Annotated in this window: 229 protein-coding genes, 2 tRNA genes, 1 other RNA gene, 1 riboswitch and 3 other annotated features (2 of these 236 only partly in view); of the genes, 59 read left to right on the top strand and 173 right to left on the bottom strand. The window is 36.7% G+C overall.

Going from position 1 to position 230686, the window contains the following annotated elements:
• Both EL194_RS01425 and EL194_RS01420 read right to left on the bottom strand, forming a co-directional pair.
• A protein-coding gene (locus EL194_RS01425) for an LCP family protein (protein WP_003774528.1) crosses the window boundary here: on the bottom strand, positions 1-355 show its start. 1760 nt of this gene lie to the left of the window's left edge; 355 of the gene's 2115 nt are visible here — the first part of the coding sequence; its start codon is at positions 353-355; its stop codon lies off the left edge, out of view.
• The gene (locus tag EL194_RS01420) at positions 327-1037 is read right to left on the bottom strand and encodes a hypothetical protein (RefSeq protein WP_003774526.1); all 711 of its coding nucleotides are present in this window, start codon (positions 1035-1037) and stop codon (positions 327-329) included. Before EL194_RS01420 ends, EL194_RS01425 begins: the two co-directional genes overlap by 29 nt.
• Before the next feature lie 125 nt (positions 1038-1162).
• On the opposite strand from EL194_RS01420, the gene yfcE reads away from it, so the two are divergent.
• Complete coding sequence (gene yfcE, locus EL194_RS01415; protein ID WP_003774524.1) at positions 1163-1702, top strand: phosphodiesterase; 540 nt, start codon at positions 1163-1165, stop codon at positions 1700-1702.
• Positions 1703-1764: 62 nt separating this feature from the next.
• Here yfcE and EL194_RS01410 read toward each other — a convergent pair whose 3' ends face one another.
• The 7 genes from EL194_RS01410 to EL194_RS01380 form a co-directional block, all read right to left on the bottom strand.
• The gene (locus EL194_RS01410) at positions 1765-3597 is read right to left on the bottom strand and encodes an LCP family protein (protein WP_003774522.1); all 1833 of its coding nucleotides are present in this window, start codon (positions 3595-3597) and stop codon (positions 1765-1767) included.
• Positions 3560-4210 carry a hypothetical protein gene (locus EL194_RS01405; RefSeq protein ID WP_003774521.1) on the bottom strand — a complete coding sequence of 217 codons (651 nt, stop codon included), beginning with the start codon at positions 4208-4210 and terminating at the stop codon, positions 3560-3562. The genes EL194_RS01410 and EL194_RS01405 overlap by 38 nt, the downstream gene beginning before the upstream one ends.
• Before the next feature lie 130 nt (positions 4211-4340).
• Positions 4341-5135, bottom strand: a complete 795-nt coding sequence (locus EL194_RS01400) for a hypothetical protein (protein WP_003774519.1) — start codon at positions 5133-5135, stop codon at positions 4341-4343.
• The gene (locus EL194_RS01395; RefSeq protein WP_003774517.1) at positions 5129-5833 is read right to left on the bottom strand and encodes an ABC transporter ATP-binding protein; all 705 of its coding nucleotides are present in this window, start codon (positions 5831-5833) and stop codon (positions 5129-5131) included. The genes EL194_RS01400 and EL194_RS01395 overlap by 7 nt, the downstream gene beginning before the upstream one ends.
• Positions 5826-6197, bottom strand: a complete 372-nt coding sequence (locus EL194_RS01390; RefSeq protein ID WP_003774515.1) for a GntR family transcriptional regulator — start codon at positions 6195-6197, stop codon at positions 5826-5828. Before EL194_RS01390 ends, EL194_RS01395 begins: the two co-directional genes overlap by 8 nt.
• 56 nt (positions 6198-6253) lie before the next feature.
• Positions 6254-7894 carry an arginine--tRNA ligase gene (gene argS / locus EL194_RS01385; RefSeq protein ID WP_003774513.1) on the bottom strand — a complete coding sequence of 547 codons (1641 nt, stop codon included), beginning with the start codon at positions 7892-7894 and terminating at the stop codon, positions 6254-6256.
• Positions 7895-7909: 15 nt separating this feature from the next.
• A complete protein-coding gene (locus tag EL194_RS01380; protein WP_003774511.1) occupies positions 7910-8761 on the bottom strand; it encodes a DegV family protein in 852 nt (283 codons plus the stop codon).
• 110 nt (positions 8762-8871) lie between these two features.
• Here EL194_RS01380 and EL194_RS01375 point away from each other — a divergent pair.
• A tRNA-His gene (locus EL194_RS01375) sits at positions 8872-8949 on the top strand.
• Positions 8950-9353: 404 nt separating this feature from the next.
• Positions 9354-9431 (top strand) — tRNA-His (locus EL194_RS01370).
• A 35-nt stretch (positions 9432-9466) separates the two neighbouring features.
• Here EL194_RS01370 and EL194_RS01365 read toward each other — a convergent pair.
• A complete protein-coding gene (locus EL194_RS01365) occupies positions 9467-10357 on the bottom strand; it encodes a LysR family transcriptional regulator (protein ID WP_034886671.1) in 891 nt (296 codons plus the stop codon).
• A gap of 113 nt (positions 10358-10470) precedes the next feature.
• On the opposite strand from EL194_RS01365, the gene EL194_RS01360 reads away from it, so the two are divergent.
• Positions 10471-11895, top strand: coding sequence for a pyridoxal phosphate-dependent decarboxylase family protein (locus EL194_RS01360; RefSeq protein ID WP_003774506.1), 1425 nt, complete (start codon positions 10471-10473; stop codon positions 11893-11895).
• Between the two features lie 85 nt (positions 11896-11980).
• Positions 11981-12910, top strand: coding sequence for a hypothetical protein (locus tag EL194_RS01355; protein WP_034886670.1), 930 nt, complete (start codon positions 11981-11983; stop codon positions 12908-12910).
• A gap of 23 nt (positions 12911-12933) precedes the next feature.
• On the opposite strand, the gene EL194_RS01350 is transcribed toward EL194_RS01355, so the two are convergent.
• Positions 12934-13626, bottom strand: coding sequence for a hypothetical protein (locus EL194_RS01350; RefSeq protein ID WP_003774502.1), 693 nt, complete (start codon positions 13624-13626; stop codon positions 12934-12936).
• A gap of 164 nt (positions 13627-13790) precedes the next feature.
• Between EL194_RS01350 and EL194_RS01345 the strand changes: the two genes are divergently transcribed.
• The 4 genes from EL194_RS01345 (at position 13791) to EL194_RS01330 (ending at position 16973) form a co-directional block, all read left to right on the top strand.
• Positions 13791-14372: an NADPH-dependent FMN reductase gene (locus tag EL194_RS01345; protein ID WP_003774500.1), complete on the top strand. Its 582-nt coding sequence runs from the start codon at positions 13791-13793 to the stop codon at positions 14370-14372.
• 38 nt (positions 14373-14410) lie between these two features.
• Positions 14411-14621, top strand: a binding site (T-box leader).
• 139 nt (positions 14622-14760) lie between these two features.
• Positions 14761-15582 (top strand): transporter substrate-binding domain-containing protein, encoded by an 822-nt coding sequence (locus EL194_RS01340; RefSeq protein ID WP_003774498.1) that lies wholly within the window; start codon positions 14761-14763, stop codon positions 15580-15582.
• Position 15583: 1 nt separating this feature from the next.
• Positions 15584-16246 carry an amino acid ABC transporter permease gene (locus EL194_RS01335; protein ID WP_003774495.1) on the top strand — a complete coding sequence of 221 codons (663 nt, stop codon included), beginning with the start codon at positions 15584-15586 and terminating at the stop codon, positions 16244-16246.
• A complete protein-coding gene (locus EL194_RS01330) occupies positions 16239-16973 on the top strand; it encodes an amino acid ABC transporter ATP-binding protein (RefSeq protein ID WP_003774493.1) in 735 nt (244 codons plus the stop codon). Before EL194_RS01335 ends, EL194_RS01330 begins: the two co-directional genes overlap by 8 nt.
• 13 nt (positions 16974-16986) lie before the next feature.
• Here the strand turns inward: EL194_RS01330 and EL194_RS01325 are convergent, their stop codons facing one another.
• The 29 genes from EL194_RS01325 to EL194_RS01185 all read right to left on the bottom strand — a co-directional run bounded on the left by EL194_RS01325 (position 16987) and on the right by EL194_RS01185 (position 46519).
• Positions 16987-18210 (bottom strand): bifunctional folylpolyglutamate synthase/dihydrofolate synthase, encoded by a 1224-nt coding sequence (locus tag EL194_RS01325; protein ID WP_003774491.1) that lies wholly within the window; start codon positions 18208-18210, stop codon positions 16987-16989.
• On the bottom strand, positions 18195-18854 hold the full coding sequence (locus tag EL194_RS01320) for a uracil-DNA glycosylase (RefSeq protein ID WP_003774489.1): 660 nt from the start codon (positions 18852-18854) through the stop codon (positions 18195-18197). The genes EL194_RS01325 and EL194_RS01320 overlap by 16 nt, the downstream gene beginning before the upstream one ends.
• Positions 18855-18902: 48 nt before the next feature.
• A complete protein-coding gene (locus EL194_RS01315; RefSeq protein WP_013853397.1) occupies positions 18903-20363 on the bottom strand; it encodes an LCP family protein in 1461 nt (486 codons plus the stop codon).
• Between the two features lie 32 nt (positions 20364-20395).
• Complete coding sequence (locus tag EL194_RS01310) at positions 20396-21949, bottom strand: ABC transporter substrate-binding protein (RefSeq protein ID WP_003774485.1); 1554 nt, start codon at positions 21947-21949, stop codon at positions 20396-20398.
• Positions 21950-21951: 2 nt separating this feature from the next.
• Positions 21952-22947 carry a type 2 isopentenyl-diphosphate Delta-isomerase gene (gene fni, locus EL194_RS01305; protein WP_003774483.1) on the bottom strand — a complete coding sequence of 332 codons (996 nt, stop codon included), beginning with the start codon at positions 22945-22947 and terminating at the stop codon, positions 21952-21954.
• Entirely contained in the window at positions 22948-23982 is a 1035-nt protein-coding gene (locus EL194_RS01300; protein WP_003774480.1) for a phosphomevalonate kinase, read from the bottom strand.
• Positions 23969-24919, bottom strand: a complete 951-nt coding sequence (gene mvaD / locus EL194_RS01295; protein WP_034886668.1) for a diphosphomevalonate decarboxylase — start codon at positions 24917-24919, stop codon at positions 23969-23971. The genes EL194_RS01300 and mvaD overlap by 14 nt, the downstream gene beginning before the upstream one ends.
• Positions 24912-25859, bottom strand: a complete 948-nt coding sequence (mvk, locus tag EL194_RS01290) for a mevalonate kinase (protein ID WP_003774477.1) — start codon at positions 25857-25859, stop codon at positions 24912-24914. Before mvk ends, mvaD begins: the two co-directional genes overlap by 8 nt.
• A gap of 123 nt (positions 25860-25982) precedes the next feature.
• Positions 25983-26519, bottom strand: coding sequence for a transcription termination/antitermination protein NusG (gene nusG, locus EL194_RS01285; protein ID WP_013853402.1), 537 nt, complete (start codon positions 26517-26519; stop codon positions 25983-25985).
• 1 nt (position 26520) lies between these two features.
• Positions 26521-26703 carry a preprotein translocase subunit SecE gene (gene secE / locus EL194_RS01280; RefSeq protein WP_003774473.1) on the bottom strand — a complete coding sequence of 61 codons (183 nt, stop codon included), beginning with the start codon at positions 26701-26703 and terminating at the stop codon, positions 26521-26523.
• Positions 26704-26715: 12 nt separating this feature from the next.
• Positions 26716-26874, bottom strand: coding sequence for a 50S ribosomal protein L33 (rpmG, locus tag EL194_RS01275; RefSeq protein WP_016357467.1), 159 nt, complete (start codon positions 26872-26874; stop codon positions 26716-26718).
• Positions 26875-26935: 61 nt separating this feature from the next.
• Positions 26936-27547 (bottom strand): sigma-70 family RNA polymerase sigma factor, encoded by a 612-nt coding sequence (locus EL194_RS01270; RefSeq protein ID WP_003774470.1) that lies wholly within the window; start codon positions 27545-27547, stop codon positions 26936-26938.
• 21 nt (positions 27548-27568) lie between these two features.
• Entirely contained in the window at positions 27569-28279 is a 711-nt protein-coding gene (rlmB, locus tag EL194_RS01265) for a 23S rRNA (guanosine(2251)-2'-O)-methyltransferase RlmB (protein ID WP_003774469.1), read from the bottom strand.
• Positions 28279-28653 (bottom strand): Mini-ribonuclease 3, encoded by a 375-nt coding sequence (locus tag EL194_RS01260; RefSeq protein ID WP_003774465.1) that lies wholly within the window; start codon positions 28651-28653, stop codon positions 28279-28281. Before EL194_RS01260 ends, rlmB begins: the two co-directional genes overlap by 1 nt.
• Before the next feature lies 1 nt (position 28654).
• Positions 28655-29992, bottom strand: a complete 1338-nt coding sequence (gene cysS, locus EL194_RS01255; RefSeq protein ID WP_003774463.1) for a cysteine--tRNA ligase — start codon at positions 29990-29992, stop codon at positions 28655-28657.
• Between the two features lie 115 nt (positions 29993-30107).
• Complete coding sequence (gene gap / locus EL194_RS01250; protein WP_013853403.1) at positions 30108-31112, bottom strand: type I glyceraldehyde-3-phosphate dehydrogenase; 1005 nt, start codon at positions 31110-31112, stop codon at positions 30108-30110.
• Positions 31113-31192: 80 nt separating this feature from the next.
• On the bottom strand, positions 31193-32104 hold the full coding sequence (locus tag EL194_RS01245) for a GNAT family N-acetyltransferase (RefSeq protein WP_003774460.1): 912 nt from the start codon (positions 32102-32104) through the stop codon (positions 31193-31195).
• Between the two features lie 22 nt (positions 32105-32126).
• Positions 32127-32399 carry a hypothetical protein gene (locus EL194_RS01240; RefSeq protein WP_003774458.1) on the bottom strand — a complete coding sequence of 91 codons (273 nt, stop codon included), beginning with the start codon at positions 32397-32399 and terminating at the stop codon, positions 32127-32129.
• Between the two features lie 74 nt (positions 32400-32473).
• Positions 32474-33001 carry a GNAT family N-acetyltransferase gene (locus EL194_RS01235; protein ID WP_003774456.1) on the bottom strand — a complete coding sequence of 176 codons (528 nt, stop codon included), beginning with the start codon at positions 32999-33001 and terminating at the stop codon, positions 32474-32476.
• Between the two features lie 2 nt (positions 33002-33003).
• Positions 33004-33948: a DNA-binding protein WhiA gene (gene whiA, locus EL194_RS01230; protein WP_003774454.1), complete on the bottom strand. Its 945-nt coding sequence runs from the start codon at positions 33946-33948 to the stop codon at positions 33004-33006.
• Positions 33927-34886, bottom strand: coding sequence for a gluconeogenesis factor YvcK family protein (locus EL194_RS01225; protein WP_003774452.1), 960 nt, complete (start codon positions 34884-34886; stop codon positions 33927-33929). The genes whiA and EL194_RS01225 overlap by 22 nt, the downstream gene beginning before the upstream one ends.
• Complete coding sequence (gene rapZ, locus EL194_RS01220) at positions 34886-35746, bottom strand: RNase adapter RapZ (protein ID WP_003774450.1); 861 nt, start codon at positions 35744-35746, stop codon at positions 34886-34888. Before rapZ ends, EL194_RS01225 begins: the two co-directional genes overlap by 1 nt.
• Positions 35747-35784: 38 nt before the next feature.
• Positions 35785-36720, bottom strand: a complete 936-nt coding sequence (locus EL194_RS01215) for an NAD(P)/FAD-dependent oxidoreductase (RefSeq protein WP_003774448.1) — start codon at positions 36718-36720, stop codon at positions 35785-35787.
• Positions 36699-38159 carry a prolipoprotein diacylglyceryl transferase gene (gene lgt, locus EL194_RS01210; protein ID WP_034886667.1) on the bottom strand — a complete coding sequence of 487 codons (1461 nt, stop codon included), beginning with the start codon at positions 38157-38159 and terminating at the stop codon, positions 36699-36701. Before lgt ends, EL194_RS01215 begins: the two co-directional genes overlap by 22 nt.
• Complete coding sequence (hprK, locus tag EL194_RS01205) at positions 38152-39105, bottom strand: HPr(Ser) kinase/phosphatase (RefSeq protein ID WP_003774444.1); 954 nt, start codon at positions 39103-39105, stop codon at positions 38152-38154. The genes lgt and hprK overlap by 8 nt, the downstream gene beginning before the upstream one ends.
• A gap of 3 nt (positions 39106-39108) precedes the next feature.
• Positions 39109-41934, bottom strand: coding sequence for an excinuclease ABC subunit UvrA (uvrA, locus tag EL194_RS01200; RefSeq protein ID WP_003774442.1), 2826 nt, complete (start codon positions 41932-41934; stop codon positions 39109-39111).
• A 54-nt stretch (positions 41935-41988) separates the two neighbouring features.
• A complete protein-coding gene (locus tag EL194_RS01195) occupies positions 41989-42837 on the bottom strand; it encodes an aminoglycoside 6-adenylyltransferase (protein WP_003774440.1) in 849 nt (282 codons plus the stop codon).
• Positions 42838-43008: 171 nt separating this feature from the next.
• Positions 43009-45000, bottom strand: coding sequence for an excinuclease ABC subunit UvrB (uvrB, locus tag EL194_RS01190; RefSeq protein ID WP_003774438.1), 1992 nt, complete (start codon positions 44998-45000; stop codon positions 43009-43011).
• Positions 44990-46519, bottom strand: coding sequence for a S41 family peptidase (locus EL194_RS01185; protein ID WP_003774437.1), 1530 nt, complete (start codon positions 46517-46519; stop codon positions 44990-44992). The genes uvrB and EL194_RS01185 overlap by 11 nt, the downstream gene beginning before the upstream one ends.
• 123 nt (positions 46520-46642) lie before the next feature.
• Here EL194_RS01185 and EL194_RS01180 point away from each other — a divergent pair, with 123 nt between their 5' ends.
• Complete coding sequence (locus EL194_RS01180; RefSeq protein WP_003774434.1) at positions 46643-47194, top strand: LOG family protein; 552 nt, start codon at positions 46643-46645, stop codon at positions 47192-47194.
• A 52-nt stretch (positions 47195-47246) separates the two neighbouring features.
• Here the strand turns inward: EL194_RS01180 and EL194_RS01175 are convergent, their stop codons facing one another.
• From EL194_RS01175 to EL194_RS01085, 19 genes are all read right to left on the bottom strand, one after another.
• Entirely contained in the window at positions 47247-48737 is a 1491-nt protein-coding gene (locus EL194_RS01175; protein ID WP_003774432.1) for a murein hydrolase activator EnvC family protein, read from the bottom strand.
• A 104-nt stretch (positions 48738-48841) separates the two neighbouring features.
• Positions 48842-50146 (bottom strand): murein hydrolase activator EnvC family protein, encoded by a 1305-nt coding sequence (locus EL194_RS01170; RefSeq protein ID WP_003774430.1) that lies wholly within the window; start codon positions 50144-50146, stop codon positions 48842-48844.
• Complete coding sequence (gene ftsX / locus EL194_RS01165) at positions 50143-51048, bottom strand: permease-like cell division protein FtsX (protein ID WP_003774428.1); 906 nt, start codon at positions 51046-51048, stop codon at positions 50143-50145. The genes EL194_RS01170 and ftsX overlap by 4 nt, the downstream gene beginning before the upstream one ends.
• Entirely contained in the window at positions 51041-51730 is a 690-nt protein-coding gene (gene ftsE, locus EL194_RS01160) for a cell division ATP-binding protein FtsE (RefSeq protein ID WP_003774426.1), read from the bottom strand. The genes ftsX and ftsE overlap by 8 nt, the downstream gene beginning before the upstream one ends.
• 75 nt (positions 51731-51805) lie before the next feature.
• On the bottom strand, positions 51806-52660 hold the full coding sequence (locus EL194_RS01155) for a YitT family protein (protein ID WP_003774425.1): 855 nt from the start codon (positions 52658-52660) through the stop codon (positions 51806-51808).
• A 1-nt stretch (position 52661) separates the two neighbouring features.
• A protein-coding gene (gene prfB / locus EL194_RS01150; protein ID WP_110899907.1) for a peptide chain release factor 2 occupies positions 52662-53766 on the bottom strand; the annotation gives its coding sequence in 2 pieces (ribosomal slippage) (positions 52662-53693 and positions 53695-53766; 1104 coding nt in all).
• 13 nt (positions 53767-53779) lie between these two features.
• A complete protein-coding gene (gene secA / locus EL194_RS01145; protein ID WP_003774421.1) occupies positions 53780-56122 on the bottom strand; it encodes a preprotein translocase subunit SecA in 2343 nt (780 codons plus the stop codon).
• Between the two features lie 87 nt (positions 56123-56209).
• On the bottom strand, positions 56210-56407 hold the full coding sequence (locus EL194_RS01140) for a cold-shock protein (protein ID WP_003774419.1): 198 nt from the start codon (positions 56405-56407) through the stop codon (positions 56210-56212).
• 87 nt (positions 56408-56494) lie between these two features.
• Positions 56495-57019, bottom strand: coding sequence for a ComF family protein (locus EL194_RS01135; RefSeq protein ID WP_003774417.1), 525 nt, complete (start codon positions 57017-57019; stop codon positions 56495-56497).
• A gap of 29 nt (positions 57020-57048) precedes the next feature.
• Positions 57049-58155, bottom strand: coding sequence for a DEAD/DEAH box helicase (locus EL194_RS01130; RefSeq protein WP_232012991.1), 1107 nt, complete (start codon positions 58153-58155; stop codon positions 57049-57051).
• A 102-nt stretch (positions 58156-58257) separates the two neighbouring features.
• Entirely contained in the window at positions 58258-59145 is an 888-nt protein-coding gene (locus tag EL194_RS01125; protein WP_003774413.1) for an SPFH domain-containing protein, read from the bottom strand.
• Position 59146: 1 nt separating this feature from the next.
• On the bottom strand, positions 59147-59590 hold the full coding sequence (locus EL194_RS01120; protein WP_003774412.1) for an NfeD family protein: 444 nt from the start codon (positions 59588-59590) through the stop codon (positions 59147-59149).
• On the bottom strand, positions 59587-59967 hold the full coding sequence (locus tag EL194_RS01115; RefSeq protein ID WP_003774410.1) for a hypothetical protein: 381 nt from the start codon (positions 59965-59967) through the stop codon (positions 59587-59589). Before EL194_RS01115 ends, EL194_RS01120 begins: the two co-directional genes overlap by 4 nt.
• Before the next feature lie 118 nt (positions 59968-60085).
• A complete protein-coding gene (locus EL194_RS01110; protein WP_003774408.1) occupies positions 60086-60637 on the bottom strand; it encodes a haloacid dehalogenase-like hydrolase in 552 nt (183 codons plus the stop codon).
• Complete coding sequence (locus EL194_RS01105) at positions 60638-61240, bottom strand: 3'-5' exonuclease (protein WP_003774406.1); 603 nt, start codon at positions 61238-61240, stop codon at positions 60638-60640.
• Between the two features lie 117 nt (positions 61241-61357).
• On the bottom strand, positions 61358-63214 hold the full coding sequence (htpG, locus tag EL194_RS01100; RefSeq protein WP_003774404.1) for a molecular chaperone HtpG: 1857 nt from the start codon (positions 63212-63214) through the stop codon (positions 61358-61360).
• Positions 63215-63345: 131 nt separating this feature from the next.
• Positions 63346-64902 carry a ClC family H(+)/Cl(-) exchange transporter gene (locus EL194_RS01095; protein ID WP_034886666.1) on the bottom strand — a complete coding sequence of 519 codons (1557 nt, stop codon included), beginning with the start codon at positions 64900-64902 and terminating at the stop codon, positions 63346-63348.
• Between the two features lie 95 nt (positions 64903-64997).
• Entirely contained in the window at positions 64998-65579 is a 582-nt protein-coding gene (locus EL194_RS01090; protein ID WP_003774400.1) for a hypothetical protein, read from the bottom strand.
• Between the two features lie 55 nt (positions 65580-65634).
• Complete coding sequence (locus EL194_RS01085) at positions 65635-66639, bottom strand: LTA glycolipid anchor biosynthesis glycosyltransferase, IagA/BgsA family (protein WP_003774398.1); 1005 nt, start codon at positions 66637-66639, stop codon at positions 65635-65637.
• A 134-nt stretch (positions 66640-66773) separates the two neighbouring features.
• On the opposite strand from EL194_RS01085, the gene EL194_RS01080 reads away from it, so the two are divergent.
• The 5 genes from EL194_RS01080 to EL194_RS01060 all read left to right on the top strand — a co-directional run bounded on the left by EL194_RS01080 (position 66774) and on the right by EL194_RS01060 (position 70023).
• The gene (locus EL194_RS01080) at positions 66774-67277 is read left to right on the top strand and encodes a transcription repressor NadR (RefSeq protein WP_003774396.1); all 504 of its coding nucleotides are present in this window, start codon (positions 66774-66776) and stop codon (positions 67275-67277) included.
• A gap of 68 nt (positions 67278-67345) precedes the next feature.
• A complete protein-coding gene (locus EL194_RS01075) occupies positions 67346-67855 on the top strand; it encodes a hypothetical protein (RefSeq protein ID WP_003774394.1) in 510 nt (169 codons plus the stop codon).
• 37 nt (positions 67856-67892) lie between these two features.
• Positions 67893-68246: an arsenate reductase family protein gene (locus tag EL194_RS01070; RefSeq protein WP_003774392.1), complete on the top strand. Its 354-nt coding sequence runs from the start codon at positions 67893-67895 to the stop codon at positions 68244-68246.
• Complete coding sequence (locus EL194_RS01065) at positions 68246-68965, top strand: YaaA family protein (protein WP_003774390.1); 720 nt, start codon at positions 68246-68248, stop codon at positions 68963-68965. The genes EL194_RS01070 and EL194_RS01065 overlap by 1 nt, the downstream gene beginning before the upstream one ends.
• 92 nt (positions 68966-69057) lie before the next feature.
• Complete coding sequence (locus EL194_RS01060; protein ID WP_003774389.1) at positions 69058-70023, top strand: NAD-dependent epimerase/dehydratase family protein; 966 nt, start codon at positions 69058-69060, stop codon at positions 70021-70023.
• A 35-nt stretch (positions 70024-70058) separates the two neighbouring features.
• Here the strand turns inward: EL194_RS01060 and EL194_RS01055 are convergent, their stop codons facing one another.
• The 21 genes from EL194_RS01055 to EL194_RS00955 form a co-directional block, all read right to left on the bottom strand.
• The gene (locus tag EL194_RS01055; protein ID WP_003774387.1) at positions 70059-70844 is read right to left on the bottom strand and encodes an NUDIX domain-containing protein; all 786 of its coding nucleotides are present in this window, start codon (positions 70842-70844) and stop codon (positions 70059-70061) included.
• 61 nt (positions 70845-70905) lie between these two features.
• Positions 70906-71589: a 50S ribosomal protein L1 gene (gene rplA, locus EL194_RS01050; protein ID WP_003774385.1), complete on the bottom strand. Its 684-nt coding sequence runs from the start codon at positions 71587-71589 to the stop codon at positions 70906-70908.
• A gap of 6 nt (positions 71590-71595) precedes the next feature.
• Positions 71596-72018, bottom strand: coding sequence for a 50S ribosomal protein L11 (rplK, locus tag EL194_RS01045; RefSeq protein ID WP_013853423.1), 423 nt, complete (start codon positions 72016-72018; stop codon positions 71596-71598).
• 144 nt (positions 72019-72162) lie between these two features.
• Positions 72163-72585 carry a GNAT family N-acetyltransferase gene (locus EL194_RS01040; protein ID WP_013853424.1) on the bottom strand — a complete coding sequence of 141 codons (423 nt, stop codon included), beginning with the start codon at positions 72583-72585 and terminating at the stop codon, positions 72163-72165.
• A 111-nt stretch (positions 72586-72696) separates the two neighbouring features.
• Positions 72697-74676 (bottom strand): transketolase, encoded by a 1980-nt coding sequence (gene tkt, locus EL194_RS01035; RefSeq protein ID WP_003774372.1) that lies wholly within the window; start codon positions 74674-74676, stop codon positions 72697-72699.
• Between the two features lie 102 nt (positions 74677-74778).
• Complete coding sequence (locus EL194_RS01030; protein WP_013853426.1) at positions 74779-76446, bottom strand: phospho-sugar mutase; 1668 nt, start codon at positions 76444-76446, stop codon at positions 74779-74781.
• Between the two features lie 62 nt (positions 76447-76508).
• A complete protein-coding gene (locus EL194_RS01025; RefSeq protein ID WP_003774368.1) occupies positions 76509-76775 on the bottom strand; it encodes a phosphocarrier protein HPr in 267 nt (88 codons plus the stop codon).
• Positions 76776-76845: 70 nt separating this feature from the next.
• Positions 76846-77301: a 23S rRNA (pseudouridine(1915)-N(3))-methyltransferase RlmH gene (locus EL194_RS01020; protein ID WP_003774367.1), complete on the bottom strand. Its 456-nt coding sequence runs from the start codon at positions 77299-77301 to the stop codon at positions 76846-76848.
• Positions 77298-78401, bottom strand: coding sequence for a S1C family serine protease (locus EL194_RS01015; RefSeq protein ID WP_003774366.1), 1104 nt, complete (start codon positions 78399-78401; stop codon positions 77298-77300). The genes EL194_RS01020 and EL194_RS01015 overlap by 4 nt, the downstream gene beginning before the upstream one ends.
• Positions 78398-79126: an MBL fold metallo-hydrolase gene (locus EL194_RS01010; protein WP_013853428.1), complete on the bottom strand. Its 729-nt coding sequence runs from the start codon at positions 79124-79126 to the stop codon at positions 78398-78400. Before EL194_RS01010 ends, EL194_RS01015 begins: the two co-directional genes overlap by 4 nt.
• Before the next feature lie 16 nt (positions 79127-79142).
• A complete protein-coding gene (locus EL194_RS01005) occupies positions 79143-80678 on the bottom strand; it encodes a M23 family metallopeptidase (RefSeq protein WP_003774364.1) in 1536 nt (511 codons plus the stop codon).
• Positions 80679-80745: 67 nt separating this feature from the next.
• Positions 80746-82254 (bottom strand): M23 family metallopeptidase, encoded by a 1509-nt coding sequence (locus EL194_RS01000; RefSeq protein ID WP_003774363.1) that lies wholly within the window; start codon positions 82252-82254, stop codon positions 80746-80748.
• A 1-nt stretch (position 82255) separates the two neighbouring features.
• Positions 82256-83626, bottom strand: a complete 1371-nt coding sequence (gene dnaB, locus EL194_RS00995; RefSeq protein WP_003774361.1) for a replicative DNA helicase — start codon at positions 83624-83626, stop codon at positions 82256-82258.
• 11 nt (positions 83627-83637) lie between these two features.
• Positions 83638-84084: a 50S ribosomal protein L9 gene (rplI, locus tag EL194_RS00990; RefSeq protein ID WP_013853429.1), complete on the bottom strand. Its 447-nt coding sequence runs from the start codon at positions 84082-84084 to the stop codon at positions 83638-83640.
• 1 nt (position 84085) lies between these two features.
• Positions 84086-86041: a DHH family phosphoesterase gene (locus EL194_RS00985; RefSeq protein ID WP_003774359.1), complete on the bottom strand. Its 1956-nt coding sequence runs from the start codon at positions 86039-86041 to the stop codon at positions 84086-84088.
• A 46-nt stretch (positions 86042-86087) separates the two neighbouring features.
• On the bottom strand, positions 86088-86627 hold the full coding sequence (locus EL194_RS00980; RefSeq protein WP_013853430.1) for a DUF2232 domain-containing protein: 540 nt from the start codon (positions 86625-86627) through the stop codon (positions 86088-86090).
• 53 nt (positions 86628-86680) lie between these two features.
• Positions 86681-86914, bottom strand: a complete 234-nt coding sequence (rpsR, locus tag EL194_RS00975; RefSeq protein ID WP_003774357.1) for a 30S ribosomal protein S18 — start codon at positions 86912-86914, stop codon at positions 86681-86683.
• Positions 86915-86931: 17 nt separating this feature from the next.
• On the bottom strand, positions 86932-87405 hold the full coding sequence (ssb, locus tag EL194_RS00970) for a single-stranded DNA-binding protein (protein WP_003774356.1): 474 nt from the start codon (positions 87403-87405) through the stop codon (positions 86932-86934).
• A gap of 25 nt (positions 87406-87430) precedes the next feature.
• Positions 87431-87721 carry a 30S ribosomal protein S6 gene (gene rpsF / locus EL194_RS00965; protein ID WP_003774354.1) on the bottom strand — a complete coding sequence of 97 codons (291 nt, stop codon included), beginning with the start codon at positions 87719-87721 and terminating at the stop codon, positions 87431-87433.
• Between the two features lie 139 nt (positions 87722-87860).
• Positions 87861-88499 carry an IspD/TarI family cytidylyltransferase gene (locus EL194_RS00960; RefSeq protein ID WP_003774352.1) on the bottom strand — a complete coding sequence of 213 codons (639 nt, stop codon included), beginning with the start codon at positions 88497-88499 and terminating at the stop codon, positions 87861-87863.
• Positions 88500-88560: 61 nt separating this feature from the next.
• Positions 88561-89412, bottom strand: coding sequence for a LysR family transcriptional regulator (locus EL194_RS00955; RefSeq protein WP_013853431.1), 852 nt, complete (start codon positions 89410-89412; stop codon positions 88561-88563).
• 93 nt (positions 89413-89505) lie between these two features.
• Here EL194_RS00955 and EL194_RS00950 point away from each other — a divergent pair, with 93 nt between their 5' ends.
• Together EL194_RS00950 and EL194_RS00945 are read left to right on the top strand one after the other, a co-directional pair.
• A complete protein-coding gene (locus tag EL194_RS00950) occupies positions 89506-90069 on the top strand; it encodes a chromate transporter (protein ID WP_003774349.1) in 564 nt (187 codons plus the stop codon).
• A complete protein-coding gene (locus tag EL194_RS00945; RefSeq protein ID WP_003774348.1) occupies positions 90053-90592 on the top strand; it encodes a chromate transporter in 540 nt (179 codons plus the stop codon). Before EL194_RS00950 ends, EL194_RS00945 begins: the two co-directional genes overlap by 17 nt.
• A gap of 37 nt (positions 90593-90629) precedes the next feature.
• On the opposite strand, the gene lysS is transcribed toward EL194_RS00945, so the two are convergent.
• The 25 genes from lysS to EL194_RS00825 form a co-directional block, all read right to left on the bottom strand.
• The gene (gene lysS, locus EL194_RS00940; RefSeq protein WP_003774347.1) at positions 90630-92114 is read right to left on the bottom strand and encodes a lysine--tRNA ligase; all 1485 of its coding nucleotides are present in this window, start codon (positions 92112-92114) and stop codon (positions 90630-90632) included.
• Positions 92115-92345: 231 nt separating this feature from the next.
• Positions 92346-93218, bottom strand: a complete 873-nt coding sequence (gene hslO, locus EL194_RS00935) for an Hsp33 family molecular chaperone HslO (RefSeq protein WP_003774346.1) — start codon at positions 93216-93218, stop codon at positions 92346-92348.
• Between the two features lie 54 nt (positions 93219-93272).
• Positions 93273-95168: an ATP-dependent zinc metalloprotease FtsH gene (gene ftsH / locus EL194_RS00930; RefSeq protein ID WP_003774345.1), complete on the bottom strand. Its 1896-nt coding sequence runs from the start codon at positions 95166-95168 to the stop codon at positions 93273-93275.
• A gap of 13 nt (positions 95169-95181) precedes the next feature.
• Positions 95182-95721 carry a hypoxanthine phosphoribosyltransferase gene (gene hpt, locus EL194_RS00925; RefSeq protein ID WP_003774344.1) on the bottom strand — a complete coding sequence of 180 codons (540 nt, stop codon included), beginning with the start codon at positions 95719-95721 and terminating at the stop codon, positions 95182-95184.
• 25 nt (positions 95722-95746) lie between these two features.
• Positions 95747-96949 (bottom strand): tRNA lysidine(34) synthetase TilS, encoded by a 1203-nt coding sequence (gene tilS, locus EL194_RS00920; protein ID WP_003774341.1) that lies wholly within the window; start codon positions 96947-96949, stop codon positions 95747-95749.
• Positions 96939-97505, bottom strand: a complete 567-nt coding sequence (locus EL194_RS00915) for a hypothetical protein (protein WP_013853436.1) — start codon at positions 97503-97505, stop codon at positions 96939-96941. The genes tilS and EL194_RS00915 overlap by 11 nt, the downstream gene beginning before the upstream one ends.
• A gap of 89 nt (positions 97506-97594) precedes the next feature.
• Positions 97595-98593, bottom strand: coding sequence for a rod shape-determining protein (gene mreB, locus EL194_RS00910; protein WP_003774334.1), 999 nt, complete (start codon positions 98591-98593; stop codon positions 97595-97597).
• Positions 98594-98621: 28 nt separating this feature from the next.
• Positions 98622-98822: a DUF1146 domain-containing protein gene (locus EL194_RS00905; RefSeq protein WP_003774332.1), complete on the bottom strand. Its 201-nt coding sequence runs from the start codon at positions 98820-98822 to the stop codon at positions 98622-98624.
• A 91-nt stretch (positions 98823-98913) separates the two neighbouring features.
• The gene (locus EL194_RS00900) at positions 98914-100065 is read right to left on the bottom strand and encodes a cation:proton antiporter (protein WP_034886665.1); all 1152 of its coding nucleotides are present in this window, start codon (positions 100063-100065) and stop codon (positions 98914-98916) included.
• A gap of 39 nt (positions 100066-100104) precedes the next feature.
• Positions 100105-100162, bottom strand: a riboswitch (Fluoride riboswitch).
• A gap of 13 nt (positions 100163-100175) precedes the next feature.
• On the bottom strand, positions 100176-100910 hold the full coding sequence (locus tag EL194_RS00895) for a copper homeostasis protein CutC (RefSeq protein ID WP_003774329.1): 735 nt from the start codon (positions 100908-100910) through the stop codon (positions 100176-100178).
• 70 nt (positions 100911-100980) lie between these two features.
• A complete protein-coding gene (gene upp, locus EL194_RS00890; protein ID WP_003774326.1) occupies positions 100981-101601 on the bottom strand; it encodes a uracil phosphoribosyltransferase in 621 nt (206 codons plus the stop codon).
• Complete coding sequence (locus EL194_RS00885; protein WP_003774325.1) at positions 101598-102830, bottom strand: serine hydroxymethyltransferase; 1233 nt, start codon at positions 102828-102830, stop codon at positions 101598-101600. Before EL194_RS00885 ends, upp begins: the two co-directional genes overlap by 4 nt.
• Positions 102827-103282, bottom strand: a complete 456-nt coding sequence (gene rpiB / locus EL194_RS00880) for a ribose 5-phosphate isomerase B (protein ID WP_003774323.1) — start codon at positions 103280-103282, stop codon at positions 102827-102829. Before rpiB ends, EL194_RS00885 begins: the two co-directional genes overlap by 4 nt.
• Positions 103279-103887 (bottom strand): L-threonylcarbamoyladenylate synthase, encoded by a 609-nt coding sequence (locus EL194_RS00875; protein ID WP_013853437.1) that lies wholly within the window; start codon positions 103885-103887, stop codon positions 103279-103281. The genes rpiB and EL194_RS00875 overlap by 4 nt, the downstream gene beginning before the upstream one ends.
• A 57-nt stretch (positions 103888-103944) precedes the next feature.
• The gene (gene prmC / locus EL194_RS00870; protein ID WP_003774320.1) at positions 103945-104796 is read right to left on the bottom strand and encodes a peptide chain release factor N(5)-glutamine methyltransferase; all 852 of its coding nucleotides are present in this window, start codon (positions 104794-104796) and stop codon (positions 103945-103947) included.
• Positions 104796-105875, bottom strand: coding sequence for a peptide chain release factor 1 (prfA, locus tag EL194_RS00865; RefSeq protein ID WP_003774318.1), 1080 nt, complete (start codon positions 105873-105875; stop codon positions 104796-104798). Before prfA ends, prmC begins: the two co-directional genes overlap by 1 nt.
• Positions 105875-106486 (bottom strand): thymidine kinase, encoded by a 612-nt coding sequence (locus EL194_RS00860; protein WP_034886764.1) that lies wholly within the window; start codon positions 106484-106486, stop codon positions 105875-105877. The genes prfA and EL194_RS00860 overlap by 1 nt, the downstream gene beginning before the upstream one ends.
• 155 nt (positions 106487-106641) lie before the next feature.
• A complete protein-coding gene (gene rpmE, locus EL194_RS00855) occupies positions 106642-106845 on the bottom strand; it encodes a 50S ribosomal protein L31 (protein ID WP_003774316.1) in 204 nt (67 codons plus the stop codon).
• A gap of 211 nt (positions 106846-107056) precedes the next feature.
• Positions 107057-107230: a hypothetical protein gene (locus tag EL194_RS08540; RefSeq protein ID WP_003774315.1), complete on the bottom strand. Its 174-nt coding sequence runs from the start codon at positions 107228-107230 to the stop codon at positions 107057-107059.
• Positions 107230-107646, bottom strand: a complete 417-nt coding sequence (locus EL194_RS00850) for a GNAT family N-acetyltransferase (RefSeq protein ID WP_003774314.1) — start codon at positions 107644-107646, stop codon at positions 107230-107232. The genes EL194_RS08540 and EL194_RS00850 overlap by 1 nt, the downstream gene beginning before the upstream one ends.
• 181 nt (positions 107647-107827) lie before the next feature.
• Positions 107828-108214, bottom strand: a complete 387-nt coding sequence (locus tag EL194_RS00845) for a hypothetical protein (RefSeq protein WP_003774313.1) — start codon at positions 108212-108214, stop codon at positions 107828-107830.
• 28 nt (positions 108215-108242) lie between these two features.
• Positions 108243-109520, bottom strand: coding sequence for an APC family permease (locus EL194_RS00840; RefSeq protein WP_034886664.1), 1278 nt, complete (start codon positions 109518-109520; stop codon positions 108243-108245).
• An 85-nt stretch (positions 109521-109605) separates the two neighbouring features.
• Complete coding sequence (locus tag EL194_RS00835) at positions 109606-110508, bottom strand: DUF7916 family protein (RefSeq protein WP_003774311.1); 903 nt, start codon at positions 110506-110508, stop codon at positions 109606-109608.
• A 30-nt stretch (positions 110509-110538) separates the two neighbouring features.
• Positions 110539-110988: a threonine/serine exporter family protein gene (locus EL194_RS00830; protein ID WP_003774310.1), complete on the bottom strand. Its 450-nt coding sequence runs from the start codon at positions 110986-110988 to the stop codon at positions 110539-110541.
• Positions 110985-111767 (bottom strand): threonine/serine exporter family protein, encoded by a 783-nt coding sequence (locus EL194_RS00825; RefSeq protein ID WP_003774308.1) that lies wholly within the window; start codon positions 111765-111767, stop codon positions 110985-110987. Before EL194_RS00825 ends, EL194_RS00830 begins: the two co-directional genes overlap by 4 nt.
• 145 nt (positions 111768-111912) lie before the next feature.
• Between EL194_RS00825 and EL194_RS00820 the strand changes: the two genes are divergently transcribed.
• The 3 genes from EL194_RS00820 to EL194_RS00810 are packed head-to-tail and all read left to right on the top strand — an operon-like array spanning position 111913 to position 113623.
• The gene (locus EL194_RS00820; RefSeq protein ID WP_003774306.1) at positions 111913-112233 is read left to right on the top strand and encodes a PadR family transcriptional regulator; all 321 of its coding nucleotides are present in this window, start codon (positions 111913-111915) and stop codon (positions 112231-112233) included.
• Positions 112226-112771, top strand: coding sequence for a DUF1700 domain-containing protein (locus EL194_RS00815; protein WP_003774304.1), 546 nt, complete (start codon positions 112226-112228; stop codon positions 112769-112771). Before EL194_RS00820 ends, EL194_RS00815 begins: the two co-directional genes overlap by 8 nt.
• The gene (locus EL194_RS00810) at positions 112772-113623 is read left to right on the top strand and encodes a hypothetical protein (RefSeq protein WP_003774303.1); all 852 of its coding nucleotides are present in this window, start codon (positions 112772-112774) and stop codon (positions 113621-113623) included.
• A gap of 32 nt (positions 113624-113655) precedes the next feature.
• On the opposite strand, the gene pflA is transcribed toward EL194_RS00810, so the two are convergent.
• The 15 genes from pflA to EL194_RS00735 form a co-directional block, all read right to left on the bottom strand.
• Positions 113656-114399, bottom strand: a complete 744-nt coding sequence (pflA, locus tag EL194_RS00805; RefSeq protein WP_003774302.1) for a pyruvate formate-lyase-activating protein — start codon at positions 114397-114399, stop codon at positions 113656-113658.
• Between the two features lie 177 nt (positions 114400-114576).
• The gene (locus EL194_RS00800; protein WP_003774301.1) at positions 114577-115845 is read right to left on the bottom strand and encodes a UDP-N-acetylglucosamine 1-carboxyvinyltransferase; all 1269 of its coding nucleotides are present in this window, start codon (positions 115843-115845) and stop codon (positions 114577-114579) included.
• A 138-nt stretch (positions 115846-115983) separates the two neighbouring features.
• The gene (locus EL194_RS00795) at positions 115984-116877 is read right to left on the bottom strand and encodes a glycine betaine ABC transporter substrate-binding protein (protein WP_003774300.1); all 894 of its coding nucleotides are present in this window, start codon (positions 116875-116877) and stop codon (positions 115984-115986) included.
• Complete coding sequence (locus EL194_RS00790; RefSeq protein WP_003774299.1) at positions 116874-117479, bottom strand: ABC transporter permease; 606 nt, start codon at positions 117477-117479, stop codon at positions 116874-116876. The genes EL194_RS00795 and EL194_RS00790 overlap by 4 nt, the downstream gene beginning before the upstream one ends.
• Entirely contained in the window at positions 117469-118110 is a 642-nt protein-coding gene (locus tag EL194_RS00785; protein ID WP_003774298.1) for an ABC transporter permease, read from the bottom strand. Before EL194_RS00785 ends, EL194_RS00790 begins: the two co-directional genes overlap by 11 nt.
• A complete protein-coding gene (locus EL194_RS00780) occupies positions 118103-119233 on the bottom strand; it encodes a betaine/proline/choline family ABC transporter ATP-binding protein (protein WP_003774297.1) in 1131 nt (376 codons plus the stop codon). The genes EL194_RS00785 and EL194_RS00780 overlap by 8 nt, the downstream gene beginning before the upstream one ends.
• 402 nt (positions 119234-119635) lie before the next feature.
• Positions 119636-120388 carry a formate/nitrite transporter family protein gene (locus tag EL194_RS00775; RefSeq protein ID WP_003774295.1) on the bottom strand — a complete coding sequence of 251 codons (753 nt, stop codon included), beginning with the start codon at positions 120386-120388 and terminating at the stop codon, positions 119636-119638.
• Positions 120389-120593: 205 nt separating this feature from the next.
• Positions 120594-121460, bottom strand: a complete 867-nt coding sequence (gene fba / locus EL194_RS00770) for a class II fructose-1,6-bisphosphate aldolase (RefSeq protein WP_003774294.1) — start codon at positions 121458-121460, stop codon at positions 120594-120596.
• A gap of 27 nt (positions 121461-121487) precedes the next feature.
• Entirely contained in the window at positions 121488-123110 is a 1623-nt protein-coding gene (locus tag EL194_RS00765) for a CTP synthase (RefSeq protein ID WP_003774293.1), read from the bottom strand.
• A gap of 107 nt (positions 123111-123217) precedes the next feature.
• Positions 123218-123538: a DNA-directed RNA polymerase subunit delta gene (gene rpoE / locus EL194_RS00760; protein ID WP_003774292.1), complete on the bottom strand. Its 321-nt coding sequence runs from the start codon at positions 123536-123538 to the stop codon at positions 123218-123220.
• Between the two features lie 3 nt (positions 123539-123541).
• The gene (locus EL194_RS00755) at positions 123542-123943 is read right to left on the bottom strand and encodes a DUF1934 family protein (protein ID WP_003774291.1); all 402 of its coding nucleotides are present in this window, start codon (positions 123941-123943) and stop codon (positions 123542-123544) included.
• A gap of 97 nt (positions 123944-124040) precedes the next feature.
• On the bottom strand, positions 124041-125261 hold the full coding sequence (locus EL194_RS00750) for an aminopeptidase P N-terminal domain-containing protein (protein ID WP_003774290.1): 1221 nt from the start codon (positions 125259-125261) through the stop codon (positions 124041-124043).
• A 2-nt stretch (positions 125262-125263) separates the two neighbouring features.
• Positions 125264-126496, bottom strand: a complete 1233-nt coding sequence (locus EL194_RS00745; protein WP_003774289.1) for an HD domain-containing protein — start codon at positions 126494-126496, stop codon at positions 125264-125266.
• Positions 126474-127919: a glutamate--tRNA ligase gene (gene gltX / locus EL194_RS00740; protein ID WP_003774288.1), complete on the bottom strand. Its 1446-nt coding sequence runs from the start codon at positions 127917-127919 to the stop codon at positions 126474-126476. The genes EL194_RS00745 and gltX overlap by 23 nt, the downstream gene beginning before the upstream one ends.
• Before the next feature lie 94 nt (positions 127920-128013).
• A complete protein-coding gene (locus tag EL194_RS00735) occupies positions 128014-129192 on the bottom strand; it encodes an acetyl-CoA C-acetyltransferase (RefSeq protein WP_003774287.1) in 1179 nt (392 codons plus the stop codon).
• A 260-nt stretch (positions 129193-129452) separates the two neighbouring features.
• Between EL194_RS00735 and EL194_RS00730 the strand changes: the two genes are divergently transcribed.
• The gene (locus EL194_RS00730) at positions 129453-130598 is read left to right on the top strand and encodes a hydroxymethylglutaryl-CoA synthase (protein WP_003774286.1); all 1146 of its coding nucleotides are present in this window, start codon (positions 129453-129455) and stop codon (positions 130596-130598) included.
• Positions 130599-130618: 20 nt separating this feature from the next.
• Here EL194_RS00730 and EL194_RS00725 read toward each other — a convergent pair whose 3' ends face one another.
• Both EL194_RS00725 and EL194_RS00720 read right to left on the bottom strand, forming a co-directional pair.
• Entirely contained in the window at positions 130619-130975 is a 357-nt protein-coding gene (locus tag EL194_RS00725; RefSeq protein ID WP_003774285.1) for an MmcQ/YjbR family DNA-binding protein, read from the bottom strand.
• Positions 130956-131351 (bottom strand): VOC family protein, encoded by a 396-nt coding sequence (locus EL194_RS00720; RefSeq protein ID WP_003774283.1) that lies wholly within the window; start codon positions 131349-131351, stop codon positions 130956-130958. Before EL194_RS00720 ends, EL194_RS00725 begins: the two co-directional genes overlap by 20 nt.
• A gap of 63 nt (positions 131352-131414) precedes the next feature.
• On the opposite strand from EL194_RS00720, the gene EL194_RS00715 reads away from it, so the two are divergent.
• The gene (locus EL194_RS00715; RefSeq protein ID WP_003774282.1) at positions 131415-131594 is read left to right on the top strand and encodes a hypothetical protein; all 180 of its coding nucleotides are present in this window, start codon (positions 131415-131417) and stop codon (positions 131592-131594) included.
• A 28-nt stretch (positions 131595-131622) separates the two neighbouring features.
• Here the strand turns inward: EL194_RS00715 and EL194_RS00710 are convergent, their stop codons facing one another.
• From EL194_RS00710 to dtd, 5 genes are all read right to left on the bottom strand, one after another.
• Positions 131623-131946 carry a cyclic-di-AMP receptor gene (locus EL194_RS00710; RefSeq protein WP_013853459.1) on the bottom strand — a complete coding sequence of 108 codons (324 nt, stop codon included), beginning with the start codon at positions 131944-131946 and terminating at the stop codon, positions 131623-131625.
• Positions 131947-132060: 114 nt separating this feature from the next.
• Complete coding sequence (ychF, locus tag EL194_RS00705; RefSeq protein WP_003774278.1) at positions 132061-133164, bottom strand: redox-regulated ATPase YchF; 1104 nt, start codon at positions 133162-133164, stop codon at positions 132061-132063.
• Positions 133165-133368 carry a DUF951 domain-containing protein gene (locus EL194_RS00700; RefSeq protein ID WP_003774276.1) on the bottom strand — a complete coding sequence of 68 codons (204 nt, stop codon included), beginning with the start codon at positions 133366-133368 and terminating at the stop codon, positions 133165-133167.
• A complete protein-coding gene (locus tag EL194_RS00695; protein ID WP_003774275.1) occupies positions 133361-134215 on the bottom strand; it encodes a bifunctional 5,10-methylenetetrahydrofolate dehydrogenase/5,10-methenyltetrahydrofolate cyclohydrolase in 855 nt (284 codons plus the stop codon). The genes EL194_RS00700 and EL194_RS00695 overlap by 8 nt, the downstream gene beginning before the upstream one ends.
• Before the next feature lie 39 nt (positions 134216-134254).
• A complete protein-coding gene (gene dtd / locus EL194_RS00690; protein ID WP_003774274.1) occupies positions 134255-134710 on the bottom strand; it encodes a D-aminoacyl-tRNA deacylase in 456 nt (151 codons plus the stop codon).
• 56 nt (positions 134711-134766) lie between these two features.
• Between dtd and EL194_RS00685 the strand changes: the two genes are divergently transcribed.
• Entirely contained in the window at positions 134767-136026 is a 1260-nt protein-coding gene (locus tag EL194_RS00685; protein ID WP_003774273.1) for a replication-associated recombination protein A, read from the top strand.
• Positions 136027-136043: 17 nt separating this feature from the next.
• On the opposite strand, the gene EL194_RS00680 is transcribed toward EL194_RS00685, so the two are convergent.
• The 4 genes from EL194_RS00680 to EL194_RS00665 all read right to left on the bottom strand — a co-directional run bounded on the left by EL194_RS00680 (position 136044) and on the right by EL194_RS00665 (position 140617).
• Entirely contained in the window at positions 136044-137024 is a 981-nt protein-coding gene (locus EL194_RS00680; RefSeq protein WP_003774272.1) for an acrylyl-CoA reductase family protein, read from the bottom strand.
• 94 nt (positions 137025-137118) lie between these two features.
• The gene (locus EL194_RS00675) at positions 137119-138855 is read right to left on the bottom strand and encodes a DEAD/DEAH box helicase (RefSeq protein ID WP_034886661.1); all 1737 of its coding nucleotides are present in this window, start codon (positions 138853-138855) and stop codon (positions 137119-137121) included.
• A gap of 215 nt (positions 138856-139070) precedes the next feature.
• Entirely contained in the window at positions 139071-139826 is a 756-nt protein-coding gene (locus tag EL194_RS00670) for an exodeoxyribonuclease III (RefSeq protein ID WP_034886660.1), read from the bottom strand.
• On the bottom strand, positions 139826-140617 hold the full coding sequence (locus tag EL194_RS00665) for a hypothetical protein (protein WP_003774268.1): 792 nt from the start codon (positions 140615-140617) through the stop codon (positions 139826-139828). Before EL194_RS00665 ends, EL194_RS00670 begins: the two co-directional genes overlap by 1 nt.
• 109 nt (positions 140618-140726) lie before the next feature.
• Between EL194_RS00665 and EL194_RS00660 the strand changes: the two genes are divergently transcribed.
• Positions 140727-143159, top strand: a complete 2433-nt coding sequence (locus tag EL194_RS00660) for a PD-(D/E)XK nuclease family protein (RefSeq protein WP_003774267.1) — start codon at positions 140727-140729, stop codon at positions 143157-143159.
• On the top strand, positions 143146-146268 hold the full coding sequence (locus tag EL194_RS00655) for a UvrD-helicase domain-containing protein (protein ID WP_003774265.1): 3123 nt from the start codon (positions 143146-143148) through the stop codon (positions 146266-146268). Before EL194_RS00660 ends, EL194_RS00655 begins: the two co-directional genes overlap by 14 nt.
• Here EL194_RS00655 and EL194_RS00650 read toward each other — a convergent pair.
• From EL194_RS00650 to EL194_RS00610, 9 genes are all read right to left on the bottom strand, one after another.
• Positions 146244-146666, bottom strand: coding sequence for an NUDIX hydrolase (locus EL194_RS00650; protein WP_003774264.1), 423 nt, complete (start codon positions 146664-146666; stop codon positions 146244-146246). The genes EL194_RS00655 and EL194_RS00650 overlap by 25 nt on opposite strands.
• Positions 146659-147630 carry a ribose-phosphate diphosphokinase gene (locus EL194_RS00645; protein WP_003774263.1) on the bottom strand — a complete coding sequence of 324 codons (972 nt, stop codon included), beginning with the start codon at positions 147628-147630 and terminating at the stop codon, positions 146659-146661. The genes EL194_RS00650 and EL194_RS00645 overlap by 8 nt, the downstream gene beginning before the upstream one ends.
• Before the next feature lie 6 nt (positions 147631-147636).
• On the bottom strand, positions 147637-149001 hold the full coding sequence (gene glmU, locus EL194_RS00640; RefSeq protein WP_034886658.1) for a bifunctional UDP-N-acetylglucosamine diphosphorylase/glucosamine-1-phosphate N-acetyltransferase GlmU: 1365 nt from the start codon (positions 148999-149001) through the stop codon (positions 147637-147639).
• 178 nt (positions 149002-149179) lie between these two features.
• Positions 149180-150022 carry a 4-(cytidine 5'-diphospho)-2-C-methyl-D-erythritol kinase gene (gene ispE, locus EL194_RS00635; protein WP_034886656.1) on the bottom strand — a complete coding sequence of 281 codons (843 nt, stop codon included), beginning with the start codon at positions 150020-150022 and terminating at the stop codon, positions 149180-149182.
• The gene (rsmA, locus tag EL194_RS00630; protein WP_003774260.1) at positions 150015-150827 is read right to left on the bottom strand and encodes a 16S rRNA (adenine(1518)-N(6)/adenine(1519)-N(6))-dimethyltransferase RsmA; all 813 of its coding nucleotides are present in this window, start codon (positions 150825-150827) and stop codon (positions 150015-150017) included. Before rsmA ends, ispE begins: the two co-directional genes overlap by 8 nt.
• Entirely contained in the window at positions 150811-151368 is a 558-nt protein-coding gene (gene rnmV / locus EL194_RS00625) for a ribonuclease M5 (protein ID WP_003774259.1), read from the bottom strand. Before rnmV ends, rsmA begins: the two co-directional genes overlap by 17 nt.
• Positions 151369-151463: 95 nt before the next feature.
• A complete protein-coding gene (locus tag EL194_RS00620) occupies positions 151464-152270 on the bottom strand; it encodes a 3D domain-containing protein (protein WP_003774258.1) in 807 nt (268 codons plus the stop codon).
• 163 nt (positions 152271-152433) lie between these two features.
• Complete coding sequence (locus EL194_RS00615) at positions 152434-152901, bottom strand: QueT transporter family protein (protein WP_003774257.1); 468 nt, start codon at positions 152899-152901, stop codon at positions 152434-152436.
• Between the two features lie 306 nt (positions 152902-153207).
• Complete coding sequence (locus tag EL194_RS00610) at positions 153208-154566, bottom strand: aldehyde dehydrogenase family protein (RefSeq protein ID WP_003774256.1); 1359 nt, start codon at positions 154564-154566, stop codon at positions 153208-153210.
• Between the two features lie 90 nt (positions 154567-154656).
• Positions 154657-154896 (top strand) — a binding site (T-box leader).
• A gap of 34 nt (positions 154897-154930) precedes the next feature.
• Between EL194_RS00610 and EL194_RS00605 the strand changes: the two genes are divergently transcribed.
• The 4 genes from EL194_RS00605 to EL194_RS00590 are packed head-to-tail and all read left to right on the top strand — an operon-like array spanning position 154931 to position 158632.
• Entirely contained in the window at positions 154931-156133 is a 1203-nt protein-coding gene (locus EL194_RS00605; RefSeq protein ID WP_034886652.1) for a M20 family metallopeptidase, read from the top strand.
• Positions 156108-157172 (top strand): methionine ABC transporter ATP-binding protein, encoded by a 1065-nt coding sequence (locus EL194_RS00600; protein ID WP_003774253.1) that lies wholly within the window; start codon positions 156108-156110, stop codon positions 157170-157172. The genes EL194_RS00605 and EL194_RS00600 overlap by 26 nt, the downstream gene beginning before the upstream one ends.
• The gene (locus EL194_RS00595; protein WP_003774252.1) at positions 157162-157833 is read left to right on the top strand and encodes a methionine ABC transporter permease; all 672 of its coding nucleotides are present in this window, start codon (positions 157162-157164) and stop codon (positions 157831-157833) included. Before EL194_RS00600 ends, EL194_RS00595 begins: the two co-directional genes overlap by 11 nt.
• A gap of 10 nt (positions 157834-157843) precedes the next feature.
• Positions 157844-158632 carry a MetQ/NlpA family ABC transporter substrate-binding protein gene (locus EL194_RS00590; RefSeq protein ID WP_034886649.1) on the top strand — a complete coding sequence of 263 codons (789 nt, stop codon included), beginning with the start codon at positions 157844-157846 and terminating at the stop codon, positions 158630-158632.
• Positions 158633-158661: 29 nt separating this feature from the next.
• Here EL194_RS00590 and EL194_RS00585 read toward each other — a convergent pair whose 3' ends face one another.
• The 13 genes from EL194_RS00585 to mnmG form a co-directional block, all read right to left on the bottom strand.
• On the bottom strand, positions 158662-159447 hold the full coding sequence (locus EL194_RS00585; RefSeq protein ID WP_013853476.1) for a TatD family hydrolase: 786 nt from the start codon (positions 159445-159447) through the stop codon (positions 158662-158664).
• 49 nt (positions 159448-159496) lie between these two features.
• Entirely contained in the window at positions 159497-160837 is a 1341-nt protein-coding gene (gene mnmE / locus EL194_RS00580; RefSeq protein WP_003774246.1) for a tRNA uridine-5-carboxymethylaminomethyl(34) synthesis GTPase MnmE, read from the bottom strand.
• Positions 160838-160878: 41 nt separating this feature from the next.
• Complete coding sequence (locus tag EL194_RS00575; protein WP_003774245.1) at positions 160879-161430, bottom strand: Sir2 family NAD-dependent protein deacetylase; 552 nt, start codon at positions 161428-161430, stop codon at positions 160879-160881.
• 25 nt (positions 161431-161455) lie between these two features.
• A complete protein-coding gene (locus EL194_RS00570) occupies positions 161456-162400 on the bottom strand; it encodes a nucleoside hydrolase (RefSeq protein ID WP_003774243.1) in 945 nt (314 codons plus the stop codon).
• Between the two features lie 20 nt (positions 162401-162420).
• Positions 162421-162936: a hypothetical protein gene (locus tag EL194_RS00565; protein ID WP_003774241.1), complete on the bottom strand. Its 516-nt coding sequence runs from the start codon at positions 162934-162936 to the stop codon at positions 162421-162423.
• Positions 162937-163024: 88 nt separating this feature from the next.
• Positions 163025-163894 carry a ParB/RepB/Spo0J family partition protein gene (locus EL194_RS00560; RefSeq protein ID WP_003774239.1) on the bottom strand — a complete coding sequence of 290 codons (870 nt, stop codon included), beginning with the start codon at positions 163892-163894 and terminating at the stop codon, positions 163025-163027.
• Positions 163878-164675, bottom strand: a complete 798-nt coding sequence (locus EL194_RS00555; protein WP_003774236.1) for a ParA family protein — start codon at positions 164673-164675, stop codon at positions 163878-163880. The genes EL194_RS00560 and EL194_RS00555 overlap by 17 nt, the downstream gene beginning before the upstream one ends.
• A 29-nt stretch (positions 164676-164704) precedes the next feature.
• Entirely contained in the window at positions 164705-165460 is a 756-nt protein-coding gene (locus tag EL194_RS00550; RefSeq protein ID WP_003774234.1) for a ParB/RepB/Spo0J family partition protein, read from the bottom strand.
• Positions 165453-166169, bottom strand: coding sequence for a 16S rRNA (guanine(527)-N(7))-methyltransferase RsmG (rsmG, locus tag EL194_RS00545; protein WP_003774233.1), 717 nt, complete (start codon positions 166167-166169; stop codon positions 165453-165455). The genes EL194_RS00550 and rsmG overlap by 8 nt, the downstream gene beginning before the upstream one ends.
• 177 nt (positions 166170-166346) lie before the next feature.
• Positions 166347-168803 carry a hypothetical protein gene (locus EL194_RS00540; protein WP_003774231.1) on the bottom strand — a complete coding sequence of 819 codons (2457 nt, stop codon included), beginning with the start codon at positions 168801-168803 and terminating at the stop codon, positions 166347-166349.
• A 204-nt stretch (positions 168804-169007) separates the two neighbouring features.
• Positions 169008-170792: a translational GTPase TypA gene (gene typA / locus EL194_RS00535; protein WP_003774228.1), complete on the bottom strand. Its 1785-nt coding sequence runs from the start codon at positions 170790-170792 to the stop codon at positions 169008-169010.
• A 428-nt stretch (positions 170793-171220) separates the two neighbouring features.
• Positions 171221-172198, bottom strand: a complete 978-nt coding sequence (locus tag EL194_RS00530; protein WP_003774226.1) for a Gfo/Idh/MocA family protein — start codon at positions 172196-172198, stop codon at positions 171221-171223.
• 10 nt (positions 172199-172208) lie between these two features.
• Positions 172209-174059, bottom strand: a complete 1851-nt coding sequence (gene mnmG / locus EL194_RS00525) for a tRNA uridine-5-carboxymethylaminomethyl(34) synthesis enzyme MnmG (RefSeq protein WP_003774225.1) — start codon at positions 174057-174059, stop codon at positions 172209-172211.
• Between the two features lie 142 nt (positions 174060-174201).
• Between mnmG and EL194_RS00520 the strand changes: the two genes are divergently transcribed.
• From EL194_RS00520 to EL194_RS00510, 3 genes are read left to right on the top strand one after another with little or no spacing between them, the layout of a single operon-like run.
• Positions 174202-174573: a GntR family transcriptional regulator gene (locus tag EL194_RS00520; protein ID WP_003774222.1), complete on the top strand. Its 372-nt coding sequence runs from the start codon at positions 174202-174204 to the stop codon at positions 174571-174573.
• Positions 174557-175447, top strand: a complete 891-nt coding sequence (locus EL194_RS00515; RefSeq protein WP_003774221.1) for an ABC transporter ATP-binding protein — start codon at positions 174557-174559, stop codon at positions 175445-175447. Before EL194_RS00520 ends, EL194_RS00515 begins: the two co-directional genes overlap by 17 nt.
• Positions 175431-177425 carry a beta-carotene 15,15'-monooxygenase gene (locus EL194_RS00510; protein ID WP_034886646.1) on the top strand — a complete coding sequence of 665 codons (1995 nt, stop codon included), beginning with the start codon at positions 175431-175433 and terminating at the stop codon, positions 177423-177425. Before EL194_RS00515 ends, EL194_RS00510 begins: the two co-directional genes overlap by 17 nt.
• A 39-nt stretch (positions 177426-177464) precedes the next feature.
• On the opposite strand, the gene EL194_RS00505 is transcribed toward EL194_RS00510, so the two are convergent.
• From EL194_RS00505 to EL194_RS00495, 3 genes are all read right to left on the bottom strand, one after another.
• Positions 177465-178067, bottom strand: a complete 603-nt coding sequence (locus EL194_RS00505; RefSeq protein WP_003774217.1) for a histidine phosphatase family protein — start codon at positions 178065-178067, stop codon at positions 177465-177467.
• Positions 178068-178098: 31 nt separating this feature from the next.
• Entirely contained in the window at positions 178099-180033 is a 1935-nt protein-coding gene (metG, locus tag EL194_RS00500; RefSeq protein ID WP_003774215.1) for a methionine--tRNA ligase, read from the bottom strand.
• Positions 180034-180140: 107 nt separating this feature from the next.
• Complete coding sequence (locus EL194_RS00495; protein WP_126345096.1) at positions 180141-184517, bottom strand: Cna B-type domain-containing protein; 4377 nt, start codon at positions 184515-184517, stop codon at positions 180141-180143.
• Positions 184518-184778: 261 nt separating this feature from the next.
• Between EL194_RS00495 and EL194_RS00490 the strand changes: the two genes are divergently transcribed.
• Positions 184779-185135 (top strand): helix-turn-helix transcriptional regulator, encoded by a 357-nt coding sequence (locus EL194_RS00490; RefSeq protein WP_003774210.1) that lies wholly within the window; start codon positions 184779-184781, stop codon positions 185133-185135.
• Positions 185136-185202: 67 nt separating this feature from the next.
• Here the strand turns inward: EL194_RS00490 and EL194_RS00485 are convergent, their stop codons facing one another.
• The 5 genes from EL194_RS00485 to tmk are packed head-to-tail and all read right to left on the bottom strand — an operon-like array spanning position 185203 to position 189090.
• A complete protein-coding gene (locus EL194_RS00485) occupies positions 185203-185598 on the bottom strand; it encodes a Fur family transcriptional regulator (RefSeq protein ID WP_034886644.1) in 396 nt (131 codons plus the stop codon).
• 59 nt (positions 185599-185657) lie between these two features.
• Positions 185658-186632, bottom strand: a complete 975-nt coding sequence (gene guaC / locus EL194_RS00480; RefSeq protein ID WP_003774204.1) for a GMP reductase — start codon at positions 186630-186632, stop codon at positions 185658-185660.
• A gap of 9 nt (positions 186633-186641) precedes the next feature.
• A complete protein-coding gene (gene rsmI, locus EL194_RS00475; RefSeq protein WP_003774202.1) occupies positions 186642-187487 on the bottom strand; it encodes a 16S rRNA (cytidine(1402)-2'-O)-methyltransferase in 846 nt (281 codons plus the stop codon).
• A gap of 36 nt (positions 187488-187523) precedes the next feature.
• Positions 187524-188474 carry a DNA polymerase III subunit gene (locus EL194_RS00470; protein ID WP_003774201.1) on the bottom strand — a complete coding sequence of 317 codons (951 nt, stop codon included), beginning with the start codon at positions 188472-188474 and terminating at the stop codon, positions 187524-187526.
• A complete protein-coding gene (gene tmk / locus EL194_RS00465; protein ID WP_003774199.1) occupies positions 188467-189090 on the bottom strand; it encodes a dTMP kinase in 624 nt (207 codons plus the stop codon). The genes EL194_RS00470 and tmk overlap by 8 nt, the downstream gene beginning before the upstream one ends.
• Positions 189091-189182: 92 nt before the next feature.
• Here tmk and EL194_RS00460 point away from each other — a divergent pair, with 92 nt between their 5' ends.
• From EL194_RS00460 to EL194_RS00450, 3 genes are all read left to right on the top strand, one after another.
• The gene (locus EL194_RS00460; RefSeq protein WP_003774198.1) at positions 189183-189404 is read left to right on the top strand and encodes a hypothetical protein; all 222 of its coding nucleotides are present in this window, start codon (positions 189183-189185) and stop codon (positions 189402-189404) included.
• Entirely contained in the window at positions 189405-189941 is a 537-nt protein-coding gene (locus EL194_RS00455) for an NUDIX hydrolase (RefSeq protein ID WP_003774195.1), read from the top strand. It begins immediately after the preceding gene.
• A gap of 99 nt (positions 189942-190040) precedes the next feature.
• On the top strand, positions 190041-191045 hold the full coding sequence (locus EL194_RS00450; protein ID WP_003774193.1) for a linear amide C-N hydrolase: 1005 nt from the start codon (positions 190041-190043) through the stop codon (positions 191043-191045).
• 45 nt (positions 191046-191090) lie between these two features.
• Here EL194_RS00450 and EL194_RS00445 read toward each other — a convergent pair whose 3' ends face one another.
• From EL194_RS00445 to rpmH, 8 genes are all read right to left on the bottom strand, one after another.
• Positions 191091-191411, bottom strand: a complete 321-nt coding sequence (locus EL194_RS00445) for an FtsB family cell division protein (protein ID WP_003774191.1) — start codon at positions 191409-191411, stop codon at positions 191091-191093.
• A gap of 79 nt (positions 191412-191490) precedes the next feature.
• A complete protein-coding gene (locus EL194_RS00440; protein ID WP_003774188.1) occupies positions 191491-191763 on the bottom strand; it encodes an RNA-binding S4 domain-containing protein in 273 nt (90 codons plus the stop codon).
• The gene (gene mfd / locus EL194_RS00435) at positions 191760-195176 is read right to left on the bottom strand and encodes a transcription-repair coupling factor (protein WP_003774187.1); all 3417 of its coding nucleotides are present in this window, start codon (positions 195174-195176) and stop codon (positions 191760-191762) included. The genes EL194_RS00440 and mfd overlap by 4 nt, the downstream gene beginning before the upstream one ends.
• Positions 195177-195178: 2 nt before the next feature.
• Positions 195179-195727 (bottom strand): aminoacyl-tRNA hydrolase, encoded by a 549-nt coding sequence (gene pth / locus EL194_RS00430; protein WP_013853497.1) that lies wholly within the window; start codon positions 195725-195727, stop codon positions 195179-195181.
• Between the two features lie 39 nt (positions 195728-195766).
• Positions 195767-196381, bottom strand: a complete 615-nt coding sequence (locus EL194_RS00425) for a Jag family protein (RefSeq protein ID WP_003774183.1) — start codon at positions 196379-196381, stop codon at positions 195767-195769.
• Between the two features lie 17 nt (positions 196382-196398).
• The gene (gene yidC, locus EL194_RS00420) at positions 196399-197241 is read right to left on the bottom strand and encodes a membrane protein insertase YidC (RefSeq protein WP_003774181.1); all 843 of its coding nucleotides are present in this window, start codon (positions 197239-197241) and stop codon (positions 196399-196401) included.
• Between the two features lie 29 nt (positions 197242-197270).
• On the bottom strand, positions 197271-197597 hold the full coding sequence (rnpA, locus tag EL194_RS00415; RefSeq protein ID WP_003774178.1) for a ribonuclease P protein component: 327 nt from the start codon (positions 197595-197597) through the stop codon (positions 197271-197273).
• Positions 197598-197645: 48 nt separating this feature from the next.
• Positions 197646-197780, bottom strand: a complete 135-nt coding sequence (gene rpmH, locus EL194_RS00410) for a 50S ribosomal protein L34 (RefSeq protein WP_003774176.1) — start codon at positions 197778-197780, stop codon at positions 197646-197648.
• A 737-nt stretch (positions 197781-198517) separates the two neighbouring features.
• Here rpmH and dnaA point away from each other — a divergent pair.
• The 10 genes from dnaA (at position 198518) to serS (ending at position 212402) form a co-directional block, all read left to right on the top strand.
• On the top strand, positions 198518-199933 hold the full coding sequence (gene dnaA, locus EL194_RS00405) for a chromosomal replication initiator protein DnaA (RefSeq protein ID WP_003774172.1): 1416 nt from the start codon (positions 198518-198520) through the stop codon (positions 199931-199933).
• Positions 199934-200196: 263 nt separating this feature from the next.
• Positions 200197-201315 carry a DNA polymerase III subunit beta gene (gene dnaN / locus EL194_RS00400; RefSeq protein WP_003774169.1) on the top strand — a complete coding sequence of 373 codons (1119 nt, stop codon included), beginning with the start codon at positions 200197-200199 and terminating at the stop codon, positions 201313-201315.
• Between the two features lie 5 nt (positions 201316-201320).
• On the top strand, positions 201321-202070 hold the full coding sequence (locus tag EL194_RS00395) for a DeoR/GlpR family DNA-binding transcription regulator (protein WP_003774167.1): 750 nt from the start codon (positions 201321-201323) through the stop codon (positions 202068-202070).
• Between the two features lie 102 nt (positions 202071-202172).
• Positions 202173-203099 (top strand): 1-phosphofructokinase family hexose kinase, encoded by a 927-nt coding sequence (locus EL194_RS00390; protein ID WP_003774165.1) that lies wholly within the window; start codon positions 202173-202175, stop codon positions 203097-203099.
• Position 203100: 1 nt separating this feature from the next.
• A complete protein-coding gene (locus EL194_RS00385; protein WP_003774162.1) occupies positions 203101-204957 on the top strand; it encodes a PTS fructose transporter subunit IIABC in 1857 nt (618 codons plus the stop codon).
• 128 nt (positions 204958-205085) lie between these two features.
• Positions 205086-205307: an RNA-binding S4 domain-containing protein gene (locus EL194_RS00380; protein WP_003774160.1), complete on the top strand. Its 222-nt coding sequence runs from the start codon at positions 205086-205088 to the stop codon at positions 205305-205307.
• Positions 205297-206382, top strand: coding sequence for a DNA replication/repair protein RecF (gene recF, locus EL194_RS00375; protein WP_003774158.1), 1086 nt, complete (start codon positions 205297-205299; stop codon positions 206380-206382). The genes EL194_RS00380 and recF overlap by 11 nt, the downstream gene beginning before the upstream one ends.
• Positions 206382-208301 (top strand): DNA topoisomerase (ATP-hydrolyzing) subunit B, encoded by a 1920-nt coding sequence (gene gyrB, locus EL194_RS00370; RefSeq protein ID WP_003774156.1) that lies wholly within the window; start codon positions 206382-206384, stop codon positions 208299-208301. The genes recF and gyrB overlap by 1 nt, the downstream gene beginning before the upstream one ends.
• Positions 208302-208310: 9 nt before the next feature.
• A complete protein-coding gene (gyrA, locus tag EL194_RS00365; protein ID WP_003774154.1) occupies positions 208311-210818 on the top strand; it encodes a DNA gyrase subunit A in 2508 nt (835 codons plus the stop codon).
• 75 nt (positions 210819-210893) lie between these two features.
• Positions 210894-211081: a binding site (T-box leader), on the top strand.
• A 34-nt stretch (positions 211082-211115) separates the two neighbouring features.
• On the top strand, positions 211116-212402 hold the full coding sequence (gene serS / locus EL194_RS00360) for a serine--tRNA ligase (RefSeq protein WP_003774151.1): 1287 nt from the start codon (positions 211116-211118) through the stop codon (positions 212400-212402).
• Positions 212403-212405: 3 nt separating this feature from the next.
• Here serS and EL194_RS00355 read toward each other — a convergent pair whose 3' ends face one another.
• Positions 212406-213194, bottom strand: coding sequence for an HAD family hydrolase (locus tag EL194_RS00355; RefSeq protein WP_003774149.1), 789 nt, complete (start codon positions 213192-213194; stop codon positions 212406-212408).
• A gap of 98 nt (positions 213195-213292) precedes the next feature.
• Here EL194_RS00355 and ffs point away from each other — a divergent pair.
• Together ffs and tadA are read left to right on the top strand one after the other, a co-directional pair.
• An RNA gene (gene ffs, locus EL194_RS00350) (signal recognition particle sRNA small type) lies at positions 213293-213380 on the top strand.
• The gene (tadA, locus tag EL194_RS00345) at positions 213370-214317 is read left to right on the top strand and encodes a tRNA adenosine(34) deaminase TadA (RefSeq protein WP_169313672.1); all 948 of its coding nucleotides are present in this window, start codon (positions 213370-213372) and stop codon (positions 214315-214317) included. The genes ffs and tadA overlap by 11 nt, the downstream gene beginning before the upstream one ends.
• 34 nt (positions 214318-214351) lie before the next feature.
• On the opposite strand, the gene EL194_RS00340 is transcribed toward tadA, so the two are convergent.
• Complete coding sequence (locus tag EL194_RS00340; protein ID WP_003774146.1) at positions 214352-214975, bottom strand: sortase; 624 nt, start codon at positions 214973-214975, stop codon at positions 214352-214354.
• 88 nt (positions 214976-215063) lie between these two features.
• Between EL194_RS00340 and dnaX the strand changes: the two genes are divergently transcribed.
• Genes dnaX through EL194_RS00325 form a run of 3 tightly spaced genes read left to right on the top strand, consistent with a single transcriptional unit; the run spans position 215064 to position 218355 of the window.
• Entirely contained in the window at positions 215064-216866 is a 1803-nt protein-coding gene (gene dnaX / locus EL194_RS00335; RefSeq protein WP_003774144.1) for a DNA polymerase III subunit gamma/tau, read from the top strand.
• 10 nt (positions 216867-216876) lie between these two features.
• Entirely contained in the window at positions 216877-217467 is a 591-nt protein-coding gene (gene recR, locus EL194_RS00330) for a recombination mediator RecR (protein WP_003774142.1), read from the top strand.
• A 9-nt stretch (positions 217468-217476) separates the two neighbouring features.
• Positions 217477-218355: a hypothetical protein gene (locus EL194_RS00325; RefSeq protein ID WP_003774141.1), complete on the top strand. Its 879-nt coding sequence runs from the start codon at positions 217477-217479 to the stop codon at positions 218353-218355.
• Here the strand turns inward: EL194_RS00325 and EL194_RS00320 are convergent.
• Positions 218318-218863: a CYTH domain-containing protein gene (locus EL194_RS00320; RefSeq protein WP_003774140.1), complete on the bottom strand. Its 546-nt coding sequence runs from the start codon at positions 218861-218863 to the stop codon at positions 218318-218320. The genes EL194_RS00325 and EL194_RS00320 overlap by 38 nt on opposite strands.
• Before the next feature lie 42 nt (positions 218864-218905).
• Between EL194_RS00320 and EL194_RS00315 the strand changes: the two genes are divergently transcribed.
• Positions 218906-219688, top strand: a complete 783-nt coding sequence (locus tag EL194_RS00315) for an NAD kinase (protein ID WP_003774139.1) — start codon at positions 218906-218908, stop codon at positions 219686-219688.
• Positions 219689-219728: 40 nt separating this feature from the next.
• Here the strand turns inward: EL194_RS00315 and EL194_RS00310 are convergent, their stop codons facing one another.
• Positions 219729-220940, bottom strand: a complete 1212-nt coding sequence (locus tag EL194_RS00310) for an FtsW/RodA/SpoVE family cell cycle protein (protein ID WP_003774138.1) — start codon at positions 220938-220940, stop codon at positions 219729-219731.
• Between the two features lie 65 nt (positions 220941-221005).
• On the opposite strand from EL194_RS00310, the gene EL194_RS00305 reads away from it, so the two are divergent.
• The 7 genes in view from EL194_RS00305 to EL194_RS00275 are tightly spaced (at most 57 nt apart) and all read left to right on the top strand, a layout consistent with a single transcriptional unit that may run on beyond the window.
• The gene (locus tag EL194_RS00305) at positions 221006-222541 is read left to right on the top strand and encodes a PTS transporter subunit EIIC (RefSeq protein ID WP_034886635.1); all 1536 of its coding nucleotides are present in this window, start codon (positions 221006-221008) and stop codon (positions 222539-222541) included.
• Positions 222538-225045, top strand: a complete 2508-nt coding sequence (gene mutS / locus EL194_RS00300; protein ID WP_003774136.1) for a DNA mismatch repair protein MutS — start codon at positions 222538-222540, stop codon at positions 225043-225045. Before EL194_RS00305 ends, mutS begins: the two co-directional genes overlap by 4 nt.
• A complete protein-coding gene (mutL, locus tag EL194_RS00295) occupies positions 225038-226795 on the top strand; it encodes a DNA mismatch repair endonuclease MutL (protein WP_003774135.1) in 1758 nt (585 codons plus the stop codon). Before mutS ends, mutL begins: the two co-directional genes overlap by 8 nt.
• Positions 226792-227688: a tRNA (adenosine(37)-N6)-dimethylallyltransferase MiaA gene (miaA, locus tag EL194_RS00290; protein ID WP_003774133.1), complete on the top strand. Its 897-nt coding sequence runs from the start codon at positions 226792-226794 to the stop codon at positions 227686-227688. The genes mutL and miaA overlap by 4 nt, the downstream gene beginning before the upstream one ends.
• Before the next feature lie 57 nt (positions 227689-227745).
• Positions 227746-228597, top strand: a complete 852-nt coding sequence (locus EL194_RS00285) for an ABC transporter ATP-binding protein (RefSeq protein ID WP_003774131.1) — start codon at positions 227746-227748, stop codon at positions 228595-228597.
• Positions 228581-229714 (top strand): ABC transporter permease, encoded by a 1134-nt coding sequence (locus EL194_RS00280; protein ID WP_003774129.1) that lies wholly within the window; start codon positions 228581-228583, stop codon positions 229712-229714. The genes EL194_RS00285 and EL194_RS00280 overlap by 17 nt, the downstream gene beginning before the upstream one ends.
• A 47-nt stretch (positions 229715-229761) precedes the next feature.
• Positions 229762-230686 carry the 5' portion of an ABC transporter ATP-binding protein/permease gene (locus EL194_RS00275; RefSeq protein WP_003774128.1) on the top strand. It continues 1367 nt past the right edge of the window, so only the first 925 of its 2292 coding nucleotides appear in the window; it begins with the start codon at positions 229762-229764; its stop codon lies off the right edge, out of view.

Here is a 230686-nt window from a genome sequence, read left to right as displayed (position 1 = left end):
ACTCATTAATCATTTGGTTTGCGATTGCATTAGTTTTAAATGTGTAATATGAACCGACTGATCCAATGATCAACATAAACATTCCAAAGACCGCAACTGCTTTTCGGAAAAAACGAATTCGTTTGGCATATCCCAGTAAGAAAAATAAATTAAGAATTAAGACAAGTAATACGATGATTGTAATTCCGAGCATAAAATATTTACTGTGCAAATTAACGTAGCGGCCAATCACAAATAATAATGCGATATAGATTATGTTGACCACTACTGTAATTAACAGACCAAAAATTGGTCGATGGATGAATGAAGGTCTACGTTGTTTGGTTTTAGTTTGTTGTTTCTTTGACTTGGCCATCGTCTACCTCCATGATTGAATACAATCCATCTTCATCTTTCGTTACATAAATATCTGCTTTCTGTTGAAACTCAGAAACATTTAAAACATCTGAGTCTTTGTATTTCCATGTAATCGAGACACGATATACTGGAATGGTGCGTTCCACATCGTTGGTAACCGTATTAACCGTACCATCTTCAAGCGTCACCAACTCATCTTCTTGTTCTATTAAAACTAACTTATCTTTTTTAGCACTTGCTGATGATGAAGTAACTTCAAGTGTTTGGTCTAACTTCCCTTTTTCTTTGTAGTAGCGCATATCATTATAGAAAGTATCCAGCGCTTGTCCATAAACCCAGTCGAGGTCCTTATGAATATACTGCATTCCACCTACATCGTTAAAACGCAACTTATTGGTCCATGTATAAAAATCAGCGACAAAGTTTTGAGCGATCAGCTCTGAGATTACTTTATCATCCCTTGGATCTTCTTTAAGTTTCGAGGTAAGTTCCTTATAGAGTTCTTTTTGATATTCCGTTGCATTTTTGCGAAGTGAATAAAAACTGTTCTCGCTTGTAGTACCACCATCAATACTTGTTTTTGATTGGTATGCACGGTACGCAAAAAAACCACCTACACTCAAAGTTGTAAGTGAAAGAATTAATATAAAAATGGTAAGACCTTTACTGTGTTGCTTCATATTTTCACATCCTCTATTTATTCTATCATAAAATGTTCGCTCATAATTATCAATTAACGATTGGAAAATCCCATATTTTAATATGTTTGGTGGTATAATTTCATTACATATGACTGGAGGATACCATGAAAACTTTAATTATTTCTGATATACACGGAAGCATCGACCGTTTAAATGATGTTCTCAATACACCATTTCCTTATGATCGCCTCTTACTTGTTGGTGATCTTATGTATCACGGACCCCGAAATCCAATTTTAGAAGACTACAATCCAAAAGCCGTTTCCGAACGCTTGAACCAAGTTCATTGCCCCATTCTGGCGGTACGTGGAAACTGCGACAGTGAAGTGGATCAGATGTTGTGTGAATTCCCCATCATGCAAGACTACACAATTACTGAGTGGAATGATCTCACGATTATGGTGACACATGGCCACCTCTTTGACAGCGACCTTGAAGGACCCCGTCAAGCAGTGGACCTTTACATTTCTGGACACACACATGTTCCAGTCTTAAAACAAATAGACCAGACAATTATATATAATCCTGGATCCATTGCACTTCCTAAAGAAAATCATCCCAACACTTACGGATATCTCGATGGTCGTACCCTTACGACCTACACACTCGATCATAAAGTTTATATGCAATGGGCAATTGACTAGATATAAGATCGAGTCATAAAGTGCTTTAAGAAAAAAACAACCTTAGTTAGGTTGTTTTCTTTTTACTTATTCACAATCTTTATATGAATCGTATTCACGCCTTCATTATAAAATCCTGGTTTCACATCTTGATTAAGAACTTGATTGTTTATATAGTCATGCTTAAACTCAGGAGAATCTGGTTTTACTACATCAAAGGTAACGGATACATTATTTTTATCTGCCCATGATTGAATCTCAGATTGAGAAAGACCATTAAAATCTAACACATCAACAGCTTGTGCGCTACGTTCACTCGGTTTAAGCACCGTTAGCAGAGGTCCTGTATCTTCAGAATTCTCGGATGATATCAAGTCCGTTTGATATGGCTTACCGAAGCTAAACGTAAAGTCGTACTCATTTCGTAAGTCTGCATCCGATTTAAGGTTATCAAGAATGACTTTCTTTGCTTGTAAGTACTGATTTTCAAAAGGCTTCGCATACCATACACCATTGATAATTGTACCTTCTCCGGCGATTTGAGTTTGTACTACTCTAAAAGTAGACATCGGATCTACTGGAGAACGATCGATACTTTGAAGTGCATAACCCATAAGTTTGGAAATTGTTTCTAGTGGAAGTGTCATGGTAATATTTTTCTTTGCTGAATCCAAAACATTTAAAATTGTATTTGGATTTCGTGTCGCCAAAATTTTATTGGCCATTTCTTTAATGACATATTGTTGATTCACTTGTCGGTCAAAATCACCATTGGACATGTTTTCAATACGACGTTCACGTGCAAAAGTTACAACTTGCTTACCATTGAGAAGATTTTTTCCTTTTGGAATTGTAACACCCTCCATAATTGGTTCACCATAATCATCATATTGCTTCTCAAGTGGGAACGAACCCGCAAAGGTCGTAGGACTTTCAATTTCAAGACCACCTATTGCATCGACCATATTTTCAAGGGCATAAAAATCCGTCTCGAAGACAAAATCGACCTTAACTCCGAGATAGTTTTCAATCGTATCTACCATACATTGAGAACTGATACCATGGGAATGGTTAATCTTATCGTAAGACTCATTTGGATAACAAGCAATCGGCACATACGAATCCCGGGCAATACTTGTCATTGTAACTTTTAAAGTCTCAGGATTAAACGAAGCAAGAATGATTGAATCCGCAAGATCATCATTTAATCCTAACATCAACATTGTAAAGGGTTCTTTAATAACATCCACATCGGTATTCGATTGTTTCGTTAACGAAGTGGAAAACGTAAATAACTCTTTTGATTGAGCGAAAGGATTTGATCCATCGGGTAATTCTTGAGTTAATGTGTGGTAGTTAAGGGGTAATACCGCAACATCAATTTTCTTTTCACTTACTGCTGACAATAAATCACGATAATTATCATATTTCTCAAACACGACGTTTTCAGCCTTGTCTGCAATTTTTTTCTTAATAGAAGTTTCTACTTCGGGTTCATTCATGGGTGCGTACGCCACGGTTTTACCATCAAGCACGTCATCACCACTAAAACTCACGACACTAAATTCACGTACTTCATTTTTATTAAGAATGGCATTTGTGATGGCATTGGTCTTAATTGCATAAAACGACCCAACCGTTCCAACTACAAGCCATAATACGGCTAGTGTTAAAAAGAAAAATCTGAACACCTTGTATGTTTTTAAATAACCCAGTATATATAAAATATTTAGAAGTAGGATAAATACCACAACACTTAGAATACCCATCGCGAAATAGCGTCCGTGAATGGATGCGAATCGTCCTAAGAAGATAATAAGTCCCAGTGGCAAAATATTTGAGAGCACAAGAAGTAACGTTCCTACGATACGATTACCTTTATGCTGGCTTTGTTTCGGTTGAAGTTTGAGTTCCATTTGTTACCTCCACAATTGAATAGGTGTCGTTCTGTTTAACGACCGTGATCTGTGCTTCATGTTGATAATTCTTAGTATCGAGCACTGTTGATTCTTTATAAGTCCATGTCGCATGGACTTGATACGCGGGCACTTCTTGATCATTTAGTAAGAATTTAGTCTTCGTCGAAGTAACATCAACGCCGCTTACTTCAAGTGTTTGATCAACTTGTTCACGTTCGATATAAACACGCATATCATTATAGAATCGATCTAACGCTTGGTCGTATACCCAGACTTTAATATCCGGATGAAGAAATTGGATGCCTCCAACATCGTTCATACGCACTTTATTTGTCCACGTATAAAAATCCGCAATAAAGTTCTTTGAAATCAATTCAGAGATTAAGGCATCAGATCCTGATTCAACGGAAGCAAGTTCTTCATAGACTTCTTTTTGGTATGCCGTTGCATTATTTCGAAGACTGTATTGACTGTGATTTGATATCGTTGCTTTTGTAAGTGTCGTTTGATAAGTTTGCCATGCTTGAATCGCAAAAAAACCACCCACACTGAGTGTTCCAATTGATAGTACAAAAACAAGAATCAGTAATAATTTATTATTTTTTTCCATAATTACACATTCCTTTACCTTGATTACAATAATGCGAAACCTATACAAAGTCAATAAATCACAAAAGTTCACGCATTATCACATGTTTTACGAAAAAAACCTGATTGAATCATCAGGTTTTTGAGATTAATTACATAACTTCTAATTTATGATTCCAGAACCAAAGTGTTCCATACGTTAAGAAACCACAGACAAGAATTTGATAAAGGACAACCAGGGCAAGTTCACCCACTGGTATACTTCCACCTTGTAAGAATGCATATGAATCATAGCGTAATAATACACTTCCAAATGATGTGTCAACATACGCTCCAATTTGACCAAGTATAATTGCGATAAGAACCGCAATACCTACAGCAACCAACCCACGATTGTTTTGGAAATAACTTGAGTGAGCCACTGCACCTGCAAACAGAATCACAAGAGAACTCAGCGCAAAGTTTAAGAGGTTATCAATAACCGCAAAAAATGCAACGCTTGATTCGAAATATTGCGTAAAGTATTGAGATAGTTCCTGCATTGCTTGTCCATAGATTGCAAGACTTCCTGTAGTTGTAAAGGTAATGATGAATAGGGATAAAATAAGCAATAACCCCATAATAACTGACCAGAAGAATGCAACCAATAATTTTGATACAAGAATTTGCCAAGTTTTAACCGGTAATGTAAAGAGTCTGTATCCATTTTTATGATAAATACTGGTATAGAGTACATAAATGTTAGCACGGACTGACATAACCGTCACAATCACAACTAACGCAAAGAGCGCTAAGGCAAGGAATGTTCCAAAGATTCCAAAACGATCATTGATCGCTAATTGAATCATTAAGATTATAAGGACACACCCTGCAATCATCATTCCCACAACGGGTGCATAGGCTCTATAAGAATCAACAAGATCATTTTTAAATAGTTTTCCTACCATTTGAATTCCTCCCTAAAGATTTCATCAATTGTTTGACCACGTGCTTCACGTAAATCATCACAATTTTCGTGCATGAGAATCGCACCATCTTTAATGAAGACCACTTCATCCAATACACCTTCAATATCTTGAATTAAGTGTGTTGAAATGATAAGAAGTGCATCTTGAGTATAATTACTTAAAATCGTTTCAATAATTGAATCTCGCGATGCTGGATCAACTCCTGCAATCGGTTCATCAAATATATAGATACGAGCTTTACGAGATAAACATAAAGCGAGCTGAAATTTCTCACGCATTCCTTTAGACATTTTTGAAACAGGCATACTTCCATCTAATTTCATCTTTAGAAATAAATCTTCCAAGACGCCCATATCGAAGTCGGCATACATATCACTATAAAGTCTTGCAGCTTTTAAACCTGTAAGATTGGGCGCTAAGTATTCCACATCAGGAAGGTAAGAAACCAAAGCCTTTGAATCAGAACCTACTGGATATCCACATACTTGAATATCGCCATGATAATCACGTAAAAGACCTACAATTGTTTTAATTAACGTTGTTTTTCCAGCACCGTTTGGTCCACAAAGACCAATAATCTTACCTGAATCCAAATTTAAGTTAATGTTTTTTAAAACTTGATTCTTACCATAATGTTTATTCAAATGTGAAATAACTAAACCATTTTCATTATTCATCTTTCCCAACCTCCCATTCATGTTTAAGAAGGCTTAATGTTTCTTCAAGGTCAAGACCGAGCGTCTTTGTCTTCTCAACAAAAACAACACTGTAACGACGTCCCAATTCACTTCTTAACTTCTTAATTATATCTTTTTTATCTGTAACAAATTTACCGTTTGTGCGATCTGTTTCAATTAAACCATCTCGCTCGAGCTCATTAAGCGCTTTTTGAACCGTATTCGGATTTACTTTAAAGAATAAAGCAAGTGCCCGGATGGACTCAATGCGATCCCCTGCTTTAAGTCGACCCGAGGCAATTTCCAATTCAAAATACTCTATGATTTGTCGGTAAATGGCTACGGAACTATTTTTTAGTGACATACCATCACCCCCTGTAACACTTCAATAATACAATAGAACAACAAAATGTACAAGAATTACATTTGTTCCGGTGCATTTACACCGATTAAGTTCAATGCATTACTTAGGGTAATTTTTACCGCTACAAGTAGGTTTAAACGTTGTGCTTGAAGTTCTGGATTACTTGGATCCATAACTTTTACTTCACCATAGAAACTGTGGAATGATGATGCAAGATCTTGAACATAATTTGCGATTTTATGAACTTCACGTTTTTTCGCAGCATCTGCAACAACAGAACTAAATTCATTAATTTCTTTTAATAACGCAATTTCTTTAGGATTTGTAAGTTGATCAATTACATCGACATGAGGTACTTCCCCAGCTTGACGTAAAATTGAACAAATACGAGCATGTGCATATTGTACATAGAACACTGGATTATCGTTTGATTTTTTACGAGCTAAACCAAGGTCAAAATCAAGTGGTGTTGCAAGTGCACGACTTACAAAGAAGTAACGTGTTGCATCCACACCAATATCATCAACAAGTTCTACGAGACCCAATGCATTCCCCGTACGTTTTGACATCTTAACTTCAACGCCTTCGTCCACAAGACGAACCATTTGAATGATATCAACATCAAGAACATTTGGATGTCCAAGTGCTTCAAGAGCAGCTTGCATACGTACAATATAACCATGGTGGTCACCACCCCATAAGTTAAGTAAATGTGTATAACCACGTTCGAGTTTATAGATATGGTTAGCAATATCGGGTACAAGGTAAGTATATGATCCGTCACTCTTAATTAGAACACGGTCTTTATCATCACCGAAATCTGTTGAACGAAGCCAGAGAGCCCCATCTTCTTCAAACGTTACACCTTTCGCTTTAAGTGCTTCTAGAGATTCTTCGACACGTCCGTCATCATACAGCCATTTTTCACTAACCCATGAATCCATTTCAACACCAAATGTATTTAAATCTTCTTTAATACGTTCTAATTCTAATTTAATTCCAAGTTCTTTAAAATATGGTACCCATTCTTCTTCAGGTGCGCTTAACCATTTATCCCCTTCAGTTTCTTTAACATCATTTGCGATTTCAATAATATCCGGTCCATGATATCCATCTTCAGGTAAAGGTGCTTCCATACCAAAGGCTTGTTTATAACGTGCGTAAAGTGAATGACTTAACATTAAAATTTGATTTCCAAGGTCATTAATATAGTACTCACGAAGCACATCATATCCTGCAAAAGACATAATACGTGAAAGGGAATCTCCCCATGCTGCACCACGTGCGTGACCAACATGAAGTTGTCCTGTAGGGTTAGCCGATACATATTCATTCAATAATCGGATTCCTTCTCCAGCATTTGAACGACCATAATCTTTACCTGCTTCAATAACATCATTAACAACGCTACCTAATACAGCAGGTTTCATTACAAAGTTAATAAATCCAGGTCCCGCAACACTAATGGACTCAACCATTTCGTTGTCTTCTAATTTTTCAACAATAACGCCAGCGATTTCGCGTGGGTTTTTCCCAACACGTTTTGTAAGACGCATTGCGATGTTTGTGGAGTAATCTCCCATTTCTGGATTATTAGGGATTTCTAACATTACAAGTCCATCTTCTTTTTCAATGCCAAACGCATCAAGAATAATATCTTCGATGTGTCCAACTAGTTTTGTTTCAATTTTATTCATATTAAAGCTCCTTCTCTATATTTTATCTTTAATTAGTTTTTTTCGCCAAGCAATCGCGATGCTGCCTGGTCCTGTATGAGCAAGTACAATAGGATATAAAGGACGTTTTATGACCTCGACCCCGAAGTGTTTTTCTAAATCTTTAACGACAGCATTGTAGATTTTTTCTTCACAACCACCATCTAAAACAATCCATTCATAATCATCTTTGTTTCGATCTACAACACTGTGATCAAAACCCACACGAACTGCTTTTTTGTAGGTCCTTACTTTCTCTGCCAAGTCGATTTCACCATTTGATACTTTTAGTACCGGTACGATTTTAAGTAAATTCGCAATGGCTGCAGCTGCTGGCGTAATACGACCTCCACGCTTAAGGTAGATAATATTCTCAGGTATAAGCGATGCATACATATCCGCTTCATCTTCGATGAGCGTCCTTATAGCATCGGGCTCCATACCCCGCCTTATCATTTCCTTAACTTCAAGACTTAATAAAAACAATGGGCAACTGACAAATTTAGAATCAATTACCGTTACGCGTCCATCATAATCTTGAGCAAGTCCGCATGCAGTTTGATACGTTCCACTGAGCTTACTTGAAATTGGTAAAAAGATTATATGGTCATATGTTTTTAAAACGTCATCAAACAATTCGATCAACCCACCTAAAGGTGGTTGCGATGTTGAAACAGATGATCCGTTTTTCATCGCCTGAATTAATTGTTCACGAGAGATGCCTTCTTCTTCCATATATGCTTTTCCATCTATTGTTAAAGGCATACGTGCTACGATAATCTCATGATCAATTGCTTCCTGCTTTGAAACACCTGCCGATGAGTCTGTGATAACAGCAATTTTCATCATAAATGTCCTCCATTAGTATGATTACTATATCATATTTCTTATATAATTCACTATATTTTGATGTGTGCCTTTACAAACGTTTTTTTAAACGCTATAATGGTCTAGCAATGGCGATCGTGGTGAAGTTGGTTAACACACCGGTTTGTGGTACCGGCATTGCGCGGGTTCGAGTCCCGTCGGTCGCCCCATATTGAAATAACACCCACTTTATGTGGGTTTTTATTTATTTATAGAGCTAAATCTACCACGTCATCAAGACTTCAAATGAACTATAATGAATCCTTTTGACTCATCGATACGAACGCATTTCTTAGTATCCTTATGCACGTACACATACATTCTATAAGGATAGTTCTACAAAGTCATTTTCATTTAACGAAAATAGCAAGATAGTTTGCTAAAATGACTAATTTTCATCTAGAATTCTAATGTTTATTTCAAAATACTTATTTTTATGATGATGTTTCCACAAGAAAACACCAGAAATGATGAACCTCAATCACATTTGAGTCAAACACTATAAATTCTTCCGTTTTTTGACATTCAACTCTTTACAAGATTTAATTTTATGGTTATAATTGACGAGGATATGGCGATCGTGGTGAAGTTGGTTAACACACCGGTTTGTGGTACCGGCATTGCGCGGGTTCGAGTCCCGTCGGTCGCCCCATATTGAAATAACACCCACTCTTAGGAGTGGGTTTTTTATTGTTTATGAATATAGGTTTGATCAATTTCCTGAATAAAAGCCTTCATATGGGTCGTCAGGAATTTTTTTTTGTGATAGAGAACTTGTGCATACATTGAAACACTAGGAATATCAACACGGACTTCTTTAAGTATTTGCTGTTCCAATTCCTCTTTAACCGAGAATTCCGGTAGAAATGATAAGCCAAGACCCTTTTTTAATACCGCAATGATGATTTCCGTATCACCTACTTCAAGAATCGCATTTAAATCTACGCGTCGTTTCGCAAGACTTCGCTCGAGTTCATACCGATACGCTTCGCCTTGTTCCGTTAATAAAAAAGGAGCATCCGAAAATTCTTCTAAATTGTAGGTTTTCGTACTACTTACAGAGGCATCTGCACTTACAAAGAGGATGCTTTCTTCTTTCTCAAATACCTTTACCATGTCCGCACCATATATTTGGTAATCAAGCGTAAAGAGAATGTCGATTTCATTACGGCGAACCATCCCAAGAAGTTCTTCGGTCTTTCCTATAATTACTTTAATTTCCACATTAGGATGTTCACGGTGAAAATTATAGATAAGTTCTGGAAAGACACTTGATCCAAGTGATCCCACTGTACCCACTCGAATGGTCCCATGTTCTTTCTTAGCGGATTGATTAAATATACGGGCTTCCTCTACCGTCCTTAAAACTTCATTCGCATAGAAAATAAATGCTTCACCTTCTTCGGTCAAATGAATTTTACGATTCATACGATCAAAGAGTTTCGTTTGAAGTTCTTCCTCGAGTTGTTGGATTTGAATGGTTACCGCAGCCTGAGTATACCCTAGTGCATCCGCTGCTTTACTAAAACTTTCTTTCTCCACAACCTTCACAAATGTCTGAAAATGTCGAAGATTCATATGCCCTCCCATTAATTATATTTATCCGTTTTATAAATTCTATTAAATATTCTTATTATAGAACTTATGGTATATTTTCATTAACACAAAGTCAAGTTAATGGAGGTATATGAATGAAACGATATGAACTCGATGAAGATGCTACGATCGAAGCAATAATGATTGAATTTATTAATACATTTTATGAGGGTGAAGCAAATCCAGGGAAAGGTCCTGTATGTACCATTGCACCCGATGATGTTTTGGAACGTCTGAAAAATCAAGAAATGCCAAAGCAAGGACGTGATGTGGAATCAGTTGTATCCGAACTTATGACCGATATTTATCCTTACAGTTTACGAAGTTCACACCCACGTCATTTTGGATTTATTCCAGGACCTGCAACAAAACTCTCAGTACTGGGTGATTTAATGTCAAGTGCTTACAATGTTCATGCAAGTAATTGGGTAAACAGTTCAGCTGCAAGTACAGTCGAAGAAAATACCATTCAATGGCTTACAAAACAAATTGGATATGATAACCAAGCAGGTGGTTTGTTTGTTTCCGGTGGTTCGATGGCAAACTTAACAGGCCTCATCGCTGCTCGCGATAAAATATTAACTGAAGAGAACCGTCATTTAGGTGTCATTTATCTTTCAGACCAAACGCATCATTCTGTGGAAAAAGGATTAAAAATCATTGGATTTACAAGTCGTCAATTCCGTTTTATTGAAACGGATGACTTATTTCAAATTAAAAGTGATGTTTTGGAAAAGACGATCTTAAATGACTTAGACCAAGGATTGGTACCTTGCTGTGTTGTTGCGACTGCAGGTACTACCAATACAGGAACCGTTGATCCACTCGATGAGATTGGTGATTTGTGTAGTAAGTATAATCTTTGGATGCATGTAGATGGCGCTTATGGTGCCTCATTTCTCCTTTCCACAAATCAAGTCCACCGCCTTCACGGAATTCACAAAGCAGACAGTGTCAGTTGGGATGCACATAAATTACTGTTCCAAACTTATAGTTGTGCCATGATTCTTGTAAAGGATAAACAAGATTTACTTAATAGTTTTGATGCAAGTCCTGAGTACTTAAAAGATATCGATGGTGATCGTGTTACTAATTTCGGTTCCTTAGGTATTGAACTCACACGACCAACACGCGCTTTAAAACTATGGTTATCCCTTCAAACAATTGGTATTGAAGAGTATACCCGTCGTATTGATTACGGACAAACGCTTGCAAATTATGTTCAAGAGCGCATTATAAAATCAAATCATTGGGAAATGATTTCACCCGCACAATTTTCAATTATTAACTTCCGTTATGTTCATCCCTCATTAAATGATCTTGAAACCGATGCACTAAACACCTATCTCGCAAAGCAAATCGTTGCGGATGAATTTGCAGGCATCTTCACAACAGAACTCAAAGGACATACAGTATTAAGAATGTGTACAATAAATCCAATTACGACGATTGCAGATTTAGAAGGAACCCTCAATCACCTGGAAACGCTCGCTACACACTACTTAAACACAAATCATTAAGATTTGTGTTTTTTTGCTCTTTTACGACACTCACACACATTCATGAAGCATTCCAACTATAATAAGAGTATAAGGGGGAACACATATGAATTTCTTTTTTAACTACACATTACCACTCTTTGTACTCCTAACAATATTGGGATTTCCAGTTTATTTCTTATCAAAGCGAATTCACTTTAAAAAACGTTCGCGTCCAAATCGGTTCAACCAACCAAGTTATGCAGCACGTCCTCACCGTTTAAACCTAACGATAATGGGAGCTTATATTTTTATATCCTGTATTTTCATTATCTTTACTTTCTACTTAGAAAATTGGCCTCGAGCAATAGAGCCGAAAACACGTTGCCAAGAACCCGCTCTAACATTCACTGATCCAAGTGGTTATCTTGATGCGAAACCAGAATATGCACTGTGCTTCGATGAACATTCTCAGTTGATCTTCGAAGATCCAAACACTGCATTCGATTCGTTTATCAAAGATCACCGTTTTGATCTCTACAAGGTTCATTTAAAGTTTAAACGATTTACGCCGATCAATCGAAAAACATATCGAAATTACGCAAACTTAGATATAAATAATGAACTTGAAGCACCACATGCTCAATTCTTTAAAATTTTCAATCAAAGTGTCTATCCAAATACACAAGGACAAACGCTTCGATTTATTCCACTCAACGTTGATGCGATTGAATTTAGTGAAACGTATAAGAAACCCGATGGTGACATTGAACGAACCGAACAACATCAAGAATTTGCCATTATATCGGTATCGCTTGATTTACAAAGTGATGACCCAATTATTGATTTTAGAAATGCGTTTACGCTCGTTTCAGATGACACAACCACCTACTTATCGCCACGACTTGTTTTAAATAAGAATAACGAACGTATGGACCTCAAGTCACGAAATAATCAAGCAACGTTAATTTTCAATGTTGATCAAGATACGCCCTACAATCTTATCTTCGCAACGGAACACACAATTCCGCAAAAAGAAGTCATTCGAAAACCATAATAAAAGTCCACAATTGTGGACTTTTATTTGAAATCACCGAAATGATAGGCCATTTCATAAGTAAACGTTGCTTCTTGGTCTCTTGAACCAAACCATGTATGAATACCGAACTGACCGCTTTCTTCATTTTCTTTACCTGGCTCAAAAATAAACAGCGTCTTATCTTTAAGCACTACCTGGTTTAAGGATTCTTTAAACGTTTCTGCTTCTTTAAGATGGAAACGAACTGTAATCACGCCGGGAATATCATTTTGTTGATATCGCGCTGCGAACATTTCTAAATCTTTACGTGTAATTCTTCGCTCTCGCACATCCGTATCCGGACCAATATTCATTTCTTTAATAACGCCAACTTTTAAACTACCATTTTCTCGATAACTTGCAATCACATCCGCTTGGATTGAGTCATTACTGTTTGTATCCATTCGTGGTAGAATCATTTCTTCAAAACGCATATTTGTATATGATTCATTAATGTTTAAATCAAAACCTGCTTGTTTAATGCGGATTTGTTCTTTAAGAATTCGCGTAAAATCACCTTTACTAATATAAAACGAATAGAGGTGTTTCTCACCTACGTAAATATCTTTATCACGCCCAAGTGTCGGTACCATAACGGGTTTAAGGAATCGATTTCGCGTTGTAGGTTCATTTATATATTTATACAGACCATAGCCTGCCGCAGCAATTAAAGCTGGAACGATTAGTTTTTTCATATGCTACCTCCTTATCACTAAAATTTTAACACATTCTCCATACAATGAAATTGAATTGTTATCGAAACTTATGTAATTGTCATAAAGTCATGCGAATTCCTTTCTTTTTACGGTCTGTAACTCTATAATGAAAGCGATACAATTTTTAGAAACGGAGTGTCATCATGAAAATAATCGCAATCACAGGTTCCGTAGCAGGACGTAAGACACGCGTCGCTTTGGACTATGTTATCCAAGAAATAGCCAAACACAATCACACCATTGACACGGAAATTATTAATATCGGAGATTATGATCTTCAGTTTAGTGATGGACGTTCTGTTGACCAATATAATTCGGATACTCAGTATGTTATTAATTCAATTATGGAAGCAGATGCACTCATCGTTGGAACACCAACCTATCAGACTTCTATACCTGGCGCACTAAAAAATATTTTCGACTTATTACCCATGCATGCCTTGGTTGATAAGAGTGCCGGCATTGTGGTTACTGCAGGGTCACCAAAGTATTTTTTAATGGCAGAACAACAACTTAAACCCATTCTATCTTACATGGGAGCACGCATTGTTCAGAAATATGTTTTTATCGAAGATTGTGATTTTGATGGCCTTGAAATAAAGAATGATAATATTTTAAACCGCTTGCGAAACTTAGGTGATGACGTCATTTGTTCAGTAGAACATAGGACTTGGGTACAAAATCATCCGATGAAGAAAGATCAATTCCCTTATAACGATAAATAAAAGTATTGACAAAGATTTGATAGTACGATATTATTTCACTTAAATCGCAGAACAAGAGAGTAAACATTTGGATATCGATAGCGAATTAGGGACGGTGGAAGCCTAATGGATGAAATATGTTGAACCGCACTTGGGAGATGTTTATCTGAACAAAGAGTAGGATAAACCGCAAACCTAGCGTTACAGGAGAGAGGTCATATGAATAACATATGGCAATTAGAGTGGTACCGCGTTTAACACGTCTCTAGATATACAATATCTAGGGACGTTTTTTTGTTCCTAGATTCAAATAAAAGTGAGGAGAATTTTTATGGGAATCAAACGACGACGTGACTTCGCAAAGAGCACAAACCAAACATAGAGCGAACATCACAAGGAGAGAAACAAAATGAAAAAAACATTTATAGTAGCTTGCGTAACATTATTATTTTTAAGCGGTTGTGGAAAGAAGGATACAACCGTAACGAAACTTGAAGCAATCAAATCAAAAGGTGAAATTGTTTTAGTAACATCACCTGACTATGCACCCTATGAATTCATCGATGCAACAAAAACAGGTCAAGATCAATATGTAGGTGCGGACATCGAACTCGCAAAATTTATTGCGAATGAAATTGGTGTAGATCTCGTTATTAAAGCGATGAGCTTTGGTGATATTGCCTCCGCAGTATCACTTGGAAAATTTGATATGGGTATTGCGGGATTTACCTTTAATGAAGAACGTGCAGAACAAGTTGATTTCAGTAATACTTATGATACGACGGAGTCCACATGCCAAGGTTTTCTTGTAACGAAAGAAAAAGAAGCAACACTTAATACAATTGATGATTTAAAAACTGCGAAGGTTGCCGTTCAAAATGGTTCACTCCCTCAAACTTACGTGGAGACAGAACTTCCAGAAGCAACAATGCAACTCGTTAATACATTGGATGATGCTGTCCTTCAGTTGAATGTTGGAAAAGTGGATGCGATTGCTGCATCCTGTGCATCAGGTGAAGGCTTTACCTTAAATAATAAAAATCTTGTTGTAAGTAAAGTTAAATTCGCAACAATCGATGATAACGGTACAAAAGTCATCTTAGAAAAAGGTCAAGAAGATCTTATGGATGAAGTAAATAAAGCAATTGCGAAAGCTGTAGAACTTGATTTGTATAAACAATGGCTTGCTGATGCTACAAGCATTGCAGAACAATTAGGAGCGATTGACTAAGATGTTTCAAGATATATTAAAGCTCATTAATCGCTATGGACATGTGTATCTTAAGGGAGCTTGGGGTACACTGACCATTTCTGTTGTTGTTGTATTAATTAGTACCCTACTTGGTGCCTTTCTCGCAATGGGAAAGATGTCGAAATTTAAGCCTTTAAAAACAATTATTAATGTCTATATCGAAGTAATTCGTGGAACACCACTACTACTTCAACTAAGTTTATTTTATTTTTTAGGCTCTGAGTACATCTCCACATCCGTTCCTGATGTAGGATGGATCATGGTTGCTTTGATTATTAATTCGAGTGCCTATGTAGCGGAAATCTTCCGTGCTGGTATTCAAGCTGTTGATAAAGGTCAATTTGAAGCCGCAAAAAGTCTTGGTATTTCAAATGCTAATATGATGAAGAAGATTATCTTCCCACAAGCGATTAAGAATATCTTACCTGCTTTAGGGAATGAATTTATTACAATGATAAAAGAAACATCTTTAGCATCGGTATTCTTTGTAAACAACTTGATGACTTCGGAATCAATTGTCTCAAGTGCAACCCACTTAAAGCTACCGTCTTTGATGATAGTAGGGGTTATTTACTTTATAATGACTTTCTCAACATCGAAATTAATCGCCGCATTTGAACGAAAGGTGGCCCTCAATGACTAAACCGCTACTTGAAATCAAAAACATACATAAAGCATATGGAGACTTATCCGTGCTTCAAGGAATTAATGAAACAATTACCCAAGGTGAAGTTGTTTCGATTATTGGTCCTTCGGGTTCAGGAAAGTCAACGTTGCTACGGTGCTTAAATTTACTTGAAACACCATGTTCAGGAAGCATTATCTTTGATGGTGTAGCATTAGAGCCAGACCATAAAAACTTAGATAAGCTACGTCAAGAAATTGGGATGGTTTTCCAACATTTTAATGTTTTCCCCAATTTAACGGTTTTGGAAAACATTACCCTCGCACCAACTCTAGAAAAAGGGATGTCTAAAGATGAAGCAAATACTTTAGGTTTATCGTTACTTGATAAGGTAGGGCTTAAGGATAAGGCACATGAATTTCCACGTAAGTTATCTGGAGGACAAAAGCAACGTCTTGCGATTGTCCGTGCGCTTGCAATGCAACCTCAAGTTATGCTCTTTGATGAACCAACATCTGCATTAGATCCAGAAATGGTTAAAGATGTACTTGAAGTTATTAAAGATCTTGCGGTAAGTGGGATGACAATTGTAATTGTGACTCACGAGATGAATTTCGCAAAAGAAATCAGTGATCGTGTGTTATTTATGGATGGTGGTGTTATCTGCGAACAGGGAACACCTGAAGCAATCTTTGATAACCCGACACATCCTCGTACTATTGAGTTTCTAAGTAAAGTTTTATAAAAAAAAGCAAGTCTTAAATTGACTTGCTTTTTTTTATGAGATAATCCCGTGCTTCTGAAATAAAGTATAAGGATCCGGTAATGACACAAGTACCGTTATTTCGATGCTTCATTCCTGTATCAATCGCTTTATATTGATCTTCGATAATGGTGACATTATGTCCGAATGCTAATTTTTCAGCACGCTCCGATCGATAAAAATCGAATTGAGTAATGATCACTTCGTCGAATACGGATTCGAGTTTATTAATCATAAGCGTATAGTCTTTATCTTTAAGTGCGGTAAAGACCGCAACCCATGGTCTAGGAAGCATTTCCATACTTCTCACGAGCATTTCAATGCCCATCTCATTGTGAGCACCATCCACATAAACACCATCCAAGACGGGCTCAAAACGTCCCGCCCATGACGCACTTGCAATTGCATTTTGAATCGTTTTTGTATCGACGGTAATATGTGGTAATGCTTTTACAAGATGAATAGCCAGACTTGCATTGCCAACTTGGTAAAGACCTTGATTTTGGATGACATAAGGTTCTTCTAATACATCAAAGTAATACGCCAACCCCTCACGTTTCGGTTCAGGTATCATAACTTGGTGCATATTTGTTTGTTTTAAATCGGTAAAGTAGCTAAACACCTCCAAACATGAATCTTTACGTTCTGTTGTGAAAAACGGAACATTCATTTTAATGATGCCTGCTTTTTCTGTAGCAATCTTCTCAATGGTATCACCCAAAATATTCATGTGGTCAAGACCAATATTCGTAATTCCAGTAATAACAGGTTGGATTACATTGGTAGCGTCAAGGCGACCCCCAAGTCCAACTTCATAAATCGCATAATCTATGTCATTATCAATAAAATATAAAATGGAAATAAGAACATCGATTTCAAACATACTTAATTGGTACTGATCCCAAAATGGCTCCGTAACATTAATGTACATTAATAAATCAGAATCACTAATATTTTCATTGTTGATGCGAATACGATCATTATGTACCGTAAGATGCGGTGACGTGAAGGTCCCTACAGAATACCCAGCTTCTTGTAGGATAGCACGTGTATAGTTTGTTGTTGAACCTTTTCCATTGGTTCCACCAATATGGATACAAGTAAGTGAATCTTGAGGATTCCCCATATCTGCTAAGCATTGACGAAATAAGTCAATGCCATACGTTTGATTTTTACGTTTCATAAGCGCATCAAGCGCTGGTTCTATTTGTCTAAACATGTAACACTCCAATTAATTTCTTTTTGATTTCGTTCGTAAAGTAAGGCATTAATTTTCGAAAATGGGCGTGACCCAATAAATCCACGATAAGCTCCAAGTGGTGATGGGTGACTTGATTCAATAAATTGATGATGATCTTTAACGAGTGATTTTTTGGCTTGTGCCTTTTTTCCCCACAAGACAAAAATTATCGGTTCTTTACGGCACCCGAGTTCCGAAATAACACGATCTGTGAATTGCTCCCATCCAAGTTGCCCATGGGACATGGGTTCACCTTCTCTGACTGTTAGTAATGTATTAAGAAGTAAAACGCCCTGTTTTGCCCAAGCGGATAAATCACCATGTTCATTTTTTATACCAAGATCGGATTCCAATTCTTTGTAGATGTTTACCAAACTCTTTGGTAATTTTTGATCTTTGAAGACTGAAAAACTCATCCCCATTGCTTGACCGGGTTGGTGGTATGGATCTTGTCCTAAAATCACAACCCTCACGTCTTCAAACTTTGTGTAATCAAAGGCGGTATAAACCAGATCTTTGGGTGGATATATTGTGAATGCTTTTCGTTCGTCTTCGATTTTACGTTCAAGCATTTTAAAATACTCTTTTTTCATTTCTTCATTAAATAATTGTTCCCAGTTCATAACGTCCTCCTGTACATTTCTAAAAAATAAAAGCCAGATATCTGGCTTTTATTCACTTACTGAAATTACTTCATGACGTTCCATTGCCTCAATATAGTCGTGAGCTTGACGGACTGTATCATAATTTGGTTCCATTACATAAAGTGCTGGACCCGGCATTGAATACGTCGTTGTACTTGAACTTCCAGTTCCTGTTACTGCATAAGATTGAATATCCCAATCTGACATATCATTAATTTGTTGTTTTATTAATTTCTTAAAGTCACTCTCTTCCATACTCATTTGGAATGAGTCGGAAACTGAATTTAGAATAGAAGTATAGTTCGTAATAATTGCAGGTGACATTGCTTTCTTAAGAATACCTGTAATGAGTGCTTGTTGGTTTTTTACACGGTCATTATCTCCGTTTGGAAGATTGTAACGTTCACGTGCAAAGATGAGACCATTACGACCATCAACATGGTTAATGCCTTCATCAAAATAGACACCCGCAAACGATTGGAATGCGTATCGTGAATAGACATCAACGCCACCCAATGCATCGATAATTGTTTCTACTGAACTAAAGTTAACCTTAACAAAATAGTCAATATCGATATCAAAGAGATTTTCAAGTGTTGCCATTGATTCCCCAACACCATAAATTCCAGCATGGGTTAATTTGTCATAAGCTCCAAATGATGCCAGTTCAACGTGATAATCACGAGGAATACTTGTCAGTAAAATTTGTTTGTTTTTTGGATCGACCGTCATAATCATATTTACATCGGATCGTGATACTGATGATACTGGTCCATAGGTATCAATTCCTGTCACAAACATACTGAAGGTATCCTTCATAACATCAGCATTTTTGTTTTTGAAATCAACTTCTTCTTCATAAGCCACCGTACCAATAATACGTGTCTTCTCATCAAAATCTTTGACCTCATCTTGAATAAAGCCACGATGCGCTTCACTCAACAAGATTACTTCTTGAGTGCCATCATATAAATCATTTGCGAGTTCTGTATAATCTTCGTAATCTACGATGTTAATATCTGATTTATACTTTTCATCAATTAACTTTTTCCCTTTAGTAATGTTTTTAGAATCAAGACGTGTGTTGGCACCGATTGGTAATTCCTTCACGTCTTCAATACTTTTATATTTTGAATCTTTCATGACCACTACAGAAATAACGTGTGTATCTTTATTTGCACCGGTTAATTTCCCTAAGAAACTGTTTCCGGTAACTAAATAACGTGTTCCAAGTAATAAGAGTAAACTTAAAATTAAGCTATACACCTTACCGAAATTTTTTAACTTACCGGGTTTGGTGAGCATGGTTATGAGCGCTCCAATAAGGAATAGAAGTAGGATAACCCCCACTATAATCATTAGATACTTTGTAGGAATTGCATTAAACTTGTAGATTGCATACAAAGTAACGAGTGAACAAAGTAAAAAGATTAAAATGATTACTTTGTCTCTGAATAATATAAATTCTTTTCGATTGTTTTTAGCCATGCTAACCTCCATCACAAATTTGTGATTATCAATTAATTGTCTTTCTTTTCTTCGTTTTCGGAAGAAGCATCATTCTTTGATTCTTCTTTTTTTGCTTCAAGTGCCTTTTTCTCATCTTCAGCTTTTTTGGCTTCTAATGCTTTTTTCTCATCTTCAGTTAAATCATTCTCCTCAATCCATTTGTTTGCAAGTGAAACAATTTCGGACTGAGCTTCATCAACCGTTAGTTTATGATCATAAAGATCTCTTAATATCGGCATGAAATCAACTTCTTTATAAAGACTACGTGCTAATTTGGTTGGATTATTATCCAATGCCATCACTGGTGGCGTATCATGGAAATTATACGCTCTCATTTTTTCAATGAGTTTCTTATCGGTAATTGTAAGCTCATCAAGGTGAATACGATGATAAATCGGCGTTTTACCCACAGAACTCTTGTAAGTTGATACCCCTTCTCCGCTACGCAAGATTCGAATTACTTCTGCGGCAGCAGATGGGTATTTAGTTTCTTTACGTGCGATATAACCATCAACCTCACCCATCGGAGACATCCGGTGCTTCATATACTCTGGATAAGGTGCATACACATATTCGTCCTTAGTACTCATCTCGTATTTATCGGCCATTTCAAAATCAGTAATAAGGCTAAAGGCTGAGCGTCGTTCGTAAAACGCTGCATCCAATTGCCATGGAAGGTCTTCTGCCTTCACATCTTTTGGTAATGTTTTATCCATTTTGTGGGTACTCATCGCTTCAATAAAGACGAGCCCATCTCTAAATTCTTGGGTTTCAAAGCCTGGGTCCGATCCTTTTTTCGTGAAATTCAACGTCCATCGACCACTGGTTAAGAAAGGATAAAAGGATTCTTGGTCTTTAAAGGATAATGGAAATACCATATCGGTCTTTTTAAGAATTTTATCGGAAGCTTTATAAATTTGATCCCATGTTTCAAAAACATCTGGTAATCCAGAATCATCTGAATCTTTTAAATCAAATCCCGCTTCTTCTAAAAGTGTTTTATTATAAACAAAGAGGCCCCCCTCGATACTATTTTGAACAAAATAGTATCCTTTGAGATTTATTGAATCTTGAAGTTGGACTGGAATTCTACTTCCAACGACCGTATCAAGACCATTGCCTAAATTAACCAATTGATCTAAAAAGTAAACAGCATTTTTCTGCGAGGTTACCATTACATCGTAAGGGAGTCCTTTAGCCATTTGATCAATACTTAATGGTTCTTGGACAACATAACTAATCGCATCTTTATGTTGCGGATGCGTTTCATCCCATGTGGAAACTAAGTATTCCCCAAGCTCTTTATTTTCAACTTGTACGGTGAGTGATGCATTTTCTTCAATACTGAAATACTCGTTATCTTTATCGTAACACACCGTTTTCCCATCAACAGTGCAACGGCTGTTTAAGAAAAAGAATGAGGTTGAAAAAACTGCAAGTAACAAGACTGCGACAACGCCAATAATAACACTCTTATTCTCTTTAGGATTTTTAACCAATCGTTGTTTTTCTTTCTTGTCGTTTGCATTTTCCTCAACGTGCACTTCTTGATGTTCTTGACTCATCCTTACTGCACCTCCTTCCCATGAATTGTATATTCAACATTTGGTAATTCTTTTATCGTTTTGGCACCTACTAAAACCATCAACTTTTTGAAGTCTTCCAGAAACATGGAGACTTCTTCAAACATTGCATCTGATTCTAAATGAGCTGCCTTCAGGAAATATCCTGAAATTCCTACGGCTTGTGCGCCTAGAATTAAACACTTCATGGCATCAAGTGGGTTTTGAATACCACCGGATGCGAAAATATTACACTTTTCTTGGTACGACTTCGTCATTATAAGCGACTCTACGGTTGTAATACCCCAATCTGATAAATAATTATAGCGTTTACCTTGTGATCGTTCATTTTCAATCCAAACAAAATTGGTACCACCTCGACCACTTACATCAACATGTCGTACACCACAGGCATAAAGCTGCGCAACAGTCTTATCACTCATACCAAATCCTACTTCTTTAACAATAACAGGAACATCAACCGATGCCACGATTTGAGTAATGTTCTCAATCCAATGTGAAAAATCGCGATCCCCTTCATCCATAGCTATCTCTTGTGCAACATTAATGTGAATCCCTAATGCATTCGCATCAATCATTTTGATTGCGCGTTTTACATCCTCAACCGTAGCATTCGCACCCACATTACCAATAATAAAACCCGAAGGGTTTTCATCGCGGACAACTCGGTATGACGACGCCAAGCTTGGATCATCAAGTGCTGCATGCTGCGATCCAACTGCCATCGGCAATCCAAAAACACGAGCAATTCTCGCTAGTTTTCGATTTAAAATTTCAGTTTTTTCACTGCCACCTGTCATTGCATTAATATAGATTGGATACTTCATCGTTTGACCTAAAAACTGAATGGACGCATCCACGTCACTCAAATTTATATTTGGTAAACTTTGGTGAATAATCCGTATGGTATCAAAATCAGATTGATACACATTTTGCCTTAGAGCAAGTGTTACATGTTCGTCTTTTCTTTTTGATCTCATTTACGTTTCATACACTCCTACATCTAGATATAGAATACCATGTTTTTCCCATTCGTGTACCAAAGTGTTCGCTTTTTCATTAAAGTTTTCAGATATCAATGCGAATCCACAATCACCACCACCAGAACCGGATATCTTCGCAGGAAAGTCGAGATTTTGTGCTGATTCGATAAGTGCTGTTAATTCATTTGTTTCGATATTAATATCAGCACGATTCCCTAATTCAAGCATCAACAATCTATAGTTATTAATCGCTTGGGAAAGCATCCCAAAATTATCTTGATTCCAAGCAATTATAAATAAATCTACTAAGCGATTGGCATCATTTAGAAACGATTCATAATAGTTTGGATTTGTACTGCTTAATTCACGTACTGAATCAACAAACGGAGCTGTTTGATTTACCGTACCAGTCCATCCTACACAAAGTTTGACTGAATTTGATATGAGCGGTTCAATCACCAATCCTGGCCACGATGTATGTACAAGATTCATATTACACATATCCTCAACGATCAACCAAGATTCATCATAGCGTTCATAAGCAACCAGACCTCCAAAACAAGTAGAGGCTAAATCACCACCAGAACTCATTTCACCCACAATAACTTGAGCCATCACCGAGAGTTTAAAAAGTTCTAAAGAATCTAAGTTAACATCGTGAAGTTTTAAGATTGCATCAATTACTGCCACAATCACGACACCACTGGAACCAAATCCATACTTTCGTTGATTATCCGAATCCAGTTCACTTTCAATATGCATTTTAAAAGAAATCATCGGCTTTTTCTTAAATTTTAAATAACGTCTCGACATTTCAATTGCAGCTTTCACATGAACTAAATTATCATTCTGCATAAAAATTTCAGTGCCTTGAAGATCACCATAGCGACTGTTCACCTCAAACTGCTCTGAAGGTTCGATATATACATTTAGAAACCGGTCAATAGCCGCAATAACCGCTTTTTGTCCAGGTTCCATAATTGCATACTCACCCATAAGAAACAGTTTCCCAGGAAATTTAGAGTGAATCATGAACTGAAACCCCCACTCCCGGTGCACATACCACTGTGTTTATACCTTCTAACTCATTAAGAATTGCATCAACATGGTCTGAGGTCGTCATTATCTTTACATTCGGACCCGCATCCATTGTGAAGAAAGCAGGTATTGATTTTTGTAAGGTACGAACTTTATTCATAATTTCGACTGTTTGAGGTTCAAAATACCACATATTTACAGCCATCAAAGATGCATGCATCCGAAGCGCATTCCCTTGAGCAATTGCTCCCACAGTCCAAATATCATGGTCTTTTAGAGCCTGTTCAAGTAAAACAATATCTTTTTCAGTCTGTTCAACCCAAGCCGGGTAATAGACAGATGACTCAACCGTTGTGTTCATCGCTTGACTGCTTAAAAATGGTTTCTCCTGATCGTTAAGGATACAGACAATCATTCGAAACTCAGGCCAAGGATTCATCGCTATGGGTTGAGCAAAACTATCAAGATCCCCAGTCCCTCGATTCCACCTAACAAAACCACCATAAATTGAACGGGAGGCACTGCCAGAACCCAATCTTGCACAACGCGAAACTTCTTCATCCGACAAATTAAGATGCAAAGTCGCCGCTTTCGCAAGCGCAGCAAATGCGGACGCAGAAGAAGCAAGACCAGCAGCCTTCGGAACAGCATTCGTCGAATGAATTCGCGCAAAAGAAGGTATATCATAACACTCACGTAAAGCGTTCATATACCAAACAACACGATCTTTTTCCTTACCTTCTACTAAAACGCCATCCAGGATAAATACATCCTCAGTAAGCGCTGAATCATAATCTACACTTGTTTCTGTATAAAATTGATCTAAAGTCAACGAAAGACTTGAATTGTGCGGTATTTTTAATTCATTATCTTTCTTACCCCAATATTTAATTAAAGCGATATTAGTATGAGCACGAACTGTTTTATTCATGAATCTGTTTTCCATTTAGATTATAAGACCAAGTATCTACCGCACCCGCTTCTTTTAATTTTTGAGATACATGAACTGAATCCGATTCATTTGCGCACAAAGCAATAATACAACCACCTTTTCCAGAACCCGTTAATTTAGCGCCTAATGCACCTTCTTGTAAGGCAACGGCTGTCAAGTGGTCTAATTTTTCATTACTTACGCGGATTGTTCTTAAAACTTCATGAGCAAGGTTCATACAATTTCCAACCTCACCAACATTTCTTGTTTGAAGATGAACACGTGTTTCATTCGTTAAATCAGCCAATTTATTCATAAGCGATTCAACATAATCAGGATTATCCTTTAGCATTGCATTCACTTCCGATACCGCAAGACGTGTTTGTCCGGAATCACCGGTATCAGCAACCACAAGAATTGCATCCATATCAACTTCGATAACCTCACCCCGTTTACCGCGTTCAAAAAACACAGGTTTTCCCATCGCGATGGTGTTCGCATCCAAACCGCTCGGATTGCTGTGATGGATCCGTTCGGCAACAGATACCAAATAATTTAAGTTTTCGTCGGATAAGTGAATCTTAAATGCATCAAAAAGACCACGAACAACAGATACAGAGACAGCGGCACTCGAGCCCAATCCTCTTTGTGGTGGTAATGTTGATGTAATTGAAATATGAAGACCATAGTTTTCTTTATTCATAAATTTTAAAGTTATTGTAATCAATTCTTTGATGCCCGCAATCACAGAAGGTGAACTTGATAAAGCACCTTGGTAATAGAGACAGTCAATTGTGGTTTCCTTTTGATGGAAATCCACTCTAGTCTCAATGCGTGCGGAAGCAAAAGGTAACGCAATCGCTGGCTTACCATAAACCACTGAATGTTCACCCATTAAAATAATCTTTCCGGTCGCAGACCCAATTCCGTATAGACTCATATAAACACCTTCCAAACATAAATAGCATCTATATTATACATCATAATTCTTAAGATTTTCCAATTCACATTAATTCATATAATTGCGGACAAAAAAAAGCGAGCTAAGCCCGCTTTAGAATTATTATAATGCTTCAATATCTGTATATGAAATCTCAGTCGGAGTCTCACGACCAAATAAAATCGTAAGAATCATTGCTGTTTGAGAATCATTATTCATACTATCAACAGTTCCTTCAATACCAGCGAATGGACCTGAAAGAATGCGTACTGTATCGCCTTCTTTGAAATTAACGATAAGTTTTTGATCACTCATACCCATGCGTCTTAGGATTGATTCAATCTCTTCATCTGAAACTGGGAATGGTTTTGCACCACCACCTGATGAACCGATAAATCCTGTAACCCCTGGCGTATTACGAACAATATACCACGCTTCATCCGTCATAATCATTTCTACGAATAAATATCCTGGGAATAAGTTACGAAGTTTTTCAACTTTTTTACCATTCTTATATTCAATTTCTTTTTCTTCAGCTACAAGAATTCTAAATAAAGCATCTTCGATACCCATTGATTCTACGCGTCGTTCTAAGTTTTCTTTAACACGGTTTTCATGTCCTGAATAGGTGTTAACAACATACCATTTTTTTTCTTCCATTTTATCCACCAATTCCAATCAATTTCAATGCTGCTACTAACACAACTTCTGTTAGTAAAAAGTAAGCTACAAAAAACAGAACAAAACATAAAACAATTGTTGTGTTTCGTGTCATTTCCTTACGAGTAGGCCATTTGATTTTATGGATTTCTTCTTTAATTCCAGCAAAACTAAACCAAGCCATAGCATTTACCTCCTATTTTGTCTCTCTATGTAATGTGTGTCTTCCACATCGTTTACAAAATTTTTTTATCTCAAGTCGTTCAGTAACACTTGAATGATTTCGAAAAGTAGAGTAGTTACGTGAAAGGCAGTCAGTACATACCAAGATTACTTTTTCTCTTTTATTTGTCATTAAAAAACCCCACTTTCGTGCTACCTAACTTTATCACAATCACAGTGGGGTGTCAATGAACTCACATGTGGGAAACATCACGCATTGCAACGAGACGACGCCTCACTTTTTGAATGATATTATCCACATTTTTCGGTGAGATATTAAACCGTTCTGCAATTTCACGATATCCAAAACCTTCTTCACGCATTGTATAAATTACGCGTTCTTTTTCAGAAATGGTTTCAAGTACTTTACGTTCTATTTTTCGTGCATCTTGATAATGTGCAACCACAACTGGATCACTTGTGATATCTTGCGACTCAATCATATCCGCAAGATATACCGACTTATCTTCTGTAACAAATAAATCCAGGGACCACTTACTATCTAAAAGTTTATACGATTGTGATCGGCATTTACGTAATGCTGTACGCATCGTCGAAATTACACAGAGGTTTACATAATATGCAAATCCTACGTCTTTTATTTCTTTAAAGGTATATATGGCATCATAAAACCCAAGAAATCCTTCTTGAAATAAATCTTCGATACTAATTCCGATAGGCTTTTGTTGAGTATAAAGTTCATATGCTCTTTTCCAAAGCAAGCGCTTGAACTTCCCCATTACTATATCCAATGCATCTTCACTATTCTGGTGAATCATATAAAGATACTCAAAATCGCTTATCATGCAAATCCCCCCATCACTGCATTATTTTCGGCGACGTACAATATCAAAGAGCAATACACCCGTTGCGACGGATACGTTTAATGAATTAACGCTTCCTTGCATTGGGATTGTGGTCAATATATCACACTCTTTTTTTACCAATCGTGATATTCCTTTACCCTCGGAACCCACAACTAATACAAGTGGCATATCAACATTAAATTCAGTATAATCTACTGCATCAACCGCATTCTCTGCAGCCACTACCCAATAACCAGCTTCTTTAAGTTCAGCAATTGCTTTAACCATATTTGTAGCTTCAGCTACTTTTACAGTATTAATCGCACCTGTAGAAACTTTCGCAACCGTTGATGTTAATCCCACACTTCGATGTTTTCCAACGACAACGCCATCGACTCCACATGCATCACACGTTCTTAAAATCGCGCCTAAATTATGAGGATCTTCAAGCTGGTCACACAAGACAATCAGGTTGTTCTTTGCGCCTTTAATAATTTCTTGAAGTGAGTGGTATTTGTAGTCTTGAATTTCAATTACGACACCTTGGTGCACACCATCAGCCATTTTGTCCAGTCGAAATTTATCCACAAACTGTACACGAATTCCTTGTTCTTTCGCAAGCGCAACAATTTCTTGGTAATTTCCTTTATTGAACAAATATAAATTCTTTGGTTTCTGCCCACTTTTTAAATATGCAGTGACCGTATTTTTCCCAAAAATGTAATTCGACATTATATTTCCACCGTTTCTATATATTCTTTCCAAAGTTCATCCAAACGTTCTTGATGGCCTTCCATATGGAGATAACCCCACAATGCTTCAAATCCTGTCGCAATTCGATATGACATAACATCTGCATTTTTAGCCATCGATGCACTCTTAGCATTTCGACCACGTTTGTAGATACCCATTTCTTCTTCAGTCAGCGCATTACGGTCTAATAATGTTTTCATATAATCTGCTTGTGCCATCGCACTCACGAATTTAACTGAAGTTTCTTGTAATTGCTTTGTTTTCGTAATTCCCTGCTCCACTAAATATTGTCTTACTTGAAGGGACAAAACTGCATCTCCAACAAAAGCCAATACATTTCCAGAATGCATCATATTATAATAATCCTCGTTCTATCAGTTCACCGCGATAGCGATCCGCATCATCAAAGTCCTTGCGTGCTTTTGCTTCATTCCATTGTTTAAATAAGAGTCGTGCTGCTTCGTCAAGGACAATTCTTGTATAAGAAATGCCCAACACATCCAACATCTTCTCAACCGTAACAATATATTTTGAGACATCACTCGCATTGATTTCTCTTTGACGAACTGCTGCATTTAATTGTTTAACAGTATCAAATAGCACAACATTCGCATTGGCTACATTTAAGTCATCAGACATTGCATCCATAAATTGATTAAATCTTAATTCGTCATAATTTGTGTCAATTTGAAATTCTAACTTTTCAAGCTCAATATAAGCTTTGTTTAAACCTTGGAAAATGCGGTCTAATTCTTTGTGAGTTTGTTCCACAAGTTCTTCGGTGATATTCAAAGTGAGACGGTAATGTGTCGACATGAGTAACCATCGTGTAGCATTTTCACCCAGTTTATCAATAAACTCTTGAGCCCACATAACATTACCAATGGACTTACTCATTTTCTCCCCATCGATATTAAGCATCGCATTATGAACCCAGTAATTCGCAAGATCATGATTATGAAGTGCTCTACACTGCGCCGATTCATTTTCGTGATGAGGGAACTTTAAATCTTGTCCACCACCATGAATATCAATAATCTCTTGTTTGAATTCGTTGTTAATCATAACAACACATTCAGTATGCCATCCAGGTCTTCCTTTTCCCCATGGCGCATCCCATTTAATTCCGTTATCATTTGTATCTTTCCACAATACAAAATCTAGTGGGTTTTCTTTATTACTATTTTCTTCGATGCGAGCACCAACCATTAATTCATCAATATTTTGTGAAGAAATGGCTCCATATTCTTCTGCCTTAGACACACGAAAATATACATCCCCCTTGGACGCATACGCATAATCATGGTCGATTAAGTCTTGGATAAATGAAATAATCTCTGGCATTGTATTCGTTACTTTTGGAGTTGCTTGTACATGATCAGCATGAAGTCCTTTTCGAACTTTTTCGTACGCTTCGATGTATCGATTTGAAATAACCGATTCATCAACACCTTCCTCTGATGCTTTTTTAATGATTTTATCGTCAACATCAGTATAGTTTGATACAAGTTTAACATCGTACCCTAATGTCTCCAAAACGCGTCGCAACAAGTCAAAGACAACGATGGGACGTGCGTTTCCAATATGTGCGTAGTTATAAACGGTTGGACCACATACATACATGGATACCTTACCTTCCTCGATGGGTTTAAACTCTTCAAGGGAATTTGATTTTGAATTATATAACTTCATAATAGCCTCCAAACCTTTGCAATAAGTATATCATAAATAGCCTTTATTTATGTACACTTCAAACATAAAAAAAAGCTACCCAAATGGATAGCTTTCTTGATCATAATTGAATCAATTAGAATTTTGAAGCAACGTAATGTGCTGTACGTACTAATTGGTTTGTATATGATGCTTCGTTGTCATACCATGAAGCAACTTTAACTAAGTTAACACCACCGATTGATGAAACTTTTGTTTGTGTTGCGTCAAATAATGAACCGTAGCTCATACCAATGATGTCTGTAGAAACAAGTTGTTCTTCAGTGTAACCGAATGATTCGTTAGCTGCTGCTTTCATAGCTGCGTTTACTTCTTCAACTGATGTTGCTTTTTCAACTACTGCTACTAATTCAGTGATTGAACCAGTGATTACAGGAACACGGTGTGCTCCACCATCTAATTTACCTTGTAACTCAGGGATTACTAAACCAATTGCTTTAGCTGCTCCTGTTGAGTTAGGGATAATGCTTTGTGCAGCTGCACGTCCACGACGTAAGTCACCTTTAGCATGAGGACCATCTAATGTATTTTGGTCATTTGTGTAAGCATGGATTGTTGTCATTGTTCCTGAAATAATACCATACTTGTCATTTAATACTGCAGCCATTGGAGCTAAGCAGTTTGTTGTACATGAAGCACCTGAGATAACTGTTTCGCTACCGTCAAGAATTTCATGGTTTGTGTTATAAACAACTGTTTTGATGTCGCCTGTTGCTGGAGCTGAAATAATAACTTTACGAGCTCCTGCTTCTAAGTGCATGCCAGCTTTTTCTTCAGTTGTGAAGAAACCTGTACATTCGATAACTACGTCAACACCTAATTCTTTCCAAGGTAAGTTTTTAGGATCGCGTTCGCTTAAAACTTTGATTTCGTGTCCGTCGATTACGAAAGCTCCGTCTTTAACTTCGATATCATGTTCGAAACGTCCTTGTGCTGAATCATATTTTAATAAATGAGCTAATGTTGCTGCATCTGTTAAGTCGTTGATTGCCACGATTTCCATGTCTTTTGAACCTGTTAATAAACGTGTTGCTAAACGACCAATACGGCCGAAACCGTTAATTGCTACTTTAACTGTCATAGTGTCTATATCCTCCTTATAATTGACATTCTTATTATATACCATCTCAACCAATTGTCAATTGTGAGCCAACTAACAATCTATAAAAAATCCCTATTAAACAGTGGCTTCCCAAAGGCATGGAACGCCGAATACGCACTGATAATTTTTATATGATACAAACGTTCAAATAATTCCTTATCGTTTACACGCGCTATTAGAAATGGTGCCTTCACGCGTTGTGCTTCTGTAAATATTTTGTCTAAGCGCTCTGAGACTGTAGCGTGAAGACGTACATCTTGTACAGAGCGCGAAACAAAGGCAAGAAGCCTTACCAACGAGCCGCTCTTATCATAACAACATTCCAATACTTCAACTGAATGCGGGCCATTTGTGACGATTGCATAAGCAATCAATTCCCCATTTTCTTGAAGACCAATAATTTGACCATTCTGTTCTCTCATTGTTTTCTTTAGTTTTCCAAAATAATTTTGATCGCGAACAAAATTTCCGGTGAAGTGACTTGTGAAACGACGATACACTTCTAACAGACTTTCTGGACCAGGGTCACGTACGATGCCTTCCATTCCTAAAGAGGGAAGTGAAACAGCTGGAATTGTATAGATATAGTTTTCCACTACTGTTTCAAAACCAAATGGTTCAAACCATTCTGGATGATCTGTATGACATAGAGTAATAATGTCTGTCTTCGATACCTCGTCCAATATCGTTTCAATAAGTGAGGACATCGTATCCAACAAAACATTTGGACGCATAAAACTTCCAACGAGATAGGATGTTTTAATATTTTTATCATGTAACGACAAAACCTTATCATGAACTTGAATCGCGGCTAAAATTTCATCATGATTATTTTTAGCCAAGTAACACTGATTCTCGCGATAAAAATTATTAAAATAAGCATCGACAGAACCACGATTTAAGTTTGGAAACGCATCTTTCCACAATATATGTAATTCTTTTTTATCTGTGCTGACCGCTTTTGAAATCATGAAGCATCTCCTCCCTTAATCATTACTTGTTTTCTTTATCAGTTACATCACGTGTTGTATATTCAACATCAATGACATCGCCACTATGATTATCCGAATACGTTTGATCTGAATGCGTACTCTGGTTTCCGTAAAAATCTCGAGTACCTCCTCGAGGACGACGCACTTCTTGAATAACGCGTACAATTGTACTAATTACCCATATTATTACAACAATACCCACCAGTTGAGGTAAAATTCTGATAATAATCATTGTTATTAAAAATAAAACTAAAAATGAAATAATTGAACCCATAATAAATACCGCCTTTTAATAATTATAACACGAAAAAAAATGTCTAAAGCATTTTTAGCGTGCTTCACCAATCATCACATAATGTCTGTTTGAAGGAGGGAGTAGATGCAAATATCGATGTATTGTCCCGCTTCATACTCTGCTTGACGTAAAGTTCCTTCGTATTTAAAGCCAGTCTTATCTAAAAGCCGAATACATCCTTTATTTTCAGGACAAACTTTAACTTGGAGACGATTATAGTATTTGAAATTGAACGCATAATCGATTGCGTATTGTAATGCTTCGGACAGAATCCCTTGATTCCAATATTCGTATTTTAATTTAAAGCTTACTTCAATACAGTTAAAATCAAGATCATGATTATAACATCCTACATCGCCAATATAACGATCCATTTCATCAGAAATAACCCAACGAAAGCCATCCATACTGGTCTCTGATTCTTTGAATCGATGGATTTCGTTGAGAGCCTCATCAATGTTTTCGAAACGACCCATACCATAATATTTTGTAACTCGATCGTCACACATTATATTGTAGAGTTCACCAGCATCTGAATCTCTAGCATCTCTCAAGTTAAATTTTACACCTTCGTAATGCATTATTAAGCTTCCTCTTGATCTAATTTATCGGCTAACTCGATTAACTTTTTAAAACGGTGTTGAAGCCCTGATTTACTGATGGTTGCATTATGCTCTGCTTCATAATATTCAATAAGTTCATTTAAACTTGCTTCAGGATGATTCATTCGTAAGTCACCCACCTGAATTAAACGATCCTCCAGTTGATTATAACGATTGTGTTCGATTAGTTTATAGATAGCATCTAATTGCTGACTTCCCGCTTTAATGGTTTTAACTTCATTCGCAACCTCACAATTATCAAGGCGGGTTAATGAATTCTTAAAATCACGTTGAATTCTTATATCTTCAAACTCAAGTGTATTCACATGTGCTCCGGTAATTTTTAAGAAGTCCGCAATGTGGTCTGCAGCTTTAACATAAACAACTTGGCGATTGCGTCTTGAGGTAATTTTAGCGGAGATATCAAAACGATTTAAGAGTTTTTGTAAGTAGAGGGCAAGTTCCTCACCTTCACAGGTTATTTCCATATGATAATTCGCTGTTGTGGGAGCGTTAATGCTTCCACTAGCAAGAAACGCTCCCGCAAGATAAGCACGTGCACAACATTCTTTAAGTGTAATTACACTGTATGGGGTATTTCGCATTCCTTTAGATGAATAAATTCCAAGGTCTTCTAAGATTTCCATACCGCGATCCATCACCCGTAAAATATAAACATTGTTCTTTTTTAACTTTTGCTTTTTCACAACCGTTAAGTCAATTTCTACTTGATAACGTTCTTTTAGAAGTGAAAACAATCGTTTCGCGATGGCAGCATTTTCAATCTCTATTTGAATCTGCATCCGTTTGTTTGCGATAATTAGGTTTGAATTAATTTGTAAGAAAGCCGACAAAAAAGCACGCTCACAGCACTCATGATAGATGTTTGTTGATATTTCATGTTTTACTTCACTGCTAAAGGACATCCAATCACCTCCAAAATTTCATAAAACCCTTCGCGAACACGATCATGATCATGACGGATTTTCCCATTTTCAAAACTCAATAAGTTTTGGTCTACAACCGCATAGGTGTGTACCATGCTTCTAAAGTATATTGGATGGGAATCTTCGTTTTCATAGTTTTGAATCACATCCGCAGGGATTTCATCGACACAACGAACAACAAGATCAATCGGTTTTTCGATATGTTTTACGATCGCATTAACGTGATCTTCACCACTATAACCATCTGTTTCACCAGGTTGGCTCATTGCATTGCAGTAATATATTATTTTCCCTGTGCTATTTTGGAGCGCTGCTTTAATCTCGGGAATAATGATATTGGGTAGTATTGATGTATACAAAGACCCGACCCCTAGCAAAATGACATCTGCTTCTAAAATCGCTTTAATCGCTTTATCCGTTGCATGTACCGGTTCATCATAGTAGACGCAATCGATTGAGTTTGCATATTTAGGAATGTTGGATTCTCCCCGAACAATCGTCCCATCTTCCATACGTGCGCATAACGTGATTGTTTCTTCGGATGAAGGAATGATATCTCCCATAACATTTAAGACTTTAGATACGGACGCGACGGCGTCCATAAAATCTCCAGTTGTGTCTGTAAGTGCTGTTAGGATTAAGTTTCCAAGATTGTGACCTGCAAGTGTCGAACGCGAATCTTTACTGAAACGGTAGTTCATGATTTGAGAGAGTAAGTTTTCGGACTCAGCTAAGGCAAGCATCACATTTCGTATATCACCCATCGCAGGCACATTAAAATCTTCTCTTAATCGCCCCGTGCTTCCACCATCATCTGCGACTGTAACGATTGCACTTAATTCAATCGATTCAATATGTTTTAGACCTCGTAAAAGTGCTGACTGCCCTTTACCGCCACCAACTACTGCGACCTTCATTACTCTTTGTCCTCAGGCATATCTCGGTGGTCTTTAAGTGTGTTGTATTGCTTATCGTAATTTTCATAGAGCCAATTAACGATCGAAACGGATCGATGTTGGCCTCCGGTACATCCAATCGCAACCGTTAATAAATGTTTCGATTCTTCGATATAACGTTCAAAAGCATAATCCAAAAATTGGGTTAGATATTTCAAGAACTCTTGTGTTTTTTCATCGTTAATGACGTAATCAAATACGGGCTTATCGTTACCCGTCATCGATCGTAAAGACTCTTCCCAATATGGGTTATTTAAGAATCGCACATCAAAAACAAGATCTGCATCCATCGGAAGTCCTTTACGGTAACCAAAGGATATAAAACTCAGCGACAAGGATTGGTTCCCTTCAATTTTAAAGAATCGCTTAATTCTTGATGTTAGGTTTTGTTGTGTTAAAAATGTTGTGTCGATAATAATTGATGCACGTGATTTAATGTTTGAAAATTGTTCAATTTCCGCATCAATTGCTTCTTCAAGTCCATTTGCTAAATTCGCAACAATTAATGGATGGTTACGTCGATTATATTTGTAACGCAGCAGAAGCTGCTCTTTGCTCGCATCTAAAAATAGAACAATTAATTCGCATTCTGAGTTTTTAAATGTACGGTAGAAAATATCAAAATCCGCTGCATTCACACTTAACGCTAAATTACTGTATGTTCCATCTTTCATCGCCTCGATATCTCTTACAAGATCCTCGATCATAAATACAGGAAAACGATCAATACAATGATACCCCATGTCTTCTAAAACGGCCATGGCACTTGTTTTCCCTGCACCTGATAGACCTGTCACTAAAACTACTTTTTGTTTTTCCATGTTCCACCTCTTACCCCAATTATAACAAAAATCTAAGGCTATGCCTTAGATTTAAGATCTTGTATATAGTGAAATGCATTTTGCGCTGCAATTGCACCATCACTTGTTGCTGTAACAATTTGACGTAAATGTTTCTGAATAACATCTCCTGCTCCAAAGATACCTGGAATTGCAGTTTCAAGTTGGTTATTAACAATCAAATAACCTTCATTATCAAGAACATTTAAATCTTTTAAGAACCCCGTTGCTGGAATCGCTCCAATATAAGGGAAGACGCCATCTGTGTCAATAACAAGCGGTTCTCCCGTTTCAACATGTTCGAATTTCATCCCTGTTAACTTCCCATCTTTATCGATATAGTCTACTGGAATGTGTTTTTTTATGATATTAATTTTTTCGTTATTAAATACTTGGCGTTGCGCAGAATCATCACCACGGAATACATCTCTACGAATCACAAGGTTCACTTCATTTGCAAACTGTGTTAAATAGACTGCTTCTTCAAGAGCGGAGTTTCCGCCACCAATAACTACTACTTTTTTGTCTCTAAAGAATGCTCCATCACACACAGCACAATAAGATAAACCATGACCCAAGAGAGCATCATCTTTTTCAAATCCTAATGTACGTTCGTTTGTCCCTGTTGCCACAATCACAACATGGGCACGATATTCTGAACCATCTTCCGTTTTGATTACTTTAAATTCTCCTTCATCAACAATGCCATTCACATTCCCATAAAGGTATTCTGTTCCATAAGCTGTTGAGTGTTCAAACATCTTCATTGATAAATCAACACCTGTAATATTATCTACACCTGGATAATTTTGGACCAAGTCCGTTTTAATCATTTTTCCACCGGGAGCTTCTGATTCCAACATTGCTGTTTTCAAGCCTGCGCGTCCTGCATAAACGGCTGCTGTTAAACCTGCTGGACCAGCTCCAATAATGATTACATCATAGTTATTGTCCATTCGTGATCCTCCTTCAATATTTCTTTGATTTCCATTAAATCCGAAATCATACGATTCGGTTTACTTTCTTCTAAATCCTTCTCACGTATTTTATCAAATACATATCCGATAGTAAACGAACCTGCCCGCTGTCCAGCGAGAATATCCGAAGCAGAATCTCCAACATATATTAATTGTCCACGATCTGCATTCATCAATTCAAGTGCCTTATCGATGCCTGCTGGATCGGGTTTAACCGGTTCAAATAAATCACAGCCTAATACGACTTCAAAAAGTTCAGGTTTTATTCCTGTCACTTCCATACCAAGTTCGAGGGTTGATGTGATTTTATTTGAAACTATACCCATTCGATAGCCTTCATTTTTTAAATCTTCTAAGAGCTCTATGGCGTGTTCCATAGGAACAACATAGGTGTCATGTAATTCATGATTAATACGTCGATACTCTTGAATAATTGAGTCGATTTCATCTTCTTCAAAGTATTTACTAAACGTATCGTGAAGTGTGGGACCAAGGAATGTTTTCATTTCTTGCTCATCCAACTGGTATTCGGATTTGTATATTTCAAACACGCGACGGAATGTTTCTAAAATACATGCTTGTGTATTGGCGATGGTTCCATCAAAATCGAATAAAATAATCGGTTTTGGACGCTCAAGGTATTTCTTAAAACAGCCCAAATATCCCGCAACACCAACAACCACAAATATAATTGAGATAAATTGCGCAACACGAATCGGTCCAAACATAAGACTATCAGATCTAAATCCTTCAATGATAAAACGCGTTGCCCCATACCACATCATGTATGCAAAGGTTAAATCACCACGCTTAATTTTACTTAATCGTTTAAGTACAAAAACAATGAGAATCCACCCAATGATGTTTGCGACACTTTCATAGAAAAATGTAGGCTGACGGAAGGCACCGTCAATAAACATCATGTCTTTAAACCACATCGGAAAATGATTATAGAAACTTTCTTGGACTACACGTCCATAAGCCTCTTTATTCATAAAATTACCCCAGCGACCTATTGCTTGAGCTAGTAGTATATTTGGAATAATTAAATCGGCCCATTGTATGAAATTAAGACGACGTCGTTTTGTAAACCAATAACCGAAAGCAACTCCCGCAATCAAGCCTCCTTGAATTGCAAGACCCCCTTCGTGAATTGCAAAAATACGTAAGGGTTGAGCAAGATAGGTTTTAAATTCAAAAAATAAAACATACCAGATACGTGCACCGAGAAAACCGGCGATGAGCGCCCCCATAAATAAATCTTCAATATCATCTCTTTTATAACCTACCTTAAGTAAGTTACGTTGGCTTATATAATATGCAAGAAATGCACCCGTCATAATAAGAATTGCATACCACGCAATACTTACAGGTCCAATCTGCACAAATGTTTGAGTATTTGGAAAAAACTTAATCATCAACATGCTCCTTTGCTTGACGTTTAATAAAATCCATTACGCGCTCGTCAAAAAGCTCTGCGCTATTAATTCCTCGTTGTTTAAGCATATGATCACGCACCGCTGATTCAACGAGTACCGCCATATTCCGTCCCTCTTTAACAGGAAATACAAGGTGTGGAATTTGTAGTCCCAATGCTTCATAAGGCAGTTGTTCTTCGATACCCGCTCTTAAATATTGCTGGTTATCATCCCATTTGGTAAACTCAATCACAAAATTAATTTCTTCTTGTTCGAGATAGGAACGCACACCAAACATCTGACTTACATCGATGATACCAATTCCACGAATTTCGAGCATACTACGAAGTAACTCGGGTGCGGTCCCGATTATTTTATCTTTAACACGTGTTATATCAACGCGATCATCCGCAATCAGTGCATGTCCACGCAATACCAATTCAAGTGCTACCTCACTTTTACCCATACCACTCTCACCGATAATCAATACACCTTTCCCGAAAACGTTCATTAAAACACCGTGAACATTTCCCGTAGGCGCCAATACTTCATCCAAGAACGTAACGATTTCCACCATAATGTCGGAACTTGGTCGTTCTGTTACAAACACTGGAAAGTTCTTTTGGTTGGCTACTTTACAAAGTGTGGGTGGACATGGATTTCCACCTGTAATTAAAGCAAATGGTGTTTCTTCGTTGAGTATTGTACCAAATCGTTCTTCTTGTTCTAATTCATCAAGTGTTTTGATAAATGATGATTCTTTATTACCAATAATAACAACACGTTTCGGTTCTGCATGGGCATAAAACCCTGTTAATTCAAGCCCTGGTCTATTTGTATTTGGGAGGGTAATACGTCTTCTTAATGATTCACGATCACCTGCTACTTGTTTAAACCCGAAATGGTCAACAAGTGTTTTAACACTACACGATACTCTTTCTTCCATAAACTACCCCTTTTCTAATACCCCTTTGAGATAATGTCCTGTATAACTATTTTCAACTTGAGCGATGTCTTCAGGTGTACCACAAGCAACAAGCGTACCGCCACCTTCGCCACCTTCTGGACCGAGATCAATGACATAGTCTGCATTTTTAATAACATCAAGGTTATGTTCAATGACAACAACCGTATCACCGTTTTCCACAATTCGTTGTAATACACCCGTTAGTTTTTCCACATCGTAACTGTGTAAACCTGTTGTGGGTTCATCTAAAACAAACATGGTCTTTCCTGTTGATGGTCTTTGGAGTTCACTTGCGAGTTTAACCCGTTGTGCTTCTCCACCTGATAAAGTTGTTGCTGATTGACCTAATTTAATGTATCCCAAACCAACATCTTGTAACGTTTCAAGACCTTTACGAATTTTTGAAATTGGCGCAAAGAATTCTGTTGCTTGATCAATGCTCATATCTAAAATATCAAAAATTGTTTTTTCTTTATAATGTACCTGAAGTGTTTCATCGTTATATCGTTTACCGTCACATTCACTACATTTCACAAATACGTCCGGTAAAAAGTGCATCGATATCCGTTTCACGCCATCACCCTTACACATTTCACAACGGCCACCAGCCACATTAAACGAGAATCGTCCTTTGTCGTAACCGCGCATTTTAGCTTCCGGTGTTTTCGCAAATAAATCACGAATATCATCAAATACTCCCGTATACGTTGCAGGGTTTGAACGTGGTGTTCGTCCAATTGGATTTTGATCAATCGTAATCAATTTATCGATGTTTTCAAGACCTTTAATTTTCTTATGTTTACCTGGTTTCACACGTTGTTTTCCTAGTGCATGATACACCGTCTTACTTAAAACTTCATTTACAAGAGACGATTTACCACTACCACTGACACCCGTAACTGCAATGAATGTTCCAAGTGGAAACTTAACATTAATTCCCTTTAGATTATTTTCTTCAGCACCCATAATTTCAATTTTCTTCTTATTACCTTTACGTCGTTTTTCTGGCGTAGGAATTCTTCGCTTTCCACTAAGATACTGACCCGTAATAGAATCTTCGTTTTCTAAAATTGATGCAAGGGGACCATTAGCAATAACTTCTCCACCTAAAGCACCCGCACCCGGTCCGATATCTACAATCCAGTCTGCGGCTTCCATTGTTTCCTCATCATGTTCCACAACGATAAGTGTATTTCCAAGATCACGCATGTTCTTTAAAGTTTGAATAAGACGCGCATTATCACGTTGATGAAGTCCAATCGATGGTTCGTCTAAAACATAAAGAACACCGGTCAATCGCGAACCAATTTGCGTAGCGAGTCGAATACGTTGTGACTCTCCTCCAGAAAGACTTCCAGCAATACGATCTAAAGTTAAATATTCAAGCCCTACATCTTTTAAGAATGTGAGACGAGAAACAATTTCTTTAATAACTAATTCCGCGATATTTGCCTTCATTTCATCAAGCTCGAGACGATCCATAAAGTGAAGTGCATCTCCGATGGATTGTTCTGTAAATTGACTGATATTTAACTCGCCAACACGAACACTTAAAGCCTCTTGGTTGAGACGTGCACCATGACATTCAGAACACACTGCCTCACCCATAAAGGATCCATACCATTCACGTGATGATGAAGACGTTGTATCACGATGACGACGTTCAATAAGACTTACAACCCCTTCAATGGGCTCGTTACGATGAAAACTATTACCCGAGCGTGATTCAATAACATATTTTACCGGAACAATACTTCCATAGAGTAAAATATCCATCTGTTTTTTTGTTAGTTTACTGATTGGCTTATCCACATCTACTTTTGCGAATTGGATAAGATGTTCAAAAGTTTGCCATTCAATGTTTTGTGAATTAACGATATTTTTATAGTAGCGAATTCCACCCTCTGCTATTGATAAACTTGAGTCCGGTATTAAAAATTCAAGATCTACAGATTGGGTCATTCCTAAACCATTACAGTGATGGCACGCTCCCATTGGTGAATTAAAGGAAAAGAGACGAGGTTCAATGGACGCAATACTAAATCCACATTCAGGACAGGCAAAATTACTTGAAAACACCATGTTTTCTTCGCCATTTTTCACAAGAACAACGCCATCACTAAGTTTCAAGGCTGTTTCCAATGAATCACTGAGTCGGTAACGACTGTCTTCTTTTTTCACAATTCGGTCAATCACAACTTCGATGTCATGGCGATTGTTTTTTTCAAGCGTTACTTCTTCATCAAGCATCACTAAAGTACCATCGATATAGGCACGAACATAACCCTCTTTTCGAAGATTATCCAATAAATCTCGATGCTCTCCCTTTTGTGCTTTCACAACAGGAGCCAAGATTTCTAAGCGCGTTTTATCTTCAAGCAACATGATTCGATCAACCATTTGTTTAATCGTTTGTGATGTGATCTCAACATTATGAATTGGGCAATAAGGAACACCCACTCGAGCATATAAAAGACGCAAGTAGTCATAAATCTCTGTTACAGTTCCGACTGTAGAACGGGGATTATTACTTGTCGTTTTTTGATCAATTGCGATGGATGGCGAAAGACCCTCAATTAATTCAACATCGGGCTTTTCCATATTACCTAAGAATTGGCGTGCATACGAACTGAGCGATTCAACATAGCGGCGTTGACCTTCCGCATAAATCGTATCAAACGCTAAACTCGTTTTACCAGAACCAGACAAACCAGTCATAATTACAAGTTTATCTCTTGGAATTTCAAGGCTTATATTTTTTAGATTATTTTCTTTTGCACCTTTAATGATAATTTTATTGTTTTCCATATTTCTCACCTACTGAACAAATTATAACATGTTTCTTGTTTCCGCAATACCGCTTTACTCATCGTTAATCTGTTTTAAGACATAAGTTGAAACATCATGATATTCATGACGATCATATACAAACGTTCCATAATCGCCCACTCGATCAGCCACAACTGAGAAGATGGTTAACATCGATTCCAAAACCACTACACAGTGCTCTTTTGAACTTAAATTGTACGTTGCAAGCAATTTATCCCACATACTTGAACTGATATATCGATCTAAATATTTATAATTCTTTCCAACACTAATCGAGAAATCCGTTTCAAATCCAACTTGCCAAGTAATCATTTGGAGAAGCATTTGACGCATCGATGCGAGGTGGTCCATCGCATAAATTGGCTCATGACGTTTGATACCTTTAACCACATAGAATGATAACCACAACATTTCATTAATACAATCTCGATAGTTTTGTTCATTTGGCTTTTTAATCCAATAGTCGCGATCAGTTGCCGGTATGACACCTGATATAATGGAATCTTTATCCAAGATGATTTCTACCAAGTGGTCTTCTTGAAGGTAGGCCTCTAAATTTTCAATAGCAATAAAGGTAAAGTCGATACGAACCCCATCTTCAAATTGAACCAAGTAATGATAATCGCGCGATTTCGACTGTCCAAACAGCGTAAAATCATCCGGTCTTTGCATCATAAGGACTTTTCCAAAAGACTCCAACCAAGACTGATGATTGATGAAATATTCTAAATTATCCACAATGAATGCAATATCATAGTCTTGCATTGAATCTTTTTCAATTTCTTTATTCACTCGTGAACCATTCATTGCGACAATTCGGATATGTTGACTCAATTTTGCTTGCTCCAAAATTAGTGTCATAATTTCTGTTTCTGTTCGCATAGCCCGCCTCCTTTTGATAATAAGTAATTATCAATTTAAAGAACTCCTAAAATCAGTTTCATTCTTTACTACACAAATACACTATTTCAATCAACACGCTAATACACTTTATATTATCTATTATCTCACGAGTACGCATAAACTACAAAAAAAAGACCAAGTTACCTTGGTCTATAAGCTTGCTTTCATCTCCATAACAATATCACGGAGTTGCGCTGCTCTCTCAAAATCAAGAAGTGCTGCTGCTTCTCGCATTTCTTTTTCAAGTTTTTGGATAAGTTCATCCACAGCTTTTTTATCCTTGCGTTTTCCTTTATTGTTACGAATTCGATGTGTTAATTCTGCAGTTTCTTTACCTGCAATGACATCACGTATTTCTTTCTTAATCGTTTGTGGGGTAATACCGTTTTTTTCATTATATGCAATTTGAATATCACGTCTTCGTTTTGTTTCATCGATCGTCTTTTTCATCGAATCTGTGATTCGATCTGCATACATGATAACGTGACCATTTGAATTTCGAGCTGCACGCCCTACAATTTGAACCAATGAACGGTATGAGCGGAGGAAACCCTCTTTATCGGCATCAAGAATCGCAATGAGACTAACCTCTGGAAGATCAAGACCCTCTCTTAAAAGGTTAATTCCCACCACGACATCATATTTACCTAAACGTAAATCTCTTAGGATTTCAATACGCTCAAGTGTCTTCGTTTCATGATGAAGATAAGCAACTTTAATACCTGTTTCTAGAAGATAATTGGTTAAATCTTGAGCCATTTTTACGGTTAATGTCGTAATTAAAACACGTTCATCACGCTCACGACGCTCTAAGATTTGATCAATTAAGTCATCAACCTGACCCTGACTTTTTTTGATTTCGATTGTAGGATCTAAAAGACCCGTAGGACGTATAATTTGTTCAACAACCTGATGATTTACTTTTTCAAGTTCATAATCCCCAGGAGTAGCGGATACATAAATCGTTTGTTTTTGAACACTTGTAAATTCTTCAAACGTCATTGGACGGTTATTCATTGCACTTGGCAATCGGAACCCATACTCTACAAGTGTACGCTTACGAGACTGATCTCCATTATACATTCCTCTAACTTGAGGTAGTGAAACGTGAGACTCATCCACAATAAAGAGATAATCATCCGGGAAGTAATCAAAGAGTGTGTAAGGTCTTTGGTTTGGATCACGACCGTCAATATGCATTGAGTAGTTTTCCACACCCGAACACATCCCAAATTCTCGTAATGCCTCAAGGTCATACTCTGTGCGTTGTTTAAGTCGTTGGTGTTCCACAAGTTTATTCTCAGACTCAAAATACGCCAAGCGTTCATGCAACTCAGCTTCGATTCGATCTGCAGCCGGACGAATTTGATCCATATCCCGCGCATACTGATTTGCTGGGAAAATATCGTAGACTAAATACCCTTCACGGACATTCCCGGTAATACGATCTACTTCAACGATACGATCAATTTCATCACCAAAAAACTCAACACGAACCACGATATCATCGCGATCACCGCGAACCACTTCAATAACATCACCACGAACTCTAAATGTTCCCACACTTTGTTCGATATCATTGCGGATGTATTGACGTTTTACAAGGTCTCTCATTAAATCTTCACGCGTTATTTCTTGACCAACACGCATCACATACAACATTTCTTTATAGTAACTTGGATCTGCCGTTGCATAGATACTCGCTACCGATGCAACAATAATGGTATCACGACGTTGTAATACTGAGTTTTGTGCTGCATGTCGAAGCATATCCAACTCTTGATTAATCATCGAACTTTTTTCGATATAGGTGTCTGAACCTGGTAAGTAGGCTTCAGGTTGATAATAATCAAAGTTTGAAACAAAATACTCTACACGGTTATTCGGGAAAAATTCTTTAAATTCCGAATAAAGTTGACCTGCAAGTGTTTTATTATGCACAAAAACAAGCGTCGGTCTGTTTAACTTCGCGATTACTTGACTGACGGTAAAGGTTTTACCTGTTCCCGTTGCCCCTAAAAGAACCTGTTCTTTTTTACCATCAAGAATCCCTTGAGTAAGCTCGCCGATTGCTCTAACTTGATCTCCTTTAGGATCAAATTTAGATACAAGTTCAAATTTATGTTCTTCTTTATTTGCCATTCTTTACAACCTCAATTGCTTTTTGTAACTGAACATCACGAGCATTGCGATTACTGGACCATTCTGAAACCACAGAACTGTATAACTGTTCTTGGATACTATGATCAATAGTATCATTCACTTCTAAACTTAGTTCTGCTTTATATTTCATTAGAGCCTCTGATGTTTTTGTATCATAATATCCATCTGTTCGACCGTTATGATATCCTAAAAAATTTAATGCATTTTGAGTGTAGACCACCGCCTCATGGACCGTATCTACATGAATTTCTTTAGAATCATCGAGCACTACAAAGTTTGTATAGAAAATTGCCGGAAGTTTCACTTCTACATCGGGCTTAATGCCTGTACCATGAATATTATTTCCTTTTGGAGAATTCCATTTTGCAATGGTAACTTTGAGCGCACTTTTATCACTGTATTCATGTTGTGTTTGCACTGTGCCTTTTCCATATGAATTTACACCCACAACTTTAACACCACGATTTTCTTGAAGCGCAAGCGTTAGTACTTCCGAAGCACTTGCTGATTTTTCATTAATAAGTACGGCGATATCTTTGAATGGATATTGTGCTTTCTCACTATCTGAAACTTTATAAACTTTTTCAGAATTATTCATAAAATCTTCTTTATAGACAACTTCATCATTATCGAAGAAAATACGTGCAATATCTTCAATGGCTTGTAAGTACCCACCACCGTTATCGCGTAAATCAATCACCAATTTATCCACACCATGTTCTAAGAACTCATCCAGATAAAGTTTGGTTGCATCCGCAAGATTTTTTCCAAACGAGGATATTTCAATATAACCAACGCCATCGCGAACTTCGCCCCATACAAGCGCATTAATTTTTCCGCGCTTAATATCAAATTCTATGGGCTTTTGATCACGTAAGACTTCTACTTTTACAGGTGTTCCTTCTTTACCCATAATTAATTCTTGAATCTTTTCACGATCAACGGTTTTAATTTCAACACCATCAACTTTAGAGAGAACATCACCCGCTAAAAGTCCGGCACCCTCGGCAGGCGATCCCTTAAATACACGTGTGATAATGTTGGCCCCATTGCCAGCATAATATTGTACACCGATACCGTCAAAATTCATGTTTATAGATTCATTTAAATTATTCATTTCTTCTTGAGTCATGTAAGAGGTGTGTTGATCACCATTTTTCTCAAGCATTCCTTTTATCGCATTATCAATCATTTCAGATTCTGGTTGTTCCATATCTGTTTTAAAATACCAACTTGCGAGTAAATCACGATAGACACGTTCAAAACGCTCAACGCCGGCATGTGCGTCCGTTGGGCCTGCAGCTAAGTTTGAAATTTTATTAAATTGAGTACCAAGTAAAAATGCAACAATAATTGCAATTACTATTTTAAAAGCCTTACGTCGTTTTTGTTGGTCTTTTGCTATTTCATCAGGCCATCGATGACGTTCGAGCTTTATACTTACTTTTTTATTTTTATCTTTCAATGAAATCACCTCAATATGGTTATAGTTTACCATAGACTAAGCATCAAGCGTTAACATAGACTATGGTAAACGTAATCTAATATAATCCTAGCATAAGGGAATTAGAATTCAATGTTATAATATTAATAATCACAAATAAATCACGGAGGACAAATTATGAAACGAATTGCAGTATTTTGTGGATCGAAAATGCCAGAATTACCGATTTATCGCGAAGAAGCCGTTAGACTTGCTACATATTTTTCAAATAACGATATACAGTTAATTTACGGAGGCGCAAAGGTCGGAATTATGGGACTGATTGCAGATACCATGTTACAGAATGATGGTTATGTGATCGGAGTGATGCCTAAGGTTCTTGCAGAAAAAGAAATCCTTCATGAAGGACTATCAGAATCAATACTTGTAAAGGATATGCATGAACGTAAAGCACTTATGATGGATATGGCAGATGGATTTATCGCTTTCCCTGGCGGTTGTGGGACAATGGAAGAAATATTTGAAGTAATCACATGGAATCAAATCGGAATTCATAACAAACCCTATGGTTTCTTAAATATTGACCATTATTATGATGGAATTAAAACATATTTAGATCATGCTGCTCACATTGGATTTTCCACTCAACAACAAATTGACCACATTATTTTCGAACCGCGTTTTGATGATTTTATCTATAAAATGGAATCTCGATTTTCGGATAAGTAAATGATCGTTGCACAAAAATAAAACTGAGCCTCTTAAGCTCAGTTTTATTTATTTAGTAAAGTCCGAGTGTAGATTGCGGATGCAAGCGACATGGAACACCATAGCCCTGATCACATCTTCGACCACCACTACTTGCGGAACCCGTTCCAAAGTTCATGGTACTGTTTTGAGACCATAAACTCCAGGCATCATAAATGGATCCACCACCCATATTAATTGTTTCCACATGTAAGTGAGGTCCTGTTGATGCACCTGTATTCCCAGTAAGACCAAGCACAGTCCCCGGATGAACTATTTGTCCTTCGGAAACATAAACAGCACTTAGATGGGCAAATAAAATTCCATAATTTTGACCGTTAACATGGACCAAATAAGAAATATAGTTTCCATAACCTCCGCCACAGGCCCAATTACCTTCAGAGCAGCCTGAATTCGTAGCAACAACCATTCCGGTTCCTACAGATCGCGCATTGTTACCGTAATAGACCTCTAAGTCTACACCCATATGAGGTGAACCCCAATCATAAGCCCACACGCTATTTCCAACACGATAAACTCCAGGATCTAAAGGAAGTGAAAATCCACTCGTTGAACCACCGCCAGTAGAACCTCCACCGGAAGATCCGCCACTAGAAGAACCTCCACCTGTAGATCCACCTTCACTCGATTCACCACCAGAAGAACCGTTTCCTGTAGATTCCCCTGATGACTCTCCACCATCTGAGCCTTCTGAACCTGAATTGTTATTGTTTTGTTCTTGAACAAGTTCATTTGCGAGTTGTTCAGCTAATGCTTTAATTTGACTTTCATGACCCGCATTAACATATTTTATTTCATCAAGTTCATCTTGTAACTCTGCTTCTTGTTTTTGAAGTTCTTTTACAATTTCTTCAACATGTTTCTCATAAATTTTTGCGGTTTCTTTTTGTAATTCAATATCTTCTTTATGAAGTTCAATTTCTTCACGCTCAACTTCTTGAAGTTTTTTATCTGCCTCAAGTTCAAGCTTTATCTTGTATATTGATCGTACCAATTCTTCGTTGTAACGTTTGATTGAACTTAGCACCTCAAATCTTCGAACGATTTGCGAAAAATCCTCGCCAGTCATCATAAATTCGAAGTAACCATTAACACGCGTTGCGGATTGCGCATTAAGCATATAGGACTTAACCTTAACGTCAGTCTCCTCAATTTTTGCTTGTCGATCATCAATAGATTTTTGGAGTTGCACGATTTGTGCCTCTGAAACACGGATTTCTCCTTCAATCTCTTTGATTTTCGCATCTAGACTAGCAATTTGTTCTTTATACCCACTGAGATTTTTCATTTCCTCAGTTAAGTTTGCCTTAATATCTTTTTGAGACCCTTCAAGCGCACTTAATTTTTTCTTGTTTTCTTCAATTTGTGCGCGTCGTTCTTCTTGTTCTTTAGTTGTCTCTGATGACACAGCAAACACCGTTGTACTGATAGCAGGTGTTAACGTTCCACCAAGTACAAACAAGACAAGAAATATACACAGTCCATTTTTGATTATTTTTTTCATACAATCACTCCTATTTCGTAATAGTACAGAACTATGAACAAATCATAGACGAGTAGGATCCTAGGCAAAGAAAGTACAAACGTATATTTGTACTTATTTTATAATTAAATTCCTAATGTTTGACGTGGATAAAGTCGGCATGGTACACCATAACCTTGATCACAACGTCGACCACCATAAGATGCTGGTCCTGTTCCAAATTGAGGGTCACCATTCCAACGATTCCAAGCATCTAAAACCGTTCCGGGTCCCATATCAATTGTCTCAACATGAAGATGAGGTCCAGTTGAAGCTCCCGTGTTTCCAGAATACCCAATTAGACTTCCAGCAGAAACCACTTGATTCCTTGATACGGAAACGCTTGATAGATGGGCCACAAGAATTCCGTAATTATGTCCCCCTACATTTACGATATAGGAAATGTAGTTACCATATCCACCACCACAACTCCAGTTGCCTGGATAACAGCCTGAATTGGTTGAAACAATAAGTCCGTTACCAACTGCAAATACTGATGTACCTGGATTAACACCTAAATCGACTCCAGCATGAGCACTTCCACCATATTCGGCAGGATAATGCCAAACATCAGCCGTTACATCAAATGAGCCTGAAGGAAGTGGTAATGTAAATCCATTACCGCCTGTTCCAGGAGTAGATGGAATTTGCATTTGTTTAATCTTTTCTTCATCCGCTTTATTCTTATCATTGATGCTTGCGATTTGTTCCTGAGCTTCTTTTTCTTTTTGGTGAAGTTCAGAAATAACAGCACGAACTCTCTCTTCAAGAAGTTTCGCTTCTTCTTTTTGAAGTTCTGAAGCTTCTTTACGAAGTACAATTGCTTGTTTTTCTTCTTCTTGTTTTGCTTTATCCGCTTCTAACTCAGCTTTTATTTCATTCATTTCACGAATTAAATCTTCATTATAACGTTTGATTGCTCCCATACCTTCAAGACGACGAACCATCTCGGCAAAGTCTGCAGCTCCCATTACAAATTCGAAATATCCATTAACACGGGTAGAGGATTGGGCATTGACCATATATCCCTTAACCTTTTCTTCCGTTTCCTTAATTTTTTTTGCTCTTTCTTCAATACTTGCTTGAAGACGTTTAATTTCTTCCTCAGAAGTTGCAATTGCAGTCTTCATAGATTCAATTTCAGCTTCAAGATTTTTAATTTGTTGGCGATAATCATCTAACTTTGCGACTTCTTCAGAAAGTTGTTCTTTTATATTAGCTTGTTTTGATTGTTGTTCTTTAAGTTCTTTTTCTCTTTGTGCAATATTATTGTTGAGAGATTCGATATCTTCAGCATAAATTGGAACCGCAACAAAAACGGGTGCCAATACGCCAGCAAGCATCAATACAACTACTAATATGATTATAACATTTCTGAAAAATTTTTTCATCGTGACCACCTTAAGAATTTACCCACTGAGAAGAGACTTCCCAATGCTCCTACAACGATTCCAATTAAAGCGAGAATCCCTGAGATTTGTAGTGATAATGGATAAACAGCAACTAACTTAAACATTTGCGATATTAAAATACCGCCTGTTGCTTGATATAAGTATTGGTATCCAAATATCGATATAACAATTGGAATTATTGCTCCCAATAATCCAATTACCATCCCCTCGATGATAAACGGCCAACGGATGTACCAATTGGTTGCACCCACTGTTCGCATAATACTAATTTCACGACGACGTGAATGAATTGATACACGAATCGTATTAGAAATTAAAAATACAGCAATCACTGCAAGTGTGACTACGATAATAAATCCTACATTTCGAACTTGTTCAAGCATACCGAGGAAATCAGTTGTACCACTTCCACCGTAACTTGTTTTGTATACACCTTCGATTTTCGCAATTTTATTTGATAAATCTTTAATTTCATCACCTGATTTCGCATTGATCAAAAAGGCATTTAACATTGGATTGTTTTCGCCACGGTAACCACCGTAAAGGCTTTCTGCATCTTCTGAATCATTGGCTCTGATAAATGCATCAAGTTCATTTTCTTTTGAAGAGAACTTAACATCTAAGACTTCAGGTAATTGTTCTATTTGTTTTTGAATTTCATTAATCTGTGACTTTTCTTCAAAATCATTTGAAATCTGAGCATGAATTTGAACACTTTGCTCCATTGATTTTGTGATTGTACTAATATTTACACTCAAAAATAAAAATATAGACATTAGTAACAGTGTCACTGTAACTGATGAAATACTTGATAGTGATAGTGCGAAGTGTCGAGTAACACCTGTAATACCATCTTTGATATGACGCCAGACTCTACCCATGGTTGATATATCCTCCCGCAGTCAAATCAGCCACTAAGTGACCTTCATCTAAAGCAATTGTACGTTTTTTATTTTTATTAACAATTTCAACATCGTGTGTGACCATTACAACTGTTGTTGCTTCTTCTTGATTAATGCGTTCTAATAAATGAATAATTTCCGTAGATTTATCTGGATCCAGGTTTCCTGTAGGCTCATCACAAATTAAAACCTTAGGTCTATTTGCAATTGCTCGGCCAATCGCAACACGTTGTTGTTGACCTCCAGATAACTCATTTGGATACGCATTTGCTTTCTCAGTTAAATCAACAAGTCTTAAAACTTCTCGTACGCGCTTACGCAATTCAACGCGTGGCGTGTTTACAACTTCAAGTGCAAAAGCAATATTTTCAAATACTGTTTTACGTTCTAATAATTTAAAGTCCTGAAATACTACTCCGATATGTCGTCGATACAACGGCACTTTCGAGTGTTTTAATTTACCTACATTAAATTTCCCAACTTTTACGGTTCCTTTAGTAGGTATTTCTTCACCATTTAAAAGCCGAATCATCGTTGATTTTCCTGAACCTGTTGGTCCAATAATATAAACAAATTCGCCTTGTTCAATTCCAAGATTAATATTATAGAGCGCGTTAACACCGTTTTTATACTGTTTTGATACATTTTCGAAATATAACATCGATCAACTCACTCCTTTTATCATGTGTTATTATACCACACCGTTTATGACCTTAATGTGAAAAAGTATGGTAGGCTATGTGATTGAAGCCTTCATAAAACCTTTTCCATGAACTTCCGTTGCATCTGATACAATCAAAAATGCATTCGGGTCAACCTCTTTAACAAGACGTTCAAGTTCAACATATTGGTCTTTCATTAATACTGTTAAAATAATTTCTCGAGATTCATTTGTATATCCACCTGTTGCAGGAATACGAGTTGAGCCTCGATCAATCATTGTATGAATTCGATTTAAAACTTCATTAACCTCATTTGTTATGATAAACACTTGTTTTGCTTGTTCTCCAGAAATCATCTGAATCTTATCAATCGCAATTGCAGAAGTAAAGATCGATAAAAAACCAATTAAAACATTATTTAACCCATAACTTTTGAGACCCAAAAGAACTGTAATGGTATCAATGAGTGCAATCCATACAGAAACCTTGATTCCTGTATATTTCGATAGAATTAATGGTGGAATATCCATACCACCAGTACTTGCGCCCGTTCTAAATGTTAACCCTAATCCAACGCCCATTAGCGCACCTCCAAAAATAGAGGCAAGAATTGGATCTACTTCTGGTGCATAACCAACAGATGATAGAATATTAATTAACAACGGGGATAATATTGTGCTCGCTAGCGTTTTAATCGCAAATCGCTTACCTAAGAAAACCAACCCTAATAAAAACGATGATGCATAAATAATATTAATCATCAATTCTTTTTCAATCCCTAAAAATGGGTAAAGCGCAACGGATACACCCGATACGCCCCCAGAAAGAATATTATTGGGTAGTATAAAAAATGTTACAGCTACCGCGAGTACAAAGTTTCCAAGAAGTAAAAATAGCAAGTCGCTTAAATGTTCTTTTATACGATCCATTCTATACTCCTACATTCATTTTTAAAAATGCTTCAATAAAATCATCAATGTCGCCATCTAATACGTCACCATATTGGCTCGTTTCAAATTTAGTACGATGATCTTTAACCATTGTATAAGGGTGAGCTACATAAGATCGAATTTGAGAACCCCATTCAATTAACTTATGTTCACCTTTGATTGCTGCAAGCTGAGCTTGCTTTTCTTCGATTTCTCGTTGGTACAACTTGCTTTTCAGCATCATTAAAGCTTCTTCTCTATTTTGAAGCTGACTTCTTCCTGCTTGGCAAGTTACCACGATACCTGTTTTTTTGTGTGTTATCCGTACCGCAGAGTCTGTCTTATTAACATGTTGACCCCCAGCACCGGTAGCACGCATTGTATCGACGTCAATGTCTTCTGGTAAAATGGTAATTTCAATACTGTTGTCAAATTCAGGTGCTACATCTACAGATGCAAAGGAAGTGTGACGTCGTCCTGATGAATCGAAAGGACTGATTCTAACAAGACGATGAACACCTTTTTCTGCTTTTAAATAACCGTAGGCAAACATACCCGATACCGAAAAAGAAACAGACTTTAATCCGGCCTCGTCACCATCAAGATAGTTAAGAACACTGATTTTAAAACCATGATCTTGCGCCCATCGTGTATACATACGATAAAGCATTTCCGCGAAATCTTGGCTTTCTGTTCCTCCGGCACCCGGATGAATTTCAACAATTGCATTTTTTTGGTCATAATCATGACTTAGAAGTACAAGTACTGAGAAAGATTCCATTTCTTTTTGAATTTCCTTAACTTCAACTTCCAGTGAGTTTTGAAACTCCTCGTCTGCCTCTTCTTTTAACAAGAGAATACTGTCAGAGCATGACATCAATCGTTCGAGTAAATCGTGATGTGTTTCAACGACTTTTTTTAATTGATTCAGCTTTTGAATGTGTTGTGAACTGTGTCTATGGTCATCCCAAAAACCGTCTTCAACCATTTCTGATTCGAGTTCTTTGATTTTAGCTTCTTTTTGAGCTAAGTCAAAGTGAATCACCAAGTGCTTTCAAATCAGATGTTGTTGAATCAACAATCTGTGCTATTTCAAATAATTCCATCGTATCACCCTATCTATTGTCTGTATTCAATTTTTACATTTACACAGAACATAACAATGTCTTGTGCAATTTGTCCTAACATTTCTTCGAACATTTCAAATCCTTCAGTTACATATGCTTGAAGTGGTTTATCTTGAGCATATGAGCGCAGATGAATTCCTTCTCGCAATTTGCTCATAGCATCAATATGATCAACCCATGAGCGATCAATCATGTTGAGCACAACTTCTTTTTCAACACGTGTAAACTGATCTTGTACATCTGTAATTTTTATTTCATATTTTTCCCAAGCAGCATCTGTAATAATTGCTTGAATTTCTTCTTGAGATGCGTTGTCTAATGATGATTGATCAAATGAATCATCAATTAAGCCAAGCTTATCCAACGCTCCTACAAGTCCTTCTTTATCAATTGAGAAATCTTTTGATTCTGGAATTGTATAAGATGCGATTGTATCTGAAACAACACGCTTGTACATCTCTTTAATGATTCCATGAACATCTTCATTTTCTAAGACGTAATCACGTTGCTCATAAATAATTTCACGTTGTTGACGTAACACATCATCATAATCGAGAAGTGTTTTACGAATATCAAAGTTGACACCTTCAACACGACGTTGAGCAGCGCTGATTTGTTTTGTTATCACTTTATTTTCAATTGCGACATCACCAAGTTGGCTATAAACATTTTCAAAACGTTCACTACCATGACGTAACATTAAATCATCTTCAAATGAAACGAAGAAACGTGACATCCCTGGATCCCCTTGACGACCTGAACGTCCACGTAGTTGATTATCAATACGACGTGACTCATGGCGCTCACTACCTAAAACAGCAAGTCCACCAAGAGCTCTCGATTCTTCATCAAGTTTAATATCAGTACCACGTCCAGCCATGTTGGTCGCGATTGTTACAGAACCTTTACGGCCTGCCTTCTCAATAATTTGAGCTTCACGAGCATGGTTTTTCGCATTTAATACTTCATGTTTAATTTTGCGTTGTTTCATCATCATACTTAAATATTCTGATGTTTCAACAGCAACAGTACCTACAAGAACTGGTTGTCCTTTTTCGTTGAGCTCACGCACAGTTTCAATAAGTGCTTCAAATTTAGCCTTACGTGTACCATAAACGAGGTCTGGTAAATCTTCACGAGCGATTGGACGGTTTGTTGGAACTTCCAGTACGCGCATGTTATAAATTTCTAAGAATTCTTCTTCTTCAGTTTTCGCAGTACCGGTCATCCCGGATAGTTTATTATAAAGTCTAAAGAAGTTTTGGTATGTAACTGTTGCCAGTGTAACCGTTTCTTGTTTAATTGTTACGCCTTCTTTAGCACATAAAGCTTGATGTAGTCCGTCAGAGTACTCACGACCTTCCATCAAACGTCCTGTGAATTGGTCAACAATAACAACTTCATTATTTTGTACAACGTACTCGATATCATTGAGCATGATGTAGTTTGCTTTTAATGCATTATTGATGTGATGCACCAATGATGTATTATCAAGATCATAAAGATTATCTACTTTGAAAGTGCGCTCCGCTTTTTCAACACCCGCTTCTGTGAGTTGAACTGTTTTGGACTTAACATCAATAACATAGTCTGATCCTTCGCTCAATTTCTTAGCAAATTTATCGGATGATTCATACAATTTTGCCCCATCACGCGCTCCACCTGAAATAATTAATGGTGTACGTGACTCATCAATAAGAATTGAGTCAACCTCATCAACAAGTGCATAGTTCAAGGGACGCAATACACGTTGTTCTACCTTAGTAACCATGTTATCTCGAAGATAGTCAAAACCAACTTCCGAGTTTGTTGTATATGTAATGTCACATTCATATACTTCGCGTTTACCTGAAGGTGATAAAGCACGTACGTTTATACCGACTGTTAGTCCTAAGAAACGATGGATTTCTCCCATCCATTCCGCATCACGTTGAGCAAGATACTCATTAACTGTAATAACATGAACTCCCTTACCCTCTAATGCATTGAGGTAAGTAGGCATGATTGCTGTTAATGTTTTACCTTCTCCAGTCTTCATTTCCGCGATATCACCGCGATGAAGAATTATAGCCCCCATAAGCTGAACAACATATGGAAATTCACCAATAACTCGGTAAGCTGCCTCACGTGAAACAGCATAAGCCTCCACAAGAAGATCATCCAAAGATTCCCCTTGAGCAATACGGTTTTTAAATTCATTAGTTTTTTCTTTTAACGCTTCATCAGATAGAGCACGGGTCTCATCTGCCAACGCATCAATTTCATGTGCAATTTTTTCAATTTCATTTAAAATCTTACGATCGCCATTAAAAAGATTACTTAAAAATCCAGCCATAATTCAAGCCTCCATTCCTTGATATTGTAACACATAACCATTTCAGAATACATAACTAAAAAAGTTGGCATAACCAACTTTTCCACTCTAGATTCTCACAATATTATGTGCTTGCAAACCACGCTCGGATTCCACAAGTTCAAATTCCACTTCAGTACCCTCTTCAATGGTTTTAAATCCTTCCATAATCAGATGAGTATAATGAAAAAATATGTCTTGTCCATCCTCTGCTGTGATGAAACCAAATCCTTTGTTCTTGTTAAATGTTTTAACTTTCCCCTTCATTTTATAGACCCTTTCTAAGCATATTTATATACTTTTAATTTCAATAAAATTATACGATAGAGGTACTTAAAAGGCAAGTGAAATCGCTTACTTCAGCTTGGTAAGGGTCCCTGCTAAGCATAGTGCTTCGATATGATTGGCAAAGGGTTTGATTTGATCCGCTATTGCTTCTAAAGTATTTCCAGTTGTCACAATATCATCAATAATTAAAATCTTCGTTGTTTTTTTTAGCGGTGTCTTCTCGAGTGTAATGTAATTACGAATTCGACGACGTTCTTTTGAGTTGCAATGAGCTTGTTTTATTGGAGCATTATTCACAAGATTGATACCACTATGTTTGAGCCCTAGATTTTCCACTAAAATTTCTAAATGATTAAGCTTACTACTATTCGTTGTATTAGATGGGGCAATAACGTATTCGTATCGTGAATAATGGAATCGAATCCACAATCGATGATATTCAAACAAATATCGTTTTAGATGGTAATCATCATAAACCTTATATCTGAGAATGAGGTTTCGGATAAAACCATGATACGCATACAAGACACAGGTTTTGACCGACAGGTCTTCTCGATAAAACTTTTTGGATTTTAATTGTTCACAACACATATTACAGAGTGCATCGTTTTTCGAACCGATTAACGAGCCGATGAGTGGTCTAACGCCAATTTTTTCAAAACAGATGTCGCATGTTTGTTCGCATTCACAAGAGCACGCTTTGACTTTTTCAATGATGGTGTCAATTCGAGAAAAAAACACATACACACTCCCTTCACAGGATTAATCCCCCGTTCGACACGACCTGCGATTTGAATTAAAGATGCCGTATCAAAAATCGGATGATCAGCATAAAGTACAAATACATTACATTTTTTGAATGTAACACCCCGCTCGAGAACCGTAGTACAAACTAACACACCTCCAAACTTCCTAAAGTGATCCAGATGTACTTCACGATTTTTTGTTTGTGAGGTGACTAAAGGTACACCCAGAAGGAACGAGAGAATCCTTGCGATTCTACGAGTCGGTACAAAAATAAGAAGATGATCTTTCTTAAATCTTCGATATTCAATCATCATTCGTAAAAATGGAAAACATGTATGTATATAAGTCGGTATCGGCAATAATCTTCCGCTAGGACGGAGCGATGCATAAAGATGTTTTACACTTTTAGAATTACACAGGTCTTCTAAAAAGCGGTTGCACGTTGCACTGAGATAAACAATACGGTTCTTACATGCATAAATCACAAACTTAAGAAGCAAGTCATTATTCGCAAACGGAAACGCATCCGGTTCATCTAATATCAACAGATCAAATTGCTTCGAATATCGATACAACTGATGCGTTGTACAAATCACAAAAGGCGCTACCAAATCATTTGTTCTACCACCACATACGCAAGCAATTTTGAGTGTTTTGAAATAAGACTTAAATCGTTCAAAAAGTTCAAGAACAATCTCCCTTCTTGGAACGGCCCAGCACACACACTTTCCATCCTTAAGCGTTTTCTCGATTAACGGCAAACAAATCTCTGTCTTTCCAGCTCCACACACTGCTTCCAAGAAGACATCGCTATGCTCAATAAGTGAACATAAACGGTTTGCAATGTCTTTCTGATAAACAGTCAACTCAAAAGGCATCGTGCACACACTTTCTTGGGCAAACTCATCGCACTCATCGAGATCAACAAGATACTGACTGTAATACAAGCACCGTCTACATGATCCATTTTGAATATTCAAACCACATCGATCACACACCACATAAATCACCCATTAATAATTATGTCTTCTCAAAAAAAAGGCCTAAAAAAAAACCACTATGGAAGTGGCTTTTTTATAATATTATTTGATGATTTCTTTACCAGCTGCTAAAACAGAAGCTAAGTTTTGCAAGTCAGAAGGAACAATAATTTTTGTTGCCTGACCATTTGCTGCTTTTTCAAATGCTTCAAAACTCTTAAGTTTTAGATAAGCACTGTCTGGATCAATTGTTGATAACAGAATTGCACCTTTTGATTGAGCATCGAAAACACGTTCCATCGCTTGAGCTTCACCTTCTGCTTCAGTAATCATCGCTTCTTTATGAGCTTGTGCACGGAGTACTGTCGATTCTTTTTCACCCTCAGCAATCAGAATTGCAGAACGTTTTTCACCTTCAGCACGTAAGATTGACTCACGACGCTCACGTTCAGCTCGCATTTGTTTCTCCATTGCTTCTTGAATATCACGTGGTGGAATAATATTTTTAACTTCAACACGTTGAACTCGAATACCCCATGGATCCGTTGCTTCATCTAAGATTGCTCTCATCTTGGAGTTGATAATGTCTCGTGACGTTAACGTTTGGTCTAATTCTAAATCCCCAATGATATTACGAAGCGTTGTTGCTGTAAGATTTTCAATAGCATTGATTGGATTATGAATACCATATGTATACAATACGGGATCAGTAATTTGGAAATATACAACCGTATCAATTTGCATCGTAACGTTATCTTTAGTGATAACAGGTTGTGGTGCAAAATCCTGAACACGTTCCTTGAGTGAAACTTTATTCGCAACACGGTCAACAAACGGTAAGATTAAATGCATCCCTTTATCAAGTGTATGACTATATGCACCTAATCGTTCTACAACATATGCATTTGATTGTGGAATTACACGAATGCAATATCCTATAATTATTAATACTAATGCTAAAATTACTAAAAATAAAATTATTCCTGGCATGTTAAGCCTCCTCTACACTTTTCACAATTAATTTTACACCTTCAATGGCAATAACTTCAACCCGTGTATGTGCTGAAATTGTAGATTGATCCGCAGTCGTCGCAGACCACTCTTCGCCATGAACCTTGATTTTTCCCCATGAATCTTGGTTGATTTCTTCATTTAGTATAAATTGACGACCAATTAAACGATCTGCATTCGTCGAAACGACATTTCCTCGTAAGAGATTTTTTGTCATTGGACGAATCATAATTAGTGCCGCAACACTTACAATAGCGAAAACCGCTAACTGTACTGCTACATTATCTGTTAAAAATGTTGTACCCAGTGCTGCTAGCGCACCAAATGAAAACCAAAGTGAAACTAAATTTCCAACCGTGATTACTTCAAGCACCAACATCCCTAAACAAACAATAAGCCATACCCAATCCATCGTTAATGTCATAGTATCACTCCCTCTTCATTTAGTGATGACAAATCAAATGTTAAAACACGTTCTTTTTTGTCATAATTCGCAATTACCTTTTGACCGTCAAGATTTTTCCCTACCTTAGCGGAGATTAAATCACACAACGCCTTATTATTAACTTTCGCATATCCCTTACCAATTGAAATTTTATGCAAATTCTCAACTGGATATACATTCAGTTCAAGATCGCGTTTTGTTACTGACTTGATGCCGACCTGCCCATCTTTTGAAAATCCTACCAAAACATATTGGCTGTCTTTAAAGTGAGATGAAGCATTTTGATTTAATGTTAAACTTTTTTCAGTCAAAGTCACAACTTGAAGTTGTGCATTTCCTGTTACCCATTCAAACATAGCGACCTCCTTTACTTTTCAAATTATACCACTTATTTCACTAATTTCAATATTTTCACCAATAATATTGGAAAATAAAAAAACTGACTCTCTTTTAGAAAGAAAATCAGTCTTCTATTTACCATGGTTTAATTGTATCCCCATCAACAAGATAAGCATGCTCTGCATATTGTGCTAGAGGATCATCAGAGTATGAATCAGAATAAAATGCCTCCATCAGACCTAAATCATAGAATGCTTCCATTCGAGCTACTTTTTCAGCGCCCCAACAGTTATGCTTCAAATTTTTGCCCGTTCTTGGATCTACAACCGAAGCAATCAATGCAATGCCCAATTCATCACAAATAGGTTCAAGCATAAATTCTGGTGAAGCAGAAATTATTAAATCATCATCACGCTTTTGTTCAAGATACCAAGGCTTAATTTTTTCGCGGTGTTCATCCCAAAACTCTAAAACGCGTTTTTTCATATCTGGGATTGCTGTAAAATACTCATAAAACACCGTTTTCATTTCTGTCTTATCAATCTTTCCACGTTTATAATCAAGCGCAGCCTTTATCTGACGCGGCCAAAACTTGATGATGGATTTATCACGTTTTAAATTGTATTTATAGAAATCCATGGAACTGTCACCATCATAGATGGTTTTATCGAAATCATAAACATTCATTTACTCTACCCCCTTTTCTACTGGATAAACTTTAGGTGCTTTATCTTTTTGAATTTGTCGCAATCGTTTGTATTTATCTTTCATTTTTATATAAACTTCTGCCGTTTGAAGACAGTCTTCTGAACCACGATGACCTACTAAACGCTCAACATCAAAATAAGCACATAAAGTTTCCAATTTATGATTCTTAGAATCTTTATTGAGAAGTCTTGAAACGCGAAGTGTATCAACGTAATCATTATGCATACGAAGTCCAACGGTTGCGAGATAAGCATCATAGACTAAACCATAATCAAACATGACATTATGACCCAAAATAACATCCGTCCCAATAAAATCAACGAATTGCTTAATAACCTGATCAATTTTAGGTGCATCCGAAACCATCTCTTCGGTAATTCCCGTAAGTTCTACCACGAAAGGAAGAATTGAGTTATCTGGTTTCACCAACGTGGAAAATGCATCGACCTGTTTATAGTTTCGATACTTTATGGCACTCAATTCCGTTATGTCTTCAAACTTATTACTACGTCCAGTTGTTTCTAAATCAATTACCGTGAAATTAGGAACAAATTTCAGTAGATTTTCTCCTACACTTCGCATTACAAATCCTCTTTTTCTAAACCTATTGTAGCACAATCAGTCTTAAACCACAGAATTTTATTATTCTCACTATAAGCGAAACCCCTTCATTAAACATAAAGGGGTTTTGTAAAACAATTATTTTGTGGATGCAACCATTAAGTCCGCAACACGTTTCGAGAATGTTACAGGGTCTTTGATTGGAAGTCCTTCGATCAGACATGCTTGATCGTATAAGATTGTCGCAAAATCACCGAGTTCATTTGGCTTCTCTTGATGTACTCGTTCCAATGCTTCAAGTAATGGATGATCCGGGTTGATTTCTAAGATCCGTTTAGCTTTCACACGTTCACCTTGATCAGGAATTGCGTTTAACACTTTTTCCATCTCAAATGAAACACCCTCTTCACTTACAAGACACACTGGATGGTTTACAAGTCGTGTAGACAATGTTACATCATCGACTTCATCTTTCAATGTTTCTTTCAATGCTTCAATCAAATCTTTATGACTTTCTTTTTTCGCTTCAATTGATTTTTTAGTTTCTTCATCAACAAGATCCAAGTCACCTTGGTTAATTGATTTAAAAGTTTTTCCTTCATACTCTCTCAACATTTGAATTGCGAATTCATCAATCTCATCTGTGAAATAAAGTACTTCGTATCCTTTAGAAACAACGAATTCTGTTTGCGGTAGGTGAGCACATTTCGTCACATTTTCGCCTGATACATAATAAATTTCTTCTTGGTCATCTTTCATACGTTCCATATATTCTTTGAATGATACAAGTTCATCCCCGTGTGAGCTCTTATAAAGAACAAGATCTTTTAAAGCATCACTCTTCGATCCATATGAAGTATAGATTCCATATTTAATGGATAGTCCAAAATTATTCCAAAACGATTCATATGCCTCACGATCGTTTTTCATCATCAGTTCTAATTCGCTTTTAATTTTTCGTTCGATACGTTTTGAAATCGCAGCAAGTTGACGATCATGTTGTAAAATTTCACGAGATATATTTAGATTTAAATCTGGTGAATCCACCAAACCGCGCACAAATCTAAATTCTTCTGGAATCAATGATTTATTATGATCCATAATGAATACACCACGACTGTAAAGTTGGAGTCCAGGTTCAAAATTTTGAGAATAGAAATCCATTGGTACATGTTTAGGGATAAACAATAATGCATCAAAAGAAGGGTTTCCTTCAACTTTCATTTGAATCGTTTTAAATGGATCATCGTAATCATGGAATTTATCTCTGTAGAATTGATTCAATGCTTCCTCAGTAACATCATTTTTAGAACGCTTCCAAATTGGAATCATTGAGTTTAAGACTTCAACTTCGCCTTCAACCTTCATTTCTATCGGATAACGAATATAATCAGAATACGTTTTGATTAGATTTTTAATCGTGTATTCGTCAATAAAACGCTCATAGAATTCGTCATCTGTATTGTCTTTAATCTTACAAATGATTGTAGAACCGTGTTTTTCACGCTCTGCTTCTTCAATCTTAAATCCGTCTAAACCATCAGAGCTAAACTTATATGCTTGTTCTTCACCATAAGCTTTGGAGATAACATCCACGTGATCACTTACCATGAATGCCGAATAAAATCCGACACCAAATTGACCAATAACATCAACTGCGTCATTGCCTTCTTCAAGTGCCTTTTTAAAAGCATGCGAATCACTTTTCGCAATAGTACCGAGATATGTTTCAAGTTCTTTTTCTGTCATACCGATACCATAGTCATGAATGGTTAAGGTGCGGTTTTCCTCATCCAGTTCAATTTCAATTTTCAAATCTTCTTTATTAATTTCAATCGACGTATCTTGTAAAGATTTGTAATACAGTTTATCTTCCGCATCACTCGCATTTGAAACTAATTCTCTTAAGAATATCTCCTTATTCGTATAGATAGAATTAATCATTAAGTCTAGTAGCCTTTTTGATTCAGCTTTAAATTGTTTTGTTCGAGCCATTCTATTCCTCCTTAGCACTCATATACCTTAAGTGCTAATATCATATCGCATTCTCGTATTTTGTCAACGGGTTTAAGAATTTTTTCAGTTCTTAATTTGCATTACTAAATATGTCCACAAAAAAACCAGTCCTAAACTGGTTTTTTTGTGGACACTTGGTCTAAAAGTTGATTACGAACTTCTACACTTGAACTTATGTCCGTTAAAATTTTTAACGTATCTCCTGCTAGAATTATTGTATCTCCATGTGGAATCAATTCGTGATCTCCACGTCCAAGTCCTGCTAATAAACAGGACTTTGGCCAATAAACATCTCGCACCATGCACCCGTCAAGTGCACTTTCTACATGAACACAAATCTCAATGATTTCTTTTTCACCGGTGATATTGGGTGCACGTTCCCCTGCAAGCCGCTCTAACATTGCCTCATATACAGGTTCTCCACCACATAAATCAGAAACAACATAAGCAACCAAAGATACCACCGCAATCGGCATTAGTTGGTCAAAATTACCAACCATTTCTGTAATCAGTACGATTGCAGTGAGAGGGGCTTTCCCAATCGCAGTGAAATAACCCGCCATCGCAATCACAATAAATGATTTCAAAAATTTGGGATCTAAGCCAAACTGAGAAATCAAAAAAGAACCGTAAATCGCTCCCAAAAGTGCACCGAGTGAAAGGATGGGTAGAAAGATTCCTCCAGGAAGACCCGATCCATACGAAACCATTGAGAAAATATATCTAAGCACAAAAATTGAAATAAGTACGGAAAGTCCAAATGGATTTTCCACAAGAATATGAATAATATCACTACCACCACCAATTAAGTGTGGATAAAAGAATCCAATTGGAATAACGAGAATAAAAGGAATCACACCATAAAAATGTGCTGGAACTTTTTTAATTTTACTGTAAACAGTAGGTATCCAAAGCACTGTTTTTTGGTAAATAAATCCAGTAACTCCTAAAATCAGACCCAATACAATTATAAATCCATAATGCTTCAAGTCAAACGTTTGTAGATGACCAAAAGATAAAATTGGACTGAGTCCAAAGAAGTATAGCGAAATGAAATTCGCAGTCGTCGTTGCTGCCAGGGTTGTTAAAAGTACAAGCGGCGAAAAATTATGATGAACCTCTTCCAAAACAAAGAGAAGCCCCGCCACTGGAGCATTGAACGCAGCCGCAAGACCCGCACCCGCACCACTTGAAACTAAAACTTTTTCAGACATTGTGTTTCCCTTAAAGCCTTGATTAACACCTTGTCCTACTGCAGCCCCCAACTGAATCGAAGGTCCTTCTCGTCCTAAAAAGAGCCCTGAACCAATCGATAAGATCCCGGCAATACCTTTTCTTAAAATAATCGAGAGCCAATTCATATGCATGACTCCTAACATCTGTCCTTCAATTTGTGGAATACCGCTCCCTTTAATCATGGGGTCTTTTTTAATAATCAAACCAATTCCAATTGCAAGCACAATTGATGCGAATACCCAGAGAAAAATCCACTGTGGATTAATACGTAACAGTGCGTAAGCCAGTTTCACATAACCCAATAATTCTTCGATCAAATAGCGAAACAGACTCACAATCAGTCCCGAAAAAACACCTACGATGATGCCTTTTCCAATAAATGCCAGACGTGTTTTATCAAAATAACTTAAAATCTCTTCTTTTCTTTTCAAATCGACAACTCCCAACTTTTCATCATTATCATACGCTTATGAGGTTTTACTGACAAGAATAAAACAAAAAAAATAGATACAAAATCGTATCTATTTTACTGAATCGGTTTTCGATAATTAGTTATTTCAATATATTCCATGCGTCCTGAATCAACATCAAACTTGAAAGTACTCTTAGCTTTTTTATTGTGCTCAAATGTTATGTTTTTAAATCGGGCATTCTCATCTTCCTTAAATTCACCTAATTGCTCAATGATTTGTTCTTTAGGTGTATCAAATGAAATCCCTTCATGCACAACAATATCAACCGGATCATCGTAATAGGACTCGCGATTCTCTGCACTTATTGATGCAACAAGCGTTTCTTCTAAAAGTTTTTCCTCATCTGCGGCATTGAAAAATGCAATCCAAATAATATTACGATCTTTACGTAAAGCATATCCGTCTGTATAACTATTGGAAGCAAGTGTTATGGAATCAATATCTGTAGTTGGCTCCCAACCATCTTCAAATAACGTTTGATAAGATACAGGAAGTTGATAATCTTTACCTCCTAATTTAAACACAATGGTTTCAAAGGTATTCACGGGTGGTTTAATGACTTCAGGTTCTTCTGGAGTCTTTGCACACCCTGTTAAAATAAGCAATAAAACTAAAACAGAACTTAGACGTTTCATAGGTTCACCTCATTATTGTCATCATATCATAAGTTTGAATTCACGAAAAGATATCCTATTTATTCTCCAATACATTTGAATAAATACGTTTCAATTGCTCACCAATAGCACCAATGCTACGCTCTTTCGCAACACGGTATCCTTCCACCGTTGTACTAGGTAACCTTTGATCGAGACAATCTCTAATAATTCGGATAAAATCATCATTTGTTTCTCCCTTATAACAGTTTTCCCCATCCACAAGCCATGGATCGTATACACCAATATTTCGAACCAGCGTTTGACAATTGGCAGCAAGAGCCTCTAATACCACAATTCCCTCAGTCTCTTCATATGATGGGAAAAAGAACATATCTGCACACATATATGCCCCTTCGATAATATCTCCTGAAATATAACCCGGAAGCAACACATTGTCCGGCTTATGTTTTATCGCATCTCGAATTTTTTGCGTAACACTTGCAAGAGGGGTATGACCAAACCAAATAAACGTTACCTCAGGCATATTACGGGCAACTTCCATAAAATCAGGCAGTCCTTTGCGCTCAAAATAAAGTCCTACAGAAACTACAACGGGTTTTCCGGCTTCAATCTTAAAATGATCTCGAAACGCTTGAACTTTTTCCTCTGAATACTCGAAGCGACTTAAATCGATTCCATTTGAAATATCTTCAATTGGAATTGTGATCCCATAACCTTCAAGAATACGTTTAGAATAGGGAGTTGGAGTAAGAATATAATCTCCCAACTTATAACTAGAAACGATATGTTTTTTAAAAAGTGGTGAAAGTTGATTTGAAAACATAAATGAATTACGGAAATCTTCTTCTGTAGAATGTGCATGATATACAACTTTTTTCCCCATTCTTCGCGCCTTACGTGCAAACTTACGCGCTCCAAAATCTACCGTGTTAATATGAACCAAATCGTAGTCATCTTGGATATTCGTTGTAAAGTCAACATGAGCTTCGGACAAAGCACGTACTTGATGCTTCATTGCACGTCCAATTCCCGATTTACTAAATGCCTTTTCGCCTTTTTGATAGAGTAATATTTTCATGATAAACCGCCTTTATCTTTTGTACTCATAGCCTATCATTGTGACCATAACCTGTCAATAAAGGTTCCAATACACGCTTTTTCTTTCAATTTATTGTTTCATTCGTTACAATGAGTTAAAAGAGGTGATTTTATATGCATGGTGATTTACGACGCACACAAATTATTACAAAATTGATAGATTCAGAGCACGCAATAAGCGCAAATCAATTCGCTAAGACATTCAATGTATCACGACAAATTATTGTCGGCGATATCGCACTTTTAAGGGCACAAGGTCATGACATTATCGCGACGGGTAAAGGATACTTGATCAATCGTATCGATGAGAACATGAAAATCTATACGCTTGCAATGCAGCACAGTCATCACGATACACAAAAAGAATTAGAGATTTTTATCAAACACCACGCACATGTTTTGGATGTCACCGTTGAACATCCAATCTACGGATCATTAACAGGTCAATTGGATATTCGAACTCATGAAGACATTACACTTTTTATGAACCAGAAGCCTGAACTTCTGGCTTCACTTACCAACGGGATACACCTTCATCGCATTGCAATTTCCAAAGAACACTACCCCAACCTCATGATTGATCTAAAAAAACATGCATTTCTCTATGAAAGTAACTAAGGTGTCTTGACACCTTTTTCTTTTGCTACTACAATACTTCTAGGTGTCAAAACACCCTGGAGGACCTCATGAAATCTGTTCGTAATCTCAGCATGACTGCTTTACTGATCGCACTTGGAATTACCATCCCTATGTTTATGCCTAAAATCATCATACCACCGGCATCATACACGCTTGCAAGTCATGTTCCCTTATTCGTATCAATGTTTATTTCGCCCGCTGTTGCACTTGCTGTAGCGTTAGGGACAGGAGTAGGTTTTTTAATCTCAACCCCATTTATCGTTGCGGTACGCGCATTCTCACACTGTGTTTTCGCTTTACTTGGATCACTTTACATTCAAAAAAATCCGGACCTCATCAAACAAAAAGGAAAATGCATTAGTTTTAATATTATAATCGGTATCATTCATGCAACCGTTGAATGTTTAGCCGTTACCCCCTTCTTTTTTACTCAAGCCACAAACTCTGGTTCTTATTTTACGATAGTCTTTTTGGCGGTTGGTTTTGGCGGTTTTATCCACAGTCTTATCGATTTTACAATTGCATCCACAATTTTAAAACGTATTCCTTTAAAATAATATGTTATCATTAACATATATTTAAAGGGAGGTTCTTATGAAACCATTATTTATCTACTATCCTAAATGTTCTACATGTAAACGTGCAGTAAAATATTTAGAAGAAAACAACATCGATGTTGTTTATCGAGACATGATGCTTGAAAATCCAACGAAAGCAGAATTAAAAGAATGGCTCCAAATTAGTGGCTTACCCATCAAACGATTCTTTAATACATCCGGTATCGTTTATCGTGAAATGAAATTGAAGGATAAACTGCCAGAAATGAGTGATGACGAAGCTTTAGAATTACTCTCAACAACAGGTCGTTTAGTCCGCAGACCTATGTTAATTGGTGATCACGGTGTATTTGTTGGCTTCCACGAAGAGATGTATGAGACATTAAAATAATGATCATTCTCGTATCACCAACTAAAACACAAAAAGAGAATTCTCAAGATTACATTGAGAATTCTCTTTTTCCCGAAATAAAGTCAAAACTTCTTGCTTCACTACAAGCATTAACACGTGATGAAATCAAAGCATCAATGCATGTATCCGATAAAATTGCGGATACCGTTTACCAAAACTATCAAAGCTTTTCAGAATCAACACCTGCAATCTTATCCTATCAAGGTTCTTCCTTCAAAAATATGAATCGAGAACTTTGGTCACACGAAGATTATCAAGAAGCTCAGAAACGTCTCTACATTTTCTCCGCACTCTATGGACTCTCTAAATGTTCTTCTGCGGTTGGACGTTACCGTCTCGATTTCCTAATGAAACTTAATATGGACCTGTATCAAATATGGAAACAACCCATCACCGATTATCTTAATAACCTAAACCAACCCCTTGTTAACCTTGCATCCAGTGAGTACAGTTCAATGATCGATATGAACACTTTAAGTGTTCCGATGATTACCTTGGATTTTAAAGAACAAATTGGTGATTCCTATAAAACCAAATCGACCTATGTAAAGATTGCACGCGGAAAGATGGTCTCATACCTCATTCAAAATCGCATCCAATCATTCAATGACATTAAAAAAATTACGTTTGATGATTACACTTTCAATACAGAATTATCCACAGACGAAACCTATATATTTACCCGAAAAGAAAGCTAAAACTTTCTTTTTTTTATACAACATTTCATCATACTTTTTCAAACATATCCAAACGAAATGATACACTGTATTTGAAAGCGAGGGTTATGTCCATGAAAAAAATATTTGTTTTAGGTGGAACTGGATTTCTTGGTTACCATACAGTTTGTGAACTTCTAAAAAGAGATTACCAGGTAAAGACAATGTCCTTACCTCCAATGCCTTCAGATAATCTTTTTCCAGAAAATGTAGAGAACCAGTTGGGAGATATCAATCAAATGAGCGACTCCGAGATTGTGGATATGCTCTATGATGTTGATGGATTTATCTATGCTATTGGCGCTGATGAACGATGGTTACCGGATGCACCTTCTTATCGTTCATTCTATCAAGCCAATGTTATCCCCACACAGCGAATTGCGCGACTCGCAGTTGAGGCAGGTGTGGAAAGTTTTGTGATATTTGGATCTTACTTTTCTGAATTTGCAGAACGCCTTCCGCAGTACAATTTAAAAAACCAAGGCTACTCTGGTACACGTCTACTTCAAGAGCAGATTGCCTTTGCAGAAGGGGAAGGTGCGATGCGAGTCACAAGTCTTAGACTTCCTTATATTTTCGGAACAATGCCTGGCCGAACACCTCTTTGGAAGATGTTTGTAGACATGGTACGCGACCAATCGGTATATCCAATACACAAAGGAGGAACCGCTGTAATTACCGCCACACAGGTCGCAGAAGCCGCAATAGGCGCTCTTGAAAACGGGATCCATCGTTCAACATACGCCATCTGCGATTCAAACCTTAAATATGCAGAATTTTTCCAGATGATTGTTGAAGCATTAAACCAAGATACCAAAATACAGATTGTGGATTACGCATCCATGCGTGATCGATATGCCGCGGCAGATCAACATGCTGCATCACAAGGAAAAGAACATGGCATACACGTTGAGATATCCCAAAAAATGCAAGAAGAAGATCTTTATCTTGATCCTAAGGAAACCATGTCCGTTCTCAAATTCAACCCTGAAGAAGATATTAAAGCAGTTATACGTGAAACACTCCTTCAATGCTTATAAATAAAAAAGACAGCTCATAAACACCAGCTGTCTTTTTACATGTTTTGAATGATTTGCTTAACTTCAACCATTCCCATATCAAGATCATCAATTTCATCTTCTGATATCCATGATACTTTGGATACAACCGCTTCTGAAAAATCACCTGACACTTCAAAAACCAGATTCACATAATGAACTGTTTTATGATACTTAGGAAGTTCTACAATATCTTCCGCAATTCCGACAAAATAAGAATCATCGATATCATAACCGGTCTCTTCCTTAACTTCGCGTTCCAGCGCTTGGTATATTGTCTCATTCAACATTTGACGCCCACCAACTATATTGTGTGCATCATCAAAGAGTATCCCTTTATCAGAACGCATTAATGCACTCACTCTAAACGTCAACTCATGACCTTCCGCGAGCTTATAACTGAGGTCTTTGGAAGCTAATGAACCCGGCTCTAGATTACGATACTCATAAAAATCAAATTCCTCGGCATTTATAAATGGTAGCCACTCATCGGGGTAATGAGATTCTTCAACGATTGAGAAGGAACCTACATCACTGAGAGTATCTACTTCAGCGATTAATACAAAATTATGCGCGTGATCAAAATCTCGTCCAAACGACTCACCAATCCCCATAAATTCTAGATTAGAAATCGCTTGATGGAACGATGCATTAACCAATCGTTGTGCACAATCTTCAATTCGTTCTTTATACTGTAACACGCCTTGGATCGGCTTAAGATTTCGATCAAATAAGTACTTATTTTGATATTTAATGAGTACTGTAACGAAAACACAGTATTCTTTATTGAATTTTAAGTCCATAACTACTCCTTATTGATATAGAAAAACCGGTCAGAGACCGGTTTGTTTAATTTAACATAAATTAGTCGATTGAAACTTTGATTCCAGGACCCATTGATGTTGAGATTGTAAGGTTTTTAATAAAAGCACCCTTAACAGCAGCTGGACGTGATTTAAGAATTACGTCATGTAATGCGTTAAAGTTTTCTTCTAATGCTTCATCTGTAAATGATGATTTACCGATAATTGTGTTAACGTTTGATTCTTTATCAACACGGTATTCGATTTTACCTTTTTTGATTTCTTCAACAGCTTTAGTGATGTCCATAGTTACTGTTCCAGTTTTAGGGTTTGGCATTAAACCTTTAGGTCCTAATACACGACCAAGTTTACCAAGCTCACCCATCATATCTGGTGTAGCAACGATAATATCAAACTCGAACCATCCTTTTTGGATTTCTTCAAGAATTTCTTTACCACCAACAAAATCTGCTCCTGCATCTTTTGCTTCTTGTTCCTTAGCGCCTTGAGTTACAACCAATACCTTTTGTGAACGTCCTGTTCCATTAGGTAATACCATTGCACCACGGATTTGTTGATCAGCATGACGAGGATCAACATTTAAACGGTATGAAACTTCGAATGTTTCATCGAATTTTGCGAAACTTGCTTCTTTTGCTAATTTGATTGCTTCAGAAATTGAGTAAACTTTTGAGCGATCCACTAATTCATTAGCTTTAACGACGTTTTTTGATTTTTTAGCCATTATACTCTAGTCCTCCATTCCTTCAATAGCAATACCCATATTACGTGCTGTACCAGCAACGATGTTCATAGCACCTTCGATGCTATTTGCATTTAAATCGGGCATTTTATATTCAGCAATTTCACGTAATTGATCTGCTGAGATTGTAGCAACAATGTTTGAATTTGGTGTTGCTGATCCACTCTTAACTCCAGCAGCTCTCTTTAATAAGATAGCAGCAGGTGTTGTTTTTAAGACAAAATCAAATGATTTGTCATCAAATACTGTAATTTCTACAGGTACAACGTCTCCTGCACGATCTCTACTTTGATCATTGAACGCAGTACAGAATTGAGGCATGTTAATACCAACACCAGCTAATGCAGGTCCTGGTTTAGCGCCACCGGCAGGGAATTGTAGTTTAACTACTCTTGCAACTTTTTTACTCACGAGACATTCCTCCTTATGTGTGTTTGTCTGTGCTGTGGTTAAATGAATGGTTGCATCACTCTCCCACATTACAAAAGCCTTTTTACAGGCTTATATATTTTACATCTTACACCAGTCTAAGTCAAGCATATTTTCTAGAGACAATTATAGGGTTTCTGGCCATACCATCGTATGTTCGACCAGAGCATCATTATGGGTTTCCACCACAACAAACCCCTCTCGCTTATAAAAACTTTGTGCTTTTATATTTTGATCATACACATCAAGTGTGAGTTCATCATAACGTGCTTTGATATAATCAAGAAGTTGCTTACCAATACCCTTATTACGTGAATCTTTTGAAACAAAAATCCCTGCAAGATAATACCCTTCCGTCACGCCTGCAAAGCCTTGAATCACACCGTCTTCGACTGAGACATAGATATTCGCATTCTCCATCATTTCCTTCACATTATCATAATTATCGTTCCAAAATGCAGCATTCACAAATGAGTGAACCTCTAAATTACTTTGTAGCCATATTTCCATGACTTGATCTATTTCGGGAATTTCCATATAACGTATCATATCCATGCACCTCTTCTCTTAAGTTCTATTATACCTGTTTTTTAAACCCATCACCAGGACCTCTTTGTGATAAAAAAAAGATGTGATACTTTCTCACATCTTTTTTTGAAATTATTTAAGAATTGATTTTACAGTTTCAGATACGTTATCCACCGTGAATCCAAATGCTTCAAAGAGTTTTGGTGCTGGTGCAGATCCACCAAAGTGATCCAAGGTTACATAAGCGCCATCAAGTCCGATTAGTTTACCCCAACTTAGAGATGAACCTGCTTCAACGGCAACACGAGCACGTACTGCTGATGGAAGCACAGATTCTTGATATTCGTTGCTTTGTTCTTCAAAAAGTTCAATACATGGCATTGAAACAACACGCACACCGATATTTTCTTTTTCTAAAGACTTAGCGGTTTCAATTGCAAGTGAAACCTCAGATCCTGTAGCCATAATAATCGCATCGATCTTTTCAGCGTCTTTCACAACATAACCACCTTTAAGTGCATCAACACCCGACATTTCAAGTTGTGGTAAGTTTTGACGTGAAAGAATCAGCCCAACTGGTGTTGTTTTCGATGTAAGAGCTAAAACCCAACCATAAGCGGTTTCGATTGCATCCGCTGGACGGAATGTATAGAAGTTAGGTAATGAACGTAACATTGTAAGTTGTTCAACCGGTTCATGTGTAGGTCCATCTTCCCCAACACCAATACTATCGTGAGTTAAAACGTAAGTTAATGGCAAGTTCATAAGTGAACTTAAACGAGCCATTGGTTTTAAGAAGTCTGAGAACACAAAGAATGTTGCGACATAAGCCTTAAGTCCACCATAAAGCACAATACCATTACCCATCGCAGCCATTGCATGTTCACGAATACCAAAATGAATATTACGTCCCGCAAAATTTTGTGATGAGAATGAATCTTCATCATTCATATTTGTCATATTTGAAGGTGCTAAGTCCGCTGACCCTCCAAAAATATTTGAATATTGATCTTTAAGACGATTAATCATCATACCGGAAACATTTCGTGTTGCCATTGGTTTGTTTTCAAATTCAAACAATGATTTATTATTTGTTAGTTCTTCTACAGTAATATCTGTGAAATCTTGATCCAATTGTTTTGCTAATTCTGGATAAGCATTTTTATATGAATCCATCATCACATTCCATGCATCTTGTGCTTTTGCACCTTCAGCTGCAATTGCACCAAAGTGTTCGTACACTTCTTCAGGAACGTAGAATGGTTCAAGGCTTGGGTAATTTACAAGTTCTTTAAATGTTTTGATTCCTTCCTCACCGATTGGAGCACCATGTGATGAGGCAGAACCTTCTTTAGGTGTACCGAAACCAATCTTAGTTCGGATTTCAATAAATGAAGGTTTATCAAGGTTTAATTTTGCTTCAGTAATTGCAGCATTAATTGCTTCGATGTCATTACCATCTTCAACCACAAATGTGTCAAAACCATATGCTTCATAACGAGCACATACATCTTCATGGAATGAAAGATCTGTACTTCCTTCGATCGTGATGTTGTTTGAATCATAAAGAACAATCAAGCGACCTAAATTCATTGCACCTGCAAAAGAAGATGCTTCACTTGTAATTCCTTCCATCATACAACCATCACCTGAAATAACGTAAGTGAAGTTGTTGAATACATCGAATCCGTCTTTGTTGTATTTTGCTGCGAGGTGTTCTTGGGCCATTGCCATACCAACTGCTGTTGATAAACCGGCACCTAAAGGACCTGTTGTAGCTTCAACGCCATCCGTATGACCATATTCTGGATGACCTGGTGTTAAAGAGTTAAATTGACGGAAATTTTGTAAGTCTTCTTTCGAAACCTTATATCCAAACACGTGTAGTAGTGAGTAGAGAAGTGCCGATCCATGTCCTGCTGACAGAACAAAACGATCTCTGTTGATCCATTTAGGATCAGCAGGGTTAAAGTTCATATGATTTGCCCACACAGTATATGCCATGGGTGCAGCGCCTAAAGGCATTCCAGGATGACCTGAATTTGCTTTTTGAACTGCATCTACAGATAACACACGAAGTGCATTAACTGCTAAGTTTTCAATATTATTCATAATTTATATGTGCTCCTTCTTTTTCATATATAAGATACATGATTTCAGCGAATATATCAATGTACCGCTTACGCCTTAAAAAGACATAGCACAACATATTTTTTAATCGAGTTGCGCTCTTTCATTAATATCTTTTTTTAGTGCTTCAAATTTTAAGAGTGATTCTTCAATTGTTTTACCTACAACGCAATAGTAAAACTTGCATTTTGGTTCCGTACCAGATGGTCGAATTGCAATCCAAGATCCATCTTCAAGGCTATACTTAATAACATTCGATTTTGGTAATGTTAATCTTTCACCGTTTGAACGTGATGATGTTAAATAATCATCTCGGTAAAGAACCTTAATTCCCGCAAACGCTTCGATATTTGATTCTCTAAATGTTGTTAGGATTTCTTGAATACGATTTAAACCCTCTTGTCCGGATAACGTAATTGCTACTTGTGTTTCATGATACGCACCATGTCTGTCATAAAGACCGTTTAAAACATCAACGAGTGTTAAGCCATGATTTTTGTAATAGTTTGCCGCTTCCGCAACCATCATACATGCTTGCAAAGCATCTTTATCACGCACAAAATCTGCGAGAAGATAACCGTAGCTTTCTTCATAACCAAATACAAAATTAAAATCACCCACTTTATTGTGATTTTCGATGCTATCACCGATGTATTTAAAACCCGTTAATGTCTTCTCTACATTCACACCGTAAGATTGCGCAATCTTTTCTCCTAAGTCAGAAGTAACGACGGTATTAAACATAATTGGATTTTCAGGCATGGTTTCTTTTTCAATTCGTGTTGCATAGATATATTCTTGAAGTATGGATCCACCTTGGTTTCCGGTAAGGTAAACATACTCGTCATGGTGTTTAACCACAATACCCATACGGTCTGCATCCGGATCACAACTGAGTACAAGATCAGCATCGTGTTTTACCGCATATTCCACGGCTAAATCATAGGACGCTTTTTCTTCGGGATTCGGAGTTTTTGTATTACTAAAATTAGGGTCATAATTACTTTGTTCCATGACAGGAATAACATTGTATCCTGCATTCGTTAAGATATCCGGTACAAGTGGATAGGATGTTCCATGTTGCGATGTAAACACAACGGATAAGGTTTTTACTTCCTCTGGACGTAATTGAATTGAATGGATTGCATCTTTATAGGTTTCATCAAAATCAGCTTCCATATAAGTAATCATTGAACGATTACCCTGATTGATATCCACCTTCGTTTCATCCGGTTCTTCATTGATAAGAGAAATAACACGAGCAATCTTGTGATCCACCAATTGACATCCATTTTCATCGTATACTTTGTAACCATTGTATTCTTTCGGGTTATGACTTGCTGTAATAACAATTCCACCAACACAGTTTAACGTTCTAACTGCAAATGATAACTCGGGTGTTGGACGAGGTTGTGAAAAGATGTAACTTTTAATCCCGTAAGTTGATAATACCATCGCACTCACGTCCGCAAATTCTTTAGACATATGACGGTTGTCATATGCAATCGCTATTTTTAATTCTTGATCTTTAAATGTCTCAACTAAGTATTTCGCAAATCCCACACTTGCTTTCGCTACCGTATAAACATTCATGCGGTTAGGTCCGATTCCTAATAATCCGCGCATACCTGCAGTACCAAATTCTAATGACTTATAAAAAGCGTCATGTTTTGTGCTTTCATCCATAGTTTGCATTGCTTCCTCAATCCATGAATAATCGCGAGCCAACTCATTCCATCTATCTAATGACATAATTCCCTCCTGCATAAAAAAAATAGAAGATTCTCATCTTCTATTTTATTCTAATTATAAAATTAAGCAATTACTTTTTGTGCTTTTAGTACTTCTTCAATTGTAGCGATTGCATCATCTTGATCTTCGCCTTCAGCAGAAATAACGATTTCTGACTGAGTTGGAATTCCTAATGACATAACGCCCATGATTGACTTCATGTTTACAGCTTTACCTTTGTAGCTGATTTTGATTTCGCTCTTGAATTTGCTTGCTGCATTTACTGCTACGGTTGCAGGACGCGCATGCAATCCAACAGGATCAATAACTGTTACTGTAATCTCTTTCATAAGTATAACCTCCTACTTTTCATTTCAATTTTATACTATTTTAAAGATTAATACAATGATTAGTCTTTTTTTACTTGTGATATGGATGATTTTTTGAAATCATAAAAAACCGATACACTTGTTCATACAACATAAGGCGGACAAGTTGATGTGGAAAAGTAAGGTTTGAAATCTTCCAACGATAGTTAGAACGTTCTCTTATTGATTGGTTTACACCGTGAGAACCACCAATAATAAATGTGATTGGCTTTCCCATATCGATGAGATCCATTATTTTTTCACTCATCGAAACCGAGTCCAAATCTTTTCCACTTAAGTCCATCAATACCACATAGTCGCGATCATCAATTTTCTCAAGTATTCTTTGACATTCATCTTCAATGATACTCGTAACATCGCTTTTATTTGAGTTTGTTAGTTCAATCATTTCGACAGAATGAATGGGTTTAAGGCGTTTCTCATATTCTTGAATCAGTGCTTGCATTGGTTTTTCTTTAATTTTTCCAATTGCGATAATTTTTATCACTGCAATGTTACCTCTACCTCGTGAATTTCTCCATTACGATTTATCGTTAGTTTAACGGTATCACCGACTTTATGTGCATATAGTTCACGTCTAAACTCGCGATAACTCGAAATGGCTTTGTCATTAATATGGGTTAGAATGTCACCCTCTTTAATATCTGCTTTACGTGCTGGTCCATTTTGAGTTAACTCAGCAATAAATACTCCCGCATTTACATCTGAAGGAACTTTATAGTAATTTTTAAGGAATGGGTTCATTTCAGAAACCGAAACACCTGAAATCCCTATAACTGGATATTGTACTTTTCCAGTTTCTTCAATTTGTTTAATGATTGGAACCACTTCATTGATAGGAATTGAGAATCCCATTCCTTCAACTTGAGCTGAAGAGAGTTTCATGGAATTAATACCAATTAATTCTCCATTCATGTTTACAAGTGCTCCACCACTATTTCCCGGGTTAATTGCAGCATCTGTTTGCATTACAACCATATCCCAATCCGGATTACGGTCTCCATTTAAATCAACTGGAACTTTACGATCTTTTCCAGAAATAACTCCAAATGTTACGGAGTTTGCGAATTCTAAATCTACTGGACTTCCAATAGCGAGGACAAATTCCCCCACCTTAACAACAGAAGAATCCCCCAGTTTCATTGGCTTCACATCCGAATCAGTTTCTACTTGAAGTAGTGCTAAATCTGTAAAAGGATCCGCGCCTAAAAGTTTCGCTTCTACTTTTTCGCCATTTGAGAATTGAACATAGTATTGTTCACCTTTTTCAGTTACGTGATTATTGGTGATAATGTGAATCTTACCACCTTCATTTTTGTACACTACACCTGATCCACTACCCGCAAGTTGTCCACTTTGGACATTTAATACACTCACAACTTGGTCGCGAACATTTTCAACGACTTTCGTTGGATCTGTTTCAAATTCTGTAACAACTTTTTCTACAGTTTTACCATCTTCGGTCTTCTCAGTGACTGTTGGACGATTGTTTAGGTCGTAGACTTGATAGGTTAGAAATCCATTCCATGCAAGTAAAATAACTAAAATTCCAATAAATGTATTTTTAAATCCTTGATCTTTTTTCATATTTGATATCCTCCAATTACAATTTCAAATTGTTTAGCGACATTGAATTCAATCCCCTCATTATCAACTAATTCACGTACCGTTGACAAGGCTAAATATTCATCATTAGCTTCCGAACTAAGATGGGCTAGTAAAATTTCCTTTGTTTTTTCCGAAACAACTTTAGATAACAGAACACCCGCTTCTTCATTAGACAAGTGACCTGTATCCGATAATATACGACGCTTAATGGCATAAGGACGATTGGTTTGCATCAGTAATTCAGGATCGTGATTGCTTTCCAAGATGTAGTAATCGGCATCTTTGATCAATTCAAAATCCTGCTCACGAATGTAACCCGTATCGGTAATATACACAAGTTTACGACTCCCGTCATCAACAATATATCCTACTGAATCATCCGCGTCGTGAGATGTTTTCACTGCCGTGATTATAAACGGTCCAACGTGAAATGGGGTATACGGTTCTACCTTTGTATGGTTAAACATAATCTCCGAAGGACAGTAGATTTGATGGTGAGCAAAATGCTTCAACTGACTAGTATGATCACCATGATCGTGTGTAATCAAAACACAATCCACATCATCAAATGTTAGCGCTAGCGATTCAAAACTTTGTTTGAGATAACGCTTTGTGGTTCCACAATCAATCATAATTCGAACCCCTTGCGATTCTACAAGACAACAGTTCCCTTTAGAACCGCTCGCAAGCATTGAATATTTCATAAACATCTTCCTTTACCTAACATCCCATTACGGTGCATGGGTCTACCCGCACGCCGTGATAGCGGAACTCTAAATGAACATGAGGACCATAAGTTGTACCTGTCATACCCATATATCCAATATTATCACCACGTTTTACAAGATCACCAACATTGAAGTAAGGACCTGTAGCCATATGTGCATAAAGCGTTGTATAACCATTACCATGATCAATCACAATATGATTACCCCAACCACTTCCACATCCATAATTTCCTTCAAAACAACCACTTACAGTTTCCGATACAACACCTCGGTCAACTGCATATATTGGACCAAAACCACCACCATTGAGAACAAAATCAGTTCCATTATGGTTGTAGTAACATGAATTTCCATAGACACATGAAATATTCGCGTTATCTAACGGCCAACGATAGTTACCCGACCCAATCCGTGGTTCAACCTTCGTACCATAACGAACTTTTCCACGAATCGGCTCTTTCGTTACTTGTGTTCGAATTTCCTCCGAAGACTTTGGAGCACCATTCACAATAACATCTTCATAAACCACATCTCGCTTACCATTTTGTTCCACAACATCCACAACTTCCTTCCCTTCAGATAATTCTGGGTCAGATTCGTAGATTGTTGACTCGGGATAAACAACTTCTGAGGTCATTCGTTCTCGAGTGATTTTAACGGTAAAAGGAGAATTAAACTTACTGACTCGAAGTTTCGATCCAACCTCAAGCACCTGGTTTACATCTTTAATTATATCACTATTTATATATTTTATTTGATTTGCATCCATACCTTTATGCCAAGCAATCCCTGCGATTGTGTCATACGGTTGGACTTCATAAATTTCAACTTTTGGATTATATCCATAACTTAGAAAGGTTAAAACATCACTTTCATTCATAAGAATATTTTCTTTGGATGTCAATCCTTTGCTAATTTGAACTGTTTCTTCTACTTCCACATTAACATCATGTGTCCCATAATCTTTGATGCTTTCAATTTTTCGATTGTTTTTCATCGCATCAAATGTTTTGTCATCTGTAAAGTTCCGAATAAATGTATCACGTGCTTTGTTGAAGTCATCGATATTCTTAACATAAATGATCGCACCATTAGAAAATGTAACTTGATTTACTTCAATCGCAAAGAGTTTTTCATCATAGAGATATTGAAATATTTCATCATCACGATCTTCATAGTGATTAAAGCTCAATTCTTTAACGAGAATTAAGTCATCGATAAAACCTAGCTTTGAATCTGGGAATTCAGCTTTATATTCTTCTTCGTAAACCTTATCAAACATCTTATTTAATTTCGAACCGTCGCTGATAATGCCCACTAGTTTTTCGTCACGATAAAGTTTTGTGACTTCAATGGGTTTATCAGACTTTCCTTCAGACTCTTGTGGAAAGATTGATGTAGATGTGTCGGTTAATTTGTATAAATCCACAACACTCGTATTCGCACTCACTGTTTCGATTGCATACGTAATAAGTACTGAGACTATAAAAGTTATCAGGATTAATTTCAGTTCTTTATGTTGCTTCATTAGACCAACTCCTTTTGGAAAGCACAAACGAGACCGTAATCTCGTTTATACTTCGATTTGATAAAAACTAACAGCCAATAACACCACATGCATCAACACGTGTTCCACCACCCACAATAATTTCAAGATGGACGTGTGGATAACTTGTTCGACCCGTCATACCAACATAACCAATGTTTTCACCCTTTGCGACAGTTTGTCCTGCTTGGAAATAACCTGGACTTGCCATATGGGCATAAAGGGATCTGTATCCATTACCATGGTCAATAACGATATAGTTACCCCATCCTCCTGGATCGTATGAGTTTGTTGTGACAACACCACGGTCAATTGCGTAGATTGGTCCATAGCCACTACCGTGTGTTGAAAAGTCTGTACCCGAGTGATTTGGATAACAACCATAACCACAAAGAACATAGGCATTATCTAAAGGCCAACGCCATGCACCACTACCAACTTTAGGTTCAACTTTTGTACCATATCGAATAACACCACGTACTGGTTTCTTAGTTTCTTTACTTGATATTTCTTTCGTTGAGATGGATGCACCATTCTCATAAACATCTTCATAAATAACATCACGAGCACCATTTTGTTCCACGACATCCACAACTTCTTTACCTTCCGCAAGTTCTGGATCGGATTGATATACTGTTTTTTCAGGATATACTGGTTCCGTCGTCATACGTTGCTTGGTTACAGTAACTGTGAATGGTGAATCAAACTTACTTACTCGAAGCTCTGATCCAACTTCAAGCACCTGATTCACATCTTTGATTTTATCCGCATTAATGGATTGAATCTGATTAACGTTCATACCACTGTGATATGCAATACCTTCTAATGTATCAAATGGTTTAATTTTATAAGTTTCAACTTTTGGATTATACCCATAACTTAAGAATGTCAGAATTTCTGTTTCATCTTTTAGGATTTTATCCTTCGTCGCAAGTCCCCGCGTTACTTTAACGGTTTCTTTAACTTTTACATCAATATCCTTAGTTCCATAGTCCGTAATTGCAGGAATTTTTTTATTATTTTTGATTGCATCAAATGTGCTCTCACTGGTAAAGTTTTGTATGAATTTATCACGCGCTGAATCAAAATCTTCAGAATTCTTTACATAGATGATGGCTCCATTTGAGAATGTGACTTTATTTGCCTCAATCGCAAATAAGTTTTCTTTATAGAGATAGTCAAAAATATCATTATCACGATCTTCATAAACATTGAAACTCATTTCATCTACTTGAATAAGGTCATCAATGAATCCCAACTTAGAATCTGGGAATTCTTCTTTATATTCATTTTCATACACTTCATCAAACATCTTCTGTAGACGTGTCGAATCTTTCAAGACCCCTACTAGTTTTTGTTCGCGATAAAGCTTTGTAATCACTACAGGTTTATCATTTACAGTTACAACTTCTTGTGGAAATATAGCAGATGATGAATCGATTGCTTCATACGCTGTTTTAATTTCTGATGCTGAAGTTGGTGACTTATAAAGGTACCCTAACCCAATCGCAAAAAGAAATACGACAGATATCATAATGAGGTTTTTATGTTTTTTCATATTACATTCTACCTCCGTCTCCGGCAACACCATAGAACTTACTAATGGAAGCATTGAACATGAGTGTAATGTCTGCCAATGCACCATTACGGTGTTTCGCCATTTTTAGTAATACTTCTTGTTGTTCTGGTTTCGGCATTTGAGGACCATCATCCTCTTCACCTTCGCGGTCTTTATAATAATCTTCACGGTACAAGAACATTACAATATCCGCATCTTGCTCAATCGAACCAGATTCACGTAAATCACTCAATTGAGGAATTTTACTGTCTCGACGTTCCACTAAACGTGATAATTGCGAGAGCGCAATAACCGGGCAATCCATTTCACGGGCCAACTGTTTGAGTCCACGTGAGATTTCCGAAACTTCTTGTTGACGTGATTCTGTTTTCCCACGTCCTGAAATCAACTGAATATAGTCAATCACAATCATATCTAAATTACCTTCGGATTTTAGTTTTCGGCATTTCGAAAAAATTTCAGGAACTGTAATTGTTGAACTATCATCAATAAAGATATTGAGTTTCGATAAAACATTGGCGCCTGCATAGACGTTGTTTAATTGTTCATCGTTTAGATTACCCGTTCGTAAATACTCACTCTTAACAGAAGATTGCGCACTTAACATACGTGAAATCAAATGTGTTGCAGGCATTTCAAGGGAGAAGATCGCCATTCCTGCTTTTTCATCTTTATTGTGACGTGCTGCATTCAATGCAAGGTTTAAGGCAAAAGCCGTCTTACCTACAGATGGACGCGCCGCTAAGATAATTAAATCGCCACGTTGCAAACCGTTTGTGACATTATCTAAATGACTGTAATTGGTCTTTAAACCAGTAATGCGATCGTGGTTATCACGAATTCGGTTTAAATTCTCCATTACTTCATTTACGACCTCACGACTGCGTTGCATTTCAGTTGTTCGACGAACTCGTGTTACTTCTAAAATTCTCTGTTCTGCCTCATCAAGCAGTGCTGTAAGTTCAGTAGTAGAGTCAAAACCCTTTTCAGCAATAGACTGCCCAACATCAATGAGTCGGCGCATTTGAGCTTTTTCTTGAACAACTTCAATATAATGTTTCACACTTGCTGGTGTTGCACTGTTTTCTGTAAGTGCAAACAAGTATTCCACACCACCCACACTATCAATTTCGTGTTGATCTTTTAATCGGGTTATTAAAGTCGTTGCATCTAAAACACGACCACGTTCAATAATTTCTAACATATGAGAAAATATTTTTTGGTGCTCGGTATTATAAAAGTCATCGACTTGCATATCATATTCTTCAACAACTGCAACTGACTCTGGGAACACCAATAGCGTTCCTAAAAGAGCCATCTCAGCGTCTTGACTGTAAGGCAATTTACGCATAGTTCCTCCTCTTATTCAGCAATTAATTTAACGTGGATTTCTCCGGTTACATCTCCATAAAGTGTTGCTTGGATACGATTTGATCCTAAATGAGTAATTGGACCACTTGGTTTAAATTTACGTTTGTCCACTTTAATCTTGTGTTCTTTTTTTAAGGCGTCTTCAACTTGTTTTGTGGATACAGAACCAAAGACACGACCACCTTCACCCACTTTTACTTTAAATTCTAAAGTGATTTTCTCAAGCTCTTTCGCTAGGAGTTTCGCTTTTTCAATTTCTGCCTGGACTTCAGCAGCATGTTCTTGTTTTTGGTGATCTAAAATTTCACGACTTTGATCACTTGCCATAACTGCAAGTTTATTCGGTAATAAGAAGTTACGCGCATAACCATCCGCAACCTCCACAATATCGTTTTTCTTACCTACTTTTTTAACGTCTTTTAATAAAATTAATTTCATATTATTCACTTTCCTCTCTTACATTTTCAATGGCTTTTTTTAGTGATTCCACGACTTCATTGATCGACTGTCCTTTAATTTGAGCAGCAGCTCCAGTAAAGTGACCGCCACCACCGAGGCGTTCCATAACAACTTGAACGTTTAATTCGCCTTTGGAACGTGATGATATAGCGACAATGTCTTCGTCCACATAAGCCACTACAAACGATGCTTCCACCTCTTTCACAGTGAGAATCTCATCGGCTGCTTGTGACATCAATGGACGCGGTAGCAACTCATCTTTATAAGCTGCAATTACGTAGTAATCATCAAAAAACTCACATTTACTTAATACTTTGTTCTTCATTTCGAAGCTCTCATATTCATCACGAAGCATATTTTCAACTTCCATTAAATCAGCGCCATACTTGCGTAATTCAGCAGCTGCTTGGAATGTTCGACTTCCACTTCGATTTCTAAAACGATTGGTATCAATAAGCATTCCTGTATACATAAAGGTTGCTTCAAGTTTTGAAATAACAACATTACGGCGATGATATGGGAATAATTCCACAATCAGTTCGCTTGCTGATGAAGCGGACGATTCAATGTATGTTAAGGTTGGTTTAAATTTAAAATCACCCGTACGGCGATGATGATCAATAACCACAATTGTTTCTGCTTTATCCACCAAATCTGGGAATTGACATTGTTGTAGGGAATGATGGTCTACCATAATCAATAATGTATTTGGACCAATAAGCGAACGCGCTTGTTCATGTGTCACTAAATTATGATCTTTCTCAAACTCATCGCGATGTTTACGAATACCTCCCGCAAGATTAACCTCGGTATCCTCCAAATCAATTACAATCGAAGCTTCTTTGTTATAAACAGATACAATTGATGAGACACCTAAGGCACTTCCGAAACAGTCGAAGTCCATCATACGATGTCCCACGATCACAACATTGCTTGATTCTAGAATATGTTCACCAAGATTTTGAGCCATAACACGAACGCGAACTTTACTTCGTTTCTCCACAGCCTCTGTGTTTCCACCAAAGTAACGCATAACTTCGTTTTTTGTATTTATTGCTACCTGGTCACCACCACGGCTCTGTGCCATTTCAAGGGCTTTATTCGACATATCCTCCAAGTCCTTGAAGTTATCACTGTGTCGAGCAAAAGCAAGAGACAAGGTAATACTTGCATCAATTTTTGTAGCTTGTTTTCGAATCTCATTCACAATCGAGAATCGTTCACTCTCAAGCCTTTGAAATACTTGTTCATTTAATACTAAAAGATAACGGTCTGGTCGAATACGACGAACAAACATTTCATGATTATCAGCCCATCTTACAACAGCCTGACGAATATTTGAGTCAATAAAAGCAATTGTTTGTTCTTCCTCATATTGTGTTGTTTCTTCATAGTTATCAAGATGCGCAATCCCTAAGACAACTTGATTATTTCGGTTGACGATTTCAAGTTCATTTAATTCCGTAACATCTTTAAAGAAGATAATATTTTTTTGACCCATCGTCGATGCTTCAAAAACGTGGGAATCAAAACGAATTGTCATCGTTTCATTATTTCCTTTAATAATTTTCACAATAGCCGGAAAGATATCTGTAACCAGTTCTCCCGTACCAAGGATATTAAGTTCATCAAAAAGTTCACTCATCCAAGTAATTGTATTTTGATCATCAAGTGTGATAATCCCCATATTTGCATATTCAAAAGCATAACTTGCTTCCTGCCCTAATACATCCGCAACAGAAATGACGCGTTCCTTACGACTTGTGATCGCAGTAGCGAAAATATAGAAGATAATCGCAGAGTCAATTACAAGAAAAATATACTGTACTACATACAAATATTTATTTATAAAAACATGGAAAAAGAAGAGGACCACCAATTGGGTCAAAGTTAAAATCATTAAACGTGTTTTAAGAGTCTCAAATTGATTAGACATAATAAACCCCCTAGGTTTTCACCTTAAATTTTATCACAAAACGACACTATTTTCTATTACGATGTAACATCACTAAAACGATATCTGCACTCGTTTTAATAATAAAGAGTTCCATAGCCATTGTAATCAGAACCATACTGATTGAAATACCATAAAGTACAAGTGAATTGTGAATATTCAAGATCCCTTTCACAGATTGAATGATCTCTTGAAAGTCCATACCAAAAGCTGGACCAAAAAAACGAATCATTATAAAGTAAAACAATGCAATAACCACTCCCATAGCAAGATAACTCCGTGAAGGGGTAGCATTTTTTTTCATAGAGTAAATATACGCTAATCCTACCGCACCATACCCTGCCATCATCAAAACTGTTGAGAAAAGACCCGACATAATAACTGCCATTATAATACATGATAGATAAACCACGAAGGCATCAGACCAATCACAATACGATCCATAGACAATTAAAGGCAGCGCAAGAAACGTCATAAAAAATCCCGCAGTTATGCGATCAAAAAACAAAATAATCCCTGTTAAAGCAACAGTCATTGCGCCATATGTCAGGCTCAGTGTTTTCTTCATAATTGTATCCTCCATAAAGTAAAAACCTCTCGTTAGAGAGGCTTTTGAATATCTTAGTTATCTGATACGTATGGTAATAAAGCCATTTGACGAGCACGTTTAATAGCTGTTGCTAATGGACGTTGGTATTTAGCTTTTGTACCTGTAACACGTCTAGGAATAATTTTACCATTTGCTGAGATAAAGCGTTTTAGTAATTCCACATCTTTGTAATCGATTGTTTTTACGTTATTTTTTGTAAAATAGCAAACTTTACGACGTGGTCCACGGAATTTTCTGAATGACATAACAAATCTCCTTTCGATTAGAATGGAAGATCGTCACTGGTTATATCGAGAACGGGCTCATCATCCATTGAGAATGATGGTTCAGGATCAGCTTGGTATGAAGGTGTATAACTTGATCCACCTTGATTACTGTTTTGATTCTGATATTGACCTTGGCTTGCGCCTTGTTCTTGACGTTGTGCGCGTGATTCGAGTGATTGAAGTGTATCCACAACAACCTCTTGAACATATACACGTTTACCGGTAGCGTCTTCATATGATCTCGATTGAATTCGACCTTCTAGACCTACTAAAGCACCCTTTAGTAAGTAATTTGCCATAAAATCAGCTGTTTGATTCCAAGCCACACAATTGATAAAATCAGTTTCATCTTGTTGTCCAAAGCGGCGGTTGCACGCTACAGTAAACGAAACGACTGATTTACCAGTTTGTGTTTTACGAAGTTCTGGATCTCGAGTTAAACGACCCACTAATATAGTGCGATTAATCATAAATAATCACCCCTTGTGTTTTTGATTAGATTTCGTCTTGACGTACGATCATGTGACGGATTACATCGTTATTGATACGTGTTAAACGGTTAAATTCATTAACTGCTTCATCACCTGATGTAAATTGAGTTACTACATAGTAACCTTTTTTGAAGTCTTCAATTTCGTATGCTAGTTCGCGTAAACCCCATTCATTAACTTCATCAATTGTTGCTCCGTTATCTGTTAAGATAGCGTGTAATTTAGCAATAACTGCTGTACGAGCTTCCTCGTCTAATGTAGGTTTCACGATGTACATTACTTCATATTTGCGCATTTGTACACCTCCTTCTGGTCTATGGCCCTTTCGAGCAAGGATATTTTTTTATATTTTATCCGTTCTTTATTATACCAAACAAAAAGGTCTATGTAAACCTATTCCGTCATCACTAAATAAGTTTCGCAGACCCTATGTCCTAATCTTCTTTTTTTAGAATAAATCGACGATTTCTCGAATCGCCCGCTTCAACCGCAATCTTAACATCTGAGAATGCAGAGACTACTTCTGAATCATCCATAAACGTTCCGCCCGAACGGTTCGCTTTCGCATAACAACTTAAAATAAACGACGTGTGATATGCCTGCGGTGTTTGTGTTTGAATGAATGAATCAGTATCAACTGTTGACTCAATATATCCATCAACAACACGGCACATACGACTGGTTGGAGGCAATCCAAGTACACATGCTTTTTCAGTTTGCATGCGAACAAGCAGTTTATCAATTAAACCTTGACGCAACCAAGGACGTACACCGTCATGGATAAGGACAACATCCTCTGAAACCGCTGTAAGACCAATTAGCACGCTCTCCTGACGTGTTTTACCGCCTTTAACATAAACAATCTTACCACTGCCATTAGACTTTACAACACGTGTCATATCGGCAGAACTCGCAACAATAACAACCTGTTTGCACTGTGCATCATGCATGAAAACTGAAATTGTCTGACCTAAAACACTTTTTGAGTCATTAAATGAGGCAAGTGCTTTTGCGTAACTTGCACCTTCTGCTGCTTTTTTTCCAGCGGCAACAATTAATACTGAATAATCCATAAGTCACCTCTTCTTTTTTAGTATTCTAACATATCACAGGCTCGGATTAAAGGAATTCGTATTATTTACCAAATGCCTTGATAACAATATCCACAAATTCATTTAAAGGATCCTCAAAAACTTGGTTTTTCCGATAACATAAGGTTATCGGGGTTGTGATATCACTTGTGATATCGTTATAGATATAAAATTCATTATGAATGAGAACTTCAGGTAAAAAACCAATTCCTAAATCTTGACTAACTGCAAAAAGAATCGCTTCTGAGTTAACCGCTTGCCATGTCGGCTGATAAATCATTTTATTTTCTAAAAGCAACGCTTCAAACGCATTACGAATTGAACTTCCTGATTCACGAAGTAATACTCTATGTTGAAGTAAAGTTTCGAGATTTGAAATATTAAGTTCATACTTGGAGAAAAATTTTAAGTTATAAAATCCGAGATGTATTGTCTCAAATGTCTCATCATGCATTGTTCCTTCAATTATAGCGACATCTACTTTGTCCTCAATTAGTAGTGCAAGCACATCTTGCGCATTTGCGATTGTTGTTTCGGTTTTATTATCTAAATGTAAGGATTCAAATCTTTTGATGATATCAGGTAATGTTGTCTTTGCGACAGTGATGCTTGATCCAATTCTTAGAGGATTCGACTGATTGAGTTTAAGTACATCCGCTTCAAATTGATGATAACCTTTTAGAAAATGAGTCACTTGAAGGTAAAACTGGACACCAAACGGTGTGGGTTCAATCCCTCCCGACTTACGCACGAAGAGATTACGATTCAAGACCGTCTCCAGTTCCTTAATCGCTTGAGATACTGCAGGCTGTGAGATGTACAATGTCTCAGTTGCTTTTGTAATTGATCTAAGTTCATAGACTTCTTTATATATTTTTAAAAGTCGAATATTCATAATCCACCTCCATAATGGTTTGCTTATACCGTCATCACTTCTATCTATTATAATTATCACTGAGAATCAACTATAATACAAGCGGAGGTTTTTATGAAACAAATATCAAATTTAGAACTATTCTATACGTCCTTCTTTTTATCTGCTGTATCGTTTGGCGGAGGGTATATTACCATCCCAATTTTACGCACAAAGTATGTTGAGGAGAAGCAGTTAATCACCGAGGAAACATTGCAAGATCTTGCTGCGATTGCTCAATCTGCACCCGGTGCCATATCCGTAAATCTCGCAACAGGAGTCGGATATAAAATCAATGGTAAAGCTGGAGGATTCGCTTCATTTATCGGGACCATCTTACCACCCTTATTTATAATCTCTGTCATTACTTATTTTTATGATTTCTTTATGGGACAAGCCCTAATACAAGCAATATTTAAAGGATTAGAAGTTGGAGTTGCTGTGATTATGGTGCGATTGGTCCTTGATATGGTGAAAGACTTATACCAAAGAGACCATAAATTTGCGGTCATCATATATCTCACTGGATTGTTGCTATCTCTAGCCTTTAAGATTCATATTGTTTTTATTCTAATCTTTAATTTTGTGGTCGTGTTTATGTTTAATCGTTGGGAGCAGCATCATGTTACAGTTGATTAAATTATTCTTTGAGTTTTTATATGTTGGGTTATTCAGTCTTGGTGGGGGTTACGCAACCATTCCGCTCATCGAAAATAGAATTATCAACATTCATGGTTGGATTACGACCCAAGACTTTATCAACATGATAACCATTTCCCAAATGACGCCTGGACCGTTGACGGTAAACATCTCAACTTTTGTGGGTCTCAAGATTGCCGGGATACCGGGCGCAATGATCGCAACACTTGGTTGTGTACTTATTGGTGTTAGCTTGACACTTAGTGTGTATGGGTCCTATGAAAAGGCGAGTCACAAAGACCTCTGGGAATTGATTTTGAAATCCTTACGCATCAGTTCCGCGACACTGATCAGTCTTGCGACAGTAACTATTTTTTCTATGTTGCTTCTAAATGAAAGTAGCTTCAGCGCTTTAACTGTAGTTGCTTTCATCATCGTATTTGCAATGAGTTATAAATTCAAACTTCAGACAACTCAAATTCTAATTCTTTCAGCATTTCTTGGTTTACTATGGCTCTTATAAAGAAAAAGATACTAACACACAGTTAGTATCTTTTTCTTTATCTTTTTTTCATATGTGGGAATAACAAGACATCACGAATACTTGCGCTGTCTGTTAAGAGCATGATGAGACGGTCTAAACCAATACCGATTCCACCTGTTGGTGGCATTCCGTATTCTAACGCTTCAACATAATCAACATCCATTTCATTCGCTTCTTCGTTTCCAAGTTCACGTTCGCTTAATTGACTTTCAAAGCGTTCGCGTTGGTCAATAGGATCGTTAAGCTCGGAGAATGCATTTGCATACTCACGTGCATCAATAAACATCTCAAATCGATCTGTAAAACGCGGATCTTCTGGATTCTTCTTTGCAAGTGGTGACACTTCAACAGGGTGACCATAAACAAAGGTTGGTTGAACAATCTTTTCTTCACAGAATGTCTCAAAGAATTCATTAACAACGTGTCCAAATGATAACTGGTGTTTTGCCATATTAATATTATGTTCTTTCGCAATCGCAACGGCTTCTTCATCAGATTTAACGTTCCAGAAATCAACTCCAGTAACATCTTTAATGATATCAACCATATGTACACGACGGTAAGGACCTTTTAATGAAAGTTCAGTACCTTGATATACGATTTCGGTTGTTCCTAAAACTTCGTGTGCAAGATATTCAAGTAATCCTTCACTGATATCCATCATGTCATACATATCTGCGTAGGCTACATAAGCTTCGATTGTCGTGAATTCCGGGTTATGTTTTGGACTCATTCCTTCATTACGGAACAAGCGACCAATTTCATAAACACCTTCCATTCCACCAACAATCAAGCGTTTTAAAGGAAGTTCAGTCGCAATTCTTAAGTAGAACTCCATATCTAAGGTGTTATGGTGAGTTACAAAAGGACGCGCTGCCGCACCGGATAAGATTGGAGTTAAAACAGGTGTTTCAACTTCTACCAAACCACGGTCATCGAAAAATTTTCGAATGGAACGCATAATTAGTGGACGCAACATCGCAGTACGTCGTGAGTCTTCGTTCATGATTAAATCTAAATAACGACGACGGTAACGTTCTTCTTTATCTTGTAAACCGTGAAATTTATCTGGTAATGGTCGCAATGCTTTTGTAAGATGTGTCAATTCACTCGCTTTAACGGATAATTCACCATGGTTTGTACGGAATATTGTTCCTTCAACACCTAAAATATCCCCTAAATCAAGTTCTTTAAAATACTCAAACGCGAGATCTCCAACTGTATCTTTTCGAACGTAAACTTGGATTTGTCCATCACGGTCTTGAAGATGCATAAATCCAGCTTTACCCATGACACGCTTAGTCATAACACGACCAGCTATTTTGGTGGTAGCTTCAAGTTCTGCAAGTTCTTCTTTTGATTTGCTATCGTAAGCCCCCACGATGTCGGATGAGCGTTCTTCGGGTTTAAATCCACTTGCAAAGGGATTGATTCCTTGTTCACGCAAAGCCTCCATTTTCTCACGACGAACAATTTCTTGTTCTGTTAATTCATGTCCCATATTATCACTCTTTCTTATGTAAATAATCTGATTCTATCTTATCAAATTCTATCAATGAATTCATCTAATTTAGTGAAACAGCCGTTAAAATCACACATAACAACAATTTATTTTTAATTCTTACGAAACCAGCTGTACATTATTCTTAAAATTCACTGCTTTTCGTGATGTATCATAACATAATTTATGGTTTCTGTGTATTCGTGTTCTCTAAAATATAGATGATAGAACTTAGTTTTTCTTGCGTTCTAGAACAATTCCGTTTAAATCATCTTCAGTAAATTCATATTTTGAATGACAGTAATGACATTCTAAAACCGCACCCTTATCTTCCGCAATCAGTTCTTTCAGTTCATCTGTACTTAATGTTCGCAATACATCAGCCATTTGTTCTCTATTGCATCCGCAATAGTACTGAGTATCCGTTGTTTCAAGAATGAGAACATCCGGAAACAAATCAGCACAAACTTCGATTGCTTCTTTGTCTACCATGAGATTTGAAACAGGCGGAAGTTTCGCAAGTGTTTTTTCAATTTCTGAGATATCATCTTCAGTTGCTGATGGAAGTACTTGAATCAAGATTGCTCCTGCAGATTTAATGGATAAATCTTCATTAACTAACACACCTACAGAAACTGCTGATGGGATTTGTTCACTTTGTGCATAATAGTACGCGAAATCATCCCCAATTTCACCAGATTGAAGTTCAACTTGGGAACTGAATGCCATACCATCTAAAACATCATGCGTTACACTGAGTGTTCCTTTTCCAATAGATCCACCGACATCAAGTTTACCAATACCGTTAACTTTATGAACATATGGATTTGAAACAAGTCCTCGAACATAGCCTTTATTGTCTGCATTAACCAAAATATTACCTAACTCACCGTCACCACGAATCTCGATAACAAGTTTTTCGTCATCGTTTTTCAGTGTTGTCCCCATGATTGCGCCAATACTTAAGGTACGACCTAAAGCAGCTGAAGCAGCTGGATAAGTACCATGTAATTCATGTGCTCTTTGAACAAGATTTGTTGTTTTTGCAACAAAAATTCGAACATTTCCATTTAGCGCCATTGCGCGTACGATTTTATCACTCATAATTGTCTCCTTTTTTCTTAAAAAAGCCCCAACGAATTGGGGCTCCCTCTAAGCTTAAATTTCTTTATCAATTGTTGTATCAGGTTCTTGAACCGTTTCACTGACAACTTCAACATCAACAACACCATTATCATTGGCTTCACGGCCTTCAACAATGTTTTGAATTTGCTCTGCAGTAATCGTTTCATATTCAAGAAGTGCTTCAACAATACGGTCAAGAAGTTCACGATTTTCCTCAATGAGTTTACGAGCTTCTTCTTTACATTGATCAATAATATGACGAACTTCTTTGTCAATCTCAAATGCAATTTGACCTGAATAGTTTTGAGGTTGGGAAATATCTCTTCCTAAGAAAACGTTTCCATCATTACTATCGTATTGAATTGGCCCTAAGTCACTCATACCATATTGAGTAACCATTGCACGTGCAATTTTGGTAGCGGATTGAATATCAGAGTATGCACCTGTGGAAATTTCATTAAAGACAATTTCTTCAGCAACACGACCACCAAGGTACCCAGTGATTTTACCCATCAAGTCTGAGCGACTTTGAGTAAAGGTTTCCTCACGAGGTGTCATTAAGTTATATCCACCTGCTTGTCCACGTGGAATAATTGTGACTTTTTGTACTTTATCAGCACTTTTTAGTTTAATACCAATAATTGCATGTCCTGTTTCGTGAACAGCAACCATATAGCGTTCTTTTTCAGTATATTTTTTAGATTTCTTAGCAGGTCCCATAATAACGCGGTCAATCGCTTCATCAATAATATCTGTAGTGATTTCCGTTTTATTTTCGCGAACCGAAAGAATTGCAGCTTCGTTCAATACGTTTTCAAGATCTGCTCCTGAGAACCCTGGAGTACGGCGTGCAATGTGTTTAAGCACAACATCATCCGCAATTTTCTTATTGCGTGCATGAACTTGTAAGATTTCTGTACGACCTTTAACATCGGGTAAACCAACAGTAATGGTACGGTCAAAACGTCCCGGTCTTAGTAACGCAGGATCCAATACGTCATCACGGTTAGTAGCCGCTAAAACGAGTACACCTGAGTTTTCTTCGATTCCATCCATTTCAACAAGAAGTTGGTTAAGTGTTTGTTCACGTTCATCGTGTCCTCCACCCATACCAGCACCACGTTGGCGTCCAACAGCATCAATTTCATCAATGAAAATAATACAAGGAGCTGTTGCCTTAGCTTTTTTAAACATATCGCGAACGCGACTTGCACCAACACCTACGAACATTTCCACAAAATCAGATCCGGAAATTGCATAGAACGGTACATCTGCTTCACCAGCAGCTGCTTTAGCAAGTAAGGTTTTACCTGTTCCTGGAGGACCTACAAGAAGCATCCCTTTAGGAATACGTGCACCCATTGCTTCAAAACGTTTTGGATGACGCAAGTACTCAATTAACTCTTGCATTTCTTCTTTTTCTTCTTCAGCACCCGCTACGTCTTTAAAGCGAACTTTAATATCACCTTGGACTTTAGCGCGGGATTTACTGAATTCAAAGGCTTTATTATTGCCTCCATTTCCCATTTTAGAGAAAAGGAAGAACATAAATCCACCCAACAAAATGTAAGGAATGATTACAAGCAAGAAATCCACAAAGAAATTACTTTCATTTGGATCTGCTGTTAACATCGCTGCATCTTTTTCAGCAAGTAGCTTCGTTACTGCATTGAGTTGTTCTGGTGTATTTGGTAATCGTGTTGAGAATCCAATCTTTCGATCATTTTCAACATATACACCTGTAATATCAATGACATTATTATTTGGTTTAATAATTGTATTTTCTACTTTTTTAGTTTCTACAACATTGTAGAACTCCTTAACGGGTAAAACTTTCTGTGTTTGATGTGCAGCTAACTGCATGATAACAAGTGCCATCATCACAGTCATTACCATCAAAATAATATTATTTTTTTTATTGTTTTTCAACGGGATTCACTCCTTACTTATAGACTGTATCTTTTAAAATTCCAATGTATGGTAATTGTCTATATTTTTCATAATAGTCCATACCAAAACCGATAACAAATAGGTTTTCGATTTCAAACCCAATAAAGTCAGCATAAACATCAACTTCACGACGTGATGGTTTATCTAATAATGTAATAACTTTGACGTCATTAGCACCCTTATTCATTAAGAGTTTAATAACTGCTTTAAGGGTATTTCCTGTATCCACAATATCTTCTACAAGCAAGATATTAGTGCCTTTAATTGAACGATCCAAATCTTTCAAAATTCGAATATCGCGTGATGATTCCGTACCTTCGTAACTTGAAACATCCATGAAATCAAATTCGATATCAAGGTCAATATACTTAATGAGGCGTGCAAGGAATGGTACGGATCCTTTTAAAAGTGCCACAAGTACGAGCGGACCTTCTACATTTTTATAATGTTCAGTGATAACTTGTCCGAGTTCTTCACATCTTTTTTCAATTTCTTCTTCACTTATCAAAATACTCTCTACATCTTGGTGCATACTATAAATAATCCTCCTGCGATAATTATAATTCTAACATAAAAAGATTGGGATTGTTAGAGTAATGATGTTCATCACAACCCATTCCCACAACAAACACAATTTGTTGCGATGAATTCACAATAACAGGCCATATTTCGCGTTCATGACGTGGTATTTTACGATCAATAAAGAATCGATTTAAAGACTTCGTTCCAAACCTCATCTTAATTGAATCGCCTTTACGGGCATTTCGAATCATAATTGGAAAATCTGATTCCGAAAGCGTCACGCCTTGTATCGTTTGACCCGAATCGCTTAAGACAAAATGATCTGTAGTAACATGCGATATTTGAGTAAAATGATATTCATACGGTGTGTTGTCTGTAATTGCAAGTTCACCATAGCTTGAACTTAGGCGTTTGTTTCCAAACTGAATAAAAGCTTTTTCTTGCAAAATAAGTGTATCTAACTCTTTAAGAAAAGGACCACTCATTGTATGTGTTTCCACACCGTTTTGTGCCATCCACAATCGGAGAACACGGGGTCTTATACCATCTTGTATCAAAGCGTACATATCGACTTTAACTTTGGAATCCAGCTGAAGTGCGATACTCTTCACCATTTTACTCCTTTTTTCGCCATATTGCTTTGCAGCGAGCATTTCTTTTACCAAACTTTCATATGAATTTTCATCCATATAATGAATATCGTTACGAATTTGATTTCGCGTATAGTCAAGACTCAAGTTGGATTCATCGATGCCATATTGAATTTGGTGGTCGTCACAATATTGAACAACCATGTCTTTAGTCATATCCAATAGGGGACGCCACACGGTTACATCCATGATTTCTGTATACTGTGCCAATCCTACGTGTTCACTTTCCATTTTACGTTGTTTCTGGAAAAGATACGTTTCAAGATCATCGTTGAAGTGGTGAGCAATCGCTACACCCTCAGCATCATATTTAAGTACCAATTCTTTAAAGAACGCATAGCGAAATGCACGTGCTTGGTGTTGGAAATTATGGTTTTTTCCATCGTCTTCGTAGTTTGAACATTCAAACGGGATATGGTTTTTTTCACAATATTTCCGAACGATGTCTTCATCACGTTTACTTGTTTCTCTTTTACCATAGTTAACATGAGCTGCAACACATGGTATGTTTTGTTTAGAAAGTATATCCAAAAGCGCCATTGAATCTGGCCCTCCCGATACACCTACTATCCACTTTTTATGCATCATCGCTTACCTCCATATCAAACGTCTCTTTTATAATTAGATTTCGAATCTCTTTAAACATCGCACTGCTTGGATCAATATGACCATTAATTGAAATAATCCTTGCTGAATTAACATACTTACAATCATTAAGAAACAATACCGATGATTTATTGAGCCCTGGTATTTTCCCAATGTAATAGAGATGTCGTTTTCCGAAAAGATTTATATTCCTCGCTTGTCGAATGATTTCAAAATTTGAAGTCATAGGAACAACGAAAAGTTTATAGTTGAATATCCCCATAACCAATCCAAAATGTTGATAACCAGCTTCATTGATAAATGCTTGACCAAATTCCATATAACAGATATCACCAATGGACACGGTCATATTTAATGATTCACAAGACCAATTTTTCTGGCGACACATTCGATTCAGTCCGCTGATACATTCTTTACGGATATAGTATGGTGGTAACAAATAAATATACTTGCGATAAGTCTCTAAATATTCTTCAACAGTCCGATTAACAGATCGATTTTCACATTTTTTTAGCCATCCTGGCTCTAGTTTCATCATAAGAACCCCTCCGAAACTAGATATACATGAATATGGAGACTCCCTAAATAAAAAGAGCCATTGGCTCTTTTTAAAACACTTAGTTGTAATTATCGAACTAAGTCTAAGTTTTCTAACATGATTCCTGTTCCCTCAGCAACACAGGTTAGTGCGTTTTCAGCAACATAAACTGGAATACTTAATTCATGTGAAATTAATTCATCAAGGCCATGTAATAATGCTCCACCACCTGTAAGTACGATTCCTCGTCCTACAATATCTGCTGATAGTTCAGGAGGTGTTTGTTCAAGAACAGTACGGCATGCGCGCACAATGTCTTGAAGACTTTCGTGCATAGCATTCGCTGTTTCTTCTGCTTTTAATGTAATTGTATTTGGAAGACCTGTAACTAAATCACGACCACTAACTGCAATCGTAGTTTGTTCCATATCTTTGACACTGTCGATACGAGCAGTCCCAATGTGAGTTTTGATTTCTTCAGCGGTACGATCCCCAATTAAAAGTTTGTATGTATCTTTAACATATTTGATAATATCATGATCTAAACGGTCACCCGCAACTTTTAGAGATGTACTTGTTACGATTTCACCAAGTGAAAGGATTGCAACATCGGTTGTTCCTCCACCTATATCTAAAACCATTGAACCTGCTGGTTTTGAAATATCTAGATTTGCACCGACAGCAGCAACTTTTGGTTCCTCTTCGATGTAAACACGTTTAGCACCTGCACGATAAGCTGCATCACTGATCGCTTTACGTTCTACAGATGTAATATTTGATGGACAGCAAATTAAGATTGTTGGTCGTGAAAACATACCTTTAAGGTTTAATTTTCTAACAAAATATTGAAGCATCATTTCTGTTACTTCAAAATCTGCAATAACGCCATCCTTCAATGGACGGATTGCTAGAACACGTCCTGGTGTACGCCCTAACATATCTTTTGCTGATTGTCCTACAGCAAGGCATTTTTTAGTTTCAGCATCAATGGATACTACTGAAGGTTCGTCTAAAACGACGCCTTCGCCTTTTACATAAATTAAAATATTTGCGGTACCTAAGTCAATTCCGACTGCTTTTGAAAACATTCTTTGTCCTCCAATTCTCTCGTCTTTTCTACATGAAATAAGCGAATGATAATCCCATCAAAAACTGCGCTACAACATAACCTAATCCAAGAGATAAGAATATGTAGAGTAATTGAATACGCGTTTCACTACCTTTTCGCATCACTTTATGAAAATCAATCCCTCTGAGTGCATAAGCACTTGCGAGAAAACATACGAAATATAAAACAATTCTTTGGATATCATGCATAATTATTCACCTATATTACTATATCAAATAACACACCGAAATTCCATTGATAATATAAAATAACAAAATTTACGATATTCTTATTTTTAGTTCACTCTAAGAGTGGCTTCGCCGTCAAGTTCATTCCGATTGCTCCCAGTGGTGTTGTAATTAAAATCGCAAGAACTGAAATCGCAAGAATTACTTCACCATTTGGTAAACCCAAGGCTAAAGGTGTCCCACCAATTGCCGCTTGAACTGTCGCTTTCGGTATGTATGAAATTGCTACAAAAATTCGTTCTTTAAGGGTTAAATCTGTGTTGATTAGTGATACAAAAACACCCACCATACGTACCAAAAGAGCACAAACAATGATTACAACTCCGATTATACCCGAAGATTGTGCCGCTTTAAAATCCACTTGCGCACCAACTAAGACAAAAAGAAAAATCTCCGCGACAACCCAAAGTGAATCCATCGCATTAGAAAGAAAAACGGCTAATGATTGGTTACGTTCTCGAAGTGTTGCAGCACTCACCATCACGCCTAATAATGAGGCTATCGGTAAATACTTTTCTGATTTTTGCAGACAAAAAGCAAGCATCAACATCAAAAACACAGTTATCTTTGAATTCTTCCCATAAGCACTTAAAACTCGACCGAGCATTACCCCGGAAATAAATCCTATGACGATCATCATGGGCAATCTCAGCATAATTTGAAGTGGAGATATCCATCCCGTACTCGAAAAACCGAGAAAAACAGAGAATATTGATATCGCCACAATATCATCCACCGATGCTCCGGCAAGGATTAAAGTTGGAATCTTTTTTTGGGTGCCAATTCTATTTTTTTCTAAATAAACCATCATTGGGACCACTACAGCTGGAGAAACTGCCGCCAAAATGAAGCCTAACACCCCACCCTGAATAAAACTAAAATTCAAAAAATGCATACTTAAAATCATAACTGTTCCCGCTTCAAAAACACCTGGAACAAAACTGAGCAAAAATGCAGGTCGACCTACTTGAGCAAGATTTTGGCGATCGAGACCAAAACCAGCGCGAAGTAAAATAATGATCAAAGCAAAACCTCGAATTTCAGATGACAACATTTGAATACTTGGATGAATCCAATTGAGGCCAAAGGGACCTATTGTCATACCAAGAATGATTAATAGTAGTAATGCTGGAACATGCATCATTTTAGCCGTTTTTTTTGAAACTTGGCCTAGAATTAAGATTAGTAAAATTGTATATATCATAGTACCTCCAAAAAAAACTCCTACAAAAAGACCCTGTGGTCTTATGTAGGAGTTATCAGCTGTCGCAGTTATGGCAAACCCCATCACCGTTTTGTAAATTATACCATATTTTATTGCTTTTGAACTGTACTCATAAATGATTTAAGTTTGTCCTCACTGACACCATCATAATCTCCAAGATGACTGTAAGCGTACGAAACTGAATCGTTTTTTGTCGTCGGATCTAAATACCATGTCTTAAACGAACTATGGAGTTGATGAATGCCTGTTTTCTCCACAATTTCTAAAGCATTCGATTCATTCACACCTGAACCAACACACAACTCGATATCTTTAGAATAGGTTTTATGAAGTTCTGTAAGTAATTCAATGCCATCACTTGCATGGTCCTGTAATCCGCTTGTTAGAACACGATCAACACCACAAGCAATTAAGTCTTCAATTGCCTTGATCGGGTCCAAAACACAATCAAACGCACGATGAAAAATGGCCTCAATTCCCGCATTATGACAGATATCCACAAATTTTTGAGTAAGTTTCATATTCACAGTCGAATCTTCGTTAAGAAATCCAAAAACAAGTCCATCTGAACCATTTTGAATTAAGTTTTCAGCATCGTAAATCATTGATTCCACTTCCAATTCTGAATAACAAAATCCCCCGCCTCTTGGTCTTATCATGGTGATAATTGGAATGTTCGTATGTTGTTTCGCAGACACAAGCATCCCTGCACTTGGAGTTAACCCCCCTAAATATAAACCACTGTTTAATTCAATACGATTGGCACCACATGTTTGTGCAGTGATGCAATCCTCGACACTTCCTGCACATACCTCAACGATCATTTTGCTCACTCCTTTTTGTATCTATTATATCAAAACATAAAAAAACCACAGTAAAACTGTGGTTTAGAATTTATTTTGTACCGAAAATTCGGTCTCCAGCATCTCCAAGACCTGGAACAATATATCCATCTGCATTAAGTTTTTCATCAAGTGCTGCTAAGAAAATATCAACATCTGGATGCGCCTTCTTAATAAGTTCAACACCTTCAGGTGCCCCAACTAGACAAACAAGCTTAATTGTTTTTGCGCCATGTCTTTTTACGATTTCAATTGCTGCATCGGCACTACCACCTGTTGCAAGCATTGGATCTAAAACTAATACTTCAGACTCAGCTAAATTCTCAGGGAATTTTGCGAAGTATTCATGTGGCATCAGTGTTTCCTCATCACGATAAACACCAACGTGTCCTACTTTAGCTGTTGGTATTAAATTTTGAATTCCATCAACCATTCCAAGACCTGCACGTAAAATTGGGACTAAGACAACATCACGTTTCATTTCAAATGTGTCATATTCTCCACATGGTGTGTTAATCGTTACAGGGTCTAATTTAAGATCGCGTGTAATTTCGTAAGCCATAAGACCTGCTATTTCATCAAGATTTTGACGGAAATCTTTGGTCTTTGTAGATTCCATTCTCATTTGTGTAAGTTTATGTGTAATTAATGGGTGATTTAATACTGTAATCATATTCTTTCTCCTCTCACCGGGTATTGACGTGTTAACGTTTTAACTTCATTACTAATTCGTGTCAAGATTTCGTCGTCTTCATAATGCGTTAATGCTTCATGAATCCAGTGAGCTATCTTCTTAAACTCTTCCTCTTTGAAACCACGACTTGTCATCGCTGGTGATCCGAGACGGATTCCACTTGTAACAGCAGGTCGTTCGGTATCAAATGGGATTGCATTTTTATTAATGGTAATACCTACTTTATCAAGAACTTTTTCTGCATGAGCACCGGTCATTCCAATACTATTTTTCACATCCACAAGGATTAAGTGATTATCCGTTCCACCGCTTACCAAGCGATATCCCAAGTTTGAAAACTCTTGTGCAAGTGTTTTCGCATTAAGAATGACTTGTTGTTGATAGGTTTTGAAATTTGGTTGCAATGCTTCATAGAAACATACCGCTTTTCCCGCAATCACATGCATCAATGGTCCCCCTTGCATACCAGGGAATACAGAACGATCCAACTTGCGCGCATATTTTTCTTTACAGAGAATTGCGCCACCACGTGGTCCACGAAGTGTTTTATGTGTTGTCGTGGTTACAAAGTCTGCATAAGGGACGGGACTTTGATGAAGCCCTGAAGCAACAAGACCTGCAATATGGGCCATGTCTACCATTAGATATGCTCCAACTTCATCCGCAATTTCTTTAAAGCGCTTGAAGTCAATTTCACGAGAGTATGCACTTGCTCCTGCTACGATTAGTTTAGGTTGAACTTCTAAAGCTCTCTTTAATACATAGTCATAATCAATCATCTCAGTATGTTTATCAACACCATATCCAAAGAATGTGTAATTAATACCTGAGAAGTTTAATTGGTGTCCATGCGTTAAATGTCCTCCAGAATTTAAATCCATCCCTAAAACAACATCACCATGTTCTAACACAGTCATATAAACAGCCATATTTGCTTGTGAACCACTGTGAGGTTGAACATTAGCGTGCTCTGCACCATAAATTTCTTTAAGACGATCAATCGCTAGATTTTCGATTATATCGACATACTCACAGCCACCATAATAGCGTTTTCCAGGATATCCTTCCGCATATTTATTCGTTAATATACTTCCAGTTACTTCCAATACTTGATCTGAAACATAATTTTCTGACGCAATTAACTCAATATGATCAAGTTGTCGTTGCTCTTCCAATTCAATGGCTTCAAATACCTTTGTATCTCTCATTCACGGCCCTCCTTGGTCTCTAAATCAGATATCTTACAAATACGACGACCATGACGCGCATCTTCGCTATATGGTGTCTCAATCCATGTCTTAAGAATTGCGACATTGGTTTCATAAGGCGTTGTACGCCCTCCCAATGCAAGCATGTTTGAATCATTGTGTTCACGTGTCAGTTGCGCAACCTCAGTACTTGTTACTAGAGCACAGCGAATCCCTCTAACTTTATTCGCGACAATTGAAACACCTACACCGGTTCCACAAACAACTACACCTCGATCATACAAACCTTCAGCTACAGCTTTTGCTGCAGGATATGCGAAATCAGGATAATCCTGCGATTCTTCAGAATAAACCCCAAAATCCTTTACCTCATGTCCCATTTCTTCCAATACTAAACGGAGTCCCTCTTTTGTTTCAAACCCTCCGTGGTCCGCTGCTATAGCGATTTTCATAATCCTACCTCCTTATTAATTTCTTCTAAAGTAATAACACCTTGTCGTAAACATTTAATTTCATCCCCTGTAATATCAAACACACTGGATGAAACTCCTCCGACACATTCTCCTAAAACAACACCTTCAATACGGCCATCAAGCTGATCAATCACCATGTCCGATGAGATTGCTGTATCAAATCCTGAACGATTTGCGGATGGAAGCCAAATTGGATAGCCTACTTTGTTAATAATGTCTTGAACCCATATATCATCTGCCATACGAATACCAATCGTACGTTGATCGCCCAAGAAAGGAAACACACCATCTTTGATATTAAAGATAAATGTAACAGCTCCTGGCATAAAGGTTTTCATGAGATGACGATCACGGTCTGTTAACTCCGCAACACTTTCAATTTGATCAAGGGAACCAACCATCAATGGGAACGGTTTGTTCTCGGGACGTTCTTTCGCATCCTTTAGCTTTTGATACAACGAACCATCTGCGCTACTTGCAGCCAATCCGTAGACCGTATCCGTCATAATTGCGACAAGCCCACCCTCTTGAATCATTTGCGCAATGTCATCACTTTGATTTTTATTAAATCGTTTTGTATCCATTTCGTTTCCTCTACTCTCTACGTCTATTTTATCACACACATCCCCAAAAAAAAGATACTAATCTTCGTGATTAATACCTTTGTAGACAAAGACCATACGATCAAGGCCGTTGATGTCTTGACGAAGCACAATCTTAGCGTCACTAAAAAATTCTTGAGCTAACGCAACAACTGCTTCCCCAATATCAAAACCAATCTCAAAAGCCATCACTGCCTTATCGTTTAAAACAAGATGTGCCTTTTCAAATACCTTACGATAGAAAAACAAACCATCCTCACCACCAAATAAGGCAACATGAGGTTCATTGTTCAATACCGAAGTTTGAATATGTTCTGTATTTTTAATATATGGTGGATTGCATGCTAGAACATCGAGCTTAATATTTTTCTCAATTAAAGGCTCTAACATATCCCCTTGCATAATCTCCATATCTGCTTGGTTGTAATCCGCATTACGGCGTGCTACTTCCAATGCTTCTTCACTAATATCGGAAGCATAAACTTTTAAGTTTAATTCTTTTGCTAAAGCAATGCCAATAGCACCACTTCCACATGCGACATCCGCAATTACGGGTGTATCAAAATGTGCATCAATATCGGATAATAGATGACCAACAAGTTCTTCTGTTTCTGAACGAGGAATCAGTACGCCCTCATTCACAAACAGCTTATAACCATAAAACCACTCATATCCTAAGACATATCCTAAAGGTTCATCGGTAGTTAATTGATTAATCTTATTTCGATATTCGTTAGTGAAAACAGCCTCAACCTCTTCATTATAAATAGCAAACATATCTAAATCTTTATCGCGTAAGAGTTCAAGCATTAAAACACGAGCGAAGCCCGTATATATATTTGCTTTGTCGAGAATCTCTGTTCCCTCATTAACTAAATCTTTATAAGTCATTAAGCACCTTGTTCAAGGATTTCTTTTTGTTCCTGCTCAAGAAGAGCATTCACAATTTCATCCAACTTACCTTCCATAATTATGTCTAATTTTTGTAATGTTAATCCAATACGGTGATCACTCACACGGTTTTGTGGATAGTTATATGTACGAATTTTTTCAGAACGCGCTCCGGTACCAACTTTAGATTGGCGTTCACCATGACGTTCTTCTTGAATACGACGTTGATGTTCTTCATAAACACGAGCACGAACAAGACGCATCGCTTTATCTTTATTATCGTGTTGTGAACGACCATCTTGACACTTAACTGCAATCCCTGTAGGTTTGTGAACGATACGAACAGCTGAGTCCGTTTTATTAACGTGTTGTCCACCAGCTCCTGATGATCGCATTGTATCAATCTCAAGATCATTAGGGTCAATATCAATTTCTTCATCTTCAACATCCGCTAAAACGAGAACTGTAGCAGTTGAAGTATGGATACGACCTTGTGTTTCTGTTTTCGGTACACGTTGAACGCGATGTGCTCCCGACTCAAATTTAAAGTGACGGAATGGTTCCGCACCTTTCACAACGAAAGAAATTAAAGAATATCCGCCCGCTTCAGCATCCATTGCTTCAATCAATTCGTATTTGTATCCAAGACTTTCTGCATATCGGGTGTACATACGGTATAAGTCACCTGCGAAGATATTTCCTTCATCGCCACCCGCTGCTCCACGAATTTCCACAATTGCATCAAACGAATCTGATGGGTCTTTTGGAACCAATAGAACTTCAAGTTCTTCGATAATTTTTACCATTTTTTCAGAGTATTCTGCAGATTCCATTGCTGCAAGTTCTTGCAACTCAGGCTCATCGACAGCAAGCATTTCTTGTGCTTGCGTGAAAAAGTCTTCTGCTTCTAAGAATTGTCGGTATGCATGCAAGACTTGCTGCATAGACGATTGTTCTTTACCTAATTTGGCCATCATTTTACGATCCGACAACACTTCTGAGGACATCATCATTTCTGTGATTTCTTCATCACGTGCTTGAATCTTCTCAAGACGGTCTCTCATTGTTTTTTCCATCATTATTTATCACCTTCGCTATTTCCATTAATTTGAGGTTTATCCAAAACAATATGGTCATGACGGCATCGTGCTTCATACGATTCACTTGCTCCAATCATGACAACTGGATCATGATAGGATGCCGGTTTTCCATTTACTAAACGTTGTGTACGTGTCGCAGGTGCGCCACATTCAGTACAAACCGCTGTAAGTTTTGTAACAAACTCTGCAGTAGTCATTAATTTAGGAATTACGCCAAAAGGTTCACCACGAAAATCCATGTCAAGACCTGCTACCATTACGCGTTTGCCTTCTAAGGCAAGATGGTCACACACCTTAACAATTTCTTCATCAAAGAATTGAACTTCATCAATTGCAACAACATCCGTTTCTTTAGTAACGTATTTTAAGATGTCTGTCGCCTTATCAACTACAACACTTTGCACGCTAGTTCCCGCATGCGAAACGACCTTACTGTCACTGTAGCGATTATCCACAGCTGGCTTAAAAACAATAATGTTTTTATGTGCAAATTTTAAAACATTAATACGACGAATTAACTCTTCTGTCTTCCCAGCAAACATACAACCGGTAATGACTTCGATATAACCCTCTTGATATTGATGATACATCATATTCTTTCACCTCATCATTATTATTCTATCGTATTTTAACAAAATTTATACACAAAGTCCTAAAAATAACACTATATTTCTACATTTCATAATTTACTCATAAAAAAGAGCGTTGTCGCCAACACTCTTTTCATTGTTTATAAGGTTGAACCTTATTTTATACCATATTTCTTATTGAACTTGTCAATACGTCCAGCTGCATTAGCAAAACGTTGTTTACCTGTATAGAAAGGATGGCAGTTTGCGCAAGTATCTACACGTAGATCTGTTGCTGTTGAACCAACTTCAATTTCAGTATTACAAGATGAACAAACAATTTTTGTTTGGTGGTATTCTGGATGAATTCCTTTTTTCATATGTACATGTCTCCTTCCGCCTAAAGTTTTTTCACTTTAGATAAGTGCTAAGTTATAATAGCATATCCAATAGTAAAGCGCAATAAAAAACGCTTATGCATTCCATGAAATTTTTATGCTTAAAATCCTATATTTTTTCTGAACTGAAAAGAATGCTTTTATAGCGTCTACTTAAGCCTTATTTGCAAATTTAGATGAGCTCTAAGCAGCATTAACTTTTTTGCGAATTAATAATATTTTCAATGACAATCCCCAATATAAGCCCTATACTTGGTCCTGCCACCATTGCATAAATCAACGGGATATTAAAAAATAGATTTATAAAAACTGCGAGTATCGTTCCAAAGATTAATCCAAATCCAACACCATAACCTTGTTCTTTCATTATATCTCCTTTCGATATTTTACGAAACATTTCCCTTGTGCATCCTCTATGAATTTCATCGGAACACTTTTATAAAAAGCAATTAACTTTGGATTGTTATCCGTAATTAATACAGTCTGTCTAACATCGGGATACAGCGATAAAAGTGTAAGCAACAATGTTTTTCCGATTCCTTGACGTTGACGATCACTAAGAATGAGCAAATCTTGAATGTAAAGAATTGTCTCTTGATCACCAACAGCGCGAATCAAACCAACCAGTTGATTCCCATTCCAAGCAGTTAGTGTAATCATCGAATTTTTAATCGCACGCATAAGTTTTTCAGGGTTATTGGTGTAAGCATACCAACCTGCATCATTGTATAGTTTTAATACATCGTTTAATTCAAGGTCTACGTTTTGTTTATAGGTAATCATACATGTATCACCGCCTTTATGTTTATTGTATGCTTTATGAAATGCTTACACAACCCATATCCAACAATCAATTTCATGACAGGTGTGTCCTTACCTGTTTTAGGTTGTTTTAAAACTATACTTAATAAAATAAAAATACCGTTATGATGCCTAACGGTATTTTTATTTTGATCAATTCACTTCAACGCAGTCTTGTTCTTTTTTTTAATTCTTTATATTTTATCGTAAAATCAATAGACCCTACACCAACAAGAAGCAATAGAACCAATGCGTAGGCAGGTTCTATAATGTGGGTGAATAAAGAAATAATACTTACCCCAAGTAAACATAGTAGAAACGCGCCCAAAAAACGAACTTCTTTTTTAAGGATATCCGTTTCTATGTCTGGTATTTTATGGCGGTCATATTTAATCACGCCCACTCCCGCCATAATGATAGCAATGTAAAGGAGGTAAGTTGTAATGAAGAAAAAATCACCCGTGCTGGAACAAATAAGCCAACCTAGGCCAATCATAATAATGACATAAATCGGTGTAAACAAAGAAAGATGATCTTTAATTCTTTTCATTTTGATTCCTTCCCTTCTTTTAGTGAAATCAGATCTTGATTTGATCCTGTCGGTTTTTTTTCATGATGAAATAGAATGGAACTGCAATGAGCAGCCCAGCAAGTCCCCAAAGAAGTTGTTCTAGTGTTGCTTGTGACAACATCCAAAAACTAACGGTTATCGCGAAAATCGGAATTACAGGTCCAAATGGAATTTTAAAATCAAACTCAGTAGGTTGATTTCTTTTACGGAATACCAATACCGAAAGGCATGTTGGAATGTATTGCGCAAAACGAGAGACAACACTTATTGCAGCGAGTGTGGCAAAACTTCCCGATAACGCAACAGGAATCGCAATACCTACCGAGATTAAGATCGCATACGTCGGTGTGTCACGTTTACTGCGTTTACCGATAAACGACGGTAATAAACCATCATCTGCGAGTGCAACGCCACATCGTGGTGTCACAAATGAATTTGCAATATTGATACCACCAATCGAAACAAGCGTACCTGCCGCAACAAGGGAAGATCCAAATGGCCCAAGTATCATACCCATAGCCGTTTGAATCGGTGCAGGGATATGAGCGAGTTCTGGACCTAAAATCCCAATCGAAACAAATTGTATGAAAAAATAGAACAGTGAAACAATGATCATAACGATCACAGTCGCCTTAGGTAAATCCTTTTGCGGATTTTCCATATCTTCTGCAGCCACCGCAATATTTTCAAATCCTGTAAACGCATAAAACAATAACAGGGATGTTTTCCCAAAATTACCAGTTGTTTCTATAAATACTGGACTGTAGTTACTTGGCTTGATAAAAAAGATACCCAAGGAAATAAAAATAATCATCGGTACCAGTTTTGAAACCGTCACCACATTATTGAGGATTTTTGATACATTGACGCCGATTATATTCACAATACCAAGTCCAACTAGAATACAAACGACTACAATATTTTGGATCATTGGATCTTGAGCTGCTGGAACAATTTGTCCAAGTGCTGTCGCAAATGCCACAGCCATTGTGGCCCAAGCAATGATGCAGATCGCCCACTTGATAAAACCAACTTCAAATCCTATGAAGTCACCATATGCTTCTTTCGCATAAACATATGGTCCACCACTTTTATTAAAATACGTTGCCGCTTCCGCAAAACACAATCCAATACTCATCACAACAAACATATTAAAAATAAACACAGCTAAGCTTGCTGTTCCCATAAGTGCCATCGCTTTATTCGGTAAAAGAAAAATACCTGAACCGATAATAGCGTTAATTCCTAATAGTACGATACTGAATAATCCGAGTTTTTTCTTCATGTCTACCATCCTAACTGAAAAATGAATTTATACTTAATGATAAACGAAATCAGTTAAAATGGATATCTTTTTTATATTATTTGTATTAACGGTTAATGGATCGGGACATGATTGTTGTGGTGTGACGAATTCCACGGATTGCTACTGAGAGTGCAAAGATGTTTTCCACAAGAGCAAGACCTCCATAACCCGCATCCCCAATATGCTGGATATCTGCACCTGCTATTTTGTTTCGAATTGCGATATTCTCAATAACAGCCTTACTTGAACCTTCTTGACTTGTTCCTATTGCAGTGAGGACCAGTGCTTGATGTTGATGCACAATCTTAATTGCACGAATGAGTTCTTCATCTGTAAATCCTGGTACAGTCCCAACTGCTGGCATCAAAATCACATCTGCTCCCGCATCACAAAATGCCTTAATTGTTTCTGAATCTGGAACAACGGATTCATCTACCCCAGCACCATGCATTTTGCCGGCGATGATTAATCCCCCAAAATGTTTACGAGCACTTCGAATTGCTTTCGCAATTTCATGATTAGTAACACCGGTTCCAGGATTTCCTGTAAGACAGATAAAATCAAACCCAAGATTTGCAGCTTCTTTAAGTGTTTTTTCAGAGCACATGCGACCTTCTGCAATCACTCCTTGCGCTTCTAACATTTCCGCGTTGAAATCCACAGGTTCCAAGTTTACTCCAATTGGACGTCCTACTAATTCTTTAAGTTTTTGAATAGTATCTTGAGTTTCACAATCATCAAGACCTGCAATGAATGGATTAAGTGTATCAAATCCATTAAGAAGGATTAAATCTGCTCCAAAAGCTCTGGCGACTTCCGCATTCGTGATGCCACCTTGCACAGATCCAAAAACAACATTTTCAGAACAAATCGTACGGCCCTCTGCCGCCTTAATCGCTGTTTTTAGGCTCTCCCCATCCATTGAACGAAAATCACTGGCAGTACAATCTAAAATTCGTTTACCCATTATATTTCCCCCTTTTGTTTTAATCTATGACTAACTACAAAAATTCCGTTGAATTATCCGAACTATAAGTCGATAGATTACCTCCGTCATAACAATCGCAATCGCAATCGTTACAGACAAGGTAAATGTTCGAACAAGCAACTCAATACCTAAAATATAATCTGCTCCAATAAAAGCCTTCACCGTTTGATAAGCCATAATCCCTGGAACGAGTGTAAAAATTGCTGGAATATTAAAAACTGTGGTTGGCATCTTTAAATACTTCGCAAATTGCATCGAAAGCATCGAAACCGTTGCAGCACCAATAAAAATTGCTAGGGTCGCATCAAAACTCTTTTGAATCAAACTCCAATTCACAATCCAACCCATCATACCTGTAATTCCACAACAGAATAAAGCACGCTTCGGAACATCAATAATAATTCCAAAACCCAGTGCTGCCGCAAAAGCACTCACAAGTTGAATAACAATTGTCATCATACAAACACCCCCGCCATTACTTGAAGCGATGCCATAATTCCCGACCCAATCATAATCGCTATAAACAATGCCTCAACCATAAATACGGTTCCCGATATTGTATTCCCTACGAGAAAATCACGGATCGAATTCATGATGGGAATTCCTGGAACCATTAACATAATACTTCCAATAATAACCGTCTCAAAATCAACAATAAATCCTTTTCTCTGGAGACAAATTGTTAAAATACCGATACTAAAAGAAGCAATAAATTCCGCAATAAACTTAACATTCAATTTCTTGGATGCATAATAATGAATTCCAAATCCGATTGTACCCAGAAGCATCGTAATCGGAAAATCAAAAAGAGACCCTTCAAAAATTAACATCATAAACGCACTCACAAATGCAGCAGCAACATATTTCATCCAAACAGGATATTGCATAGCATCACTATTTATCTCTTTAAGACTTGAGTACAGTTCATAAACATCAATTTGATTTGCACTAAAAAGACGCGATAACTGATTTACATCTGCCAACTTGGCTAAATTACTGCGACGTTTTTGGATTCGCTTCATTTTTATTTGTTCCCCATCTGAAGTCGTCACAAAAATACCGGTAGGTAGGACAAAACTAACACCAGCACCCTCACCTTGTTTGGATTCCAAAATACGGTTCATGGTATCTTCAACGCGATGCATTTCCGCACCATTTTCCATCATAAGTTTACCCGCTAAAATACAAGCATCTAATAATATTTCATACTCGGTCTTTTCCATTGAATTTCCTTTCATACTTCTTAATCTAACTTTATTATACCTTAAACATCATCGTGATAGCTCATTATTCCCCAATTAAATACAAGTGAGAAATAAATTACAAAACACTACCTAGCATAGAAAGGTACTGTGTGATATATTGTATTAACGAGGTGAACATATGAATACTCAATTTAAAAAAGGTGTCTTAGAACTTTGTGTTCTATCTCTCCTATCTCAAAAAGAATATTATGGCTATGAATTAATCAGTAAAATTTCCGAAACCATCAAAATTACTGAGGGTACAATTTATCCACTTTTAAAACGACTTAAAGATGACGGTTATGTTTCCACAAAACTTGTTGAATCATCTCAAGGGCCGTCACGAAAATATTATGAATTAACCAATCGTGGAAAAACATATACAAAAGCACGCATCGATGAATGGTACGTATTTACCGGCCATGTAAATGAACTGTTGGGAGGAGAAAACCATGACTAAAAACGAATACTTATACATACTCAGAAAAAATCTACAGATTTTACCACAAAATGAAATCGACGATATTATTCAAGACGTACATGAGCACTTTGAATTTGGACTTGCTGAAGGCAAAGATGAAATTGAAATATCAAGAACACTTGGTGATCCGATCGAAATGGCACGACAATATACGGGCGGAATAATTTATGAAGAACCACCACACCATGAACTAAACAGTGCTTCATCGACATCTATCATGACAGTACTTCTAAAAGTATTTATCGCAATAATTCTTATTGGACCAGTACTAGCAGTGTATGCTGTTTTATTTGCCTTCTTTATATCTGGAGTTGTCCTTACATTCTGCTCAATCCCCTTACTATTTGGAGGTGTCCTCCCTATGGTTACAATTCCAACCTTTGGTCTTCTCGCACTCGCATCACTTGGATTGTTCCTTCTCGGAATTGGTATGACTTGGCTTACTTTATTCGGGTTTCGAGGTCTCAATTATTGTGTCAAAAATTTCTTTAAATCGAATTTAGGAGGAAAAACATAGATGAAAAACATTCGAAAAATTTGGATACCCATTGTGCTTGTAGTCAGTGGCTTATTATGTCTAAGCTTCGCAATAGGAATCCCTTTAAAAAACGTATTAAATGACAGTGCTTCTGAAGCAAACCAAAGTAGTTATCAAGAAGTTAAACACGTCTTCAACGAAGCGGTCAACGATATCAACATTGAGACCGGACAGATCAATACTTTAACCGTAAAATATGTTAATCACCCTGAAATTACCGTAAAAGGATTTGGTAGTCTTGAGCAATATCGTAGTGAGATAAACAACAAAACCCTTACTGTTGCGACAATCCCAAGCACATGTACCTTCGGACAATGTGATATCACTAATTTTGATTCACTTGAAATTGAAATTCCTGCTTCCTACAAAGGCAAGATGCATATCGATACCATCAAATCAAATATCCTTCTCGAAGGTCTTGGTGATGATGTCTTACGATCCTATTCCATTGATGGAATGAACACAAACATTACCGCAAACAAACTTGTCGCTGATTTTGAAGTGGACAGTATGAATGCGAAATTAACGGTAAATGATGGTGCTGGTACCATTAAACTTAATGGTTTAAATACTTCGGCTTACATTACCTCTGTTATTGGAAATTTAAACATTCAATCGGATGCTATGGCTACTTATACAGAATTTCCACATGGAACATCTGGATCTTATTCTGTCACAATGAATGGCATGAGTAACTCGTATTCAAATCTTAATGATAGTCAGAAACAAAGTACCCTTGGAGCCCTCCAACATCATTTCAAACATGGAACAGATGGGTTCACAATCACTTACGAATCAAACGGTTTAAGCAATACTCTGGTAGTGAAATAAGAAAAAGACCTGTTCATATGAACAGGTCTTTTTTATAATTCTTTGCGTAATGTTTCAACTTTTTCTCGTAAATAAGTTTGTAAATCCGCACATACATCACGGTTCATGGGCGGTACATCCTCAAGTGGATATTCCTTATCAATCAGTTCATACTTATTTACACCCATTGTATGATAAGGCAGTAATTCAATACGTTCTATATTATTGAGTGGTGCAATGTATTCCGCAAGTTCATCCATGTATTCATAGGTATCGTGGAATCCTGGGACTATCACAACTCGAATCCACGTTGCGACACCGTGTTCTTGAGCTTTTTCAAGGAATTGATGTGTCACACGAATCGGAGCACTGGTCATCTCACGATATTTTTTTTCTTCAAGTCCTTTAATGTCATAAAGAATCGTATCCGTAACACTTAGGATATCATCAAAAGTATCGGGACGGCCAAACCCTGAAGTATCCAAACACGTACTAATTCCCTCTGCTTTACAAGCTTTCATTGCTTCATATAAAAATTCGGGTTGATTTAACGGTTCACCACCGCAGAAAGTTACCCCTCCATCTTCACCAAAGTAAGGCTTGAATCGACGAAGTTTATCCATTAATTCATCAACGGTAATGGCATCTTCCGGATCAGTTTTCCACATATCAGGATTATGGCAAAATAAACAACGTAATGGGCATCCTGATAAGAATGCAATGGTACGAATTCCCGGTCCGTCCACCATTCCCATTGTTTCAAATTTACGAACATAACCGGTTCTAGAGTCTTTCATGGTCACATCTCCTTTTTAGTAATACAAGTGTATCATATATCTAAAAATGTATATGACTAAGGCTCATATTGTAAGCGTTTACCAAAATAACAATGTTCACAAATTCACGTATTTCACAAAAAAACGTTTGTAATTTGTATACAAACGTTTTGATTTCACAAAGATTAAGATTTAAAATTACGCTTTCTCTTCACGCCAAATAACGCCGCCCAAAGATGTTAGTTTGTTATCAATATCATCGTAGCCACGATCAATATGATAAATTTCACTAATCTCTGTTACGCCCTCAGCGATAAGTCCTGCAATCACAAGACATGCACCACATCGTAAATCCGTTGCTTCTACTTTAGATCCATATAATTTTGAAGGACCTTCAATTGAAGCTTGTGCAGGCATCAGTTGAATGCTTGCTCCCATACGGTTTAACTCATTACAATGTTTAAAACGTTCCGCATAGATTGTTTCTTTAACCGTAGAATGACCCTGCGTTTGTGTAAGCAAAGCCGTAAGCGGTTGTTGGAGATCCGTTGCGAATCCTGGATAGGTTTGCGTTGTGATATCGATTGCTTCAAGTGGTTTCTCAGATTTGCGAATACGTGCATAATCCACACCCACTTCAATATCAACACCCATCTCAATTAATTTCGAGATTAAAGCATCTAAGTGTTGTGGAATGATATTTTCAATTGTCATATCATCTGCAGCTGCTGCCGCCATAATAATATAAGTTCCTGCCTCAATGCGATCTGGAATCATTTCGTGTGGTTTTCCAGTCAAACGTTCGACGCCTTCAATGGTAATCACGTTTGTACCCGCACCACGAATGTTTGCACCCATTTTATTTAAAAAGTTTGCGACATCAATAATTTCAGGTTCTTTCGCAGCATTTTCAATAATCGTTTTACCTTCAGCTAAAACCGCTGCAAGCATAATATTGATTGTTGCCCCAACAGATTGAAAATCAAGATAGATTTTCGCACCAATTAGACGCTCTGCTGAAATTTCATAAAAACCATGTTTATATTCAATTGAAGCACCTAGTGCTTCAAATCCTTTTAAGTGTAAATCAAAAGGTCGAGGTCCTAAATAACATCCTCCCGGCATTTGCATTTTCACATAACGATATTTTCCTAAAAGTGCTCCCATAAAATAATATGATGCACGTAATTTTGTAACTGCTTCATGATCTAAATCCACATTTTTCATACCTGTAGTATCAATTTGGAAGTGATCAGGGGTTGGTGAGGATACATTTACATTAAGTTCTCTTAATAATACTGATAAAGATTCAACGTCCGAAATATTCGGGACGCCATAAATATTAACTTCACTATCAGATGCGAGAATGGCTGCAGGAATCAATGCTACAGTAGCATTTTTTGCTCCACTAATTCTTACCTTGCCGTTTAATCGATGTCCACCTTCAATTTTTATAACTTTTGCCATTCAAACAACTCCTTTTGTCCATTGATATTATAACCGATAATGAATAGAAAATATACCTATCCACCATCTCTCATTTGATATTCATAATCTTTAAATATCTCTTTCGCAATGGTACATAGGTATTTAGGAATTATTTCATCACTTATTAATTAAATTTTTCTCAATCAAAAAGTCTCGAGCTACTGTTTCCGGGTTTTTAACTTCCACATCTACACGATAGTTTAGTTGACGCGATTCATCGGTCGTTATCGAATTCGATATTTTTTCCAATACTGCTTCAACGCCAGGGAAATCTTTTTCTAAATCCGAACGAACGAGGAATGCCGATTGATAACGAGGAAAGAAATTCAAATCATCCTCAAGCATCGTTACCGGATAACGGTTCACCATTCCATCTGCACTTGTCACAAGCGTAACATCCATATTATCGCTATCCAATCCCGCAAGTTTTAAACCAATATCAATTGAGTTTGCTTCTTTAAACTCCATATCATAAAACTTCGTTAACGGCTTATAACGAACCGATCCATTATCATCAAAAAAAGAATGTTCTGCCGCAAAAATGAGTTCACTAGCGATCGGCTTTAAATCAGAAATTGTTTTTAAGTTATACGTTTCCGCTAAATCATCGGTTACCGCCACCACATATGAATTCTCAGACCCTAAAGGTTCAAGTAACTTCACCTGAGCTTTTTCCTGGGCAAGCTTATTTGTGAAGTCAAATAATGATTGGTTTGAAGGAATATCTTGAGGGTCTTGTTTTAAAAACGTTGTTAATACCGTTCCATCCCAACTGAGTGTCATATCCATCGCACCACTTTTAATTTGATCAAAAGCTAAATTATATGCCATTGAAGGTTGAATATAAACGGAATAATCTGTATAGGTTTCGATCATAATTTTAGCCATATACGTTGCGACATTCATTTCCGCAATATCGCCATCAATAATTACCAGATCTCCCTCTTGGCGACTACCACAACCACTAAGCGAAAGTAAGGAGATGATTAAAATGATTATTTTTTTTCTCATATTGTTTTACCCCCTTGTTTTAGTTTAAGATGTTTCTCATATTGTCCCATCGCCGTATCAATCACAAGCGATATTACAATCAAGGCAAGGGTTCCGTAACCAATTAATTTCATATTTTGAGTTCGAACTCCCCGATAGAGAATGGATCCCAAACCACCACCTCCGACAAGTGAGCCAAAGACGGCAACTCCGACGGAAGTAACCACCGCAATCCGCATCCCCGAGAAAATAAAGGGGAAAGCAATCGGCAATTCAACTTTGAATAATCTTTGAATTTTGGTCATACCCATACCCTGTGCTGCTTCACGAATTCCTGGATCAACACTTTCCAAACCCGTTACCGTATTTAAGACTACGGGAAGTAGGGAATAGAGCACTAAGCCAATAATTACGGTTTTCTTTGTAGGTCCAAAAAAAGCCATCAAAATCCCAAGCATCGCCAGCGTCGGTATGGTCTGAAGAATATCCACGAGTAATAGAATAGGCTTCTTAAATTTCGGATATACATAAGCAATCATTCCAATAATAAGCCCTAAGATAAGTAGAAATAATGCAGAAACTAACACAAGAAATAGATGTTCTAATACCATATTAACGGTCATGTTGTGTACCTCCTGTTGTAAGTCCTTTAGGCATAAACTTTGTTTGGAGATAATCCACAAAGTATCCCATTAAAATCGCAAGGATAGCAGATGGGATCGCACCAATAAGAATTGTTTCTTGAACATTGGTATCGATTCCGCGATAAATAAAGACGCCAAGCCCTCCTTGACCAATCATCGCAGCCAGTACAGCCCAACTTACGGTATATACGGTCGACATGCGAATTCCGGCAAATATCGAAGGTACTGCCATCGGTAACTCCACTTTTAAAAGTGATTGCCATTGCGTCATTCCAATACCACGTGCTGCTTCTACATAACTTGCATTCACATCTAAAATGCCAGCATAAGTATTTTTTAAAACCGGGAAAATTGCATACGCAGTAAGGGCGATATAGATTGTTTTAGGACGCATTCCGGTATATACAAAAAGCACTCCAATAAAAACGATCCCCGGTATGGTTTGAAACAAACCAATAATAGGCATAATATATTTAGAAATTGTTTTAAAACGGGATAATATTGACGCTAAAACGATCGCAATGATTGATCCAAGTGTTACCGCAACCACCACAAATTTTATATGGGTAAAAATCGCTTTTATAAGTTCTGGAAGGATAGCACTACTCATTACTATCACCACCCCAAACCACATTAGTAAGACTTCGTGCAATTGAACCCCGTGTAATAATTCCCATAACTTCACGATCATCATTAATCACGATGACATAATCACGTTTATTTTCAGTAATTTCACCAATTGCTTGTTGAGCATCCTCATTTTGATTAAATGCAGGAACACTTTTCTCAACCACTTCTGCGACACGTTGGTATGTATCTCGTTTTGAAATAAGCTCATCAATCCACGCAACCCCTAAATACTTTTTATGTTCATCCACAACGACAACACTGTTTAAATCACGGGTACGCATTAAGCCTAAACATTCTAAGATTGGTCTACGATCAAATACTTTAAAAACATTTGGTTTCATTAAGTCGCCACAGGTCAAGTCAAAGGATGAGCCGTTCTCATGCATTTGTTTCCCCATAAACTGTTTAACTTGCTTGGTTGCAGGATTTCGTAACATCTCTTCGGGTGTTGCTTTCTGAACAATCTTGCCACCTTCCATAAATACAATGGTATCCGCCATCTTAATTGCTTCATCCATATCATGCGTAACAAAGACAATGGTAATTCCCAATTTTTCTTGAATAGATTTAACTTCGTCTTGTAATGTATCTCGTGTAACAGGGTCTAAAGCACCAAAGGGTTCATCCATAAGAATCACAGGTGGGTTCGCTGCAAGTGCGCGAAGAACCCCGATACGTTGTTGTTGTCCACCACTAAGTTCAGATGGATAGCGATTTGCATACGTCTCATATGGCATCCCTACAAGAGGCATCAATTCTCTTACCCGTTCATCAATCTTTGCTTCATCCCACTTTAAAAGCCTTGGGACAATCGCTATATTATCAGCGAGTGTCATATTTGGAAAAAGACCAATTTGCTGGATTACGTAACCAATATTACGACGCAAATCAATCACGTTCATCTCATCAATCTTTTGACCATTAATGTATATTTCTCCACCATCATGTTTGATAATCCGATTCAACATCTTTAGTGTTGTTGTTTTACCACAGCCTGATGGTCCAATAAGGCATACAAATTCCCCTTGATTTATTGTTAGATTTAAGTTTTCAATAACGACTTTATCGTTATAAACTTTCTTAACATTTCTGTATTCGATCATATATTTTCCTCCTATTTTAATGCTGTCGCATAAAAAAAAATGTACGCGACATTTCCCTTAAAATTCATTCAGAATGTTGATTCAAGCACAACTTAATTAAGAGTCAATTATGATAATTTTTATCATAACGATATAAATAGTATAACGCAAAATACAATTCGAGACAAATTGACGTCACTTTCTTACCACTCATAACCTCAAAGAGAAACAGACCGTCGCGGCATAATTTTAAAATTATAATTCTAATATTCATAAACCCCCAGTGGACTCTAAGGTCGTTGTAGCGCTTATAAGCAACAGTTGACCTCTTATGGCATCATGAATCCAAACCGCCGAGAAATCGTAGCTAAAGAGCTTAAAAACACCTCTAGCAGCACTTATCCCCTTAATATTAAAAAAGAATCACGCATTGTGATTCTTTTCATGGGATGCATGAGTATAAAGATAACCTACTAAAACTGCACCACCAATAATATTACCAATATAGGAAAAGAAAATATTCGACGCGAATTCAGAAAATTGAATCACACCATTTTGCATACCTGCTGTCAATAAAAACATATTCGCAACACTATGTTGGAAGCCAAGTAATACAAAAACCATCACTGGGAACCAAATCCCCATGATTTTACCAGCGCCATCTTTTATCGCGACATTAAGCCATACGGATAAACCTACAAACCAGTTACACCCAATCCCTGAAATTAACGTTGCCATCGGTGAATAGGATGCCTTACCCATTGCTAAGCGGTTCACCGTTTCCGTGTAGTGACTTAATTCACCACGTCCTAAAATTAAAGCGACAAAAACAGCACCAACTAAGTTTGCGACTGTAATAATAAACCAGTTTATTGTGAGTTCTTTTAATGTAACTTTTTGATTTGCATAAGAAGTACCTACCACAGTCATATTTCCTGTAATTAACTCGCCACCAGCAAGCAAAATCACAATTAAACCAATCGGAAACACACTGGCACCTAAAACATTTCCAAGACCACCATCTACAGTAGCTACGATTTTAATATATGCGAGATACCCTAGAGAAATCATTGCTCCTGCAATAAACCCTAGAATACAACGTTGCTTCATTGTTTTATGTACCTTCACAACCCCTAAATCAGATACACGTTCTACAGTTTCATCTAATGAATACATAAGTCTCCTCCAAGTTCCAAATGTAATCTTACGTTGAGAATAGAGCCATTACAAGGGCGCAGGCTTAAAGTTTGTGAATATTAAGGCATCGATTTTTCAAATTGTTTCGCTTTCACGATACTTTGTTTATATCTGACATGATTGCACAAAAAAAACCACCGACCCTTGCGAGCACGATGGTTTTTAAATGTTTGATTGATTGGAATTAAGCTTGGTTAGCTGAACCCATCATTTCAATTTTTTCTTTAACTGTAGCACGGATTGCATCTGTACCAGGAGCTAAGAGTTTACGAGGGTCAAATCCTTTACCTTCTAAATCTTTTCCTGATTCGATGTATTTACGTGTTGCTTCAGCAAATACTAATTGACATTCTGTGTTCACATTAATTTTTGAAACACCTAATGCAATAGCTTTTTTAATTTGGTCTTCAGGAATTCCTGATCCACCGTGTAATACTAAAGGAATGCTTCCTGTAGCAGCTTTAATTGCTTCTAAAGTTTCAAAGCTTAAACCTGCCCAGTTTTCTGGGTATTTACCGTGAATGTTACCAATACCAGCTGCTAGGAAATCAATTCCTGTGTCAACGATTGTTTTACATTCTGCTGGATCTGCAAGTTCACCTGTACCGATGATTCCGTCTTCTTCTCCACCGATTGAACCTACTTCAGCTTCAACTGAAACACCTTTTGAATGAGCTAATTCAACGATTGCTTTTGTTTGTGCTAAGTTTTCTTCGAATGGTAAGTGTGATCCATCATACATAACTGATGTGAATCCTGCTTCGATACATTCTTTTGCGCCTTCAAAACTACCGTGGTCTAAGTGTAATGCTACAGGAACTGTAATATTTAGTTCTTCTAACATACCGTTTACCATACCAACGATTGTTTTGTAACCTGTCATATATTTACCAGCACCTTCTGATACTGCTAACAAGATAGGTGACTTCATTTCTTCTGCTTGAAGAAGAGCTGCTTTTGTCCACTCTAAGTTATTAATGTTAATTGCTGGTACAGCGTAGTGTCCGTCACGTGCTGCTTCCAAAATGCCTTTAGCTGATACTAATGCCATAATAATAAATTCCTCCTATTTATATATCTATTCTACTCTTTTTTTCGCAAATTGCAAAGACGCATTCACAAATCCATAGAATAATGGATGTGAACGGTTTGGTCTTGACTTAAACTCTGGATGATATTGGCATGCCACAAAATAATCATGGTCTTTAAGCTCAATAATTTCCACTAATTGTCCATCAGGACTTAACCCACTGAAGCGTACTCCAGCCTTCTCAAATTGCTCACGATATTTATTATTAAATTCATAGCGATGACGATGACGTTCAAAGATTACATCTTCATTGTTATAAAGTCCGTATGCTTTACCCTCATGATCGAGTTGACATGGATAATTACCTAAACGTAATGTCCCACCAAGATCTGTATGTTGTAATTGGTCTTCCATCAGATCAATTACAGGATAATTTGTTTCGGGTACAAGTTCTGTTGAATGTGCACCTTCTAAATCGCATACATTACGACCAAATTCAATCATCGCTACTTGCATTCCCAAACAAATTCCAAAGTATGGAACATTGTTTTCTCGTGCATATTGCGCGGCTAAAATTTTACCTTCTACACCACGTAATCCAAATCCTCCAGGTACAAGAATACCATCTAAGCCCTTAAGTGTTTCAGTAACATTCTCTGCTGTAATCTCAGCTGAGTCAATCCATTCAACTTCAATTTCACTGCTGCATGCATAACCTGCATGTAAAAGTGCTTCACTTACTGATAAATAAGCATCATGAAGTTGAACGTACTTCCCAACAAGACCAATTTTAACTTTATGTTGTAGGTTTTTTGCACTGTCAATCATTGCTGACCATTCCGTCATATCTGCTGCAGGTAAATCACCTAATCCGAATTTATGAAGAATATAATTATCAAGTCCTTGCGCTTGGAATGAAAGTGGAAGCTCATATAAGTTTTCCACATTTCGAGATTCAATGATCGCATTGTCATTAACATCACAGAAAAGCGCAATCTTATTCTTCATATCTTGAGTTAAAGGCTCATCACAACGTGTAACAATAATATTAGCTTTAATACCGTGTGACATAAGCTCTTTAAAACTATGTTGAGTTGGTTTTGTTTTGAATTCGTTACTTGCAGGAACTTTAGGAATCAGTGTTGTATGAACAAACACAACATCCTCAGTTTTATTTTCCGCATGGACTTGACGTACCGCTTCTAAAAATGGAAGTGATTCAATGTCCCCTACTGTACCACCAATTTCAGTGATAACAACATCGGCTCCCGATTCTTTTCCTGCATCATAGATTTTATTTTTAATTTCATCTGTGATATGTGGAATAACTTGAACTGTTGCACCTAAATAGGCACCTTTACGTTCCTTATTAATAACACTTGAGTAGACACGACCTGTAGTAATGCTGGCATTTCTCGTTAACTCTTCATCAATGAAGCGTTCATAGTGACCTAAGTCTAAGTCTGTTTCGGCACCATCTTTAGTTACGAAAACCTCACCATGTTGGTATGGTGACATTGTTCCTGGGTCTACGTTAATGTATGGATCAAACTTTTGCATGAACACTTTCATGCCACGATTTTTGAGCAATCGCCCAATCGATGAAGCGATAATTCCTTTACCAATTCCGGATACAACACCTCCGGTTACGAATATATACTTTGTTGCCATGTCTAATCTCCTTCTACTACAAAAATAAAAGCTCCCAATAAATTTGGAAGCTGCTGCCCTTTTATATTTTAGCAAACTTAATATATGAGTTCAACCAAAGACTTCAATTATTCTTCCTCAATGCTCGGAACAATCTCAAATTCTTCGAAATCTTCATCATAATCGTCGTAAGTATCTAATAAATCAGGGTCAATTTGTAAACTTTCTAAAGTATGACGTTCGCGTAAATCCCATTTATTTCCTTCTAATGAGATAAATCGTGAATCCATCATCATTGCATTATAGAATGATGCCACTTTTCTTTTTGAAATTTCTTCTGAGAAATTTACTTCTTCAGCGACTTCTTTCCACAATTTACTAAATACAATTTCCTTACGTTTTCTCTTTAATTTTTCATATGCAATATCACTTAATGATTTTGATGACATAGTTTATACCTCCGGTTCCCACCTACATTCGAATTCAAGCGTATCAACATGTGACCCAGCTTGCTTCAAATGATACCTCATATAAAGAAGACCACTTCTAACTTCTAATGTTTCTACTTCAACCTCGAACACCAAAATTCCCTGTGCGCTTGAGACGAGCAACTCTGTTTGTTCGCCTTTACAGAAAACTCCTTGTGTTAACCATTCACCTTGCCGCTTAAATGACACTTCGTCATTGGTGAAATCAAGAATAACATATGCGTCTTCCTCGTCATACATTATGCGTTGATACAATCCATAGTTTATAAAATCGGCTTGGTTATCCGTTCGATGAAATGATTCATCACGAGACTTTTGCTTAATAGTGACTTTAGTTTTGATGGAGATCCCCCTTACGTATTTCACCTATGTATTATATGGCTTTGAACAACAATGTCAACATGTTTATTACATAAAGTAAAAAAGTGTGCTTCAATACACACACTTTCATTTTACATTCACATTACTTCACAAAATACGCTTCGATTTCACTTACTTCTCGCATGATTTGTGGGGCTAAATCTTCGCAGCCATTTTCAGTTACAAGAAGGTCCGTTTCAATACGAATTCCGATTCCTTCTTCCGCAATATAGAGTCCCGGTTCGTTTGTAATAACATTTCCTGGCACAAGTGGTTGTCCACGATCAATCCAAACATCATGTGTGTCCAGACCGAGAGAATGTCCAATACTGTGATAGTAGTAACGACCTACTTCTTCAACGTTATCAATAAGACCAAGTTTAATACATGATTGACCTAAAGTCTCTTTTGAGATTTCATTCAATTCCATAATCGAAATTCCTGGCTTCACGGATTCATTGATGATGTGGAAAGTATTCAAGACTTCTTGGTAAACTTCTTTTTGGCGTGGTGTGAATGTTCCATTGATTGGGAACGTACGAGAAATATCAGCACCATAACCATTTACACGAATTCCTAAGTCTAATAATACAAGGTCTCCGTCGTTTAACGGTTGATTGTTTGAAATGTAATGAAGCACGGTAGCATTTTTACCACTTGCACAAATTGTGTCAAACATTAAATCACCATGCGCCTTATTGCCTTCATATAGGAAACGTGCAGCCATATCATTTTCATTCGCACCAGGTTTCATTTCTTCCACCATCGCTTTGATCGCATGATCGGTTACATCGATCGCATTACGAATTGCTTCAACTTCTTCAGGATGTTTAATTTGACGACAACGCACAATACATTCAAATACATCGACAACATTCTCTTCGCCAACAGCATCCGCAAAGACAAGTCCTGATGAATGTTCAACATCACCAATAGTGTCGTGATCCATATCAACACCGATTGAAAGTCCCGAATCCAATACAGACGTCACATATGCATCAAATTCGTTAAAGTAACGAACATCTTCAATTCCTGAAATTGCTTGCGCTTCTTCTTTTGTCATGAAATACCCGACCCATTTTTCCATATCTGGATTAATTTCTCGTAAAAATAAGATTTCATGATTTTTATCTTTTTCAAAGACAACAACCGCTTCCGGTTCTTCAATACCTGTTACATAATAAAAGTTTCGATTCGCTGAGAAAGGGTATTCTGCATCCGCTGAACGACGTACGCCGCATCCGCTGAATAAAAACGTAACTGTCTTTTCAGGCAATTCATTCATCACCTTTTCACGAATATTGATATAAGTTTGTTTTTTCATGATTATACCTCCTCAGGGTAGAAAATCTTTTCGTCCTGTTTCTTTTCACCTGTTGCGAATCCCCGAACGATTGAGGATGCGCTGGTTAATTCAACAAGCGTACCGTTTTTAAGTGCAACCCATAATCCTTCCTCGCCATTTTCCACATAAGGGGAGTAAAGGATTTGAGATTGTTGATCACTGATAACATAATAACGATTGTCAAAGCCTGCATTTTGAACTCGTTCTTTAATTGTATCTACTTGTTTTGAAGATTCGAGATCTTCATATTTAAAGAGTTTTCGATTTAAAAGACGTAACGCCAAGTCTTTTAAGATTGGATCTTTTGATTTGGTAAGTGACATAAATCCTGCATAACAGGTTGATTCATCTAATTCAAAATGTTCTTGGGTACTAATTTTCCCACCCGATACAAAAGGCTTGAAAAATGATAACTCATCGCCCAATTCTTTTCCCTCATGAACTAAATCCTTCATGCGTTCAAAAATTGCGAATAGAATCATTTCAAAACTTCGTGATGTTGGATGTAAGTAAACCTGCCAATACATTTGATAGCGCGCCATAATATAGTCTTCAACGGCATGAATTCCACTTTCTTTCACAACAAGCTTATCATCGATAACAATAAGTGTTCTTAAAATTCGAGATAAATCAAACTCTCCGTAACTTACACCTGTAAAATAAGAATCCCGCAAAAGATAATCCATACGATCTGCATCCAATTGACTCGAGATGATTTGAGTTAAGAGTTTCCGTGAATGACGATGCGCAATAATATCCGCAACCATTTGTGGTAACTCCGGATGAGCATCGATAAGAATCTTATGAACATGCGTTTCTTCTAAAATAATACGGTCCGTAAATGTTTCATGATTTACCGATGTAACGGACTCAAAAGCATGGGAAAAAGGGCCATGACCCACATCATGAAGCAATCCTGCACACAATAATGCAACGTGCTCCAAATCAGAAAGTGTATCGGATAAACCATTTACATTTTCAATCATAAGACGAACAACTTCATAAACCCCAACAGAATGAGAAAAACGAGAGTGTTCTGCGCCATGATAAACTTGATTTGTCCCACCTAATTGATGGATGCGTCTAAGTCTTTGGAACTCTGGTGCGTTAATCAGATCCCAAATAACTTGATGATGTACATGAATGTATCCGTGCACAGGATCTCGTAAAACCTTGTGCTCGGAAGTTGGTTTAAATTTTATTAATGTATTCATTTAAACGTTTTTCAACAACGTCACGACCTAAAAGATATAACGCACTCATTAAATCAGGTCCATGTGTTTGATGTGTTGCACTAACACGTAATCCCATAAATAACGGTTTTCCTTTAAGTCCAGATTCAGACTTCGCAGCATTAAATGCTTCTTTAAGTGAATCCACATCCCATGATTCCGGTAAGTTATTCATGAATGCTTTCGCAACAACAGGTGTTGTTTCCCATTCTAAAACTTCTTTTTCTGAATCGGTTAGTTCAGGTTCTACGAAATACGGTTCGATAAGTGTTCCGATTTCTTCACCATACTGTAATTGCTCTTTAAAGAGAAGTAGGCATTTTTCAATCCATGCTTCATCTTTATTTGTAAGATCATGTGCTGCTTCCGCAAACGGTCTTACAAAGCTTAACCATTCACCATCTTCTTTTTCTTTTAAATACTGATGATTCATCCATGTAAGTTTTGTAACATCAAACATTGATGGTGCTTTCGATAAACGATCTTCGCTAAATTCAGCAATCAGTTCTTCATGTGTAAAGAGTTCTTTTTCACCCTTTGGCGACCAACCAAGCAGTGCCATAAAGTTAAACATTGCTTCAGGAAGATAACCTTGATCTTTATACTGACTGATGTATTGCATGATTGAATTATCACGTTTGGATAACTTCTTACCATTTTCATTGACGATTAATGTCATATGACCAAATAATGGAATATCCCATCCAAACATTTCATAAAGCATCATTTGTTTTGGTGTATTTGAAATATGTTCTTCACCACGGAAAACATGTGAGATTTCCATCAAGTGGTCATCAATTACAACCGCAAAGTTATACGTAGGAATTCCGTTTGACTTGACAATAACCCAGTCACCAATATCTTTTGATTCAAATGAAATTTCTCCACGAACCATATCATTAAACGTATAGGTCGCATCCGTTGGTACTCGTAATCTTACAGAGTAAGGACGGCCTTCTGTTTCATAACGTTGCTTCGTCTCATCATCAAGATGAAGACATGTACGACTGTAACGTGTTGATTGGTGTCCTGCCGCAACTTGACGTTTGTAATCTTCATCAAGTTCTTCAGTTGTACAGTAACACTTATAAGCATCACCACTCGCTAATAATTTTTCTACATATTCATTATAAATATCTAAACGTTCCATTTGACGGTATGGAGCATATTCTGGTTTTGGCTTGTCTGGAGATTCATCAGGTACAATCCCTAACCAATTTAAGAAATAAAGTTGTGATTCCTCACCGCCCTCAACATTACGTTCAATGTCTGTATCCTCAATACGTAGCACAAAATCACCACCATGGTGTTTTGCCACTAAATAATCAAATAACGCTGTACGTGCGTTACCGATATGAAGAAATCCTGTTGGACTTGGTGCATATCTTACTCTAACTTTTTTCATTTTTAGTACCTCTTTCCAAATTCCATACTATTATAGCATGGTTATGTCAAGGATTAAATATTAAACAATCGCGATAATCCCTGCAAAAAAGAACCTACTTCGTAGGTTCTTCTCGTTCAATCATCATTGCGACACCCATGCCGCCACCAATACATAACGAAGCAATACCACGTTTTGTATCTGAATGAATTAATTCATAAATTAAAGTAACCATAATACGAGCGCCCGATGCACCAATTGGATGCCCAATTGAGATCGCTCCCCCATTAACATTCACTTTATTTAAATCTAAATTTAAATCTCTACATACCGCTAACGATTGTGAAGCAAAGGCTTCGTTTAATTCAAATCGATCAACTGTATTTAAATCTGTATTTGTTTTCTCCGCTAAGGATTTAACTGCATAGAAAGGTGCATAACCCATAATTTCAGGATCAACGCCTACTTCCGAGAAGCCTTTAATGGTAGCAATAATATCTAAATTCATTGCCTCTGCCTTTTCTCGACTCATTAATACAAGTGCAGCAGCACCATCATTAACCCCAGAAGCATTACCCGCTGTAACCGTTCCATCAAGTTTAAAACTTGGTTTTAAACGTTGAAGTCCTTCAAGCGTAGAATTTGTTCTGATAAACTCATCCGTATCGATAAGATCACGTCCATTATTAACTGGAACAATTTCATCTTTAAAAAGTCCTGCCTCAAGAGCACGTGTTGCACGCATTTGTGATTCCAAAGCAAACGCATCTTGATCCTCACGGGATATATTAAATTGTTCAGCGACTGTTTCCGCTGTAACACCCATCAATTCATTGGTAAACGCGTCAACAAAACCATCTTTTTGAATTGTATCTTCTGTTTCCAAGTTTTGAAATTTCGAACCAAAGCGACCATTCTTTATTATATGAGGTGCTTGCGACATATTTTCAAAACCACCCACTACTACAACATCCTTCTCACCAAGCATAATGGATTGCATTCCAAGATGAATTGACTTCATCCCCGAACCGCACATCTCATTAATTGTCATGGCTGGTGTTGAATAGGGAATTCCAGAAAACACCGATGCTTGTCGCGCAGGGTTTTGTCCTAATCCAGTTTGGATGACATTACCCATTACTACGTATTCAACATCTTCCGGCGAAATCTTTGCACGATGAATCGCTTCTTTAATCACTGCAGTTCCTAATTCTACAGCTGAAGTCTTCAAGAAGCTTCCCCCGAATTTACCTATCGCAGTGCGCGCAGCACTGACTATAACTACGTCTCGCAAAAAATCACTCCTTCTAAAATGTCGGCTAGACAATTATACCGTTTACAATATATAAACACAACATTTTCTGTAACGCCTATCTCTATCTCGAAACATAGTTTACCATTTGAGATGAAAAAGAGCGCATTTTCACACAAGATACCATAAGTTTATGCTCAAAAAGACTTACTTCGTGTGAAATTCTTTTGAATAACACATAATTTTTGCTTATTCGTCAGGACACTATTATAATTAAAGCATATTGAAAAAGGAGAAATTCCATGGAAATTGGACTTGATAAAATAGGGTTTTATGCCCCATTAACGTATATAGATATGGTTGATCTTGCGCACGCACGCGGGATTGACCCAAACAAATATACGCTCGGACTTGGACAAGATCTACAAGCTGTATGTCCTATATCACAGGATACAGTTACATTAGGGGCTAATGCTGCTTCAAAAATATTGAGTGATGCGGATAAGGAAGCCATTGATCTTGTTATTTTGGCTACAGAATCTGGCATTGACCAATCAAAAGCAGGGGCAACCTCAATTCATACATTATTGGGAATTAATCCCTTTGCACGTTGTATTGAAATTAAACAAGCATGCTATGGTGCAACTGCAGGGCTTCAACTTGCGAAAGGTCATATTGCTTTAAATCCAAATAAGAAAGCACTCGTAATCGCAAGTGATATTTCACGATACGGTCTTAATACTGGTGGCGAAGCAACTCAAGGTGTTGGATCCGTAGCGATGTTAGTCAGTACAAATCCAAAAATCATGACACTTGAAGCAAATGCTTCTTATTTCTCAGATGATATTTGGGATTTCTGGAGACCGAATTACAGTGACGTGGCTTTTGTAGATGGGAAATACTCAAACGAACAATACCAACGTCTCTTCACAACAGTATATGAGGATTATCTCAAGAAAACAGAACGTACAATCGATGATTTTAAAGCTCTCTGTTTCCATATCCCCTATACAAAACTCGGGCTCAAAACCCTTAAACTCATCGCCAGCGAAGAAACAAACCCAAGTCTTTTTGAAAACTTTAAAAAGAGTACGCACTATAACCGTCAAGTCGGTAATATTTATACAGGATCACTCTACCTAAGTTTACTCAGTCTCCTCGAACAAGGGTCCTTAACTGAAGGTGATCGTATTGGCTTATACAGTTATGGTTCTGGAGCCGTTGGTGAATTCTTCTCAGGAATCTTACAACCTAATTACAAAGATCATTTACTCAAAACGCATCAAACAGAACTTGATCAGCGTACAAAGTTATCAATTCCAGAATATGAAGCACAGTTTAAAGCACAGCTTGTTACTGATGGAAGTCATCAAATACTTAAATCGGATGCATCCAAATTTACACTTGAGTCTGTTTTCGAACATCGACGCTATTACAAAACAAAATAAAAAGTTCCTCACGGAACTTTTTATTTTATCTCAGTCTGCATTTTCTTAGTTAAACTCTTAAAGATAAGTTCATACGACTCATTAATAAGTGTTTCAATGAGTGTTTCATCCACTTCCTTATCCATACGAATTGAAATCCAATGAACTTTATTCATATAGTAACCTTCGGTGATTATTCCAGGATACATCTCACGATAGCGGGCACCTTCGCTTGGCTCGGCTTTAACCGTTACAATGGGATCGCCTTCTTTATTTGTTCCCATCATCAAATACATTTTTCCGCCGACAAGCGCACGTTCCGCATTCCATTCTTCTTTAAAATCATACACAGTCCCTTTATTTTGAAGACATACTTGTTTAATTTTCTCCGGTTTCATAGGGACCTCCTGCAAGTGTAATCACCACACCATCAGGATCTGTTAGAGCAAATTCCCATGTATCATAAAATGTTTTATGCAGTGTTTTTACTAAATTTGGATGAGTCTTGAGCCGTTCATATTCAGCTTCAACATCTTCAACTTTTATAAAAAGGGTTAATGAAGGCTTGATTGAATCTGTTTTAAGACTTGGATATTCTTCGATCAATGCTTCCTTCTCTTCAAGCATTAACGTTGTTTCACCAATACCAAGAATTGCGAATATAGCGGCAGATTCAGTCTCCACTTTATCGTAAACAGCCATGTTTAAAACTTCTTGATAAAACAGGATGCTTTCATTCACATTTGTAACCATTAAATTGGGTGTTAGTTTCATAGTGCTACCGCCTTTATATTTATTGTTAAATCGTATAGAATATGGATGAAAGCGGGGTAAGTTATGGCATATTATAATTATCATGCGAAAGCAAAGCAACTGATTGCCGATGGGCATCTCACTCATTTTGAAATTGTGGATAACTGGAATGGCATTAAACCCGCACTTGTCCTCTATTTTGATAATAACCGTCCTATGCCCATACGGGAATATCGATGGCCAGAATACTTTGAATTAATTTAAAAAGAAAGAACGCTCACGTTCTTTCTTTTTAAAGTTTATGGAATTGTTCAACATCCATCACAAATACTGTTGCGCCACCAACTTGGACTTCCACAGGGAATGACGCATAACGTCCGATATCATAGGATGCTGTAGATGGTACGACTTCCGTACGTTTACTACATTCATTACCAATGATTTCTAAACATCCTTCCACGCGATCATCATCAACACCAATAATTAATGTTGTGTTCCCTGCGCGTAAGAATCCTCCGGTTGTAGCGAGACGTGTTACTTGATAGTTTTCTTTATTTAATGCATTTGAAACTACAGAACTGTCATCATTTGAAACAATAGCTAATACTAATTTCATAAGATTCCCTCCTCTTACCTTTGTTTCATTATACCATAAAATAAATCGATGGTTCTTTTTTTTATTAACATAAAACCCCCTATCCAATTTAGTGTAGATAGGGGGTTCTTTTCATTAATTATTAAATCTAAAGTGTACAATATCGCCATCTTTCATGACGTATTCTTTACCTTCTGAACGCATTTTTCCTGCTTCTTTAATTGCTTGTTCACTTCCGTATGCTTCTAAATCTTCTACATTATAAGTTTCAGAACGAATAAATCCTTTTTCAAAATCTGTATGAATCACTCCAGCACATTGTGGCGCTTTCATACCATTCACAAAAGTCCAAGCACGAATCTCTTGAGGACCTGCAGTGAAGAATGTACGTAAGTTTAAGATTTCATAGCTATTTCGAACTAATACATCTAAACCACTTTCTTGAACACCTAAGTCTGACAAGAATGCTGCTTTTTCATCATCTTCAAGACTTGATAAATCTTCTTCGACCTTAGCGCATACTGGAATAACACGACATGAACGTGCTTCCGCATAAGCTTTTACTTTTTGGTACATTTCGTTCCCATCAATGTCCATAAGACTGTCTTCATCAATATTCGCTACATAGATGACAGGTTTAATGGTTAAGAAATGGAATGTACGTGCAAGTTTCTCATCATCTTCATTTAAGTTAAGATCGCTTAATGGTCGGTTATTTTCGAGTGTTTCTTTAGCACGATCTAATAACTTCATTTCCGCCATTGCTTCTTTATCATTGGATTTCGCTTTGCGTCCTACGCGAGAAATTCGGTTTTCCACACTTTGTAAATCCGCAAGCATCAGTTCAATTTCAATAATTTCAATATCTGAGATTGGATCTCCGACAATACCATGCTCATGCACAATATCTGAGTTTGCAAAACAACGCACAACATGTACGATAGCATCCACTTCACGAATATTTGATAGAAATTGATTTCCTAATCCTTCACCTTTTGAAGCACCTTTTACAAGTCCTGCAATATCGGTGAACTCAAAAGTTGTAGGAATAATCTTCTTAGACTCAATAAATTTTTGAATTGTGTCAAGTCGTGGGTCGTTTACTTTTACAACACCGACGTTTGGTGCAATCGTCGCAAATGGATAGTTTGCTGCTTCTACCTGTGACTTTGTGATTGCGTTAAATAATGTGGATTTCCCAACGTTTGGTAATCCAACAATTCCTGCTGTTAATGCCATCTATAATTCCTCGTTTCTTTCGATTACTTTTTTTAATTTTTTTTCAAAATCTTGACGTGTGAGCATAATGACCGACCCACACCCTTCGCACTTAATTTTAATATCTGCACCCATACGTGTTATTTTAAAATATTGTGATTTTTTGCATGGATGATCTTTTTTCATTTGTACAATATCACCTAAACCATATGTTTTATCAATCATGCTGACACTCCTTAAGTTTATATGCAATCATTGTATTTTCCAGTAAACTGGCAATTGTCATCGGGCCTACGCCTTTCGGAACTGGCGTCGCATAAGCTGCAATCTCATAAGCGCGACGATCTACGTCACCTCTTAGATTTCCATCTATGCGATGAATCCCTACATCAACAAGTACGTGTTGATCTGAAATCCATGAAGCTGGAATTGCTTCTGGTTTACCCATAGCAACCACAATTATATCATTAGATCGAACAAGTTCCTCTAAGTTTTTTGTTTTTGAGTGCGCTAACGTTACGGTCGCATTCTTTTGGCTTAAAAGCGTTGAAACAGGCTTACCTACAAGACGACTTCGTCCAATCACTAATGCACGTTTACCTTCAAGCTCCACATTATACCAATCCAACAATCGCACAATCCCCTTAGGCGTACACGAAACAAATCCTGGTCGATTTAATTCCAAATACCCAACATTTAACGGGTGTAAACCATCTACATCTTTTTGGGGATCAATGGCTTCAATAATAACATTCTCATCAATATGTTTCGGTAACGGCAACTGTACTAAAATACCATCTACATCGTTATCGTGATTTAATGTACGAATGATTTTTAAAAGGGCTTCTTGAGTTGTATCCACTTCACACGAAATAGCCTGTGAAGAAAACCCTACAGACTTACATTGTTTTACTTTAGAGTTCACATACGTTTGGGAAGCAGGATCATCGCCTACGATCACAACCGTTAGTGAAGGCGCACGTTTACCCTGTTTGATCAGTACTTCCGTTTCATCTTTTAATGAAGCTCGTATCGCTTTTGAAACAGCTAATCCATCCAGTATTGTTGTCATGTTATCATCTCCAATTAACGTCTATAATAATACCACACCTTAAATTACCTTACCATCTTTAATATTAAGCATAATGGTGATTGGTCCATCATTATCCAAAACAACATTCATATGCGTTTGGAAAATCCCCGTTTCAACATCAATGCCATGATTTCTTAATCCCGTATTAAATGCCTCAAACATCGTATTTGCTTGAGTCGGTTCCATAGCATTACTAAAACTTGGTCTGTTTCCCTTACGACAATCCGCAGCTAATGTAAATTGAGAAATGGATAATATCGCCCCCCCAACATCTTGAATACTTAAATTGATCTTACCGTCTGCATCATCAAATAAACGGATTGACGCTATTTTATCCACTGCCTTTTTAATATCTGCATCTGTGTCACCAGTCTCCATCCCAACAAGAAGCATATAACCTTGCTTAATTTCTCCTACTACTTCTTGTTCCACAATGACCTTTGCTTCTTTTACCTTTTGTATAACGATTTTCATGAAATCACCTCATCTCTATTCTACCGTAAACATGTTACAATATATAGGGTGATTTTATGAACAAACCATTAGCATTCCGAGTAAGACCTGAAACGATTGATGATATCATCGGACAAGAACATTTACTTGGTGAAAATCAAATTTTACGAAATGTTGTGGAGAGCGGTAACTTGCATTCCATGATATTCTTTGGACCTCCCGGTACGGGAAAAACAACGACTGCGATGGCCATCGCTAATTCGTTAAAACGACCGTATCGTCTTTTTAATGCGGTTACTGATAATAAAAAGAAACTTGATGCGCTTTTTCTTGAAGCCGAAATGAGCAGTGGTCTTGTTGTGATTATCGATGAGGTTCATCGTTTAAATAAAGATAAACAAGATATTTTATTACCACATGTGGAAAGTGGTCTTATCACGATGATTGGTGCAACGACTGCAAATCCTTATTTTTCGATCAATCCCGCAATTCGATCACGCGTACATTTATTTGAATTTAAACCGCTCTCTTATAATAATATTGTGTCCATACTTAAGCGTGCTTCTGCTGTATTTGAAAACAATCAAGTCATTCAAGAAGATGTGCTAGAGTCCATCGCTTCAAGTTGTAATGGTGATGCTCGTTATGCGCTTAATGCACTTGACCTACTTGTACAATCCACGCGAGATGACATCATCACAGAAAAACATCTCGAAAAACTAAGTCTCTCTGTCAATATTTCGATGGATAAAGACAGTGACAATCATTATGATGCCCTTAGCGCTTTCCAAAAATCAATTCGTGGAAGTGATGTGCAAGCAGCACTCTATTATCTTGCGAAATTAATTCATGTGGGCGATATGGATTCGATTGAACGCAGACTTATTGCGATTGCCTACGAAGATATCGGACTTGCGAATCCCGCATTATGTGCTCGTGTTGTGACCGCAATTGATGCTGCAAAACGCATCGGATTTCCGGAAGCAAAGTTACCCTTAAGTGTCGTTGTAATTGAGTGCGCACTTTCTCCGAAATCGAAAGCAGGAGAACATGGTATTGATGCGGCCTTGAAAACTGTACGTGAAACAGCACACCAAGTACCACAGTATCTTCGGTTAAATGCTGTTGGAGTTGATGACAAAGATATGTATGATTATGACCGTAATGATTTGTGGCATAAAATCCAATACTTACCTGATGAACTTAGAAACGAGGAATTCTATCGTCCTCAAAATCTAAATTCCGCAGAAAAAACCTACGCTTCAAATTATGAACAACTTAAAAAAGTTCAACGTACGAATAATCTAAGAAAACTCAAAGAAAAAAAGAAACCGTAGATACCTACGGTTTTTTTTTACAATTTCACAATAGTTCGTCCCATCATTTTACCTTCAAGGATATCTTCAAGTGCTTGAGGCACATCCTCAAGGCTTATCTCGCGGTCACAGAGTGCATGAATATTTCGAGGTTTATAATCTGTCGCAATTAATCCCCATAGTACGTCTTTGAGATTATTATTCACCGAATCAATCCCGATCACTTGGATTCCCCGTAAGATAAATGGAAATACTGTGGTTTCAAATTTAGCTCCCGCTGTATTACCACTTAATAAATAAACCCCTTCGTAATTCAAATGTGGTAGGAGATATGAACTATATTTACCCCCAATTGGATCAATAACTGCAGTCCACATCATTTTCCCAAGTGGTTTGAGAGATTCTGCAGTCAATTCATCTGGATGCAATACTTCTTTTACATTTAAAGTGTCAAAATAATCACGGGCGATTTCTTTTTTACGACTCACTGCTGTAACTGGGTATCCAAGCCGATCCAAAATTGCACATGCAACAGATCCAACACCACCGCTTGCCCCTAAAACCAATACGGGATCACGTTTCATTGGATTTGTTTGTTGCATCATACGATAAACAGAAAGTGCGGCAGTATATCCAGCTGTTCCAATAATTGCGGCAGTTTTTAAACTGAGTGATTCTGGAAGTAATGTCACTTCTGAAGCAGGAACAGAGGCATATTCCGCAAAACCACCCGTTTGATATTTCAAGATATCATGACTGGTTACAATAACTTCATCACCAATATGGAATTTATCCACATTCGATTCAACGATCGTACCAGTGAAATCAATACCGACAACTGTAGGATATTCTCCCACAACGCGTGTCTTGGGTCTCATCGCAAGTCCATCTTTATAGTTGACACTAGCGTAAGAGACCTTAATTAAAACATCATGATTTAGATCATCCGTATTGAGTATTTTTACTTCTGGTATGACATTATCCTGATCGGTATTTAAAACGAGCGCTTTATATTCCATAAGACCTCCTAGAGTGTTGTTATTGATATAATAGCATAAATAGTAGTATTTTCGAATTAAGCACAAAAAAAAGATGGGTAAACCCATCTTTTTGCTATCCTTTGTTGCTACGACGACCATGATCGCTTGAACGTTTTGCGCCATCACGGCGACCTCCGTCACGACGACCACCACCATCACGGCGACGATCATTTCCACCGCCACGACGTGAGTCACGTCCTCCGCGTCCATTACGTCCACCACGAGGTGTTGGTTGTGCAAATTCATCAACCATAGTAACGGTCACATCTTTACTATTAATTTTTGTGTCTGATAATTTATTAATAATATCTTGTGCAAATTCACGAGGAACTTCCACGGTACTTTCATTGTCATCAATTTTGATACGTCCGATATCTTTTCCGCGAATTCCACTTGCAGTTGCAATTGCACTTACAAGGTGAGCTGCAGCGATACCATCACGGTCTCCAACTGATAGTCCAATACGTGATATTTCACCTTTATTCTTAACATCTTTTTGTTTTGAAACTTTGATTGCTTCTAAGTTTGATTCACTAATCATCTTATTAATGAAAGCAACAATAATTTCTTCCTGTGTAAAGTTCTCATTACGAAGACCTTCATACGCGATATTAAAGAGTTTACCTTGTTCATGATCATTCCATTTACGGATTTCACGAGCAAGTTGATCTACCATTAAGTCGTTTAATTGCTCCTTAGTTGGTAGTGGTGTTTCAACAATAGTTGAATTTGATAAACGTTCGATTTGCTTAATTGCATAACGTTGTCTACGTGATACTAAAGTGATTGCAAGACCTTCTTTACCAGCACGACCTGTACGTCCAATACGGTGTACATAATATTCTAATTCTTGAGGTATATCGTAGTTAATAACTACATCCATACTGTCAACATCGATTCCACGTGCTGCAACATCCGTTGCAATTAACACAGAAACCATACCTTTTTTAAAGCGGCTCATTACCATTGAACGCATTTCTTGTTTCATGTCTCCATGTAACCCTAAAGCAGGGAATCCCGCTTTATTTAATTGCGTTGTAAGTTCATCAACCATCTTTTTGGTATTACAGAATATCATTGTTCCACTTGTTTTATGCAATTGTAATAATTGAATTGTTAAATCAACTTTATCTCTTGATTCAACAGTGTAATAGATTTGTTTAATACGAGAAACAGTTAGATTGTTACGAGATAGTGTGATTCTTTCTGGTTCAACCAAAAATTTCTCGCTTAATTTAACGATTTCCTTAGGCATTGTTGCTGAGAAGAATGCGAATTGGCGTTCTTCAGGAAGGAATGAAAAAATTTCTTCAATATCCTCAATAAATCCCATATTTAGCATTTCATCAGCTTCATCCAAGACAATATGACGGCAATCATCTAAACGGATTGTCTTACGTCGAATATGATCCATTAAACGACCCGGTGTTGCGACTACAATGTCTGCACCACGTTTAAGGTCTCTAATTTGTTTATCAATAGGGCTACCACCGTATACACATGCGATATTAACGCCTTGTTTATACTTCGAGAAACTTCTCATTTCTTCAGCCACTTGCATACATAACTCACGTGTAGGACATAGGATTAACGAATTTGTTCGTTTCTTATCTCCAGGTTGAGTCAAACTTAGCATTGGTAACCCAAACGCCGCAGTTTTACCTGTACCTGTTTGAGATTGAGCTAATAAGTCATGATTACCAAGCAATATTGGAATTGCCTGTGATTGTATATCAGTTGGCTCTTCATAACCTTTCTCGGTTACTGCTCTTACGATTTCTTCTTCTAATTCTAGTTCTTTAAATGTCATTAATTTTCCTACTTCTTTCAACACACCGTGATAGTATACCATTATCATCGACAAAAGTCATGGATTTACACCGATATCGTTTAATCATTTTTAAGATACCGTTTACATTATATACGTGATTGTGAGTATACAACGATTATCATTAACATTAGATTTTCACCCGATTCACAATTGCATAAAAAACCTCTTGATGCGAAATCATCAAGAGGTAGCTATTAGAAATTGAGTTTAATCATTACGGGACAGTGGTCACTTCCAAGAACCTGATCGAGAATATCTGCCGCTTCTATAGCATTTCTTAGTCGCTCTGAAACAACGAAGTAATCAATTCTCCACCCTGTGTTTCGACTACGTGCATTGGCACGGTAACTCCACCAGGAATAACGATCGATTGCGTTTGGATGTAATTCACGGAACGAATCAATAAATCCAGCATCTAAAAGATTGGTGAATTGTTCACGTTCTTGATCACTAAAGCCAGGGTTTTTACGATTCGCTGAAGGATTTTTCAAGTCAATCTCTTTATGAGCGACGTTTAAGTCCCCACATAAGACTACAGGTTTAGTCTCATCCAACATTTTGAGATATTCCCTAAAATCATCTTCCCATTGCATACGGTAATCGATACGTTTTAATTCTGGTTGTGAGTTGGGTGTATAAACACAAACAAGAAAGAAATCATCATACTCACATGTTATGACACGACCTTCTGTATTATGTTCATCTTCTTGGATTCCGTAGGTAACATTAAGTGGTTTTATGCGTGTATAAACCGCAGTGCCTGAATATCCTTTTTTCTCTGCATAGTTATAATATGCATAATAGCCTTCCGGATCATAATCTAATTGACCCGCTTGCATTTTGGTTTCTTGAAGACAAAGAACATCTGTGTCCATTGCTTCAAAAATCCCTTCAAAGTCTTTTTTCATAACGGCACGTAAACCATTAACATTCCACGAAATTAGTTTCATCATATCCTCCAAAGTTCACTAAATGGTATAAATTCTATTTTGTTACAATGTTCTTTTGCTTTTTGGCGATGTAATTTGATATCGCCATTGTTTATTTTAAGTAAGGTGTCCTTATCCATCATATATTGAACATAAAGCATTTTTTTAAGTAAAAACCATGATGCGATTGTTTGGTGAATTCGATCTGCTCGACCTTGTGGGTCATCGCGAAGACTTTGGTTGATATACGCAATGTTTTCTTGGCCTTTTGCAATGGCTGTTTCAATAAGCATTTCTGTATCACGATAATGTCGACGATCTTGTTCGCGTTGAAGTGATGCAATTGTTGGTCGATCACTTGGTAATATCTTCAACAATTCCAATATAATCTCAGTTTCTTCAATTGGTAATACCAATACATTATGACGGTAAGCCCCTAAGATTCCCCTTTGTTCAGTTAAACAATAGTAAATACCTTTTGCTTCAAGATAGTTACGATCAACAAGAATCAATGCGAATTCTCGTTCTTGTCCTTCACTATACAAAATTAAGGGTGCTTTAATGTATCCTTTCGGAATTTTATGGACATCTTTATAGCGTATAATTTTATTCGCTACTAAATCTTTATTTATTTGGATACGTACATTCTCCATAACACGTATGGAATCATCCATCTCTAAAACATTTTCAAGTAATTCTTTATATTGAGCAGAATCAAAGTTTAAATAATCCTCGAGAAAACCATTAAATGTACATGCATGGCCCCCCTGACGTTTATCTTTGATCTCACTCATAGCATAAACTAACCCCATAGTTTCCCCCTTTGTTTACTTCTATATCATGACATATTTAAGGAAATTTTAAAAGACCCATACACTTCCACTCAATATCCCTTATAATTGATATTAAAGGGGGCTTTTTATGCACAAAATCATCGTTAGTAATCGAATCTTCCATGAAGATTTAAAGCAAATTTTATTATCAAAACAGGATTATTATCTCGGGGTAGCAGTTCGTGATTTTAAACTTGCTTTTTTTGAATCGGATACACACCGTCGATCTGTGGAAATTGCGGTGTTTAATCAACTCCAAAAATGTAATTGCCCTCGTCTTCAAGAAGTTTTGAAATATCCTAAGACGATGCATGTACTTATAGACTTATTACAAGAACTGTATTTATATGGTTTGAGTTTGGATTCTTGTCCTCGTGAAACACCATTACAAGAAGAAATCTTTCAATGTCTCGCTCTTATTGATCCTTATCTTGAAAAACCAGTTGTTCAAGAGGACGTCGAGTATGAAGCGGTTGCTTACGGATTATCCCACGCGGAGTACGCGTTTTTAAAGCGTCATAATATTCCTTTTATTGAACCACAATCACAAAAACCAGATTCAATCTTTTTTAAAGTTGCATTGAATCCACGAAGTGAACTCGAAGCCGTAGTGCAGGATATTATCCGTAATGGATACAAATCAGCAACCATTGCAGTAGCCAATAAATCGATGATTGAACCACTTATCGAATCAATTTTCGAGCGTTATGGTTATCCACTAAAATTACAGGACCGTCGTTTCGAACTGATGAAATCTCAGTATCGCGCTTTACTTGATTTTGCTTTTGACCCAAATATTCTTCAATTAATTAAGGCAATCGAATCCGGAGCATTTGGTTTAAAACGTCGTGAAGATATCGTTACTTACCTCACTCATTTCGAATTTGAACTTAATGATGTCTTTGGTGCTTATGACTTATGTGAAGAAACTGAATCGTATCCTGATTTATTTGCACTCCAAAATCGTATTCAAGAAGATGTCGTTCGACTTAAAGAATATCTCGATGAGGTTATGAATTTAGATTTTAAAGAAACTCTGATTGCTTGTTATAACGTCATCAAAAGTCATACCCACGGTGATTTAACGTCGCTTTGTTCTTTACTTGAAAAACATTTAGGAGAATACCAAGAGGAAACCTATCTATTAATGTTGGAGCATCTCGATTCACTTCAAGCGCACCAACAAAATATTTCTCCACTCCGTATCGTTGATTATTGCTCACTCCCACTTATTCCACAAGATCATTTATATGTCGTTAATTTATCCGCTAAAAATTTCCCGTCTATTCGTTCACGTACCGGTATCATTGATGAAGCTTACTTGAGATGTATTGAGGGTTATCCTCGATTGGATGAACGTACGCAGTTCACACTTAGAATGCAAAATCATATTTTTGATCATAATAAAAATATGACTTTATCGTATAGTTCCGCAACGTATGAGGGAAAAGGACAGGAAGTTTCTTATCCTGTTGAGCAATTTGCACGGGAAAATAACATAGATCTTAAGTCATGGATTTTGACTCAAAACACATATCGAAAACCCGTCAAACACCACCTTAGTCCAACGCTTGCGAAAGAGCTTTACTTAGAAGATGGAAAACTTATTGGCTCCATTTCCGCATTTCAAATGTTTGTAAATGATCCCTATCAATTCTTTATGGAACGCGGTCTTAAAATTCGAGAACCTGAGATTCTTAAATTTGATCCACGCATTATTGGTACAGTTAATCATGCAGTAATGGAGTATTACCACGATAATAAAAATATAGATCCATGGACTGATGTTCGTAAAGTATTTCCAATGACGCATCCACGCTATCGTATGATCTATGATCGAAATCAAGATTTAATGGAACAGAATGTTGATTTTGTGGATGCTTCAATGGCTGATACGACATTCCAAGTTGTATCTAAAGAACGATGGTTCCGTGAAGAAACCATGTTTAATGGCATTGTGCTTCGCGGTATTATTGATCGTATTGATGAAAACGACCATTATGTACAAGTTATCGATTACAAGAGTTCCCAGTTAGCAATGACCGCCGAAAACGTTAAAGCTGGTACACAGTTGCAATTACTAACATATGCGATGATTGCGGAAAAAGCGTTTCAAAAAAAATGTCTTGCTGTTTACTACTACGGTTTTAAAAACCCGAACCTAACAACAAATTCTCTCGAGTACAAAGTCGCAAAAGGTGTTATTTCAAAAGACATCGATTTCGAGGCAGAATGGCTTAAAGCAAAACGCTATAAAGGTTGGCTGTTTGAACAACCCTTAGACTCCTATGACAGTGCAACTTATTTTGGTGGTTTGCGCGAATCCAAAGATGGGGTAATTACCGCTTGGACAAAACCCTATGATATGAATAAAATAAAACCCTTGCTTACCCAAATCTACCAAACCATCTATTCTGATGTTATGAACGGGGTTTTAGATCCAGAAGACTCAAGTATTGAAATTGATAAAGACTTAGATTTAAAGAAAGAAGATGAGGAGCCAAAACATGACGACTTATAACCCCCAGCAACAACAAGCTATTGAAGCATTAAATCAAAATGTAATTGTATCTGCATCTGCTGGAGCGGGTAAAACTACAGTTTTAATTGCCCGTTTAATGAAGCGAATTATTCGGGATAATGTCCGTATCGATGAAGTGTGTGCTATGACCTTTACTGAGGCAGCCGCATCCGAAATGAAAACACGTTTACTTGCATCGCTAAATGACGAATATCGAAAACACGAATCCGATTTTATCGCAGAACAAATATCTTTAGTTGAAACCGCGCAGATTTCCACAATCCATTCTTTCTGCCTTACAATTATCAAAAACTATGGTTATATTATTGGGGTAAATCCTTCGCGTGCTGATAATATCCTTGATGATGCTCAAACAAAGTTACTCCAACGTCAAGCCATGCGAAAAACTTTTGATCAATGGTTACAAAACGATTATGAGAATCTTAAATATCTACTCGATGTTTTCTCAACAAATCCTCTTGATTACAAATCCTTAGAAAATGCAATTTATGATAATGCAAACTGGTTAATCAGTAAAAAAGATCCGGAAAGAGCGGTTCAATCTGTTAAAGCACTATATCGTGCTACCGATTTCAAAGACTTCCCACAAGAATTCAAGCAAATCTTTTTTGATTTCTATCTTCGTCAAGTACGTGAGATTATTAAAGATGTTCAAGGAATTATTGCGATCTCAGATGAATCGTATGACCCTAACGATAAAAAAGGTAAGAAGTATTTCGAGCAAAGTTCAATGTTGCTACAAGTTACGGAAGGACTACGCACACTGGAATCACTCATCCACCAACAAGATATCTCATTTTATGACCAAATACCGACGGTATGTAATTTCAAAGTAATTGCGGATACAAAAAATGATGTATATACCGAACAGCGAAAACGAATCGAGAAGACAGTCAATCGAATTTTTGAGAATTACATGCCATTGGATGAACACTTCCGATTACTCAACAATCAAATAGAAACTGTTTCGCTTTTAATTAAAATGACACAAGATTATATAGAAGCCTTTTCTTCGTTAAAAGAAGAAGAAAACTGTTTGGACTTCAATGATTTTGAATCCATGGCACTTCGTATCCTAAACGAAAATGACGGAGAAATTTCAGAACTTGTAAAACATAAATACAAAGAAATCATGGTTGATGAATTTCAAGATACTAATGAATATCAAGATGAAATTATTACTAAAATATCGACTGGAAACAATATTTTTCGAGTTGGTGACATTAAACAATCAATCTATCGATTCCGTGGTGCAAAACCCAATATCATGCAAAATTTAATGCTTGATGATACAACACAAAATTTATACTTAAGCTTTAACTATCGCTCGAAAAAAGATATTGTTGAGTACAATAACTACGTATTTGATAAACTGATGAACCTCACATTCGGGATTACCTATGATGAACATGATCATGTAAATGTTGGGATTCCTGCTCAAAGTGAAGATACACATCCTGTAGAAATTCATATTATTGAAAAACATGATAATCGATTTAAGAAAACATCTGATCAACTTCGTGCTCAACATATTGCTCAGGAGATTATTAATTATCATAGCCAAGGCTATCGCTTTAAAGATATGGTAATTTTAGTTCGATCACATGCAAGTAAAGGGTATCTCAAAGAGGCTTTTGAAGAATATAACATTCCTCATTATATTGATGATCAAAGCGGCTTTTACAAGTCCGAAATCATCGCATCCGTTGTCGCTTTACTTAACTACGCAACAACATTCCATGATTTTTATCTTGTGCCAGTACTCACATCACCATTCTATAATTATTCTGACGATCAAATTGCAGCCCTCAAACTAATGGATGCTTCAAGTATTCGAAAAGCACTGGAAATTGAAAATCCAGAGCTCTATCAATCACTTGATGACATGGTATTATCGTGGCGTTCGAAAGATCTCATTTCAATTATTCAAGAAATTATTCAACTTAATGATGTCTACAATAACACGCTTTCGCTTCAAGATAAAACAAACTTAGACTTTCTGCTTGAAAAAGCTATCCAATACCAAGCAGTTTCAGTTCCAACCTTACAAGGGTTTGTACGATTTGTTGCGGAGTTTAAAGACGATACAAGCAGTGAAGCATCACCCTTAAATAAAGATGCTGATATCGTAACTGCCATGACCATCCATCAATCTAAAGGATTACAATTTCCAATTGTGTTCTTGTGGGGTATGGGACGGCATGCAGTGCGTGATCATAGTGATATTTTACTTAATGACGATACCTTTGGTATTGGTTTGAATCATGTTGAATTACCGATGCGCTTTGTTTCTCGAAATCTCATTCGAACGGTTATGGAAATTAAACAAGACAACGAAGAAATTGAAGAAAACCTTCGACTTCTCTACGTAGCGCTTACGCGACCACAAAAGCACCTTATTCTTGTTGATGTAGTAAAAGAATATCAACCAACATCTTTAGATTATCAATTACTTCGCAACCATAAGCGAAAAGTTGATTTACTTCTTGCTGCGAGCCCACATAATACCGTTATACGAGTTATCGACGGTATGGAACTTACGGAGAACAGTCTCAAACCAATCGAACAAGAGGAGATATCCACAATTTTCACGGAGAAATTGCCTCTGACTTTAGATCAAGAAGTTCCAATCCTTACTAAAAATCGCGATTTAAATTTCGATAAGTCATTTGAATTTGCCACAGGTTTTGGTTCCACCTTACATGAGGCGGTAGAAAAGCTCCCTCATAGACTTTGGACTGAAGCAGACCTTGAAAATTTTGAATCAAAATTTAAACGTAGACTTCAAGCCTATAACCAGCATTCTTTTACTCAAGAACTCTATCGTTATCCACATATCCAACAAGAAGTTCCTTATTTAATTGATGGCGATGCAGGAGTAATTGATTTTTACGTATACAACGAAACCGAACTGATACTTGTAGACTTTAAAAGTGATAATGCACCTCTAGAAATTATTGTGGAGCGTTATGAAGATCAGATCAAAGCATATAAAAAAGCCCTCGGTATCATATACCCAGAGCTTTTAATTAAAACATATATCTATAGTTTCCACTTAAATCATTACATACCTTGTTTGGATTCATAAATTAAATCCATCATATGTTTGATATTACCTTGACCCGCAAAACGCGTGTCATCCGAGAAATCCTCTGTTATGGGCATCCATAATAGGGGATTTTTTTCTGGAACGAGAACGACTTCTTGGTTAAGGTAACCGTAAAATACTTGCAACTCGATACCGTCTTCAAAATATTGCGTAAAAAACAATGGTTTGATTTCAATATCATTTACGGTTATACCACTTTCCTCGAAAAGTTCTCGATAGGCACCCTCTATATCGGATTCTCCTGGATTCTTTTTGCCTCCGACAAAGTTGTAGAGTCCTTTATAAGGATTCTTTTGTCGATGACACATCAAAACGTTTTCGGCTTTTGTGTCGAAAACGATAATGAGATTAACTTTAAGAAATGTTTGACTAGTCATTGAATAAATCAAAGAGTGTACTTACAGGAGTATGTAATTGAATCGCTTCAATTGCTTTCGCAAGCATATATCCAACAGAAATCTCTTTAATTTTTGGCTCTTGACGTGCTTCTTCTTTTAGAGAAATTGTATTTGTAATCAATAACTCTTTGATATCTGAATTTGAAATACGTTCAATAGCAGGTCCTGAAAGAATACCATGTGTACATGCACAATAAACTTCTTTAGCACCTTTTTCATATAACATATTGATTCCACCCATGAGTGATCCAGCTGTATCAACCATATCATCAATAACAACTGCAATTTTCCCATCAACATCACCAATTAAGTTCATTGCTTCCGCAACGTTTGGTTTTGTACGACGTTTATCGATAATTGCGATTGTTGAGTTTGGAATTGTGTCTGAAAGACGACGCGCACGAGTTGCTCCACCGTGGTCTGGTGATACAACTACAACTTCATCTTGGAAGTCTTTATTTCTATAGTATTGACCAATCATTGCAACTGCAGTGAGGTCATCTGTAGGAATATCAAAAAATCCTTGAATCTGTGGTGCGTGCAAGTCTATTGTCACAACGCGGTCTGCTCCGGCTGTTTGTAATAGATTTGCCATCAATTTTGAAGTAATTGGTTGACGTGCACGAGCCTTACGATCTTGGCGCGCATATCCATAATATGGCATTACAATTGTAATTTCTTCTGCAGATGCACGCTTACATGCGTCAATTGCAATAAGAACTTCCATATATGTTTCACTTACTGGTGAACTTGTAGATTGGATAATGTAAACATGTTTTCCACGTACAGAAACAAGTGGTTCAATCAAGATTTCTCCGTCTGCAAAATGACGTACATCAATTTTGCCGCGTTCTAAATCTAAATGCTCACAAATCTCATCTGCTAGTTCTACGTTCGACGATAACGCAAAAATAACTGTATTGTCTTTCATTTCTTCTCTCATAGTCTTTTATTTACCCTCTTTATTCTTGTATTTCGCACCATATCCAGGTTTGTTTTCCTGACGAGGCCGTGCAATAGCCATCTCCCCATCAGCAACATCGCCATTAACGGTCGATCCTGCCGCCACCACTGCATTTTCCCCTATAGTAATTGGCGCGATTAGGTTTGCATTGCTTCCGACAAATGCTCCATCGCGTACTTCAGTCTTATATTTCTTCTTGCCATCATAATTTACGGTTACGACGCCACAGCCAATATTAACTTTATTTCCAATTATTGCGTCACCTAAATATGTCAAGTGTGCACAGTTTGAATGTTCTCCGAATTGAGTGTTCTTGAACTCAACATAATTCCCAACTCGGGCGTGAGAACCTACAACTGTATTCATTCTAAGGTGTGATGACGGTCCCAATGTTACGAAATCTTTAACTTCACTGTTAATAATGCGAGAAGCATCAATCGTGGAATTTTCACCAACAATTGCATCTTCTAACCAACAGTTCGGTAAGAGCGTCGTTCCAGTCCCAATAGTCGTATTACCATAAATATGATTATTAGGGTAAATCGTTACATCTTCCGCAATCTTAACATCCGTACCAATGTACGTTGATTGTGGATCCATAATCGTTACACCATTCGCAAGATGCTTCGCATTTACGCGTGATTGTAACCATTTATTTGAGACATTAAGCTGCATACGATCATTCACACCTAAAAACTCTTGGTGATCTGATACACGTAAAGATTGAATTGAATGACCATTCTTTTTCAAAATCTCTACAAGACGAATGAGATTAATTTCTTCTGTAACTTCCTCATCACGAATCTCTGGTAAATATTTAAAAAGTAACTCATTGTTTACACAATAAATACCAAGACTGATTTCTGTAATTGACACTTCGGATTCTGTCAAATTACGGTAATCGATAATCCGATCAATGTGTCCTTGGTTATCACGTACAATACGACGATAAGTCCCAGGGTTTTGTAATTGCGCAGAGATAACCGTTAAATCATGCCCCTCATGCTGTTCATAGATATGATTTAGCGTCTCTGGCTGAATTAATGCACAATCTCCAAATACTAAAAGTGTAGAACCTTCTTTTCCATGAAGTTGCTGTGCTTGCAATACAGCATCTCCAGTTCCAATTTGTTCACTTTGGAATGCATATTCAACACGATCACCCAAGTAAGATTCTACTTGCTCATTTTGGTGTCCTGTAACAACTACAATTTTATCGGTATTAACCGCTTCAAGATGATCAACTAAATGACCAATCATAGGCTTATGAAGTATTTCATGCATAACCTTGTTTCGATTTGATTTCATTCGGGTACCTTTACCCGCTGCTAAAACAATTGCATATTTCATTGTGACCGCCTCCGCAACCATTTTAACACATTTCAAACTGTTACATTCGGTAAAACCGTCATATTTCATAAAAGTAAATGTAAACTATGGGTGATATGTCCCTAATAGTGTGTTTTAAAATCAACTTCCAGAATTTATTCATAAAAAAAAGAGTTCTTTGTGAAAACAAGAACTCAGATTAATCATTAGATTTTAAAATCTTTCCATATTTAATAAACGGATAGTCTAAAACTAGCGCCTCATACGCTTCCATGACTTTTTCCTTTTGATTGGATAGACCATATATCGACGTACCGCTTCCACTCATACAAACGCCTTCAAGACCTTGTTTCTCAAGAATTCGCACTACCTTCTTAAGTCTTGTATTGCGTTTTATAACAGGGTGTTGGAAATCATTATGCGTATTTTCAACTAAAAGCTTGTAATCGTTTGTATGAATTGCCTCAAGACAACGATTAAACATCTTTAAATCTGTAAAGTCTTTAAATCGTTTTAAAAATGATTTCGTACTTACACCAAAACTTGGTTTGATAATAAGGTAATAAAGATCCATATCCAAATCTAAAGGTGTTAATACGTCACCAATCCCTTCCACAACCATCGGTTGATTAAAAAGACAATAAGGCGTATCCTCATCAATTTGACGTGCAATCTGAATCAATGCTTCATCCGTAAGATTTAACTGGTACATTTCATCGATCATTCGAATGACACAAGCTGCGTCCGCACTCCCTCCACCAAGTCCAGCTTGAGCCGGGATGTTTTTCACGATACGAACTTTAAAATTATCTTCAAGATTGAATTGTCGTTTCATGATCATGAGTGCTTTAAAAACTGTATTTCTTTTGTCATTCGGTAAATATGTTTTATCTGTTTCGATATGCATGGTGTCATGCTTCTCTAGATAAACCATATCAAAAAGATCAATAGGGACGATAATATTCTTGAAATGAAGCATATTATCAACCCTTTTTTCTGCGTGCAAATAGAGTGTTATCTTTGCATACGCTTTTTTACGCATATAAAGCTCCATATAGGCGGATATAATCATCAAAGGTTAAATAATCCGCACGAATGTTTGTTTCAAGCCCTAAAGACTCTAAAACAGTCGCATAATCAACATCTTTATCGATTGTCTTCAAATTATTCACTAATGTCTTGCGTCTAAACTGGAAACACTTCTTAACAAATTCAAAAAATGTTTTCTCATCATAAGGCATTGTTTGGTGTTTCGGTGTCAGTTTAATAACAATACTCTCAACACCAGGTCTTGGGTGAAACGATTCCTTCGAAACTTTTAAAACAGTCTTCACATCAAAATAGTATTGCATTTGAATCGATAGCGAACTGTAGTCCTTTGTTTGTGGACTCGCTCCCAGACGATCTGCAATCTCTTTTTGAACCATAATCGTCATTGCGACGATATCCAACTCCATCAATCTAAAAAGAATTGGAGTTGTAATGTAATATGGTAAATTCGCACAAACCGTAATTGGTTCTGTATACATGCTTAAATCCGCTTTTAAAAAGTCTTGATGAATAACATTCACATTATCATATTCTTCAAGAGTTTCATTTAAAATTTCGACCATATGTGGGTCAATTTCATAGGCAATAACTTTATCGTAAGTTTCCGCAAGCTGTTGCGTAAGAGCACCTAAACCTGGTCCAATTTCTAAAACCGTTCCTCCTGCACCACTTTGTGATGCGATATTGCGAACAACAGAAGGATCAATAATAAAGTTTTGTCCAAAGTGTTTCTTTGCGCGTCGTTCATAGCGACGTAATAATTCCATACTTACGGAATAGTTAGCGATTGTTTTCATAATTACTCTCTTTCAAAACCATTAGGCAGTCTGCTTTTGTAATATTAAGCATATTCAGATATTTCAGGCATGATTTCGCATTTGATTTAGGAAAACGGAACGCCTCCGATAACAAATCACGACGCAATGCACTATCACTTGCGCCACTGAGTCCCAAAGATTGGAATTCATGAAGCGTTAAGGATTCATTGTTTAAAGCAAAAGTAGAGCAGGTACTTAGAACCTCGACAATATCATCACAGTCCGCATGTTCAATACCTACTTTTTGTTTCTTTTTTGTTTGTAAGACATGAAGCGATGCATGTTTGCACGATCCAACCGTCTCAATAATACGACGTCGAATCATTTCACCAGGTCCATCAGGATCGGTAAAAACAATAATGCCACGATCTTCATTCATTCTTTTACATAATGTTAAGAATTCTGCAGACATGTGGGTGCCACTGGACATAATAACATCGGCATCAACACATTTGAGGATTTTCTCCTTATCATGCTTTCCTTCTACGACAATTACTTCTTGTATCTTTAGTTTGTTCATGTGTCAATTATATCATGTTTTAAAAACAAAAAAAACCGAGTATACTCGGTCTTTGTTGATAGGACCTTTGGCTACTTAAGACCCTACCATCAGCTTTAACAGCCGTTACCCACGCTTATAATTTCAACATGAGCATTTTGCACTGAACCTTGGGTTACACCCATATTGGTTTCCGTACCAACAAATAAGTCAATTTTTGACCCTTGAATGGCACCACCACGGTCTAATACAATTGCGCGGAACGGTACATTGTACTCAATTCCTTTACCACTTACTGTGTGGTTTGATATCTCAACAATCGAGCACATTGGAATCGAGCTTGATGTTGCAATGATGTAATATCCGTTATATGTAATTCCTGGCAACCAAGAACCGTCTCCTTGTTGAACTGCTGTAGTACTTACACGAACTCCGGCAGCAGTACCACCTTCACCCGCACTGTTCATATTACAGCCGTCACAATCAACTCCGTATCGCGTAATACGGCTTGCTTCGTAATAAGCACCTGCTTGAGCTTTTTGTCCACCTTCGTAAAGAGTGGGCGTTGTTGGCTCGATAACAGCTGCTTCAGGAATTTCTACACGTGATAACAATTCGTCTTTTATGTTATATGTTTCTTTGTATTTTGTTGTTTTTGTACCACGTACACCATCTTGTGTCTTGGCATAGATCCAACTGGCTCCACCCGAGACAACCTCAGAAGCTTCGCGTTCTTCAACACCAGGCTCTTCTAAATCTTCAATTTTTTCGCTAATTTTAAACCTATAGGGTTCATCGCTATTTTCAGCGATGTCATTAAGTACTGGATAGGTAATATCCACATTGGCGTCCGCATTCACGGCACATCCACTAATGATTGTTACCATGACCACCATGTAGATAATCACTAAGTATTTCTTCATTAAAATGTCTCCTTTCAAAAAAGACCTGTGAAGAATAGCATAAGAATATTTGTTTGGCAAATAATTTTGCCTTTCGCTTGTTTGTGAAGACGTTGTGAAATTAAAAAACTCACTATCTAAGTGAGTTTTTGCGATATCAATTCAATTGTGGGAAATTATGTGATTATCCGAATATTTCTTGCATCTTGGTATTTTTCTTCAATGGCTTAATCAAGAAAATACCTGGTACAAATGTTGCGATAAATTCACCTAAAAATACCCATCCCATAGCTGGTAAGTAAGGAACATTGAGAACATAACCTAACATTGCTCCCACGATGATTCCATTCACAAGTGCTGGCCACACAAGCGCTAAATGATCATCTTTTGTAATACTCATTAGTAAGCATGTAATTGCTGTTGCTAAAGTTCCAAAAATTACATCAAGAATCCCTGCATCACTTACAAAATTCGCTAATAGACATCCAATAATTAATCCATATGCGTGTTTGCGGTTAAATAAAACAAGAATCAACATAACTTCTGAAATACGAACTTGCATAAAGCTATATGAAATAGGTTTTAGAAGAACCGTAACTGCAATATATACTGCCGCAATTAATGCCTCTAAGGCTAAATCTTTTGTTTTCATATTATTACCTCTCTTAATATCGTTTGTATTATATCATAAGTCTTTCAAATTAATTTTAAAATTTCTAGTTTCCATTTTTTTTGAACTCATATTTTTATGTCTAAATAATCGCTGAATTTACGATTTTTCTATCCTTATATATAGAGTGGTTCTTTTCATATAAGAATCTTGCTTTTTTTCAATCGAAAATACACAGGATCATTTTGGGTTTTCTTCTTTATTATTATAATGAAATCCATTTTTCAGCCATAACTTTTTTTTATTATTAAATAGAAATAAATACCCTATAAATTTTTTGTTCAAATATTATTTAAATATTTTTTTGATGAACTTAAATTTGGTCTGATGATAAGGTGGGTACATTATCGATAGCGGAAATGAATTTGATTTCATCATTGATTTACAATTTGAAAAGACTTCAAAACTTGAAAAACCATGATATGTTCCAATTCCAGAATTTCCAATCCCACCAAAAGGAAGTGCGTCATTTACAAGATGCAATATTGTATCATTAATGCATCCGCCACCAAATTGAATACGATTAAGAATTGCTTCTTGTTCTTCATAGGACTCTGTGAACATATATAAGGATAGAGGTTTTGGATTATTTTCAATTATTGTATAGGCCTCTTCCAATGTATCAAATGCAATTATCGGTAAGATCGGTCCAAATATTTCAGATTCCATAACCTTACCCTTATCACACTCTAAAGAGAGTAACGTCGGTTCGATATATGTTCCATTACTCCTGCCTCCAAAGACAATATCATCTTTATGTGCCTCCAGGATCTGTTTGAGGCGGTCTGCGTGCTTTATATTCACGATACGGCCATAGTCTTCATTGTTTTTGATATCATCGCCATACATGGCTCTTATTTCCTTGATAAGTGCTTGAGTCAATGCCTCTTCATGCTTTCGTGAAACTAAAACATAGTCTGGTGCCACACAGGTCTGCCCATTATTAAGAAATTTCCCCCAAGCAATACGTTTTGCACTTAGTGAAATATTTGCATTTTCGGTTACTACACATGGACTTTTTCCACCGAGTTCAAGAACCACTGGTGTTAGATTTTCTGCGGCATATTTCATAACAATTTTCCCTACTTGTGTGCTTCCGGTGAAGAAAATGAAATCAAAAGGTTGTTTGAGAAGTTCTTGATTTACGGATACATCCCCCTCTACGACCACAATGTAATCTTCGATGAAAAAATCAGAAATCAATTCATGAATAACACTTGAGATAGCAGGTGTTAGCTCTGATGTCTTGATAACAGCCGTATTACCTGCTGCGATAGCCCCTACAAGTGGAACAAGGACAAGTTGTAAAGGATAATTAAAAGGACCGATGATCAATGTATTTCCCAAAGGTTCATAAAGTTTAAAGCTCTTTCTTCCTGCGAGAACAAAAGGTGTTTTGACTTTTTGTTGTTTCATCCATTGACTAAGATTTTTTTTCGCATCACGAATCGATCGATATACAACTGCAATTTCTGTTGTGTATACCTCCATTTCAGGTTTAGACAGGTCTTGTTTAAACGCTGCGTAGATCTTTGTTTCATAAGCTTTCAGCCCTTTTTCGAGTTTATCTAATGCTTCTTTTCTGAATGCTATTGGTTTTGTAATCTGTGAATTAAAATATATTTTTTGCTTATCTAATCGGTTCATTAAATCACACTCCTTATGTATATCATATGTCACGCAATGTGAAATGTTAAATGAATTGGTTGACAAATATTACATTTTGGAAGATAATGATGAAAAGCAATGAAAAGGAAAGTAAGTTCGTGAAAAGTTTTACAGAGAGTCTGTGTTGGTGAGAGCAGATGGATGGACACATACTGAAAATGGCCTTGGAGCTGTGTAGTTGAATTCGGAAGATTTAGGCTACGCCGGGAGCGCCCGTTAAAGCGATAGAGTTTGATAGAACTTGAAGAGGTTAATATCCGTGAGGTATTAATAAATTAAGGTGGTAACATGAGCACGCTCATCCTTTGGGATGGGCGTTTTTTATTTGTCAGGAGGAAAGTTTATGAAAAATAGTATTGAATCAGCTGTCTTGAAGCGTATTGATCATTATAAAGAACTCGCGCTTGATCTTCATGCACATCCAGAGATATGTAATGAAGAGGTCTATGCCTGCAGTCTTTTAAGTTCTCTTTGTACTGAAGAGGGGTTTTCGGTCACTGTTGGTGTGGCAGGTCATTCGACAGGCTTTGATGCTCGCTATACGACAAAAAAAACGGGTCCTGTAATTGTATTTCTTGCGGAATATGATGCCCTTCCCGGCATCGGGCATGCCTGTGGTCATAATCTCTTTGGTATTACATCCATACTCGCCGCGACTGCACTCAAGTCGATAATCGATGATATCGGTGGTGAAATCCGTATTTATGGGACACCTGGAGAAGAAGGTGGAACAAACGGAAGTGCCAAAGCGAGCTTTGTCCGAGACCATTATTTTGATGATGTGGATGCAGCGTTATGTGTCCACCCCGGTTACTTACACAGTCTCACTGTGGAAACCCTGGCAAACGACCCTGTCGATGTATCCTTCTTCGGAAAACCCAGTCATGCAGCGGCTGCACCTGAATTAGGAATCAATGCACTTGAAGCACTCATCCAAGTATTTAATGCAAGTAATGCCTTACGACAACATCTTCCTCAAGATGTCATGATTCATGGAATTATTACCGATGGCGGTGTAGCACCAAATATCGTACCCGAATTTGCGAAGGGACGTTTCTACTTAAGAGCAAATACCCGTGCTACCCTCTCAGATGTCTACAATCGATTTGAAAATATTGTAAAGGGCGCTGCATTATCCACAGGATGCCACTATGAATTTGGATTATTCCAAAACGCTGTCGATGATACCGTTATTACTCCCTCCTTTGACAAACTCTACCTTAAGCATCTTCAAGAATATGGTTTTGATGTTATTGAACGAGATGGTTCTACATTTGGCTCTAGTGATGTTGGAAATGTAAGCTATGTTGTACCAACAATCCAACCAACCATAAGCATATCGGACACTTTTATCGCAGGTCATAGTCCAGAATTTAAAGCAGCAGCATGTAGCACCCAAGGGCTCAACTCCATTCACCTTGGTGCACAACTGCTTGCGTTGACCGCACTTGATTTAATGATTGACCCTGAACTCCTCCAAACAATCAAAGACGAACACCAAGAAAGGATCGCGAAACAAAATGATCAAACTCCAAAATATAAATAAAACTTTTTATACAAATGATAAAGCCGTTCATGCACTTAAAAATGTTTCACTTGATATCCAAAAAGGTGAAGTATTCGGTGTAATTGGATTTAGTGGTGCCGGAAAAAGTACCCTTGTGCGTTGTATCAATTTGCTTGAAGTTCCAACATCAGGAAATGTTATTGTAAATGGAACACAACTAAATCCAGATCTATCTAAAGTAAGTTTCCAAAACCGACATCATCAGTCTCAACAATTACGAAAACAACGAAAAAAAATCGGCATGATTTTCCAACAGTTTAATCTTATGAAATCACGAACCGTCTTCCAAAATATCGCATTCCCACTTAAAGATCAAAAACTTTCGAAAGAAGTCTTAACTAAAAAAGTTACGGACCTCTTAGAGCTTGTCGGCCTTCAAGACAAAGCAAATGCTTACCCCAGTCAATTATCGGGCGGCCAAAAGCAACGCGTAGGAATTGCCCGTGCTCTCGCCAATGACCCAGATATCCTTCTGTGTGATGAAGCAACAAGTGCTCTTGATCCACAAACTACAAAAACAATCTTAAAACTGTTAAAAAAAGTAAATACAGACTTAGGTATAACGATTGTGATTATTACCCATGAAATGGATGTGGTAAAAGACATCTGTGATCGCGTTGCGGTTATGGAGGATGGTGAAGTTAAAGAAGTGAATTCTGTTAAAGAAATATTCGCAAATCCAACTGCACAAATCACGAAAGACTTTGTGGATACAACTACAAATACGCTTGAAACCATCGATCTCTTTAAAACGAATCCAGATATTTTAGATTTAAAAGATGATCAAAGTCTCGTAAGAATTGATTTTATTGGTTCAAATACGCGCGAATCTGTTATTTCTGAGATATCACAACAATACAACGTTAGTGCAAGCATTATTCATGCGAATGTTGAGATTGTTCAAAACGAAATCGTGGGTACAATGCTCATCATTCTATCAGGATTACGTAAATGTGAAGCATTGGATAATTTACGTCAACGTAATATTAATGTGGAGGTAATTGAAAATGGTAAATAGCCTAATACCCAATCTAATACAATATTGGCCAGAATTTATAGAAAGCATCCAACAGACACTTTATATGCTTACCAAAGCAGGGATTTATTCCATAATTGCAGGTCTATTCTTTGGTGTTATTCTCGTATTAACACGGGAGGATGGACTCAAACCGAATTCTGTAATCTATCACGTACTTGATACTTGTGTAAATATTTTTAGATCGATACCTTTCGTGATTTTACTTACGGCACTCATTCCAATTACGAAAATTGTTTCAAGTACGGCTATTGGTGTCGAAGGCACCATCTTCCCACTTGTAGTAGGATGTACACCTTTCTTCGTACGACAAGTCGATTTAAGTTTATCTGAAATAGATCGTGGACTCATCGAAGCCGCACAATCTATGGGTCTTTCTACCTTCCAAATTGTCATCAGAGTCTATCTACGCGAAAGCATCCCCTCTCTTGTCCGTTCCACCACAATCACACTGATTAGTCTTCTTGGTCTTACGACACTTGGAGGCGTAGTAGGTGGCGGTGGATTGGGCGACTACGTTATTCGTTATGGTCATAACAAATACAATACCGATATATCAATTGTAGCAGTCCTCGTAATTCTAGTTTTTGTATCAATCATACAAAGCCTTGGTAATTTTATTATTAAGAAAACAACACATTAAGGAGAACATTATGAAAAAAACACTTATATTATTTATAACATTATTAACATTAGTCGGTTGCGGCTCAAAGTCTAAAGAAAACGTTGTACGCGTCGGTCTCCATGGTGGTGACCAAACAAAAAGCTGGAACTATGTTGTGGAGCAAGCAGCTCAAGAAGGTATAAACGTCGAACTGGTTTATTTCTCAGACTATCCACAACCTAATGCAGCTTTAAACTCAAAAGAAATTGATATGAATGCGTTCCAACATCATATTTACTTAGATGATGAGAGTCAACAAAATGGTTACGAACTCACTGCAGTTGCAGATACATTCTATTCACCACTGGGACTTTATTCACGATCAATTAAAGACTTATCTGAATTGAAGGATGGTGACAAGATTGCGATTCCAAGCGATCGAACAAATGGGGCTCGTGCATTACAATTACTTCAAACTCACGGTCTTTTGAAATTAAATGATGCGAAGCTTCCAGATAAGAAAGATATCGTTGAAAACCCACATAACTTTGATATTTTTGAACTCGAGGCATCCAACCTTCCCGGTGCACTTGCAGAGGTACCACTTGCAGCGATTAACTCCGGGATTGCGGTCGATGCTGGCTTTACCCCAAGTCAAGATGCCATTAAACTAGAAACGTTAACGGAAGAAAATGCCGACTATGTAAATCTCATTGCAATTCGAACTGAAGATAAAGATCGTAAAGATCTAAAACGAATTGTGGAACTGTATCAAACGGATGCAGTGAAAGCATTAATTATTGAAGAAACAAGCGGTGCTTCAGTACCTGTGTTTTAAACGTTAAAAAGAATCCCGAGGGATTCTTTTTAACGTTTGAAGAGTGTCTTATAATTTTGGTGGATTTGGGACTTAACTTGTTGTGGAGTTAAATCTTTCAATTCACCAATTTTCTCGCCCGTATACCGTACAAAAGCAGGTTCGTTTCGTTTACCCCGTTTGGGTACTGGCGCTAGATACGGAGAATCTGTTTCCGTTAAAATACGGTCAATAGGTGCGATGTTTAATACATCCCGGACGTTTTGACCATTTTTAAACGTAAGAATGCCTCCTACACCAATATAAAAGCCTAATTCAAAAAGACGTTTCGCATTCTCTACCGTATCACTATAACAATGTACAATTCCTGATGCTGTTGCAGGATGAGACTCAAGAATTTGAAGAACATCTTCCATAGCATTCAGTTCTCCATTACGAACATGAATTGCGACCGGTTTACCGAATTCATTCGCAATCTCAATTTGTCGCTTAAAGACGGCCTTTTGTACCTCACGATTAGAATCATCCCAATAATAATCAAGACCAATCTCACCAACACAAACAACTTGAGGATGTTCAAGATATGCCATCATCTTTTCAAGATCACCTTCATGTGCATCTTTCACATCACAAGGGTGAATACCAATTGCTAGATCAAACATATCTGTGTCTGATTTAGTCTTTTCCAGCGCATCTTCTATTTCTTTTAACGATCCACAAATAATGCATATCTTATCAATGCCTTCACTTTTCGCATTGGACACCAATTCATCAAAAGATTCAACTAAACCTTCTGATGCAATGTGTGCATGCGAGTCAATCCAACCATATTCCATTTTCTTACTCCTTATTGACGATACGAAAGGCTCCCATAGGAGCCAAAATTTATTTTCCCAGACAGAAACGTGCAAAGATTTCATCCAGCACATTAATATCTTTTTTCGGTTTAATAATTGAAGCGAGTTCTACATAAGACTCATTTAAATCAATAGTTACCAAATCGAGTTCCATTCCAAACTCCAATGCTTCCAGTGCACGTTGCATTGCGAGGTAACTTTTTTGTACCTGTGCAATATGACGTTCATTGGATAAAGTAGGCTTTGTTAATGCTTTGGTATGTTCAACATAACGCTTATTGATTTCGTCCACAAGTTCATGCACATCACCTTCTAAAGCACTTACGTATAAACCATCCGGTTCTCGATTAACGAGATCTTTTTTATTGTAAACAATAATGCGTTCTTTATGTTTTGTTGCTTCTAATAAATCAATATCTTCTTGATCACGAGCTTGTGATGCATCGAAAACCACAATTACAAGTTCTGCAGATTCGAGTGCTTTTCGACTTTTTTCAATCCCGATTTGTTCAATTCGGTCTCCGGTATCACGCAAACCTGCTGTATCAATTAAGTGAAGGGCTACATTCTCTAATCGAATCCATCCTTCGACTAAATCTCGTGTCGTTCCTGCGATCTCCGTTACGATTGCTTTATCTTCTTCAAGGAGAACATTAAGAATACTTGATTTCCCAACGTTAGGTTTACCCAGTATAACAGTCTTAACGCCTTCTTTCATGATTCGACCACTCTGTGATTCTTTAAGAATTTTACCTAGATCTTCTAAAAACCGCTTCGCCTCGGGTAAAATCACAGCTTCTGTAAGCACTTCAACATCATCATATTCGGGATAATCAATATTAACCTCGATATTTGCGATCATCTGAATTAGACGTTCGAGAAAGGGTTCAATTAATTTACGAACATTCCCTTGAACACCCGAAATTGCAAGTTCTTGCGCAAATTCATTTGGAGCTTGAATCAATTCCATCACCGATTCTGCTTGAGACAGGTCAATGCGTCCATTAAGGAATGCACGCTGTGTGTACTCTCCCGGTTCAGCCATACGTGCTCCAACTGATAAACATAAACTTAAAACTTTCTTTGTCACCAATACACCACCGTGACAACTAATTTCAACTACATCTTCACGGGTGTAAGTTCGAGGCGCTCTAAAAACACTGACGAGAACCTCATCAACAACTTGTTTGTTCACGGGGTCAATAATATGACCGTAATGAACTGTATGCGAATCCACATGCTCTAAATCGCGTGAAAATATTTGATTCACGATATCGATGGCATCCACACCACTAATTCTTAAAACATTGATGGCACTTTCTTGTAGCGCCGTTATAATTGCTACTATTGTATCTGTTATCATACGCATATTATAGGTAAAAAAAAGAGAATGCGCAATGAATTCTCTTTTTAATCGTTAATTATAGATTCAAGTGTTTCTCGAACTTGCTCAACAGCATTCTCTTGAATCTCTATGATCTCCACACCATTCGCATACGCAATTTCGCGTAAATCTGTTGCGACCGCAGTAAATCGTGATGCACCAATAACAAGTAAAATGTCCCCCTCTTTTAATGAATCTACTTTTTCATAGGCGCGTCGATAACTTGGAGCAGGATCTCCATATAATACCGGCTTATTGAAAAGTTGATCCGCATAAGCGAGCTCATTCTCATTTGGCATTGATCCGTGTAAAGCAATGGGGGAACTGCCTGCTTTTTCATGTAAACCATCGATATTCATCGTGATAATTGGAATGTTATATTCCGAAAGGGCCCGATGAGCGTCATTCGGTTCTGCCTTTTGAATGATGTAACACAATTCTGCTATTGTTTCTCGGTATGCTTCGGGATGTTGTGTCGCAAAACTTCGATGCAATCGATCCCGAACTTCAGGTTGTTCCATAAATGTACTTATTCCCGATGCCTTACTAATTCCGGCACCTGTAAACGCTAAAATCATAAAACCACTCCTTTATGCCATTGTATCACGATATACGTGCTATAAGGGCATCGATATCACCAAGTAAAGACTTCTTAAAACCCTCAATATCTGCATCAAGCGCAACTTTTACGTTGGGGGATTTGCCTTCACGATAAGCGTCTACATTAAGAATCGTGCGCCCTTTTTGCTCTTGATCTGTGAGGACGTCCAGATTAACGTGAGGTCCTGTGATTAAGTTAGGATTAAGTGCCGCAAAAACCGCAAGTGGATCATGTAATGCGCAGCCATCCCACAACGGATACGCATCTTTATATGCGTCGAGGTAATAAAGGACAATTTGATAAAGCTCGGGCGCTGATGACTTCCAGTGGGCTACATCCTCTTTGGTAATGATTGCCCGAGTCGTAACATCCAAGCCAATCATTGTAATCGGTGTTGAACTTCCGAGAACAATCTTACTGCTTAAATCATCTTGAGCAATGTTTGCTTCCGCAAACTTACTTACATTACCTGGAACACTAAATGCTCCTCCCATTAAGACAAGATTACCGATTCCAGCCATAGCATTAGGATTTCTCTCAATTGCTTTAGCGAGGTTTGTAAGAGGACCTGATGCGATAATCACAAGTTCTTTACCATACTTTTCCGCAGACTCAATAAGAAAATCAACTGCATGTTTTGTAACTTTCATGTTAGGAGATTGGGTTAAAACAGCATTTCCAATTCCATTTTTACCATGAAATCTAATCCCACCAGCAAGATGTTCATAAGTATTGTCCCTACGAGCATGCGTGCATCCTTGATATACAGGAATATGATTTTGATTAAAGTAATGGAGAAGGTCTAGTGTATTCTGTGTTGCTCCTTCCACATCAATATTTCCATAAACCGTGGTAATTCCAATTAAACTCAATTCTTTTTGCGCACACATATATACAATTGAAAACGTATCATCAATACCTGTATCCACATCTAAAATATACTTCATAAAATCCCCTCTATTCTATTTTAAGGAATATAGCAATCAAGTTGATTCGTTTTAACCAGCTCATGAATTCCCTCAATGGTCGGTGAACGATCAATCCATAGTCTATACCCTTTTACTTCTTTATTATCATATATAATTTCTGTCGCTCCTGAAATCAAATACTCAGGTTTATATTCTATATTCTTTGTTTCAGGATTTTCTTCCTCAATATTTACGACATAAATTCTTGCTTGAACACTTTGATTTCCACCAACACACATATCTAAAGGGTTCAGACGAAATGATCGAATTGTATCTGTTTTTACGAGATTTTGGTAGAATTCTTCTGCATTCTCATTAAGTGTATCACTAAACGTTTCTACTAAGATCGATACATCTCGAACTAAGGTATCATCTTTGACTTCTTGGTCTTGAGTTTGTGATTTTTGATAGACCAAAAGCCCAATTACCATTAACATTAGTACGACTGCAATTTTTATTAAACGTTGATTCCTTTTATTGGATTTTTTTAGTTCTGTTTGTCGCTCTTGTTTCATAATTTCACCTCTAACGTTACAATATCATTATCATTTTAGCGATATGAGAAATTACTATGAAAGATAGAAAAAGGACGCTTTGGCGTCCTTACTCAATAATATCAAGCAACTCTAAAATACGATTTAAATCTTCGTCGTCATCAAACGAAATCATCACTTTATTATTCGCGATATTAACGCGTGTTTGTAAGCGTCGTTCGAATAATGATTGTGCATAATCATAATCTTTATTACGTAACTTCGGTTCAACAGGTTTCACATCTTCTTTATTGATGAGACGTTCTGCTTCCCGTACCGATAACTTCTTACTTAAAATTTCTTCCGCAATGCGTTCAATTTCTTTTGGATCTTCGATTGTGACAAGTGGGCGCACATGACCCATTGTGAGTTTGTTATCGCTGACCATTTCTTGTACAGATTTTGGAAGTCTTAATAAACGTAATAAGTTTGTAATATGACTACGGGATTTACTTACTCGTTTCGCAACTTCTTCTTGAGTTAAACCTAAACGATCAATTAATGAACTATATCCCATCGCCTCTTCAATTACATTTAAATCTTCACGTTGAACGTTCTCGATAATCGCAATTTCCATCATCTGTGAATCATCAAAATCCACAACGATCGCTGCGATTTCTTCGATATTTGCGCGTTTGGTAGCACGTAAACGACGTTCTCCAGCTACAAGTTCGTATCCCTTATTCGTTTCACGAACTAAAATCGGTGTAAACAAACCATGTGTTGAAATTGATTGTGATAATTCTTCTAATTTATCCTCGTCAAAATGTCGACGCGGTTGGTATGGATTTGTGCGAATATCTTTGACTTTAAGGCTTGTTTTAACACCCGTAAATTCATCATTATTGCCTTGTTGAATATCCTCAAGTACTGAAGATACATCATCACCAAAAATTGCACCCAGTCCACGACCTAAACGATTACTATCTTTCTCTGCCATTCGAGTCACTCCGTTTCTTATTATATGATAAGACTTCTTTCGCTAGAGATGCGTATGCTTTAGCGCCTTCCGATTTTAAATCATATTCGAAGATTGAGTTTCCACGAGAAGGAGCTTCTGACAACTTAACATTTCTAGGGATATTACTCTTATAGACACGTTCTTTAAAATATTTACGAACTTCTTGTTGAACCTCAACACTCAAACGAGTACGAACATCAAACATCGTAAGTAAAACGCCTTCTATTTTTAAATCTGGATTAAACAGCTTTTGTACAAGCCGGATTGTGGATAACAATTGTGTTAACCCTTCAAGTGCATAATACTCACATTGAACCGGTATTATGACTGAATCCGCAGCCGTCAATGCATTTGTATTTAACAAACCTAATGATGGTGGACAATCTATAATAATATAATCATAGTCATCCTTTGCTTTAATTAATTTATTCTTTAAAAGACGCTCACGACCAATCTTAAACTCAACCATCTCGAGATCTGCTCCAGCAAGATCAATTGTTGCGGGAATTAAATCCATTGGGGGAGTATTCAAAGACATTTTAATGTCGCTTACTTCTTTTTCAGAAAGAATTAAATCATAGGTACTGTCTTTAATCGCCATTCTATTTGCACCTACACCTTGAGATGCATTTCCTTGGGGGTCAAGGTCTACTAATAGAACTTTTTGGCCTAAGTAGGCTAACCCAGCAGATAAATTAATACTCGTCGTTGTTTTCCCAACGCCACCTTTTTGATTAGCTACAGCAATTATTTTCCCCATTGACTCACATCCTTTGTTATATTCTTAAGTTATTTAGGGAAGCGTATCGTAATGATAACCTCATCATTCGTTTCTTCCATTTCATGTTTTACCGTAATTCCTGTTTTTTCAATCATTCCGATCGATTGCTTGATTGTATTAATACCAATCTTAATGTGTTGAGAAATACCACGTGTTACTGTTTTTTTCTTTCGTGGTTTGTTAATGAGGGTCTCTGTCTCTTTAACATTCAACTTTTTATTAAGGATTTCGTCTAAAACTTCTTCAGTTTTTTCTTTTTCAACACTTAATAGAGCACGCGCATGACGCTCAGTAATTCTACGCTCTCCTAAGGCTTCGAGTACGGGTTCAGGCAATTCAAGTAAACGGATTTTATTCGCAATCGCTGATTGTGATTTCCCTACTTTGGTTGCGAGTTCCTTTTGAGTTATTTTTTGAATTCGTAAAATATCGCGATATGCTTTCGCTTCTTCTAACACACTTAAATCTTCTCGCTGTATATTTTCAATAAGCGCTAATGTTGCACTTTTATCATCGTCAATATTACTGATAATGCACGGAACTTCTGTAAAACCGAACATTCGCATTGCTCGATAACGACGTTCTCCGGCAATAATTTCATATTCATCTATCTCGTTGACTTCACGAACAACAATCGGTTGAAGAAGGCCATTTTCACTAATCGATTGACCCAATTCCAACAAACTCTCATCGTTAAAAGTTAGCCGTGGTTGATTACGGTTAGGTTTAATTTTTTCAATAGCTATTTCTCTACGATCAATCATGATTCCTCCCAGACAGTGGTGTCTTCTTAATTTTAGCATAACTTCTTGGATACTTCTTCGAAGCGGACTTCACTTTTTTAATCTCTAAATTATAGCGGTCGCCCATGATATCATCACAAAATTTATGAGTTTGAATTAATTCTCCACCCAGGATTTTGATAGCCTTTAGGGAATCTTCATATTCCTCGATTCCTTTTGTTCCTTTCATTGCTAAAAATACGCCACCAACTTTGACAAAAGGCAAACATAATTCACTGAGTATATCAAGATAAGCAACGGCACGTGCTGTTGCGACATCAAAAGACTCACGAAGTTCTCCGATAACATCTTCTGCACGACCATTTAAAACGATTGTATTTTTTAAGCCGCACTCTTGTACAACACGTTCTAAGAAGTTTGTTCGCTTAGTTGTTGGCTCGATACACGTTACTGTGACATCGGGACGCGCAATTGCAAGGACGATTCCTGGAAATCCAGCACCACTCCCAATGTCTGCAATGCTACTGTTTTCTTTTATTAATGGCGAAATAAGCAATGAATCATAGAAATGCTTTAAAAATATCCCCTCATCATCATCGATTCCCGTTAAATTTAAGACTTTATTCACTTCTTGAATAAGATTCTTGTACGTTAAAAATTGTTGTTTCATTTCTTCTGAAACAACAATCCCCAACGCTTCAATTTTACTAATAAATTCTAAAAAATTCATGAAGCCTCCAATTGCAATGCATCTTTTATTAACACATTTTTACCATCTTTGATTCTTAAGATTAGAATCGAAACTACGTTGTAATTATAGCGTATTTCACAGATTTCCACAACAAAACCTAGAGACAAATATTTGGGCAAAAAAGCATAAAAGACAGTCAATACTGTCTTTTATGTGCTATTTAACAATTCTATTTTTATACCTTTTCGATAATAATACACAAACACCCGTCAATATGAGGAATTTACTCCAAATATTACTGTGTTTTTGTTTCCCTGTTTTGGGAAGAACGCTATCTTTGTTATTCTCTATTCCCCGGGTAATCAATTTTTCATCAAAGTTTTGTATATCCGTTCCAACTTGGTTTTGTTTTTGCTTTTGAATTCTGTCTTTTTTAAGTGATTTAGTATCTGATGGTGTTGTTCTCATAACCGTTATAGCATCTCTTTCTTCAGTCTCTTTGAAACTGCTTATGTCATTATGATTCTTATTTTCCATCTCCACTCCGTCAATTAAGTAGGACGCTGCTATTTCATAAACATCCATTTGGTGTTCAATGGTTGAACGTTCTTTATAAAGATCATTCATTATCTTTTCAGATTCTTGTTCATGATGGATTCGATTTTCAATGTCTTGTAGTAAAATTCGTTCTAAGTTAATGCGCTTTTGAGTCTCAATAAAATCTAAGACTTTATATGCTTCGTCCATTTTGCTTGAATCTATTATTTCTTCTGGTATCTCTGTACCCACTAAAAGAGGCATCGTGTCAAATGATGGATGATCCTGTATTGCGTGCCCGTTCACATCTAACATGAAATAAACCTGCTGATTATCATTAAACAATCCCTTTTTTTCTAATTTTTGACTTGATTGATTAATATTTTCAATGGTGATTGGATTTTCGTTCAATTCAATTTGCTCACCTTCGAGATGATTTTCGAGACTGATTGGTTTTAACTGCTCCTCATATTCTTTGATGCTCAATTCATATGCAATACGGTTTTTACGATCTTGTTCCAAAATCTGTTCTAAGTTTTTTTGCTTAATGAATTCTTTCTCCATAATTGCTTCCATACCGTGGTAAAACTCGTGATTGGGTATCTCATCAATACTGTATCCTTCTAGAAATATAGGATCTGGAAGCAGTACGTTTTTTGGTTCCTCAGCGATGGTCTCATTTACACTAAATCCTTCAACAGAGAGTATTTCTTCAAGATTTGGCTTCAATTCTTGTTTTGAATTTTCTTGAATTACAAACCCGTCTACACTCAATAATTCATTTGGATCCACCTTTCCACCATTAATGTTTGGAATCAAAATTTCTAATGAAATATCAATATCCTCTTCTTTTTTGGGTTTATATGCCTTCTGAATTTCAATATGTAATGGCTGAATTGCACGATCAATATATATTTTCGAATCGTTTGCTGCAATCACAAAGTCATCACCAACAGAAAACGATGGCTTTTTAGAAAGATTTAACTTGAATAAAAGGTGCGACTGATTAAAAGCTACCGATTTTTTAATATGTGTTGCTTGATTATCTTCTAAAAGATGAATATCAATTGTATCTGTCGATTTAACGTTTGGATAAGTGAGAATATTAGGTCCCCATTCAATTTGATATTTTTTATTAATAAATCGTTCTACATTTATTTTAGATATATTCTTAAGCTTGTCCTCATTAATGTTTAACTCAACACTTGGGTCACTCAGTGTATAGCGTTTAATTTTAAATGACGTATCTAAATCATCGTGATGAACATTTTTAAACATTACCTTCTCATCCTTAACAGTACCTACAAGCTCTTTTTGTTTTTCATTTATAAGGACAATTTCGCCCGTAACACTTTTCAAGCTTAAGCCGATTAATGGAATTTCTTTCGTAATATTTTGACGAAGTCGGAATTCAAACTCATAATCATTGATAACTTTTTTTTCGATTTGAATTCGATCATCTCCATCCGTAATGATATCAAAAGTAAATGGTTTATGGTCATCGTCATACTTTGTTGTGATAAATGAATAATGCTGTCTCGAGATACGTAAATGATGTGTTGTTTGAAGACTCTTTGACCGCTCTCCATTTTTCGTTAAGATAAACTGTAACGACTTTACATCATTGATGGGACCATCACGTACTACCGAAAATTTAATTGTTTGATTTTTTATTCGATAAATATTAATTGTATTCTGGTGCTGGATTACTCGATATTCCGAAGCGTCCGGTGTTTCACCATGAATTTTAAATCCATACACTTTGTGATAAACATTGGAGTCTTCCAAATTAAAACCCATAAAATCTTGTAATGCTAAATTATCAATTGTTATAGATTTTGTGTCCTTGGTAAGATTTGATATTTTACCAATTTCAATCGAAAAATTATTCTTAAACTCCTCTTGCATGACCAAGGATACCGGTTCATCACCACTCTCCATTCCGAGCCATTGTATTGTGTAAGTTTTAGACCCGCTAACACAGGATTCCTTACGATTACAAATTCCGCGCATACTTACACCAACATCCCGATTCAAGTCTTGGAATTCATAATTCACATCTGCGGAAACATTATCTATTTGATAAGCACCGAAAAGTAAAATAAACATTACAAAAATACAGATTTTTCGTATCATTTTATCCCCTCCACACTAATTAGCGTGTTAAATTTTTACATACAGTAGCCTAAATTGTAAAGAGGTCTTAGAATTTACAACTAAATGTGGTAGATGGGCTCACAACAAAATGACCCAAAGAAATTTTTGCTCTTTAATTTATCAAAAAAAGGAGCCGAAGCCCCCTAATCAATTGATTAATTATCTATTTCGTTATTGTTTCATTTATTGTCGTAAATTTTTCTTACGTAATCTAATATTCAAGGGTGTCACCTCAACAAGATCATCCTCAGTGATATAGTCAAGAGCATACTCTAAGGTGAGAGTAATCGGATCCTCAAGTTTTAAAGCATCTTCTTTACCACCTCGTCCATTACCTCGGTAGCTATTTAATCGTTTGTTTCGAATTACATTTACCCACATATCATTTTCTTTGTTCGTAACCCCAACTATCATTCCTGGATAGACTTCCGTTTGAGCACCAATAAAAAAACTGCCACGATCTTGAATATGAAACATAGGGAATGCCATTGAATTACCCGAAGCGTTGGATATGAGTGACCCACGTTTGGGCGTATTCAAGATTCCTTGCTGAACATCATACTTATAATGTTCACGCATCAAAATCGCATTACCGCGCGTCAAATTAATGAGGTCTGTTCTAAACCCTAATATGAGGCGTGCTGGGATATACCAATATTGTCGAATATTATTCTTGCTTTGTTCGACATCATATAAATTTCCATGGCGAAGGCTCATCTGCTCAATAATCTTACCGCTATACTTTTCAGGTGTTTCGATAATTACGCGATCGATTGGTTCATACATTATTCCGTTGCGTTCTTTAAGAATTACGTGCGGTTTTCCAATTGAGAGTTCGTAACCTTCGCGTCGCATCGTTTCAATCAAAACAGAAAGATGCAACTCGCCTCGTCCTGATACAGTGAAGTAATCAGATGATAGGCCGGGCTCGACCTTCATACCCACATTAACCTCCAACTCTCGATCAAGTCGCTCTTTAATATTTCGACTAGTAATATACTTACCTTCTTTTCCTTGAAATGGAGAGGAATTAACATAAAAGTTCATGGACAACGTGGGTTGTTCTACCCTAATCGCTTCCATAGGAATCGGAGCATCTAGTGAACAGATTGTATCCCCTACAGTGACACTCGATATTCCTGATATTACTACGATATCTCCACTATGAGCTCGCGTAACTTCTTTATGTGTTACACCATTGTAAACAAACATCTTTTTAATTCGTGAGTGAGAATGTTTCCCAGAGTTATCAATAACCAATATACCCTGTCCTTGTTCTAATACCCCTTGATGAATACGTCCAATTCCCAAACGTCCTAGATATGCGTCGTAATCAAGTGTTGAAACTTGCATCTGTAATGGCTGGGTATCTTTGTCTGCATAGACATCCGTATGTTCGAGAATTGTATCAAATAGCACATCCATCGACGCATCACGTACATCTTGATGACGACTTACCTTAAAATCCCGTGTTACACCATATAGTATTGGAAAAAACAGTTGTGATTCATCTGCATCAAGATCCAAGAATAAATCATAAATTTCTTCGAGAACTTCATCAGGACGACGCTCAGACTTATCCATTTTATTAATTAAGACTATTGGCTTTAGATTCTGTTCAAGTGCTTTGCGAAGGACGAACCGTGTTTGAGGCATTGGTCCTTCCACAGAGTCTACTAACAAAATTACAGTATCAACTGTTTTGATTATACGTTCTACTTCTCCAGCAAAATCTGCATGACCTGGTGTATCGACAATATTAATTTTCGTATCTTTATAGAAGACCGAACAGTTTTTAGAGTAGATCGTAATCCCGCGTTCTTTCTCGAGATCATTACGATCCATCACACGATCGACTGCCTTTTGCTCAAGTTTAAAAGCACCTGACGTGGATAAAATCCCATCAACAAGTGTACTCTTACCAGCATCGACATGAGCGATGATGGCAATATTTATTATTTTTTTCATTATTATTTTTTCGCTTCCTATTTATCTATTAATTTCAGTACAGGAAGGTACACTTAAAAGAACTATATTTTATGTTCTGTTTTATACCTTCAATACACTCTATTTACTTCGATAATATAGGTATTGGAGGTGTCATGACTAGAATTTGTTCGTTTGTTGACATGCTATAACCTCGCTTTGGCACATTATATCATAATTAATAATTAAAAAGCAGTATGTGCTACCTTACCAATGATGTTGAATTTTTTTATATCAGTACGAATCGAGAATAGAAAGGAAATCACTAAGAAGATTACGACATGTACAAATAGACCCCTATGTAGATGTGCACAAATATGAAAAATATTTTATCAGTGGCAAAACTTTGACTTTAAGTATCAATAATCTGGAAAACAGTGGTTTTAGAGATTTCTCAAAAAAAGCCAACCCTATTGGGTTGGCTTTGAGTAATTATTAGCAGTTTTCCGTGCTTTTTCCGCAACTCTCACGACACTTAATGTTTGATCTAAGTACAGATCACGAATTTCAAAGTCTTGAGTGCGAATTGCACGCTCGAATACTTCAACTTGATATGCAAGTCTTGGTAAATCTTGAATGTTGATCAACTCTTTTGAATCTTTCGTAACAATACTTACCGACTCAATACTGCTGACACTTTCTGGGATATAAATATAACCCTTATCGCCTTGAATTTGACCAAAGTTTTGAGAAAAACTATCTTTAGCACCAACACACTCCACCGTCATCGAAGGATACTTCATCATTAAAATTCCTGATGTATCGATACCATTTGAATGCTTGTTTGCATAATACTTAACCTCATCAGGCATTCCAAAGATACCAACAACAAAATGAATATTATAAATATTGATATCAGCTAAAGCACCACCTGAAAAATGAGGGTTAAATACATTTGGAGTTTCACCTGCTAACAGTGCGTCGTAGCGACTTGAATATTGACTAAAATTACACTGAACGAGTTTAATATTACCAATAACCTCTAAATTCGATTTAATAAATTGATAATGCGGTAAATGAATATTGCAAATTGCCTCAAAGAGGAATAAATTATGGTCTTGTGCATAACGAATTAATTGTTGTGCGCGTTCCTCTGTTTCAACAAAAGGTTTTTCTACAATAACATGCTTTCCGGCTTTAAGCGCAGCATAAGCTTGCTCATAGTGAAGACTGTTTGGGGAAGCGATATAAATCGTATCCACCAACGCATCTGAAAATAAAGCATCAAGAGTAGTATGTGTCTGCTCAATACCAAAACGTTTTGCTAGAGCGTCTGCTCTGCCTTGTGTTCGTGAATAAACAGCTTTAAACGACACACCCGATAAATCCTGTGTTGATTTGATAAAGTCTTCAACAATAACCCCTGTTCCAATTGTTCCAATATTCATAATTTCCACCCTATCCTTTGTGTTTGAGTACCATAGCAAGAATTGCAATATCTGCTGGATTAACACCTGAAATACGCGATGCTTGACCCATTGTGATCGGTCTGACAGCAGTCAGTTTTTGACGCCCCTCAATTGATAAGTTTTCAATAGAATCATAGTTAATATCTTCCGGTAATTTAATATTTTCCATCGATCGAAGTTTTTCTGCTTCTTTCATGGCTTTCTTAATATAACCTTCATACTTGATTTCTACTTGGATTTGGAATGCTAAGTCTTTACGGACTTCCATGTCCATCAGTTCTAATACCTCTAACAACTCAATACCCGGTCTTTTTACCGCGTCGTAAATTGTTAGATCATGTGCTTGGAATGGTGAATCTTTTTCAGCGAAATAGGCTTCAAATTCCGGATTATGTGGCAATTTGATTGTCTTACTTGCTTCAATAAATTCATCAATGATTTGAATATCTAATTCTATTTTCTCATAATCCTCATCACTTAACAATCCAATCTCGTGACCAAAGTGTGATAAACGACGATATGCATTGTCATGACGCAGCAAGAGTCGATATTCTGCACGTGAAGTTAAAAGACGGTAAGGCTCTAAAGTCCCCTTAGTAACAAGGTCATCAAGCATTACACCAATATAAGCTTCGTCACGTTTCAGAATAAGTGGTTCTTTGCCTTGATTTTTAAGTGCAGCATTAATTCCAGCCATCAGTCCTTGTCCGGCAGCTTCTTCATAACCTGAAGTACCATTAATTTGACCAGCTGTAAATAAGTTTTCCACAGTCATGATTTCAAGTGACGGCTTCAATTGAATAGGATCAATTGCATCATATTCAATAGCATAACCATAACGTTGAACACGACAGTTTTCCAATCCGGGAACGGTACGAATCATCGCATCTTGAACATCTTCTGGTAAGGATGAAGATAGTCCCTGCACATACGTTGTATCCAACTCTGCAGATTCGGGTTCTAAAAAGATTTGATGACGATTTTTGTCTGAAAAGCGAACAATTTTATCTTCAATTGATGGACAATAACGCGCACCAACCCCTTCAACAACACCTGAATACATACTTGATTTTTCAAGGTTTGCTTCAATTAGATCGTGTGTTGTAGGATTTGTATATGTTAAGTAACAAGGGTATTGTTCCTTAATTACATCATCCTTTTTTGTACTGTTAGAAAAGTAATACGGTTCATCATCACCGGGTTGAATCGTAGTTTTACTAAAATCAATACTATCCGTGTAAACACGTGCAGGGGTTCCTGTTTTAAGACGGAATGTCTTCAAGCCCAATGCGCGCAAAGATTCAGAAAGATTATTCGTCGTTGGATCCCCATCAGGTCCGCTCACTGTAACGGTTGATGAAAGTAAAATCTTAGAACTCATGTAAGTTCCGCTGGTAATAATAACAGTCTTAGCAGCTACAAATTCATCACCCTTACAACGTACACCGGTAACAACGCCATTTTCAGCTACAACACCTTCTACCATTTTCTGAACAATTTCAATTCCAGGTTCAGCAAGCACAGCATCACGCATCGCACGCGAATAAGCTAATTTGTCAGACTGAACACGTAAGCACTGCACACCTGGTCCCTTACTTGAATTTAAGATTCGAAATTGTAATGCAGTCTTATCCGCAATCTTTCCCATAACGCCGCCAAGCGCTTCTATTTCTCGAACAACAATGCCTTTTGCAGGTCCACCGATGGATGGATTACAAGGCATTGATGCAATTTTATCTACATTTAACGTAAAGAGTGCAGTTCTTTGCCCCATTCTGGCTGAAGCAACAGCTGCTTCAACACCGGCATGACCGCCTCCTACTACTATAACATCATACATATAAAAGCCTCCGTTGGTATTTTATCACAATTATACAACATTCGAGTTGATAATGATTTAAGTTCACTTATTTATTCAAACTTGACACATTCGTCATGATGTAATACTGTATTAATGTAAGTGGTACAGATAGGAGGTATCTATGTTTACAATTAATACACGGATTGCAACACCAATATTTGAACAGATTATTCAACAGGTTGGAAAGTTTATTGCTATGGGGATACTTCAACCACATGAACAACTTCCAACAGTTCGTTCTCTAGCCAAAGATCTTGGTGTTAATCCCAATACAGTCTCAAAGGCTTATCACGAATGTGAAATGAATGGGCTAATTTATTCAATCCCTGGAAAGGGATCTTTTGTCAGCGAGCATGAGAAAGGTGTCAGTAACCTCGTTAGCGATGCTTATCAAGAACTCACCGCAATCTATCATAAATTACTTGAATTAGGAGAAACACAAGAAACTATACTTAATATATTGAAGGAGTCACATAATGATACGATTCACTAATGTTAATAAAAAATTTGATAATAAAATAGTACTCGAGGACATCAACATTACGTTTGAAGATGGTTCGATTATCGGTCTTGTTGGTAAGAATGGCTCGGGTAAATCAACCCTTTTACGTCTTATCAGTGGCGTACTGCATGCAGATGCTGGTGTCGTTTTAATTAATGATCAACTGGTCTATGATAATCCCGAAACTAAAAAGGACTTGTTCTTTGTTGGGGATGATCCTTTCTTCTTTAGTCAATCAACGATTAAAGATATGCAACAATTTTATAAAGTATTCTATAAGTCCTTTGATGATAATTACTACCGTGAACTGCTCAGTTTGTTTGGTTTAGATGAAAATCGTAAAATAAACGCATTATCAAAAGGAATGAAACGCCAAGTATCACTTTTACTTGCGCTCGCATCAAAGCCAAAGATTTTACTTCTCGATGAAGCATTTGACGGGCTTGATCCGATTATGAGATTTCGAATTAAACAATTGCTTGGAGAAATGATTCTTGATCATAACTCAACTGTTATTATTTCATCTCATAATTTAAGAGAGCTTGAAGATATTTGCGATACCGTTGCGATTATTGATGAAAATAATATTATGATGAATCAATCAACCAATGACTTTGGTTCAATTTACCACCGTTACCAAATTGCATTTGATGTGGAAACGAAGATTTCAGATTTTGATTTTATGAATCCTTTAAATGTAACGGGTTCGGCACGAATCTTTTCGATAATTCTCAAAGGCGATCGTGAAAAAATTGAAGCGGACCTCAATTCAATGAATCCGTTACTCATCGAACATAACGATGTGACGCTCGAAGAGATATTTATTTATGAAATGGAGAACAAAAATAATGAAAACATTGATTAACTCAAGAATTAATTTTGATTACTTAAAGTTTAACTTTAAGAAATACAAAGGTTTACTCTTATTCTATACAATTCTTCTTATGACTTCGTTTCCAATACCAACTTTAATCCGTTGGATTCAAACTCCAGACCGTTATCATTATGAAAATTATTCTACCGGTTCAGTGTATGTGCCTATTATCATCACAATATTCTTATCGATTGTGACACCGATGATTCTCTTTAACTATTTAAGTAGTAAGAAATCTGTTGATGTGTTTCATTCATTACCCATTAAGCGTAGTGACTTGTTTCTCACGAACTATGTAGCTTCACTACTCATTATTTTCATTCCGTTTACCATCGCCTATTTCTCTGGCTATGCACTCAACAATCTTTTGTACAGTGCATCCTTAAAGTGGTATCACATTGAAACTTACTTCCAGTTACTCGCAATCTTCTTTGCAACGACAACACCTGTTATGTTCGTCTTAATGAATACAGGAACACTTTCAGATGCATTGATCTACACGGTAATTATCTTTGTAGCGCCATTTTTAGCTTTCGGCGCATTAGAACTCTTTGCATCCACATTTGTAATTGGATACACCTCCATGAGAATGGACTCTATAGCATTCTTATCACCGCCTACTTCCGTATTATTCGGATTAAAATCGATGAATTCTCCCTATGATATGGGTCTTTATGCTTCATATTGGTTGATACTTGGGCTCATACTCTTGTCAGTATCACTTGTAATTCATGATGGCCGTAAATCTGAGAAAAGTGAGACACCATTTGTTAATAATTGGTTTTTCCCATTAATCATCTATTTATTTACTGGTATCGTTTTAGTATTCTTACTTCCAATCTTTGCGATTGGAAATCGAACGCTTACTGTAGGTTCAGTAGTTATGCCTGTTTTAATCGCTTTACTGCTCTTTACACTTTTAAACATTATCAAAAATCGTTCACTTAAAAATATGACCGTAATCCTTAAAAACTATACAATCTTTGCGGTTGTGTTAATGATATTCTGTACAATTTTGTATACAACAGATGGTTTCGGATATACATATTACATTCCGAAGATTGATAAAATTGAGTCTGTCACCATAACGTCTCAAGGCGAAATTTATGGAAACGAAAATGAGGACTTCCTTCCTAGTGGAGGAAACTATCTATTTCAAAAAGACTTACATATTACCCGTGAACATCCAGAATTGCTTCAACTTACAAATACATTCCATTATTCAATCACTAATCAATTGATTGAAAAAGAACCCTCAGTAAGTTCAAATCTTGAACAAACTTCGGATTATACTCCCATCTACATTGAGTACAAACTCAAAAGTGGAAGTAAAATAAAACGTCGTTTCAATGTTAAGGATGAGTTACTAAAACCACTCTATCCTGCAGTTAATAATCCTGCAACTTTAAAAGATACAAACATCTTTTTTAATGAAGAAAAACAAATCAATCAGATTTATATCTTCAATAATACCTTAACTGAAGGATATCGATTTACAGGTTCACGAAGTGAACTCATCGAAACATATAAAGAAGACCTTCAAAACACTGATTTCCAACCCAATGGTGATACATTAAACTTTGTCCTTGCTTATAAGGTAAAAGATCGTGACTATGGGAACGATTACCTTTTAAACATTGATAATCGCCATCCAAAAACAACAGAGTACATCAAAAACAACTTGAAACCTATCGATGACGTCAATACTGAAGCCGTAATCTATCGCGACGATAATGGAGATTCTTTATTCTCTAAAGGAATCAGTGCTTCTTCATCGATCTATGTCAGTGACCGAGTAAGTAATTACGATTCGGATTTTGTGAATTCAAGCGAATTGAAATCTCTCAAAGACAAGGTCTCTTCATTTGTCATTTCAAATAACCCTCATGATGTCTACCGGGTAAATGTTGAAGTTTCAGATCTTAATATTTATTTTGAATACTACCTCTCGGTAAGAAAAGACGCCTAGAAAATACATAAAAAAAGACACGTATTCGTACGTGTCTTTCTATTTTTTAGGTAATTCTTCTACGTTCTTTAAGATAATGCGATTTAACGAATCCTCGAAATCAACATCAAGTATGTATCCCAGTCCATTAGGTGCATGAATTTCTCTAAAGTCTAAGAAAGGTCTGTTTTCTAAGAATATTAACAGGGTTTTAATAACACCCGAATGACAAACAATTGTAGAAGATTCCACATTGTTTGCTTTCATATCTTTGAGAATGCATTCCAACTTAGATATAATGCGATAGCTAAATTCCGTCAACGTTTCTCCATGAGCAATGCGTTTGTTAATAAGGAATCCGTCGAAATAGTTTTCGGATACATCATCCCCATGTACATCTTCATAATCACCAAAGTATATTTCTCGTAATTCTTTACTTGATTCATAAATTGGTGTTTCTTTTCCGTAAAGAATTTCAAACGTATCAATGGTACGTGTTAAATCAGATGTGTAATAACGCTCTGTTTTTGGATATGCGTACTCCAATTTATATTGTTTTAAGTCTTCGATTCCTTGTTTCGACAAGTGAACATCAGACCAACCTGAATACGTTCCTTCTTCATTAGAAGTCGTATAACCATGTCTTACTAATACAATTTTCATAAAGCACCCTCTTTTCTATACAATACCTATCTTAACGTAATAACGTTCCGTTTGCTACATCACCGCCGGTTACAAGTCTTACTTTATCGCCTTCTTCAGCTGTAAGAATCATACCATTTGACATAACACCGCGAAGTTTAACGGGTTTGAGGTTTGCAACAAGAACAACTTTATGATTGAGGAGTTCTTCTTCAGTAAAGAAATCTACAAGACTGCTTACTACAGTTACTTCTTTGCTGCCTAAATCAACTTGTAATACATAGAGCTTATCTGCTTTAGGGTGTTTATCGACTTTAACGATTGTCCCCGTACGAAGTTCAACATCTTGGAATTGATCAAACGTAATTTCTTTTACTTCTTCTTCTTCAACAACGCTTGTTTCTACCACAGGTTCTACCTCCTTTTCTAATAACTCAAGTGTTTCTTTCACATCTAAACGATTAAAAATGATGTCTGTTTTTGAAACGACAGGTTTATTAAGTTCAAAGAGACCAAACGTCTTCGCACTTTCAAACGATGTATGTTCTGTTTGTAATTGTGCTAGAATGCGTTGTGATGTTTCGGGAATGAATGATTCCAGTGCAATACCACCAATACGAATCAATTCCGTTAGATTATAGAGTACTGTTTGAAGACGTTCTTGTTTTGTTTCATCTTTCGCAAGAACCCAAGGTTGTGTATCGTCAATATACTTATTCCCTTTTCTAAAGAGCGCAACAATTTCAGAAATTGCATCCGCTACATGAAGTGTATCCATCTTCGCTTCAACATTAGGAATTAAATTTTTACATGCGGCAATCAACTCATCATCCATGTCATCATCTACATGATTAACTGTTAATACACCATCAAAGTATTTATTTGTCATGGAGATTGTACGATTAACAAGGTTTCCAATAATATTCGCAAGGTCTGTATTAATACGTTCAATCATTAACTCATAGGTGAGATGACCATCACGTTCAAAAGGCATTTCATGAAGCATAATGTAACGAACTGGATCAACTCCTAGTACCGATGTGAGATCATCAACATATACCGCATTCCCTTTGGATTTACTCATCTTGCTGTCGCCAGTAAGTAACCATGGGTGTCCAAAGATTTGTTTTGGTAACTCAATATCAAGTGCCATTAATAAAATTGGCCAGTAAATTGTGTGGAAACGCAAAATATCTTTTCCAATTAAATGAACATCTGCAGGCCAAAACTCATCAAAGAGTGGTCCGTTATTCCCGTCAACATCATAACCTAAACCAGTTATGTAGTTAATCAGTGCATCAATCCAAACATATACAACATGTTCTGGATCAAAGTCTACTGGAATTCCCCACTTGAAACTGGTTCGTGAAACCGCAAGATCGTAAAGATCTTCTTTAAGGAAGTTTTGAAGCATCTCATTCTTACGTGATTCAGGTTGAATAAATGAAGGATTATCCTTGATATATTGTACAAGTCGTTCTTGATAGTTACTCATTTTAAAGAAGTAACATGATTCTTGTTGGCGTACAACTTTCCCACCACACTCGGGACAGGTTTCATCTTCTACCTGTGAGTCAGAATAGAATGATTCACACGATTTACAGTACCATCCTTCATAATTCCCTTTGTATAAATCACCTTGATCAAAGAGTTTTTTGAAAACCTTTTGAACTTGCTCTTTATGGTAATCATCCGTTGTACGAATAAAATAATCGTATTTAACATTCATCAGATCAAATAGACCACGAATCACACCTGAAATATTATCAACATAATCTTTCGGTAACATATTGTGTTCTTTCGCATTATCTTCTATTTTTTGACCATGTTCATCCGTTCCTGTTTGAAAACGAACATTATAACCTTGAGCACGTTTAAAGCGCGCAATACTATCTGCTAGCACAATCTCATAAATGTTTCCAATATGAGGTTTTGCTGATGTATAAGCAATAGCGGTTGTTATATAGTAATTTTTATTGTTTTTCATTTGATTTCCTCCGCCAGAATTTCTCCTTAATTATAGCCTATTTAGGGGCACTCTACAATAAGACAAAACCTCGTACTTTTAACGGTACGAGGTTTTTATTTATCAAACTAATCTTTCTTTTTCAATAATATAAGAATACCCATTCCTATCATGAAACCTCCAGAAATAATTAAAACACGGTTACCAACTCCTGTTTGGGGGAGTACTCCATTGCTCATTGGTTTATTACTATTCTCTTCTTTTGGCTCTGTATTTTTTTCAAGTGGAGTTTGAGGATTTGGTTTATCTTTTTGAATACTGGATACATCTCCTTGATATTTGTTGAATATTTCCAGTCCATCTTCACTGTATTGAACCACATAACCTTCGGGTGGATCAATTTCATGAACACGGTATTCATAGGCGTTTCCATGTTCATCTGTTTCATCAAGATTTTTCCATGTATAGGTTGTTTGTCCGTTCTCGAGTGAGATTGGATTACCTATCGGTTCATTATTTCTTAAAAGTTGGAGATGAACCGTCGGAACATTATCAGGGGCATTAATCCAATGTTTCGTAACAGTTACATCTTTTTTAGGGGATGTATAAGTATTTCGGAATGTCCATGCATCAATTGTTTCCGAAACGAAATGATCAGGTACCGAAGTTTCTTCAAGTTTATAATTCATTTCATTCCCCTTCAAATCTTTTGAATTCACAAGCCATGTATAGCTTGAATCGTTATATCCAAGCTTCACAACATCATAGATGTTTCCGTTTTGGTAAAGTGTAAATTCCGCCTCTGCTTGAGTCATAGCACCACCTACCCATTGTTTGTCTAATACTATTTCATGAACAGGAGGGTGGTAGGTGTTGATTACGATTAATCGGTCTGAACCATAGCGCATCGTATAATCATCAGTAAGATCTGTTTGCTTCACAAAATACTCGATATTTTGGCCTTCTTGTGTCTGCGCGGGTACATCCCACGATACACTTGATACGCCTGTTTCTAAGGTTTTTGGATCTCCAACTGGTGTTTCAATACCATTGATGATTTGATAGAGATTAAATGTTACAGTCGGCTTTTGATCTGGACCATTTTCCCAATATAGATAAGCATTGATTGTTCTCATCTCTGGATTGAAATGATTTGTAATCGTAGATCCTGATTGATCGATTTCTTGTACGTAACCTTTAGGTTCATGAATCTCTCGGACGCGATAATCAATTTTATTCCCGTTGTTATCATATTCATCGAGATCAGACCATGTATAGCTTGTTTCTCCGTGATGAAGGATTACCGGAACGCCTGCATTTTCACCATTTTTTAAAAGTTGCACTTCAATATCTGGTTTAATCTCAGGACCACCATCCCAAACTTTATTCATCGTAAAGGTGGTTTTAGGGGATTGATAGCGATTCACGATTGTGAAGGCATCCTTGCGTTCTGCCGTATAGTGGTGCTCCTTGAACAAGTGCTCTTGATTTCCTTCTTCAATCCAATACGTATAGAGATTTCCGTCCTTATCTGTTTTCTCTAAATCGGTAAATAATACTTTAGTTTGTCCACTGCTTAATACTTTTGAATCCACACGTTCCTTCGTGGATGTGCTTTGGCGATAAAGAACCATTTCCACATCAGGTTTTTCCGATGGTCCGCCTTCCCAAATTTTTGTTGCGATGATGGGCTCTGTAATTTTGGGTTGTCGGTATTCATTTTTAATAACAAGTGGATTGTCGGAGGGGATGTTGATATAATCTTGTGCTCCTTTTGTTTCAATTGCTTTGTAGCTTATTGGTAAACCATTGCGATCATTAACTGGTTGATTTTTAAATGTAATTTGGTTCGTTCCAGATTCCATCACTTGACGATCTACCTCATAACCATCAGCAAGCAATGCAATTTCAATCGTTGGTTTTGTAACAGGACCACCAATCCATTCTTTCATAACAGAAATATCACGAGTCGGACTGATATAGGTATTGGTGATTGTTGCGTCATCAACGTGCATTTCATAATTTTCGGGAACGTTCATTTCTTCGACATGGTAATTGAATGCATTTCCTTGATCGTCCGTCTCTGGGAGTTCATCCCATGTGTATGAGGTTTGACCCGACTCAAGTTCAATGCGTTTATAAGGTTGATTGTTTTGATATAGCTGGATTGTTATGTTTGGTTTAATAAGCGGTCCACCATCCCAAACTTTAGTAACTGTGTAGCTTCTTTGCGGAATAACATATGTATTTGTAATCTTATTACCTGCTACAGAAGATTCAAAATGATCTGGACTATCCAGTTCATAAGGGGAATAGACATATTCATTACCTGCTTCATCAAAACGAGGAAGGTTGGTAAACTCAAGTGTCTTGTTTCCTTTTTCAAGAACTTTTGGGGTATTAAGAGGGGTTCCGTTTTGTTTTAGATCAATTCGGACATCACTATGACGCACCGTTCCACCTACCCAAACTTTTTCTACAAAGTAAGATGTTCTATTCTCCACGTCATTGATAAAATGCAGTTCATGATTACGGTTAGAATATGTAACTTCAAAGCTTTGGTTAGGGTTTCTCGATGTATAGCCTGCTCGTTCTTTCTCGCGGATTTGATACTGACCAATGGGTAGGTTATCAAGCGTACGTGATTCTCCTGATTTTAACAAAATCTCATCAATTTTGTAGTCGTCATTAAACACTTCAAAAGTAAACGTATCTTCCGGATAGACTGTCTTTGATCCTTGCTTTACAGTCTTATCAATTGTGATGGTACCGAGTGGTTTTTGATACAGCTTAACAACTACTTCATAGGATTCAGGATGTTCGTGGATGTTTAAACCCGAGACAGGTTTACGCACACCGTTTTGATGCTCGTAATATTCATACACAACATCATAGTCATCCAGATTATGCGTTGATGAATCAACGTTTAATGAATCAATCATGACATCATATGCTCCGTGGTCGGTAAAAGACCAAGAAGTTGAGACTTTATTCGATGCACTTTCATTACGAAGTTTATGTTCCTTATCTTTAGATTTAAATAGAACATCAATTTGATACTTTGTATTTAAATCTCGAGATTTGTCAGCCTTATAGACTTCGGTTTTAAGTCGTACCGGTGTGGGTTTAGCTTGTGGTACCTTAATCGTTTTCTTAACGGTTTGATTCTTAACATCGCTATATGTAATCATCGTTGTTTTATTAAGTTCATAGAAATCATTTTCACTGATGGTAGAGGATGCTTTGGTAGCCACTTCATATTTATAACCGAAATGCTGGATATCGCCATCCTCATCGAGTAAACCTTGACTTCGAATGTTGAAGCGTTGATGTGTCACATCAAACATTGATTTAAGTTCTTCTGTTAAGCTTGATTCATCGACGATGAAGGCATCAGACATAGGGTCTTCAATATGAATATCCTTCGCTGCAGAATAAATATTATTTGAAATTTTCTTAAATATGTCGTCCAAATTATCGCGACTTGATGAAGCATCATAATAATTGTTATTACTAATACGTTTTAAGATATCTGTTCCTCTAGCATCCGTATCAAATCCTATTGCATATAAATGAATTTGTTCCTGGTGGATTTGATTGGATTCGATTATTGCTGCATCTGCCGAGGACATATATACGAAATAATTTTGATTCCCTTGGGATCTTAGTTCCCCAAGTTCATCCAAATAATATTCATTACCCGTTCCATAAACCATCGCATTATAATCAAATACATTCGTATTCGGGCGTGACTTAAATCGATACCCTGGAATGGCTTGATTACTTGAACTTGTTATCCCAATATCAAAAGGACGTTGTTGTCCATTATAACGTTTTTGGACGATAACATTGCCATCGTAACGAAGCAAATCTTGATTTACTTTCGCTTTGAGTGGATATCGGTAAGTCGGTTGTCCATCAGATAATAATACAATTGTTTTATTGGGTGCGCTACTTTGATTTAATAGCATTTTCGCTTCATATAGTGCCCCTTGAGTAAACGTTCCCCCTTCTGCTTTAAGACTCTTAATTTCATTGATTAATAAATTTGATTCTTGTTTCGTATGAAAAGAGTTTGAGGATACTTTGGTTCCATAAGATACCAGTGCAACACGTGCTGAGGCATCTCTTTCAAAAATTTCATTCACAAAATGAATTGCCTCACGTTTCGCTTTAGAAATTCGGTCAATTCCTTGTGGGTTTTTCTGTGGATCCATACTTCCTGATGTGTCGAGTACTAAAACAATATCTGACGGTTCGCGTTTTAAACGTCCGAACACATCAATCGATATTTCCCAACGATTGATACTGTTTGGGATCGGTTTCGCTGTTTTAAACACTCGAACCTCCCCTTCATTCATGTTATCTATTTGTATTGAATTTGTAATTGTTTTTTCACTTGAAGAAGAATTTCCTTCTGCAGATACAAATGATGTATTTATAGACAATAATACCATTGTGATTAACAATACTGTTAATCCGCTTTTAATGATTCTCGTTTTCATTTTTTTCCTCCTTACAAGTATCATTTAAAGTGATTTTTAATCACAAAGTGATATTATTGGTTTTCACATATTTAGTCAATTATTTTTGTCATAAAATGTCCACTTTTTTTACCATCGCATCGATAATTAACACAAAAGGGCTTGTAATTCACCATATTAATACTAGAAGGGACGAATTTTATATGGAAATTTCACACTCACTGAATAGATATTGCAAATTAAAGATATAAATGCTATATTCATTGAGGTGAAGGAGTAATTATGTCGAATATATTAGGTCAAAGACTGAAAGCTCGTCGTAAAGAACTACGTATTTCTCAACAGGAACTTGCTGTTGCTGTGGGTTATACATCACGTTCTACAATCGCTAAAATTGAAGCGGGTGTGATCGATCTTCCTCAGTCAAAAATTTATGATATCGCCGAGGCTTTAGAAACAACTCCAACGTACTTATTAGGTTTAGAAGAAGAACTTGAAGCTTTAACCGCTACAGCAATCGTTGAACATCTTCAATCTGTTACAGTTGATCAACTTGTTGAATGTTTTTCTCAATTAGATTTATATAGTTATGAAAAAGTAAATGAAGCAGTAGGTAAAGTAGCGCAAGGTTACAAATAAAAAAACGTTCACCTTTTGATGAACGGCAACACAAAAAAAGGAGCTTAGGCTCCTTTTTTTCTTACTACTATTTTTGATTTGATTTCGCCAAACAGTCCTTACAAATACCCTCGAATGTGATATCGTGATCTAACACTAGACATCCTAATTCTTCTTCGACGAGTTGATGTAATTCTTTTCGGTAATCTAATTCCACATCTTCAATGCGATTGCATTCTCTGCATCTAAAATGATAATGATCGTGTAGATTTTTATCATAGATAAATCCAAGTTCTGGATGTCTAACACGGTTTATTAATTTTTCATTATAGAGTACATTTAAATTTCGATAGACCGTCGCAATTCCAATTGATACATCACCTTCTTTAAGTTTTGTATGAATTTGATCTGCCGTCATATGACCTTCAGATGCTTGAATTAAATCTAAAATCTCTTGTCTTTGTTTAGTAAGTTTGATACTCATTATCATCACCATCTTAATTATAGCATAAAATATACTTTTTCAAGAATATTTGCTTTAATCTAACGATCTCCATTAAAAATGCTGTTCTTAACAATCACGTAATCAACCTTACGAATCGCTTCGAGATCACGACCTCCGGCATATGAAATTGATGATTGAAGATCTTGTTGCATTTCTCTTAGAGTATCTTCGATTTTACCTTTATGTTCGATTAAGATACGCTTTCCTTCAACGTTTTTGTGTTCACCTTTTTGAAACTGTGATGCACTTCCAAAGTATTCTTTGAATGCAACACCATCAATATCGATTGTTTCTCCAGGTGACTCTTCATGTCCTGCAAAGAGTGAACCAACCATACACATCGTAGCACCAAATCGAATTGATTTCGCGATATCACCATGGTCTCGGATTCCACCATCTGCAATTAAAGGTTTTCGAGCTGCTTTAGCACACCATGATAATGCGGATAATTGCCATCCACCAGTTCCAAACCCTGTTTTTAATTTTGTAATACATACCTTACCCGGTCCAATACCAACTTTTGTGGCATCAGCACCTGCATTTTCAAGTTCACGAACCGCTTCAGGGGTCCCAACATTTCCTGCAATCACAAATGTGCTTGGTAAGAATTCTTTAATATACTTAATCATTCGGATAACTTGTTCTGAATGACCGTGTGCAATATCGATTGTGATATAGTCAGGAATGACATTTTCTTCTGCCAATCGACGTACAAAATCATACTCGTCATCTTTTACACCAACACTAATTGATGCATAAAGACCGCGTTGATTCATATCTTGAATAAAGCCATAACGACGTTCCTCGTTAAAACGATGCATAACATAAAAATAATTATGTTCTGCTAACCAGATAGCGAGTGGTTCATCGATTATTGTTTGCATGTTTGCAGGAACAACAGGCATCTCAAAGGTTCGATTTCCCAATTTAACGCTTGTATCACATTCAGAGCGACTTTTTACAATACATTTATTTGGAATTAATTGAATATCTTCGTAATCAAATATTTTCATTACGGCCTCCTATTTATTCTCGTGATAGTAAGAATAGAGTTCATTTTTTGAAACACCATTCTCTTTGGCCACAGAAGAAATTGAACGCGAAACAGAATTTCCTGCATTGATCTGTTCCTTGATGCGAATGATTAAATCATCAAAACTAACTTCTGATACTTCAGTATTTGCTTCAATAACAATTACAAACTCACCTTTTATCGTTTCAACAGACTCCATAACCTCGGTAACCGTACCACGTATAAACTCCTCGTGCATTTTTGTAATCTCACGCACAAGACAAATCTTTCGATTACCTAACACATCATACACGATTTCAAGTGTCTTTTCTAATTTATGAACTGATAAATAATAGATTGTTGTCATGGGTAAATCTTTGTGTTGTATTAATTGTTTTTTGAGTTGCCCTTCTTTATGTTCCATAAAGCCCATAAACGCGAATGGTTGAACAATTAACCCTGATGCGACTAATGCATTAAGAAATGCACTGCTCCCTGAAATTGGCACAACATTATACCCTGCCGCAATCACATCACGAACCAAGGTTTGACCTGGATCTGAAATAAGGGGATACCCTGCATCACTTACCAACCCGATATTCATACCTGACTCTAACAAATCAATAATCCCTTTTGTAGATTCTTGTTCATTATGCATATGGTGACTTATCATCTTTGTATTAATCTCAAAGTGTGAACAAAGTTTACGGGCATTACGCGTATCCTCTGCAGCAATAATATCTACAGTTTTTAATGTTTCAATCGCTCTCGGTGTCATTTCATTTAAATTCCCAATCGGAGTTGCGACTAGGAAAAGTGTTGGTTTTTCATTTTTAAAGCTTTGTTGTTTTATCATTAGATTCTCCTAAAATAGATAAACCTTTAATCGAAATTAAAGGTTCTTGTAGTATTTCGTTAATTCATATCCAAATTGATCAATAACCAAATTAATATTAACGCCAGGTCTTATACGATCTTTCAAGCTTAATACTATTTGAAGTAAATGAATACGATCTACATTTGTTATTGCGTTTGTACGAAGGTGTATCGTTTGTTCTTGCTGACCTTGTGATGAAAAGGACAATTCCAGTAGTTCAAATAACAATAACAAGCGTTCTCTATCCAATCTTTTTTTCTTAATGCCTTCTACTTGCAACGTTAGGATTGCGGATAAGTAGTCACGTTGGTTTAAACATTCAAGAACATCAAAAAAGATTGAACTGGCTTCTTTATACACTTCAGTACTACTTTGAAGTTCGAGTTCTTCAAAGTTATGATTCATCCTCGATAATAAATAAGCATCAACATCATCAATCCCTTGTTCATGTGCTTTATCAAATAAAACTTGATGATTCATGGATTCAAGATGAACCGTTAAGCATCTCGAACGTATTGTTTCAAGAACACGATTTTCATTGCGTGTTGTTAAGATTGCGACAATATCACCCTCTGGTTCTTCTAAAAACTTTAGAAGACTATTCATTGCCTCAACAGTCGCATTATCCACATCTTCGATTATATAGACTTGATGGCCCGCTGTTTCAATGGATGACTGACTAAAATACTCTTTCAGACTGATAATCTCAGATTTTTTAATACTTTGTTCTTTTCCACTTAATATTCTGAAATCCGCATGGTTTTCAGAATCGATTCGCTGACATGTACTACAGGATCCACAAGCACCGATGTCTTGTTCACCACACATCATACTCATTGCCATATATTTAGCGTAGTCAAGTGTCCCATAATCCCCAACAATCAAATATGCGTGAGAAACTCGATTTTTGGATTGTTGTCGATGAAATAGATTTAAGGCTTTAGTTTGATTTTGAATGTTATTCATAACTCAACTGCGTCTCAATAATCTTAATCACATCCGCAGCAACATCTTCAATGGACTGAGCTGCATCCACAATCTTAATACGATTTGGAAAACGACGAATCACTTCTTGGTAGCCTTGATACACCTTTTCATGAAAGACGTCCCCTTCAAGCTCCAATCGGTCTTTATATCCACGAACACCAATACGCTTCAGGCCTTCTTCAGGTTTCAAATCCAAAAAGATTGTTAAGTCAGGTAAAAACCCATCGATAGCAAACATATTTATATCCCAAACATCATCAATACCAATTCCACGGGCATAGCCTTGATAAGCGAGAGAACTATCAACAAATCGATCACAAATTACAAGTTCTCCCCTACCAAGTGCAGGTTTAATTTTCTCAATTAAATGTTGTCGGCGACTTGCAGCATAAAGTAATGCCTCTGTGCGATCATCCATTTCTTCATGTTCCGGATCGAGAATCAACTCTCTAATCTTTTCAGAAATACGAATTCCTCCCGGTTCTCGAGTACAGAGAACAGGTTGATTCTTCTTCTCAAAATACTCCGAAACAATCTTGGTAATTGTCGTTTTACCGCTTCCATCTGGACCTTCAAATGATACAAATAATGTCATGTTGCCACCTCTTCTTTGAATATTATAGCATGGTATAGCACGGTCTATTCTAAAAGTTGTGTGTTTTAGCAATTTGGATTATTATGTAAGGGATGAAGAAATTATCAGAGGAAACAATTATGATTGAACAAATTAAAAATGGATTTGAAAAAGCATCAAATGACAATGTATATATGCTTGTTTTAGGAATCGTAGTACTATTAATTGTAATTAACTACTTTCTTAATACTATGTTTCTGACGGTACTAACATTATTGATGTTTTGTATTGCTTTTGGAGTTCTGGTTAAACATATTATAAAGAAGGAAGATTAGATGGTAAGAGACGGCTTAAAACTAAATGAAGTACTCAAGTATCAAGGAAAGATTATAGATGTATATGACGTTGAATTTGAAACACAGACCGGATTGTTTGAAGCTGAAATTTTAAAGCATGATGGTGGTGTGTGTATCGCCGCAACCCATGATGATAAAGCATTCTATTGTGTTGATCAATATCGATATGGTGTTGAACAGATTATGCGAGAATTTCCTGCTGGAAAAATTGATAAAGAAGAACAACCACTTGATGCCGCATTACGTGAATTACGTGAAGAAATTGGGTTTGTCGCAAAAACACTGATTCATCTTGGATACATTCACCCATCCCCTGCATATCTCGATGAAGTCCTGTATCTTTATTATGCAACTGATTTAGACTACGTTGGACAAGAACTTGATGAAAATGAAGTCTTAAATGTCTATACGCGGGATATTCAGGACATTATTAATGATATTGAGTCAAATAAGATAACAGATGCAAAGACGATTTCCCTTGCTTACAAAGTAAACTATTATCTCTCTCAAAAATAAAAAGCTAGACCGTTCATTTGGTTAGCCTTTTTTGATGCTTATTCACCAATTGCTCACATAAAATGTTAATATATTAGAGACGAGAAAGGCGGTACTTATATGTGTACAGGAATACAAGTAATATCAAAGCAAAATAATACTTATTGGGGAAGAACCCAAGAATTTGATACATTTTTACCCGTTTGTGGAGTGATTGTCCCTCGTGGAACAGCTATTAATACGATGCTCTCTCCGATAGTTGCGAAAAACGCTGCAGCAGGAATCAGTCTTAACGATTCCAGTCAAGATATTTTATTAATGGATGGTATGAATGAACATGGACTCGCAGGTGGTAGCTTTTATTTTGGAAATGATTATGCTGATTACGCTCCAAGTAGTGCAATCGAGTTAATGGGTAAGCAGGCGTTACGGGGAGAAGAATTTGTTACCTGGGCACTTTTAAACTGTGATTCTATCATTGATTTACATCGTAAAGCCATTAAAGAAGTCGCAATATCAAGTGAACCCAATATCCATGGAAACGTAATCCCACAACATTATGTATTTGTAGACCGTACCGGTGCTAGTATCGTACTCGAGCCTTCCTCAGCTGGATCTTTTGATATATATCCTAATGAAATTGGAACGTTCACCAATCAACCCGAATTTCCATGGCATGTTCAAAACCTACAAAATTATGTATCAATGAATAACCATATTTATCCTTCACGAAAATTTGGAAAGTTTGAAACATTTAGTTCTGGAATGGGTAATGGTTTATTTGGTTTACCTGGTGATTTTACACCACAATCACGATTTGTCCGAGCTACCGTATTTAACAGTCTCTCAGAACAACCTCACGACGATCAGGCTTTAGATAAAGTTTTTCGTATTCTAAATACCGTCGATATCCCTTATGGTCTCATTGTAGACGAAAAGGAACAAGTACAGTACACACAATACACATCGGCATATGATTTAGAAAACAGAACGATCAATATCTCAACTTATGAGAATCGACAAATCCAACAATTTTATTTTGATCCTCAATTGGTTAATAATCATGAAATTATTCGTTATGAAGTGAGACGTAAACAAATGATAGAGACCATGAATAAATTATAATTAGACATAAAAAAAGAGTAACGATTTCTGTTACTCTTTTTCATATTATTCTGTTTTAGGTAAGATAAATACTTGTTCTTCTGACTTTGACAAGAGGTGTTTTCCTCGAGCATAGTTTTGAACATAAGTAGGATCTTGAAGTTTTGCTTTTTCAAGAGCAAGTTCACCTTGTTTTGTTTCAAGTACTTTTAAATTTGAGCGTTCACTTTTAAGTTGTTGATTCAATTGGAATGTTGATACTAATTCTTTTGCAGATTTAGATAACATTAGGCATGAAACGGATACTATCAAAATACCAAGAATGATTGATGCAAATTTAATTGTTGGATTCTTAGCTATTCGCGTTTTCGTAACTGTTTGTCCCATCTTTCCACTCCTCTTTCTTTTTTGTTAGTTTATTTATCTATACTCATTATACTGACATTCTCAAAAAATGCAAGAGTTGTCAGTTTTCTAGAACGTTCCGATCGATGCGTTGATCGGAAATAAGTTCATACATTGGTGGATTGCTTCGCAATATTTTATCACTTAAAAATGTGACTTCTATTTTTATATGACGGTGTTCAAATCGAATTTCAATTTCATCTTCAAGCGAAACCTCAGATGAGGGTTTCGCTTTTTTTCCATTAATAAAGACACGATCATCATCTGCAAGTTCTTTGGCTACAGTACGGCGTTTAATGATTCGTGATACTTTTAAATATTTATCAAGTCTCATATTTGTTGCTCCTTTAAATTTTCAAGTATATAAACTAAATCCTCTGCCCATTCTGTATACATTGGCATGGTAATAATAATTGTTTGATTTAGATACTTTATCTTAATTTCACTGGACTTTTCAGAGATTAATTCGAATAAATGTACCCCATCTACTTGGCTACTATATTCCTCTGTAAAGACTAATTCTACTTTATTGACACGTTCTTTAAAAGACTTAATACGCTTATCGTTTAAGAACAATTCAAGACGTGTTTTCTCTAATAACATCTTAACAGAGTTCGGTAATTTACCATAGCGGTCATCAATCATCTCATTAAAATGTTTTAACTCATCTATAGATTGTATTTGATTAATTTGTTGGTATAGGTCTAATTTTTCACCATCATCACTCGTAAAGTCTTCCGGTAAATATCCATCCACTTTAAGATTAAATCGTTCTTGCTCTTCAACATCAATTACTTCTTTACCCTGTCGTTTCGCAATAGCCTCTTTAAGAAGTTGTACATATAAGTCGATTCCGACGGTATCAATAAAGCCTGATTGATTTCCACCTAAGAGCTCACCAGCACCACGAATGGTTAAATCGCGCATCGCGATTTTATATCCACTACCAAGTTGAGTAAATTCTTTGATGGCCTGAAGTCTTTTCTGAGCGAGCTCTGTTAGTCCACGTTTATTGGGAACGACAAAGTATGCATAGGCAAGACGATCTGATCGTCCTACACGACCTTTGATTTGATAGAGTTGTGATAAACCAAAACGATGCGCATTATCAACAATAATCGTATTCGCATTTGGAATATCAATTCCTGTTTCTATTATTGTCGTACATACCAATACATTTATCTCTTTACTAATAAATCGAATCATAACATCTTCGATTTCATGTCGTTCCATTTGTCCATGTACGACTGCAACGTTCGCTGCTTCAACATGATTAGCGATTACTGATGCAACAGAATATATTTGCTCTACATTATTAAATAAGTAGAACACTTGTCCATCTCGATTTAGTTCCTTAGAAATAATATCATTAATTGTTTTCTGGTTTTTCTCAATAATATAGGTCATAACTGGAAGACGATTTGAAGGTGGCATATTAAGCTGTGATAGACTGCGGAGCCCAATAAGAGACATTTGGAGTGTTCGAGGTATTGGAGTCGCACTGAGGGATAATACATCCACAGACACCTTAAACTCCTTAATACGTTCTTTATGCTCAACACCGAAGCGTTGTTCTTCATCAATAATCAAAAGTCCAAGATCTTTAAACTTAACATCACGCGATAAAACACGGTGTGTACCAACTAAAATATCAACTTTTCCATCTTTAACACGTTGAATTATTTCGTTTTTTTCTTTATCAGAAACAAATCGATTTAAAACCTCAATCGTTACAGGAAAGTCACTAAGACGTTCTTTGAGTGTTCGAGCATGTTGTTGAGAAAGGATTGTTGTTGGACAAAGGAAAACGACTTGCTTATGGTCTACAAAAGCTTTAAATGCAGCACGAATGGCAACTTCAGTTTTCCCAAATCCAACATCACCACAAAGCAAACGGTCCATCGGAACATCGCGTTCCATATCACGCTTAATCTCATCAATTGCGGTTTTCTGATCCTGTGTTAATTCATATTCAAATGCATCTTCAAATTGCTTTTGATACTCTGTATCTGGGCTGAAAGCAAATCCACTTGCATCCATTCTTGTAGAGTAGAGTGTGACAAGTTTATCTGCAACATCCGCAACATCTTGTTTAATACGTTCTTTATTTTTTTGCCATGTGCTTGTTCCAAGCTTGCTAAGGCGCACAGATGCCGCCTCTCGTGACATAAACTTTCTCACAAGATTAAACTGTTCGAGTGGTACAAACAACTCATCACCATCACGATAAAGAATCCTCATAAAATCTTTATGGATTCCTTCAATTTCTTTTGTTGTGATTCCCATATATTTTCCAATTCCATATTGTCTGTGGACAACATAATCTAATGTATCGAGATCAGAAAGCTGACTTAAAGATTCTGCTTTTAAGAATTTATTATCGTATCGGAACATTTTTTTCTTATACTTATACAATTCGTTAGCGGTATAAACAACTGTATTTAAATCCTCAAGAATAAAGCCTGAAGTTATATGACCATAGTCGATATAGATTCCATTTGAGGTTGGTTTATCCGTTAAAACTTGATACTCAACACCTTGTTGGAGCATGATCTTAATAAAATCTTCCATAGTATCTTCATCTAAAGTGATTATTACTTTTTGAGTAATGGCTTCTTTTTTAAGCCACTTCATGGTTTGTTCAATACTTTCCGATACAATATTTGCTGAATGCCAGGGAATAAAGACTTCGCCTTCAGTCTGGTATTCAAAAATTTCTCGATGCGTATGTTTCGCTTTGATACGTTCAAATGACTCAAAAATATCTGAAACAAAAATCATCTGATTCATCTCATACTGCTCTTCAATAAAAGTGTGAGAATCTAACGCATTTTGCTTGAGCGTTCTTTCGATTGCCTCAATTGGACTCATATATGTGTTTGCGTCTTTAAGATAATCATAAATAGTTGCATAGTTTGACCAAAAAGAAAGAAGTGGATACAAGGTTACATCAAATTGATTCATTTGTAATAACTCGCGCTTCTGTTCCATTTCATGAATCAAATCGTTATTTTCGATTCCCTCTATTTTGGAAGTTAATGCATTACTAATTTCTTGTATATCATTTTCTTTAAGAAGGATATCGGTCGCAAACGCAATTGTTGCTTCCTCAACTCTTGATAAAGATCGCTGATTTTCAATATCGAAATATCGAAGACTGTCGACCTCTACGTCAAAAAACTCAATTCGCAGCGGTTGTTCCATTTGGATTGAGAACACATCACAAACCCCACCACGAATAGCATACGTAAATGGTTTCTCAACATACTTAACCCGTGTGTAACCTAGACGCTCAAGTTCTCGAGCAAGCTGTAATGGTTCCCACTCATCACCTGTTTTAATATTTATGATTGATGCCTTAAGCACTTCTGCAGGTGAGAGCTTTCTTACAGAAGCAATAGCATGAGTAATACAAATATCAAAATCACCATTTATAATTTTAAATAATGCGTCAATTCGGTTAGCTTTCATTATTTCTGATTGAACGATAGCCTCAACGCGAAGCGATTCTTCATGATTGTAATAAACAACATTTGCATTCTCATCAAGATGTTTAATCTCATTATATAAATTCGATGCTTGTTGTTCGTTTTCCTTAATTATAAATAATGGTTTCTTACTAATTTTACTTGAACCTAATACTAAAAGTGCTTCTTGAACCACGCTTAAATGGGCAAAAACACTTTTGCCCTGGGTGTACTCTTTAACAAGTTCATGTTTTTCTAAATAATTATATAACCAATTCATCACTAGACTCTTATATTGTATTCATTCATCAGTTGATCGGTGCGTTTTCCACTGATAAAATCACTAACACATTGAGCACCTAAAGAAATCGCTGTCTCTTCATCAATTTTACCGAGAACCCAATCAACGGTTTTAATTTGGGTGCTCTTACCAATTCCAACTTTAAGTCTTAAGAATTCATTAGATCCTAAGTGATCAATAATACTCTTAACACCTTTTTGTCCACCTGACGATCCTTTTTCTCTAAGTCTAAGTGATCCTACAGTTATATCCATATCATCACTAATTACCAGTAGATCCTCTAAATCGACATCATAATAACGCATGACCTCGCCTACAGATTCACCCGAGAGATTCATAAAGGTTTGTGGCTTAACTAAAACTACCTTCTCTGTTCCTACAAATGTCTCTGCAATGAGAGCTTTAAATTTATTGGTTGAAATCGAGACACCTAATTTCGATGCAACCTCATCAATCACAAGAAAACCTGCGTTATGTCTTGTATTCTCATATTGTTTTCCTGGATTTCCTAATCCTACGATAACTTTCATACATTCCTCCATTAAGCAAAAAAGAATAAGGGACTTCCCTTACTCTTTGTTTGGATCATATACAATCTTAAGATGACGGTCTCTTCCGGAACCTTCACTCTGTGTGCGGATACCTGGAAAATTGGTCAATTCTTTATGAATCACACGACGTTCGTCGTTCGGCATAGGATCTAAAGATGCGTCAATTTTTGAACGACTCACATTTTTAGCAATCCGTTTTGCCATAGCCTTAAGTTTTTGATAACGATCTGTTTTATAGTTATTTATATCAATCATGACATAAAAACGACGTTTAAACTCTGAATTTACTACATGTTTCAGTAACATATTCATACCTTCCAATGACTTCCCATTTTTACCAATGAGGATTGCGTTGTTGTCAGCATTTAATGAAACTTTAACGTTATTATTTTTGACAGTAATTTCTTGTTCAACTTTTAATCCCAAACCTGTAAAGAATTTATCAAAATATTCTTCAACAAACAATTTGACATCATCAAGGGCAAACACTTCAGCAGTAACACTCGACCCGATGCCTAAGAAACCTGATTTTTCTTCAATGACATAATAGATAAGATCACTTTGTTCAACATTCTTTTCTTTAGCGACATTTTTTAGAACATCATCTAAAGACCTAGCTGTATATTGCTTCACGTGTATTCCTCCTTTTATTATTTTGCGCCGTATTTATGATTAATAAATAATGTTTGTACTAATTGTGCAAGAGCCGAAACCATCCAGTATAAACTCATACCTACTTGCCAGTTTAGAGCAAGAACAACAATCATGATTAATGATGAGTACATCATCATATTTGCTTGATTAGCGGGTTGCTTTTCATATGAACGTTTGCGAATCTTTTGTTTAGCGAGATATTGTGGCAAGAACATTGATAGGAATTGTGATAAAGCCATTAGAATAAAAATTCCAATAATAATAATATTTCCTTGTGTAAATCCTTGCATAGGTGTTAATTCTAAAGTTTGTCCAAATACAGTACCATTAATAATTGCTTCTGAACGCATAACTGCTTGATACATTGCAATCATAATTGGCAATTGAAGGAATGTTCCTCCTAAAGCACCCATTGGATTAATTTCATGTTTTTCAAACAATTTTTGCATCTCTGTAGCTTTTTGAAGTTTTGCTTGTTGATCATTACGACCTTGATACTTCGCTTCAATACGAGCTTGTTCAGGACCAATTAATTGCATTTTTTGTTGTTGAACAGTTGCTTTAATTGAACCCTTAATTGTAATAATTTTAATGATTAATGTTACAACAACAATAGAACCGATTGTTCCAACGTATTGTGAGAAAAAGTTTAATGCTTGTGCAATTGGCCATACAAATAGGGCTCCGAACCATGTGTCACTACCCCATGTCCATGAATCACCTAAACTAATGATCTTGTCGGCATATACTTGTTTCGTTTGTGGATCAATAACTTGAGTACATCCAGTTAATGCTAGTAGCAAAATACTGAAAATAATCAGTTTTTTATATTTTTTCATACCTATCTCCTAATCTAAAAATACTCACTTTATATTTTAACCGTTTTTATTAGGTTTTCCAAGTCTTTTTGATTTTCCTCATAACTCTGTTCGTAATATTTTTTTCGAACTAGAACTATGTAATCGTAAGGCGTATCAAACATGTTGATATCTTGGAGCATGCTTCTTATTTGGCGTTTTGTTTTGTTACGCACTACTGCATTTCCCAATTTTTTTGGTGCTGCAATTCCATAACGTGAGTTATCTTTAGTTCTCTTATCTATATATACTGTAAAAGCTTTAGTATTTTTAAATCGACGAGCCCCCATGATTTTTTGAAATTCCGCGGCTTTTTTTACTCTAAATTCTTCTCTCATTTTTTTTCACTTCCACTATGACAAAAAAGTCACCCATAAGGGTGACTGTTATGCAGATAACACTTTTCTTCCTTTTGATCTACGACGTGAAAGCACGCGGCGACCGCCTACTGTTTTCATACGGGCTCTAAAACCATGGACCTTTTGGTGTTTCCGTTTGCTCGGTTGATAAGTTCTCTTCATGAAAACCACCTCCAGTTCTTTATATATACGAAGAGCAAATGCTTTAAAATTATATAAGAAATACTTTTCAATGTCAATAAAGTGTCTTAAATAACGTTTTGATTATCTGATTCACCATCTAATTGATACTATTTCATTCTAACTTTATAGAATTATCATCGTTATTGTAACACATTCATCTTTCAATCACGATATTTTTTTCGTTTTTTTTAGTTTATAGCATCCATAATATAATTTATAAGCAAAAAAACGGTAAGCATACCATCAAAAATTCTCCGATGCTTGTGCTTTATTCACCAATATTCGTTGATATGTACTAAAAATTACTAAAGTTATCCACTTTTTCAGGGTTGTTGTATGAAATGTTGGTAACCCTAGGAGATCTGTGGGATAAATTCTGTGGATGGATTTAAACTCATAAAAACACCTAGAAAACTATAAACACCATTTTAGACTAGTTTATAACATTGTTTATCAACAGATTGTGGATAATGTGGGAAACTACATAATACCGCTTCTATACTGTATATTTATGTGTTGATATGCTTGAGTATAATTCTTAAAATATTCATATCAGGAATTCTTTCAACGCTATGTTGATAACTTATTTAAGAACTCCACATTTTATAAACATTTATAATTTTGTGGACAATTGTGGATAACTATCTATATAAGCATTAAAATAGCGATATTCCACTAAAGTTTGTGTGGATAACTTGTGGGGAGTTTTTTTGTCTATGGAATTGTATTTTAAATTTGATATTATAGAACTTGCAAAGGGGTATTTGAATATGACAACTATGAAATTTTATTTAGAAGATGTGTGGGGGAAAGTTAAACTGGCGATCAAGGAAAGCAATCATTTCGATGAACCAATCTATAATACGTACATCGAAGACACTAACCTTGCTGCATTAGATGAGTCAAGGGCTGTAATTGTCGTTCCAACTTATCTCCAAAAAGTTATTCTTTCGGAAGAGATTCCTTTTTTAAACGACGTTATTAATCAAATTTTGGATAAAACTTCAATGGCTTGTGAGGTTTTACTCGAAAATGAATTTAAAAAAAATATTGCAGTTCAAGTTCCCGTTCAACCTCAAATTCCTGTCGTCATTCGTAATGATGGAATTGCCCCGAATCAAACATTTGATAACTTTGTTGTTGGTCCAAGTAACAAAGAAAGTCATTCTGCAGCATTAGGATGTGCTTATCGTCCTGGACAGTTTTACACACCACTCTTTATATACGGTAATTCTGGACTGGGGAAAACTCATCTCTTAAACGCGATTGGTAATTATATCAAAAAACTTAATCCGGATGCTCGTGTCCTCTATACATCTAGCTCTGATTTTGTCCGACAAGTCGCTAATTCAATACAAAATCGAACAATTGAAGATTTCAAAGAGCAAATGTATAACCTTGATGTTCTCCTGATTGATGATATTCAATTTCTTGCGGGTAAAGAAAAATCCCATGAGATATTCTTCCATATCTTTAATGAACTTATTTACAATAAAAAACAAATTGTCATTACAAGTGATCGTCTACCAACAGAAATTAAAGGTCTTGAAGACCGCTTAATAAGCCGTTTTTCCTCAGGTCTATCTGTCGGTGTTGATTCTCCAGAATTTGAAACATCACTTGCAATTCTTGAATTAAAAATTAAACACAAAAGTGTTGATCCAGGATTGTTTGATGAAGATGTACTAAGCTATATCGCATCAAATTTCTCAAAAGATGTGCGTATGCTTGAGGGTGCTCTAAACAGATTGCTCTTCTTCTCAATTGAGTTTTCGCAAAATGATCATATTGATATCAACATCGCGATGAATGCCTTTAAAACAAATGGGGAACCCATTAAAACTAATGAACTCGATACAAAGACCATTAAACGCATCGTTGCGGACTACTATGGATTAACCCAAGCACAACTTGTGTCCAAAGCGCGTACAAAAGCAATTGCGAATGCACGTCATATTGCAATCTACTTATGCCGTAAACATCTTGACTTGCCTTATAATAAAATTGGTGAGGATTTTGGAAAGCGTGATCACTCTACAATTATCAGTGCTTGCGATAAGATAGAAAAGAAACTTAAAACAGACCAAATGCTTGCACGTGCTGTTTATGAACTTGAAGCTAAAATTAAATAGTTATCAACAGTTATCCACACTTTAGCAACAGATTTTTATCATCAAATAACTGCTTGTTTACAGTGTTTCATACAAGTTATACACTTATCCACAGACCCTAGTAATACTAATTAATTATTTAATACTAATAAACTTATCGCCTTGTAGAACAATTTAATTAAAAGTTCTTTAGGAAATAGGTTTATTTTTACGAAAAAGAATACAATAAAAAGTTCATAATATGATATAATTAAGACAATAGTGTTTATCATTTGGAGGGTTATATGAAGTTCAATATAAAGAAACAATCATTTTATAAAGCATTGTCCTCTGTAGGACGTGCAGCATCTACACATTCACCGTTACCAATTCTGTCTGGAATTAAGTTCGAGTTAAGAGACGATGCTTTAACATTAATTGCAAGTGATTCAAATATTTCCATTAAAGAAGTTCTTTATGCGAATGACGAAAATAAATTGAACGTTTATGAAGAAGGGGAAGTAGTTTTAGAGTCACGCTATATTCTAGAAGCAGTTCGTAAGCTTGATAGCGATTTTATTGATTTTGAAATTATTGATGGTGCGTTAACACGCATTAGTGGAAATAAAGCCGAATATAACATCAATGGTAGTAAAGCAGAACTTTATCCAACAATTGATTTTACAAAACCAACTAAAGAATTTAAGATGCCTGGTTTTAAACTTTCCGAAGTGATTCAACAAACAGCATTCGTTTGTTCTACAAGTGAAGATCGTCCAATATTCACAGGCGTTAATTTTAAGGCAGATGGAAATACCATGAACTGTGTTGCGACTGATAGCTATCGATTAGCTAAAAAATCAATTGATCTACCAACACCTATGGATTTCAATATTTGTATTCCTGCAGTAAATCTTTATGAAGTCTCGAAGACAATCAGTGACAATAAAGACGTTCATATTGCAGTTTCAGATAAACTTGTTCAATTCTATGTGGATTCAACTCTAATTCAATCACGTCTTATCGATGGATTATTCCCTGATGTAAATCGATTAATTCCAGCAGAGTATGGATTTGAATTAACAGTAAATAGTCACGATATGATTAGTGCAATTGACCGCTCATCCTTTCTAAAGAGTGACGGTTATTGGACTGTAAAATTAGAAGCATCGAATGAAGGTGTGTTGATAAGTTCAAAATCTCAAGAAATCGGTAGCTCTGAAGAAATCTTAAAACCAATTGATTACATTGGTGGTAATTTAAAAATTTCTTTTAGTGGTCGTTATATGATTGAAGCACTGAAATCATTTAAAACAGATACCGTTAAGATTTTATTTGTGGGAGAAATGCAAGCGTTCATTCTTAAAAACCCAGAAGATGATTCGATTGTTCAACTCGTATTACCTGTAAGAACCTTCGATTAAATAGTATGTTAAAGAATCAAAGACATTTACAACTTATCCACTATATTGATTTGCATCAATTTGCAAAAGTTGAAGAGCTTGCACAACTTGTGGATGTTTCCGAAATAACCGTTCGTCGAGATATCAATGAATTGGATGAAAAAGGGTTAGTTCATAAAGTTCATGGTGGTGCTACATCCATCACAATACGAGATTACTCTAATGATATTGAATTACATACACGAAACGACGTTAATTCTGATATTAAAGACCAATTAGCAAAATCAGCTGCATCATTGGTTAAAACGAATGCTGTTGTATATCTTGATGCTGGAACATCTGTTTCACGGATGATTCCATATCTCAAAGATAAGCATGTTACGGTCTATACGCACGGTTTACATCATGTGGAAGCATTAGTGCAGTATGGTATCGAGTGTTATGTTATCGGTGGTTTTGTGAAGCCTACAACGCGTGCTGCAGTAGGTGGATTAAGTACACAGTATTTAAAGCAGATGAATTTTGACCAAGCATTCATTGGATTTAATGCATTGGATGTGGATTTTGGATTTTCCACACCGGATGAAATGGAAGCAGTAACGAAATCAACAATTATTGCTCAATCATCACAGGTATATTTTATTGGAGATAGTTCTAAGTTTAATAAGAAATCAAGTGTGCGATTCGCATCATCTAATGATGGAGTTCTTATTACAGATCAAGATCCAGGAAAAGCATATAATAACTATGATATTAAAATACAAGGTGAGCGATAAGTTCACCTTTTTCTATGTATTGAATATAAATGATATTTTATGATAAATAATGTTTGAAACCACTTACATAATATGTTATTCTATTTTTAGGAGGAAATAATTATGATTTATATCGTTACACTTAACCCTTCAATTGATTACTTAATGTCCCCAAAAACATTATCCTTGGGGATAACGAATCGTTCTGAAGAAGAACAGATACGTATTGGTGGAAAAGGTATTAATGTCGGAGTTGTACTCAACAATCTTGGACAATCTTCCACATGTGTTGGATTTCTCGGCGGATTTACAGGAAATCACATTCGTGAAGAATTAAAAAAATATCCTCTACTTGTTGATGGTTTTAGAGACTCTAAACATCCAACTCGCATCAATATTAAACTTGATTACAAGGGAGAGACGGAAATTAATGGGAGTGGTCATCCTATCGATGCTTCTCTAATTGAAGCGTTATCTACATTTATAACGACACTTAAGCCAGAGGACTTTGTTGTTCTAACTGGTAGTGTTGCATCGGGAATGTCTTACGACTGGTATGTCTCAGTTTGTGAGGCACTAGATAAACAAAATATCCCTTTTGCAGTTGATGTTAGTTCAGACAAACTCATTGATATGATTTCTTATCATCCAATCTTAATAAAACCAAATCAGGATGAAATTTGTGCTATTCTCGGCTTACAAAATGAGAATTTATCCTTTGAACGATTATTAAGTGAGTCAAAAAAATTAATTGAAAGGGGGGCACGTAATATTATTGTCTCACTTGGATCACAAGGATCTATGTTAATTACTGATGAAGCTTGTTATCGCGCATATGCACCTGAAGGGGTTCTGATAGATTCTGTAGGTGCTGGTGATTCGATGGTTGCAGCATTTATATATGGTTATGTAAATGATTATTCGCTAGTTGATGCGTATCGATTGGCCTGTGCTGCTGGAAGTGCCACAGCATTCTCTGATCATCTTGCGTCTTTTGAAACAATTGAAAAACTAAAAGATAAAATAATTATCGAAAGGATCGATCTATAATATGAAAAACATTACTCAAGTTTTAAAACCGAATCTTGTTATTTTTAATTTAAATGCATCATCTAAAGATGAAGTTCTTACTGAAATGGCCCAGAAGCTAAGCCAAGAGGGAATTGTAGCGAATGAAATGTCTTTTATTGAGACACTTAAAGAACGTGAGGCAATAAGTACGACTGGTGTTGGTGATGGAATTGCGATTCCTCATGGTCGAAGTTCTGTCGTATCTGAATCCGTTGTTGTCTTTGGACGTAGTGATACTGGAATTGATTTTGCCTCTATGGATGGAAAACCAGCGCATCTGTTCTTTATGATTGCGACACCTGAAAATTCAGGCGATGATCATCTATCAATCTTATCCACATTATCCGGTCTATTGATGAAGTCAGAAGTTCAAGAAGCAATACGTACTGCTTCAACCTATGATGAATTGGTTGAAGCATTTGATATCGATAATGAACCAAAACAGGAAGTTGTGGATAGTGAATCATTTGTAGTTGCTGTAACTGCATGTGCAACAGGTATTGCGCATACATATATGGCAGCTGAAAAACTACAAGAAACAGCTAAAAATAAAGGAATTGCGATTAAAGTTGAAACAAATGGATCATCTGGAGTTGGAAATCGTTTAACACAAGACGATATTAAAAATGCGGATGCAGTTATTGTTGCTGCCGATATTAATGTTGAGATGAATCGTTTTAATGGAAAAAAATTAATTAAAGTTCCGGTTGCTTCTGCAATAAGTCATCCTGATTCATTGATTGACAAAGCATTAACTGAAGCGGACGTTTATACCGCATCTTCTACCGATTCTTCAAATGAAGAGTCTGAAGGAAGTAATCTTTATAAGCATCTCTTAAATGGTGTGTCACATATGCTACCATTTGTTGTTGGTGGTGGGATTCTGATTGCTATTGCATTTATGCTTGACCAGCTCATTGGTGTGCCAACAGCGGAGTTAGGTCAACTGGGTTCTTATAATGCATTTCCAGCTATCTTGAAGGATATTGGAGGCCAAGCATTCGGATTTATGTTACCCGTTCTAGCAGGTTATATTGCCTATAGTATTGCAGACCGTCCAGGTCTTGTTGTAGGTTTTGTTGCCGGTGGTATTGCATCGACAGGAGGTGCAGGGTTCTTAGGTGCTCTAATTGGTGGTTTCTTAGCAGGTTATACAATGAATATGATTAAGAAACTTCTAACGAATCTTCCACAAAGCTTAGACGGTATCAAAACGATCCTCTTGTATCCGGTACTAGGGGTGCTTGTGACAGGTTTATTGATGGTTTTAATAAATATACCTATGAAATCTGTTAATGAAGCAATGAATGGCTTCTTAAACGGCTTGTCAGGCACAAATGCGGTATTGTTGGGAGCACTTTTGGGCGGTATGATGGCTGTAGACCTCGGTGGTCCAATTAATAAGGCTGCTTATGTCTTTGGGACAGGTACTTTAGCTGCTACAGCAGCAGGGCAAGGGAGTGCGGTAATGGCAGCGGTAATGGCTGCAGGAATGGTTCCTCCGCTTGCTGTCTTTGTTGCTACATTATTATTCAAACATAAATTTAAAGCTGAAGAGCGTCAGGCGGGTATGACAAACTTGATTTTAGGAGCTTCTTTCATTACTGAAGGTGCAATTCCATTTGCATCAAGTGATCCGCTTCGTGTTATACCAAGTTTTATTGTTGGTTCCGCACTGACTGGAGCTTTGTCTTTAGCGTTCAATATCACGGTTAATGCACCACACGGTGGACTCTTTGTTATTCTTCTTGTGAGTCAACCACTCTTGTATATTTTGTTTATCATTATTGGTTCTGTTGTTAGTGGGCTTTTAATGGGTATTTTAAAGCGTATTTAGTTGTTTTTTAACACAATTATCATGAAACCACATTTCGTTTAAAGAATGTGGTTTTTTGTGCGTTTTAAGAGCCGTAAAAAGATGATTTTAATTCGGTTTTATAGTATAATAATAAGGTAATAAAAAGGATGGGTGCTATGAAAAAAGAGACTCAATATATCACTTTAGGACAATTTCTAAAAGTGGCGGATTATGTTAATTCGGGTGGTGAAGCGAAACACCTGATTCATTCGTTTTCAATTCAAGTAAACGGAGAAGAAGAGAACCGACGCGGTAGAAAGTTGTATCCTGGAGATGTTGTTGTAATTAACGGTAATAAACACGAAATCACAACAGAACATGAAGGTTAAAAATCTTGAATTAAAGCAATTTCGAAATATCTCGAATCTCAATCTATCATTTAATAAAAACATAAATGTTTTTGTAGGGGATAATGGTCAAGGGAAGACGAATATTATCGAGTCGCTTGTTTATCTTTCTTCAGGGCGATCCTTTCGTGTTAGTTCGGATGAATATCTCATTCAATACGGTAATGAATTTTTAAGCGTTATTGCCGATATTGAGGATCAGAATAATACTCAAAATCTTAAAGTAGTACTGAGTAGTGCTGGAAAGTATCTTCAAGTTAATCAACAACCATTAAAAAAAATGACCGAGTTTATCGGTCGTTGTAATGTTGTGCTGTTTAATCCGGAAGATATAAATTTCTATTCTAACAGTCCGAGAAAAAGACGAAGAGAAATCGACTTTGAATTGGGGAAAATGTCAAAGCGTTATCTCAATCAATTAAGTTTGTCGAATAAGTTACTATCAGAGCGTAATGCGTATTTGAAAAATAAAAATGTAGATCAAGATTATCTGGAAATTTTAACGGAAAAATTAGTGGATGCGTCTATTTTGATTATTGAAATGAGAGCTAAGTTTGTACATGCACTCAATCCAATCATTAATCACTATTATCATCTTCTCAGTGATTCCAAAGATCATATAGTTTTACATTATAAAGCACCAATCAGTCTTGAAGGAGATTTGAAGGAGCAATTATTGTCGAAGATGCAGGATTCATTCCAACGTGATTGTGATTTCAAGGTCACGCAAAATGGAATCCACCGCGATGATTTTATTTTTATGATAAATGATATTCCTGTTGTGAACGTATCATCACAGGGACAAAAGCGAATGCTTATAATTGCTTTTAAACTTGCGATTGTGGAATTAATTTTTCAAAGTCGTAAAACATATCCAATTTTGTGTTTAGATGATTTGTTTTCTGAATTGGATAATGTAAGACGTGAACGTGTTTTAAACGTATTACACGAAGAAATGCAGGTTTTTATTACTACTACAGATTTAGACTATGTTAAATCGAAGCGTGATAAATCAGTCTTTAAAGTTGTCAGTGGTAATGTAGAGGAGGTTATTTAATGTCGAATACAAAAGTAGATCATTCATATACGTCTTCCGATATTCAAGTTCTTGAAGGATTGGAAGCGGTACGTAAACGACCTGGGATGTATATTGGTACTACCGCATCTCGTGGTTTACATCATTTAGTTTGGGAAATTGTAGATAATGGTATTGATGAAGCTTTAGCTGGGTTTGCAACAGAAATTATTGTGAATGTGGATAAAGACAATGTTATTTCTGTATCAGATAATGGTCGTGGGATTCCTGTTGGAATTCATGCGAAGACAGGTGTTTCAACAGCTGAAACGATCTTTACTGTACTTCATGCCGGAGGGAAATTCGGTGGTGGAGCATATAAAGTATCAGGTGGTCTTCACGGTGTTGGGGCTTCTGTTGTTAACGCGTTGTCCGAATGGTTAGAAGTCAAAATTTATTTGGATGGTATTGAATACTACCTTCGTTTTGAAGAGGGTGGAAAAGTAGCGGTACCACTCAAAGAAGTTGGTAAAACTGATAAAAAAGGGACAACTGTTCGATTTAAAGCAGATCCTACAATTTTTACTGAAACGACAGAATTTTCACACGATGTGTTACGAGATCGTTTACGTCAGATTGCATTTTTAAACAAGGGGATTAAACTTGTTTTCCAAGACGAACGCGAACCTGAAGAGACAAGACATCTAGAATTTGTCTACGAAGATGGACTTCGTGAATATGTTCAGTATATGAATGCTAATAAATCTCCAATACATGAAGAAATCGTATATTGTGAGGGTGAAGAAGAAGGAATACTTGTTGAAGTATCAATGCAATATAATGATGGTTTTACGCCAAACATTTATTCATTCTGTAATAATATTAATACACACGAAGGTGGAACGCATGAAGATGGATTTAAACTAGCGTTAACACGTGTAATTAATAATTACGCTAAAGAACACAATTTACTTAAAAAAGATGATGACGGATTTTTAGGGGATGATGTACGTGAAGGACTCACCGCGATTATTTCTGTAAAACATCCAGATCCTCAATATGAGGGACAAACAAAAACGAAACTCGGTAATAGTGAAGTTCGTAAGATTGTTTCCAGTGTCTTCGGTGAACAATTAGAACGTTTCTTGATGGAACATCCAGATGACGCTAAAATCATCGTTGATAAGGCTGCAATCGCATCAAAAGCGCGTGTTGCCGCTCGAAAAGCACGTGAGTTAACACGTCGTAAAGGGGCGCTTGAAGTTTCTTCTTTACCTGGAAAACTTGCGGATTGTTCGAATCGAAACCCATCCGAATGCGAAATCTATATCGTCGAGGGGGACTCTGCTGGTGGAAGTGCTAAGCAGGGACGTGATAGCAAATTCCAAGCGATTTTACCACTTCGAGGTAAAGTTATTAACGTTGAAAAAGCACGTTTACATAAAATTTTTGATAACAATGAAATTCGTATGATGATTACTGCATTTGGTACAGGAGTATCCGATGAAATGGATATCGACAAGTTACGTTACCATAAAATTATTATTATGACCGATGCCGATGTCGATGGTGCGCATATTAGAACGTTATTATTAACATTCTTCTATCGATTCTTAAGACCACTCATCGAAAATGGATTCGTCTATATCGCTCAACCGCCACTTTATAAAATTTCCCGGGGAAACAAAATTGCTTATGCCTATGAGGAAGAAGAGTTGGATGAATTGAAAGTTGAATTTGGCGACCGTTTTAATGTTCAACGATACAAAGGTCTTGGGGAAATGAATCCTGAACAGTTATGGGATACAACTATGGATCCAGAAACACGTACATTAATACAAGTTACAATTGATGATGCAATGGAAGCAGATGTTATTTTTGAAACCTTAATGGGTGATGAAGTAGCACCACGTCGTGAATTTATTCAGGCAAATGCTGAATATGCTGATTTGGATATTTAGGAGGACATAATGGAAGATAATACACAGAGTTATGACAAAATAAAACAACGTAATATTTCTGAAGAAATGAAAAAATCATTCGTCTCCTATGCCATGTCGGTTATTGTTTCACGTGCGTTGCCAGATGTGCGTGATGGTTTGAAACCAGTTCACCGCCGTATTTTATATGCGATGAATGATCTTGGTATGACAAGTGATAAACCTTATAAAAAATCTGCTCGTATTGTTGGTGAAGTAATTGGTAAGTATCACCCTCATGGTGATACAGCTGTTTATGATTCAATGGTACGTATGGCACAAGAATTTTCATATCGATATATGTTGATTGATGGTCACGGTAACTTCGGATCAATCGATGGAGATGGTGCGGCTGCGATGCGTTATACAGAAGCGCGTATGTCTAAAATCTCAATGGAATTAATTCGTGATATCAATAAGAATACTGTAGATTTTATTGATAACTATGATGGTGAAGAGCGTGAACCCGTTGTACTACCATCGCGTTTCCCTAATGTTCTTGTTAATGGTGGTACTGGGATTGCGGTTGGTATGGCAACAAATATTCCTCCTCATAATCTTGGAGAAGTAATTGATGCAACGATTGCATTAATCGATAACCCAGATATAACAATCAAAGAACTAATGGAAGATTATATTTTTGGTCCTGATTTTCCAACAGGGGCACTTTTACTTGGACGTAGTGGAATCAAGTCAGCGTTTGAAACAGGACGAGGTTCTGTAGTTATGCGGGCAAAAGTGGATATCGAAGAAATGAAGAATGGTAAACCACGAATTATTATTTCCGAAATCCCATATCAAGTTAATAAAGCTACTTTAGTAGAAAAAATCGCAACACTTGTTCGTGATAAAGAAATTGATGGAATCACAGACCTAAGAGATGAATCAAACCGTGAAGGAATTCGTATTGTAGTAGAACTACGAAGAGAAGTTCAAGCGGAAGTTGTATTAAACCAACTTTATCGTCTTACAGCACTCCAATCATCGTTTGGGGTGAATATGTTAGCACTTGTTAATGGAAGACCTGAGTTATTAAATCTATTACAAGTATTAAGTCACTATCGTGATCATCAAATTGAAATTGTTACACGTAGAACACAATTTGAATTGAAAAAAGCAGAAGATCGCGCACATATCCTACAAGGACTTATGATTGCACTTGATCATATTGATGAAGTTATTTCAATCATACGTTCATCCAAGGATGATCCAGAAGCGATTACTCGACTCAATGAAGCGTTTGATTTAACAGAAATTCAATCTAAAGCAGTATTAGATATGCAATTGCGTCGTTTGACCGGATTGCAACGTGATAAAGTTGAGAATGAATTCAATGAATTAACTATTCTAATTGTTGATTTAAAAGATATTTTAGCGAACCACGACCGATTGCTTACAATCATTAAAGATGAATTAATCGAAATCAAAACAAAATTTGGTGATGATCGTCGTTCTGAAATTGTAGAAGCTGATATTGATATGTTAGATGAAGACTTAATTCCAGTTGAAGATATTGTTGTTACGATGACAATGAATGGATATATCAAACGTACCACAGTTGATTCATTCAATACACAAAATCGCGGTGGAAAAGGTGTACGCGGTATTAGTACATACGATGAAGACACCGTTGATCAATTTATAGCGATGTCGACACATGATTATCTATTACTCTTTACAAACCTCGGAAAAGTTTACCGTATTCGCGGATTTAATGTACCGTCATCAAGCCGTACATCAAAAGGAATACCAGTTGTTAACTTATTAAACCTTACAGAAGGTGAAACCGTTAAAACGCTCGTTAAAGTTGCGAAAGATGACGAATCAAAATATGCATTCTTCGTTACAAAACAAGGTATTGTGAAACGTGTTGAAGTTCAAGAGTTTGAATCAATACGCCAAAACGGTAAAATTGCGATTACACTTCGTGAAGATGACGAACTCGTAGGTGTTCGCATGACAAACGGAGATAATGAAATCATTATCGGAGGAAGCAACGGTAAGGCCGTTCGATTCGATGAAAATGAAGTCCGTTCTATGGGACGTACAGCATCAGGTGTTATTGGATTTAATGTTGATGAAGGTGAAGTAGTAGGAATTGCTACTGACCGTGAAGGTCAATATATCCTAGCTGTAACCGAAAAAGGTTACGGTAAGCGTACTGACATCGCGGAATACCGACGCACCAAACGTGGGGCTAAGGGCGTTAAAACAGTAAACATTACTGAGAAGAATGGTAACCTTGTCTCACTTCGTGCAGTTAACGGTGATGAGGAAGCATTAATCATCTCTAATGAAGGAACTGTTATTCGTACAGAAATCAGTAACATCGGAATTTATGGACGATCAACGATTGGTGTTCGTTTGATTAACGTTGGTGAAACAGATTCTGTGTCGCAAGTTGCGATTCTTCAACCTACAGTTGAGGAACCAGATGAAGAACAAACAACAGATCAAGTAGAACCTGTTAATGAAAAAGAAATAGAAATTGCAGAGTAACATAAGCAAGGAGGAAACTCCTTGCTTTTTCTTTCGATTCTATTTGACTTAAAATATGATAATCGCTATAATTTACTTAACTCGTTGAGAGGGATTAATATAACTGTTTTATTTAAGAGAGATGATGCTTGGTGAAAATCATTATAAAACTTTATAGTTCCACCCTGGAGAGATTCATTTCGGAAGACAACCGTTATCTGTTAAAGGTATGTTCCACGTGGAACATATGAAAAAGGGTGGCACCACGTTTACACGTCCCTTAAGAGGTGTTTTTTTTATTTTCAAAAGGAGAAAAATATGTTAGATATTAATCTATTTAGAACCAATCCTGAGCTTATTAAGGAAAACCTTAAGAAGAAGTTCCAAGAACATAAAGCGGATATGGTAGACGAAATCATTGCTCTAGATATTGAATATCGCGGAATTAAGACTCGCGCCGATGAACTAAGAGGGCAACGTAATGCTTTAAGTAAACAAATTGGTCAGCTTATGGGTCAGAAAAAGATTGATGAAGCAAATGCTGTAAAGGAACAAGTTCAAGCTTTCGCTCTCGAACTTAAAGATATCGAAGAACGCGAAGAACCTTTGTTTGATAAAATAAAAGCTTTAATGATGGAGATCCCTAATATCATTGCGGACGATGTACCTATTGGTAAAGATGACAGTGAGAATGTTGAACGCTATACAGTGGGAGATATTGTCGATAAAGGATTCGACGTTCCTTATCACACTGATATTATGGAGTCGTTTGGCGGTATTGATCTTGATGCAGCACGAAAAGTTGCGGGAGCTGGATTCTATTACCTTCAAAAGGATATCGCACGATTGCATTCCGCAGTTACTTCATATGCACGCGATTTTATGATTGATCGTGGCTATGACTATGTTATCCCTCCATTTATGATTCATCGTGATGTAGTAAGTGGCGTAATGAGTTTTGAAGAGATGGAAAACATGATGTATAAAATCGAAGGAGAAGACTTATATCTAATCGGTACAAGTGAACACTCCATGATTGGTAAATACATTGATACTATTATCGACGGAGAAACGCTACCTCATAAACTTACAAGTTACTCACCATGCTTCCGTAAAGAAGTAGGGGCTCACGGAATTGAGGAACGCGGGGTATACCGTATCCATCAATTTGAGAAACAAGAAATGGTTGTAGTATGCCACCCAGATGACAGCGCGGCACTATTCGAAGAACTTTACCACAATTCAGTAGATTTCTTTAGAACCCTAGATATTCCTGTTCGTGTTCTCGAATGTTGCTCTGGAGATCTTGCGGATTTAAAGAATAAGAGTGTTGATGTTGAGGCATGGAGCCCAAGACAGAAGAAATATTTCGAAGTCGGAAGCTGTTCAAATTTAACAGATGCTCAAGCACGTAGATTAAAAATACGTATTGATACGCCAGAAGGCCGTGTTTATGCACATACTTTAAATAATACAGTTGTAGCACCACCAAGAATGCTTATCGCATTTTTAGAGAACAATCTTCAAGCAGATGGGAGTGTATTGATTCCTGAAGCACTTCAACCCTACATGGGATTCAAGAAAAAAATAGAGCCTAATCAATAGGCTCTATTTTTTTACTAATTTTTGAATTTGATTCATTACAGCATTTTCATTATTCGATTCAATAACTTCAGTGACAACGCCTTTAACATCCCCATGTGCATTAGCGACTGCATAAGAGCTTCCTGCCAGCTCTAACATCTGGATATCGTTGTGATAGTCACCGAACGTAATAATGTCCGCAGCGTCGATATTAAGCGCGTTTAGCAAGTGCTTGATTCCAAATCCCTTATTAACATTGGAATGCATTACATCAATCCATACCGCTCCCGCAGTTACAGCATTAAAGTGCCCGTCTAAAGATTCTTTAACGATCTCATTAAAATTAGAAACCGTGTGATTGAGACTGCATGCAGTTATCTTAACAAAATCTACATCTACAGCTGTGAGATCGTCGACAATAACGAACCCAGGATAATACTCTTCGAGATATTGTTCGTGTATTGGGTCGCCGAGTTCAACATAGGCACAATCAATACCTGATGCAATAATCGAAGTTTCGATACATGTACGGAAAACCTTTGTTACTGTTTCTACGTCTAGTTTAGAGAATACTGATTTATACAGTATCTCGCCGTTGTGCTCTACAATGGCGCCGTTGTCAGAAACAAACGATAGATCATCAATGAAATTAACCGCTTTTTTCTTAATGCTAAATAGAGTGCGTCCACTGGCCAAGACCATATGGATGTTATTATCTTTAAGCGTCTTTAGTACTTCTTCAAAATTACGGGGTAGATTTGAATCATCGTCTAAAAGCGTGTGATCCATATCAGTAGCTATTAATTTAATCATAAGAAACCTCCATCAAAATTATACCATAATGTTTCACGTGGAACATTTAAAATAGTCGTTTAAGAGGTTGCATTTTAGGACAGTTTTGATATAATAACTATGCTACAACAACATAATCTAGTTAACCAGGTCAGGGCAGGAATGCAGCAGCCTTACATTAGCTCTTATGTGTGTTGTGGCTCTTTTTGTATATAAGGGGGCGTTATCAATCGAACATCACAAATATATGGATGAGGCATACCAAGAAGCACTTCTTGCATATAATCTTGAAGAAGTACCGGTAGGCGCTGTCGTTGTTCATAACAATCAAATCGTAGGACGAGGACATAATGTTCGAGAAACACAACATCAACCCTCAGGCCATGCGGAAATCATTGCAATGGATCAAGCAGGGAAAGCGCTTGGGTCATGGAACTTAGAAGGGTGTACCTTATATGTGACACTCGAACCGTGTGCAATGTGCACCGGCGCGATTATGCAATCAAGAGTGAGTACTGTTGTATACGGTTCAAAGGAGCCGAAAAGTGGTTGCTTAGGATCGGTTATTGATTTTACTCAAATAGAGGGGTATAACCACTATCCTACAGTAATTGCAGGAGTTGAAGAAGAAAAAGCAAAACAGTTAATGAAAGACTTTTTCAAACAACAACGTAATAAACAAATAAAAATCAAAAAAGCAGATAGAAATACATTCGAAAGTTATCTTAAAGTTCGTAAAGAAGTATTCGTTAATGAACAGAACATTGATCCAAAAGAGGAGTACGATGCGCTCGATACACTTGAAAACAACCGCGTTGAGCATATTGTTGCCATTAAACAAGAACAGGTAATTGGGACGATGAGGCTCATATCCGCTAATAGAACCATGAAAGTTGGAAGACTTGCTGTTCTAAAGCCTTTTAGGAATAAGAAAGTTGCTTCCAAGTTGGTTCGTTACGCAATCATACAAGCCGAGAACAATGGAATTCACTTAATCGAACTTAATGCTCAATTAAGTGCAATAAACATTTATAAACGGCAAGGATTCGAAGAAGCTGGGGAAATATTCGAAGAAGCTGGTATTTCCCATATAAAAATGACTAAACAAATAAAAACACCGAATCAAATATGGGAACTGACCTAGTTCCGTGATCCGGTGTTTTTATTTGTTTCTTTACTTAACGAGTTGGTTCAGAACTTTCAAGTTCTGCTTTAATGATTGTACGGTTAACGCTGTAATCATTTGCTTCGGTACATGTTACAAGAGTAAGTGTAGCTCCACGAGATTCATCGTCATTAAGTACAGAAGTATCAGTATAAGGAACTTCAAAGTTATCGTAAACCTTATATATATAAGTAGTGTTATCTTCTTTACGATGTAATTTAATCGTATCGCCTTTTTCAATCTTCTCAAAATCACGGAAGACACAGCTTGCGCAACGACCATTATGTCCAGCAATTGAGAAGTTTCCTTCTCCAGGAGGGTCTATTGACCGATTCCAGGCTACAACATAACGATTGAGATAACCCCAGTCGTCAGATTTCACAATTAAATGGTTGATATCAAGCTTTTCAATCTCGATTGATCCCCATTTATCAGTTTCTTGTTTTGAAGGACCATCAGAATCATCTTGAGGTAGGGGAGCATTAAGGAAATCTTGTAATTCTCGTTTGAGCGCTTCACGTTCAAGATAAGAAGAACCGACATCATAAATGATTATTCCCAATCCTGCGAGGATCATCATAATTCCTAAAAAACCAAATAAATTAAATTTTTTCTTTTTCTTAGTATTGTTTTCCATAGTTATCCACCTTAATTACATTATATAGATTGTAAAACAGAATATCAATATAAGGTCCTCCATGATATAATGAGATAAAGGTGATAATATGTCGTATCAATCGTTATATCGTAAATATAGACCTGCACATCTTGACGAAGTTGTGGGGCAAGAACATGTCGTTAATGTATTAAAAAATTCGATTACTAAAAATAAGATATCACACGCATATCTTTTTTGTGGTCCACGTGGAACCGGAAAAACGTCAATCGCGAAATTATTTGCACGTGCAGTGAATTGCGAGAACCCAGATCAAGTAATCTGTGGAACCTGTGATAACTGTTTAGCCGTCGCTGATGGTACACATCCAGACCTCATCGAAATCGATGCAGCGAGTAACAATGGTGTAGATGAAATTCGTGGTCTAATCGAAAAAGTGAAATATACGCCGATACTTGGAAAGTATAAAGTTTATATCATTGATGAGGTTCATATGCTCTCACAAGGGGCTTTCAATGCACTTCTTAAAACATTAGAAGAACCACCAAGTCACGTGGTATTTATCCTAGCTACTACAGAAATACATAAAGTATTACCCACTATAATTTCACGTTGTCAACGCTATGATTTTAATCGAATTGGTGAAGTAGATATCGCGAAAAGACTGGACTATGTCCTTAATAATGAAAATGTAGAGGCCGAACAAGGCGTATCAAAACTGATCGCAAGCTTATCCGGTGGTGGGCTTAGAAATGCATTAACAATCCTAGAACAAGCGATTGTACTCGCAGATGATCAAATTACAGTAAATCAAATTTATGATACCAATGGCATTATTACAGACCAAGATAAAATCAACTTGTTTGATAGCATTCGTGAACAACAGATGGAAGCACTTGTTAATCAAATTGCAATGATGAATGAAAAAAGTGTTAATATCGATCGTTTAATGATGGATTTAGTCAGTGGATTGAAAGACTCAATTATCTACTCACATACAAAGTCTGATGCGTTGGTTAATGAGAACAGTCTAATGTTTATTCATTATCTCGCAGAAACACTTCAAGTTCATGAACGCTTGAAAGTTATCGAAAAATTATTAAGTTATACTGACAAAATGAAATTCTCACAGAATCAATCAACTTATTTTGAAGTCGCTATGGTAGATGTCTTTAATTCATTTAGTAATAAAAATGTGAATTTAAATCAACAGACTGAACTAACAATGACAGCGGAACAAATTTATAGAGCAGAAAACAATATTAAGCCACAAAAACCAAAAACTTCAACTCAAATCGAAGTAATTAAGAAGCCAGCACCTGTTGAAGAGAGTGTTCCATTCGAAGAAGATAAGGATATAGATTCTGTAGAAGAAGAAATTGTTATTGAAACACAAGTATTGAGTGAAGTGTCAACCGAACAAACTGAATCTTTTTTAACGGTTGATGATGTCGTTCGATATATGGTAACAGCTGATAAAGCAATTCGTATACAAGATGATGCATCGTATCAAGAAATCGATCGCTATAAGGTCGATCTTAAGTGGGCACGTGCTAGCCGTTTGATAAGCGGAGGAAAATTGGTATTAAGTAGTCATTTTTTCGCTGTAATTGCCCTTATAAATGAAGCTGCAGTAAGAGAAGTTGCGGAACAGAGAAATCAAATTGAGTTATATAACTTCTCTAAAGTGCTCTTTGGTGATGAAAAACAAATTTTAGCCATTACGCAAGAAATGTATTCTGAAGCAGTTTCTAAATTCTTAGTACTTTCAAAAGAAAACGCCTTACCGGAACCAATGGAACCAAAAACGTTTCACGATACAACGCAAGTAGAAGAGCGTGAACAAAAAGATGAAAGTCTCGAAAAGGTAAAAGAACTTTTTGGAGGCATTGTTGAAATAATAGAATCGTAGGTGTGAATATATGTATCCTAAAAAACTTGAACAATTAATTGAGTCGTTTATGATGCTTCCAGGAGTTGGGCAAAAAACGGCTGAGCGCTATGCATTAAGTATCTTGGATCAACAAACACAAGATGTTGATAAATTTTCACAAGATCTAACCATCGCACGGAATGAGATTCAATCATGTAAGGTATGTCACAACCTCTCAGACGAGGAAATTTGTCAGATATGCAAAGATAACACACGTGATCGTTCCATAATATGTGTGGTTGCTACTGCAAAAGAAGCATTCTCAATCGAAAAAATGAATGAATACCATGGTGTCTATCATGTATTAGGAGGATTAATCTCTACTCAGAAAGGGATACTTCCTGAGAATTTAAATATATTATCTCTCATTAATCGTGTCGATGAAAATGTTACTGAAGTTATTTTGGCGCTTAATGCTACAGTTGAAGGCGAAATGACATCCCTCTATCTTGCCAAAAAACTAGAGGATAAGACAGATGTTTCACGTTTAGCATTTGGTTTACCAATAGGTGGGCATTTAGATTATGCTGACGATATGACACTAATGAAAGCTTTTGAGGGTCGAAGTAAAGTCAAATAGGAGGTCCATATGAGCTCAATAGCGTATATTTCCGATGAAAAGATGGTTGAATATCATCGAACTAATGGAAATCAAACTGTGAATTTTTGGAGACTAAGTCTTAAAGGATTCGAGCGGTTTGATGTTGGTGACTTACTTTTTTTCTTAGACAAACGATATACACATCCTCAAACGAAAGAAAAAGGGATTATTGGTTATGGACGCGCAAGAACAATCCGTACCATGAGCGTTAGACGAACATGGGATCAATATGGAACCATGAACGGATACACCTCTTATGATATGTTTGAAGAAGCGATTTTAAATCGAACTAAAGATAATAAATTACCGAAACAAATTCAAAGTATTGAACTCGAAGATATTAAGTTCTTCGCAGCTCCTATCTATTTACATGAAGTCGACTTTAAGCTAACTAAACGTCTCGAATCGTTTACGTATCTTGAAGATGAGGAGAACAGTATTGTATTGAATTTACTAAACAAGGGACTGGAAATCGGAATTGATCAGTGGTTTACCAAAGTACATAAACATGCTCTAGGTGTAAAAGATATCAAAGAAGATATCGATCACCAACGGTTAAGAGATGTTATCGCAAGCATTCGCACGGAATGGACGCAAATACAGGAGACCATGATTCCTTCAAATGAAGAAATATACAAAATTGGGTCAATAGGGTATACATATAAGGGTAACAAAAAAGCCGCTGTTTTATTGCCGTGTTCTTCAATTAAAAACCAAATTTATCCACTGTTGGGTATTTCCTGGGTAATAAAAAAAGAACTTGATGATTTCAAGTTCTCGATTTCCTTATGTACTAAGAATCAAAGTGTTTCACAACCTTACCAAGATCTTATTCAGCGGATGAATTTAGAGCTCGTAGATATTTAGGTTTGGAAGCTTTAAATTGAATTCCTAGGGATTTAAGCGTATCAAGATAATGTTGGTACGCTTTTTCATTACCTTCATGGAGTTCATACTCCAGTTCAAAATCAGAACCATTTAAGAAACGGGTATAGTCTAGACACCATACGCCATAGATATCAGAATATTCATATCGCACCGTATTACTGAATGCGATGACTTCCATTGCATCAACATCAATTGATTTCGTATTCAAAAAATCAATGATTCGTTCATCCATAAGTGATTTTTCATTTAAGGTAACCTCGTATTCCAAAACACCTTCTTCTTGTGGAACCTTTAATGTGAATTCGTAAGTACTTCCAATCGTGCGAATACGGCACATGGAGTGTTGCTTGAATAATGAGCCTTCAGGCGTATCATAATAGGTATTTTCTTGATACTTAGGATCATTAAAAGGAAATGAATTTAAAATATGATTAAATTCTTCCTGTGTAAGTTGCGTTTTATATTCAATTTCGAGATGTTGTTTCATACATCTATGGTACAATAAGTTTAAAGGAAAAGGAAGTGGATTATGAAACGTTTCACACTTGTTCAACGTGGTGATACTGCGTCACAAGGTATTTGCATGAAGATTCGCGATGCACTTGTGGAAAATAATTTTATATTTGATGCTGAGAATCCAGAACTCATAATATGTGTTGGTGGCGATGGAACACTTTTAAAAGCGTTTCATGATTGGATTCATATAATTGATGATGTTGCTTTCGTAGGAATCCATTCAGGAACTCTTGGCTTTTCCACAGATTATACAAAAGATTGTGTTGATCAGTTCATTAAAGATGTTGTTCATAATGAACCTGTTATTGAAGAAAAACGAATTCTCGAAGCACTCTGTATTAATGACACCCGAGAAATTCATATCTGCGCTTTAAATGAAATACGCGTTGAGAATATCGTTAAAACACAAGCATTAGAGATTTATATCGATGATTGCTATTTCGAAACGTTTAGAGGTAATGGCGTTTGTATCTCGGGTCAATATGGATCGACAGCTTATAATCGTTCGATTGGTGGTGCAGTAATTTTTCCAGGATTGGATTTATTACAGCTTACCGAAATATCAGGAATTCACCATCGCTATGCCCGTAGTTTGGACTCTCCTTTAATTATGCATCCCGATTCCAAAATTATTTTAAAAAGTGATTCGTTCGATCATGCTTTGTTGTGTTATGACCATCTGCATAAACATCTCGATGGCATACATGAGATTAGAATATCGAGTTATCCTAAAGTAATGCGTTTTGCTCGTTTTATTGATATACCGCATATTCAACGGTTAAATGCTTTATTTTAAAAAGAAAAGAAGGTATGACAAGATTGTCATACCTTCTTTTTTAATGTTTATGTAAATTTACGGTTTCACTATACATATGCAATGCAACAGCAATTGGTATCATATAAGATACTAGGGATGATCCCCCATAAGATATAAAGGGGAGTGTAATTCCGGTAATTGGAAGAATACCAAGAATCATACCGATATTCTGTAAATCTTGGAATACAATCATACCAATGATTCCCATCATCATATACCGTTCTTTAGATAAGTTGCTTCTTAATGTATTGATTACAAGTTTAATATCAAAAGCAAACGATAAAATAACGACCAAAGAGGCACCTAGAAATCCGAAATTCTGCGAAATAACTGCGAAAATAAAATCGGTTTGAGGTTCAGGAAACTGTGCAATCACAGAACCTAAAGGATGTCCTGTTAGTCCTGCAGTACCAAGAGATAGCAGTGCTTGGAAGAGTTGATATCCATAAGTTTGTGGATATTTCTCATAGTCCAACCAACCATAGAAGCGAGTAAGACGGTAATGCGTTGCACCACCACCAAGTATGGTGTTTAGCAATTCTTGATTATTATAGTAAAGCCATACGATACCAAGTAAAAGTCCAAGAGCTAGTCCTACAATAACAATAAACCATTCTCTACGAACACCAGATAAGAAGAACATCGTAGCAAGACTGACAAGAATAACGATTGGAACTCCTGTATCGGGTTGTAGAAATATGAGAATAAAGGGCGGAAGAACATACTTAATCATTTTAAAGATTAATTCAAAATCACTCTTGAATGAATATTCTGTTTTTAAAGTGTTGTGTTCATGAATTGTATTGGCTGTTTTGATTACGAGTACGATTTTCATAAATTCACTCGGTTGGAAGGAACCAATACCAGGAATAGAATACCAAGCATGTGTACCATTTATTTCAGCGGCAAAGGGAATATGAATCCCAAAGCGTGAAGAGAGTACCCGTGCTATGACTAGACCAAGTAGGCATACCATCAAAATCCAATATGCAATGTCTACTGCAGTGAAGATACGGTCGACACCGATTTTGAGGAGAAAAGCAACGACTCCAAGACCCACGACAATCCAACTAATCTGTTTAATGACTAAATTAACGCCGCCATCTTGGTTCATAAGTGGTGCTGCAAGATGAATTGCAACGAGGCTTATTCCAAAAAGTGCAAAGAGCAAGACAATTAAAGTCACATCAAGGGTGAAGTGTCGTTTGCTTTCATTTATAAATTTGTTCATCGTGCCTCCTTTTGCGAATGAATGTAATAGTGTATAATAGAATGGAAAAGTTAGAGGTGCTCAAAATGAATCGTCTTCAGACATATTATGAACAGTTACAACTCCCATTGAAATCATTATTCTTGGGTTGTTTCTTGATTACAATCGGTTCTATTATAGCAAACCCATATATCGTCATGATATTTAAATTTAACAGTCCACTATTTGTTACAGCATCGAAATTGTTGTTGTATGCTGGTGGTATCATTTTATCATATTTTCCACTGTATGTTTTTATTAAATTGTTAACGCATCGAAATGATGAAACCAATGTTGTGGTTACAGGATTCATTTCATATTTAGTATTTTTAGTTGTGATGACTTTGTTATCACCAACGACTTCACCTAAAGCTGCGTATTCAGACATTCTAAACATTACAATTGGAAACGAATCATATGGTTTGTTTAAAACAGGAATTTTTGGCTTCTTAGCCGTATTATTAGTGGTTCGGTATTGTTATCGTAGCCATAAAGAAACAACGGGATTTTCTCAAGTTTCTTACTTAGACAGAGATACAATTAAATTAGTAAATTCGATTATTGGTTCAGCAATCGTAGGGGCGATTTTTGCATATGGATGGCCTATGTTTGTTGATGGAATTTACAATGCATTGAAATTTATCTCTTCGGATTCACATAATCCAATGAGTCTCTTTGCCTATGGGGGCTTAGAACGTCTTTTAACACTTGGTAATATTCAAACAATGATGCACCAGGAAATCTGGTTGGGTTCACTGGGTGGATCATGGATGAATATCGGTGGTGAAACTTTTGTAGGGGATGCTAATATATGGACTGCTCAACTTAAAGAGGGTTTAAATATGATTAGTGGTGCTGGACGCTATACAAGTGCATACTATGTACTTAATTTATTTGCGATTCCAGGTTATCTTCTTGCAGTGATTTCAACAATCTCAAATAAAAAAGTTTTAAAGAAGAATATTTCACTCTTTATTATTGTTATCTTAACATCAATGCTTGGTGGGATTATTTTCCCGGTTGAGTTATTAATGCTCTTAACAAGTCCAATTCTGTATTTCTTCCATCTCTTTATGACCGCGTTTATTTATGCGATTCTTGTAGGTTTTGGAGCAACTGTTGGGTTCTCATATTTGGGAACATTAACAAGTGCTACACCCGGTAACCTCATTGACTTCATTGGACTTATGAGAAATACGGTAATGTTTAATAAAATTATGATTATTCTATTAGTGGGTATTATTACATTTATTATTTACTTTGCGATGACTCGTTTCTATTACAGTAGAATGGCAATTGATGTCTTAAATATTGGAAGTAAAAAAGAACGTGTTAATGATTTCATTGAACGACTTGGTGGGCTTGAGAATATCGAAGCAATATCAAGTACTCCAACTCATATTCATGTTGCGCTACGTGATCGTGATGAATTAAATGTTTCGGGATTACACCGTCAAGGTGTTACGCGTATCGTTGAAACTCGACAAGGATTTACACTTTCTGTGGGATCTTCATCTTATATGTTACAACGTGCTGTAAACCGTCATCTTGATGCACTCCCTAAAGAGGAAACTGAAGAATGACTAAAGCAACATTAACACCAATGCTACAACAATATATGGACATAAAGAAAAACACCAATGATGCGTTGGTGTTTTATCGCTTGGGAGACTTCTATGAATTGTTCTTTGAAGATGCAATTACAGCATCTAAAGTTTTGGACCTCGTTTTAACAGCGCGATCAGCAGGTAAAGATCAAAAAGCGCCTATGTGTGGTGTTCCGCACCATGCAGCTCAAGGTTATATTCAAAAATTAGTCGCAGCAGGTTATAAAGTAGCGATAGTTGAACAAGTTGAAGATCCTAAAGAAGCAAAGGGGATTGTAAAACGAGATGTTGTTGAGATTGTCACGCCAGGTACTTATTTTGAGATGGACGATAATGAAACACGAGAAATAGCTTCAATTACTCTTGATTTAGTTTATGCAACGATTGTAAGTTGTGATATTGTTTCGGGAAATTTACGTGCAATTCGTGTTATGAATGATTTTGTGGAGATTATCAAGGTTCTCCAACAATTTCAAGTTAAAGAAATTGTCGTCTCGGAACACTTTGATTCTAAAATTATCAATGAAATAAAAAACAAAACAGAGATATACGTCTCATATCAAGAAGAATTGGCGGACGAAGTTCAACATCAAGATCCAACAATTCGTAAAACACAAGCACGTTTGATTCAATATCTCATTTATACGCATAAACGAAGTCTGAATCATCTGTCTGAGGTTGTTGTTTTAAATGACGAAGCATATTTACGTATGGATTATGCTACGATGACAAATTTAGAACTCATTGATCATCAAAAAGGAAAAGAATTATCCTTATTTCACTTTATTAATCATACTAAAACGAACATGGGTGCACGAGCACTTAAAGAAATGTTGATGCAACCTCTAGTTAATGTCGAGTCAATTGAGAAGCGTCACCTCCAGATAGAGACGCTAATTGAAGATTATCTACTTGCAGATTCATTAAGTCATAGTTTAAAAGAAACCTACGATATTCATCGTGTTATTGCCCGTTTATCAACGGCTAAACATAATGCACAAGATCTTGTTCGTTTGAAGAAGACATTAGGTACATTTAAACAAATGCAAGAAACGGTTGATGGCATCGATTGTTTTAGTTTTATGCTTGTCGATCCACTTTTAGATGTATATCAATTATTGGATACTCATATATTAGATGATGCTCCAGTTGCTCTTAAAGAAGGTAGAACTTTTAAACAAGGGATTCATTCCGAATTGGACGAATTATTAGAACTTTCCAAAAACGGAAGAAAATGGTTGATTAATTTTGAGGCGGAACAGCGCGAAAAAACGGGTATAAAAAACTTAAAAGTCGGTTATACTCGAGCGTTTGGGTATTATATTGAAATTACTAAAGGTCAAATTGAGAATGTTCGTGATGATTTTGGTTATATTCGAAAGCAAACCTTGACGAATGCTGAGCGATACATCAGTGAAGCATTACAAGAATATGAACTTAAGACAAGCCAAGCAAGTGAACGTATTTTAGAAATTGAGCATGAACTTTTTGATAAAGTCTCTCGCTATATTTCCCAATATACTTCTCAAATCCATAAAATTGGTTCAGCCATCGCACTCATGGATGCCCTCTTATCGCTTTCTGAAATTTCAGCTTTACCAGGATATCAAAGACCCCAGTTTGTTTCTGGAAATGTCTTAGATATTAAAAATGGCAAGCACCCTGTTTTAGAGTCTACATTAAAAGATCATCAATATATCGCTAGTGATGTATTAATGGATACAAGTCGAAATACTCTAATCTTAACGGGACCTAATATGGGTGGTAAAAGTACTTATATGAGAATGGTTGCATTGAATGTTATTTTGGCACAGATTGGATGTTATGTTCCGTGTGAAACAATGACACTAAGTCTTGTTGATCAAATCTTTACACGAATGGGTGCAAGTGATGACATTCTCATGGGCCAATCGACCTTTATGGTTGAAATGATGGAGGCTCAAGCTGCTTTATCTCGCGCTACGAAGCATTCCTTAGTTCTTTTTGATGAAATTGGACGTGGTACTTCGACGTACGATGGTATGGCGCTCGCGCAAGCAATTATCGAATACATTAACAATTCAATCCAAAGTCGTACAATCTTTTCCACACATTATCATGAATTGGTTACTTTAGAATCAATGTATGACGGCATCAAGAACATTCATGTGGAAGTTCACGAAGAAAATGATGATGTCACATTCTTATACAAAGTAATTGATGGACGTGCAGATAAATCCTATGGGATAAATGTAGCCCGATTGGCTCATCTACCACAAAGTATTATTGAACGTGCCAAACATAATCTAGAGGTTCTTGAATTATCAAAAAATCGTTTAGATATAGACACAAAAGTGGTAACCGTAGAAATTGAACCACAGGGTTATAATATAGTTAAAAATAAATTGCAGAGCCTGGATGTTAATCAATTAACACCAATTGAAGCACTCATGGTTCTTTCTGAATTAAAATCAATCATTGAGGACAAAGGCAATGAATAAAATTAAAGTACTGGATACACATCTAACAAATATGATTGCTGCGGGTGAAGTTGTAGAACGACCTGCTGGAATTATAAAGGAACTTGTAGAAAATTCTATTGATGCGAATGCTACAAGTATTGAAGTGCGTATTATTGAAGGTGGTATGGGATTAATCGAAGTGAGTGATAATGGTGATGGCATGAGTGGTGAGGATTTATCTCAAGCATTTGAACGCCATTCAACCTCTAAAATAAAGAGCGTTTTAGACCTTAATGCGATTTCATCATTTGGATTTCGAGGTGAAGCTTTACCGTCGATTGCATCTGTAAGCCATGTTGAGGCAATTTCAAGCGATGGTGTTGAAGGCCATCGAATAATCATTGATAATGGAGTCAAAAAGGTGAAAGAGAGAGCAGCTCGTAATCAAGGGACAACAATCTCGGTTTCGAGTCTCTTTCTTAAAACACCGGCACGGCTAAAACATATTAAAAATGTTCATTATGAAACATCGATTGTACTCGATACAATTCAAAAGTTTGCAATGGGTAATCCTAAAATAGCGTTCACTCTTTATAACGAAAGCAAAGTAAGTTTTAGAAGTTATGGAAGAAATGATATTGCGGATGTTTTTCATCGTGTTTACGGTGCGCAAGTAACACAAGATACACAGTTGTTTAGTGCAGAAAATTACGATTTTAAAATTGATGGTATTATGGCGCTTCCACAACACAACCGAGCGAATCGATATTCAATTTGGCTATATATTAATAATCGTATGATTCGTTTTCCTAAGATACAGAAAGCAATTGTAGATGGCTATCGACGTCATATGCCTACTGATCGCTATCCAATTGTCGTGATGAACATCCATGTTGATCCTCAGTTAGTAGATGTGAACGTACATCCTAGTAAATGGGAGATTCGTTTATCTAAAGATAATGTTCTAGTGGAACTTATTCAGGATTGCTTTTCCTCAATTTTAGACAAAAACATGCGTCCACAACGAGTTACCTTTCCAAGTCCCGTTGCCGTGCAAACGGATATCAAAGAAGCGTTGCTCGGTGAACCAATACCACGGTTTGAACCACTCATTGAGGAACCAAAGAAAATATATGTACCCGATTATATACCGGATTCTTTACCAATATCAGATTTTAAACCACGCGAAGTAGAACCTCAAATAGAATCGGGAAAAATAGAACCTCTTACTGTATTATCACAAATGAGCGGATGTTATATTCTCGCTCAAGGGGAAAATGGTCTCTATATTATTGATCAGCATGCAGCGATGGAGCGTGTCCGTTATGAGTATTACCAAAACAAAATGCTTAATCAAAACAATCCTACGCAAGATTTTTTAATTCCATTAATTATTGAAGGACGAAAACCAATAATCGGTCGAGTTCATGAAATTAACCAAATACTCAAAGAATTTCAACTTGAGTTAGAAGTTTTTGGGGAAGATGCGTTTGTATTAAGAAGTACCCCTTTATGGATTGAAGAAAAAGTGGTCTCAGAATTTATTCATGAAGTTTTAGATATGTTTGAAGATGAACGAACAATTCGTGAAGAAGATTTACGTCGAAATGTACTTGCGACCTTAGCATGTCATTCTTCAGTACGATTCAATGAGTATATGTCAATGGATGAAATGACTGAGTTGGTTCGACAACTTAGAGCGTGTGAACAACCTTTTAATTGTCCACATGGGAGACCAACATTTATTACAGTAGAGCATAAACAACTCATCAAGGAGTTCAAACGATGAAAAAAGTAATTGTCATTGCAGGTGTTACGGCTTCAGGCAAATCGAGCCTGGCAGTTTCATTAGCCAAAAAAATTAATGGAGAAATTATAAGTGCCGACTCGGTAGCCGTTTATAAAGAATTGAATATTGGTAGTGCTAAACCAACAGTTGAAGAGCAGGATGGTATTATTCACCATCTAATTGATATCGTATCCATTACGGAATCATATCATGTTGCGCGATTTCAAAAAGAAGCACGAGATGCCATTGATTTAATCCTAAGCAAAGGTAAAACTCCGATTATAGTTGGCGGAACAGGGCTCTATATTAATGCATTGCTCAATGACTACAGATTTAATGAAGAACTTGAGTTACCTGAAATTGATGAGAGCTTAACTAATGAAGCTTTAATGCAAGAACTTATAGAGCTTGATCCAGTTACAGCTGAAAATATACATATAAACAATCGAAAGCGTCTCATTCGATCATTACAAATGGTAAAAGGGATGAAATTACCTAAGTCAGATGTAAATGAAAATAAAGGGAAAAATCGTCTTTACGATGCACATGTATATTTTCTACAAGGTGATCGAACGAAACTCTATGAACGTATTAATAAACGTGTAGATATAATGATGAGTCAGGGACTTCTGGATGAAGTGAGTGAACTCAAAACAGAATATCCGGATTTGTTCTCATTTCAAAGCATGCAATCAATCGGCTATCGTGAGTTTAATGATTATTTCCAGGGGAATAGCTCAATTGATGAAGTTCAAGAACTGATAAAAACGAATACGAGAAGACTTGCGAAACGACAAATCACATGGTTTAAACATCAAACTGAAAGTATTTGGATTGATGTATTTAACGAAGATCCTCTCGAATTTGTATTAAATAATATCGAAAAGTGGTAAATCCACTTTTTTTTAGGAAAAAATTTTAAAAAAGCACATCTATTATAGGGGTGTAATATGAAAGTTGAACAACTAACAAAACTTTATAAAAACAATCGTGGGATTAAGGATATTTCGTTTGAAATTGGTGAGGGAGAAATCCTTGCGGTATTAGGTGTCAATGGAAGTGGTAAATCGACATTGTTTAAAACAATAACAGGTTTAATTCGCCATGATTCAGGAGTGATTAGTGTAAATGATATTGGATATATACCTGAAAATCGTTCTTTATACAAGGATATCACCGTTAAGGAGCATCTTGAACTTTACGCAAGACTTCATGGTATGGAGTTTGATGACATTCAATCAAACATTGAATATTGGATGCGATATTTGGAAATAGAAATGTATTTAAATTCAAAAATTATGACACTCTCGAAAGGAAACCAACAAAAAGTTCAAATTTTATGTGGACTTATCCATGATCCACAGACAATAATCATGGATGAACCACTGAGTGGTTTAGATATTCATAACATGAGACTCATAAAAGGGTTGTTACGTAAGCTTGCGAGAAGAGGGAAGTCGATCTTAATATCAAGTCATCAATATGAAGAAGTCGAAGAGGTCTCAGATTATATTCTAATCTTGAAAGATGGTGTTATGAAAAAGTATGGATCACTTAAAGATCTCAAGATTCAAGCGTTAATAACTTATTTAATATTGGAAAAAGACCAGTATTATGACATTAAGCATCTTGGACTGGATTATAAAGTAGTGGAGGATAAGGTCTATGTCGTGATTCATGACAAGAACACACTCAAAAATGTTATGCCTACTTTAATTGAAACCCGATGTGTTGAAAAGATTGTAATTGATTCTGTGTCTTTAAAAGAAATGGTGGAAATGACTTATGAAGACGCTAATTAAGTTTTCGATTAAGCGCCGCATGATGAATCGAACAACACTTCTATTCTATATGATAGTCTTTACTGTGATGGGATGTCTTTTGTTTGGAGATAAGGTTTTATCACTCTTGTTACCGAGTGTTTCGGAGCCCAGTCCAATAAAAACAGTAGATATTGATTGGCATCGATTTTCAGATGGATTTGAGAAAATCATTAAATATGACGACGAAGCTTCGATTGTTATTACCAAAAATGACGGGAGCTATACCATTCAAACAGAAACACCGCTTAGTCCAACAGAAAAAAGCACACTAGGACTGATTATTGATAGTTATGAGAACGGAAGCCATGAAAAACCCGTTGTCATTTATAAGACGACATCAAAAAATAATTTAAATCTAGAAATTGTTTTCTCCATACTCACAACATTATATTTCCTTATTACATCACTAAGCTCATCCGCGATGAGCGAAGTAATAATGGAAAAAACATCAAATGTTTTAGAAATGGTATGCTCTGTAGTTCAAGTTAAAACTTATTTTGTTACGAAGGTAGTCTTAGGTTTAATAATGATGTTGATTCAGCTATCAAGTCTCGGAATGATTTTTGGTTTTTGGATTTGTATCCGGCAGTTCTATGATCAAGGTGAAGGATTGGTTGAGTTATTACAAACTCTTGGTATTCTTGATTTTGAAGGAAGAACATTTTTCGACATAATGAAAAATTTAAACTTATCGCAAACAGATTATTTAAATATCGGGTGTGCACTTTTAATACTCATGGTCGGAATTGCAACAATACAAATTATTCTACTTGTACTCGCCGTTCGTATTCGATCAATTGAGGAAGCCGGAAGTGTTCATGGACCGCTTTATTTCTTAATGCTGTGTATCTATTATTTGTCTATTTTTCTCAACACCCGTTATCAAATGACGGAAGGTTGGGGTGTTTATTTATCATTAACACCTTTATTTAGTATGTTATTTCTCCCACTTCGTGTTCTTGTATATGATGTAAGTCTCTATGAGATTGTTTTTTCATTTGCGACAGCGATTGGATTTTTTATGCTCGTATTTGAGTTTTCGAAGTACTACAGCGAGATGTTTATTTTTGATAATGATACGAAAAAGATTGACTAAAATCCTCTAATGTATTACTGTGTTAATACATTAGAGGTGAACAGACGATGTTAAAATTAGATAAAATAACAAAAAAATATGGCGATGTTGAAGCGCTTAAAGGTGTTTCTTTAACATTTAGAAAAAATGAATTCGTTTCAATTCTCGGTCCTTCAGGATGTGGGAAGACAACGATGTTGAATATTATTGGCGGACTTGACCGATATACAAGTGGCGATCTCAATATTTCTGGAATATCAACGAAGAACTATAAAGATCGTGACTGGGATTCTTATCGTAACAGTTCAGTAGGATTTGTATTTCAATCTTATAATTTAATACCTCATCTTACCGTTCTTCAAAACGTTGAATTATCTTTGAAATTATCTGGGATTTCGAAGAAAGAAGGAGAAGCACGCGCACGTACGGCTCTAGAAAAAGTTGGTTTAGTAGATCATTTAAACAAAAAACCGAACCAGTTATCCGGTGGACAAATGCAACGTGTTGCGATTGCTCGTGCTATTGTAAATGACCCTGAGATTATCCTTGCGGATGAACCGACAGGTGCTCTCGATAGTAAAACAAGTGTTATTATCATGGACTTACTTAAAGAAATTGCACAAGATCGTCTTGTAATCATGGTTACTCACAATGCAGAGCTTGCACATGAATACAGCAATCGCATCGTGGAATTGTTAGATGGTCAAATTATAAGTGACAGCAATCCTTTTGATGCAGATATAAATAGTGAAAAACTTGCGAAGCGTAAACGTACGAAAATGCCTTATATGACAGCATTGGGTCTAAGTGGAAAAAACTTGTGGGCCAAAAAGGGGAGAACTGTTCTTACAAGTTTTGCGGGAAGTATTGGAATCATTGGTATTGCATTAATTCTTGCACTCTCTTCAGGGTTATCAAATTCAATTAATAAAATGCAGTCCGATACATTAGCTACATCACCAATTACAATCGGATCATCTGATTTTGATTTCT

Origin of the sequence: Erysipelothrix rhusiopathiae, assembly GCF_900637845.1 — a bacterium.
Classification (GTDB): Bacteria; Bacillota_I; Bacilli_A; order Erysipelotrichales; family Erysipelotrichaceae; genus Erysipelothrix; species Erysipelothrix rhusiopathiae.
This window is presented reverse-complemented; position numbering and strand designations above follow the sequence as displayed.

Bases quoted from the DNA above. Each gene is read 5' to 3' on its own strand.
- EL194_RS00565 (WP_003774241.1), bottom strand. From the start codon at position 162,936: ATGAAACAAGAGCGACAAACAGAACTAAAAAAATCCAATAAAAGGAAT.
- EL194_RS00815 (WP_003774304.1), top strand. From the start codon at position 112,226: ATGACTAAAAACGAATACTTATACATACTCAGAAAAAATCTACAGATT.
- EL194_RS01115 (WP_003774410.1), bottom strand. From the start codon at position 59,967: ATGTTTGAATGGGTAACAGGAAATGCACAACTTCAAGTTGTGACTTTG.
- EL194_RS01215 (WP_003774448.1), bottom strand. From the start codon at position 36,720: ATGGACAATAACTATGATGTAATCATTATTGGAGCTGGTCCAGCAGGT.
- gap (WP_013853403.1), bottom strand. From the start codon at position 31,112: ATGACAGTTAAAGTAGCAATTAACGGTTTCGGCCGTATTGGTCGTTTA.
- EL194_RS00560 (WP_003774239.1), bottom strand. From the start codon at position 163,894: ATGGCAGAGAAAGATAGTAATCGTTTAGGTCGTGGACTGGGTGCAATT.
- EL194_RS00860 (WP_034886764.1), bottom strand. From the start codon at position 106,486: ATGTATCATCAATATCAAGAGGGTTATATCGAAGTCATTACCGGTTGT.
- EL194_RS00950 (WP_003774349.1), top strand. From the start codon at position 89,506: ATGAAACAAATATCAAATTTAGAACTATTCTATACGTCCTTCTTTTTA.
- EL194_RS00575 (WP_003774245.1), bottom strand. From the start codon at position 161,430: ATGATTTTAGCGTTTACAGGTGCCGGAATTAGTAAGGCATCGGGAATA.
- EL194_RS00320 (WP_003774140.1), bottom strand. From the start codon at position 218,863: ATGAAACAACATCTCGAAATTGAATATAAAACGCAACTTACACAGGAA.
- pth (WP_013853497.1), bottom strand. From the start codon at position 195,727: ATGAAAGTTATCGTAGGATTAGGAAATCCAGGAAAACAATATGAGAAT.
- EL194_RS00310 (WP_003774138.1), bottom strand. From the start codon at position 220,940: ATGAACAAATTTATAAATGAAAGCAAACGACACTTCACCCTTGATGTG.
- EL194_RS00750 (WP_003774290.1), bottom strand. From the start codon at position 125,261: ATGAAAAAACAAACTTATATCAATATTCGTGAAAAGGTGATGAATGAA.
- EL194_RS01140 (WP_003774419.1), bottom strand. From the start codon at position 56,407: ATGAAGGGGAAAGTTAAAACATTTAACAAGAACAAAGGATTTGGTTTC.
- rpmG (WP_016357467.1), bottom strand. From the start codon at position 26,874: ATGACAAATAAAAGAGAAAAAGTAATCTTGGTATGTACTGACTGCCTT.
- rpsR (WP_003774357.1), bottom strand. From the start codon at position 86,914: ATGTCATTCAGAAAATTCCGTGGACCACGTCGTAAAGTTTGCTATTTT.
- htpG (WP_003774404.1), bottom strand. From the start codon at position 63,214: ATGGCTCGAACAAAACAATTTAAAGCTGAATCAAAAAGGCTACTAGAC.
- EL194_RS00650 (WP_003774264.1), bottom strand. From the start codon at position 146,666: ATGACTAGTCAAACATTTCTTAAAGTTAATCTCATTATCGTTTTCGAC.
- rplA (WP_003774385.1), bottom strand. From the start codon at position 71,589: ATGGCTAAAAAATCAAAAAACGTCGTTAAAGCTAATGAATTAGTGGAT.
- EL194_RS00540 (WP_003774231.1), bottom strand. From the start codon at position 168,803: ATGATACGAAAAATCTGTATTTTTGTAATGTTTATTTTACTTTTCGGT.
- rpmH (WP_003774176.1), bottom strand. From the start codon at position 197,780: ATGAAGAGAACTTATCAACCGAGCAAACGGAAACACCAAAAGGTCCAT.
- EL194_RS00620 (WP_003774258.1), bottom strand. From the start codon at position 152,270: ATGAAGAAATACTTAGTGATTATCTACATGGTGGTCATGGTAACAATC.
- EL194_RS01330 (WP_003774493.1), top strand. From the start codon at position 16,239: ATGACTAAACCGCTACTTGAAATCAAAAACATACATAAAGCATATGGA.
- EL194_RS00680 (WP_003774272.1), bottom strand. From the start codon at position 137,024: ATGGAATATAAAGCGCTCGTTTTAAATACCGATCAGGATAATGTCATA.
- EL194_RS01010 (WP_013853428.1), bottom strand. From the start codon at position 79,126: ATGAAATATTCAATGCTTGCGAGCGGTTCTAAAGGGAACTGTTGTCTT.
- ispE (WP_034886656.1), bottom strand. From the start codon at position 150,022: ATGCGTAAAAAAGCGTATGCAAAGATAACACTCTATTTGCACGCAGAA.
- whiA (WP_003774454.1), bottom strand. From the start codon at position 33,948: ATGTCCTTTAGCAGTGAAGTAAAACATGAAATATCAACAAACATCTAT.
- tilS (WP_003774341.1), bottom strand. From the start codon at position 96,949: ATGATGCATAAAAAGTGGATAGTAGGTGTATCGGGAGGGCCAGATTCA.
- EL194_RS00485 (WP_034886644.1), bottom strand. From the start codon at position 185,598: ATGAGTATCAAACTTACTAAACAAAGACAAGAGATTTTAGATTTAATT.
- EL194_RS00445 (WP_003774191.1), bottom strand. From the start codon at position 191,411: ATGGGACAAACAGTTACGAAAACGCGAATAGCTAAGAATCCAACAATT.
- EL194_RS01080 (WP_003774396.1), top strand. From the start codon at position 66,774: ATGCATGGTGATTTACGACGCACACAAATTATTACAAAATTGATAGAT.
- EL194_RS00530 (WP_003774226.1), bottom strand. From the start codon at position 172,198: ATGAATATTGGAACAATTGGAACAGGGGTTATTGTTGAAGACTTTATC.
- EL194_RS00785 (WP_003774298.1), bottom strand. From the start codon at position 118,110: ATGAGTAGTGCTATCCTTCCAGAACTTATAAAAGCGATTTTTACCCAT.
- rplI (WP_013853429.1), bottom strand. From the start codon at position 84,084: ATGAAATTAATTTTATTAAAAGACGTTAAAAAAGTAGGTAAGAAAAAC.
- EL194_RS01085 (WP_003774398.1), bottom strand. From the start codon at position 66,639: ATGAAAATATTACTCTATCAAAAAGGCGAAAAGGCATTTAGTAAATCG.
- EL194_RS00655 (WP_003774265.1), top strand. From the start codon at position 143,146: ATGACGACTTATAACCCCCAGCAACAACAAGCTATTGAAGCATTAAAT.
- EL194_RS00470 (WP_003774201.1), bottom strand. From the start codon at position 188,474: ATGAATAACATTCAAAATCAAACTAAAGCCTTAAATCTATTTCATCGA.
- EL194_RS00285 (WP_003774131.1), top strand. From the start codon at position 227,746: ATGAAAGTTGAACAACTAACAAAACTTTATAAAAACAATCGTGGGATT.
- EL194_RS01340 (WP_003774498.1), top strand. From the start codon at position 14,761: ATGAAAAAAACATTTATAGTAGCTTGCGTAACATTATTATTTTTAAGC.
- prfA (WP_003774318.1), bottom strand. From the start codon at position 105,875: ATGATGGAAAAAACAATGAGAGACCGTCTTGAGAAGATTCAAGCACGT.
- EL194_RS00800 (WP_003774301.1), bottom strand. From the start codon at position 115,845: ATGGCAAAAGTTATAAAAATTGAAGGTGGACATCGATTAAACGGCAAG.
- uvrB (WP_003774438.1), bottom strand. From the start codon at position 45,000: ATGGCAAATAAAGAAGAACATAAATTTGAACTTGTATCTAAATTTGAT.
- EL194_RS00960 (WP_003774352.1), bottom strand. From the start codon at position 88,499: ATGGATTATTCAGTATTAATTGTTGCCGCTGGAAAAAAAGCAGCAGAA.
- EL194_RS00780 (WP_003774297.1), bottom strand. From the start codon at position 119,233: ATGATCGAATACAGAAATGTTAAGAAAGTTTATAACGATAAAGTCGTT.
- rpsF (WP_003774354.1), bottom strand. From the start codon at position 87,721: ATGCGCAAATATGAAGTAATGTACATCGTGAAACCTACATTAGACGAG.
- uvrA (WP_003774442.1), bottom strand. From the start codon at position 41,934: ATGGAAAACAATAAAATTATCATTAAAGGTGCAAAAGAAAATAATCTA.
- EL194_RS00825 (WP_003774308.1), bottom strand. From the start codon at position 111,767: ATGAAAGGAAATTCAATGGAAAAGACCGAGTATGAAATATTATTAGAT.
- EL194_RS00895 (WP_003774329.1), bottom strand. From the start codon at position 100,910: ATGATCGTTGAGGTATGTGCAGGAAGTGTCGAGGATTGCATCACTGCA.
- mnmG (WP_003774225.1), bottom strand. From the start codon at position 174,059: ATGTATGATGTTATAGTAGTAGGAGGCGGTCATGCCGGTGTTGAAGCA.
- EL194_RS01060 (WP_003774389.1), top strand. From the start codon at position 69,058: ATGAAAAAAATATTTGTTTTAGGTGGAACTGGATTTCTTGGTTACCAT.
- ftsX (WP_003774428.1), bottom strand. From the start codon at position 51,048: ATGGGTAGAGTCTGGCGTCATATCAAAGATGGTATTACAGGTGTTACT.
- EL194_RS01355 (WP_034886670.1), top strand. From the start codon at position 11,981: ATGAATTTCTTTTTTAACTACACATTACCACTCTTTGTACTCCTAACA.
- EL194_RS00985 (WP_003774359.1), bottom strand. From the start codon at position 86,041: ATGTCTAATCAATTTGAGACTCTTAAAACACGTTTAATGATTTTAACT.
- EL194_RS01390 (WP_003774515.1), bottom strand. From the start codon at position 6,197: ATGTCACTAAAAAATAGTTCCGTAGCCATTTACCGACAAATCATAGAG.
- EL194_RS00390 (WP_003774165.1), top strand. From the start codon at position 202,173: ATGATTTATATCGTTACACTTAACCCTTCAATTGATTACTTAATGTCC.
- EL194_RS00590 (WP_034886649.1), top strand. From the start codon at position 157,844: ATGAAAAAAACACTTATATTATTTATAACATTATTAACATTAGTCGGT.
- EL194_RS01300 (WP_003774480.1), bottom strand. From the start codon at position 23,982: ATGATTCACTCTAAATTTCCTGGGAAACTGTTTCTTATGGGTGAGTAT.
- EL194_RS01105 (WP_003774406.1), bottom strand. From the start codon at position 61,240: ATGCGAAGTGTAGGAGAAAATCTACTGAAATTTGTTCCTAATTTCACG.
- EL194_RS00675 (WP_034886661.1), bottom strand. From the start codon at position 138,855: ATGACATTTAAAGAACTAGAATTAGAAGAAGAAATCGTAAGAGCAGTA.
- recR (WP_003774142.1), top strand. From the start codon at position 216,877: ATGTATCCTAAAAAACTTGAACAATTAATTGAGTCGTTTATGATGCTT.
- EL194_RS00850 (WP_003774314.1), bottom strand. From the start codon at position 107,646: ATGATTACCTATAAACAAAACGTAGACCTTGAATTAAACGATGTATTA.
- EL194_RS01090 (WP_003774400.1), bottom strand. From the start codon at position 65,579: ATGAAACGTCTAAGTTCTGTTTTAGTTTTATTGCTTATTTTAACAGGG.
- rsmI (WP_003774202.1), bottom strand. From the start codon at position 187,487: ATGATAAAACAACAAAGCTTTAAAAATGAAAAACCAACACTTTTCCTA.
- rapZ (WP_003774450.1), bottom strand. From the start codon at position 35,746: ATGGAAAAACAAAAAGTAGTTTTAGTGACAGGTCTATCAGGTGCAGGG.
- EL194_RS00810 (WP_003774303.1), top strand. From the start codon at position 112,772: ATGAAAAACATTCGAAAAATTTGGATACCCATTGTGCTTGTAGTCAGT.
- EL194_RS01405 (WP_003774521.1), bottom strand. From the start codon at position 4,210: ATGGAAAAAAATAATAAATTATTACTGATTCTTGTTTTTGTACTATCA.
- ychF (WP_003774278.1), bottom strand. From the start codon at position 133,164: ATGGCATTAACAGCAGGAATTGTTGGATTACCAAACGTTGGGAAATCC.
- EL194_RS00720 (WP_003774283.1), bottom strand. From the start codon at position 131,351: ATGAAACTAACACCCAATTTAATGGTTACAAATGTGAATGAAAGCATC.
- rsmG (WP_003774233.1), bottom strand. From the start codon at position 166,169: ATGAATTTTTTAGAATTTATTAGTAAAATTGAAGCGTTGGGGATTGTT.
- EL194_RS00600 (WP_003774253.1), top strand. From the start codon at position 156,108: ATGATCAAACTCCAAAATATAAATAAAACTTTTTATACAAATGATAAA.
- EL194_RS00820 (WP_003774306.1), top strand. From the start codon at position 111,913: ATGAATACTCAATTTAAAAAAGGTGTCTTAGAACTTTGTGTTCTATCT.
- hprK (WP_003774444.1), bottom strand. From the start codon at position 39,105: ATGGAAGAAAGAGTATCGTGTAGTGTTAAAACACTTGTTGACCATTTC.
- EL194_RS01335 (WP_003774495.1), top strand. From the start codon at position 15,584: ATGTTTCAAGATATATTAAAGCTCATTAATCGCTATGGACATGTGTAT.
- hslO (WP_003774346.1), bottom strand. From the start codon at position 93,218: ATGAGTGATAAAATCGTACGCGCAATGGCGCTAAATGGAAATGTTCGA.
- dnaX (WP_003774144.1), top strand. From the start codon at position 215,064: ATGTCGTATCAATCGTTATATCGTAAATATAGACCTGCACATCTTGAC.
- mvk (WP_003774477.1), bottom strand. From the start codon at position 25,859: ATGAGTCTATACGGAATTGGGTCTGCGACCGGAAAGATTATTTTAATG.
- EL194_RS00595 (WP_003774252.1), top strand. From the start codon at position 157,162: ATGGTAAATAGCCTAATACCCAATCTAATACAATATTGGCCAGAATTT.
- EL194_RS00305 (WP_034886635.1), top strand. From the start codon at position 221,006: ATGAATCGTCTTCAGACATATTATGAACAGTTACAACTCCCATTGAAA.
- EL194_RS00520 (WP_003774222.1), top strand. From the start codon at position 174,202: ATGTTTACAATTAATACACGGATTGCAACACCAATATTTGAACAGATT.
- EL194_RS00685 (WP_003774273.1), top strand. From the start codon at position 134,767: ATGAACAAACCATTAGCATTCCGAGTAAGACCTGAAACGATTGATGAT.
- EL194_RS00900 (WP_034886665.1), bottom strand. From the start codon at position 100,065: ATGATATATACAATTTTACTAATCTTAATTCTAGGCCAAGTTTCAAAA.
- EL194_RS00570 (WP_003774243.1), bottom strand. From the start codon at position 162,400: ATGAAGTATATTTTAGATGTGGATACAGGTATTGATGATACGTTTTCA.
- EL194_RS00665 (WP_003774268.1), bottom strand. From the start codon at position 140,617: ATGGGGTTAGTTTATGCTATGAGTGAGATCAAAGATAAACGTCAGGGG.
- EL194_RS00955 (WP_013853431.1), bottom strand. From the start codon at position 89,412: ATGAATATTCGACTTTTAAAAATATATAAAGAAGTCTATGAACTTAGA.
- EL194_RS00340 (WP_003774146.1), bottom strand. From the start codon at position 214,975: ATGGAAAACAATACTAAGAAAAAGAAAAAATTTAATTTATTTGGTTTT.
- EL194_RS01225 (WP_003774452.1), bottom strand. From the start codon at position 34,886: ATGAAGGTCGCAGTAGTTGGTGGCGGTAAAGGGCAGTCAGCACTTTTA.
- EL194_RS00660 (WP_003774267.1), top strand. From the start codon at position 140,727: ATGCACAAAATCATCGTTAGTAATCGAATCTTCCATGAAGATTTAAAG.
- recF (WP_003774158.1), top strand. From the start codon at position 205,297: ATGAAGGTTAAAAATCTTGAATTAAAGCAATTTCGAAATATCTCGAAT.
- dnaA (WP_003774172.1), top strand. From the start codon at position 198,518: ATGGAATTGTATTTTAAATTTGATATTATAGAACTTGCAAAGGGGTAT.
- EL194_RS00355 (WP_003774149.1), bottom strand. From the start codon at position 213,194: ATGATTAAATTAATAGCTACTGATATGGATCACACGCTTTTAGACGAT.
- EL194_RS01040 (WP_013853424.1), bottom strand. From the start codon at position 72,585: ATGATACGTTATATGGAAATTCCCGAAATAGATCAAGTCATGGAAATA.
- EL194_RS00615 (WP_003774257.1), bottom strand. From the start codon at position 152,901: ATGAAAACAAAAGATTTAGCCTTAGAGGCATTAATTGCGGCAGTATAT.
- fni (WP_003774483.1), bottom strand. From the start codon at position 22,947: ATGAGATCAAAAAGAAAAGACGAACATGTAACACTTGCTCTAAGGCAA.
- EL194_RS00460 (WP_003774198.1), top strand. From the start codon at position 189,183: ATGAAGAAATTATCAGAGGAAACAATTATGATTGAACAAATTAAAAAT.
- EL194_RS01185 (WP_003774437.1), bottom strand. From the start codon at position 46,519: ATGGTAAACTATAACCATATTGAGGTGATTTCATTGAAAGATAAAAAT.
- EL194_RS00730 (WP_003774286.1), top strand. From the start codon at position 129,453: ATGGAAATTGGACTTGATAAAATAGGGTTTTATGCCCCATTAACGTAT.
- EL194_RS01400 (WP_003774519.1), bottom strand. From the start codon at position 5,135: ATGGTAGGAAAACTATTTAAAAATGATCTTGTTGATTCTTATAGAGCC.
- EL194_RS01125 (WP_003774413.1), bottom strand. From the start codon at position 59,145: ATGCCAGGAATAATTTTATTTTTAGTAATTTTAGCATTAGTATTAATA.
- fba (WP_003774294.1), bottom strand. From the start codon at position 121,460: ATGGCATTAGTATCAGCTAAAGGCATTTTGGAAGCAGCACGTGACGGA.
- EL194_RS00980 (WP_013853430.1), bottom strand. From the start codon at position 86,627: ATGAAGAAAACACTGAGCCTGACATATGGCGCAATGACTGTTGCTTTA.
- EL194_RS01310 (WP_003774485.1), bottom strand. From the start codon at position 21,949: ATGAGTCAAGAACATCAAGAAGTGCACGTTGAGGAAAATGCAAACGAC.
- metG (WP_003774215.1), bottom strand. From the start codon at position 180,033: ATGAAAAACAATAAAAATTACTATATAACAACCGCTATTGCTTATACA.
- rnmV (WP_003774259.1), bottom strand. From the start codon at position 151,368: ATGAACAAACTAAAGATACAAGAAGTAATTGTCGTAGAAGGAAAGCAT.
- EL194_RS00280 (WP_003774129.1), top strand. From the start codon at position 228,581: ATGAAGACGCTAATTAAGTTTTCGATTAAGCGCCGCATGATGAATCGA.
- EL194_RS00440 (WP_003774188.1), bottom strand. From the start codon at position 191,763: ATGAGACTTGATAAATATTTAAAAGTATCACGAATCATTAAACGCCGT.
- mfd (WP_003774187.1), bottom strand. From the start codon at position 195,176: ATGAATTGGTTATATAATTATTTAGAAAAACATGAACTTGTTAAAGAG.
- EL194_RS01110 (WP_003774408.1), bottom strand. From the start codon at position 60,637: ATGAATGTTTATGATTTCGATAAAACCATCTATGATGGTGACAGTTCC.
- EL194_RS00945 (WP_003774348.1), top strand. From the start codon at position 90,053: ATGTTACAGTTGATTAAATTATTCTTTGAGTTTTTATATGTTGGGTTA.
- EL194_RS00885 (WP_003774325.1), bottom strand. From the start codon at position 102,830: ATGAGAGATACAAAGGTATTTGAAGCCATTGAATTGGAAGAGCAACGA.
- cysS (WP_003774463.1), bottom strand. From the start codon at position 29,992: ATGAAGTTATATAATTCAAAATCAAATTCCCTTGAAGAGTTTAAACCC.
- EL194_RS00510 (WP_034886646.1), top strand. From the start codon at position 175,431: ATGAAAACATTGATTAACTCAAGAATTAATTTTGATTACTTAAAGTTT.
- EL194_RS01005 (WP_003774364.1), bottom strand. From the start codon at position 80,678: ATGAAGCAACATAAAGAACTGAAATTAATCCTGATAACTTTTATAGTC.
- EL194_RS00790 (WP_003774299.1), bottom strand. From the start codon at position 117,479: ATGACCGTTAATATGGTATTAGAACATCTATTTCTTGTGTTAGTTTCT.
- EL194_RS00605 (WP_034886652.1), top strand. From the start codon at position 154,931: ATGAAAAATAGTATTGAATCAGCTGTCTTGAAGCGTATTGATCATTAT.
- EL194_RS01170 (WP_003774430.1), bottom strand. From the start codon at position 50,146: ATGAAAAAATTTTTCAGAAATGTTATAATCATATTAGTAGTTGTATTG.
- EL194_RS01325 (WP_003774491.1), bottom strand. From the start codon at position 18,210: ATGTTTAGACAAATAGAACCAGCGCTTGATGCGCTTATGAAACGTAAA.
- EL194_RS01155 (WP_003774425.1), bottom strand. From the start codon at position 52,660: ATGGATCGTATAAAAGAACATTTAAGCGACTTGCTATTTTTACTTCTT.
- secA (WP_003774421.1), bottom strand. From the start codon at position 56,122: ATGGCTGGATTTTTAAGTAATCTTTTTAATGGCGATCGTAAGATTTTA.
- yidC (WP_003774181.1), bottom strand. From the start codon at position 197,241: ATGAAAAAATATAAAAAACTGATTATTTTCAGTATTTTGCTACTAGCA.
- rpiB (WP_003774323.1), bottom strand. From the start codon at position 103,282: ATGAAAATCGCTATAGCAGCGGACCACGGAGGGTTTGAAACAAAAGAG.
- EL194_RS01175 (WP_003774432.1), bottom strand. From the start codon at position 48,737: ATGAAAAAAATAATCAAAAATGGACTGTGTATATTTCTTGTCTTGTTT.
- EL194_RS00765 (WP_003774293.1), bottom strand. From the start codon at position 123,110: ATGGCAACAAAGTATATATTCGTAACCGGAGGTGTTGTATCCGGAATT.
- EL194_RS01360 (WP_003774506.1), top strand. From the start codon at position 10,471: ATGAAACGATATGAACTCGATGAAGATGCTACGATCGAAGCAATAATG.
- EL194_RS00670 (WP_034886660.1), bottom strand. From the start codon at position 139,826: ATGAAACTAATTTCGTGGAATGTTAATGGTTTACGTGCCGTTATGAAA.
- EL194_RS00490 (WP_003774210.1), top strand. From the start codon at position 184,779: ATGTCGAATATATTAGGTCAAAGACTGAAAGCTCGTCGTAAAGAACTA.
- gltX (WP_003774288.1), bottom strand. From the start codon at position 127,919: ATGAAAAAAGTTAGAGTAAGATATGCACCAAGTCCAACAGGATTTCTT.
- EL194_RS01380 (WP_003774511.1), bottom strand. From the start codon at position 8,761: ATGATGAAAATTGCTGTTATCACAGACTCATCGGCAGGTGTTTCAAAG.
- EL194_RS00325 (WP_003774141.1), top strand. From the start codon at position 217,477: ATGAGCTCAATAGCGTATATTTCCGATGAAAAGATGGTTGAATATCAT.
- secE (WP_003774473.1), bottom strand. From the start codon at position 26,703: ATGGCTTGGTTTAGTTTTGCTGGAATTAAAGAAGAAATCCATAAAATC.
- EL194_RS01395 (WP_003774517.1), bottom strand. From the start codon at position 5,833: ATGAATAATGAAAATGGTTTAGTTATTTCACATTTGAATAAACATTAT.
- nusG (WP_013853402.1), bottom strand. From the start codon at position 26,519: ATGGAAGAAAAAAAATGGTATGTTGTTAACACCTATTCAGGACATGAA.
- rpmE (WP_003774316.1), bottom strand. From the start codon at position 106,845: ATGAAAAAAGGAATTCATCCAGAATACCACCAAACAAAAATTGTTTGT.
- EL194_RS01260 (WP_003774465.1), bottom strand. From the start codon at position 28,653: ATGATGCATTCTGGAAATGTATTGGCTTTTGTTGGAGATGCAGTTTTG.
- dtd (WP_003774274.1), bottom strand. From the start codon at position 134,710: ATGAAAATCGTTATACAAAAGGTAAAAGAAGCAAAGGTCATTGTGGAA.
- EL194_RS00915 (WP_013853436.1), bottom strand. From the start codon at position 97,505: ATGATGAAACTAGAGCCAGGATGGCTAAAAAAATGTGAAAATCGATCT.
- EL194_RS00495 (WP_126345096.1), bottom strand. From the start codon at position 184,517: ATGAAAACGAGAATCATTAAAAGCGGATTAACAGTATTGTTAATCACA.
- guaC (WP_003774204.1), bottom strand. From the start codon at position 186,632: ATGAAAATATTTGATTACGAAGATATTCAATTAATTCCAAATAAATGT.
- EL194_RS01245 (WP_003774460.1), bottom strand. From the start codon at position 32,104: ATGATTTCAAAAGCGGTCAGCACAGATAAAAAAGAATTACATATATTG.
- EL194_RS00710 (WP_013853459.1), bottom strand. From the start codon at position 131,946: ATGAAATTAGTATTAGCTATTGTTTCAAATGATGACAGTTCTGTAGTT.
- prmC (WP_003774320.1), bottom strand. From the start codon at position 104,796: ATGACTTATAAAGATTTAGTTAATGAGGGAACAGAGATTCTCGACAAA.
- rnpA (WP_003774178.1), bottom strand. From the start codon at position 197,597: ATGAGAGAAGAATTTAGAGTAAAAAAAGCCGCGGAATTTCAAAAAATC.
- EL194_RS00505 (WP_003774217.1), bottom strand. From the start codon at position 178,067: ATGAAAATTGTATTAGTAAGACATGGTTATACGACTTCTAATGAAGAA.
- EL194_RS00830 (WP_003774310.1), bottom strand. From the start codon at position 110,988: ATGATGACAATTGTTATTCAACTTGTGAGTGCTTTTGCGGCAGCACTG.
- EL194_RS01410 (WP_003774522.1), bottom strand. From the start codon at position 3,597: ATGGAACTCAAACTTCAACCGAAACAAAGCCAGCATAAAGGTAATCGT.
- EL194_RS00695 (WP_003774275.1), bottom strand. From the start codon at position 134,215: ATGACAACAATACTGGATGGATTAGCTGTTTCAAAAGCGATACGAGCT.
- gyrB (WP_003774156.1), top strand. From the start codon at position 206,382: ATGTCGAATACAAAAGTAGATCATTCATATACGTCTTCCGATATTCAA.
- mutS (WP_003774136.1), top strand. From the start codon at position 222,538: ATGACTAAAGCAACATTAACACCAATGCTACAACAATATATGGACATA.
- EL194_RS01240 (WP_003774458.1), bottom strand. From the start codon at position 32,399: ATGGGTTCAATTATTTCATTTTTAGTTTTATTTTTAATAACAATGATT.
- EL194_RS00645 (WP_003774263.1), bottom strand. From the start codon at position 147,630: ATGAGAGAAGAAATGAAAGACAATACAGTTATTTTTGCGTTATCGTCG.
- EL194_RS00610 (WP_003774256.1), bottom strand. From the start codon at position 154,566: ATGAACCGATTAGATAAGCAAAAAATATATTTTAATTCACAGATTACA.
- argS (WP_003774513.1), bottom strand. From the start codon at position 7,894: ATGAATAAAATTGAAACAAAACTAGTTGGACACATCGAAGATATTATT.
- mutL (WP_003774135.1), top strand. From the start codon at position 225,038: ATGAATAAAATTAAAGTACTGGATACACATCTAACAAATATGATTGCT.
- EL194_RS01365 (WP_034886671.1), bottom strand. From the start codon at position 10,357: ATGAATCTTCGACATTTTCAGACATTTGTGAAGGTTGTGGAGAAAGAA.
- ftsE (WP_003774426.1), bottom strand. From the start codon at position 51,730: ATGTTATATTTCGAAAATGTATCAAAACAGTATAAAAACGGTGTTAAC.
- EL194_RS00380 (WP_003774160.1), top strand. From the start codon at position 205,086: ATGGGTGCTATGAAAAAAGAGACTCAATATATCACTTTAGGACAATTT.
- rlmB (WP_003774469.1), bottom strand. From the start codon at position 28,279: ATGTCGAATTACATTTTTGGGAAAAATACGGTCACTGCATATTTAAAA.
- EL194_RS00725 (WP_003774285.1), bottom strand. From the start codon at position 130,975: ATGAAACCGGAGAAAATTAAACAAGTATGTCTTCAAAATAAAGGGACT.
- EL194_RS01065 (WP_003774390.1), top strand. From the start codon at position 68,246: ATGATCATTCTCGTATCACCAACTAAAACACAAAAAGAGAATTCTCAA.
- serS (WP_003774151.1), top strand. From the start codon at position 211,116: ATGTTAGATATTAATCTATTTAGAACCAATCCTGAGCTTATTAAGGAA.
- upp (WP_003774326.1), bottom strand. From the start codon at position 101,601: ATGATTACAGTATTAAATCACCCATTAATTACACATAAACTTACACAA.
- tkt (WP_003774372.1), bottom strand. From the start codon at position 74,676: ATGAATAATATTGAAAACTTAGCAGTTAATGCACTTCGTGTGTTATCT.
- EL194_RS01195 (WP_003774440.1), bottom strand. From the start codon at position 42,837: ATGCGAACAGAAACAGAAATTATGACACTAATTTTGGAGCAAGCAAAA.
- EL194_RS00775 (WP_003774295.1), bottom strand. From the start codon at position 120,388: ATGTATTCATTAGATGAAACTGTAGAACGTGTATCTGATTTAGGGGTT.
- EL194_RS01120 (WP_003774412.1), bottom strand. From the start codon at position 59,590: ATGACATTAACGATGGATTGGGTATGGCTTATTGTTTGTTTAGGGATG.
- EL194_RS01070 (WP_003774392.1), top strand. From the start codon at position 67,893: ATGAAACCATTATTTATCTACTATCCTAAATGTTCTACATGTAAACGT.
- EL194_RS00555 (WP_003774236.1), bottom strand. From the start codon at position 164,675: ATGGGGAAAATAATTGCTGTAGCTAATCAAAAAGGTGGCGTTGGGAAA.
- gyrA (WP_003774154.1), top strand. From the start codon at position 208,311: ATGGAAGATAATACACAGAGTTATGACAAAATAAAACAACGTAATATT.
- EL194_RS01350 (WP_003774502.1), bottom strand. From the start codon at position 13,626: ATGAAAAAACTAATCGTTCCAGCTTTAATTGCTGCGGCAGGCTATGGT.
- EL194_RS01345 (WP_003774500.1), top strand. From the start codon at position 13,791: ATGAAAATAATCGCAATCACAGGTTCCGTAGCAGGACGTAAGACACGC.
- mnmE (WP_003774246.1), bottom strand. From the start codon at position 160,837: ATGCGTATGATAACAGATACAATAGTAGCAATTATAACGGCGCTACAA.
- EL194_RS00715 (WP_003774282.1), top strand. From the start codon at position 131,415: ATGGCATATTATAATTATCATGCGAAAGCAAAGCAACTGATTGCCGAT.
- EL194_RS00905 (WP_003774332.1), bottom strand. From the start codon at position 98,822: ATGCATGATATCCAAAGAATTGTTTTATATTTCGTATGTTTTCTCGCA.
- EL194_RS00395 (WP_003774167.1), top strand. From the start codon at position 201,321: ATGTTAAAGAATCAAAGACATTTACAACTTATCCACTATATTGATTTG.
- EL194_RS01025 (WP_003774368.1), bottom strand. From the start codon at position 76,775: ATGAAAGAGATTACAGTAACAGTTATTGATCCTGTTGGATTGCATGCG.
- tmk (WP_003774199.1), bottom strand. From the start codon at position 189,090: ATGACATTATTTGTATCATTTGAAGGTCCAGATGGAAGCGGTAAAACG.
- EL194_RS00875 (WP_013853437.1), bottom strand. From the start codon at position 103,887: ATGGATACAAAACGATTTAATAAAAATCAAAGTGATGACATTGCGCAA.
- EL194_RS01055 (WP_003774387.1), bottom strand. From the start codon at position 70,844: ATGGACTTAAAATTCAATAAAGAATACTGTGTTTTCGTTACAGTACTC.
- EL194_RS00585 (WP_013853476.1), bottom strand. From the start codon at position 159,447: ATGGAATATGGTTGGATTGACTCGCATGCACACATTGCATCAGAAGGT.
- EL194_RS01015 (WP_003774366.1), bottom strand. From the start codon at position 78,401: ATGAAAAAAGATCAAGGATTTAAAAATACATTTATTGGAATTTTAGTT.
- glmU (WP_034886658.1), bottom strand. From the start codon at position 149,001: ATGAAATATGCAATTGTTTTAGCAGCGGGTAAAGGTACCCGAATGAAA.
- EL194_RS01180 (WP_003774434.1), top strand. From the start codon at position 46,643: ATGAAACGAATTGCAGTATTTTGTGGATCGAAAATGCCAGAATTACCG.
- mvaD (WP_034886668.1), bottom strand. From the start codon at position 24,919: ATGAATAAAACAGTTCGTGCTCATACTAATATCGCTTTAATTAAATAT.
- ssb (WP_003774356.1), bottom strand. From the start codon at position 87,405: ATGATTAATCGCACTATATTAGTGGGTCGTTTAACTCGAGATCCAGAA.
- EL194_RS00840 (WP_034886664.1), bottom strand. From the start codon at position 109,520: ATGAAGAAAAAACTCGGATTATTCAGTATCGTACTATTAGGAATTAAC.
- EL194_RS00795 (WP_003774300.1), bottom strand. From the start codon at position 116,877: ATGAGAAAAAAAATAATCATTTTAATCATCTCCTTACTTTCGCTTAGT.
- EL194_RS00315 (WP_003774139.1), top strand. From the start codon at position 218,906: ATGAAACGTTTCACACTTGTTCAACGTGGTGATACTGCGTCACAAGGT.
- hpt (WP_003774344.1), bottom strand. From the start codon at position 95,721: ATGCACCAAGATGTAGAGAGTATTTTGATAAGTGAAGAAGAAATTGAA.
- yfcE (WP_003774524.1), top strand. From the start codon at position 1,163: ATGAAAACTTTAATTATTTCTGATATACACGGAAGCATCGACCGTTTA.
- dnaB (WP_003774361.1), bottom strand. From the start codon at position 83,626: ATGCGTAAATTGCCTTACAGTCAAGACGCTGAGATGGCTCTTTTAGGA.
- EL194_RS00385 (WP_003774162.1), top strand. From the start codon at position 203,101: ATGAAAAACATTACTCAAGTTTTAAAACCGAATCTTGTTATTTTTAAT.
- miaA (WP_003774133.1), top strand. From the start codon at position 226,792: ATGAAAAAAGTAATTGTCATTGCAGGTGTTACGGCTTCAGGCAAATCG.
- lysS (WP_003774347.1), bottom strand. From the start codon at position 92,114: ATGGGACATGAATTAACAGAACAAGAAATTGTTCGTCGTGAGAAAATG.
- EL194_RS01135 (WP_003774417.1), bottom strand. From the start codon at position 57,019: ATGTGTTGTGAACAATTAAAATCCAAAAAGTTTTATCGAGAAGACCTG.
- EL194_RS00835 (WP_003774311.1), bottom strand. From the start codon at position 110,508: ATGGGTAAACGAATTTTAGATTGTACTGCCAGTGATTTTCGTTCAATG.
- EL194_RS00845 (WP_003774313.1), bottom strand. From the start codon at position 108,214: ATGAAAAGAATTAAAGATCATCTTTCTTTGTTTACACCGATTTATGTC.
- EL194_RS01075 (WP_003774394.1), top strand. From the start codon at position 67,346: ATGAAATCTGTTCGTAATCTCAGCATGACTGCTTTACTGATCGCACTT.
- lgt (WP_034886667.1), bottom strand. From the start codon at position 38,159: ATGATTAAGTTTTTTCCAAATACTCAAACATTTGTGCAGATTGGACCT.
- rpoE (WP_003774292.1), bottom strand. From the start codon at position 123,538: ATGTCATCAAAATCATTAAGTGATATTGCATATGAAAAATTAAAGAGA.
- EL194_RS00515 (WP_003774221.1), top strand. From the start codon at position 174,557: ATGATACGATTCACTAATGTTAATAAAAAATTTGATAATAAAATAGTA.
- EL194_RS00450 (WP_003774193.1), top strand. From the start codon at position 190,041: ATGTGTACAGGAATACAAGTAATATCAAAGCAAAATAATACTTATTGG.
- EL194_RS01270 (WP_003774470.1), bottom strand. From the start codon at position 27,547: ATGATAAGCGATTTTGAGTATCTTTATATGATTCACCAGAATAGTGAA.
- EL194_RS00455 (WP_003774195.1), top strand. From the start codon at position 189,405: ATGGTAAGAGACGGCTTAAAACTAAATGAAGTACTCAAGTATCAAGGA.
- EL194_RS01315 (WP_013853397.1), bottom strand. From the start codon at position 20,363: ATGGCTAAAAACAATCGAAAAGAATTTATATTATTCAGAGACAAAGTA.
- typA (WP_003774228.1), bottom strand. From the start codon at position 170,792: ATGAAAAAAATAATAAATATTGCCATCATCGCTCATGTCGATGCTGGT.
- EL194_RS00700 (WP_003774276.1), bottom strand. From the start codon at position 133,368: ATGATTGATAAAACATATGGTTTAGGTGATATTGTACAAATGAAAAAA.
- EL194_RS01235 (WP_003774456.1), bottom strand. From the start codon at position 33,001: ATGCATTACGAAGGTGTAAAATTTAACTTGAGAGATGCTAGAGATTCA.
- EL194_RS01420 (WP_003774526.1), bottom strand. From the start codon at position 1,037: ATGAAGCAACACAGTAAAGGTCTTACCATTTTTATATTAATTCTTTCA.
- EL194_RS00550 (WP_003774234.1), bottom strand. From the start codon at position 165,460: ATGATTGATCGTAGAGAAATAGCTATTGAAAAAATTAAACCTAACCGT.
- EL194_RS08540 (WP_003774315.1), bottom strand. From the start codon at position 107,230: ATGAAAGAACAAGGTTATGGTGTTGGATTTGGATTAATCTTTGGAACG.
- EL194_RS01000 (WP_003774363.1), bottom strand. From the start codon at position 82,254: ATGAAAAAACATAAAAACCTCATTATGATATCTGTCGTATTTCTTTTT.
- pflA (WP_003774302.1), bottom strand. From the start codon at position 114,399: ATGAAAGACTCTAGAACCGGTTATGTTCGTAAATTTGAAACAATGGGA.
- EL194_RS00745 (WP_003774289.1), bottom strand. From the start codon at position 126,496: ATGAATACATTAATAAAATTTAAACCAACTTCCGAGCACAAGGTTTTA.
- EL194_RS01030 (WP_013853426.1), bottom strand. From the start codon at position 76,446: ATGTCATTAGATAGATGGAATGAGTTGGCTCGCGATTATTCATGGATT.
- mreB (WP_003774334.1), bottom strand. From the start codon at position 98,593: ATGTTTTCAAAAGCAGTCGGAATTGACTTAGGTACCGCAAATATTTTA.
- rsmA (WP_003774260.1), bottom strand. From the start codon at position 150,827: ATGAAAACAATCGCTAACTATTCCGTAAGTATGGAATTATTACGTCGC.
- EL194_RS01320 (WP_003774489.1), bottom strand. From the start codon at position 18,854: ATGAACTGGGAACAATTATTTAATGAAGAAATGAAAAAAGAGTATTTT.
- dnaN (WP_003774169.1), top strand. From the start codon at position 200,197: ATGAAGTTCAATATAAAGAAACAATCATTTTATAAAGCATTGTCCTCT.